The 212579-nt window shown below is 45.3% G+C and carries 173 protein-coding genes, 1 tRNA gene, 6 pseudogenes and 2 riboswitches (1 of these 182 only partly in view); of the genes and pseudogenes, 83 read left to right on the forward strand and 97 right to left on the reverse strand.

Translation table 11 applies throughout. The features are described 5' to 3' along the window. From NBH01_RS04825 to NBH01_RS04835, 3 genes are all read left to right on the forward strand, one after another. Positions 1 to 204 carry the 3' end of a YncE family protein gene (locus NBH01_RS04825; RefSeq protein WP_225693475.1) on the forward strand. Its footprint begins 864 nt before the window's first position, so 204 of the gene's 1068 nt are visible here — the last part of the coding sequence; the start codon falls outside the window, past its left edge; its stop codon occupies positions 202 to 204. Positions 205 to 279: 75 nt separating this feature from the next. After that, the gene (locus NBH01_RS04830) at positions 280 to 2331 is read left to right on the forward strand and encodes a TonB-dependent receptor (RefSeq protein WP_502801501.1); all 2052 of its coding nucleotides are present in this window, start codon (positions 280 to 282) and stop codon (positions 2329 to 2331) included. 165 nt (positions 2332 to 2496) lie between these two features. Continuing rightward, on the forward strand, positions 2497 to 3132 hold the full coding sequence (locus NBH01_RS04835) for a cytidylate kinase-like family protein (protein ID WP_008766580.1): 636 nt from the start codon (positions 2497 to 2499) through the stop codon (positions 3130 to 3132). A gap of 89 nt (positions 3133 to 3221) precedes the next feature. On the opposite strand, the gene NBH01_RS04840 is transcribed toward NBH01_RS04835, so the two are convergent. Continuing rightward, on the reverse strand, positions 3222 to 4886 hold the full coding sequence (locus tag NBH01_RS04840) for a putative transporter (protein ID WP_250700021.1): 1665 nt from the start codon (positions 4884 to 4886) through the stop codon (positions 3222 to 3224). Between the two features lie 317 nt (positions 4887 to 5203). On the opposite strand from NBH01_RS04840, the gene mutA reads away from it, so the two are divergent. From mutA to NBH01_RS04855, 3 genes are all read left to right on the forward strand, one after another. Then, the gene (gene mutA / locus NBH01_RS04845) at positions 5204 to 7105 is read left to right on the forward strand and encodes a methylmalonyl-CoA mutase small subunit (RefSeq protein ID WP_072066951.1); all 1902 of its coding nucleotides are present in this window, start codon (positions 5204 to 5206) and stop codon (positions 7103 to 7105) included. A gap of 1 nt (position 7106) precedes the next feature. After that, positions 7107 to 9254, forward strand: a complete 2148-nt coding sequence (scpA, locus tag NBH01_RS04850; RefSeq protein ID WP_008759796.1) for a methylmalonyl-CoA mutase — start codon at positions 7107 to 7109, stop codon at positions 9252 to 9254. A 152-nt stretch (positions 9255 to 9406) separates the two neighbouring features. After that, positions 9407 to 11569, forward strand: coding sequence for a DNA topoisomerase 3 (locus NBH01_RS04855; protein ID WP_250700022.1), 2163 nt, complete (start codon positions 9407 to 9409; stop codon positions 11567 to 11569). Between the two features lie 591 nt (positions 11570 to 12160). Here NBH01_RS04855 and NBH01_RS04860 read toward each other — a convergent pair. Continuing rightward, complete coding sequence (locus NBH01_RS04860) at positions 12161 to 13036, reverse strand: hypothetical protein (RefSeq protein ID WP_250700023.1); 876 nt, start codon at positions 13034 to 13036, stop codon at positions 12161 to 12163. 240 nt (positions 13037 to 13276) lie between these two features. On the opposite strand from NBH01_RS04860, the gene NBH01_RS04865 reads away from it, so the two are divergent. After that, positions 13277 to 14335: a linear amide C-N hydrolase gene (locus NBH01_RS04865; protein ID WP_008761025.1), complete on the forward strand. Its 1059-nt coding sequence runs from the start codon at positions 13277 to 13279 to the stop codon at positions 14333 to 14335. Positions 14336 to 14460: 125 nt separating this feature from the next. On the opposite strand, the gene NBH01_RS04870 is transcribed toward NBH01_RS04865, so the two are convergent. Then, positions 14461 to 15825 (reverse strand): dipeptidase, encoded by a 1365-nt coding sequence (locus tag NBH01_RS04870; RefSeq protein ID WP_008766482.1) that lies wholly within the window; start codon positions 15823 to 15825, stop codon positions 14461 to 14463. A gap of 101 nt (positions 15826 to 15926) precedes the next feature. Then, positions 15927 to 17003, reverse strand: coding sequence for a chorismate synthase (aroC, locus tag NBH01_RS04875; protein WP_008761027.1), 1077 nt, complete (start codon positions 17001 to 17003; stop codon positions 15927 to 15929). A 158-nt stretch (positions 17004 to 17161) separates the two neighbouring features. On the opposite strand from aroC, the gene NBH01_RS04880 reads away from it, so the two are divergent. Beyond that, entirely contained in the window at positions 17162 to 17725 is a 564-nt protein-coding gene (locus tag NBH01_RS04880) for a calycin-like domain-containing protein (protein WP_011108127.1), read from the forward strand. Between the two features lie 15 nt (positions 17726 to 17740). On the opposite strand, the gene NBH01_RS04885 is transcribed toward NBH01_RS04880, so the two are convergent. Both NBH01_RS04885 and NBH01_RS04890 read right to left on the reverse strand, forming a co-directional pair. Then, positions 17741 to 18526: a porin family protein gene (locus tag NBH01_RS04885; protein WP_008761029.1), complete on the reverse strand. Its 786-nt coding sequence runs from the start codon at positions 18524 to 18526 to the stop codon at positions 17741 to 17743. A gap of 90 nt (positions 18527 to 18616) precedes the next feature. Next, complete coding sequence (locus NBH01_RS04890; RefSeq protein WP_008766479.1) at positions 18617 to 19702, reverse strand: PCMD domain-containing protein; 1086 nt, start codon at positions 19700 to 19702, stop codon at positions 18617 to 18619. 133 nt (positions 19703 to 19835) lie between these two features. Here NBH01_RS04890 and NBH01_RS04895 point away from each other — a divergent pair, with 133 nt between their 5' ends. Beyond that, entirely contained in the window at positions 19836 to 21125 is a 1290-nt protein-coding gene (locus NBH01_RS04895; protein ID WP_008766478.1) for an L-cysteine desulfidase family protein, read from the forward strand. A gap of 138 nt (positions 21126 to 21263) precedes the next feature. Here NBH01_RS04895 and NBH01_RS04900 read toward each other — a convergent pair whose 3' ends face one another. After that, positions 21264 to 21839, reverse strand: coding sequence for an FKBP-type peptidyl-prolyl cis-trans isomerase (locus NBH01_RS04900; protein WP_008761032.1), 576 nt, complete (start codon positions 21837 to 21839; stop codon positions 21264 to 21266). A gap of 474 nt (positions 21840 to 22313) precedes the next feature. Here NBH01_RS04900 and ilvD point away from each other — a divergent pair, with 474 nt between their 5' ends. The 5 genes from ilvD (at position 22314) to ilvC (ending at position 28293) form a co-directional block, all read left to right on the forward strand. Beyond that, positions 22314 to 24116 carry a dihydroxy-acid dehydratase gene (gene ilvD / locus NBH01_RS04905; protein ID WP_008761033.1) on the forward strand — a complete coding sequence of 601 codons (1803 nt, stop codon included), beginning with the start codon at positions 22314 to 22316 and terminating at the stop codon, positions 24114 to 24116. A gap of 47 nt (positions 24117 to 24163) precedes the next feature. Then, positions 24164 to 25861: a biosynthetic-type acetolactate synthase large subunit gene (gene ilvB / locus NBH01_RS04910; protein WP_048695483.1), complete on the forward strand. Its 1698-nt coding sequence runs from the start codon at positions 24164 to 24166 to the stop codon at positions 25859 to 25861. 18 nt (positions 25862 to 25879) lie between these two features. Further along, positions 25880 to 26443, forward strand: a complete 564-nt coding sequence (gene ilvN / locus NBH01_RS04915) for an acetolactate synthase small subunit (protein ID WP_008761035.1) — start codon at positions 25880 to 25882, stop codon at positions 26441 to 26443. Continuing rightward, positions 26443 to 27186, forward strand: a complete 744-nt coding sequence (locus NBH01_RS04920; protein ID WP_008761036.1) for an acyl-[acyl-carrier-protein] thioesterase — start codon at positions 26443 to 26445, stop codon at positions 27184 to 27186. The genes ilvN and NBH01_RS04920 overlap by 1 nt, the downstream gene beginning before the upstream one ends. A 63-nt stretch (positions 27187 to 27249) precedes the next feature. After that, a complete protein-coding gene (gene ilvC / locus NBH01_RS04925; RefSeq protein WP_008761037.1) occupies positions 27250 to 28293 on the forward strand; it encodes a ketol-acid reductoisomerase in 1044 nt (347 codons plus the stop codon). Positions 28294 to 28825: 532 nt separating this feature from the next. Here the strand turns inward: ilvC and NBH01_RS04930 are convergent. Beyond that, positions 28826 to 30772 (reverse strand): AAA domain-containing protein, encoded by a 1947-nt coding sequence (locus NBH01_RS04930; RefSeq protein WP_062695901.1) that lies wholly within the window; start codon positions 30770 to 30772, stop codon positions 28826 to 28828. A gap of 66 nt (positions 30773 to 30838) precedes the next feature. On the opposite strand from NBH01_RS04930, the gene NBH01_RS04935 reads away from it, so the two are divergent. Genes NBH01_RS04935 through NBH01_RS04945 form a run of 3 tightly spaced genes read left to right on the forward strand, consistent with a single transcriptional unit; the run spans position 30839 to position 35656 of the window. Continuing rightward, positions 30839 to 33082: an aconitate hydratase gene (locus NBH01_RS04935; RefSeq protein ID WP_195381986.1), complete on the forward strand. Its 2244-nt coding sequence runs from the start codon at positions 30839 to 30841 to the stop codon at positions 33080 to 33082. Positions 33083 to 33096: 14 nt separating this feature from the next. Further along, positions 33097 to 34287, forward strand: a complete 1191-nt coding sequence (gene icd / locus NBH01_RS04940) for an NADP-dependent isocitrate dehydrogenase (RefSeq protein WP_016269563.1) — start codon at positions 33097 to 33099, stop codon at positions 34285 to 34287. Between the two features lie 25 nt (positions 34288 to 34312). Continuing rightward, a complete protein-coding gene (locus NBH01_RS04945; RefSeq protein WP_008761042.1) occupies positions 34313 to 35656 on the forward strand; it encodes a citrate/2-methylcitrate synthase in 1344 nt (447 codons plus the stop codon). A gap of 396 nt (positions 35657 to 36052) precedes the next feature. Here the strand turns inward: NBH01_RS04945 and NBH01_RS04950 are convergent, their stop codons facing one another. Both NBH01_RS04950 and NBH01_RS04955 read right to left on the reverse strand, forming a co-directional pair. After that, positions 36053 to 36688 carry a GNAT family N-acetyltransferase gene (locus NBH01_RS04950; protein ID WP_062694589.1) on the reverse strand — a complete coding sequence of 212 codons (636 nt, stop codon included), beginning with the start codon at positions 36686 to 36688 and terminating at the stop codon, positions 36053 to 36055. 3 nt (positions 36689 to 36691) lie between these two features. Next, a complete protein-coding gene (locus tag NBH01_RS04955) occupies positions 36692 to 36850 on the reverse strand; it encodes a hypothetical protein (RefSeq protein WP_008761044.1) in 159 nt (52 codons plus the stop codon). 171 nt (positions 36851 to 37021) lie between these two features. Here NBH01_RS04955 and NBH01_RS04960 point away from each other — a divergent pair, with 171 nt between their 5' ends. The 7 genes and pseudogenes from NBH01_RS04960 (at position 37022) to NBH01_RS04990 (ending at position 45383) form a co-directional block, all read left to right on the forward strand. Continuing rightward, positions 37022 to 37783, forward strand: coding sequence for a DUF1295 domain-containing protein (locus tag NBH01_RS04960; protein WP_011108120.1), 762 nt, complete (start codon positions 37022 to 37024; stop codon positions 37781 to 37783). Positions 37784 to 37821: 38 nt separating this feature from the next. Beyond that, positions 37822 to 39045 carry an NADH:flavin oxidoreductase gene (locus NBH01_RS04965; RefSeq protein ID WP_225693483.1) on the forward strand — a complete coding sequence of 408 codons (1224 nt, stop codon included), beginning with the start codon at positions 37822 to 37824 and terminating at the stop codon, positions 39043 to 39045. Next, on the forward strand, positions 39042 to 39893 hold the full coding sequence (locus NBH01_RS04970) for an SDR family oxidoreductase (RefSeq protein ID WP_225679856.1): 852 nt from the start codon (positions 39042 to 39044) through the stop codon (positions 39891 to 39893). The genes NBH01_RS04965 and NBH01_RS04970 overlap by 4 nt, the downstream gene beginning before the upstream one ends. A 196-nt stretch (positions 39894 to 40089) precedes the next feature. Then, complete coding sequence (locus NBH01_RS04975; protein ID WP_011108117.1) at positions 40090 to 42480, forward strand: TonB-dependent receptor; 2391 nt, start codon at positions 40090 to 40092, stop codon at positions 42478 to 42480. Between the two features lie 121 nt (positions 42481 to 42601). Then, positions 42602 to 43588: pseudogene (locus tag NBH01_RS04980) on the forward strand (DUF4374 domain-containing protein); the annotation flags it as partial. Beyond that, complete coding sequence (locus NBH01_RS04985) at positions 43577 to 43942, forward strand: DUF4374 domain-containing protein (protein WP_234119614.1); 366 nt, start codon at positions 43577 to 43579, stop codon at positions 43940 to 43942. The pseudogene NBH01_RS04980 and the gene NBH01_RS04985, both read left to right, overlap by 12 nt. A gap of 67 nt (positions 43943 to 44009) precedes the next feature. Continuing rightward, on the forward strand, positions 44010 to 45383 hold the full coding sequence (locus NBH01_RS04990) for a PepSY-associated TM helix domain-containing protein (protein ID WP_225679858.1): 1374 nt from the start codon (positions 44010 to 44012) through the stop codon (positions 45381 to 45383). 131 nt (positions 45384 to 45514) lie between these two features. Here NBH01_RS04990 and pfkA read toward each other — a convergent pair whose 3' ends face one another. From pfkA to cmk, 3 genes are all read right to left on the reverse strand, one after another. Then, positions 45515 to 46495: a 6-phosphofructokinase gene (gene pfkA, locus NBH01_RS04995; RefSeq protein WP_008761048.1), complete on the reverse strand. Its 981-nt coding sequence runs from the start codon at positions 46493 to 46495 to the stop codon at positions 45515 to 45517. Between the two features lie 128 nt (positions 46496 to 46623). Beyond that, complete coding sequence (locus NBH01_RS05000; protein WP_008761049.1) at positions 46624 to 47493, reverse strand: 4-hydroxy-3-methylbut-2-enyl diphosphate reductase; 870 nt, start codon at positions 47491 to 47493, stop codon at positions 46624 to 46626. Positions 47494 to 47511: 18 nt separating this feature from the next. After that, positions 47512 to 48201 (reverse strand): (d)CMP kinase, encoded by a 690-nt coding sequence (cmk, locus tag NBH01_RS05005; protein ID WP_118417287.1) that lies wholly within the window; start codon positions 48199 to 48201, stop codon positions 47512 to 47514. A gap of 221 nt (positions 48202 to 48422) precedes the next feature. On the opposite strand from cmk, the gene NBH01_RS05010 reads away from it, so the two are divergent. From NBH01_RS05010 to NBH01_RS05050, 9 genes are all read left to right on the forward strand, one after another. Beyond that, positions 48423 to 49106 (forward strand): energy transducer TonB, encoded by a 684-nt coding sequence (locus NBH01_RS05010; protein WP_008761051.1) that lies wholly within the window; start codon positions 48423 to 48425, stop codon positions 49104 to 49106. Between the two features lie 70 nt (positions 49107 to 49176). Next, complete coding sequence (locus NBH01_RS05015; RefSeq protein ID WP_016269565.1) at positions 49177 to 50151, forward strand: polyprenyl synthetase family protein; 975 nt, start codon at positions 49177 to 49179, stop codon at positions 50149 to 50151. Positions 50152 to 50166: 15 nt separating this feature from the next. Then, the gene (locus NBH01_RS05020) at positions 50167 to 50883 is read left to right on the forward strand and encodes a hypothetical protein (protein ID WP_008761053.1); all 717 of its coding nucleotides are present in this window, start codon (positions 50167 to 50169) and stop codon (positions 50881 to 50883) included. Beyond that, positions 50877 to 51653: a TatD family hydrolase gene (locus tag NBH01_RS05025; RefSeq protein WP_016269566.1), complete on the forward strand. Its 777-nt coding sequence runs from the start codon at positions 50877 to 50879 to the stop codon at positions 51651 to 51653. The genes NBH01_RS05020 and NBH01_RS05025 overlap by 7 nt, the downstream gene beginning before the upstream one ends. Before the next feature lie 120 nt (positions 51654 to 51773). Continuing rightward, positions 51774 to 51861, forward strand: a tRNA-Ser gene (locus NBH01_RS05030). A 75-nt stretch (positions 51862 to 51936) separates the two neighbouring features. Next, positions 51937 to 52740, forward strand: coding sequence for a MotA/TolQ/ExbB proton channel family protein (locus tag NBH01_RS05035; protein ID WP_008766463.1), 804 nt, complete (start codon positions 51937 to 51939; stop codon positions 52738 to 52740). 6 nt (positions 52741 to 52746) lie between these two features. Next, the gene (locus NBH01_RS05040) at positions 52747 to 53232 is read left to right on the forward strand and encodes a hypothetical protein (RefSeq protein WP_225693491.1); all 486 of its coding nucleotides are present in this window, start codon (positions 52747 to 52749) and stop codon (positions 53230 to 53232) included. Between the two features lie 35 nt (positions 53233 to 53267). After that, positions 53268 to 53861 carry an ExbD/TolR family protein gene (locus NBH01_RS05045; protein ID WP_008761057.1) on the forward strand — a complete coding sequence of 198 codons (594 nt, stop codon included), beginning with the start codon at positions 53268 to 53270 and terminating at the stop codon, positions 53859 to 53861. A 3-nt stretch (positions 53862 to 53864) separates the two neighbouring features. Beyond that, entirely contained in the window at positions 53865 to 54335 is a 471-nt protein-coding gene (locus NBH01_RS05050; RefSeq protein ID WP_008761058.1) for an ExbD/TolR family protein, read from the forward strand. Between the two features lie 181 nt (positions 54336 to 54516). Here NBH01_RS05050 and NBH01_RS05055 read toward each other — a convergent pair whose 3' ends face one another. Together NBH01_RS05055 and NBH01_RS05060 are read right to left on the reverse strand one after the other, a co-directional pair. Beyond that, positions 54517 to 55053 carry a GNAT family N-acetyltransferase gene (locus NBH01_RS05055; RefSeq protein WP_022470608.1) on the reverse strand — a complete coding sequence of 179 codons (537 nt, stop codon included), beginning with the start codon at positions 55051 to 55053 and terminating at the stop codon, positions 54517 to 54519. Positions 55054 to 55193: 140 nt separating this feature from the next. Further along, positions 55194 to 56471, reverse strand: coding sequence for an IgA Peptidase M64 (locus tag NBH01_RS05060; RefSeq protein WP_117578938.1), 1278 nt, complete (start codon positions 56469 to 56471; stop codon positions 55194 to 55196). 152 nt (positions 56472 to 56623) lie between these two features. Here NBH01_RS05060 and NBH01_RS05065 point away from each other — a divergent pair, with 152 nt between their 5' ends. Further along, a complete protein-coding gene (locus NBH01_RS05065) occupies positions 56624 to 57103 on the forward strand; it encodes an Lrp/AsnC family transcriptional regulator (RefSeq protein WP_008761061.1) in 480 nt (159 codons plus the stop codon). Between the two features lie 19 nt (positions 57104 to 57122). Here NBH01_RS05065 and NBH01_RS05070 read toward each other — a convergent pair whose 3' ends face one another. From NBH01_RS05070 to NBH01_RS05095, 6 genes are all read right to left on the reverse strand, one after another. Next, the gene (locus NBH01_RS05070) at positions 57123 to 57617 is read right to left on the reverse strand and encodes a dihydrofolate reductase (RefSeq protein WP_008761062.1); all 495 of its coding nucleotides are present in this window, start codon (positions 57615 to 57617) and stop codon (positions 57123 to 57125) included. 4 nt (positions 57618 to 57621) lie between these two features. Next, the gene (locus tag NBH01_RS05075; RefSeq protein ID WP_008761063.1) at positions 57622 to 58416 is read right to left on the reverse strand and encodes a thymidylate synthase; all 795 of its coding nucleotides are present in this window, start codon (positions 58414 to 58416) and stop codon (positions 57622 to 57624) included. Positions 58417 to 58453: 37 nt separating this feature from the next. Then, positions 58454 to 59725 carry a cardiolipin synthase gene (gene cls, locus NBH01_RS05080; protein WP_225680492.1) on the reverse strand — a complete coding sequence of 424 codons (1272 nt, stop codon included), beginning with the start codon at positions 59723 to 59725 and terminating at the stop codon, positions 58454 to 58456. 511 nt (positions 59726 to 60236) lie between these two features. Further along, positions 60237 to 60566, reverse strand: coding sequence for a DUF5056 domain-containing protein (locus NBH01_RS05085; RefSeq protein ID WP_113748198.1), 330 nt, complete (start codon positions 60564 to 60566; stop codon positions 60237 to 60239). Beyond that, entirely contained in the window at positions 60550 to 61098 is a 549-nt protein-coding gene (locus NBH01_RS05090; protein ID WP_008761066.1) for an RNA polymerase sigma factor, read from the reverse strand. The genes NBH01_RS05085 and NBH01_RS05090 overlap by 17 nt, the downstream gene beginning before the upstream one ends. Beyond that, positions 61095 to 61847, reverse strand: coding sequence for a DUF6249 domain-containing protein (locus NBH01_RS05095; protein ID WP_070750395.1), 753 nt, complete (start codon positions 61845 to 61847; stop codon positions 61095 to 61097). Before NBH01_RS05095 ends, NBH01_RS05090 begins: the two co-directional genes overlap by 4 nt. A 108-nt stretch (positions 61848 to 61955) precedes the next feature. Between NBH01_RS05095 and NBH01_RS05100 the strand changes: the two genes are divergently transcribed. Continuing rightward, the gene (locus tag NBH01_RS05100; RefSeq protein WP_225680494.1) at positions 61956 to 63434 is read left to right on the forward strand and encodes a methyltransferase RsmF C-terminal domain-like protein; all 1479 of its coding nucleotides are present in this window, start codon (positions 61956 to 61958) and stop codon (positions 63432 to 63434) included. A 74-nt stretch (positions 63435 to 63508) separates the two neighbouring features. On the opposite strand, the gene NBH01_RS05105 is transcribed toward NBH01_RS05100, so the two are convergent. From NBH01_RS05105 to NBH01_RS05140, 8 genes are all read right to left on the reverse strand, one after another. Further along, the gene (locus NBH01_RS05105) at positions 63509 to 64333 is read right to left on the reverse strand and encodes an Ig-like domain-containing protein (RefSeq protein WP_225680496.1); all 825 of its coding nucleotides are present in this window, start codon (positions 64331 to 64333) and stop codon (positions 63509 to 63511) included. 358 nt (positions 64334 to 64691) lie between these two features. Next, a complete protein-coding gene (locus NBH01_RS05110; RefSeq protein ID WP_048694452.1) occupies positions 64692 to 65885 on the reverse strand; it encodes a TolC family protein in 1194 nt (397 codons plus the stop codon). 50 nt (positions 65886 to 65935) lie between these two features. Next, positions 65936 to 69064, reverse strand: coding sequence for an efflux RND transporter permease subunit (locus NBH01_RS05115; RefSeq protein ID WP_225680498.1), 3129 nt, complete (start codon positions 69062 to 69064; stop codon positions 65936 to 65938). 129 nt (positions 69065 to 69193) lie between these two features. Further along, the gene (locus NBH01_RS05120; RefSeq protein WP_225680500.1) at positions 69194 to 70465 is read right to left on the reverse strand and encodes an efflux RND transporter periplasmic adaptor subunit; all 1272 of its coding nucleotides are present in this window, start codon (positions 70463 to 70465) and stop codon (positions 69194 to 69196) included. Between the two features lie 86 nt (positions 70466 to 70551). Beyond that, positions 70552 to 70962, reverse strand: coding sequence for a DUF6769 family protein (locus tag NBH01_RS05125; RefSeq protein WP_011108102.1), 411 nt, complete (start codon positions 70960 to 70962; stop codon positions 70552 to 70554). A gap of 96 nt (positions 70963 to 71058) precedes the next feature. Then, a complete protein-coding gene (locus NBH01_RS05130) occupies positions 71059 to 71271 on the reverse strand; it encodes a DUF8506 family protein (RefSeq protein WP_151209141.1) in 213 nt (70 codons plus the stop codon). Then, on the reverse strand, positions 71261 to 71842 hold the full coding sequence (locus tag NBH01_RS05135; RefSeq protein WP_008766449.1) for an ATPase: 582 nt from the start codon (positions 71840 to 71842) through the stop codon (positions 71261 to 71263). Before NBH01_RS05135 ends, NBH01_RS05130 begins: the two co-directional genes overlap by 11 nt. 87 nt (positions 71843 to 71929) lie before the next feature. Then, positions 71930 to 73567, reverse strand: coding sequence for an ABC-F family ATP-binding cassette domain-containing protein (locus NBH01_RS05140; RefSeq protein WP_008761073.1), 1638 nt, complete (start codon positions 73565 to 73567; stop codon positions 71930 to 71932). 144 nt (positions 73568 to 73711) lie between these two features. Here NBH01_RS05140 and NBH01_RS05145 point away from each other — a divergent pair, with 144 nt between their 5' ends. Beyond that, positions 73712 to 74110, forward strand: a complete 399-nt coding sequence (locus NBH01_RS05145; protein ID WP_008761074.1) for a response regulator — start codon at positions 73712 to 73714, stop codon at positions 74108 to 74110. Between the two features lie 437 nt (positions 74111 to 74547). Here NBH01_RS05145 and NBH01_RS05150 read toward each other — a convergent pair whose 3' ends face one another. Next, positions 74548 to 76110 carry a RagB/SusD family nutrient uptake outer membrane protein gene (locus tag NBH01_RS05150; RefSeq protein ID WP_008766448.1) on the reverse strand — a complete coding sequence of 521 codons (1563 nt, stop codon included), beginning with the start codon at positions 76108 to 76110 and terminating at the stop codon, positions 74548 to 74550. Positions 76111 to 76131: 21 nt separating this feature from the next. Further along, positions 76132 to 79134, reverse strand: a pseudogene (locus NBH01_RS05155) (SusC/RagA family TonB-linked outer membrane protein); the annotation flags it as partial. A gap of 332 nt (positions 79135 to 79466) precedes the next feature. Between NBH01_RS05155 and NBH01_RS05160 the strand changes: the two are divergent. After that, positions 79467 to 79688, forward strand: coding sequence for a carboxypeptidase-like regulatory domain-containing protein (locus tag NBH01_RS05160; protein ID WP_008766446.1), 222 nt, complete (start codon positions 79467 to 79469; stop codon positions 79686 to 79688). A 197-nt stretch (positions 79689 to 79885) separates the two neighbouring features. On the opposite strand, the gene NBH01_RS05165 is transcribed toward NBH01_RS05160, so the two are convergent. The 8 genes and pseudogenes from NBH01_RS05165 to NBH01_RS26640 form a co-directional block, all read right to left on the reverse strand. Further along, on the reverse strand, positions 79886 to 80788 hold the full coding sequence (locus NBH01_RS05165; RefSeq protein WP_225680903.1) for an Rpn family recombination-promoting nuclease/putative transposase: 903 nt from the start codon (positions 80786 to 80788) through the stop codon (positions 79886 to 79888). Between the two features lie 173 nt (positions 80789 to 80961). Beyond that, positions 80962 to 81231, reverse strand: a pseudogene (locus NBH01_RS26765) (DUF4373 domain-containing protein); the annotation flags it as partial. A 381-nt stretch (positions 81232 to 81612) separates the two neighbouring features. Beyond that, positions 81613 to 82503, reverse strand: a pseudogene (locus NBH01_RS26770) (DUF4373 domain-containing protein); the annotation flags it as partial. 383 nt (positions 82504 to 82886) lie between these two features. Beyond that, positions 82887 to 83324 (reverse strand): N-acetylmuramoyl-L-alanine amidase, encoded by a 438-nt coding sequence (locus tag NBH01_RS05175; RefSeq protein WP_008761082.1) that lies wholly within the window; start codon positions 83322 to 83324, stop codon positions 82887 to 82889. A 479-nt stretch (positions 83325 to 83803) separates the two neighbouring features. Next, a pseudogene (locus NBH01_RS26635) lies at positions 83804 to 84289 on the reverse strand (HNH endonuclease); the annotation flags it as partial. A 37-nt stretch (positions 84290 to 84326) separates the two neighbouring features. After that, positions 84327 to 84500 (reverse strand): hypothetical protein, encoded by a 174-nt coding sequence (locus tag NBH01_RS05185; protein WP_008766440.1) that lies wholly within the window; start codon positions 84498 to 84500, stop codon positions 84327 to 84329. Next, positions 84497 to 84766 carry a hypothetical protein gene (locus NBH01_RS05190; protein ID WP_008766439.1) on the reverse strand — a complete coding sequence of 90 codons (270 nt, stop codon included), beginning with the start codon at positions 84764 to 84766 and terminating at the stop codon, positions 84497 to 84499. Before NBH01_RS05190 ends, NBH01_RS05185 begins: the two co-directional genes overlap by 4 nt. Continuing rightward, complete coding sequence (locus NBH01_RS26640) at positions 84763 to 85101, reverse strand: SH3 beta-barrel fold-containing protein (protein WP_352230643.1); 339 nt, start codon at positions 85099 to 85101, stop codon at positions 84763 to 84765. Before NBH01_RS26640 ends, NBH01_RS05190 begins: the two co-directional genes overlap by 4 nt. A 168-nt stretch (positions 85102 to 85269) precedes the next feature. Here NBH01_RS26640 and NBH01_RS05200 point away from each other — a divergent pair, with 168 nt between their 5' ends. Then, positions 85270 to 85935 (forward strand): hypothetical protein, encoded by a 666-nt coding sequence (locus NBH01_RS05200; RefSeq protein ID WP_008766437.1) that lies wholly within the window; start codon positions 85270 to 85272, stop codon positions 85933 to 85935. A gap of 670 nt (positions 85936 to 86605) precedes the next feature. Here NBH01_RS05200 and NBH01_RS05205 read toward each other — a convergent pair. After that, a complete protein-coding gene (locus NBH01_RS05205; RefSeq protein ID WP_234163892.1) occupies positions 86606 to 86917 on the reverse strand; it encodes a hypothetical protein in 312 nt (103 codons plus the stop codon). Positions 86918 to 87163: 246 nt separating this feature from the next. Between NBH01_RS05205 and NBH01_RS05210 the strand changes: the two genes are divergently transcribed. Then, complete coding sequence (locus tag NBH01_RS05210) at positions 87164 to 88666, forward strand: sensor histidine kinase (protein WP_236092558.1); 1503 nt, start codon at positions 87164 to 87166, stop codon at positions 88664 to 88666. A 104-nt stretch (positions 88667 to 88770) separates the two neighbouring features. Here the strand turns inward: NBH01_RS05210 and NBH01_RS05215 are convergent, their stop codons facing one another. After that, positions 88771 to 89028: a DUF4248 domain-containing protein gene (locus NBH01_RS05215; RefSeq protein ID WP_008761088.1), complete on the reverse strand. Its 258-nt coding sequence runs from the start codon at positions 89026 to 89028 to the stop codon at positions 88771 to 88773. Positions 89029 to 89304: 276 nt separating this feature from the next. On the opposite strand from NBH01_RS05215, the gene NBH01_RS05220 reads away from it, so the two are divergent. Continuing rightward, complete coding sequence (locus tag NBH01_RS05220; protein WP_008766435.1) at positions 89305 to 89832, forward strand: HU family DNA-binding protein; 528 nt, start codon at positions 89305 to 89307, stop codon at positions 89830 to 89832. Positions 89833 to 90489: 657 nt separating this feature from the next. On the opposite strand, the gene NBH01_RS05225 is transcribed toward NBH01_RS05220, so the two are convergent. Together NBH01_RS05225 and NBH01_RS05230 are read right to left on the reverse strand one after the other, a co-directional pair. Beyond that, positions 90490 to 92742, reverse strand: a complete 2253-nt coding sequence (locus NBH01_RS05225; protein ID WP_008766433.1) for an inorganic phosphate transporter — start codon at positions 92740 to 92742, stop codon at positions 90490 to 90492. A gap of 1100 nt (positions 92743 to 93842) precedes the next feature. After that, a complete protein-coding gene (locus NBH01_RS05230) occupies positions 93843 to 95927 on the reverse strand; it encodes an RNA degradosome polyphosphate kinase (protein ID WP_250700025.1) in 2085 nt (694 codons plus the stop codon). 55 nt (positions 95928 to 95982) lie between these two features. Here NBH01_RS05230 and NBH01_RS05235 point away from each other — a divergent pair, with 55 nt between their 5' ends. From NBH01_RS05235 to rfbB, 3 genes are all read left to right on the forward strand, one after another. Then, complete coding sequence (locus NBH01_RS05235) at positions 95983 to 96474, forward strand: metallophosphoesterase family protein (RefSeq protein ID WP_008766431.1); 492 nt, start codon at positions 95983 to 95985, stop codon at positions 96472 to 96474. Between the two features lie 77 nt (positions 96475 to 96551). Then, a complete protein-coding gene (gene rfbA / locus NBH01_RS05240; RefSeq protein WP_008761095.1) occupies positions 96552 to 97427 on the forward strand; it encodes a glucose-1-phosphate thymidylyltransferase RfbA in 876 nt (291 codons plus the stop codon). A 16-nt stretch (positions 97428 to 97443) separates the two neighbouring features. Further along, complete coding sequence (gene rfbB, locus NBH01_RS05245; protein WP_008761096.1) at positions 97444 to 98580, forward strand: dTDP-glucose 4,6-dehydratase; 1137 nt, start codon at positions 97444 to 97446, stop codon at positions 98578 to 98580. 1 nt (position 98581) lies between these two features. Here rfbB and NBH01_RS05250 read toward each other — a convergent pair whose 3' ends face one another. Further along, entirely contained in the window at positions 98582 to 99478 is an 897-nt protein-coding gene (locus NBH01_RS05250; protein WP_008766430.1) for a 1,4-dihydroxy-2-naphthoate polyprenyltransferase, read from the reverse strand. A 113-nt stretch (positions 99479 to 99591) separates the two neighbouring features. On the opposite strand from NBH01_RS05250, the gene NBH01_RS05255 reads away from it, so the two are divergent. Beyond that, positions 99592 to 100647: a metallophosphoesterase gene (locus tag NBH01_RS05255; protein ID WP_234140816.1), complete on the forward strand. Its 1056-nt coding sequence runs from the start codon at positions 99592 to 99594 to the stop codon at positions 100645 to 100647. A 4-nt stretch (positions 100648 to 100651) separates the two neighbouring features. Here NBH01_RS05255 and nadD read toward each other — a convergent pair whose 3' ends face one another. From nadD to NBH01_RS05270, 3 genes are all read right to left on the reverse strand, one after another. Then, entirely contained in the window at positions 100652 to 101263 is a 612-nt protein-coding gene (gene nadD / locus NBH01_RS05260) for a nicotinate (nicotinamide) nucleotide adenylyltransferase (protein ID WP_234140817.1), read from the reverse strand. Continuing rightward, positions 101260 to 101829, reverse strand: coding sequence for a guanylate kinase (gene gmk / locus NBH01_RS05265; protein ID WP_008761102.1), 570 nt, complete (start codon positions 101827 to 101829; stop codon positions 101260 to 101262). Before gmk ends, nadD begins: the two co-directional genes overlap by 4 nt. Positions 101830 to 101911: 82 nt before the next feature. Beyond that, entirely contained in the window at positions 101912 to 102790 is an 879-nt protein-coding gene (locus NBH01_RS05270) for a YicC/YloC family endoribonuclease (RefSeq protein ID WP_008761103.1), read from the reverse strand. 89 nt (positions 102791 to 102879) lie between these two features. Between NBH01_RS05270 and tsaB the strand changes: the two genes are divergently transcribed. The 7 genes from tsaB (at position 102880) to rseP (ending at position 109871) form a co-directional block, all read left to right on the forward strand. Next, on the forward strand, positions 102880 to 103575 hold the full coding sequence (gene tsaB, locus NBH01_RS05275; RefSeq protein ID WP_008766373.1) for a tRNA (adenosine(37)-N6)-threonylcarbamoyltransferase complex dimerization subunit type 1 TsaB: 696 nt from the start codon (positions 102880 to 102882) through the stop codon (positions 103573 to 103575). Between the two features lie 121 nt (positions 103576 to 103696). After that, positions 103697 to 104311 carry a DUF4290 domain-containing protein gene (locus tag NBH01_RS05280; RefSeq protein ID WP_008761105.1) on the forward strand — a complete coding sequence of 205 codons (615 nt, stop codon included), beginning with the start codon at positions 103697 to 103699 and terminating at the stop codon, positions 104309 to 104311. Positions 104312 to 104444: 133 nt separating this feature from the next. Continuing rightward, a complete protein-coding gene (gene murA / locus NBH01_RS05285; protein ID WP_234140834.1) occupies positions 104445 to 105749 on the forward strand; it encodes a UDP-N-acetylglucosamine 1-carboxyvinyltransferase in 1305 nt (434 codons plus the stop codon). Further along, the gene (gene rimM, locus NBH01_RS05290) at positions 105746 to 106285 is read left to right on the forward strand and encodes a ribosome maturation factor RimM (RefSeq protein ID WP_234140836.1); all 540 of its coding nucleotides are present in this window, start codon (positions 105746 to 105748) and stop codon (positions 106283 to 106285) included. The genes murA and rimM overlap by 4 nt, the downstream gene beginning before the upstream one ends. Before the next feature lie 12 nt (positions 106286 to 106297). Further along, on the forward strand, positions 106298 to 107155 hold the full coding sequence (locus NBH01_RS05295) for a M23 family metallopeptidase (protein WP_008766371.1): 858 nt from the start codon (positions 106298 to 106300) through the stop codon (positions 107153 to 107155). A gap of 63 nt (positions 107156 to 107218) precedes the next feature. Next, positions 107219 to 108391 carry a 1-deoxy-D-xylulose-5-phosphate reductoisomerase gene (locus NBH01_RS05300; protein ID WP_074856225.1) on the forward strand — a complete coding sequence of 391 codons (1173 nt, stop codon included), beginning with the start codon at positions 107219 to 107221 and terminating at the stop codon, positions 108389 to 108391. A gap of 124 nt (positions 108392 to 108515) precedes the next feature. After that, complete coding sequence (rseP, locus tag NBH01_RS05305) at positions 108516 to 109871, forward strand: RIP metalloprotease RseP (protein WP_008766369.1); 1356 nt, start codon at positions 108516 to 108518, stop codon at positions 109869 to 109871. A gap of 546 nt (positions 109872 to 110417) precedes the next feature. On the opposite strand, the gene NBH01_RS05310 is transcribed toward rseP, so the two are convergent. The 3 genes from NBH01_RS05310 to NBH01_RS05320 form a co-directional block, all read right to left on the reverse strand. Continuing rightward, on the reverse strand, positions 110418 to 111830 hold the full coding sequence (locus NBH01_RS05310) for an MFS transporter (protein WP_055220133.1): 1413 nt from the start codon (positions 111828 to 111830) through the stop codon (positions 110418 to 110420). Positions 111831 to 112018: 188 nt separating this feature from the next. Then, positions 112019 to 112513 carry an anaerobic ribonucleoside-triphosphate reductase activating protein gene (gene nrdG / locus NBH01_RS05315; protein WP_195577574.1) on the reverse strand — a complete coding sequence of 165 codons (495 nt, stop codon included), beginning with the start codon at positions 112511 to 112513 and terminating at the stop codon, positions 112019 to 112021. A 130-nt stretch (positions 112514 to 112643) separates the two neighbouring features. Continuing rightward, entirely contained in the window at positions 112644 to 115037 is a 2394-nt protein-coding gene (locus NBH01_RS05320) for an anaerobic ribonucleoside triphosphate reductase (RefSeq protein ID WP_008761113.1), read from the reverse strand. A gap of 28 nt (positions 115038 to 115065) precedes the next feature. Beyond that, positions 115066 to 115250: riboswitch (cobalamin riboswitch) on the reverse strand. A gap of 239 nt (positions 115251 to 115489) precedes the next feature. On the opposite strand from NBH01_RS05320, the gene NBH01_RS05325 reads away from it, so the two are divergent. Continuing rightward, positions 115490 to 115894 carry a hypothetical protein gene (locus tag NBH01_RS05325; RefSeq protein ID WP_103878157.1) on the forward strand — a complete coding sequence of 135 codons (405 nt, stop codon included), beginning with the start codon at positions 115490 to 115492 and terminating at the stop codon, positions 115892 to 115894. Between the two features lie 196 nt (positions 115895 to 116090). Here NBH01_RS05325 and NBH01_RS05330 read toward each other — a convergent pair whose 3' ends face one another. From NBH01_RS05330 to NBH01_RS05365, 8 genes are all read right to left on the reverse strand, one after another. Next, the gene (locus tag NBH01_RS05330) at positions 116091 to 116357 is read right to left on the reverse strand and encodes a hypothetical protein (protein ID WP_103878158.1); all 267 of its coding nucleotides are present in this window, start codon (positions 116355 to 116357) and stop codon (positions 116091 to 116093) included. Positions 116358 to 116551: 194 nt separating this feature from the next. Continuing rightward, positions 116552 to 117193: a hypothetical protein gene (locus tag NBH01_RS05335; RefSeq protein ID WP_008766364.1), complete on the reverse strand. Its 642-nt coding sequence runs from the start codon at positions 117191 to 117193 to the stop codon at positions 116552 to 116554. Positions 117194 to 117205: 12 nt separating this feature from the next. Beyond that, positions 117206 to 121132, reverse strand: a complete 3927-nt coding sequence (locus NBH01_RS05340; protein WP_117978052.1) for a DUF6443 domain-containing protein — start codon at positions 121130 to 121132, stop codon at positions 117206 to 117208. 12 nt (positions 121133 to 121144) lie between these two features. Next, complete coding sequence (locus tag NBH01_RS05345; protein ID WP_008766361.1) at positions 121145 to 124276, reverse strand: hypothetical protein; 3132 nt, start codon at positions 124274 to 124276, stop codon at positions 121145 to 121147. Between the two features lie 112 nt (positions 124277 to 124388). After that, a complete protein-coding gene (locus NBH01_RS05350) occupies positions 124389 to 124484 on the reverse strand; it encodes a smalltalk protein (protein ID WP_008766360.1) in 96 nt (31 codons plus the stop codon). A 90-nt stretch (positions 124485 to 124574) separates the two neighbouring features. Further along, positions 124575 to 125015: an N-acetylmuramoyl-L-alanine amidase gene (locus NBH01_RS05355; protein WP_048692391.1), complete on the reverse strand. Its 441-nt coding sequence runs from the start codon at positions 125013 to 125015 to the stop codon at positions 124575 to 124577. Positions 125016 to 125054: 39 nt separating this feature from the next. Further along, positions 125055 to 125540 (reverse strand): HU family DNA-binding protein, encoded by a 486-nt coding sequence (locus tag NBH01_RS05360; RefSeq protein ID WP_008766358.1) that lies wholly within the window; start codon positions 125538 to 125540, stop codon positions 125055 to 125057. Between the two features lie 301 nt (positions 125541 to 125841). Then, positions 125842 to 126924: a PDDEXK nuclease domain-containing protein gene (locus NBH01_RS05365; protein ID WP_016269600.1), complete on the reverse strand. Its 1083-nt coding sequence runs from the start codon at positions 126922 to 126924 to the stop codon at positions 125842 to 125844. A 225-nt stretch (positions 126925 to 127149) separates the two neighbouring features. Between NBH01_RS05365 and NBH01_RS05370 the strand changes: the two genes are divergently transcribed. Continuing rightward, the gene (locus tag NBH01_RS05370) at positions 127150 to 127386 is read left to right on the forward strand and encodes a DUF4248 domain-containing protein (protein WP_008761123.1); all 237 of its coding nucleotides are present in this window, start codon (positions 127150 to 127152) and stop codon (positions 127384 to 127386) included. A gap of 325 nt (positions 127387 to 127711) precedes the next feature. Here NBH01_RS05370 and NBH01_RS05375 read toward each other — a convergent pair whose 3' ends face one another. Together NBH01_RS05375 and rpiA are read right to left on the reverse strand one after the other, a co-directional pair. Continuing rightward, a complete protein-coding gene (locus NBH01_RS05375) occupies positions 127712 to 130153 on the reverse strand; it encodes a DUF3987 domain-containing protein (RefSeq protein ID WP_211479128.1) in 2442 nt (813 codons plus the stop codon). Positions 130154 to 130333: 180 nt separating this feature from the next. Then, a complete protein-coding gene (gene rpiA, locus NBH01_RS05380) occupies positions 130334 to 131035 on the reverse strand; it encodes a ribose 5-phosphate isomerase A (RefSeq protein WP_061473764.1) in 702 nt (233 codons plus the stop codon). A gap of 199 nt (positions 131036 to 131234) precedes the next feature. On the opposite strand from rpiA, the gene NBH01_RS05385 reads away from it, so the two are divergent. Then, complete coding sequence (locus tag NBH01_RS05385; protein ID WP_008766355.1) at positions 131235 to 131693, forward strand: hypothetical protein; 459 nt, start codon at positions 131235 to 131237, stop codon at positions 131691 to 131693. Beyond that, a complete protein-coding gene (locus NBH01_RS05390; protein WP_008761125.1) occupies positions 131683 to 131904 on the forward strand; it encodes a helix-turn-helix transcriptional regulator in 222 nt (73 codons plus the stop codon). Before NBH01_RS05385 ends, NBH01_RS05390 begins: the two co-directional genes overlap by 11 nt. 33 nt (positions 131905 to 131937) lie before the next feature. On the opposite strand, the gene trhA is transcribed toward NBH01_RS05390, so the two are convergent. From trhA to NBH01_RS05410, 4 genes are all read right to left on the reverse strand, one after another. Then, a complete protein-coding gene (gene trhA / locus NBH01_RS05395) occupies positions 131938 to 132588 on the reverse strand; it encodes a PAQR family membrane homeostasis protein TrhA (RefSeq protein ID WP_032850333.1) in 651 nt (216 codons plus the stop codon). A 41-nt stretch (positions 132589 to 132629) separates the two neighbouring features. After that, positions 132630 to 132959 (reverse strand): hypothetical protein, encoded by a 330-nt coding sequence (locus NBH01_RS05400; protein ID WP_008761127.1) that lies wholly within the window; start codon positions 132957 to 132959, stop codon positions 132630 to 132632. After that, positions 132956 to 133261, reverse strand: a complete 306-nt coding sequence (locus tag NBH01_RS05405) for a hypothetical protein (RefSeq protein WP_008761128.1) — start codon at positions 133259 to 133261, stop codon at positions 132956 to 132958. The genes NBH01_RS05400 and NBH01_RS05405 overlap by 4 nt, the downstream gene beginning before the upstream one ends. Positions 133262 to 133356: 95 nt before the next feature. Continuing rightward, positions 133357 to 134256: a diaminopimelate dehydrogenase gene (locus NBH01_RS05410; protein WP_008761129.1), complete on the reverse strand. Its 900-nt coding sequence runs from the start codon at positions 134254 to 134256 to the stop codon at positions 133357 to 133359. Between the two features lie 178 nt (positions 134257 to 134434). Between NBH01_RS05410 and ruvA the strand changes: the two genes are divergently transcribed. From ruvA to NBH01_RS05425, 3 genes are all read left to right on the forward strand, one after another. Continuing rightward, entirely contained in the window at positions 134435 to 135040 is a 606-nt protein-coding gene (gene ruvA / locus NBH01_RS05415) for a Holliday junction branch migration protein RuvA (RefSeq protein WP_008766351.1), read from the forward strand. Between the two features lie 61 nt (positions 135041 to 135101). After that, positions 135102 to 136091, forward strand: coding sequence for a DUF3843 family protein (locus NBH01_RS05420; protein ID WP_008761131.1), 990 nt, complete (start codon positions 135102 to 135104; stop codon positions 136089 to 136091). Positions 136092 to 136105: 14 nt separating this feature from the next. After that, positions 136106 to 136243 carry a hypothetical protein gene (locus tag NBH01_RS05425; RefSeq protein WP_008766350.1) on the forward strand — a complete coding sequence of 46 codons (138 nt, stop codon included), beginning with the start codon at positions 136106 to 136108 and terminating at the stop codon, positions 136241 to 136243. Between the two features lie 369 nt (positions 136244 to 136612). Here NBH01_RS05425 and NBH01_RS05430 read toward each other — a convergent pair whose 3' ends face one another. Next, positions 136613 to 137452, reverse strand: a complete 840-nt coding sequence (locus NBH01_RS05430; protein WP_008761132.1) for an outer membrane protein assembly factor BamD — start codon at positions 137450 to 137452, stop codon at positions 136613 to 136615. A 300-nt stretch (positions 137453 to 137752) separates the two neighbouring features. Here NBH01_RS05430 and NBH01_RS05435 point away from each other — a divergent pair, with 300 nt between their 5' ends. Then, positions 137753 to 139186 (forward strand): CCA tRNA nucleotidyltransferase, encoded by a 1434-nt coding sequence (locus NBH01_RS05435; protein ID WP_162303110.1) that lies wholly within the window; start codon positions 137753 to 137755, stop codon positions 139184 to 139186. Between the two features lie 256 nt (positions 139187 to 139442). Here the strand turns inward: NBH01_RS05435 and NBH01_RS05440 are convergent, their stop codons facing one another. Continuing rightward, entirely contained in the window at positions 139443 to 140606 is a 1164-nt protein-coding gene (locus NBH01_RS05440) for a M24 family metallopeptidase (protein WP_008766347.1), read from the reverse strand. Positions 140607 to 140758: 152 nt separating this feature from the next. After that, entirely contained in the window at positions 140759 to 142096 is a 1338-nt protein-coding gene (gene gdhA / locus NBH01_RS05445; RefSeq protein ID WP_113748882.1) for an NADP-specific glutamate dehydrogenase, read from the reverse strand. A 330-nt stretch (positions 142097 to 142426) separates the two neighbouring features. On the opposite strand from gdhA, the gene NBH01_RS05450 reads away from it, so the two are divergent. After that, positions 142427 to 145399 (forward strand): PEP/pyruvate-binding domain-containing protein, encoded by a 2973-nt coding sequence (locus NBH01_RS05450; protein WP_008761136.1) that lies wholly within the window; start codon positions 142427 to 142429, stop codon positions 145397 to 145399. A 173-nt stretch (positions 145400 to 145572) separates the two neighbouring features. Here the strand turns inward: NBH01_RS05450 and NBH01_RS05455 are convergent, their stop codons facing one another. The 4 genes from NBH01_RS05455 to NBH01_RS05470 all read right to left on the reverse strand — a co-directional run bounded on the left by NBH01_RS05455 (position 145573) and on the right by NBH01_RS05470 (position 150574). Then, the gene (locus tag NBH01_RS05455; protein WP_008766295.1) at positions 145573 to 146907 is read right to left on the reverse strand and encodes an NADP-specific glutamate dehydrogenase; all 1335 of its coding nucleotides are present in this window, start codon (positions 146905 to 146907) and stop codon (positions 145573 to 145575) included. A gap of 164 nt (positions 146908 to 147071) precedes the next feature. Beyond that, positions 147072 to 147248, reverse strand: a complete 177-nt coding sequence (locus NBH01_RS05460) for a hypothetical protein (RefSeq protein WP_008761139.1) — start codon at positions 147246 to 147248, stop codon at positions 147072 to 147074. Then, positions 147245 to 149536, reverse strand: a complete 2292-nt coding sequence (locus NBH01_RS05465) for an NADP-dependent malic enzyme (RefSeq protein ID WP_008766293.1) — start codon at positions 149534 to 149536, stop codon at positions 147245 to 147247. The genes NBH01_RS05460 and NBH01_RS05465 overlap by 4 nt, the downstream gene beginning before the upstream one ends. Before the next feature lie 189 nt (positions 149537 to 149725). Next, on the reverse strand, positions 149726 to 150574 hold the full coding sequence (locus NBH01_RS05470; RefSeq protein WP_008766292.1) for a helix-turn-helix domain-containing protein: 849 nt from the start codon (positions 150572 to 150574) through the stop codon (positions 149726 to 149728). Between the two features lie 154 nt (positions 150575 to 150728). Here NBH01_RS05470 and NBH01_RS05475 point away from each other — a divergent pair, with 154 nt between their 5' ends. Genes NBH01_RS05475 through NBH01_RS05490 form a run of 4 tightly spaced genes read left to right on the forward strand, consistent with a single transcriptional unit; the run spans position 150729 to position 157079 of the window. Continuing rightward, the gene (locus NBH01_RS05475) at positions 150729 to 151871 is read left to right on the forward strand and encodes an efflux RND transporter periplasmic adaptor subunit (protein ID WP_081109807.1); all 1143 of its coding nucleotides are present in this window, start codon (positions 150729 to 150731) and stop codon (positions 151869 to 151871) included. Between the two features lie 18 nt (positions 151872 to 151889). After that, a complete protein-coding gene (locus NBH01_RS05480) occupies positions 151890 to 155087 on the forward strand; it encodes an efflux RND transporter permease subunit (RefSeq protein WP_250700026.1) in 3198 nt (1065 codons plus the stop codon). A 6-nt stretch (positions 155088 to 155093) separates the two neighbouring features. Then, positions 155094 to 156461 carry a TolC family protein gene (locus NBH01_RS05485; protein ID WP_054960338.1) on the forward strand — a complete coding sequence of 456 codons (1368 nt, stop codon included), beginning with the start codon at positions 155094 to 155096 and terminating at the stop codon, positions 156459 to 156461. 9 nt (positions 156462 to 156470) lie between these two features. Continuing rightward, positions 156471 to 157079 (forward strand): TetR/AcrR family transcriptional regulator, encoded by a 609-nt coding sequence (locus NBH01_RS05490; RefSeq protein ID WP_234140867.1) that lies wholly within the window; start codon positions 156471 to 156473, stop codon positions 157077 to 157079. A gap of 474 nt (positions 157080 to 157553) precedes the next feature. Here NBH01_RS05490 and NBH01_RS05495 read toward each other — a convergent pair whose 3' ends face one another. Then, positions 157554 to 158282 (reverse strand): hypothetical protein, encoded by a 729-nt coding sequence (locus NBH01_RS05495; protein ID WP_008761146.1) that lies wholly within the window; start codon positions 158280 to 158282, stop codon positions 157554 to 157556. Between the two features lie 230 nt (positions 158283 to 158512). Here NBH01_RS05495 and NBH01_RS05500 point away from each other — a divergent pair, with 230 nt between their 5' ends. The 4 genes from NBH01_RS05500 to NBH01_RS05515 all read left to right on the forward strand — a co-directional run bounded on the left by NBH01_RS05500 (position 158513) and on the right by NBH01_RS05515 (position 164435). Continuing rightward, a complete protein-coding gene (locus tag NBH01_RS05500) occupies positions 158513 to 159460 on the forward strand; it encodes a tyrosine-type recombinase/integrase (RefSeq protein WP_117860394.1) in 948 nt (315 codons plus the stop codon). A gap of 369 nt (positions 159461 to 159829) precedes the next feature. Beyond that, positions 159830 to 162472, forward strand: a complete 2643-nt coding sequence (locus tag NBH01_RS05505; protein WP_250700027.1) for a collagen-like protein — start codon at positions 159830 to 159832, stop codon at positions 162470 to 162472. Positions 162473 to 162593: 121 nt separating this feature from the next. Further along, positions 162594 to 163691: an OmpA family protein gene (locus NBH01_RS05510; RefSeq protein WP_234140871.1), complete on the forward strand. Its 1098-nt coding sequence runs from the start codon at positions 162594 to 162596 to the stop codon at positions 163689 to 163691. A 447-nt stretch (positions 163692 to 164138) separates the two neighbouring features. Next, positions 164139 to 164435, forward strand: coding sequence for a virulence RhuM family protein (locus NBH01_RS05515; protein WP_234140873.1), 297 nt, complete (start codon positions 164139 to 164141; stop codon positions 164433 to 164435). Between the two features lie 41 nt (positions 164436 to 164476). Here NBH01_RS05515 and NBH01_RS05520 read toward each other — a convergent pair whose 3' ends face one another. The 6 genes and pseudogenes from NBH01_RS05520 to NBH01_RS05540 form a co-directional block, all read right to left on the reverse strand. Further along, positions 164477 to 165964: a glycoside hydrolase family 30 protein gene (locus NBH01_RS05520; RefSeq protein WP_374692533.1), complete on the reverse strand. Its 1488-nt coding sequence runs from the start codon at positions 165962 to 165964 to the stop codon at positions 164477 to 164479. 28 nt (positions 165965 to 165992) lie between these two features. Then, positions 165993 to 166736: a DUF4982 domain-containing protein gene (locus NBH01_RS26645; protein WP_317207510.1), complete on the reverse strand. Its 744-nt coding sequence runs from the start codon at positions 166734 to 166736 to the stop codon at positions 165993 to 165995. A gap of 78 nt (positions 166737 to 166814) precedes the next feature. Next, positions 166815 to 168458: pseudogene (locus tag NBH01_RS26650) on the reverse strand (glycoside hydrolase family 2 TIM barrel-domain containing protein); the annotation flags it as partial. A gap of 150 nt (positions 168459 to 168608) precedes the next feature. Then, on the reverse strand, positions 168609 to 172541 hold the full coding sequence (locus NBH01_RS05530) for an ATP-binding protein (RefSeq protein ID WP_234140874.1): 3933 nt from the start codon (positions 172539 to 172541) through the stop codon (positions 168609 to 168611). A gap of 523 nt (positions 172542 to 173064) precedes the next feature. Then, positions 173065 to 173832 carry an MBL fold metallo-hydrolase gene (locus NBH01_RS05535; protein ID WP_234140876.1) on the reverse strand — a complete coding sequence of 256 codons (768 nt, stop codon included), beginning with the start codon at positions 173830 to 173832 and terminating at the stop codon, positions 173065 to 173067. Between the two features lie 213 nt (positions 173833 to 174045). Then, the gene (locus NBH01_RS05540) at positions 174046 to 175326 is read right to left on the reverse strand and encodes an O-acetylhomoserine aminocarboxypropyltransferase/cysteine synthase family protein (protein WP_221656514.1); all 1281 of its coding nucleotides are present in this window, start codon (positions 175324 to 175326) and stop codon (positions 174046 to 174048) included. Between the two features lie 121 nt (positions 175327 to 175447). Here NBH01_RS05540 and NBH01_RS05545 point away from each other — a divergent pair, with 121 nt between their 5' ends. Beyond that, a complete protein-coding gene (locus NBH01_RS05545; RefSeq protein ID WP_062694618.1) occupies positions 175448 to 176488 on the forward strand; it encodes an N-acetylmuramoyl-L-alanine amidase family protein in 1041 nt (346 codons plus the stop codon). A gap of 579 nt (positions 176489 to 177067) precedes the next feature. Continuing rightward, the gene (locus NBH01_RS05550; RefSeq protein ID WP_008766269.1) at positions 177068 to 178102 is read left to right on the forward strand and encodes a YeiH family protein; all 1035 of its coding nucleotides are present in this window, start codon (positions 177068 to 177070) and stop codon (positions 178100 to 178102) included. A gap of 182 nt (positions 178103 to 178284) precedes the next feature. Here NBH01_RS05550 and NBH01_RS05555 read toward each other — a convergent pair whose 3' ends face one another. The 4 genes from NBH01_RS05555 to accC all read right to left on the reverse strand — a co-directional run bounded on the left by NBH01_RS05555 (position 178285) and on the right by accC (position 183547). Beyond that, the gene (locus NBH01_RS05555) at positions 178285 to 179787 is read right to left on the reverse strand and encodes an arylsulfatase (RefSeq protein ID WP_250700028.1); all 1503 of its coding nucleotides are present in this window, start codon (positions 179785 to 179787) and stop codon (positions 178285 to 178287) included. Between the two features lie 162 nt (positions 179788 to 179949). After that, positions 179950 to 181485 (reverse strand): acyl-CoA carboxylase subunit beta, encoded by a 1536-nt coding sequence (locus NBH01_RS05560; RefSeq protein WP_022470623.1) that lies wholly within the window; start codon positions 181483 to 181485, stop codon positions 179950 to 179952. 20 nt (positions 181486 to 181505) lie between these two features. Then, on the reverse strand, positions 181506 to 182015 hold the full coding sequence (locus NBH01_RS05565) for an acyl-CoA carboxylase biotin carboxyl carrier protein subunit (protein WP_008761156.1): 510 nt from the start codon (positions 182013 to 182015) through the stop codon (positions 181506 to 181508). A 20-nt stretch (positions 182016 to 182035) separates the two neighbouring features. Continuing rightward, positions 182036 to 183547: an acetyl-CoA carboxylase biotin carboxylase subunit gene (accC, locus tag NBH01_RS05570; RefSeq protein WP_195382346.1), complete on the reverse strand. Its 1512-nt coding sequence runs from the start codon at positions 183545 to 183547 to the stop codon at positions 182036 to 182038. A gap of 136 nt (positions 183548 to 183683) precedes the next feature. Beyond that, positions 183684 to 183889, reverse strand: a riboswitch (cobalamin riboswitch). 190 nt (positions 183890 to 184079) lie between these two features. On the opposite strand from accC, the gene NBH01_RS05575 reads away from it, so the two are divergent. Continuing rightward, the gene (locus NBH01_RS05575) at positions 184080 to 184403 is read left to right on the forward strand and encodes a thioredoxin family protein (protein ID WP_008761158.1); all 324 of its coding nucleotides are present in this window, start codon (positions 184080 to 184082) and stop codon (positions 184401 to 184403) included. A gap of 212 nt (positions 184404 to 184615) precedes the next feature. On the opposite strand, the gene pncB is transcribed toward NBH01_RS05575, so the two are convergent. From pncB to NBH01_RS05595, 4 genes are all read right to left on the reverse strand, one after another. Next, positions 184616 to 185785, reverse strand: coding sequence for a nicotinate phosphoribosyltransferase (gene pncB / locus NBH01_RS05580; protein ID WP_250700029.1), 1170 nt, complete (start codon positions 185783 to 185785; stop codon positions 184616 to 184618). 84 nt (positions 185786 to 185869) lie between these two features. Next, entirely contained in the window at positions 185870 to 186142 is a 273-nt protein-coding gene (locus NBH01_RS05585) for a hypothetical protein (RefSeq protein ID WP_176702621.1), read from the reverse strand. A gap of 149 nt (positions 186143 to 186291) precedes the next feature. Continuing rightward, on the reverse strand, positions 186292 to 187071 hold the full coding sequence (hdhA, locus tag NBH01_RS05590) for a 7alpha-hydroxysteroid dehydrogenase (protein ID WP_008761163.1): 780 nt from the start codon (positions 187069 to 187071) through the stop codon (positions 186292 to 186294). A 383-nt stretch (positions 187072 to 187454) separates the two neighbouring features. Beyond that, complete coding sequence (locus NBH01_RS05595) at positions 187455 to 188393, reverse strand: DUF1848 domain-containing protein (protein WP_008766262.1); 939 nt, start codon at positions 188391 to 188393, stop codon at positions 187455 to 187457. Positions 188394 to 188923: 530 nt separating this feature from the next. On the opposite strand from NBH01_RS05595, the gene NBH01_RS05600 reads away from it, so the two are divergent. Then, a complete protein-coding gene (locus tag NBH01_RS05600) occupies positions 188924 to 189793 on the forward strand; it encodes a DUF6845 domain-containing protein (protein WP_008766260.1) in 870 nt (289 codons plus the stop codon). Positions 189794 to 189844: 51 nt separating this feature from the next. Here NBH01_RS05600 and NBH01_RS05605 read toward each other — a convergent pair whose 3' ends face one another. Further along, on the reverse strand, positions 189845 to 191062 hold the full coding sequence (locus NBH01_RS05605; protein WP_151879431.1) for a TnsA endonuclease N-terminal domain-containing protein: 1218 nt from the start codon (positions 191060 to 191062) through the stop codon (positions 189845 to 189847). A gap of 210 nt (positions 191063 to 191272) precedes the next feature. Between NBH01_RS05605 and NBH01_RS05610 the strand changes: the two genes are divergently transcribed. After that, entirely contained in the window at positions 191273 to 192076 is an 804-nt protein-coding gene (locus NBH01_RS05610; protein WP_234140881.1) for an AraC family transcriptional regulator, read from the forward strand. Between the two features lie 94 nt (positions 192077 to 192170). Next, positions 192171 to 192536: a VOC family protein gene (locus NBH01_RS05615; RefSeq protein ID WP_011108047.1), complete on the forward strand. Its 366-nt coding sequence runs from the start codon at positions 192171 to 192173 to the stop codon at positions 192534 to 192536. 122 nt (positions 192537 to 192658) lie between these two features. On the opposite strand, the gene NBH01_RS05620 is transcribed toward NBH01_RS05615, so the two are convergent. After that, complete coding sequence (locus tag NBH01_RS05620; protein WP_151879428.1) at positions 192659 to 193516, reverse strand: AraC family transcriptional regulator; 858 nt, start codon at positions 193514 to 193516, stop codon at positions 192659 to 192661. A gap of 312 nt (positions 193517 to 193828) precedes the next feature. Between NBH01_RS05620 and NBH01_RS05625 the strand changes: the two genes are divergently transcribed. Next, positions 193829 to 194053 carry a winged helix-turn-helix domain-containing protein gene (locus NBH01_RS05625; RefSeq protein WP_055220199.1) on the forward strand — a complete coding sequence of 75 codons (225 nt, stop codon included), beginning with the start codon at positions 193829 to 193831 and terminating at the stop codon, positions 194051 to 194053. A gap of 253 nt (positions 194054 to 194306) precedes the next feature. Here NBH01_RS05625 and NBH01_RS05630 read toward each other — a convergent pair whose 3' ends face one another. Together NBH01_RS05630 and NBH01_RS05635 are read right to left on the reverse strand one after the other, a co-directional pair. After that, positions 194307 to 195107, reverse strand: coding sequence for a pyrroline-5-carboxylate reductase family protein (locus NBH01_RS05630; protein WP_234140882.1), 801 nt, complete (start codon positions 195105 to 195107; stop codon positions 194307 to 194309). Between the two features lie 33 nt (positions 195108 to 195140). Next, complete coding sequence (locus tag NBH01_RS05635; RefSeq protein WP_234140884.1) at positions 195141 to 196451, reverse strand: amino acid kinase family protein; 1311 nt, start codon at positions 196449 to 196451, stop codon at positions 195141 to 195143. Between the two features lie 438 nt (positions 196452 to 196889). Between NBH01_RS05635 and NBH01_RS05640 the strand changes: the two genes are divergently transcribed. After that, positions 196890 to 198212, forward strand: a complete 1323-nt coding sequence (locus tag NBH01_RS05640; RefSeq protein WP_070750096.1) for an MATE family efflux transporter — start codon at positions 196890 to 196892, stop codon at positions 198210 to 198212. Positions 198213 to 198224: 12 nt separating this feature from the next. Then, positions 198225 to 198932, forward strand: coding sequence for a TIGR02757 family protein (locus tag NBH01_RS05645; RefSeq protein WP_070750095.1), 708 nt, complete (start codon positions 198225 to 198227; stop codon positions 198930 to 198932). Positions 198933 to 199015: 83 nt separating this feature from the next. Here NBH01_RS05645 and NBH01_RS05650 read toward each other — a convergent pair whose 3' ends face one another. From NBH01_RS05650 to NBH01_RS05680, 7 genes are all read right to left on the reverse strand, one after another. Then, the gene (locus tag NBH01_RS05650; RefSeq protein ID WP_070750094.1) at positions 199016 to 199948 is read right to left on the reverse strand and encodes a DUF3137 domain-containing protein; all 933 of its coding nucleotides are present in this window, start codon (positions 199946 to 199948) and stop codon (positions 199016 to 199018) included. Positions 199949 to 199963: 15 nt separating this feature from the next. Continuing rightward, positions 199964 to 200515 carry a LemA family protein gene (locus NBH01_RS05655; RefSeq protein ID WP_055220211.1) on the reverse strand — a complete coding sequence of 184 codons (552 nt, stop codon included), beginning with the start codon at positions 200513 to 200515 and terminating at the stop codon, positions 199964 to 199966. 245 nt (positions 200516 to 200760) lie between these two features. Then, entirely contained in the window at positions 200761 to 202047 is a 1287-nt protein-coding gene (locus NBH01_RS05660) for a leucine-rich repeat protein (RefSeq protein ID WP_195582844.1), read from the reverse strand. Positions 202048 to 202059: 12 nt separating this feature from the next. Beyond that, positions 202060 to 202464, reverse strand: coding sequence for a hypothetical protein (locus tag NBH01_RS05665; protein ID WP_234140887.1), 405 nt, complete (start codon positions 202462 to 202464; stop codon positions 202060 to 202062). Positions 202465 to 202626: 162 nt separating this feature from the next. Next, positions 202627 to 204282, reverse strand: coding sequence for a tetratricopeptide repeat protein (locus tag NBH01_RS05670; protein WP_225694269.1), 1656 nt, complete (start codon positions 204280 to 204282; stop codon positions 202627 to 202629). A gap of 122 nt (positions 204283 to 204404) precedes the next feature. Further along, positions 204405 to 204767, reverse strand: a complete 363-nt coding sequence (locus NBH01_RS05675) for a DUF4907 domain-containing protein (protein WP_225694268.1) — start codon at positions 204765 to 204767, stop codon at positions 204405 to 204407. Next, positions 204751 to 205773 (reverse strand): Kelch repeat-containing protein, encoded by a 1023-nt coding sequence (locus tag NBH01_RS05680; protein WP_022470638.1) that lies wholly within the window; start codon positions 205771 to 205773, stop codon positions 204751 to 204753. The genes NBH01_RS05675 and NBH01_RS05680 overlap by 17 nt, the downstream gene beginning before the upstream one ends. Before the next feature lie 246 nt (positions 205774 to 206019). Here NBH01_RS05680 and NBH01_RS05685 point away from each other — a divergent pair, with 246 nt between their 5' ends. The 6 genes from NBH01_RS05685 to NBH01_RS05710 all read left to right on the forward strand — a co-directional run bounded on the left by NBH01_RS05685 (position 206020) and on the right by NBH01_RS05710 (position 211980). Beyond that, positions 206020 to 207339, forward strand: coding sequence for a DUF4270 family protein (locus NBH01_RS05685; protein ID WP_070750090.1), 1320 nt, complete (start codon positions 206020 to 206022; stop codon positions 207337 to 207339). Beyond that, a complete protein-coding gene (bamG, locus tag NBH01_RS05690) occupies positions 207326 to 208531 on the forward strand; it encodes a BamG family beta-barrel-assembly machinery protein (protein WP_250700030.1) in 1206 nt (401 codons plus the stop codon). The genes NBH01_RS05685 and bamG overlap by 14 nt, the downstream gene beginning before the upstream one ends. 165 nt (positions 208532 to 208696) lie before the next feature. Beyond that, positions 208697 to 209899, forward strand: coding sequence for a sensor histidine kinase (locus tag NBH01_RS05695; RefSeq protein ID WP_070750088.1), 1203 nt, complete (start codon positions 208697 to 208699; stop codon positions 209897 to 209899). Positions 209900 to 209902: 3 nt separating this feature from the next. After that, positions 209903 to 210664, forward strand: a complete 762-nt coding sequence (locus NBH01_RS05700) for a LytR/AlgR family response regulator transcription factor (RefSeq protein WP_070750087.1) — start codon at positions 209903 to 209905, stop codon at positions 210662 to 210664. A gap of 128 nt (positions 210665 to 210792) precedes the next feature. Then, a complete protein-coding gene (locus NBH01_RS05705; protein WP_022470643.1) occupies positions 210793 to 211230 on the forward strand; it encodes a LytR/AlgR family response regulator transcription factor in 438 nt (145 codons plus the stop codon). 54 nt (positions 211231 to 211284) lie between these two features. Then, positions 211285 to 211980 (forward strand): TonB family protein, encoded by a 696-nt coding sequence (locus tag NBH01_RS05710; RefSeq protein WP_225694266.1) that lies wholly within the window; start codon positions 211285 to 211287, stop codon positions 211978 to 211980. Positions 211981 to 212579: the final 599 nt, after the last annotated feature.

The raw sequence follows: 212579 nt of genomic DNA on the forward strand, positions 1-212579 counted from the left end.
GAACGTGTTCCCGTACGTCCTTTCCTCAAGTATCGTGATACGAAGTATTATGGGTTGACAGTTAGTCCGAAAAACGGAGATGTCTATGTGGCTGACGCCATTGATTATCAACAGCAGGGGATGATTTATCGCTATACGGAGGATGGGGAACTTGTGGATGAGTTTTATGTTGGAATTATTCCCGGAGCATTTTGTTGGAAGTAATCGGTAGAGAAGAATATGAGAAGAAATATATTATTAGTGCAGTTTGTAGGAGTTCTTTTATTACTTCCATCCATAATGAGTGGACAACAACACAACGACAATAAGAATTGGGCGGAAAAGGGAGTTGTCATTCGTGAAGTGGAAATTTTAGGAAAGCGCCCGATGAAAGATATAGGCGTGCAACAGACCAAATTTGATTCACTTGTGCTTAAGGAAAATATAGCCTTGTCAATGGCGGATATACTCACTTTCAATTCTTCTATTTTTGTAAAAAGCTACGGACGTGCCACGCTTTCTACTGTTTCATTTCGGGGAACGTCCGCTTCGCATACACAGGTAACATGGAACGGTATGCGTATCAACAATCCGATGTTGGGGATGACTGACTTTTCGATGATTCCATCTTATTTTATAGATGACGCTTCTTTGCTGCATGGCACTTCATCGGTGAATATGGCTGGTGGTGGTTTGGGAGGATTGGTGAGATTATCTACAGTGCCTGCTCATCAAGAAGGCTTCGGAATGCAATATGTTCAAGGTATCGGTTCATTTAGTACCTTCGATGAGTTTCTGCAATTGAAGTATGGAGATAAACATTGGCAGGTCTCGATGCGGGCGGTCTATCAGTCGTCGCCCAATGATTATAAATATCGTAATCATGATAAGAAAGAGAATATTTATGATGATAAATATAATATAATCGAACAGTATTATCCCATAGAACGTAATCGTAGTGGTGCATACAAAGATCTGCACGTTTTACAGGAGGTATATTACAATACGGGCAAAGGTGATCGCTTCGGACTGAATGCGTGGTATACTGATTCTAACCGTGAACTGGCATTACTGACGACCGATCAGGGTGATCTTATGGATTTCGAGAACCGTCAACGGGAACATACACTGCGAAGTGTTTTATCATGGGATCATACGCGTGAAAACTGGAAAGTATCGGCAAGGGGAGGTTATGTGCATACATGGTTGGCGTACGACTATAAGCGGGATTTGGGAAATGGTATAATGGCTACAATGCCCCGTTCACGTAGTAAAGTCAATACTTTCTACGGGCAGTTGGATGGAGAGTATTTTTTCTCAGATAAACTCCTTTTGACGGCGGGTGTGTCGGCTCATCAGCATTTGGTGAATAGTGTGGATAAAGATCTGAATAGAGATGATAATAAGAACGATAAGTATGGTCAGGGAAGGAAGAATGATTCTATTGTTTATTTTGATAAAGGGCGTGTTGAGTTGTCGGGCAATGTCTCATTAAAATGGCAGCCGGTCTATCGGTTGGGTATGTCATTGGTCCTTCGGGGAGAAATGTTCGGGACTAAATGGGCACCGGTTATTCCTGCCTTTTTTGTAGATTATGTTCTTTCTAAAAGAGGCAATATAATGGCAAAGGCTTCTATTACCCGTAATTATCGTTTTCCGACATTGAATGACCTTTATTTTTTGCCGGGTGGCAATCCGGCATTGAATAATGAAAGTGGATTTACTTATGAAACGGGGCTGTCGTTTTCTGTGGGTAAGGATAATGTTTATGCATTATCCGGCTCGGCTTCTTGGTTTGATCAACATATAAACGACTGGATTATTTGGCTACCTACGTCGAAGGGATTTTATTCACCCGTTAATCTTAAAAAAGTACACGCCTATGGCATGGAAGTACAGGCTGATTATGCAGTTGCGATTGATAAAGCATGGAAGCTTGGATTAAATGGAACATTTGCGTGGACTCCTTCTATTAATGAAGGTGAGCCTACGAGCAAGGCTGACCAGTCAGTAGGGAAGCAGTTGCCATACATACCCGAATATTCAGCTACGTTATCAGGCAGGCTGACATATCGCAGTTGGGGGCTTCTTTATAAATGGTGTTACTATAGCGAACGTTATACAATGACGAGTAATGCTGTATCCTATACGGGACATCTTCCACCCTATCTTATGAGCAACGTGACCCTTGAAAAAGGATTCTCACTCCGTTGGGCGGATTTATCCTTAAAAGGGACAGTCAATAATCTCTTTGACGAAGAGTATCTTTCAGTATTATCTCGTCCGATGCCGGGAATTAACTTCGAGTTCTTTATCGGTATAACTCCCAAGTGGGGCAAGAAGAAAAAATAGGCGGGTGACAGCCGGACTCCCGTGCCATGTAGATGTATTATTGGCAGAGTATATATGAAAAAGGATGCTTTCCGATTGTTTCTTTTAAATATAACTTTTGTATAATGGTGCATCTTTTGGAAAAAAGTCGTATGTTTGCTATCAAACCATAAAACAAAATGTACTATGAGCGGTAATTATGTTATCAATATCGGTCGCCAGTTAGGTAGCGGCGGAAAAGAAATAGGAGAGAAGTTGGCAGCCCGTTTGGGAATCGACTTTTATGATAAGGAACTGATCAACCTGGCTTCCGAAGAGAGCGGCTTATGTAAGGAGTTCTTCGAAAAAGCAGATGAAAAGGCCTCGCAAGGCATTATCGGCGGACTGTTCGGTATGCGTTTTCCTTTCATCAGTGAAGGGGCAATGCCATGTACCAACTGTCTGAGCAATGATGCTTTATTTAAGGTGCAGAGTGATGTCATCCGTCGTCTGGCGGCAGAAAAATCCTGTGTGTTCGTCGGGCGTTGTGCCGACTATATTTTACGGGAACATCCCCGTTGTGCAAATGTCTTTATCTCGGCTACTAAAGAAGATCGTATCGCACGGTTGTGTCAGATGCATCGTATTGATGAGGAAGCTGCGGAAGAGATGATAGAAAAAGCGGATAAGAGACGTTCGGAGTATTATAATTACTACAGTTATAAAACATGGGGAGCAGCGGCTACTTATCATTTGTGTGTTGATTCCTCTTCTTTGGGAATTGAGGAGACGGTGCGATTTGTGGAAGAGTTTGTGGCTAAAAAGCTACAGATTGGAATGTAATTGAAGAAGAAAACAAAATCCCGATAATAATAAAGCCGGCCTAATTCAGAAAGAATTTAGCCGGCTTTATTTATTTAATTAAGTTCGCTTTACATCATCGCCAGTAATATCATCTGTCCCGTCAGGATACGAAGGAACATAGATAACGGATAAACTGTAGAATATCCTACTGCCGGAGCATCACTGGATGTCACCTGATTGGCATAAGCCAGTGCGGGAGGGTCCGTATTACTACCGGCTATCAATCCCATCAGAGTGAAGTAGTTTACCTTATAATATAGTCTTGCAATTGCACCGATGATAAGCAACGGGATGACAGTGATCAGGAAACCACAGCCTACATACAGTAAGCCGTCGCCTTCTACAACTGTTTGTACGAAGTTGGCACCCGCATCTATACCTACACTGGCAAGGAATAGCACAATACCGATTTCGCGCAGCATCAGGTTGGCACTCATTGTGGTGTAAGTCACCAAATGAAGTTTGTGTCCGAAACGTCCGATCAGGATAGCTACCACCAACGGACCACCGGCCAAACCTAATTTCAAAGGAGTCGGCATACCGGGGAATGCAATCGGAAGACTTCCTAAAAGAATACCTAAGAAGATACCTACGAAGATAGTAACGATATTCGGTGTGTCCAGACGTTTCAGTTGGTTACCCAAAACACCAGCTACACGCTCTACCGCATCTTGCTGACCTACTACCATTACGCGGTCACCTACCTGCAATATCAGGTTCGGATCAGCGAACAGGTCCATACCGGAACGGTTGACACGGGTCACGTTGACACCATACATACTACGGAAGTGCATGGAACCGAGCGTTTTTCCGTTAATTTCCGGTTTAGTAACCAGAATACGGTGGGAAACCATCGGAAGATCTTGCTTCTCCCAGTCCAGTTCCACTTCTTTTCCGATAAATACGGTGATGGCGGGAGCATCTTCTTCCGAACAAACAATAAACAACTGGTCGCCCATATTGAATATCGTCTCGTGGTTCGGAATACTTACGTGTCCTTCGTGACGGATGCGGGAGCAAACAAACTTACGTCCCAGAAATTCTTTGATTTCAATCAGTGTTTTTCCGCTGATAGACTCATTGCGTACCTCAAGGCTCATCATGTGCGGCTTGTGGTGCGCGTCTCCGCTCTGAGTTTTCAGGCTCTCTTCCTCTTTGGTCATATTGACGCGGAAGATATAGCGGATTGCAATGATAGAACCGATGATACCTACCACACCCAGCGGATAAGCACAGGCATAACCCAGTGCAATCTGCGGTCCGTTGTAGCTCAGCTGGTTCAGGGCCTCATTGGCGGCACCAAGTCCCGGAGTGTTCGTCACAGCTCCGTAGAGGATACCTACCATCATCGGCAGTTCCACACGACCGTTCCATAGGTAATAAAGCCCCAATGCAACAGCAATATTTAACACTACGATGCCTACAGCCAACAGGTTCAATGTCATTCCCCCCTTTTTGAAAGAAGAGAAGAACGATGGCCCCACCTGAAGACCGATACAGAATACGAACAAGATCAATCCGAATTCTCGGATGAAATGTAGGATGTGTGTATCGGCTGTGAAGCCGAAATGTCCCATTAGGATGCCGGCAAACAAAACAAAAGTGACTCCCAAAGATACTCCGAATATCTTTATTTTTCCGAGATACACACCGGCGGCCACTACAAAAGCGTAGAGGAATACAATGTGTGCCACAGAGCTAGGGTCCCACAATAAACTTTGTAACCAATCCATAAATATTAGTAGTTTTTATAATGTTCTTCTAAAAACGGGTGCAAAATTACTCATTACATCGGAGCTAATCAAATAAAAGGAGAACTAAAAATGAAGAATGAAGAATTTGCTTCGTTTAGCTTTAAGTTGCATGGAGATTCTTCATTCTTAGTTTATCATTCTTCATTTTCTCTCTGTAACCTGTAGTGCGAATTTTTTCTAAAAAGAAGAATCGTTCGAACTTATTAATTATATTTGCAAGTCGAACGACTGACATTTAGAAAGAGACAAATAAAAATAAAGACAATATTAATTCTTGTTTTAATTTTAAATAAACTATGGCAGACAAAAAAGAAAAACTCTTCTCAGACTTTTCTCCTGTCTCCACCGAACAATGGATGGAGAAGGTTACAGCCGACTTGAAAGGTGCTGATTTTGAGAAGAAGCTCGTTTGGAAGACAAACGAAGGGTTCAAAGTGAAACCTTTCTACCGGATGGAAGATCTGGAGGGTTTGAAAACAACAGATGCACTTCCCGGAGAATTTCCTTATCTGAGAGGAACCAAGAAGAACAATAATGAGTGGTTGGTTCGTCAGGAAATCAAAGTAGAATGCCCGAAGGAAGCCAATGCCAAAGCACTGGATATTCTGAACAAAGGTGTTGACTCACTTTCTTTCCACGTAAAAGCAAAGGAACTCAATGCGGAATACATTGAAATACTGTTGAATGATATTCAGGCTGAATGTGTAGAACTGAACTTCTCTACTTGTCAGGGACATGTGGTTGAATTGGCCGGTCTGCTGGTAGCTTATTTCCAGAAGAAGGATTATGATGTGAAGAAACTGAGAGGTTCTGTCAATTATGACTTCTTTAACAAGATGCTGACTCGCGGTAAAGAAAAAGGCGATATGGTTCAAACTGCCAAAGCCCTGATCGAAGCTATCCAACCGCTTCCTTTCTATCGTGTACTGAATGTAAATGCAATCTCGCTGAACAATGCCGGAGCTTACATTTCTCAGGAACTGGGCTATGCATTGGCATGGGGTAATGAATACATGAACCAGCTGACAGACGCAGGTATCCCTGCTGCTACAGTAGCCAAGAAAATTAAGTTCAACTTCGGTATCAGTTCCAACTACTTCCTTGAAATTGCAAAATTCCGTGCAGCACGTATGCTGTGGGCAAACATTGTAGCTTCTTACCATCCTGAATGCTTGCGTGATTGCGATAATAAGGGGGCTAATGGAGAATGTCGTTGTGCTGCGAAGATGGCGGTTCATGCCGAAACTTCCACTTTCAATCTTACTTTGTTTGACGCTCATGTGAACTTGCTTCGTACACAGACTGAAGCGATGAGTGCTGCATTGGCAGGTGTGGATTCAATGACAGTCGTTCCGTTCGATAAGACCTATTCGACTCCGGATGAATTCTCTGAACGCCTTGCACGTAACCAGCAGTTGTTACTGAAAGAAGAATCTCATTTTGATAAAGTGATTGACCCGGCTGCCGGTTCTTATTATATCGAGAACCTGACAGTGTCTATCGCTAAACAAGCGTGGGAACTCTTCCTTGCCGTAGAAGAGGCAGGCGGTTTCTATGCTGCATTGAAAGCCGGTACAGTTCAGGCAGCAGTGAACGAAAGCAACAAGGCTCGTCATAAAGCAGTTGCTCAACGTCGCGAAGTGCTACTGGGTACCAACCAGTTCCCGAACTTCAATGAAAAAGCAGGCGAGAAACAGCCGATAGAAGCTAAATGCTGCTGCGGAGGTGATGCTCATACTTGCGAGAAAGATGTGGATACTTTGGTATTTGACCGTGCTGCCAGCGAATTTGAGGCGTTGCGTCTTGAAACGGAAGCTTCCGGCAAACGTCCGAAAGCATTCATGCTGACTATCGGTAATCTGGCTATGCGTCAGGCACGTGCGCAATACTCTTGCAACTTCCTCGCTTGTGCCGGATATGAAGTTATTGACAACCTCGGATTCGAAACGGTGGAAGCCGGAGTAGAAGCTGCTATGGCTGCTAAAGCTGACATTGTAGTTCTCTGTTCAAGCGATGACGAATATGCGGAATATGCGGTTCCCGCATACCAAGCATTAAACGGCCGCGCTATGTTTATCGTAGCAGGTGCTCCCGCTTGTATGGATGAACTGAAGGCAGCAGGTATCGAGAACTTCATCCACGTGCGTGTCAACGTATTGGATACCTTGAAAGAGTTTAACGCCAAACTATTGAAGTAAGATGAGAAAAGATTTTAAAAACTTAGATATATATGCTGCATTTCAGCCCGCTAACGGTGCTGAATGGCAAAAGGCTAACGGTATTTCCGCTGATTGGAATACACCGGAACACATTGACGTGAAGCCTGTTTATACAAAAGAGGACCTCGAAGGAATGGAACACCTCGGCTATGCTGCCGGACTTCCTCCTTATCTGCGTGGTCCGTATTCAGTGATGTACACTCTTCGCCCCTGGACTATCCGTCAGTACGCCGGATTCTCTACTGCCGAAGAATCAAATGCTTTCTATCGTCGTAACCTGGCTTCCGGTCAGAAAGGTTTGTCCGTAGCATTTGACTTGGCTACTCACCGCGGTTATGACCCCGATCACGAACGTGTGGTAGGTGACGTAGGTAAGGCTGGTGTATCTATCTGCTCACTCGAAAACATGAAAGTTTTGTTCGACGGTATTCCTTTGAGCAAGATGTCCGTGTCTATGACGATGAACGGTGCGGTACTTCCGATTATGGCATTCTATATCAATGCAGGTCTGGAACAGGGTGCTAAACTCGAAGAAATGGCCGGTACTATCCAGAATGATATTCTGAAAGAGTTCATGGTGCGTAATACCTATATCTATCCGCCTGCATTCTCTATGAAGATTATTTCCGATATCTTCGAATATACTTCGCAGAAGATGCCTAAGTTCAACTCCATCTCTATCTCCGGTTACCACATGCAGGAAGCAGGTGCGACGGCAGATATCGAGCTGGCTTATACATTGGCCGACGGTCTGGAATATCTGCGTGCCGGAACAGCGGCAGGTATCGATATCGATGCGTTCGCTCCCCGTCTGTCTTTCTTCTGGGCGATTGGTACCAATCACTTCATGGAAATCGCGAAGATGCGTGCTGCCCGTATGTTGTGGGCTAAGATTGTAAAACAATTCAATCCGAAGAATCCGAAGTCACTGGCATTGCGTACACACTCTCAGACTTCCGGCTGGTCGCTGACAGAACAAGACCCGTTCAATAACGTAGGACGTACTTGTATCGAAGCCATGGCTGCCGCTTTGGGACATACACAGTCTTTGCATACCAATGCGCTGGATGAGGCTATTGCCCTTCCGACAGACTTCTCCGCACGTATTGCCCGTAATACTCAGATTTATATTCAGGAAGAAACCTATATCTGTAAGAACGTTGACCCATGGGGCGGTTCTTACTACGTAGAAGCTCTGACCAACGAACTGGCTCACAAGGCTTGGGAACGTATTGAGGAAGTAGAAAAACTGGGTGGTATGGCGAAAGCTATCGAGACAGGTATTCCTAAGATGCGTATCGAAGAGGCTGCCGCACGTACGCAGGCCCGTATCGACAGCGGTTCTCAGACTATTGTCGGTGTGAACAAATATCGTTTGGAAAAAGAAGCTCCGATTGATATCCTTGAGATTGATAACACGGCAGTTCGTCTTGAGCAGATCGAGAACCTGAAACGTTTGAAAGAAGGACGTAACCAGGCAGAAGTGGACAAAGCACTGGCAGCCATCACCGAATGCGTGGAGACCGGTAAGGGTAACTTGCTGGAACTGGCTGTAGAAGCTGCTCGTGTTCGTGCAACGCTGGGTGAAATCTCCTATGCTTGCGAAAAGGTTGTAGGACGTTATAAAGCAATAATTAGAACAATATCAGGCGTGTATTCATCAGAAAGTAAAAACGATGGCGACTTCAAGCGTGCATGTGAACTGGCTGAGAAGTTTGCTAAGAAAGAGGGACGTCAACCTCGTATTATGGTTGCGAAGATGGGACAGGACGGTCACGACCGTGGTGCCAAAGTGGTAGCAACCGGTTATGCAGACTGTGGCTTCGACGTAGACATGGGACCATTGTTCCAGACTCCGGCGGAAGCTGCCCGTGAAGCTGTAGAAAATGACGTTCACGTAGTAGGTGTTTCTTCATTGGCTGCCGGACACAAGACATTGATTCCGCAGATTATGGAAGAACTGAAAAAGCTGGGTCGTGAAGATATCGTGGTAATTGCCGGCGGTGTTATCCCTGCACAGGATTATGACTTCCTGTATAAGGCAGGTGTAGCTGCTATTTTCGGTCCCGGTACTCCGGTAGCGAAGGCTGCTTGCCAGATTCTGGAAATCCTGATGGATGAAGAATAAACACGGAATTTAATCATTTTTTCTATTTTTTTTATCCCGCCTTATAGCTCCATTCGGGCTGAAGGCGGGATGTTTTTTTCATCTTTATGCGGTCAGTGAGAAATAATCATGTAACTTTGTAGACTGTTAGTATAAAAACAAGAAGAGAAAAAATGATAGTTTGCATAGCCGAAAAGCCGTCTGTAGCACGTGATATAGCCGAAGTACTCGGTGCTCATACAAGAAAAGAAGGGTATATAGAAGGAAACGGATACCAGGTAACCTGGACATTCGGTCATCTTTGTACCTTGAAAGAGCCGCATGAATACACCCCTAACTGGAAATCATGGAACTTGGGTAGCTTACCGATGATTCCGCCACGTTTCGGCATCAAGCTGATAGAGAACCCTACTTACGAAAAACAGTTTCACATTATCGAGGGATTGATGCAGAACGCGGACGAAATCATCAACTGCGGTGATGCCGGCCAAGAAGGAGAATTGATCCAGCGTTGGGTGATGCAGAAGGCAGGTGCCCGCTGTCCGGTGAAACGTCTTTGGATTTCTTCGCTGACAGAAGAGGCGATCCGCGAAGGATTTGCGAAGTTGAAAGACCAGTCGGATTTTCAATCTTTGTATGAAGCGGGACTTTCCCGTGCAATGGGGGACTGGTTGCTGGGGATGAATGCCACCCGTCTTTACACCATCAAATACGGTCAGAACAAACAAGTGCTTTCCATCGGTCGTGTGCAGACTCCCACGCTGGCATTGATTGTCAACCGCCAATTGGAGATCGCCAACTTCCAGCCGAAACAATACTGGGAACTGAAAACGAATTATCGTGATACCACCTTTTCTGCTCTGATCCGTAAAAGCGATGAAGAAATAGCTGCGGAAGAAGAAAAGAGTGGCGGAAAGAAGAAGATAGACAATCCCGGCATCGACCCTATCGCCAACCGGGAGGAGGGAGAAGCGCTGGTAGAACGTATAAAAGACCTTCCGTTCATTGTCACCAATGTCGGCAAGAAGGATGGAAAGGAATATGCTCCGCGTCTGTTCGACCTGACTTCCCTTCAGGTAGAGTGTAATAAGAAGTTTGCCTATTCTGCCGATGAAACGCTGAAGCTGATTCAGTCGCTTTATGAAAAGAAAGTGGCTACTTATCCGCGCGTCGATACCACTTTCCTGAGTGACGATATTTATCCGAAGTGTCCCGGAATATTGAAAGGTCTTCGGGACTACGAGGTGCTGACTGCTCCTTTGGCGGGTGCTTCATTGCCTAAATCGAAAAAGGTGTTTGATAATTCGAAGGTGACAGATCACCATGCCATTATCCCTACAGGCGTTTATGCGCAGAATCTGACGGATATGGAACGTCGTGTCTATGACCTGATAGCCCGTCGTTTTATAGCGGTGTTCTATCCCGATTGTAAGATTTCTACCACTACCGTGATGGGCGAAGTGGACAAGATAGAATTTAAAGTAACCGGCAAACAGATTCTGGAGCCGGGATGGCGTGTAGTTTTTGCCAAAGATGTGAAAGATACTTCCGAAGAAAAAGAGGAAGAGGATGAAAATGTACTTCCTGCCTTTGTCAAGGGGGAAAGCGGTCCTCATGTTCCGGACTTGAATGAGAAGTGGACGCAACCGCCCAGACCTTATACGGAAGCAACATTGCTTCGTGCGATGGAAACAGCCGGAAAGTTGGTGGATAATGACGAACTCCGTGATGCTCTGAAGGAGAATGGTATCGGTCGGCCGTCTACCCGTGCCGCCATTATCGAGACGTTGTTCAAGCGGAACTATATCCGCAAGGAAAGAAAGAACCTGATAGCCACCCCTACGGGAGTGGAACTGGTACAGATCATTCACGAAGAACTGCTGAAATCTGCGGAACTGACCGGTATATGGGAAAAGAAACTACGTGAGATTGAAAAGAAGACATACGATGCCCGTCAATTCCTTGAAGAATTGAAGCAAATGGTATCTGAAATCGTGATGAGCGTACTTTCAGATAATACGAACCGACGTATCACTATTCAGGAGGCAGTTGCCCAAACGGAAGAAAAGGCAAAGAAAGAACCTAAGAAGCGTGAGCGTAAAGCAAGTGCTCCCAAAGAAAAGAAGGCGAAAGCAGAACCGAAAGTTCCTGCATCTGCTCCGTCTCCTGCTTCGACTCCTTCTGCTCGTGCCTCTGCTCCGGCTACCGGTAATGCAGATACTTTTGTCGGACAGCCATGTCCGGTTTGTGGCAAGGGAACCATCATTAAAGGGAAGACAGCTTACGGATGTTCGGAATGGAGAAATGGATGTACTTACCGAAAGAATTTCGAATAGTTTGTGGACAGTGTCTCACATAACAGTGATTTCTCTTTTTTCAAAGAAAAAGAGTCCCTTCTTTTCTGTTCGCACCATAAGGAATTAGATAGCCGTTTTGCTATCACGCTCTCACTATCCACTTGTATCCCTTTATTCATCGATGTTTCAGGGATGGTAGCAAGCGTGGTGGCAAGTATGAGAGCAAACGGTTGCTCTCACTCTGTCTCGTCCTGATTAGTATCGTTTTTGTAATGTTATCTTTTGATTTACAGGATGTTAATGTCTGATTTCTCAGTTATTAACGTTTGATTTCTCAACCATTAATAACTGAGAAATCATGTATTATTGACCAATAATTGATTTTATGCTTCCTAAGAGAACAGCTCAATCGGAATAACTGATATGGTTAATGTGATTGAAACGTGCAGTCAAGTCAATCAAATCAACAGTACATTCAGATAGTTTCAGACGCTTGAAACTTTTGGTTTCAACCTTTGAAACCAATGGTTTCAAGGCATGAAACTATTAGTTCCAACGCTTGAAACTAAAAGTTTCAAAGGTCGAAACTGGTGATTGATCTATGTAAACCAGTATTATGATAACGGGATTTTACCGTATAGGTATATGCATCCGGGGTGGTCCGATTGTCGGGCCGGATGGACCACCTATACCTCTGTTTTTATCAAAAAAGGCATTGCGGAGAATCTCATATATAATACCACCCACATCCAAACCCAGTGTGAACTTATCGAAATGGTAGTAAGGAATCATAACGGGAACCGTTTCCCAACGTCCGCTCATCGCGTCATAGTATCGCTGTACTCCCATTTCCATCCCAAAGCGGTCGGACATATCGACGGACATCGTAGCTCCGTAGCTATGGGTACTCATCCCGTAAGAATTTCCGATGTCGTATGACCCGAAGACCTTGAAGGTGACACGGTCGGAAGGATGATAAAGGAAGGCGCCCGAAGTGCTGAAAGCCTGTCCGGTGATATGGGACATGTTGACCTTCAGCGCATTGGCACGGACTTGTAACTCGAATTGCTCATTGAAAATGTGCTGATAACCTAGTGAAGCACTGTTGAAACGACCGATGCCTGCCATACTTGTCTGACTTCCGGAACCGAACAGTGCTCCATGATCGAATTGATGCAATACCCCGCCTGTACTGTAATCACCTCGGAAGAGTAGGGAAGGATTGGTCTGATAAGGTAGGGAAATATCCCTTTTGAGTGAAAAGCGGGGTATATGCTCCAACTGTCCGGGTGAATATAAAGAATATGTAGTGCTCTTTTCTGGAAACAAGTTAATGTTGGCCTGTTTTAGTACGTCGTCCGGCGTTATGGATGCACCGTTACGAAGTATGTGCGTACTGTCGTTGTTTTCTTGCGCAGAGAGTGATTGCGGAACCAAATACAGCAAAAGAAAGATTCCCAAACGAATTGGAAGCTGTGATATGCTAACTTTTTGTCTCATACGCATTTGCCCTCCTTAGTTTTTATGATAGGTTATGTACAAAAATAATGAAATCCCATTTGAAAAGCAAATAATGTGTAATGTTTCCTTCCATCCGCAGGCTTTTTTAACTCAAATAAGAGCGGATAAGATTTTTTCTGAATAAATTCCCTTTTTTCCCTTAAATTTTTCTCTCTCTCAAGCAATATACGTTGTATATTTGTTATTATAGATATAAGAGTATCAACTATTTAATTTGGAAGTAATATGAAGAAAAAACTTACGGGTGTTGCATTGGTGTTAGCTGCCGTCTCTTTGATGGGCATACAGCCGGCGGGAGCATGTACGCGTGCCGTATATCTGGGGCCGGACCGAATGGTGGTCACTGGTCGCACGATGGACTGGAAAGAAGACATTATGTCAAATATCTATGTGTTTCCACGTGGAATGCAGCGTGCGGGACACAATAAAGAAAAAACAGTAAACTGGACTTCCAAATATGGAAGCGTAATTGCAACAGGCTATGATATAGGTACTTGTGACGGAATGAATGAAAAAGGACTGGTGGCAAGCTTGCTCTTCTTGCCGGAATCTGTTTATTCACTTCCCGGAGATACCCGTCCGGCAATGGGAATCAGTATCTGGACTCAATATGTGCTTGACAATTTTGCAACGGTGCGTGAGGCGGTAGATGAAATGAAAAAAGAGACTTTCCGTATTGACGCTCCCCGTATGCCGAACGGGGGACCGGAATCTACTTTGCACATGGCTATTACCGATGAAACAGGCAACACGGCAGTGATTGAATATCTGGATGGCAAACTGAGTATCCATGAGGGGAAAGAATATCAGGTGATGACCAATTCTCCGCGTTATGAATTGCAGTTGGCTGTCAATGATTACTGGAAAGAAGTGGGTGGATTGCAGATGTTGCCGGGAACGAACCGTTCGAGCGACCGTTTTGTGCGTGCCTCTTTCTACATTCACGCCATTCCGCAGACTGCCGATGCAAAGATAGCTGTCCCCAGTGTGCTGAGTGTGATGCGCAATGTCTCCGTTCCGTTTGGTATCAATACACCGGAGAAGCCTCACATTTCTTCTACTCGCTGGCGTTCCGTTTCCGATCAGAAGAATAAAGTGTATTACTTTGAGTCTACTTTAACTCCGAACCTGTTTTGGCTGGATTTGAAGAAGATTGATTTTAGTCCGAAGGCTGGGGTGAAGAAACTGTCCTTGACCAAAGGAGAAATTTACGCAGGAGATGCCGTGAAGGATTTGAAGGATAGTCAATCATTTACTTTCCTTTTCGAAACTCCGGTGATGTAGTCGATAGTTAGTTATGTGGTAAGAGGTCTTTTTTTGAATAAAAAGGAACGGTAGGCAAAGGATTTATCCGCTTGTCTACCGTTCTTCTTTTATCTTCGTGTCCTGCGTGCGGCTATAGGCAGCCTTTATCTTTTCGCATATTCCTGATGGAACTCAATCACTGCCTCTATTCCTTTCCGGAATATGTCCAGCGAGAAGTTTTCGTTGGGTGAATGGATCGCATCCGATTCAAGTCCGAAGCCCATCAATACGGTTTTGGTTCCTAATACCTGTTCGAATGTCGAAATGATAGGAATACTTCCGCCACGACGTACTGCCAGCGGTTTTTTGCCGAAAGCTATCTCAAAACCTTTTTCCGCAGCCTGATAGGCAGGAAGGGAAATCGGGCAGACATATCCCTGTCCTCCGTGCATTGGGGTTACTTTTACCTGTACGGTGTCGGGAGCCATTTGTAAGATATAATCTGCAAACATCTGCGAAATCTTGTGATGATCCTGATGCGCAACCAGTCGGCAGGAAACTTTCGCATACGCTTTCGAGGGAAGGACTGTCTTGGAGCCTTCACCTGTATATCCTCCCCAAATGCCGCATACATCGAAAGACGGGCGGCAACTGTTGCGTTCCAGTGTGCTGTATCCCTTTTCTCCGAAGAGTTCTTTCACTCCGATGGCTTCTTTGTATTTCTTCTCATCGAACGGAATATGGGCGATCATTTCCCGTTCTGCTTGCGGTACTTCTTCTACGTCATCGTAGAATCCGGGGGCGGTGATTCTTCCGTCTTTATCTGTTACTTTGCTGATTATTTCGCAAAGCACATTGATCGGATTAGCTACCGCACCTCCGAAGTGTCCCGAATGCAGGTCACGGTTCGGTCCGGTCACTTCTATTTCCCAGTAAGCCAGTCCGCGCAGACCGGTGGTGAGGGATGGAAGTTCGGCACCCAGCATGCTGGTATCCGAAACCAGGATAACGTCTGCTTTCAACAGCTCTTTATGCTCTTCGCAGAAGGCTTCCAGGCTGGGAGAGCCGATTTCCTCTTCTCCTTCGAAGATAAACTTGACGTTATTTTTCAGCAGTTCGTTCTTGACGAGATATTCGAAGGCTTTGACCTGGATAAAGGATTGTCCTTTGTCATCATCCGCTCCGCGTGCCCAGATGTATCCGTCCCGTACTTCGGGTTCGAAGGGCTGGCTTTTCCACAGTTCCAGCGGTTCGGCAGGCATTACGTCGTAGTGGGCGTAGACCAATACTGTTTTGGCATTCGGGTCAACGATCTTTTGTGCGAAAACAATCGGGTTACCCTTGGAAGGCATCACCAATGCTTCATCCACTCCGGCTTCGAGCAGTAGTTGTGCCCAGCGTTGGGCGCAAGCCAGCATATCGTCGTGATGTTCCGGCAGGGCGCTGATACTGGGAATACGGATGAGGCTGAACAGGTCCTCCATAATCTTCGGTTCGTTCGCTGCGATATATTTTTGAATTTCGTTCATAATGAATAGTTTACTGGCGGTTATTTAGCCTATGTGCCAATAGCCTGACAGATTTTTAGTGCAGGTATTGGCACATGGGTAGATTGACATATTGATACTTATTAAAGCTGCGTTGTCTTATCCAACAGATAATAATCAAGGATGGTCATGGCAGCCATTGCTTCTACGATAGGTACGGCACGTGGCAGTACACAGGCGTCATGACGTCCGCGGGCTTTCAGTGTCGTATCTACGCCGTCGATGTTCACCGTTTCCTGCTCCATCAGCAGGGTAGCAATCGGTTTGAATACTACACGGAAGTAAATATCCTGTCCGTTACTGATTCCTCCCTGAATACCTCCGGAGTGGTTGGTATGCGTTTCAATCCGTCCGTTGTTGTTGAAGAATACGTCGTTCTGCTCGGAGCCTTTCATCTTCAGTCCCTTGAATCCTTCTCCATATTCGAAGGCTTTGGCGGCATTGATACTGAGCATGGCGTTGCCCAAGGCGGCGTGCAGTTTGCCGAACACGGGTTGCCCCAATCCGATAGGACATCCTTTGATGACACAGGTCAGCGTACCTCCGATGGTATCGCCTTCGCCTTTTACCTTATATATAAGGTCTGCCATTTCCTTCGCCTTTTCAGGGTCCGGACAACGTACATCGTTTGTTTCGATCAGGTCGAGATCATAGTCGGAATAAGTGCCTTCCAATTTGATGGCACCGACTTGCGATGTATAAGCTGTGATGCTGATTCCTAACTGGCGAAGGGCTAATTTAGCCAATGCGCCGGCTACTACGCGTGAAATAGTCTCGCGGGCAGAAGAACGTCCGCCGCCGCGATGATCACGGATGCCGTACTTCACTTTGTAGGTGTAATCCGCGTGTGAAGGGCGGTATACCTCTTTCAGGTTATTGTAGTCATTGGAATGTTGATTCTCGTTCCAAACGATAAATCCGATAGGACATCCGGTTGATTTGCCTTCGAAGATGCCTGAAAGAAACTCCACTTTATCCGCTTCCTTGCGTGGTGTGGTGAGGATGGATTGTCCCGGACGGCGTCGATTTAGTTCTTGTTGTACAAATTCTTCGTCGATTGTGATTCCGGCAGGAAATCCGTCAATTACTCCCCCAACTCCTTTTCCATGAGACTCGCCGAAGCTGGTGAGCCGAAAGATGTTGCCAAATGAATTAAACATAGTTGTGGCTTTTTTAAAATTACTCTATGCAAATATAACAAAGTTTTTGATAAGAAGGTTGTGAATTCAAAATATCTTCGGAAAAGGAAGCAAATTGAACCTTTTTTCCTCTTTTTAGTTTATAAATGACGATTATTTAATAACTAAACCCGAAAATTATGAAAAAGAATCTATTGTATTTGTGGGCATTGATATGCTCTGTCTCTCTTTTGACGGCTTGTAGCAGTGATGATGATAATACGGTCAATGATGAAACGACTCCTCCGGAAGAAGAGGCTGTGGTGACTGCTCCCGATGTGGTGGGAACGTATTGGGGAAATCTCGATATTTCAATGCTGCCCGATGGCTCCGACCAGGAAGTTGTGATTGCCGACGGACTTCCGAAGTTTATTACTTTCTCTCAGGTCAGTGATACGGAAGTAAAGATGGAACTGAAGGAATTTGAACTGTTTATAAACGGAAACATATTAAAGTTCGGCGATATCGTAATAGACAAGTGTGCAGTGAAAAAGGAAACGGACGCTTCGACTTTCACCGGACAGCAAGACCTTACTTTTCAGGGGGATGCCGCTGCTTTGGGTACCTGTGCCACCAGTATAGAAGGAACGGTGCAAAGTGGAAATGCTACAATGAATATTCAGGTAAAAGTACCTGCATTGAAGCAGACCGTGAAAGTTGCTTTCTCCGGTGTGAAGCAGGTGGAGGAATCCGGTAAGGATTAATCCGTCTTTGGTCAGCTAGAAAGCATATCCGAATCCGATATTCAAGTAGATCGGATACATAGCAAAAGTAATGGTCTGAAAGTCATTTCTGAAGATATCATTCAATCCCCAGGTGAGGTCTGCATATATATTGAGATGTTTGAATGCTCTCCATCCGGCTCCTATTTGCAGGCCCCACTGAAAATGTCTCAGGTCGTCCGAGAAGTCATAAGTAGCGATTTTACCATCCGTAAATTCGACTTTGGGGCCTACGGGGTCGCCTTCACGCAGGTATCCTTCATATACGTGCCCCGAAAATTCTCTTGAAAGCAGATACGAAAAATAAGGTCCGGCTTTAATATTCCAACGGTTGCTCAACTTGTAAGTAGCCATTAGAGGAATTGTCAGTCCGGAAGTGTGGACTTTGGTTTTGACTCCTCCTGTCCAGACACCGCTGATTCTTTCTCCTCCCTGTCCGAGGATTTCCATATTATAGTTTTTGACGGTGGCTTCCGTTGTCATGGCTTTATTCTCCAGCCGCAGCCCTACAATGACTCCGAGCTTGTTTTGAACGGCAAACCATTTGGTTACTTCTCCTCCGATGCTGATAGCCAGCGTTGGGTTGTAGCCGTCAATCGAACGGATTTCGACAGGCAGCGGGAGCGGGGCTGTACCGCCGATGCTGAACCCTGCTTTGATTTCATATTCCAGTCCGTGAAGAGCGGAGCGAATAAGTGTTTCGTTTCTGTCAACCTGTGAATAGCCGGGGAGGGCTATCACCAGACAGGCGAGTAAACTGAATATATAGGAATGGATTTTCATCTTTTCATTATTATTAAATCATTAGTTATTTCATTATAGTTGCTCTGTTCTGCCTTCCATAGCTGCTATCAGATCGTTGGTCGAATGGAATCAGTCTTCCGAGCGATAGATTAGTTCGACTTCATCAATCAACAATGTACTTCCGATAGCTCCGTTAAAATGATCTCCTTCCAGGCTGGAAGTGAATACGATAGCTACATTATACTTTCCTGCTGTTAGCTTCTCTTTATCTATGTATTTTCCGGATAACATATGGAAGGGAAGTTTAAAGTATGTCCACTCGTCCGTCTCTTTGGCGTCGTCAATGCGTGCTATTGAAACCAGGTTGGGACTGGTGAAAGCATTCGTTCCGTCAAGAGTCGGCACAGATTCACTGGTTTCATACATGATGGCATAAATATCGCATATATCCCGTTTGCCACTGACGGGTTTGCCGCCTTCTGTAAACTGATCTCCGGCTTTATACTTGTAATAGCCTGCCAGGTAAGTTGGTATATGCCGGAAAGGCAGACCGAATTTGGTCGCTTTCAGTGGATTGCTCATTGCATTTCCTACATCAAAAGAGCCGATAAACAGGTTCCCGGCTGCGATAGGCATTCCCATAATGCTACCGAAGAATCCGGTACTGCGGGTTACTAAGGACAGGCATTTTCCGGTTTTTCCGTTTGCAAACTGAAAAGTCGGATAGTCGTCGGCTGTCTTGGGAACTCCGGTCATTGCATAACCTGCGTTTCCGCTGGCCCATTCCATCACCACTTTTTCTCCTTCCCGTTCTACGAAGATGTAGTATTTCTGTCCGCCGAGCGTATCCTCAAAATTGTAAATAGTAGCAAGTTCCGTATCAATAACGGATACGGTGTACTTCTTCTTCCAAAAGCCATCGGCAGCCGTAACGGTATATTGCTGAGGCGAATGGAAATCTCTAGCCGTCCCACTGGGAGGATCGATAGTGGCTCCCGGAGTCAATGTAAATTCGGGTGCAAGGGATGAAATGTCCGTTCCCGGTCCTACAAATATATTGATGGAATTATTAGTGATAATCGGACTCGTTGTCATGACTACTCCCGGCAATCTGCAACTGAGTATGTCTGCCTCTGCATTGGGAGCTTCTTCGCGAATGCAAGAAGAAGAGAAAATGGCTAGCAGCAAATAAAGAATACCGTGTTTTGCTTTCATTTTTCTACTATTCTAACTGTTAAAGTTCGGTTCTTGGAAGATTTTATAACAATCTGCAATTTTATTTGTTCACTAATGGATGTTTGATAAAAAAGAATTTTCTACTTTTGTGGAAACTAAAGCCTTATAGGGTATGATTGAATCGGAAAGAAAACAGATAATAGACTTGATCAAAAAAGAGGTGATTCCGGCGATAGGGTGTACGGAACCCATTGCGGTAGCGCTTTGTGTAGCTAAAGCTGCCGAAACATTAGGAATGAAACCGGAAAAGATTGAAGTGTTATTGAGTGCCAATATATTAAAGAATGCAATGGGAGTCGGTATCCCCGGCACAGATATGGTCGGACTTCCTATAGCTGTAGCCTTGGGAGCGTTGATCGGCCGATCGGAATATCAATTGGAAGTGTTGAGAGACTGCACACCGGAGGCAGTAGAACAAGGCAAACTGTTTATCGCAGAGAAGCGAATCTGTATTTCTCTCAAAGAAGATATTACGGAAAAACTGTACATCGAAGTAATCTGCACAGCCGGCAGCCAAAAAGCGACGGCTGTGATTGCCGGCGGACATACTACCTTTGTCTATATAGCTACGGATGAAAAAGTACTGCTTGACAAGCAACAGACTGCCAATGAAGAGGAAGAAGACGCTTCACTGGAACTGAATCTGCGCAAAGTCTATGATTTTGCCCTGACATCCCCTCTGGATGAAATCCGTTTTATTCTCGATACGGCACGTCTGAACAAAGCAGCCGCCGAGCAAGCCTTTAAAGGCAATTATGGGCATTCTTTAGGTAAGATGCTCCGTGGAACGTATGAACATAAAGTGATGGGTGACAGCGTATTCTCTCATATACTATCTTATACTTCCGCCGCTTGCGACGCCAGAATGGCTGGTGCAATGATTCCCGTCATGAGTAACTCCGGCAGTGGCAATCAGGGCATATCCGCCACACTTCCCGTTGTCGTATTTGCCGAAGAAAATGGTAAAACCGAAGAGGAACTGATTCGCGCCTTAATGCTGAGTCATCTCACTGTAATCTATATTAAACAAAGTTTGGGACGTCTCTCTGCCTTGTGTGGCTGTGTAGTAGCTGCCACGGGTTCCAGTTGCGGAATCACCTGGCTGATGGGTGGAAACTATAATCAGGTAGCCTTTGCCGTTCAAAACATGATTGCCAACCTGACGGGAATGATTTGCGACGGTGCAAAACCGAGCTGCGCACTCAAAGTAACAACCGGAGTCTCAACAGCCGTATTATCTGCTATGATGGCAATGGAGGACCGTTGTGTGACTTCTGTAGAAGGCATTATTGACGAAGATGTCGATCAAAGCATTCGTAACTTGACAAGAATCGGCTCGCAGGCCATGAACGAAACGGATAAGATGGTGCTTGATATCATGACGCACAAAGGAGGATGTTAACAGGTAATAAGTAATAAGTAATAAGTAACAAGTAATAAGTAATATCCGGAATAACGGCATAAAAAAAGTATTAAGTATTAACTTCCGCTTATATCCGCATGGAATTAATACTTAATACTTATTACCTATTACTTAAAATTAGTGACAGTGTCCGCCTTCGCAACCGCAGTCATCGCCACAGTCGCTGCCGCAGCTGTCGCATCCGCAACCGCAACCTTCACCGCTCATCATCTTCACCAGTTCCTGAATTTCTTCGTTGGTAGCAGGACGGCTTTCGATTACTTCACCTTCAAAGATCAGGTCAGCGCCTGCCAATGGGTGGTTAAGGTCAACTACTACTACATCCGGTTTGATTTCTACGACGCTGGCGTTTACGCGTTGACCGTCTCCGGTCATCAAAGGTACAATGCTGCCTTCTGTTACGCGTTCGCTGTCGAACTTGCCATCTATTTCAAAGATATTTTTAGGAAGATCAAATACATGTTGCTCATCGTAGGCTCCGTAAGCTTCATCTGCCGGAATGGTAAAATCGAATTTATCACCCTTAGAAAGAGCTGTTATCTGGTTCTCGAAGCTTTCGAGCGTTGTGCCTAATCCTGAAATGAACTGAAAAGGATGTTCTGCATTTGTTTCTTCGAACAATTCTTTTTCACCATCTTCCACTGTATATAGCTTATATGCAACGGTGATGTACTTGTTTTCTACTGTTTCCATCTGATATTTATAGTTTCTAATTAATAAATCCCTTATTTAGGGTGGACAAAGATACGAATAATTTGCTTGCTACCGGGTGCATACGGAGTAAATTTCAGATTATTAAGCGCTTTTGTCAGAAATGGACAGTCATTCTCTACTAACTGATAGTTGCAAATTCAACCTTTAAGTGATAAAATTTAGGTTTATTACCGTTCTTTTCTTACGATTATTCGCTTTTTAGTGATTTTTTTCTTCGATTTGTTTGGAGATAATAAAAAAGCCCTTACCTTTGCAGCACGAAAATAAAGAAAAGAAGATATGAATATATTACATACATCTATTAACCTAGCAGTTCTGCATATTATTCGCGTCGTGGTGGTGCCATCAAGAGCGTGAGAAAGGTTTTGTGTATGTATTCGTACCATAAAAGATAGAATTTGGAGCCTTTCTCACTGATGTGAGGGAGGCTCTTTAATTAAAAGATAGATTGAAATGAAAAAGCAATTACGCAGTTCGTTTAGTACACAAGGCCGTCGCATGGCGGGAGCCCGCGCATTATGGGCAGCCAACGGCATGAAGAAAAATCAGATGGGAAAACCCATTATCGCTATCGTCAATTCGTTTACACAATTTGTTCCGGGACACGTGCACCTGCATGAAATCGGGCAGTTGGTGAAGGCGGAAATTGAGAAGCTGGGATGCTTCGCTGCGGAATTTAATACGATTGCTATTGATGACGGTATCGCTATGGGACATGACGGAATGCTTTACTCGCTTCCTTCCCGTGATATCATAGCGGACAGCGTAGAATATATGGTCAATGCGCACAAGGCGGATGCAATGGTATGTATCAGCAACTGCGATAAGATTACCCCAGGGATGCTGATGGCTGCCATGCGCCTGAATATCCCTACCGTATTTGTATCCGGCGGACCGATGGAAGCCGGAGAGTGGAACGGTCAGCATCTGGACTTGATCGATGCCATGATTAAATCGGCGGACGACAGTGTAAGCGATCAGGAAGTAGCGAATATCGAACAGAATGCCTGTCCTACCTGCGGATGTTGTTCCGGAATGTTTACGGCAAACTCGATGAACTGTCTGAATGAAGCTATCGGCTTGGCTCTTCCGGGAAACGGCACAATCGTGGCTACGCACGAAAATCGTACGAAACTGTTTGAAGATGCTGCCAAACTGATTGTGGAAAATGCAATGAAATATTATGAAGAAGGTGACGAAAGTGTACTTCCCCGCAGCATAGCTACCCGTCAGGCATTCCTCAATGCCATGACGCTAGATATTGCGATGGGCGGTTCTACCAATACGGTGCTTCACCTGTTGGCCGTGGCACATGAGGCAGGAGTCGATTTCAAGATGGACGACATCGATATGCTGTCACGCAAGACACCCTGCCTGTGTAAAGTCGCTCCGAATACTCAAAAATATCATATTCAGGACGTTAACCGTGCGGGTGGCATCATTGCTATCCTGGCAGAGTTGGCAAAAGGCGGTCTGATTGATACTTCCGTTCTCCGTGTGGATGGCATGTCGCTGGCGGAAGCGATCGATCAATATTCAATTACCAGCCCGAACGTTACGGAAAAAGCAATGAGCAAATATTCAAGTGCGGCAGGAAACAGATTCAATCTCGTACTTGGTTCTCAGGGAGCTTATTATCAGGAATTAGATAAAGATCGCGCGAACGGATGTATCCGTGATCTGGAGCACGCCTATAGCAAGGACGGAGGCCTGGCGGTACTGAAAGGAAATATCGCTCAGGACGGTTGCGTAGTAAAAACGGCGGGTGTAGACGAAAGCATCTGGAAGTTTACCGGACCTGCCAAAGTATTCGACTCACAAGAAGCAGCCTGTGAAGGCATCCTCGGAGGCCGAGTCGTCAGCGGCGACGTTGTCGTCATCACGCACGAAGGTCCGAAGGGCGGTCCCGGTATGCAGGAAATGCTTTACCCGACTTCTTATATCAAATCCCGTCACCTCGGCAAAGAATGTGCCTTGATTACCGACGGACGTTTCAGTGGTGGAACTTCCGGATTGAGTATCGGACACGTTTCTCCCGAAGCCGCTGCCGGAGGTAATATAGGAAAAATAGTAGATGGAGATATCATCGAAATCGACATTCCCGCCCGAACGATTAACGTGCGACTAACAGATGAAGAACTGGCTGCCCGCCCGATGACTCCCGTCACCCGTGACCGTTACGTGCCGAAGAGCCTGAAAGCATACGCCAGCATGGTAAGCTCTGCCGATAAGGGAGCAGTGAGATTAATAGACTGATCCACTTCATTATCCATTATGAATCATCCATTATCCATTAAAGAACTATGAGTAAGGACTTAATAACAGGCGCAGAGGCAATGATGCGCTCTCTGGAACATCAGGGAGTGACTACCATTTTCGGTTATCCCGGCGGTTCCATCATGCCTACGTTCGATGCCCTGTACGACCATCAAAATACATTGAACCATATCTTGGTTCGCCATGAACAGGGAGCTGCCCATGCGGCACAAGGCTACGCCCGTGTATCGGGTAAAGTCGGTGTTTGCTTGGTGACAAGCGGCCCCGGAGCAACCAATACGATCACAGGTATTGCAGATGCGATGATAGACAGTACGCCTATCGTTGTCATTGCAGGACAGGTGGGAACAGGCTTTCTTGGAACAGACGCTTTTCAGGAAGTCGATCTCGTAGGTATCACTCAGCCAATCGCTAAATGGAGCTATCAGATTCGCCGTGCCGAAGACGTAGCCTGGGCGATAGCACGTGCTTTCTACATTGCCAGTAGTGGTCGTCCCGGTCCGGTGGTACTCGACTTTGCCAAGAATGCGCAGGTTGAAAAAACAAAATACGAGCCGACGCAGCAGGAGTTTATCCGCAGCTATGTTCCGGTTCCCGATACAGACGAAGAATCAGTAAAGGCTGCCGCCGAACTGATCAATAACGCCGAACGCCCGCTTGTCTTGGTAGGACAGGGAGTGGAACTGGGAAGCGCTCAGGAAGAACTGCGTATCTTTATCGAAAAGGCGGATATGCCCGCAGGTTGTACCTTGCTCGGACTTTCCGCATTGCCTACCGACCATCCGTTGAATAAAGGAATGCTGGGTATGCACGGAAATCTGGGACCGAATATCAATACTAACAAATGTGATGTACTGATTGCTGTCGGTATGCGTTTCGACGACCGTGTGACCGGTAATCTGGCTACTTACGCCAAACAAGCGAAAGTGATCCATTTTGACATTGATCCGGCGGAAGTAAATAAGAATGTAAAGGTAGACATTGCCGTTTTGGGCGACTGCAAAAAGACGCTGGCTGCTGTGACCGGACTGCTGAAAAAGAACCGGCACACCGAGTGGGTCGATAGTTTCAAGGAATATGAAGCGGTAGAGGAAGAAAAAGTCATTCGTCCCGAACTTCATCCTGCAACGGATTCACTGAGTATGGGCGAAGTGGTGCGTGCGGTAAGCGAAGCGACCCGTCACGAAGCCATATTGGTGACAGATGTAGGTCAGAATCAGATGATCTCTGCCCGCTACTTTAAATATACCAGGGAACGTAGTATCGTTACTTCGGGTGGACTCGGCACGATGGGTTTTGGCCTTCCGGCAGCTATCGGAGCTACTTTCGGCCGTCCCGACCGCACGGTATGTGTATTTATGGGTGACGGCGGACTGCAAATGAACATTCAGGAGCTGGGTACGATCATGGAACAGAAAGCTCCGGTGAAGATTATCTGCCTGAACAACAATTATCTCGGCAACGTGCGCCAATGGCAGGCTATGTTCTTTAATCGCCGTTATTCATTTACTCCGATGCTGAATCCGGATTACATGAAAATCGCTTCCGCCTACGATATTCCTTCCAAACGTGTCTTTTCACGGGAAGAATTGAAAGCGGCCATCGACGAAATGCTCTCGACAGACGGGGCGTTCCTGCTCGAAGCCTGTGTGGTAGAAGAAGGCAATGTCCTCCCGATGACCCCTCCGGGCGGTTCAGTCAATCAGATGTTGCTGGAATGTTAATCCTTAATTTAGAAAGTTATGAGTGATAAGACATTATATACGATTATAGTTCATTCTGAAAATATAGCCGGATTGCTGAATCAGGTGACCGCTGTATTTACCCGTCGGCAAATAAACATCGAGAGTTTGAACGTTTCTGCTTCTTCCATTAAAGGAGTACATAAATATACGATTACAGCGTGGACTGATAAGGACACTATCGAAAAGGTGGTGAAGCAGATCGAAAAGAAGATTGATGTGATTCAGGCGCACTATTTTACGGAAGACGAGATTTATTTCCATGAGATAGCCTTATATAAGGTATCTACTCCTGCTTTTCAGGAGACTCCGGAAGCATCTAAAGTGATCCGCAGATATAATGCCCGCATTGTAGAGGTGAATCCGGTATTCTCTATCGTCGAGAAGAACGGCATGAGTGAAGAGATTACTTCCCTTTACGAAGAACTTCGGGCTTTGAAATGTGTGCTGCAGTTTGTCCGTTCGGGCCGTGTGGCTATTACTACCAGCTGTTTCGAACGTGTGAATGAGTTCCTGGACGGACAGGAAGCGAAGTATAAGCAAAGTAAAAAGGAACAGGAGTAATGAGTGAAGAAAATAAAATAGGGACTTATCAGTTTGTGGCAGAGCCGTTTCACGTAGATTTTAACGGCCGTCTGACCATGGGCGTGCTGGGAAATCATCTGCTGAATTGCGCAGGTTTTCATGCCAGCGACCGTGGATTTGGTATTGCTACGCTGAACGAGGACAATTACACATGGGTGCTTTCCCGCCTGGCTATCGAGCTGGATGAGATGCCTTACCAGTACGAGAAGTTCTCGGTTCAGACATGGGTGGAGAATGTCTATCGTCTCTTTACCGACCGTAACTTTGCCGTCATTGACAAGGATGGAAAGAAGATCGGCTATGCCCGTTCCGTATGGGCGATGATCAATCTGAATACCCGTAAGCCTGCCGATCTGTTGGCATTGCATGGAGGAAGCATCGTCGATTATATATGCGATGAACCTTGCCCGATAGAAAAGCCTTCGCGTATCAAGGTGACAAGCAATCAGCCTGTTGCGACGCTGACGGCAAAATACAGTGATATCGATATTAACGGACACGTAAACAGTATTCGTTATATCGAGCACATACTTGACTTGTTTCCGATAGAACTGTATCAGACGAAACGTATCCGCCGGTTTGAAATGGCGTATGTGGCTGAAAGTTATTTCGGAGATGAACTCTCTTTCTTCTGTGATGAGGCGAATGAAAACGAGTTTCATGTAGAGGTGAAGAAAAACGGCAGCGAGGTAGTATGCCGTTCCAAAGTGATATTTGAATAATATAGAGTATAACATCAATTAATAACAGATGGCGCAAGTCATCAAAACAAAAAAACAAAAAAAATGGCACAGTTGAATTTTGGCGGAACTGTAGAAAATGTAGTTATCCGTGATGAATTTCCATTGGAAAAAGCTCGTGAAGTATTGAAAAATGAAACAATCGCTGTAATCGGTTATGGCGTACAAGGTCCCGGACAGGCTCTGAACCTTCGTGATAACGGTTTCAATGTAATCGTTGGTCAACGCCAGGGAAAGACATATGACAAAGCGGTTGCTGACGGATGGGTTCCGGGTGAAACTTTGTTCGGTATTGAAGAAGCTTGCGAAAAAGGTACGATCATTATGTGCCTGTTGTCTGATGCAGCAGTAATGTCTGTATGGCCTACTATCAAGCCTTACCTGACTGCAGGAAAAGCTCTTTATTTCTCTCATGGTTTTGCTATTACATGGAGTGACCGCACAGGTGTAGTTCCTCCTGCAGATATCGACGTAATCATGGTTGCTCCTAAAGGTTCGGGTACATCCTTGCGTACTATGTTCCTTGAAGGTCGCGGCTTGAACTCTTCTTACGCTATCTATCAGGATGCAACAGGCAACGCTATGGACAGAACAATCGCATTGGGTATCGGTATCGGTTCAGGTTATTTGTTCGAAACAACTTTCATCCGCGAAGCTACTTCCGACCTGACAGGCGAACGTGGTTCATTGATGGGAGCTATCCAGGGTCTGTTGCTGGCACAATACGAAGTGTTACGTGAAAACGGTCATACTCCTTCCGAAGCATTCAACGAAACTGTAGAAGAGCTGACTCAGTCATTGATGCCGTTGTTTGCAAAGAACGGTATGGACTGGATGTATGCTAACTGCTCTACTACAGCTCAACGTGGTGCTCTCGACTGGATGGGCCCCTTCCACGATGCTATCAAACCGGTAGTTGAAAAGTTGTATCACAGTGTGAAGACTGGTAACGAAGCACAGATTTCAATCGACTCTAACTCCAAACCGGATTATCGTGAGAAACTGGAAGAAGAACTGAAAGCATTGCGCGAAAGCGAAATGTGGCAGACTGCCGTGACAGTTCGTAAACTTCGTCCGGAAAATAATTAATCAGACTTATACTATATAAGTTTTTCAAAAGGCGGGAAAAGCGTATTTTCCCGCTTTTTCTATGTAGATACCGGTCTTTTGAGTAATAGAAAAAGGATGAAAGTAGAAAAAAAGATTAAAAGATACTGATAATATAGGTGAAAAAGAGCATTTATGATTACCTTTACGGCAACAAATAAAACAGAATAGGCAATGAAGAAACTTTTTACTTACAGAAGATCGATACGTATGAAGATGATTTCTTCTTTAATAAATAGTATATCAGAATGTTACATTAAAAGATATTTAAGTTATTCTCTACCGAATGGTAGCTGTAATACCATTTCAAGTCCTTTTTATATTTCGTGTTCCATTAGTGATTCGTTGATATGATGCAGAATTTTATTCTGTAGCAGGAAAAAGTATGCGTTAAATTGAATTTAAGACAGAGCTTTTGGAACAGAATTTAGTGGGAAAATAACATTGTTTGTTTTGTTTGTAAATGGGAGTCCTCTTTCGTGAGAAAGGGGGCTTCTTTTTTTATCCCGATGATTCAGGAGGATACCGCTTCCTGCCGGATATACTGTATCAGTTTCCGGTAGAACGCATGCTTGGTAAGAGTGGTTGCATCTCCCAAAATCACAAGTTTCATCCGGGCGCGGGTAATGGCTACGTTCATTCGTCTTAAATCATTCAGAAAACCGATCTGTCCGTCCTCGTTCGCCCGGACGAGGCTGATAAAGACGACATCCCGTTCCTGTCCCTGAAAGCCGTCTACCGTGTTGACCGTGATGAGGCTGCGGAAAGGGCGGAGAAAACTGCTTCCTCTGATTTTACTTCTCAGGTATTGCACTTGCGCCTTGTAGGGCGAAATCAGACCAAAGTCGATGCTCTCGTCCAGGATGCGTGCTTTGCCGATCCGGCTGATATAGGCTTCCAGTTCTTGCAGTAACAAGTTGGCTTCCTGCTTGTTGATGCGCCCGAAGCTCTCGCCTACAAACTCTTCGTGGAAGTCCATTTCCGAGGTATCTATCCAGTTCATGGGAGTGTCGAAGTCAAGGATACCCCGGTTGCGCACTTCCGGTGCGGCTTCCAGTTCTCCGTTGTAGAACCATTCGGAGGGAAAGCGCATGATTGCTTCGTGCATCCGGTATTGCACTTTGAGCAGCGAGACGGCAGAAGGTTTTTGCTGCACGACCTTTTCCATTAGAGTGTGGTCCAGTCCGCCACGGGCGGCTTCGATACATTTGATTGTAGGAGGGAGCTGGCAATGGTCGCCGGCAAGAATCACACGGTCGGCCTTTCGGATGGCGATCCAACAGGCGGCTTCGAGTGCCTGGGCGGCTTCATCGATAAATAAGGTGGGGAAACGCCGTCCGTTGAGCAAACGGTGATTGCTGCTGACCAGCGTGGAAGCAATCACACGGGCACTGTCGAAAAGATCGGCGTTGATCAGGATTTCCAGTTCGGTGGCACGGTCGCGGAGGCGGCTCATCCGGCTGCGCATTCCTTCCCTTTCGGAGTAACTTCCCCGACGCATCCGGCTGCCCATTTCACGGATCGATTTTCGGATTCCCCAAAGTTCGGGGTAGGCCGAATGATTCTCAAAGCGGCGTTCGTAAGTGAAAGAAAGCATTTTGTCATTAACACGTGTAGGGTTACCAATGCGGAGGACAGGCACACCCCGGTCTACCAGTTTCTCGCAAATCCAGTCCACAGCCGTATTACTTTGGGCGCAGACCAGCACCTGCGGTTCGCGGTGAAGCGTTTCGTAAATGGCTTCCACGAGCGTGGTAGTCTTTCCGGTTCCCGGAGGGCCGTGAACGATGGCGACATCGCGTGTGCATAACACTTTGTTTACGGCTGTTTCCTGCGTGCTGTTCAGCCACGGGAAACGGACGGGATATAATTCGCGGAATCCCGGCTTTTGTGTTCCCAGCAAGGTGTCCCGGAGTTCGGCAAGGCGGTTGCCCTTAGCGCGGATTGTGTCTTCCAGCGCTTCGAACATGGCACGATAGGACGTTTCATCGAAATAAAGTTGTACACCCAGCACCTCTTCCGTTTGCAGTTCCAGCAAGGCGCCCGCACTGGGAAGCACGACCACCATCCGTTCGTCGTCCGCATAACTCACCGTTGCAATGAAATTCATGTAATTCACTTTTCCGTCAAATGACTGCCGGAAAAAGCAGACGGGACGACCGAATTCGAAGGAATGCTCGATTTCTTTATTTTCGGTGCGTGTAATATCTATTACAAGTTGATTTAGAGAATTATAGTAACTTCGACCGGGAGAGGCGGGATACCAGCACAGACCACGTTTCACTTTGCGGGCGACACCCATTGTTTCAGTCTGCCGCTTGAATTCCTCCTTTTCGTGTTCATACTCCATGCGTAGCAGGAGTTGCTGTTGCTGAAGGTCGATGATTGGACTTTTCGGATGATTATTCATAATAGACGCAAAGGTAATAAATCTTCTTCCTGAGACGAAAATATATTTCATTTTGTTAAACATTCCTCGAACGCCGTTCGTTATTTTTATAGATAGACTAAAAAAAATAAAAGCAATATGGTGTATGATTTGACTATGTTAGAGGCTTTTTATTCTGCTTATAAAGGAAAAGTGGAACACGTGCGGGCTGTTTTGAAACGCCCATTGACGTTAGCCGAGAAGATTCTGTATGCCCATCTGTTCAATGAGGGCGATCTGAAAAACTACAAGCGGGGTGAAGACTACGTAAATTTCCGTCCCGACCGCGTCGCTATGCAGGACGCGACTGCCCAGATGGCATTGCTTCAATTCATGAATGCAGGAAAAGAAAAAGTGGCTGTTCCCTCCACCGTGCACTGTGACCACTTGATACAGGCGTACAAAGGAGCAAAGGAGGACATTGCTACGGCAACCAAAACAAACGAAGAAGTTTACGACTTTTTGCGCGATGTATCCTCTCGTTACGGCATCGGCTTCTGGAAGCCGGGCGCCGGAATCATTCACCAGGTAGTACTCGAAAATTACGCTTTCCCCGGCGGGATGATGGTAGGAACCGACTCTCACACTCCGAATGCCGGAGGACTGGGCATGGTGGCCATCGGCGTCGGCGGTGCGGATGCCGTAGACGTGATGACAGGTATGGAATGGGAACTGAAAATGCCAAGGATTATCGGTGTCCGCCTGACCGGAAAACTGAGCGGCTGGACTTCCCCGAAAGATGTCATCCTGAAACTTGCTGGGATTCTGACCGTAAAAGGAGGAACGAACTCCATCATCGAATATTTCGGACCGGGAACAGCTTCCCTGTCGGCTACCGGCAAAGCGACCATTTGCAATATGGGTGCGGAAGTAGGAGCTACCACTTCGCTTTTCCCGTTCGATGGGCGCATGGCTACTTATCTGAGAGCCACCGGCAGAGATCGTATCGTAGAACTGGCGGAAGCCGTGGACTGTGAGCTCCGTGCGGACCAACAGGTGGCGGACGAACCGGAAAAGTACTACGACCGTGTCATCGACATTGATTTGTCTACGCTCGAACCTTATATTAACGGCCCTTTCACACCGGATGCCGCTACCCCTATCTCTGAATTTGCAGAAAAAGTATTACTGAACGGCTATCCGCGTAAGATGGAAGTCGGACTGATCGGTTCGTGTACCAACTCTTCTTACCAAGATCTCAGCCGTGCCGCATCCCTTGCGAGGCAGGTGAAGGAAAAGAATCTGAGTGTGGCTTCCCCGTTGATCATCAATCCGGGTTCCGAGCAAATCCGCGCCACTGCCGAAAGAGACGGAATGATGGATGACTTCATGCAGATCGGCGCCGTGATCATGGCAAATGCCTGCGGTCCTTGCATCGGTCAGTGGAAACGTCATACGGACGACCCGGCGCGGAAGAACTCGATCGTCACATCCTTCAACCGTAACTTTGCCAAACGTGCGGACGGCAATCCGAACACATACGCCTTTGTTGCTTCTCCCGAACTGACGATGGCACTGACCATTGCCGGTGATCTTTGCTTCAATCCGCTGAAAGACAGATTGATGAACCATGACGGCGAGAAAGTGAAACTGGCCGAACCCGTAGGAGATGAACTCCCCTTGAGAGGTTTTACCTCCGGCAATGAAGGCTATATCGCCCCTGGCGGGACGAAAACAGCGATTAACGTCAACCCGGCTTCCCAACGCCTGCAACTGCTGACTCCTTTCCCCGCTTGGGACGGACAAGATATACTCAATATGCCCCTGCTGATTAAGGCGCAGGGCAAATGTACTACCGACCATATTTCGATGGCGGGACCGTGGCTGCGTTTCCGCGGACATTTGGAGAATATTTCGGATAATATGCTAATGGGAGCCGTGAATGCGTTCAATGGCGAAACGAACAACGTGTGGAACCGTTCGACAAACACCTACGGAACCGTTTCGGGCACAGCCAAAATGTATAAATCCGAAGGAATCCCCTCCATTGTCGTGGCTGAAGAAAATTACGGAGAAGGCTCCAGTCGCGAGCACGCGGCAATGGAACCCCGTTTCCTGAATGTGCGTGTGATTCTCGCCAAGAGCTTCGCCCGTATCCACGAAACGAATCTGAAAAAGCAGGGCATGCTTGCCCTTACCTTTGCGGATAAAGCGGATTATGACAAGATACAGGAGCACGACCTCCTTTCAGTCATCGGCTTGCCCGACTTTGCTCCGGGACGGAATCTGACCGTCGTTCTTCATCACGAAGACGGAACGAAAGAGAGTTTTGAAGCGCAACATACATACAACGAACAGCAGATTGCCTGGTTCCGTGCCGGCTCTGCCTTGAATGCCAGATAATTAAAATGATAGAAATGAACAAAATAACCATGCAAAAAGATGGTACGCTGTCGGTGCCCGATGTGCCTGTCGTACCTTATATTACCGGAGACGGAGTAGGAGCGGAAGTGACTCCGTCAATGCAAGCCGTTGTGAACGCGGCTGTTCAGAAAGCATACGGCGGCAAACGTCGGATTGAATGGAAAGAAGTGCTGGCGGGCGAACGCGCTTTCAACGAGACAGGCTCTTGGCTGCCGGATGAAACGATGAAGGCTTTCCAAGAATATCTGATCGGCATCAAGGGTCCGCTGACGACCCCTGTCGGCGGTGGAATCCGTTCTTTGAACGTAGCTTTGCGCCAAACCTTGGATTTATATGTTTGTTTGCGTCCGGTTCGTTGGTATCAAGGCGTTCATTCTCCGGTGAAAGCACCGGAAAAAGTGAACATGTGTGTGTTCCGTGAAAATACGGAGGATATATATGCAGGAATCGAGTGGGAGGCAGGTACTCCCGAAGCCGAAAAGTTCTATCAATTCCTGAAAAACGAGATGGGAGTGACGAAAGTCCGCTTCCCCGAGACCTCTTCTTTTGGGGTGAAACCTGTTTCCCGTGAGGGCACGGAACGTCTTGTGCGGGCTGCCTGCCAGTATGCGCTCGACCATCATCTGCCTTCTGTGACACTGGTGCACAAAGGAAACATTATGAAGTTCACCGAAGGAGGTTTCAAGAAATGGGGCTATGAGCTGGCGCAACGTGAGTTTGGCGACGCGCTGGCAGACGGCCGGCTGGTGATAAAGGACTGCATTGCCGATGCTTTTCTGCAAAATACATTACTGATTCCCGAAGAGTATTCCGTGATTGCCACGCTGAACCTGAACGGAGACTATGTTTCCGACCAGTTGGCGGCAATGGTAGGCGGCATCGGCATTGCTCCGGGAGCAAATATTAACTACAAGACGGGGCACGCCATTTTTGAAGCGACTCATGGAACCGCCCCCAACATTGCCGGAAAGGATGTCGTGAATCCTTGTTCTATCATTCTTTCGGCGGTGATGATGCTTGAATATCTGGGATGGAAAGAAGCGGCCGCGCTTATCGAAAAGGCGCTGGAACAGAGTTTCCTCGATGCCCGTGCCACGCACGATCTGGCTCGCTTTATGCCGGGAGGTACATCCCTGTCTACCACCGCTTTCACACGCGAAATTGTGGAAAGAATCGAAAAGTAAATGTAACGATTAAAAACGAAGTATTATGAAGAAAGAGTATTTGATTTACAAGCTCTCCGAGGAGATGAAAGAGGCAACCCGGATTGACAATGAATTGTTCCCCAAGTTTGACGTGAAGCGTGGACTACGTAATGAAGACGGCACCGGTGTATTGGTAGGTCTGACAAAGATTGGTAATGTGGTGGGTTACGAACGTATCCCCGGCGGCGGTCTGAAGCCTATTCCGGGAAAATTGTTCTATCGGGGCTATGATGTGGAAGACATTTCCCACGCCATCATCAAGGAAAAACGTTTCGGCTTCGAAGAAGTGGCTTATCTGCTACTCTCCGGTCGTCTGCCGGACAAGGAAGAACTGGCTTCGTTCTGCGAACTGATCAATGACAATATGGCGCTCGAGCAGAAGACGAAAATGAATATTATCGAGCTGGAGGGAAATAATATCATGAATATCCTTTCGCGCAGCGTACTCGAAATGTATCGTTTCGATCCCGATGCCGACGATACTTCCCGCGACAATCTGATGCGCCAGAGTATCGATCTTATCTCCAAGTTCCCGACCATCATTGCGTATGCTTATAATATGCTCCGCCATGCTACATTCGGCCGTTCCCTGCATATCCGTCATCCGCAGGAAAAACTCTCTATTGCCGAGAATTTCCTCTATATGCTCAAAAAAGATTATACGGAACTGGATGCCCGTACGCTCGACTTGCTATTGATTTTGCAGGCAGAACATGGCGGTGGTAACAACTCGACTTTCACGGTTCGTGTGACTTCTTCCACCGGAACAGATACATACTCGGCCATCGCCGCAGGTATCGGTTCGTTGAAAGGCCCGCTTCACGGAGGCGCGAATATCCAGGTGGCCGATATGTTCCATCACTTGCAGGAGAACATCAAGGACTGGAAGAGCGTGGACGAGATAGATACCTATTTCACACGGATGCTGAATAAGGAAGTGTATAATAAGACCGGACTGATTTACGGTATCGGTCATGCTGTTTATACGATTTCCGATCCTCGTGCGCTGTTGCTGAAAGAACTGGCTCGCGACCTTGCCCGTGAGAAAGGAAAAGAAGAGGAGTTCGCTTTCCTCGAACTGCTTGAAGAGCGTGCCATCGCTACTTTCGGACGTGTGAAGAATAACGGAAAGACGGTTTCCAGCAATATCGACTTCTATTCGGGCTTCGTATATGAGATGATTGGTTTGCCGCAGGAGATTTTCACTCCGCTGTTTGCCATGGCTCGTATTGTCGGCTGGTGTGCGCACCGCAATGAGGAACTGAACTTCGAGGGCAAACGCATTATCCGTCCGGCTTATAAAAATGTTCTTGATGATCTGGCTTATATCCCCATCAAGAAACGCTGATAAGAACAAATCCTTTTATGCAATAATAACTAACCTCAGACGTACATCTCGGCAATCCCTGCATGTACGTCTCGGTAATCCCCAGTTGTACATCTTGGTAGTACCCGGTTGTACGTCTGGAGTGACTTGTTTCAGGAAGAACGTCCGATGTTCATTTAACATTTAACACTTTGCGGCTGCTATATTTTTCATCCGATGGAGGCTAAGGCATTTATCGTTGGTAGAAAGGGCACAGCCTGGCAGGTAGAAACGCCCTTTTAACGTAGCGTTAAAAGGGCGTTTCTACAACCGATGAATTATACATTCTATTCCTTTGGATATCAGTGAACTATGATCTTTCCCTTTGCTGGAGGAGAGATTATGGACAGGTGACCTGTTGAGAACAAACTTGTTATTTTAATAATTACCGTCGATTGCGTCTTTGCTGCTATTATTGGGATAAGGTATAATGTCTATTAAATCAAAATACATTAAGCGTGTTTTTAGATGCGTTCCGGTTTCAAAGCCTGTATATTCCACTTCTTGCGCTTCCGTAGAGAAAAGGTATTTGAAACCGTTTTTCAGATAATAGTTCAGAGGAATATTTTCATTGTAAGCGTCAACAATTAAAAAGCGACACCCTGTTTTGTTTCCCGCATCAATGAACCATGATTTTATGAAAGTCATCAGATCACTGCCTATGCCCTGATGCTTGTATTCTTTATTGATTCCAAGTCTGCCGATTAATACACCCGGATAGCGGCGCATTTGTTTGGCTCGGGGAATGTCTTTCTGAACTTTCTTTTCCCTGCTGTTGGGGAGGATATTTACTCTGATACTATCGTTAGAAACAGTGAAGGCACATACTATGTCCGAAGGCTTTTTATCTGAACGAAAACAGTAACTTTTTCCTAATAGCTGTGCATTATAGAGAGGAGCATCGTTATGAAAGAAGTCGTCTAAGTCTTGGTGCCCACATGAGAAAGGGTCACATTCTTTAATCGTATCTTCATCAAGTACGGCAAAAGTACATTTCTCAAAAAGAAATCCCATGTTTTATAACATTTTAGCCTTTTTGAGCACAGCACGGGCTTCCAGCACATGTTTGCTGAAGTCTTGTTTGTTTTGATTTTTATAAGCCTTGTCCGCTGCCTTAACGAAGTGTTCCGCTTCTTTTCCTTTTAAGGTCGGTATGGCTTTAATTTCCATTGCCATTGCTTTTTCTATTATTTAGTTCATAACCAACTGCAAAGATAGCTGATTTTTAATGAATAAACAAAGAATGCCGGAAGTCTGTTGTCGTTTGATCTGTTTTTTATTTGAGTTATTTTTGTGACCATTCTTTTCTTTTTTTGTTATTTTTGTGAATCTCAAAAGAAAATCAAGATGAGTATAGCTGCCTTTAATCTATTTTTGGGCGTCATGAGTCTGACCGCTCTGATTGTTTTCATCGCCCTCTACTTTGTGAAAGCCGGTTACGGGATATTTCGCACCGCCTCCTGGGGAGTTGCCATTTCCAACAAGCTGGCGTGGATACTGATGGAAGCCCCCGTATTTCTGGTCATGTGCTGGATGTGGATACACTCGGAACGTCGTTTTGATCCGGTCATACTGACATTCTTTGTCTTCTTTCAGATTCATTATTTTCAGCGCGCCTTCGTCTTTCCCCTGCTACTGACCGGAAAGAGTAAAATGCCGCTGGCAATCATGTCGATGGGAATCCTGTTCAATCTATTGAACGGCTATATGCAGGGTGAATGGATATTTTATCTCTCACCCGAGGGAATGTACCATTCCGGCTGGTTCACTTCCGCATGGTTTATTGCGGGCAGTCTGCTTTTCTTTGCGGGCATGTTGATGAACTGGCATTCGGACTATATCATCCGCCATTTGCGCAAACCGGGGGATACCCGTCATTATCTGCCACAAAAAGGGATGTACCGCTATGTCACTTCCGCCAATTATCTGGGCGAAATCATTGAATGGGCAGGCTGGGCAATACTGACTTGTTCACTATCCGGACTTGTATTCTTCTGGTGGACAGTGGCCAATCTCGTCCCCCGTGCCAATGCAATCTGGCATCGCTACCGTGAAGAATTTGGCTCGGAAGTAGGCGAACGCAAACGTGTATTTCCTTTTATCTATTGACTTGAAATAAATTATCTATTGACATAAAATAGCGTACTATGGAATCTAAACTTTTCACCCCTGTCACTTTCGGTCCATTGACGCTGCGGAATCGTACGATCCGTTCTGCCGCTTTTGAAAGCATGTGTCCAGGTAACGCCCCTTCACAAATGCTGCTCGATTACCACCGCTCGGTGGCTGCGGGCGGAGTAGGGATGACGACTGTAGCCTATGCAGCCGTGACACAAAGCGGACTTTCCTTTGACCGCCAGCTGTGGCTGCGTCCGGAAATCATTTCCGGTTTGCGTGAAGTGACCGGAGCTATACACGCGGAAGGTGCGGCAGCAGGCATCCAGATAGGGCACTGCGGAAATATGTCCCATAAAAAGATTTGCGGAACCACTCCCATTTCGGCCTCTTCCGGTTTCAATCTCTATTCTCCTACATTCGTGCGTGGCATGAAGAGAGAAGAGTTGCCGGAGATGGCCAGGGCCTACGGACGGGCTGTCCACTTGGCACGGGAAGCCGGCTTCGACGCCGTCGAGGTACACGCCGGACACGGATATCTGATCAGCCAGTTCCTGTCTCCCTACACCAATCACCGGAAAGACGAATACGGCGGCTCGCTCGAAAACCGGATGCGCTTTATGGAAATAGTGATGGACGAGGTGATGACAGCGGCGGAAAGCGACATGGCAGTCATTGTAAAAATGAATATGCGCGATGGCTTCAAAGGCGGCATGGAAACCGATGAATCTCTGCAAGTGGCCAAACGCCTGCTGGCATTGGGCGCGCACGCATTGGTACTGAGCGGAGGATTCGTCAGCAAGGCCCCGATGTACGTCATGCGGGGAGCGATGCCGATTCGTTCGATGGCTTACTACATGGACTGCTGGTGGCTGAAATACGGGGTTCGGATGTTTGGAAAGTGGATGATTCCGACCGTTCCTTTCCGGGAAGCCTATTTCCTGGAGGATGCACTGAAATTTCGGGCGGCACTTTCGGAAGCCCCGTTGATTTATGTGGGCGGACTGGTGTCCCGCGAAAAGATAGATGAAGTATTGGATGCCGGCTTCGATGCCGTCCAGATGGCACGTGCGTTGCTCAACGAACCGGAGTTTGTCAACCGGATGAGGCGGGAAGAGCAGGCGCGCTGTAACTGCGGACACAGCAACTACTGCATCGGGCGGATGTACACTATCGAAATGGCCTGCCACCAACATCTGAAAGAAAAACTGCCTCCCTGCCTGCAACGGGAGATTGAAAAACTGGAAAAGCAATGAGTGAAGAGAAATGGGCAATCATCACCGGTGCCGACGGCGGCATGGGAACGGAAATCACCCGTGCCGTAGCCGAAGCCGGTTGCCATATTATTATGGCTTGCTATCGTCCGTCCAAAGCGGAACCGATACGGCAGCGTCTAGTGAACGAGACAGGAAACGCAAACCTGGAAGTCATGGCAGTCGATCTGTCTTCCATGGCATCGACAGCTTCTTTTGCCGACCGGATTGTGGAGCGTCATCTCCCCGTTTCCCTGCTGATGAATAACGCCGGAACGATGGAAACCGGGCTTCACATCACCCCCGACGGCTTTGAACGAACGGTCAGTGTGAACTATCTGGGGCCGTACCTGCTTACCCGGAAACTCCTTCCGGCATTGACACGAGGAGCCCGTATTGTAAACATGGTTTCTTGCACGTATGCGATCGGGCACCTCGATTTTTCCGATTTCTTCCGGCAGGGAAGAAAGGGAAGTTTTTGGCGAATCCCTGTTTACAGCAATACAAAACTGGCTTTGATGCTGTTTACGATGGAACTTTCGGAACGCCTCCGTGAAAAAGGAATCACTGTCAATGCCGCCGATCCCGGCATTGTTTCTACCAACATCATCACTATGCACCAGTGGTTTGACCCGCTGACGGATCTCTTTTTCCGCCCCTTTATCCGCACGCCGAAGCAAGGGGCTTCCACTGCTGTCGGCCTCTTGCTGGATGAGGCAGTGGCCGGAGTCAGCGGACAGCTTTATGCGAGCAGCCACAGGAAGCAGCTGTCCGAAAAATACCTCTGCCATGTGCAGCAAAAACAACTGTGGCAGGAAACGGAACAGGCTTTGGAACGCTGGTTGAAATAATACTGTTTTTATTTAATTTATGCTGTGATTACTTATTTTTAGGTATTGTATATCTCCGGATATCTTCTTTTTGTTGATCTATTTTTACCAATAGATGGGGATTGTCCCGCATCTCTATTTGTCACTACCTTTGTATCGTTTTAGAATTCGTTATCGGAACTATATAGTAGGTATTAAGTAAATAGAGTAAAAAGAGATGATCAATAAAAGTTTTCTGGTTTTTCTTGCGTTCTTATTTTCAGTGTCAGCATTTTCTCAACATGGGCGATCCGGAGGGATGATTTCCGGAAGAGTGATTTCTACTGTAGAAAAAGAAGTGGTGGACTTTGCGACTGTATATCTGAAAGGGACGAACAGAGGAGCGACTACAGATGAAAAGGGATTGTATCACTTGAAAGCGGCAGCAGGCGACTACACTCTGGTTGTATCGGCCATTGGGTATACGACAGTAGAAAAGAAAGTGACACTGAAAGCCGGTGAAAGAATAAGGGTCAATGTAACGATTGCTCCGCAGGTGACGGAACTGAATGAAGTGGTAGTGTCCACTTCTGCAGTGAGCCGGGTAAATAAATCTGCCTTTAATGCGGTGGCAATTGATGCGAAAGGTCTGCATAACAGTACACAAAACCTTTCTGATGCCTTGGCAAAAGTTCCGGGACTCAAACTTCGGGAAGCCGGAGGAGTGGGGTCGGATATGATTCTTTCGCTGGACGGATTTTCCGGCAAGCACGTCAAGCTGTTTATTGACGGAGTGCCGCAGGAGGGCGTAGGAAGTTCTTTCGGACTGAACAACATTCCCATTAACTTTGCTGACCGCATCGAAGTGTACCGTGGTGTAGTGCCTGTCGGGTTCGGGACGGATGCCTTGGGCGGAGTTATCAATATCGTAACCAATAAAAACCGGAAAAACTGGTTTCTGGACGCATCCTACTCTTACGGCTCGTTCAATACACATAAATCGTACGTCAACTTCGGACAGACCTTCAAGAATGGACTGACTTACGAAATCAACGCTTTCCAAAACTATTCTGACAACAGTTACTATGTGGATACCCCTGTCGAAGAGTTTTATGAAGGCGGCGGCTCGGCTATCAATACGGACAAGGTAGAACATGTGAAACGCTTTCATGACAACTATCACAACGAGGCTGTTGTCGGCAAAGTAGGGCTGGTTGACAAGAAATGGGCGGATCGTCTGATGATCGGACTGACGTACTCGCGTATGTACAAAGAAATCCAGACAGGAGTGGTACAAAAGGTCGTATTTGGTGAAAAATATCGTAAGGGAAACTCTCTGATGCCTTCTCTGGAATATCGTAAACGTAATTTATTCGTCAGGAATCTGGACGTAGCATTCACAGCCAATTACAACCGGAACTTTACGAACAATGTCGATACGGCAACGTACCGTTTCAACTGGCTTGGTGAGAAAACCTCTCTGAAAGGGAGAAAAGGAGAACAGTCATATCAGGATATGAAGTCCGACAACGACAACTGGAACGCTACTTTTACCGCCAACTACCACATCGGCACTGCGCATACATTTGTGCTGAACCACGTCTTGAACACCTTTCATCGTGAAAATCACAACTCCGTTTCTGTCGATGAATCGAACGCTATCGCCAAAGTGACCCGCAAAAATATAACCGGATTTTCATACAGGCTGATGCCTTCGGAGCACTGGAATTTATCCGTATTCGGGAAATATTACAACCAATATAATGCGGGGCCCGTGTCCGCATCGACCAGTGGAACGAGTAACTACGTCCGTCTCACCAATAATGTAAGCTCTGTGGGATATGGCGCGGCCGGTACTTATTTCATCCTTTCGGGATTGCAGGCAAAACTTTCTTATGAGAAGGCTTACCGGCTGCCTACGAACGAAGAACTTTTTGGTGACGAAGACCTTGAACTGGGAAAAATAGGACTGAATCCGGAAAAAAGTGATAACCTCAATTTCAATTTGAGCTATAATCGCCAATTGGGTAAACACGGTCTGTATGTGGAAACCGGACTGATTTACCGGAATACTTCCGATTATATCTATCGCAGTATCGAAACAACGAGCAACCGTTCATACGGCTCTTACAGCAACTATGGAAGTGTTGAAACAAAAGGCTATCATATTTCCGCGCGTTATAATTACTCCTGCTGGGTCAGTATCGGCGGAAACTTTACACAAATGGACGTGCGTGACAATGTGGAGAAAACGCAGACCGGGCAGGAAAGTCTGACTTATGGCGCACGTATGCCGAACTTGCCTTACCGTTTTGCCAATTCGGACATCTCTTTCTTCTGGCGGAACCTCTGGAAGAAAGGAAATACGCTGACCGTTACCTATGACAATATGTATGTACATGGTTTTCCGCTTTACTCCGAAGCATTGGGAGCGGTGGAAACCAAAGACATAGTGCCTACACAGTTTTCACATAATCTGGGCATCACCTACAGTCTGAAGAATGGACGATATAACGTATCGTTCGAATGTAAAAACTTCACTGACGAAAAACTCTATGATAACTTCAGTCTCCAGAAAGCCGGTCGTGCCTTCTATGGGAAAGTGAGAGTGTACTTCGGCGGAAATTGAAACAGAAAGAATTTTAAACCTGAGAGAAATAAAAACAATTTGATTAACTACAAATACTCAAAAAAAGATGAAGAAGAATTTTTTGATGTGGAGCTTTGCAATGGCTCTGTTGACAGGTACGCTTTGTACCTCTTGTGATGAAACTGAGGGAGCCGTTGCTCCGGAAGAAACGCAATCCGTACAGAAGGGAATAGCTATTACCTATCTGCATGTGACTGACCAGATCATGAAAAACAGAGATGTCATCCGTGGCGAAAACTTTTTGGGAAATGGCGAGTACGTTACTTTCGCAGGTATTCTTGAAGCCAACAATAAAATTTATACCGCTCCTATTCCTATGGGACTAAGTGTATACGGGTCGGCTTTTGAAGATGGCAAGTGGGTGAAATATCCGGAACTGGTGAAAACCGAAGACGGAGGCAGCAACAGCTCCAGCTATGAGAAAGGGGAACTGCAGTGGACTCAGTACCCCAACGAAGCATGGGTGGCTATCTACAACGATGAAAACTTCAACAACCCGACGCTGATCAGGACGGACAAAATCAGTTATGCTTGCGGACGTATGCGTTCACAGTATTATCAGACGATTTGGGCTGCCGACAATGGAGACGTATATGTGTTTTCCCCGAGTTATGCCAAGATCATGGATGCCGACGTACAGAAAACCAACTTACCGGCAGGAGTGGTCCGCATCAAAGCTGGCGCGACTGACTTTGACAGCTATTACTGTAATCTGGAAGAACTCTCGGGCGGCAAGTCATTCCTGCGCTGCTGGCACATCACCGGAGACTATTTCTTGTTGCAGATGTACACAGGCGAAATTAACTCACGTGGCACGGGAGCTACGCGAATGGCTGTCTTCAAGGCGACAGGAAATGGGGATAAGGGAGAACTGTACTATGTAGACGGACTGCCTGAACCGGATCGTATCTCTTCTTTCTCCGGTACCCCGTTTTGTGAGAACGGCGTGGCTTATGTCGGCGTCATTCCCATTACTGCAGACGGAGAAACCAATCATTCGGCTATTTATAAAATTGATCCGGTTACTCATACGGCAACAAAAGGGCTGACTGTCAACGCTACCGGAATCACTGCGATAGGTAGACTTGCCAAGGATTCGCACTCAACTTACGTCGTATCGGCTACCGTAACATCGGCCAACAGTACAGCCAACTACTTACTGGCTACCTCGACTCTCGAAAGTGGCAGTGTAACTCCCGGCAACAATAACGGATTTGAAACTGCTACCGGTACTGCCTGGATTTTCTACAAAGACCAATATCTGTATCGCCTCCAATACAATCAGGGAAATGAAGGTGTAACCACAGCTTATGAACTGAATACAAACGGCGGTATTGCGAAACGTTCGAACGAATATACGATTACCCGCTTTACCACTTACGGTATTTTTGGAGAAAATATCATCTCTTCATCAGCTGTTGACGCTACTTTCACAGACTAAATGTTGAATATTCTTTGCCAATCATGAAATCAGCAAGGTTGTGCCAAAAGTAACCCATACAAATACAATGAGAAAGTTTTTTCGAAAAATTCATTTGTGGCTCTCAGTCCCCTTCGGAATAATAATCACGCTTATCTGTTTCTCCGGCGCCATGCTGGTGTTCGAGAATGAGGTAAATGAACTGATGTGGCCGGAACTTTACTTTGTGAAACAGGTTGAGGCAACTCCGTTACCGGTTGATCAGTTGTTGGAAAAGGTGGCTGCCACGTTGCCCGACGATGTTTCTGTGTCAGGTGTCAGCATTTCCTCTGATCCGGAACGCACTTATCAGGTGAGTCTTTCCAAACCCCGCCGTTCTTCGGTGTATGTCGATCAGTATACGGGCGAGATTACCGGAAAGAATCAGCGCAGCGGTTTTTTTGCGTTTATGTTTCGGATGCACCGCTGGTTGCTGGATAGTATGAATCCGGGAGGTGAGGGGATTTTCTGGGGAAAGATGATTGTAGGCGTCAGCACTTTGATGTTTGTCGTAGTCTTGATTTCCGGAATCATTGTCTGGTGGCCGCGTACACGTAAGGCATTGAAAAATAGTCTGAAGATATCGGGCACGAAAGGCTGGAAGCGGTTTTGGTATGACTTGCATGTGGCGGGAGGAATGTATGCGCTGGTTCTTCTGCTGGCTATGTCGCTGACCGGACTGACGTGGTCTTTCACTTGGTATCGGACAGCCTTTTATAAAGTTTTTGGCGTGGAAGTGCAGCAGCAGGGCGGGCATGGGCACGGGCAGAAAGAAAGCACTTCCAAAGGAGATGCCCGACTGGCTTTGCAGGATGGAAAGCCGAAGGCTGAAACTGAAGGACGGGAGAATGCCGAAGAACGTGGAAGTGGCAGAAGAGGTCGTCCGGACAGGCCGCATCGAGAAAAACAGGAAGGCTTATCCGCAGATTATTCACAAAGTGAACGGCAGGAAGGCAACCTGCATGAGGGCGGCAGACATTGGAAACACCAGCAAACTGAACAGCCAAAGCCTGTTGTTTCTGCCTTTGCTTATTGGCAGGAAATATATGACAAGCTGAGTCTTCAGAATCCGGCATACAAACAGATCAGTGTTTCCTCCGGTACGGCTAGCGTTGCTTTCGACCGTTTGGGGAATCAACGTGCTGCTGACCGTTATTCATTTAATACGGAAAATGGTGAATTTACAGAGACGAGTCTTTATCAGCATCAGGATAAGGCAGGAAAAATACGCGGTTGGATTTACTCTGTTCATGTAGGCAACTGGGGAGGTATGACGACACGTATACTTACTTTTTTGGCTGCATTAGTGGGCGCTTCCTTGCCGTTGACCGGTTATTATTTGTGGATTAAGAAAATGATAAATAAGAGAAAGCGTGAAAAGACGATCGCTTTATCTGCCGCGGGGAAAAGAGATATTGCTTGAAAGAATGCCGGTATATCGGTTCGGACTCCTGGAAATAGTGATAGCTTTATTGAAACAAGAACGGTGGACCATTGAATCTCTCATTGCGTCCACCGTTCTTTATATTACCTTATATGAATGTATTACCTTTATTATATAGAAAGCTCTTTCAATACATTGACCAGATCTCTCTTGACCGGCTTATCATTCTTGATAGCTTTGCTGAATGGTACATAAACGATTTCATCGTGCTCGATACCTATCATTACGTTGCGCTGGTCTTCCATGATAGCGTCGATGGCAGCGGCACCCAAACGGCTTGCCAGAATGCGGTCGTGAGCTGTAGGGCTTCCACCGCGCTGCAAGTGTCCTAAGATTGTCACACGCACATCGTATTGCGGGTATTCGTTTTTCACACGTTCCGCATAGTGCATGGCACCGCCTGTCAGTTCGCTTTCCGCTACCAGTACAATACTGCTATTCTTGGATTTACGGAATCCGTTCTTGATAAATTCTTCCAGTTGGTCGACTTCCGTGCTGAACTCCGGAATAATGGCTGCTTCGGCTCCCGAAGCAATGGCGCCGTTCAGAGCGAGGAATCCGGCATCACGCCCCATCACCTCTACAAAGAACAGACGTTCGTGTGAAGTGGCGGTGTCACGGATTTTATCTACTGCATCCAGAATGGTGTTCAATGCCGTATCGTATCCGATAGTGGTGTCTGTGCCGTAAAGGTCGTTGTCAATCGTTCCCGGAAGTCCGATACATGGAACATCGAATTCCTGTGCGAAGATTCGGGCGCCTGTCAGCGAACCGTCACCACCGATGATCACCAAAGCATCAATGCCTTCTCTTTTCATATTATCATAAGCCAGCTGGCGGCCTTCCGGTGTGGTGAACTCCTTACAGCGGGCTGTTTTCAGGATGGTTCCACCCAGTTGGATGATATTACTTACGTTCTGGCTCTTGAACTCTTTGATTTCGCCTGTCACCAGACCTTTGTATCCTCTATATATACCTTTTACTTGTAGTCCGTTGTAGATAGCTGCACGTGTTACTGCGCGGATGGCCGCATTCATTCCCGGAGCATCACCTCCCGAAGTCAAAATACCGATACATTTAACTGTTCCCATAACAATCTTTCATTAATTAGTTTGACGTGGCAAATGTACAACAAAAAGTTGAAAGCAGTGTTTCATAAGTTTTTTTTCGTGTGTCGAAACCATTAAAAATATTCAAATTGTCTTTTCTATCTTTCTTTTTAATCTTTTATCAATAGCTGGATATGGTCATGTATTTTTTCCATCAGCCATTTGGGGGTGGAAGTCGCTCCACATACGCCGATGGATTCCACATTCCGGAGTAAAGTGGGATCGATTTCTTTCTCATTATCAATCAGATGTGAGTTGGCGTTTACTTTCAGGCATTCTTCAAAAAGCATTTTTCCGTTCGAACTCTTCTTTCCGCTGACGAAGAAAATCAGATCATGCGTTGCCGCAAATTCCCTAAGATTGGGCATACGGTTAGCTACCTGCCGGCAGATTGTATCGTAATATTCGAAAGTGGCATCCGGTGAAATGTGGAGTTTGATGTATTCTACAATCTCCTGAAACTCGTCCAGAGACTTTGTGGTCTGTGAGAAAAGGCGGATGCTTTTAGTGAAATCCAGCTTTTTGGCTTCTTCTGCACTTTCGATGACAATGGCTTGACCACCGGTCTGCCCTACCAGTCCCAGCACTTCTGCATGGCCGTTCTTGCCGTAGATCACAATTTGCTTTTCTTCAAAATCTTCCTTCCGGAACTCTTGTTTGATGCGCTTTTGAAGCCGCAGTACGACCGGACAGGTTGCGTCGATGATTTCGATATTATTCTTGTGGGCGATCTGGTAAGTCTCCGGTGGCTCTCCATGTGCGCGAAGCAACACTTTGGCATTGCGCAATTGTCTGAACTCATCACGGTTGATCGTAATTAGTCCCATTGCCTTCAGCCTTTCTACCTCCCGGCTGTTGTGTACAATATCTCCCAGGCAATAGAGGGTTTCTCCTTTTGCCAGTTCTTCTTCCGCCTTGTGGATGGCTGTGACCACACCGAAGCAGAAGCCGGAACCTTCATCTATCTCTACTTTAATCATACACTCGATTTTTATCCTCTATTCCTTTACTACTTTTCCGAACTGTTCCGACAGCCATTCCTTCTGCTGTTCGATGCTCAGATTAGAATTGTCGAGCAGCAGAGCGTCATCTGCTTTGCGCAATGGACTCACTTCACGATACTGGTCGATGTAATCCCGTTGCTTTACGTTCTCAAGAATTTCTTCGAAGCTGCCTTCCTGGCCTTTTGCTTTTAGTTCGTCAAAACGGCGTTTGGCACGAATCTCCGGTGTGGCCGTAACAAATATTTTCAGTTCCGCATCCGGGAAAACCGTGGTTCCGATGTCCCGTCCGTCCATCACAATCCCTTTTTCTTTACCCATGGCCTGTTGCTGTGCTACCATCGCTTCGCGTACAAAATCGAGTGCGCTGATAGGGCTGACTTTGGACGAAACCCCCATTGTACGAATTTTATTCTCTACGTTCACCCCGTTGAGGTAGGTGTCCGGACGTCCTGTCTCCGGATTTGGGCGGAAAGTAATCCGGATATCCCGGATTGCTTCTTTCAGCTTCTCCGTATCGATAACGTCTCCGTTAAATATCCCATTTTCAATACTATATAAGGTGACTGCGCGATACATTGCCCCACTATCTATATAAATGTATCCTACTTCGCGGGCGAGATCTTTGGCCATTGTACTTTTTCCGCAGGAGGAAAAACCGTCGATTGCGATTGTTATCTTTTTCATATTATCTGCTTCTTATATTTGTCCGCCAAAGATACGCTTATTTTGAAAATCAGCCATAAATTTGACTGTAAAAGCAACTGAATGAGTATGAAAGAATTAAAAAAGTTAAAAAGCCGGATAAAAAGATATGAAGAAACGGACGGTTATCTGAAAATGTAGTATATTTGCCCAGAGACACATAGGAAGACACTTTTTTTATTAATCATTATATTAACAAAATTATGGAAGTTAAAAAATCACCCAAGGCAGACCTGGAAGGAAAGAAATCCACATGGCTGCTGATCGGTTACGTGGTGGTATTGGCTTTTATGTTCGTGGCGTTCGAATGGACCCAGCGTGACGTGAAAATCGATACAAGCCAGGCTGTAGCTGATGTTGTTTTTGAAGAGGAAATCATTCCTATTACCGAAACCCCTGAACAAGCGACTCCACCACCACCCGAGGCTCCGAAGGTGGCCGAATTGCTGGAAATTGTCGATGACCAGGCAGATATTGAAGAATCAACTACCATCCTTAATGAGGATAACACACCTAAAGTGGAAGTAAAATACGTACCGGTACAAGTAGTTGAGGAAGAGCCGGAAGAACAGACTATCTTCGAAGTTGTAGAAAATATGCCGGACTTCCCGGGTGGACAGGCAGCATTGATGCAGTATCTGGCTAAAAATATCAAATATCCGACTATCGCACAGGAAAATGGTACTCAAGGTCGTGTTATCGTACAGTTCGTTGTTAACAAAGACGGTAGTATCGTAGATGCAAAAGTTGTACGCAGTGTAGACCCGTATCTGGATAAAGAAGCTCTCCGTGTGATCAACACGATGCCGAAATGGAAACCAGGTATGCAGCGTGGTAAACCGGTTCGCGTTAAATTTACAGTTCCTGTAATGTTCAGATTGCAGTAATTTGTAACACTCATACATTTAAGAGGCTGCGAATGCAGCCTCTTTTTATTCATTAATCTTTGTTTTCATCATGTTTACAGCTTCTCAATTACTTGATAAAATAAACAACCACCTATCTGAAAATCAGATAACCCGGACTCCGGAAGGACTCTACGAACCAATCGAATACATCCTTTCTTTGGGGGGGAAGCGGATTCGTCCTGTATTGATGCTGATGGCATATAACTTGTATAAGGAAGATGTTTCGTCAATTTACGATCCTGCTACCGGTATCGAAGTTTATCATAATCATACATTGCTGCATGATGATTTGATGGATCGTTCGGATATGCGCAGAGGAAAGCCGACTGTGCATAAGGTTTGGAACGATAACACAGCTATTTTGTCGGGTGATACCATGCTGATACTGGCTTTCCGGTATGTAGCCGGTTGTGCGCCCGAGCATTTGAAAGAAGTCATTGATTTGTTTAGTCTGACTGCGTTGGAAATTTGTGAAGGGCAGCAGTTGGATATGGAATTTGAGTCGCGCAACGATGTGGCGGAAGACGAATATATTGAAATGATTCGTCTGAAAACGGCTGTATTGCTTGCCGCAAGTCTGAAGATCGGCGCGATTCTGGCAGGAGCGTCTGCTGTTGATGCGGAGAATCTTTATAATTTTGGTATGCAGATAGGGGTTGCATTCCAGTTACAGGATGATTTGCTGGATGTTTATGGCGATCCGGAAGTGTTCGGAAAGAAAATCGGTGGAGACATCCTTTGCAATAAGAAGACATATATGCTGATCAAAGCACTGGAACGTGCAAACGGAGAACAGCTGGAAGAACTGAACCGCTGGCTGAATGCAGAGAACTGTCAGCCGGCAGAAAAGATAGCGGCAGTGACGGAGATCTATAATCAGTTGACTATCCGTAGCGTTTGTGAAAACAAAATGCGCGAATATTATACGCTGGCTATGGAGAGCCTTGAAGCAGTTGCGGTTGCCGAAGAGAAGAAGAAAGAACTTAAGAATTTAGTGAAATTACTGATGTATCGGGAAATGTAGTAAAGTTGGTGGGAAATGCCTTACAGACGATTGCCAAATACGGATCAAGCCAGAGTACGGGCGCTGAAAGCAGCGGTCGAGAAGGGTGACGTGTATAATGTGCGGGACTTGGCTATCTCACTGAAAACATTATTCGAAGCCCGTAATTTTCTGCTGAAGTTTGAAGCTGCGCAGATTTACTATACCCAATGTTATGACAACCAGTCGAGAGCCAGTCGCAAGCATCAGGCGAATGTGCGGATGGCACGGCTGTATATATCTCATTTTATTCAAGTACTCAACCTCGCGGTGCTTCGCGATGAAATCAAACCGGTGCATAAAGAGCTTTATGATCTTCCGGAAGCGAATGTGGTACCGGATTTATTAAGCGAAGCAGCTTTGGTAGAGTGGGGGAGAAAAATCATTGAAGGAGAGCAGCGGAGAACCTCTCAAGGGGGAATCCCCATTTATAACCCGACTATTGCGCGCGTAAAAGTGCATTATGATATTTTTCTGGATAGCTACGAACGTCAGAAAAATTACCAGTCTGCCACCAACCGGAGTCTGGATGAACTGGCTTCGATGCGTGACCGGGCGGATGAATTGATTCTGGATATCTGGAATCAGGTGGAAGCGAAGTTTCAGGAAGTGAATCCTAATGAAGCCCGGTTGGCAAAATGTCGTGACTATGGACTGGTATATTACTACCGTTCCAACGAAAAAGTAAAAGAAGAAAGCAAATTGTCATGTTAATAGATACTCATTCCCATCTTTTTTTGGAAGAATTTTCCGATGACCTGCCACAGGTGATGGAACGTGCACGTCAGGCAGGTGTTTCGCGTATTTACATGCCCAATATTGACAGTACGACGATTGAATCCATGCTGTCGGTTTGTGCGGATTATCCTGATTTCTGTTATCCGATGATCGGATTGCATCCTACCTCGGTGAACGAGTCATACCGGCAGGAACTGTCAATTGTCCGGGAGCGTCTGGAAGCACCCAATAATTTTGTAGCCATTGGCGAAATTGGGCTTGATTTGTATTGGGATAAAACCTTTCTGAACGAACAACTGTACGTTTTTGAGAAACAGATAGAATGGGCGCTCGAATATAAATTGCCCATCGTGGTTCATTCGCGGGAGGCATTCGACTATATATATAAGGTAATGGAGCCCTATAAAAACACTGCTTTGACCGGTATTTTTCATAGTTTCACCGGAAATGCCGAAGAAGCGGCCCGGTTGCTTGAATTTGGCGGTTTCATGTTGGGAATCAACGGAGTGGTCACATTTAAAAAGTCCTCACTGCCGGATACCTTGCTGACAGTGCCTTTGGAGCGGATTGTGCTCGAAACGGACTCACCGTATCTGACCCCGGCCCCCAATCGGGGGAAGAGGAATGAAAGTGCGAATGTGCATGATACGTTCCTGAAACTGGTAGAAATTTATCGGACCACCCCGGAGCACCTTTCACAAGCCACTTCCGAAAATGCGCTAAAAGTGTTCGGAATGGTCAAATAAGGTTCCAAAGGTTTTAAATTATATTAATTTGCAGTATTTATTTAAGATAAAAAAGGGATAATGCTTTAGGAAAAGAAAAAAAAGGATACATTTGTAGCTGAAAATGCGGAAAACTCATAAGGAGAGGTGCTCGAGTGGTTGAAGAGGCACGCCTGGAAAGCGTGTATACGCCAAAAGTGTATCCGGGGTTCGAATCCCCGTCTCTCCGCAGAACAAAAGTTGAAACGTGAAGTAAATACAATAAATAATAATCAATTAATTAATCTTAAAAATTAGACACACAATGAAAAAGTTATTTGCAATTGTTGCTGTGATTGGGGCCTTTACATTTGGCTCAATTCAACTTGCTCAGGCTCAAGACGCTCCTGCAGCAGAACAAACTGAACAACAAGCTGCTCCTGCTGCTGCTCAAGCTGCTCCGGCCGCTGCTCCTGCTGCAGAAGAAGGTGGTATTCACAAAGAAATCAAAGTTAAATTCATTGAAGGTACTGCATCTTTCATGAGTTTGGTTGCTATTGCTTTGGTAATCGGTTTGGCTTTCTGTATCGAACGTATCATCTATTTGAGCTTGGCTGAAATCAACACAAAAAAATTCATGGCATCTATCGAAGCTGCTTTGGAAAAAGGTGATGTTGAAGCTGCTAAAGACATCGCACGTAACACCAGAGGTCCTGTTGCTTCTATCTACTACCAGGGTTTGATGAGAATCGACCAAGGTATCGATGTAGTTGAGAAGTCAGTAGTATCTTACGGTGGTGTACAGGCTGGTTACCTTGAAAAAGGATGTTCTTGGATCACACTGTTTATCGCTATGGCTCCGTCACTCGGATTCTTGGGTACTGTAATCGGTATGGTGCAGGCATTTGATAAGATCCAGCAGGTAGGTGATATCTCTCCGACGGTTGTTGCAGGTGGTATGAAAGTTGCCTTGATTACAACTATTTTCGGTTTGATCGTTGCTTTGATTCTTCAGGTATTCTACAACTACGTACTTGCTAAGATTGAAGCTCTTACAAGCGAAATGGAAGACTCTTCTATCTCTTTGCTTGACATGGTAATCAAATATGATCTGAAATACAAAAAATAATTCGAAATGAGTAAGTTATCATATAAAGTATCGTATTACGCACTGTATGCGATGTTTGCCATCATCCTCATTGTCCTGGGGCTTTTCTACCTGGGTGGTGATGCTCAAGGAGCAGATGTCATTGCGGGAGTAGATCCTGAAATGTGGCAACCGGCAAACACAAATGCCTTACTGATGCTCATTTATGGGTTATTTGGTTTGGCTGTTGCTGCTACAGTAGTTGCTGCTGTATTCCAATTTGGAGCAGCTTTGAAAGATAGCCCTGCAAATGCAATTAAGTCATTGCTTGGTTTGGTTCTTTTGGTTGTTGTTTTAGTGATTGCTTGGGCTGCTGGTGATGGAACACCGATGAATATCCCAGGTTATGACGGTACTGACAACGTTCCTTTCTGGCTGAAAATAACTGATATGTTCCTTTATTCCATCTACATCCTGTTGTTTGTAACAATCGTTGCAATCATCGCGAGTGGCATAAAGAAAAAAATATCATAATCAATTGAGGATACTCAATTTAATAAGTAATTACAATGGCAAGAGGAAAAAGAAAAGTTCCTGATATTAACTCAAGTTCTACGGCGGATATCGCTTTCTTGTTGCTGATCTTCTTCTTGATTACAACATCAATGGATACGGACCGTGGTTTGGCAAGACTTTTGCCTCCACCACCCGAAGATCAAGATCAACAGAATACAGATAAGATCAAAGAACGTAACATTTTGCAGGTATACCTGAATAAGGATGATGCTTTGATGTGCGGTAATGATTATATCGGTGTTGAGCAACTAAGGGAAAAAGCTAAAGAATTTATTGCTAATGCCGGCAATGCAGAGCACATGCCTGAAAAGACACAGAAGAATGTGGAGTTTTTCGGTACGACTCTCGTTAACGACAAGCATGTAATTTCTTTGCAGAATGACCGTGGATCTTCTTATCAGGCATACATCAGCGTGCAGAACGAACTTGTTGCTGCATACAATGAATTGAGAGATGAACTGGCCCTTCAGAAATGGCAAAGACCTTATGCGGAATTGAACGACGAACAGCAAAAAGCAATTCGTGAAATCTATCCGCAGAGAATTTCTGAGGCAGAACCTAAAAAATACGGAGAAAAAAGGAAGTAAGTAATGGGAAAATTTAATAAAACTGGTAAACGTGAAATGCCGGCATTGAATACTTCTTCGTTGCCTGACCTTATCTTTACTTTGTTGTTCTTCTTTATGATTGTAACAACAATGCGCGAGGTAACATTAAAGGTACAGTTTACACTTCCGGTAGGTACTGAACTCGAAAAACTGGAGAAGAAATCGCTGGTAACATTCATTTATGTGGGTGAACCGACTCAGGAATATCGTGCGAAAATGGGTACTGAAAGTCGTATTCAGCTCAACGACAGCTATGCTGAAGTTGGCGAAGTACAAGACTTCATTTTCCAGGAACGTGCAAGTATGAATGAGGGTGACCAAGCTAAGATGACTGTGTCTCTGAAAGTAGACCAAAAGACTAAAATGGGTATTATCACAGACGTGAAGAATGCCCTTAGAAAATCTTACGCTTTGAAGATTAACTATTCTTCTACTAAACGTGGTGAGAAATAATTAGTTAATTTGATATATAGAGAAGGGCGTCCAAGCAATTGGACGCCCTTTCTTTTTAGCTTCTTTTTTAGCCTCTCTGTTTATTATTCTCCGGCAGAGGCAGACTTTATGTCTGAACTTCGCCTGCCGTATATGATCTAAAATCTATCTGAAATATGTTTTTTACGATTCTTTTGTTTCTTTATTCCTTGACTCCGTAAACGATTGTATGGAGTTTATGTCTTATGCCTTCATAATCCTTTTCTGCATCCAGGTTGCCGTGTACCATGAGATACATAGGCAGGAAATCGTCTCCTTCTTTATACGGCGGCTGGTAATAGTCTTTTTCCCACAGTGTAAATCCGTGCCGTTGGTAAAAGTTGATACGGCGTTTGGCCATCTCCTCTACCGGGCGTTCTACTTCCAGTACAATGGGGCGTTTCAGGAACTCACATAAATGCTCTAATGTGCGTTTTCCGTAGCCTCCGTTGCGCAATGCCGGATTGGTAGCGAAGTGTTCTACGTAATAGAATCCGTCGAAATCCCAATATGTAATAAAGCCAATGGGCAGGTCATCGTCAAAAATGATATTATTATGGAAGTTGCCTATCCGGTCTGTATATTCACGAAGATGTTCCAGTTCGCGATATTCTTCAGGTGGAAACGATTCGACGAGAAGCTCTTCCATAAATTTGTAATGTTGTACGTCCGATGTGGTGATCGGTTGAAATCTGATCATACGGTTTGGGTTTTAAGTTTGACAATATTGTTTTTGTTGTTGTACCGGATATTACTATACCAAATGTTATATCAAATGTGTATACTTTTATCGGGTGAATATATCAGTTATATGATACTATGAGATGTTACTGCCTTTAATTAAGGTACATAGAACTCAATAATCCGCTGGATAGCACGCTGGCATACCGGGCAGAACTCAGGATATTCGTTTGTTTTCATGCGACAATTGAATGCCGGCCGATAAATACCTTTGGCTGAGTAACCGCCGCCTTCATATACACCTACCGGATAGTTTTGATGTTGTGCTATAGGTGTGGGGACAGGCGTATTCGGTGCAAGCATATCTTCCCATTTCGAGGCAAAATTTACCCGTGTACTGATGTTCTGTTCCCACGGCTCTACATTCAGCGGATACGTGTCCGTCATTACATCGTCATCATAAAAATATTCATCCGCCAAGCCTCCGAAGCTATGTCCGAATTCATGGACCACTACAGGCTTGAACATCGGATGATGAGCGGTAGTCAGCGTATATGAGTTGTAAATTCCTCCGCCTCCGTACACATCCGTATTGGCAAGGATAATAATATGCTCATAAGGAATGCCGGCCAAAGCGTTGTGGATGGCCTTCACCCGACTTGTAGTCAGATAACGGTCCGAGTAAAAAGTATCGAAATGAGAATGAACAGCCGTATGTTTCCATTGATTTTCGCGGGGAACACTGACTCCGCTGTCAATCGACGGACTGGCTACAGCCACTACGTTGAACTTATTTTTCATCGACCGGAACGGTTCGTGTGAAAACAGGCTTTCGCAGGCTTTCTGTGCATCCTGATAGAATAAGTCCATTTCCTTTTCCGTGTAGCCTTCTGCCAGGATAGCGACATCTATGCACTCTTTTTCGTTACCGCTCTGAAGCATATACCGGTGTGGAGTGACGTGTGATGTTCCCCGTTTATGAATCAAGATATCGTCCGGACGGACAATGTGCTTGAAGCTGGTCATCACTTCCTTGCGGGGAGAGAACAGCACGATTTCTATCTCTGCCGGCTGTTTGGGGTAGGGAAGCAAGAATGTATTTTCGAAGCCTTTGGCTGTTTCCTTGGCTTCATCGGTGGACAGCCACTCCTGAAACAGAGAAGAAAAGGAAGTCTTGTAGATACACTGTCGGGTGGCGAGATCTCTGACGATAATCTGCCCATTGCCTTCGAGCGGAAGTTCGGACAAATGATGTTCACGACCTGCCCAGGAGGGAAGCTGAGATAGCTCGTCCAGATAGATCGCTTGCTGCTTATTGTTTCCGGTGAAGATATAATCCACCCGTAACGTCTTATTCTGAAAATAATCTGCAAAGTTTTGCGCATAACTTCCTGCCGAAATCAGGAAAAAAAGAAGAATACTGCAAATTTGTTTCATATAAATAGTATATTTATGTTTTTTACAAAGGTACAAACTATTGTTGACTTATTCGATATTTGCAAATAAAAGTAATAAATCATAGTATTTGTTGCCGAAAAATAGCTAACTTTGCATGAAAGATTCATTGATTAAAACAATTTGATTCAAAAATGGGACATCATCAATTAGATGCTTTAGATGAGCAAATTCTGAAATTAATAGCAGGGAACGCGCGTATTCCTTTTTTGGAAGTAGCAAGAGCGTGTAACGTTTCCGGGGCGGCTATCCACCAGCGCATTCAGAAGTTGACTAATCTGGGAATATTGAAAGGATCGGAATATGTGATCGATCCTGAGAAGATAGGATATGAAACTTGTGCTTATATTGGTATATATCTGAAAGATCCGGAATCCTTTGATTCGGTAACAAGAGCTTTGGAAGCTATTCCGGAAGTAGTAGAATGTCATTTCACTACTGGTAAATATGATATGTTTATCAAGATTTACGCTAAGAACAATCACCATTTGCTGAGTATCATACATGATAAATTGCAACCTCTGGGGTTGGCGCGTACGGAGACATTGATCTCTTTCCATGAAGCCATAAAGCGGCAGATGCCGATTATGGTCGACATTGAAGACGAAGATTAATCGTACAGAATAAAATAGCTTACTGTTTCACGTAATCTACAAAAGCATACGGGCAGAGATGTTTCTCATCCACAGGATGAGCTTCTCTGCTTTTTTCGTGCCATTGAGCCGGAGATACTTCCGGAAAGAAGGCGTCGGCTTCAGGAGCAACGTCGTTTATTTCCGTCAGACAAAGTTCGTCGGCAAGAGGAAGTGCCTGTCGGTAGACGCTTGCGCCACCTATTATATAGACGTGCTCATCTTCCTTGCAGCTTTGCAGGGCGACTTCCAGCGACGGGAAGACTTCCGCACCGGGACATACCGTATCCGGACGGGTGGATAATACAACGTTTCTGCGATTGGGCAGCGCACCTTTCGGCAGCGATTCGAAGGTTTTTCTTCCCATTATGATGGTGTTTCCGGTAGTCAATGCCTTGAAGCGTTTCAAGTCGTTGGGCAACCAGAAAAGCAGTTTATTCTGAAAGCCGATCGCCATTCGGCGGTCTACGGCAGCAATAATTGATATTTTACTCATGGTTTTATACCGCTACTATTCCGGCAATATGTGGATGCGGGTCGTAGTTCACCAGTTCGAAGTCTTCGAACTGGAAGTCATAGATACTCTTCACATCCGGATTAATTTTCATTTGAGGCAATGCGCGTGGTTCGCGGCTAAGCTGCAATTTGACTTGATCCAAGTGGTTCAGATAGATATGGGCATCGCCAAGTGTATGGATAAATTCACCCGCTTTCAGTCCTGTCACCTGCGCCATCATTTGTAGCAGCAGTGCATACGATGCGATATTGAACGGGACTCCGAGAAATATATCCGCGCTGCGCTGGTAAAGTTGCAGGCTCAGCCGGCCGTCTGCCACGTAAAACTGGAAGAAGGCATGGCAGGGAGGCAGATTCATATTCTTTAAATCGGCTACATTCCAGGCGCTGACAATGATACGTCGGGAGTCGGGATTGTGCTTGATCGTCTCTACCGCTTCGCTGATCTGGTCGATGAATCCGCCGTCGTAGTCGGGCCACGAACGCCACTGATAGCCATAGATATGACCTAAATCACCGTTTTCGTCCGCCCATTCGTTCCAGATGCGTACACCGTGTTCTTGCAGATATTTCGCGTTCGTATCACCTTGCAGAAACCAGAGTAACTCGTAGATGATTGATTTCAGATGCAGTTTTTTGGTGGTCAGACACGGGAAACCCTCGTCGAGGTTGAAACGCATCTGATGCCCGAACACACTGATCGTTCCGGTTCCTGTACGGTCACTTTTCTCAGTTCCTTCAGTTAATACGCGATTGAGTAAATCTAAATATTGTTTCATAGCGAATAATTTTCCAATAAGTTGGTGCGATGCAAAATTACAAAAATGGCGTGAATAAATTGGCAAACCATCCGACGAACTTCTTCCACGGTGAGCGCTTTTTCCAGAATTCCGGTGTCAGCTGCGTACAGTGCTCTATATCGTTCTGAAACATGTCGTTCAGTTCGCCTGTAATTTCCTTGTTGAAGATGAAAGCGTTCGTCTCGTAGTCGTACCGGAGGCTGCGGCTGTTCAGGTTTGCGGTGCCTACCGTGCAGAAAATATCGTCGACCATCATGATTTTGGAATGATGGAAACCGCCATTGTACATATAGACGGTGGCTCCCCTTTTCATCAGTTTGTGAAGTTTGTAGAGGGCGGCGTCCGGAGTAAACGGAATATCGGAGGCGGAAGAAACCATAATCGTGACATCCACACCTCGTTCGATGGTGCGTTGAAGCGCCTTGTTGATGGAGGATGTGGGCACAAAATACGGGTTGACGATGTGCACGTTTTTCTGTGCCGAATAGATCGACATGGCATAAGCATGGCTGAGCATACGGCTGTTTTTCTTCGGTGTGCGGTCTACGATGGCGACGACTACATTGGTGCTGTCCGACTGCTCCTTGTGCTTGGGGAAGTATGCTTCGCCGCCAATGTTTTGTTTAGTCTCCTTGTTCCATATGGTAAGAAATATTTCTTGCAGGTCATTGACGGCATCGCCTTCTATTCTCATGTGCATATCACGCCATGTACCGATTTTGGGGAGTCCGTTGATGTAGTAGTCGGCGATGTTCATTCCTCCCGTATAGGCGACTTCGCCGTCGATGACGGCTATTTTGCGGTGATCACGGTGTGCCGCATGATTGATGTAGGGAAAGGTGAACGGGTCGAACTTGACAATCTCGATTCCCTGTTCGCGTATTTTTTTGAGATGCCTCTTTTTGAGCGGTTTATTGTTCGACCAGTTGCCGAACGCATCGAACATGGCCCGTACTTCCACGCCTTCTTTTACCTTTTCGGCCAGCAGGTCGAACAGCGCATTGGCTATAGAGTCATTGCGGAAATTGAAATATTCCAGATGAATGTGGTGTTTGGCGTCACGGATGGCGCTGAATAAATCAATGAATTTTTCTCGTCCGCTTTTCAGTAACCTGACCTTGTTATTATCGGATATAGGAATCCCTGACTCCGATAAGAAACGTAATACAAGGGAGTCACTTGTCAGAGCTATGGAGTCTCTGGGATGCGTCATCAAACTGTCGATGACATCTGCCTGAGCACGGAATAAAGACAGAAATAGAAATAAAAGAAATATACGTAGTTTCAAAACTCTTCTCGCTATTTTAGTTTACAAAGTAACAAAGATACAACATCTATGTTTGGAGCTATCGGGAGAGGAGGGCAAATTTATTATACTTTAACTGAAGTTTCGCAAGTTCTTTATATTATTGACAAACAATAGTATCTCAATTCTCCTCCTCCCGGGAGGAGGAGTACCCGTAGGGGGAGGTGGTAGGTGAAACAATAAAAATACCTATAAAAGAATATGAATGAATGCTTTTCTCACCTACCACCCCGCCCTACGGGCACCCCTCCTCCCAGGAGGAGGGGAATTAAGATAGTTTGGATAACGCAAAGGTAACCTGCGAAACTTGAATACTTTAACAGAAGGAATTAACAAGAATCTCTTGATCTGGGGAATTATATTCGTTCGATACATCTGAACTGTCTGCTGTGTTCCCTGCCGTTGTCACACTTGTGCCAACGGCGTGGCACTGCTGTGCCAGTGCGGTGTCACAACTGTGCCAAGCCCTTGGCACAGAGTGTGACAAGCATTGTTATGCCATTGATACTACTTTCCGTCCGGCCATGAACAGTAGGACGACCGTTGCAATGATGATTGATTTCGGATCGAGGCTGGTTGCGCCGTGGTTGATCATGCCGATGAGTACATCTTTCAGTGTTTCCCATATGGCTTCCAGTCCGCCCAGAGTGACGAAGAGCGTGGCTCCTACTGTCATTACGAATACAGTCCAAAGGCGTGCCAACCGGTTGCTGCGGTCGGGCAAGTGGTGCATGACGCGGCGGCTGAATCCGTTGTCGGCTATTTCCCGCTTGTTTTCTGCAAAGAAATCTTTCAGAAGTTTATCATTATCTATTTCCGTCATAACCGTTTCTTTTTAAATACGTTGCTAATTTTTCTTTTCCACGCGACAGGTGGCTTTTCACCGTTCCTGCCGGTATTCCCGTTATTCCTGCAATCTTGTCGATGCTTACATCTTCCATGTAAAACAGCGTGATGCAGGTTCGTTCCACTTCCTTCAGCGATTTGAGTGACTGATAAACATCCATTGTCTGCCCTATGTTCGCTTGTTCGGTGCAGTTGACGGCGTCTACTTCCCTGGTATCCAGGTCTGCCATCTCCTTCCGGCTGCGAATATAATCATAAAAAATATTATAAGCAATACGGTATAGCCACGTGGAGAAACTCGACAAGTTACGGAACGAGGCCAGATTGGTATATGCCTTGATGAATGTATCCTGTGCCAAGTCGTCACTCAATTCGCTGTCACCGCAAGTCAGATGCAGGAAGAAGCGTCTGACAGGCGACTGGTATTTTTGTACCAACTGGTCGAAGGCCCTGGTGTTCTTGAACACCACGACCTGTGCGACTAGCGATATATCGTTGAGTTGGCTCATCTATTTTCTTCGTTCTTCTCTTCGTCGTTCCTCTCCGAGATGATGATGTCGTTGCTTCTGACGGCGGTTTCTCTGTTCTTGGTTTCCTCGTTGGCATGTTGCTTGTAGCCGATCAGCCATTGTCCCAGTCCCATAAACATGACGAGCAGTCCGATAGCGCCAATTCCGAATTCGCCGGTGATGGCCCAGAGGAATATGAAGAGCCCGATGCCTGTAAAGGTGTTTTTGATTCCTTGTGTACGTTGGTCTGTCGATTTGTGCTCCCGTATGAATTCTTCAGGAAGAGGCTGACCGGCTGCGAGAGCCTGTTCGGCAAGACGGTAGCGTGCTTTCCGGTTCTTGTAGCGGAAGAAGAAGACTACAAATATGATGAATACCGGCATTCCGAATATGGCAATGATGCTGATGATGGCTACCAGAATACCTCCTCCGACTGCATCTCCGAAATTATTGAACGGGAAGTCATCGTCGTCAGAGCTGATGGTGAAGCTCGCTTTTCCGTGAGGGCCGCGCGAGGAGCTACTCACTTTGCCCGTATCTACACTTGTCGTGTCGGCGTCTTCGTCATCGATGCCGATCACAGTGACGGCCGTGTTGCCGACATTTACCTTGGCATCCTTGCCTTTCCCTTTCGTTACGGTCACTTTTACGTTTCCGGTAGAGTCGTTCACAATAGTCGTTTGTTTCTGGGCGTTTGCCAGCGAGAAAATGGTCATCATGACCAGTAAAGCAATTAAAATCCGTTTCATATATTAATTCTTTTATTTGTTTCTTTGTCTGTTAGACGTAGTTCGTATGTCAGAAAGTTGCAAAGAGACGAAATATTTTTGATATTTGCAGGAATTAATAAATGAAAAATGAATTTACCCGCTTCTTTTATCGATTATACCCGTGCCTTACTGGGCAATGAAGAATATGAAAAACTGGCTGCCGCCTTGCAACAGGAGCCTCCCGTCAGCATTCGGATCAATAAATTGAGAATGAAGGAGGAAGGAGTAAGCTCGCTGACAGACAGTTCTGCTCATTTTTCCTTCAACAAAGTTCCCTGGGCATCCGACGGCTACTATCTTGACGAGCGTCTGACTTTTACGTTCGACCCGTTGTTTCATGCCGGTTGCTACTATGTTCAGGAGGCTTCGTCCATGTTTGTGGAGCAGGTGCTGCGGCAGTATGTCGAGTCTCCGGTGGTGATGCTCGATCTTTGTGCGGCGCCCGGAGGAAAATCAACCCATGCGCGCAGCGTGCTTCCGGAAGGGAGTCTGCTGGTGGCGAATGAAGTGATCCGGAACCGTTCACAGGTGCTGGCGGAGAATCTGACGAAGTGGGGGCATCCGGATGTGGTGGTTACCAACAATGATCCGGCTGATTTCTCGGCACTTCCGTCTTTCTTCGATGTCATTCTGACCGATGTGCCTTGCTCGGGCGAGGGAATGTTTCGTAAAGACCCCGTGGCTGTGGAGGAATGGAGCCCGGAGAATGTAGAGATCTGCTGGCAGCGTCAGCGGCGGATTATTGCGGATATTTGGCCCTGTCTGAAACCGGGCGGCATATTAATATATAGTACGTGTACCTATAATAGCAAAGAAGATGAAGAGAACGTCTGCTGGATTCAGCAGGAATTCGGTGCGGAGCTCTTGCCTCTGGAGGTGCGGAACGAGTGGAATATAACAGGGAATTTACTCGATGGAGAGGATGAATCTCAGGGAAGTTTGTCTGTCTGTCATTTTCTTCCTCATAAGACAAAAGGCGAAGGATTCTTTCTGGCGGCACTTCGTAAACCGGATGCGGAAGATGAACCGGCAGCCTATTCATTCTCAAAAGCAAAGGCGTCCAAGAAAAAAGATAAGAAAGGCGGAGCGGCTGCTTCTCCCGTTTCCAAAGAACACATGGGGATGGCACTGAACTGGCTGAAGCAGGAAAATGTCGAAAAATGCACCCTGTCTGCGGAAGGCGCGGGCATCATCGCATTTCCGCAACGATATACCGATGAACTGGCTGCCATGAAACAGCATCTGAAAGTGATACAGGCAGGCGTTCTGACTGGTGAAGTGAAAGGGAGAGATTTGATTCCCGCTCATGCGCTGGCAATGAGCGCTACGCTCTTGCGGCAGGATGCTTTTGATACGGAAGAGGTGAGTTATGAACAGGCTATCGCTTATTTACGAAAAGAGGCTATTACCTTGTCGGAAACAGCCCCTCGTGGTTATATCTTGCTTACTTACCGGAATATTCCTCTCGGATTTGTGAAGAATATCGGAAATCGTGCCAATAATCTTTATCCGCAGGAGTGGCGTATCCGCAGCGGGTATTTGCCGGAGGAGATACGTACGCTGTAAAGATTATTTTCGAAAGAAACGGACAACGGATAGAATGCTTATCTTGATAGCTCGGCTAATTTATCATCCATAATTTAGGGAAGTATTCCAGTGGGTATTTCCTTATAATTCAGAATGAAACCGACCTGTCTGCCTGTTCCCGGTTCTGCTCCTTCCGTTATTTCTTCCAGTGTGTAGGCCGGAGGCGGGGCAGGTGATGTCCGTGTTTCTCCAATGGGCGGCGTGCCCCAGTTCAGATATAAGTTCTTGTCCAGCCGGTGAAGCAGGTACGTGTTTCCCCATACGGTGAAATGGTGTTCCGTAGCCGGTGCGGCATCCAATGAAAAGGTAAGGGTCAGCGTGGCTTTGTTGTCTTCTCCTTGCTTCAGTGCATAAGTTCCTTTGGTGATCAGTTCGAGTCCCGATGAAAAAGCGGTTTGCTGTCCTTGTTTGAAGAAATAAGCGTCACGGGCAGCGTTGCTGACAAGGAAAATGTCGTCAACACCCGGCAGTAGGTTCTCGTCCCCATTGGGACGCAGGGAGGACGAGCCGTGTATCAGATTGAGATCTTCGTAGTAGTCCACCACTTTGATGGGCAGAGTGAGCGTTTCCTGTGTGGCGTTGTCTGTCACTTTCAGATACGTACTTCCGGTGAGAATGCCGGATATGTAAATCATTCGTCCGGCGGGAACTCCGCTCCAGCCGCTTTCGACTCCGGCACTTGCGATGCGGGGATTTCCGATTTCCAGAGAGTAGTCTCCGTTTCCACTTTCGATTCCGAGGTAGCGTCTTCCTCCCATGGGCACTTCGTATTTGCTGTCGTAAAACCGCAGGGGGGCATCGGCATCGTCTTTACAGGCACTCCATAAAATAAGAATGCAAAACAAGATGGGGGTGTAAGAGAGGGTTTTAGTTTTCATAATAGTTTAGTGTTTTTTTACAGTCCCCAAATGTAATGCATTCTTTTTATTTATTCAAGTTTCGCAGGTTACTTTTGCGTTATCCAAACTATCTTAATTCCCCTCCCTCCCGGGAGGAGGGGTGCCCGTAGGGCGGGGTGGTAGGTGAGAAAAGCATTCATTCGTATTCTATTATAGGTATTTTTATGTTTCACCTACCACCTCCCCCTACGGGTACTCCTCCTTCCCGAAGGAGGAGAATGGAGATAGAATCGACTTTTTAGTCACCCCCATTTGGGATACTATTGTTTGTCAATAATATAAAGAACTTGCGAAACCTCAGTTATTTATTCAATAATCGGGCGAAATAAAGCGGAATTTATAGCTTGCTCTTATAAATTCGTGCCATTGCCTTCTGATATTGATTCTCCAGCTGGAGGTAATTCTGATGACTTTGATAAATGACGGATACCTCGACAAAATACTCGATCATGCTGATCTGTCCGCCTGTCAGAGCCTGTTTCAGTAGTGCAAGGTCTTGTTGCGCCTGAAAAGTTTTCCTGTATTCCTCCATAGAGGTGTGCAGCGTTTTGGCTTCCCGATAGAGCTGTGCCAGTTCGGATTCCACTTGCAGGGTGGCGTTGTCTTTCTGCAAGTCGATGTTCAGCGCTTGCGCTTTGGCTATTTTCACCTTGTTGCGATTCTCGAAAAGCGGGAAGGAGAATCCCACTACTACTCCGTTGAAAGGCGTTCCCGTTTCGGTGTTCCGGCGGTAGCCGAGTTCCAGTTTCGGTAGCCATTGCGACTTGTTGACGGCGATCTGCTTGCGGGCAACGAGGCTTTCGTTGTTGAACGCCATTAACGTGCGGTCGGCGGAGAGCACTTCCGATTTCAGTATCTGATAGTCGGCAGGGAAAGGCGTCGCAGGATACGTGTTTTCTTCGAACACTACGGGGATATTGCCGTTTAACGTGTTCAGTTCCTGCAACTTATTGCGCAGTGCCGTTTCGTTCAGCGAAGTTTCCGTCTTGACATTCAGCAGTTCCAGATTGATTTTATTCGTTTCGAGAGCGTTCGCATCTCCGGTTTGGAGGCGCTTGGCGTACATTTTGGCAAGTTCTTCTGCGTTGCGCAGCCGTTCCTCCAAGATGTGTTTTTGCTGGCGCAGCATGATAATGTCCAGACACACTTCTTTGGCGAGCAACAATTTCTCTTGGCGGAAGACGTCCGCCTGACTGTCAAAAGCACCCGCTTTCAGACGATTCAGCTTGTTGCGGGTGGCATACAGGCTCGGAAAGTCGAAACTTTGCGACACCACAAGTTCGCCGATCGTTTCGTTTTTATCTTTCGCTCCCCAAAGGTGGGCGTATGATAATGTCGGGTCCGGCAGGTTATTGTCCGTTTTGGCTTCCAGCTTTTGCGAGGTGATGAGTTGGGCGTTTGCCTGCAACTCCTTATTGTTGGCTTCGATATTCTTCAAAACCTGTTCGATGCCGCTTTGGGCCTGCACTTCGCCCGTGAGGGCGAGAAGTGCGCAGCTTACCAAAGAGCCTATGATGATGATTCGTTTCATACTTTTTTTTATTTGTTTCTCTATATATAGTAGCTATATTTAACTGATAATTATGCCTGTTCCGCCGGTACGTCGCATGGAGAATTTGCTCCGGCGCTACGCTGGCGATGCATCATCAGATAAACAATCGGAACGATGAAACCGTTCAGGAAAGTAGATGTTAAAAGTCCGCCCAAAATCACTTTGGCCATCGGGCTTTGAATCTCGTTGCCCGGCAGATCACCGCCCAGAGCCAGCGGTATCAGTGCCAGCGCAGAGGAGAGAGCCGTCATCAGGATCGGATTCAGACGGTCGAGAGAACCTTGTATCACGCTGTCGTACACGTTCAGTCCCTCCACTTGCTGCAAGTGGTTGTAGTGGCTGATGAGCAACATACCGTTACGGGTCGCGATACCGAACAGCGAAATGAAACCGATAATTGCCGGAATGCTTACTTCGCCGGTCGTGATGACAAGGGCAAAAACGCCGCCGATCAATGCCAGGGGCAGGTTCAGCAAGATCACGCCGGACTCCTTGACACTGCGGAATTCGTGGTAAAGCAACAGGAAAATAATGACAATACTCATGAAAGATGTCAGCGCCAATACACGGCTGGCAGCCTGTTCGCTTTCGAACTGTCCGCCATACTCGATGTGGTAGCCCTCGGGCAACTGGATAGTGGCGTCTACCTGCTTCTGAATATCATTTACAACACTGCGCAGGTCACGGTCGGCAACGTTGGCGGAGATAACGATTTTCCGTTTTACATTTTCGCGGTTGATTGTGTTCGGGCCCATGGAGGAAACCACTTCCGCCACGTAGTTCAGAGGAACTTTGCGTCCGTCGTTGGTGTCGATCATGAGGTTGCGGATTTTCTCCATTTCGTCGCGTGCGTCGTCCTTCACTTTGACGATGAGGTCGAAGCTCTTGCCCTGCTCGTACACTTGAGAAATCACTTTTCCTGCCAGCGCCACATTCACGTATTCAGAAAATTCCGGCAGGGTGATGCCGAATTTCGCCAGCATTTCCCGTTTGGGCTGTATCTTTAACTGCGGGCGTTCGATTTGTTGTTCCACGTTGAGGTCGGCAATTCCCGGAATGTCGCTGATAGCTCCCTTGATCTGGTTGCCCAGCGAGAACATCTTGTTCAGGTCGTCTCCGAAGAGTTTGATGGCGATATTTGCCTTCGTACCGGACAACATCGCGTCGATACGATGGCTGATGGGCTGACCGATTTCGATGTTTGCTCCGGTGATCGTTCCGAGTTTCTCGCGCACTTCGGCGACGAGTTCGCTGCGCGGGCGGTCTTTCAGTTCAAACGGCGCCTCGATTTCCGAAACGTTTACGCCGAGCGCGTGTTCATCCAGTTCGGCACGTCCCGTTTTGCGGGCTACGGTTTGTATTTCGGGGATTGTCAGCAGCAATTCTTCGGCACGGTGTCCCATCTTGTTGCTTTCTTCCAGGGATATGCCCGGCAGCGAACTGATATTGATGGTGAACGAGCCTTCATTGAACGAAGGAAGGAAGCTGCGCCCGAGCGTAAAGAATACCCCTAAGGCGATCAGGAAAAGGACGATGGTGCTGCCGAGTGTCACCCGTTTGTGAGCCAGTACCCATGTCAGCGCCTTTTCGTAAATACCTTTCATCCAGCGGGCAAGGAAGGATTCTTTCAGTTCCTTGTTCGTCTTGTTGCTGCCCAGCAGGTAAGAGCAGAGCACCGGAGTCAGCGTGAGGGCAACGACCGTGGAAGCGAACAGTGCCACGATGAAAGCGATGCCCAGCGGTACCAGCATACGGCCTTCCATTCCACTTAGGAAGAACAGCGGCACAAAGCTGACGACAATGATCAGCGTTGAATTAAGAATCGGCATTCGCACTTCCTTCGAAGCGTTGAATACCACTTCGAGCGTGCTGAGGCGTTCGGCTTCCGCTTTCAGACGGTTTTCCCGCAGTCTCTTGTATACATTTTCCACGTCGACAATGGCGTCGTCGACCAGCGAACCGATGGCAATCGCCATACCTCCCAGACTCATCGTGTTGATAGTCAGCCCCATGTAGTGGAGCGTGAGGATGGAGACGAGCAGTGAAAGCGGTAGCGTGACAAGGGAAATCAGCGTAGTGCGCACATTGGCCAAAAACAGGAAAAGTACGATGACGACAAAGATTCCTCCTTCAAAAAGAGACTTTTTCACGTTGCCGATGGAGCTTTCGATAAAGCGGCTCTGGCGGAAAATATCCGTGGAGACTTTGACGTCCGCAGGCAAATTCTTCTGTAAGTCTTGCAGAGAGGCCTCCAACTTGTCCGTCAGTTCCAGCGTGCTGGTGGCGGGCTGTTTGGTGACGGTCATGAGTACGGCAGGTTTGCCACGTTCCGAGGCTGTGCCCAGTTTCGGGGCTTTGGGCCCTATTTTCACGTCGGCGATGTCTTCCAGCGTTACCGGAAAGCTGTTCACCGTTTTCACTACCGCTTTGCCGAGTTCTTCCACTTTGGTGGTAGAGAGCACTCCGCGCACGATATATTCATTGCCAAATTCGTAAAGTACGCCGCCGTTGGCGTTCAGGTTCATGTCTTGGGTGACGGCCATCACTTCTCCCATCGATACGCCGTAGTGGCGCATCCGTTCGGGGTCCAACTGAATCTGATATTCCTTGATGTCTCCTCCGAGCACTGCCACCTGTGCCACACCTCCGGTGGAGAGCAGGCGCGGGCGGATCGTCCAGTCGGCAATCGTCCGCAGATCGAGCATGGAGGTGGAGTCGGCGGTCAGACCGACGATGAGCATTTCGCCCAAGATGGACGATTGGGGGCCGAGAGTCGGCTTGCCCACGTTGACGGGAAGTGACTCGCTGACTACGGCGAGCTTTTCGCTGACGATCTGACGGGCGAGGTATATATCTGTGCCCCAGTCGAATTCTACCCAGACGACGGAGAAACCGTTGGTCGAAGAAGAACGGACACGGCGTACGCCGGTAGCCCCGTTTACGGCTGTTTCGACGGGGAAGGTGACGAGTTGTTCCACTTCCTCGGCTGCCATACCGTTGGCTTCGGTCATGATGACCACTGTCGGGGCGTTCAGGTCGGGAAACACGTCTACTTCCGTGTGCATGGCGGTGTAAGTCCCCGCGATAAGCAGGAGGATGGCCGCGCAGAGCACAACCAGTCGGTTGTGCAGGGAGTAATGTATGATTTTATTTAGCATGATATTTCATTGATTAAGTTTGGTTCCTCCCGGTTTACTTTTGAGCAGTGCCGGGCAGGGGATAAACTTGCGTGACTATAAATGAATTCTGTGTATGCCGCAAGAGAACTTGGATACGGCACCTTGCCGCTAGTGCTCATGACTGTGGGCAGGGATGGCGTTGCTTGCGCTTGCCAGGCGAACTTGGTATGCGCCTTCGGTCACTACACGGTCTCCGGCTTTGATTCCGGTCAGGATTTGTACACTTTTGCCATTGTCGGCGCCGAGGGTCACTTCCTGTTTCTTGTAGCCTTCTTCATCGAGTTGCAGGTAGACGAAGAAGATGCCTTGCTCTTCCGTCAGGGCGGTGCGGGGCACGGAAATCACGTTTTCCAGTTGGGAGGAAAGCAGATAAACTTCGACGAATGACCCCGGAATCACTTCTCCTTTATTGTCAAATTCGAAGGTGACGGGCACGTAGAAAGAATTGTCTCCGGAAGTTTTCCCGAAGGAAAGCAGTCTGCCGCTCAGTTCATTCAGTTCGTAGACCTCATTATTATAAGGTGTCCGGAAATTGGCGGAACTGATTGTGCGGAGATACGGGTAGTATTTTTCCGATACTTCGGCACGGAGGAAAAGCCGGCGGTTCTGTGTCACGCTGACCAGTGGCTGACCGATGGTTACGTAGTCTCCCTCATTGACTAGAATGCTTTTCACGTATCCGGCAATGGGCGCGGTGATATTCTGACCGATGGCCGAGTGGTTTTTGGCGAGCGCTTCGTAGCTGATACGTGCGTTTTCGTAGTTCTGCTCCGCCTGTGCGAAATCCTTGTCGGACACAATCTTGTTTTGGACGAGCGACTTCATTCGTTCGTATTCCTTTTTGGATACTTCGTAAGCGATTCGGGCACGTTGCACGGGGTCACCGTCGGCGATGTTGTGCGAAGAAATAGTCACCAGCGGAGTGCCGCGACCTACGCTCATTCCTTCCGTCACCTTGCCGCGGAAAGAAACGACTCCGGCCACCGTGGCTACGGCCACCGATTCATCGCCCTGGGCAGCGAGTACCTGTCCGCTTGTCTTGATCACTTGCTGGAAGGGGGCCGGTGTGATGGCATTTACCTTCACACCGGCAGCGTCAGCTTTCGCTTTCGGGAGGATGATTTCGTCGCTGTGCTCGCCGGCGGGTTCGCTGGTGGCAGCTTTGCCGTGATCGTGTCCTCCGCTGCATTCACCTTCGTGTGAATGGTCGGCTCCTTCGGCTTCGTGGTCATGACCTTCCGCTTCGTGGTCATGTCCTTCGTGTTCATCATGATTGTGTGTGACGGTCTCGTGGTCATGCCCTTCATGACCAGTATTTTTACTATTGCAAGAGCCCAGGACGAATAATCCCATGACTCCTATAAAGATAAGTTTCTTCATAAATGTTGTTTTCCTACTAAGTTTTACTGTTTTTGTACGCTACAAAGATAGAGTAACGCAGATGCAACTTGCTTGCATTTACGTCATTACGCAAAAACAGAGTAGGGAGGGGCCCGAAGGGAGGAGGTACGAGGTATTTTCGTACCGTGCAGGGATTCACGATAGATGTAGTAATTTTTGACTCGTCTTTCCTGCGGTCGTAATAAATGTTCGATGATCGTATCCGTAAACAGGGTGGCGACGAATACGTAATTCGGTCCGCTGTCCGTGTGTACGGAGGGGATGGGAGAGTGGAAGCGGGTCATGCATTCGCTGCTGCAACATGAATCGCTTGCGGGGTGATGATGGTGGTTGGGGCATTGCTGCTCTACCGGTTGGTCCTGCTTCATGCAGATCATCCCGTTGGGGTGGTGGTGATGGGGAATAACAGCGGCTACCAACATGATAATGTTGATAAAGAATAGCATCGTTACTATGAATCGTTTCTTCCCTTTCATCCTTTGTTTATATAGAGCTTTCTAATTTTGTAAAACTTCCAATATCTTTTTACTTTATTATAGAGCTCCGGTTGTTGCTTTATTATAAAACTTCAATTATTCTTTTTCCGACTCTTTACTTTTCTCTTTTTCTTGCTCCTGCAAGCGTTCGAGCAATTCTGTGGCGGAGACGTAAATCACTTTTCCATCGGGCGTCCCTTGACTGAGGAGTTTTCCGTGACGGGCATTTCTTTCCAGTAGCCGTTGTTCGGCCAGTTGGAGCCCGCGCCGCAGTTTATCACTCAATTCTTGCATTTCATTATTTGACATAACTCTTGATGCGATTAAAAAGTTCAAGTTCGTATATCCGGTCCTCACCTTGCTGGCAGCCTTCGGCTACAATCACTCGGGGAGAAACACTGTTATCTGCTAATAGCCAATAGTCTACACGTGGCGCATATATTCGGAACAGGTTGTTTATGCCTGCCTGATAGCGGCGGTAGATTGTATCAATGGGCACGTTATGCCCGCCTTCGTTGACCCGTTGCAATACACGGTTGACAGCAAGTTCCGGAGAGTTTAGCCAAAAATAGATCAGGCTTACTTTGTATCCGGCACTCTGTGCTCTTGTGATGAGCCGTGTGTACGAGCGAGTCGCTAATGTCGTTTCGATGGAGAAACTGGTTCTTGTAGCCAATAGTTCGTCAATACGTTTCAACATCAGACGTCCGGCTTCGATAGCCATGCTTTCCGGATTGAAAGGCGATAGTCCTTTGGCTATTTCGTCTGCATTGACAAATTCTTTGCACAATAATATTTCGGGCAGTACAGTATAAGAAGCTGTTGTTTTACCAGCTCCGTTGCATCCGCTTATAATGTATAACTGCCTCGTTTCATCCATTTTAAATTATCTGTTTCAGATATTATGTGACAAATATACAAATACTTTTTCTTTCACCTAAAGCAGATAATGTCTTTTTATTGTTTATTATTTCTTTTCCAGTTCCTGCAACGAATCCATTTTCTTCTTTTCGAGGAATTCGTAGATGCCGCAAAGATGCTCCGTCACCTTCTTATTGCCGAACTCGTAGACCTTGGTCACCAGTCCGTCAAGGAAGTCACGGTCGTGCGAAACGACGATCAGGGTGCCGTCGAAATCCATCAGCGCTTGCTTGAGGATATCTTTGGTTTTCATGTCGAGGTGGTTGGTCGGCTCGTCCAGAATCAGGAGGTTGACCGGTTCCAGCAGGAGCTTGATCATTGCCAGACGGGTACGTTCGCCACCCGAGAGCACTTTCACTTTCTTCATAGACTCTTCCGGCCCGCCGAACATGAAGGCGCCCAGCAAGTCGCGTATCTTGTTGCGGATTTCTCCTTTTGCCACGTCGTCAATCGTCTGGAAAACCGTGAGGTTTTCGTCCATCAGCGAGGCTTGATTCTGCGCGAAATATCCGATTTGCACGTTATGTCCCAGCGTCAGCGTGCCGTCATGGTCGATTTCGTTCATGATACATTTCACCAGCGTCGATTTACCTTCACCGTTCTTGCCTACGAAAGCCACCTTGTCGCCACGTTCAATTGTCAGGTTGGCGTTGCGGAACACGACATGATCGCCGTACGTCTTTCCGACACCTTCCATCGTGACGGGATAACTGCCCGAACGGGGCGAAGGCGGGAATTTCAGCCGCAGTGCCGAAGTATCTTCCTCGTCTACTTCCAGCAATTCCAGCTTTTCCAGCATCTTGACACGGCTCTGCACCTGCAAAGTCTTCGAGTACGTCCCCTTGAAGCGTTCGATGAAGGCTTCCGTTTCGGCGATGAACTTCTGTTGCTCGTCATAAGCCTTCTGTTGCTGTTCGCGGCGTTCCTTGCGCAGTTGCAGGTATTGGGAGTAGTTTACTTTATAGTCGTAGATGCGCCCCATCGTTACTTCAATGGTGCGGGTGGTGATGTTGTCCACGAATTTGCGGTCGTGGCTGATCACGATGACCGCTTTGCCGTTATTGATCAGAAAATCTTCCAGCCATTGGATCGATTCGATGTCGAGGTGGTTGGTCGGTTCGTCAAGCAGGAGTACGTCCGGTTTTTGCAGCAGCAGTTTGGCGAGCTCGATGCGCATGCGCCAGCCTCCGCTGAAGTCGCTCGTCTGACGTTGAAAATCTTCGCGTGTGAATCCGAGTCCGAGTAATGATTTCTCTACATCCTCTTCGTAATTGGTTGCGTCGATGGAGTAAAATTTTTCGCTGAGGGCGGACACTTCCTCGATCAGTGCCATGTAACTGTCACTTTCGTAATCCGTCCGTGTTTCCAGCTCCTTGTTCAGTGCGTCGATCCGTGCTTCCATCTCGTGCAGATGCGCGAACGCCTGTGCCGTTTCGGCAAACACGGTTCTGCCGTCTTCCGTCATCAAATGCTGTGGGAGATAGGCTACTACGCAATCCTTGGGGGCCGAAACCTTGCCACGGGTAGGCTGTCTGACTCCTGCCAGAATCTTGAGTAAGGTACTTTTTCCCGCTCCGTTTTTCCCCATCAGGGCGATGCGGTCTTTTTCATTAATAACGAAAGAAATATCACTAAATAGGGTAGTGCCGCTAAACTCTACGGCTAGTCCGTCTATCGAAATCATACAATTCTTTATAATTTGAGGCGCAAAGATAGCGAAATATATCAATCTTTTTTATAACTTGCGGGCTGAAAAGCATTATTAACTGAAATATGTTGACTAAAAAGTAATTTAAAAGAATAATTTTAAAAATAATATAGAAACGATATGGAAGGCGGACAAACAAATGAATTCAGACCTCTTATCTTAGTGGCTGAGGACGACGACAGCAACTTCAAACTGATCAAAGCAATCATCGGAAAGAAATGTGATATACAGTGGGCCAAGAATGGCGAAGAAATCGTGGCACTGTTCAAGGAATACGGCAACGAGGCTAAAGCGATCCTGATGGACATCAAAATGCCTGTGATGAACGGACTGGATGCTACGAAAATCATCCGCGGAGAAAACAAGGAAATCCCTATCATCATGCAGACCGCCTACGCTTTCAGCTCTGACAAGGAGAATGCGATGAACGCGGGAGCGAGCGAAGTGCTGGTGAAACCGATCACACTGTCGATTCTGCGCAATACGCTGACGAAGTATTTCCCCGAACTGGTCTGGTAGACCGATCTCTTTTTTTGTCCGGTAGACTGATCTTTTTTGTTTGTTAAACCGGTCCTTGCTCCGGCAAACATGATCTTTATCCGGTAAAACGGTATCGCTGAGTAGAAAAACGGTATAACAATTCGGGTGTTTTTTCCTGTTTTGTATTTGTGATATTAACAAATAGCTGACGGGGATAATATGGATTCTTACTATATGAAAATCCACATTATCCCCGTCAGCTGTGTCCGGACGTTTCTATGTCAATCCGGATATTACTGTATCAATCCGGGTGTATTGTCTGGAATGCCTCTGCCCGACACTTTCGGCAGAAGGCTGTAAAAGTAAAATAGGCGGACCTCACGGTCGGCCTATTTCTGTTCGTTTCCGTTAATTTGTTAGAGTTCAGAAACGACTCTATGTAAAGTCTCTCCTTTGAGAGATTTTAAGAGCGATTTTTATCGGCTTCCGCCTGCCCACCAAACGGGTTCGGAGTATACGTAGTCACCGTTGCCGTAAGCGGCTTTCACTTCCGGGTTGGCAGCTGTGTCGCTGTTTCCGTACGGGTAGCGCAGCGGGAATTTGCTGGAATTGTTCGGGTTGGTCAGCGTGATGAAGTTTTCGTTCAGTCCCTTCATACGACGGAAATCATTATACGTCTCCGTAGCCTCACCGGAAGCACCCCACATGGCAAGGTACTTCTGAATCATTGTTTCCTGCAATGGGTTGGCTGCATATTTCGCTTTCACTACGTCGTCGAAATACTTTCCGGCAGACGTTTCCGTGATTACTTCGCTGGAATTGGTGTTCAAACCGCTTCCCAACTCCTTGATGGCAATGCTTATGCTGTTTTCCGCATTCAGCAAGCCGGCTACTACCGCTTCTTTCAGTGCGTCTTCCGCATCACGGTTCAGACGGCACAGAGCTTCTGCTTTCAGAAACATCAGTTCATGATAGCTCATCAGCAGGGTCGGTGCGGTTTTGGCGTAAACGAATGCGGAAATACCGTATTTGGACGTACTCTGATCCGGGCTGCCGTTGGGAGCCGGAACAAGGCTGGGATCGTTGGCTGCTACCTGCGAACGTTTTTTGTCGACGATCGGAGTGAAGAAAGCACGGTTGGCACGCGGATCATTGTAGGCCAACAGCTTGGTGCCGAGGCTTGTACTGGCTCCGAATCCGGCACGAGAGTTGTAGAAACCGTAGAACGGGTTGATGTTGTTAGAGTCGTAGATGTCGAATGCAGCCTGGTCGTCAGCCGAAGTGAACGATTTGCTTACATAGTCCAGTACCTTTTCATAATCGGCCGATTTGTTGCTTGAGCGGTTGATCAGTCTCATGGTGTAGCGGGCTTTCAGGCCGTAAGCGAATTTCAGCCATTTGTCCGCGTCGCCGGCATAAAGGAAATCCTGCTCGGTCACGTCTGCCAAGTCTTCTTTCTGAAGATTGGCGATGGCGTCGTCAAGATAACTGATGATTTGAGTATAGATTTCCTGTTGCGTATCCATTTTCGGGGTCATGTAGACCGGAGAGCCTTTTTCGTCCACCAGCGCAGCCTGACTGCACGGGGCATCGCCGAAGAAATCGGCAATCAGTGCGCAGTTGTAAGCGGCCATCACTTCGGCCATTCCCCGAGTGACGTCGTTGCCGTGATCTCTGCCTCCTTCACCACATTGGTCGATGATGATGCGGGCGTTCTTCAATGAAGAATAGATGCCGTTCCATGAGTTATTGAAGGTAGACGAGGACGACGGTTCGTTTTCGCGGACTTCGGCGTAGTAAAGCTGGTTGTCTACACCTACTTCGTATTCGATGTACGAAGAGGCGTATGTATTGATGTCACCGCTGGCGTTGGAGAAAGCGGTAGAGGTGATTACATCTGCCAAGATAAATCTTGAGGCAACACTGGTGGTGTGGTCGTGGTCCTTGTTGATTCTGTCCATCGTGTCCTCCGAGCAAGCAGAGAACAAAGACAGAGCGGCAACAGCCAGTACACCGGTTATTTTATCATATCTTTTCATAATCTTCTTTCGTTTAGCTAATTAGAATTTTACATTTACACCAAAACCGTAGCTTGCAGTTCCCGGCAGAGAGAAACGCTCGAAGGCACCTCCCATGTTGTCGTTACCCTGAGATGCTTCCGGGTCGAATCCCTTCAGCTCGGACCATACGATGAGGTTGCGGGCAAATACGTTTACATCTACGTTTAGCCATTTGCTGGCGTATACCGGGTAGCTTACAGAAAGCTCACGCAGTTTGATGAACGATGAATCGTAGATATAAGATTCGTTGATAGAACGCAGGCGGGTGTAATAAGCCTGTGCGTTAGTCACTTCGATGTCGTTGGCGGCATACGTCGGGTTGCCCTGCGTGTCTGTTCCGGTTTCTTTCACGGTGTTGGGGACGACGAAGTTGCTCTTGCGTTTTTCGCCCGATTCTTTGGTGACACCGTAGAAGTTCATTTCACCGGCAGTACCGCAGTACATTTGTCCGCCTTGTTTCCAGTCGAACACGGCAGCGATACGGAATTTGTAAAGCTCGATATTCGTGTTGAAGCCCAGACGGAAGTCGGGAGAAACCCGGCCGATCACGTCGTCTTCGCCCACCTGCGGGAGTCCGTTGGCGTCTACTACGATCTGTCCGGCCTTGTTGCGCTTGTACGTGCTGCCGTATACTACGGGGAATTTCTCGCCGATACCGGCACGCACCTGCGGAGTGACGAATCCGCCGAGATAGATGCTTTCAACACCCGGTGCAAGTTCGTCTACGTAGTTGTCGATCTTCGAGAAGTTGAAAGCGAAGTCGAGCTTGAAGTTGCGGTTGTTGACCGGCGAAACGCCCAGTGTAAGTTCGTGCGAGTTGGTATGAATCTTACCGCCGTTCATGATCATGCTGTCGTAGCCGGTAGAGCCGGATAAAGGCACTTCGAAGATCTGGTCTTTTACGTTCTGACGCGAGTAGGTATAGTTCAAAGTGAACAGTCCGTTGAAGAATGTCAGGTCGGCACCGATTTCGTATGACTTCGTGTTCTGCGGTTTCAGGTTCGGGTCGTACACCTTATAATAAGGGATATATGCCATCGTTCCGTTGATCGGGTAGGCGATGGGCGTACCGTTGAAGAATCCGCCGCCGTAGCTCGGGGTGTAGTAATAGCTTTGCATATAGTCGCCTGCCATACCTACTTCGGCGTACGATGCGCGCAGCTTACCGAATGTGAGGATGTTGTTTTTCAGCGGTTCGAGTTCGGTGAACACAAATCCGAGCGATACGGAAGGATAAGTGAACGAACGGTTGTCGCGCGGCATATTTGAAACGACGTCGTTACGGATTGTTCCGTTGAGGTATACCATGTTTTTCCATGCCAGAGACAGGTTGGCAAAGTTACCTACCGTACGTTTCTTGTTGTACGACTTGGAACTCTGGTAGATAGAAGCATTGTTGATGTGGTTCCATCCCGGGAAGTTGAAGTTCATCCCTTCGGAGAAGGCATATTGCGTTCTTTTCTCTACAAGTTCGTTACCGATCAGGGCGTCGAATACCCAGTCCTTGTTGATGTCCCAGCGGTAAGAAGCTGTCAGCAGCGAGTTCAGCTCGTTGATGCTGTAGTGGTATTCGATGGCGTCGCCGGTGTCTGCCATTGTACTGCCGTATCCGTAGATTTCGCTGTAGTTGGTGGTGTAGGCGTCGTCACCGAGTTGGTATTTCACGTCCAGTTTGTGGTTGTCCGTGCCGAATTTGGTTGTGAACTTCACGAATGCGTTTCCGAAGAAACGTTGCGAGCGTTCGGTGAACAAGTTGTTGTCCACAGCCCAGTAGGCATCGTCGATCCATGCCTGGCGGTACGTGTTCTGCTCGTACGGGTCGCCTTCGACGTGCGAGGGGATTCCTTTCATGTTGTAGCTCACCGGAGCGTTGTAGATGGTAGCCGTCACGCCGGAGTTGGCGGTAGACTGCTTTTTGATCTTGGAAGTCACGAAGTTACCGTTGAAGCCAGTCGACCAGTTGGGGCTGAGCTGAACTTCGGCAGACATTTTGGCGTTGTATCTGTCCATGCCGGTAGTCGGGATGATGCCTTCCTGGTGGCTGTTACCCAGCGAGAAAGAGTAGTTTCCTTTGTCCAGATTTTGGGAAACGTTGACGTTGTTGCTCCAGGTAATGCCGGTGTCGAAGAAATCCTTCATGTTGTTGTATGCTTTCGGCGTTGCCCACGGGTCAAGACCGGCTTCGGCACGTTGGGGCACGTAGTATTGTCCCTGACGTTTTCCCATTTTCTGGGTGAAAGCGTTGTCGGTGTTGCCGCCGTATGTAGGATCGTTGGCGAGGTCGGCTATTTTCGGTCCCCAGCTGTGGCCGGAATAAGGGTCGTATGAGCCGCCGCTGCCTTGTCCGAATTCGTTTTGCAGTTCGGGCAGTGTAGATACGACATCGAACGAAAGATTGCTGCGGAATGTGATCGTCGGTTTGCCTTTGGCTACTCCTTTACCGCTTTTGGTGGTGATGACGATGACACCGTTTGACGCACGCATACCGTAGAGGGCAGAAGCTGCCTGACCTTTGAGGATGTTGATGCTTTCGATGTCGTTGGGGTCGATGTCCACCGAACGGTTGGCGTAGTCGGTACCGTAGGCGGCGCCGTTAGCGTTGTCGGTAGTCGTTACGTCGGCAGCGGAAGAGATCGGCATGCCGTCGATGACATACAGAGGTGTATTGTCGCCCGTGAACGAACGGGAACCGCGGATCGTGATCTTGGAAGATGCACCCGGCATACCGGAAGACGGAGCGATGTCCACACCCGAAACTTTTCCTTGTAGTGCTCCTGCGAGGTCGGTGTTGGCCGCGCGTGTCAGCTGGTCTGACTTCACGTCCTGAACGGCGTATCCCAGCGCTTTCTTTTCGCGGGAGATACCCATGGCCGTTACTACGACTTCGTCTAGTGACTTGGCGTCACTTTTTAATACTACTTTGATAACGCCTTGTGTGATCGTAACAGTTTGCGGAGTCATTCCTACATAGGAAACGCGCAAAGTTTTAGAAGAACTTGGTACGGCGGGGAGTTGCCCTTTCGGGAAGTGTTAAGTGTTTTTGGGGCTATTTAAGGCATAAAATGATAAAAAGATAGCATTTCGAATGATTCGCTGATGTTATTTTATGAAAATAACGATTTTAACACTATCTTTATGTCGTGTAATGTAATTTGAATATTATTAAAATCGTACTTAAATCTTCTCATTTTATCAATATACTGATTAAATTCTTTCAATATGATACTTTATAGTTAAAAACGTAACACTTTTTTAATTTTGATATAAATAGTGTTATCTTTGCACCCTGTTAGAGACTAGAAGTCTATTTATAGGTTAAATTTAAGAGAGAATTTATGAAAAGAAAATTGATGTTCTTTATGACCTTCCTTTTTGTGGGTATAGGTCTGGTGACAGCGCAGACGTCCCGAGTTACCGGTGTGGTAACCGCCGAGGAAGATGGCCTGCCTGTTGTAGGTGCTTCGGTATTGGTGAATGGCACTACTCTTGGTACTATCACGGATATTGATGGTAAGTTTACAATCACGAATGTACCAAGTTCTTCTAAGACTTATTGATATTTTAAAGCCTCTCTTTTTCCTCCTTTTTTATTCTATCTTATTGTAAATCAGAATATAAGTGCTTCTTTCCGCAACTTGGCTTCCCGGCTCACTTACTATAATCGCAACCTTTTCCCTTTCTTTTTCGATCTCAGTCATCTTTTTCGGGCAGGTACTTGGCTTGTTTTCAGGGGGCGGATGCTTAGGTTCTACCTTTATTTGAGGCTTTCTATGAGCGATAGGGGCAGACCGGTCTTTTCGGCAATGAGTTGATTGTCAATTCCTTGCTTTTTCATGTCGATGGCTGTCTGAAAGATGTTCAAGGCTTCTTCGCGACCTTTCTTCAGGCCTTCCTCAAGTCCTTCTTCAAGTCCTTTCTTTAGCCCTTCTTCCATCCCTTTTTTTATTCCTTCCTTTTCCGCTGCATCCATTGTCACCAAATAATCTCGGTACACTTTGACGCTATTGTCGTATAGCTCTCTCTCCTTTGGAGACATAGAAGCCACATCAGCGATCTCTTCGAGTTTTTCGAAGACGGCTTTTCGTGCCTTGAATGGCAGGCATTTTAAAGTTTCCATATTATTTAATATATAAATCCAACGTTCAAAATTCGTTTCACATTCCTCTTCGCTTTTTTTGAAGAGGGGGAGGGCGATGAATATTTGCCGGAACTTCTCCGAGAAGAGTTCACCTGTCTCCTTGTCTGCAAGAATAACGTCTGTCCGGAGTTTTATGTTCTTGTCCATGATGAAATTCATCAGAAAGACTCCGTAAACAGCTTTTATTTCAAATTTCCAGTCGTGCCCCGTCCGGCCCTGGTTGACGATGGCACGGGAGAGATAGAAGATGGAGCGTTCTTTAAAATTGCTCTGCATGCGGTTTTGCATTTCGACAATTATCTTTTCGCCCGTGTCCGTGGTGCAGTAGACATCGTAGATGATGCCTCGTCCTTCCGGGTAGTCCGGCAGCTGTTCGTTGTTCAAAAACGTTAAGTCGGTTATCACTCGTTCACCTTCGAGAAGGTCGTTCAGAAATTCGATTAGTAAATTCTTGGAGACTTCTCTGCCGAATATTAGTTTGAATCCGTAGTCGGTGAACGGATTGATAAATTTGCTCATTGTTTTGGTTGTTTCTCTTTTATGTTGTAAAGAGATGTTTCTCTTCGCATGTATAGTGAAGAGGCTTTTCTTTATTCTACAAAGATAGGATAAATTATTGTTTTATGATGCGTTTGGCGGGAGAAATAAATGACGTGGGTGCTCAAAAATGTTCATCTCCCTCTTAAAAATGTTCATCTTCCCCTAACTCGCTTTTTGAGGATGCCGTTGTAGGTGTCTTCAAATTCTGCCGAGTGGTTGAGTGCCCAGAGGATGTAGTCGCCCGGCTCGTTCTTTTTGAGCAGGGTGGAGCGGTATTCGGAGCTGAGGACTTTCCATAAGGTGCCGCAGGGACCACCCAGCTTTCTGCGTCGGGCGAGGGCGAGGATGGCTTTCACGGTTGGTTCGTTCCGGATGCCGATGGCGTCCATGTTGAGGCGTAGCAGGGATTCGGAGAATCCTCCGGAAGCAGTGCTTTCGTTCGGGGCTTCTTCTTGCTGACTTCTTTCGTACTGAGTTCCGTTGTGCTTGGCTTCTTCCTGCTGGTTTCTTTCGTACTGAGTTCCGTTGTGCTTGGCTTCTTCCTGCTGGTTTCTTTCGTATTGAGTTCCGTTGTACTTGGCTTCTTCCTGCTGACTTCTTTCGTATTGAGTTCCGTTGTGCTTGGCTTCTTCCTGCTGGTTTCTTTCGTATTGGGTTCCGTTGTGCTTGGCTTCTTCTAGCTGGTTTCTTTCGTATTGAATTCCGTTATATCTAGTTTCTCCCTTCTGATCTATTCCTTCATTTCTTCTTTCTTCCTTATTTTCCTCCCCTCTTTTTCCGGACGAGATTTCTAAAGACAAACCTTTGACAGCAACAGGCGCAGCCTGAAAAACGCCGTTTGACGGAACGGGCGGCTGCTCTCTATCCTTCTCCCATTCATTTTCGGTTTTGCTTTGTCTTTCCCTTTCTTTGTCTCTTTCTCTTTCTCTTTCTCTTTCCGGTTTGCTTTTAATCTCAGTATCTGTTTCCGATTTACTTTCGATTTCTGTATCCGTTTCCTGTTTTGTTTGTGGGATTGTTGCTGCAATTTCTCGTTTTTTTGCAGCATTAATTTTCATAGCTGCTTCGTCGGTCACTGTTTTTGTAGCATTGATTCCTGTGCCTGCTGCATGGATATTTGTGCCTGTCGTGTCGATTCCTGTCTTTGTTTTAGTAACTTCTGTAGCTGTGATATTGATTCCTGTTTTTATTGCGTTGACTTCTGCGCCTACTATATGGCTTTCCGCTTCATACACTTCTGTACCTTTTGAATTTATATTATTTCTTATTTCTGCGGAATTATTTTCCGTTCCATCCTCTCCTTCCTTGATGAGCCAAAACTGTTCCAGCGGAAGTTTGTATTTCCTTCGGCTGTCGGTAATGATTTTGTGGTATTGCTCTTGGATGGCTTGCGAAGTCAGAATCCCGTACTCCTTATATATATAGGTGTCGAACAGTCCGACGGACAGGCAGTCGTCGATGATGGCCTGCATCTCCTCCTCCTCGCAACACACTTCCTGCGAAATGTCGAACAAGGTATCTTGATTCCATGCGATGTAAAATCCCTTTTCTTTGTAGATGAGGCAGAGCAGGGAAGTGAGTGCGGCAATTCCTGCTGCATGATGACGGTTGGAAATGCGGCGTACCTTCCTGTCTTGGAAGAAGTTGACATCGAGCGGGAAATAATCTAATCCGGGTTTGGAAATACGGGCCATCTTTTTGAATATTTAGAGTGATATTGAATGATAAATAATGAATAAGGCGAATCGGTAATTTTAATTTAGCTCATTTCAGTATGGTGATAAGCTACTTGATAGTCAGTTCTGTCTCTCAACTGAGGGTAACTAAAAAGTCGATTCTATCTCAATTGGGGGTGACTAGAAAGTCGATTCTATCTCTATTCTCCTCCTTCGGGAAGGAGGAGTGGTCGCAGACCGAGGTGGTAGGAGAAATAATGTTTATACCTATTTCTTTGTAAATGATAGGATTATGCATTCACCTACCACCTCCCCCTACGGGTACTCCTCCTTCCCGAAGGAGGAGAATAGAGTTACTATTGCGTACAACTATTCGAGTTACTATTGCGTACAACTACTCCCTAGAACTCCTTTTTCACATCGAAGCAGGGACAGGCTTTCATGTATTCATTGGGTGAGATGATGCCGTCTCCGTTGAGGTCGGGGCTTGTGTCCCGGTGTCCGATGACCTGTTTCACGTTGGGGAAGGCCAGTTGCAGAGATTTCACCAGTCGGATGAGGGCAGTGCGTTGTGCATCTGTCCGTGTGTCGGCGGGGCGGCCTTCCTTGTCCAGTCCGCCGACGTAGCAGATGCCGATGGAACGCTGGTTCCAGCCCATACAATGCGCCCCGTCGAGGGTGACGTCTCGTCCCGGTTCGATGGTGCCGTCGAGGCGGATGACGTAATGATAGCCGATGGACCAGAAGCCACGGGCACGGTGCCAGCAGTCGATATCGGCAGCGGTGATGTTCTGTCCCGCACGGGTGGCGGAACAGTGGATGATGATGGTGTCTTTCATTGCAGAAACTCCTTTCTTTGTTCTCTTTCTCTAGGCAATATATAAGTGTTGAAACCAAAAATGGCGGATTCTTCGGGAGACAGGCGGCGGTAATAGTGTTGCGTCACTGAATGGTGTACGGGAACAAAGAGAGAAATAAGAGGAAGAGGCGATGAAACAAGGGGAGAAGAAACTGACTGCACACATACATTGCCTGCTTCGGACTCTCCGACTGAATTGCTCGATCTGCCTGTTCCGAGCAGATTGCCTGCTTCGGACTCTCCGACTGAATTGCTCGATCTGCCTGTTCCGAACAGATTGCCTGCTTCGGACTTCCCGATTGAATTGCTCGATTTGCCTGTTCCGAGCAGATTGCCTGCTTCGAACTCCCCGATTGAATCAGCTTTGACGGTCAGCACAGGTATTTCGGGTGCTATCAGAAAGCATTCTTCCGAACCGCTTCTTTCGGCTCTTGGCTTTTTCTTCATGGCCGATTGCTTCAGTCTTTCGGGGTGTAATAAATGCAGCACCAGCCAATTACGTTGTTTAGGGTTCATTTGTTCCCCTTTTACCAGTGCGTTCATGGATGGATAGGCTTGCAGGATATTTCCTGCCTCGTCCGTTGTGGCACAGGGGACGGGGGAGAGGGCGGGTGACGACGGACGCAGACCGGTCCGGATGGCGTGCATGACATTGTCGTAGGCATCGCACCATTCGAGGTTGGCGACGTGGTTGTTGAGCTTGTTTCCGTCGAGGTGGTTCACTTGGGGGAGACGCTTCGGGTTGGGGATAAAAGCTGTTGCCACTAAGCGGTGTACAGAGTAGCCGACGTATATCCCCTTTTGGCGGATGGCCACGTACTCATAACCTTTTGCGGTAATGCTGCTGCTGATTATCAACTTCGATTTGCCTTTGAAACTCAATATCCGCCCGTGGTCTGAAACCATATAATCGGAATTTGCTTCGATAAATCTCCAATTTTCCATACTTTATTCTTTATATTGTTAATAAAATTATACTTCGTTAAAAAGAAATCCCTTTTCCGAAACCACCGGGGATAAACGGCGCAGCCTGCATGGTAGAAACGGCGTAGCCTGCAAGGTAAAAACGGCATAAACAAGGACTGTTAAACGGCGTAGCCTCCTCGCTGACATGAGGCGGTTCCGCCCGCTTACTCCGGTCTTTGACCTTTCTCATTCCTCCTCTGCACGGGGTTCGAGCCGTTCGGCACAGCGAACGAGAAACTCCAGTTCCTCCCGACACCCTTGAATGGCTTCGTACAAAGAGTCCACATGATACATTCTGCAAAGCGTTTCCCATTCTTTTCGTTCTTCTGAAGTCATTTGTTCTCCGAAATTCATTTGCTGTCCAAAACTTATCTGCTGTCCGAAACTCATTTCAAAATTTATCTGCTGCCCGAAACTCATTTGCTCTCCGAATCTCATCTGCTCTTCGAAACTCATTTGACGCAAAGGAAATTTTCGGCATGAAACGTGCGCCACCCTTTGGCTTCGAGGTCGTAGTAGACTACAAACGTATTTTCCGGTCGTGGCATATAGGGGCGGTGAAAACTGTGTTGATATCCGGTGAGCGTGCCGACAGCGTGGCGCACGGTTCCGTCCTGCTTGGTGTAGCAGAATTTCACGTTCTCCCTGTGCATCTTCCTTATCAGTCCACCGATTCGGTGGGCGATGATGAGCGCATCACGCCGGTTCATGTCATTGTTGCGACGGATGACGGCGGCCCGCCTCATGAGCCGTACCCGTGGGAGGGAATGTTGTTTTTTCATTTCAGTCATATGATTCAATTGTTTTTTATTGATTTCGGGGCAAAAGTAGACTGTGGGTAGAATAAAAACCGTTCACGCTTGACTAAAATGAAAAAATATGTAGAAAGAGTCACGCGTGACCCAAAATGTTAAAGGTAAATCCCGAATTTTGTCGGATTAATTTAAATATAATTAGTAATGAACAAAAAAGAAAACTGCCAGAACAGTAGTGAAAGAGAACAACACATTGAAGTAAAAAGGACTGTAAATCAGAAAAGTACAAGTCAGAAAAAAGTAAATCAGAAAAGCATGAGTCAGGAAAAAGCAAATCAGAAAAGCATGAGTCAGAAAAAAGCAAATCAGAGTGGCGAAAAGTCCGTGTATGACGAGAACAGGGATGCCCTTCAGGAAAGAGTCGAAGAGAAGCAATGGAAGAAAAAGCAATGTAATGGCTTGCAGCACAGTGATGACGAAGAAAAACAGAAAGTCATCGATTCGATTATGAAAGTCAGCCGGGATAACGGCTTTGACGACGCTTATCTTCAGCAGCATTCGGACTGTTCGGCATCGTCGATCAAGCGCTTCCACTCGGCCTGGATGGGAAAGAGAATGTCCAATTGGACGACGATTTTTAATTTAGCGCACTGCGTGTCCGTCAATTGTGTCTTTGCCGAAAATCTGGTCGGGATGCTGGTTGTCATTATTATGTTCTTGATTAGAGATGCCGGAATTGTGAGTTACCATATCGACTCGACCAGGAAAGTGGTGATAGAAATAAATTTCGGTAAAGATAAATTATTGCGCATGAAAGACGAGGAAAAGAGCGAAAAAGGAAAAGAAGGTAAAGACGACGAACACCTTTGAGCGACGACAATGATCGGGACAAAGGAAAGAACAACTGACGGAATGAGGTAAGTCCTGTAAGAACTTGGTAGTCTGTATTCGTAAAAAAACGATTCGATATCAGCGATGGACTTCCATTTTATTCCCTTGTTATAATGTCACCACAAATGTAATCATATTATTGAGAAAACCATGCAGAAACGCTTTTATTCTGAAAAATAAGTTTTATTGTTCACTCAGATTTCATATTCGATGTTGACATCCTACGTTTTCTCTTTTAGATATTTATTTGTTTTCCTTTGTCGGTTTCTACCGTATTGCACGTTCGTCATTATTTACAAATTATAATTATTGCATTCTCAGTTCGGGTAAAACGAATCCGTTTTCCGAGCTGAGAATGCAGATGACGGCTTTTAATAAGTCTGTTTGTTTTTATTTCTTTAGTAATATATTATAAACTGGCAGATAAGTCGCTCTACCAAGTTCTTACAGAACTTACCTTTTTGTATAGTAATATTTAAAGATTTAATAGCAATATTTTAAGATATTCAGTGATCGGTTCCGCAAACAATCAAAACAATCACTATTTATGGAAGCGCGGATAACTCGAAAAACAGCGGCACTTGCAATCTTTCTGATCAGTGCATTTCAGACTTACATTTATGCCGGCCGCCCCTCTTCTTGTCAACTATTAATCATCAATTCTTATACCGAAAACTGTCTGTGGAGCGATGACTTTATGGCCCCTGTCTATAAAGAGTTTCGCGTCCAGAACAGCCCGGTTGACATATGTGCCGAGCACATGGAACTGATGGCGACCGTTGTCCCGGATATGCGCAAACAGGTCTTCATGTCCGACAGGCGCTGGATCAGTGCGCAATGCAGGAAAGAAGCGGAGGAAGTGATGCCTTTCCTGTTGATCGGCGGCTATTTCTGGACAGACAGTGAAATAAAGAAACATCTGCTCCCGGTGATCAAAAGCCGCCTGGACGGAGCGTCGCATCCGCACAGAGTGGAAACGACAGCGATGGGGACGCCCCCATCCGTCATCAATTATGCCGACTACGTAGAGAGCGGACTGTTGCTCGGCCTGTGTCCCGACGACACTGTTTTTGGTATGAAGCCCCCCACTTTTTTCGAGCGGAACAAATATTATCTGGCCCTGTTTTTCTCTTTGATGGCACTGGCCGTCATCTATGTGATATGGCTCCGGAGGGCGCTGCATGAGAGGAGCAGGCGGCTGGAGATCATGAGGAGCTATAGCAGTCTGGTCGAAAACATGCCCGTTCTCTATGCCCGTGTCGAGCTCATATTCGACCCCGGTGCCCGGATTATCGACTATGTCTACCGGGAAGTGAATCCCACTTTCGAGAAATACATCCTGCCCAAAGAAAAAATACTGGGAAAGAAATACAGCGAACTCAATCCGGATTATTCGCCGGAACTGCCCGACAGGTACAGCGAACTGAATGACAACAGGCAAATAACCTTTCAGTATTATCTGGAGAAGACGAAAACTCATCTGACCGTCATCTCCATACATTCCAAAACGAAAGGCTGCGTCGATGTCTTTGGTGTGGACAATACCGAACTGGTGCTGACGCAGCAAATGCTGAAATCCACCAACCATAAGTTGTCCGCCGCCCTCGACGCTGCCGACATGACCCCTTGGAAATGGGATTTGCAGACCGGCCTCCTCTCGTGCAACGTCAGCCACGACTTGTACGTCACCGAAGAGGAGGTGACGCATGACGGCAACCTGATTATCGTGCCCACCTCCGCCTGTTTCGCGAAAATCTGCGATGAAGACCGCGAACGCGTGCGGGACGCCTTCGAGCGCCTCGCCAATGGCGAAACGCAGAAAATGCGCGAGGAATATCGGGTAGGCAGACAGTGGCTTCCCTCCCCGCAACAGAATGAATGGGTAGAAGTGCGCGCAGCCGTGGACGAGCGCGACGCGAACGGAAAACCGCTGAGCCTTATCGGCACTTCGATGACTGTCACCCAACGAAAGGAAATGGAGGAAGCGCTCGTACAGGCAAAGGTGAAAGCCGAGGAGGCGAACACGCTCAAATCTTCTTTCCTCGCCAACATCAGCCACGAAATACGCACTCCCCTCAACGCCATTGTCGGCTTTTCCTCGCTGCTGGTGTCGGCGGAAAGGGGGATTTCGGAAGAGAAACAGGAATATATCAACATCATTGAAAACAACAACACACTCCTGTTGCAGCTTATCAGCGATGTGCTCGACCTTTCGAAGATCGAAGCCGGAACGATGGAGTTCGACTACGCCCCGGTAGATGTGCACGGCCTGTTTATCGAACTCGAAGATACGTTCCGGTTGAGGAATAAAAAGTCCGGCATCTGTATCTGCTATCACCGCCGGACGACCGAATGTGTCGTAAAGGCGGACCGTAACCGTCTGGTACAGGTGATGATGAATCTGATGAATAATGCCGTGAAGTTTACCGGGGAAGGCAGCATTGAGTTCGGGTTTGATGTGCGCGAAGACGGTTTCCTGCATTTCTATGTCACCGACACCGGTTGCGGGATACCGGAGGAACGGTTGGAAGAAATCTTCGGGAATTTTGTCAAACTCAACAGCTTTGTGCAGGGCACGGGACTCGGACTCACCATTTGCCGGGCAATCGTCGAAAGGATGGGAGGAAAGATCGGTGCTGTCTCACGGCTGGGGCATGGGAGTACTTTTTGGTTCACGCTGCCTTATACGGCCAACGAAGAGAAGGTTTGAAAGGGACGTGGCGTGACGGAAATATACTTGCTTCCCGAAGAATGGGACTTTTTAGTCAGCCCCTTCCCGAAGGGAGGGGAAGCCATGCGGATAGTCAGCTCGAATCAAGGCTCCCCCAAGAAACGGAAGATGAGCCCTACTTGCGCCGGAGTGAGCAGGATGGCTTTCTCGGAATATCCCGTGCGGGCGAGTTCGTTTTGTAGTGCCGTGTTCTTGGCGATCCAGCTGCGGAGAGTGCGGCGTGCGGAGGCGGGCTGTATGTGGGGCAGGTAGAGAGTGGCCAGTTGGCTTTTGCTGTATGCCTGTATGCGGGGCAGGGTTGCATTTTCTTCGGAAGTTGGTTTCATGATTTTTGCTTTCATTGTCTTTTGATACTGCTTTTACTATCTTTTCTATATTTCTTTCTTTCATTTTCGTTGCCAATGTAAAGGTACGCTTTTTTTAGTCGTTTGGTGTTGCTTTGTACAGAAGTCCTTGGAGGCAGTATTTGTGCGAGGCCGTGCCGACTGGTGCTCTTCCGTTACAAGTCGTTACATCGTGTATCCGGACTTTTTTGCCATCGCCTACTTTTGTCACCGTAATCGATTGCACATAGAAAACTTACATCAACCATTAAAAAAAGAAAGGAAAACAACCTTATGCCATTAATTTACAAACCTTACCAGGCGAATATCGCCAACAAAGCGGGACAGAAACTGTATTACCCCCGCCTCGTGAAATTCTCGAAAATGGTCAACACGCAGAAGATGGCGGAGCTGATCGCCGAGAAGGCTTCTCTGACACCGGGTGATGTCCACAACGTGATTCGAAACTTGATGTCCGTGATGCGTGAACAGTTGCTCAACAGCCGCACAGTACGTCTCGAAGGCTTGGGCACATTTACGATGATCGCCAAAGCCGGAGGAAAGGGAGTCGTGTTGGAAAGTAAAGTCAGCAGTTCGCAGATCGTTTCGCTGCGCTGTCAGTTTACTCCCGAATATACCCGTTCTGCCGATGGCGTCACTACCCGTGCACTGACTTCCGGAGTAGAATTTGTCCACGTCAAGGACGTAGCGGGCGGCTTTGTGGACGACGATGATAAAAATCATTCGGGAGGCGGAGACAACCCCGGCGGAGGAAGCACTCCCGGAGGCGACGACGATGAGGCTCCGGACCCAACCGTTTAATGAGGCTGAATCGCTGACTCACTAATGCATGATCGGTTCCCTTATTAAATTGCTCCATTCACTCTGTTTTTTAACTCTAAAGAAGGAAGCTATGAAATTATTTTTAGAAAAGTTATTGGATATTTTGGAAGCACTCTTGCGCTTCCGTCGTCGGAAAGCTAAAAAGACGGGAGATTCATAAACCGACCTCCTCTCTTAAAAACTAGAGAATCCCCTTTTATTTAAAACCGTATCTGTCTATGATATGGGGTTGAATAAAGGGGATTTTTGTATGGGAAAGTAATAGGTAATTGTATAGTAATAGGTAGTGGAATTTAATTCATTTCATTTCTTGTGCGAAATGATTCATACCTGCTCTGAGATGTAGGATTTATGGAAAAGTGTAGTATCAAAAAATGGGTCACCTATACCCTTGTTTGCTACATTATGTTTTTTGAGCCCGATAATGCGGTAGTTGGAGAATTTTGACATCTATAAAAGAATATCCCGGCAGATTGGATAACAGTCAACCGCCCAACCATAAAAAGGGCTGCCCCAATTCTACTTGGGAGCAGCCCTTCTTGCTTTTTCCGGTTTATCTCTAATGCATTTTATTTAATCAGATAGACTTTTTGAAGATAAACCCTTTTGTTGTGTGCTTTTGGGGGATGAGCCACCTTACGGCATTTCTGTTTCCATTTGGAATTTCCGGCTTACCTTCATCAGGTTAATGATGTAAGTCACTACATTTTGAGCTTCCTGCACCATGGTCAGATAAACCATACTTACTCGGATACTGCCCGACTGGCTTTGGATGCGCTGCAACTCTTTGCGTTTCAGTTGCGATAGCTGTCCGTTGAGGTCGTTGGCACGGCGGATTTCCTCTTCCATATTCTGATAATCGTTGTTTTCCAACTTCTTGCGGCATTGCTGAATCAGATAAGTGATGTCCTCGGCCACGTCGCTGAATTCACCTTTCTGAATGGCGTCGAGCGGGTTGAAGTTATTGTCGATGTGTTCAAGACACGGTTCGCAGAGGCGCGAGATGCTGTACACCAGTTCGCTGGCGAAGTCGTTGCCTTGATAGTAGTAGAGTCCTTTTTCGAGCACGGTGTTGTTGTCGAGGCGGCACATGGCAACGGTTCCGGTGCGTTTCATCTGCTTGATGAGCTGCTTTTCGAATTTCGTGGAACCCATGGCACGACGTAGTCCGCGGAGGTTTTCGTGTATAAAGGAGGTGACGGTCAGTTCGAAATTCGTTTCGGCGTACTCCAGCACTTTGGCGAGTTCTTCGCGGGTATGTTTACGCATCAGTTGCAGCGCTTCTTCGCTGTCGGCGGTCTGCATGAGTTGTTTCAGCGTTTCGTTGCCTTTCTCTTTCGCCTTGCGTTTCTTATACATCACCTGGCTGCGGATGAGGATGAAAATCGCTATTCCGATCAGTGCGATGATGGAGATGTTGCCGCCGTAGTGCAGCACGAGGGCTACGAAGAAGCAGATGGTGAAGGCGGCTCCGGCAGTGATGAACCAGCCGCCGATGACGCTTAGAACGCCTGTGATGCGGTAGACGGCGGAGTCACGTCCCCATGCACGGTCGGCGAGCGACGTACCCATTGCTACCATGAAGGTGACGTAGGTGGTAGAGAGCGGCAGTTTCAGCGACGTTCCCAAGGCGATGAGCAGACCGGCGAGGACGAGGTTGACAGAGGCGCGGACGAGGTCGAAAGCGGCTCCGTCGGCTATGATGGCTTCGTTTTTGCGGAAACGGGAGTTGATCCACTGCTTCGTGCTTTCGGGCATGATGCGGGAGGTGCCGTTGGCAAGTGTCATGCTGAAACGTACCAGTGTGCGTGCCATCGGGGTACTTCCGAAGTTCTCTTCTCCTTCATCCTGACGGGAGAGGTCTACCGAGGTTTTGATGACAGCGTGCGCCTTTTTGGAGGTGCAGAGGGCGTAGACCATGATGGCGCCGGCACCGATAAGGAAGTACCACGGTGTCTTGGCGGGGCCTAGCAGCGAGGTCATCAGGAAGCTGTCCGGACTTGCTCCGGCTCCGTTGGTGGTGTAGTCTATGAAGGAGGAGTAGCCTGCGAGGGGGACTCCGATGAAGTTGACGAGGTCGTTGCCGGCGAAGGCGAGGGCGAGGGCAAAGGTGCCCATCAGTACCACTACTTTGAAAACATTGACTTTGAGCCAGTGAAGCACTTGCATCAGTGCCGTGAAGAAGACGAAGAAGCTGGCGATGAGCAGCAGCGTGTTGTCCTGTATCCACTGTTTGTTTTCGGGGGTCATGAAGGAGCTGTCTTTCAACCCTTTGATCAGCATGAAGTAGATGATGGAGGTGGCGGCGATCCCACCGAAAAGGCCGATGCTGTATTTGATGTTTTTCGTGTAATTGAACGTGAAAACGATGCGGGCGAGCCACTGTACTAACATACCGAAGAAGAAGGCGATGGCTACGGACACGAAAATGGCCATGATCACGGAAAGTGCTTTGTCGGTGTTGATCAGATCGCCCAACGCAAGGGTGGCGTCATTGTTTACTTTGATCAGGGAGAGGGCGAAAGTTCCTCCGAGCAGCTCGAAGACCAGTGAGACGGTCGTGGAGGTGGGCATGCCCATAGAGTTGAAGACGTCCAGAAGGACTACGTCGGTCAGCATGACGGCGAGCAGTATACACATGATTTCGGCAAAGTAGAAATGCTCGGGCTGATAGATTCCGTGACGGGCTATATCCATCATGCCATTGGACAGGGATGCGCCAATGAAAATACCGATCCCGGCTATGAAAAGAATGGTTTTGAACGAAGCGGCCTTGGCGCCTACCGCCGAATTCAGAAAGTTGACTGCATCATTACTGACTCCGACGATGAGATCGAACACGGCCAGCACGAACAGGAAAATGATAATGCATAAGTAAATTGTCTCCATAAAGAAAGTTGTGTATGTTATTTCTGGGTGCAAAGGACGGGGTTTGAGGTTGCAGGGGGATGTCATACATGTTACATTTGTGTTACAACGTTCTTTCTTTTGTCTTGAAACAAAAGAAAGAACCAAAGAAAAATTCAAGGCTTACTTTTTTCTCCTACTCGCTTCCTTCACTACGCTAAAGGGCAGAAACTCGCTCCGCTCAAACAGTCTACCCTTCTTAACGCTCCGTTGCGGGCGCTCGCTTGACGGAGAAAAAAGTAGGCCGGGGGACCGTGCGGGTGGGGTGGAGCGGGGGGAGGCGGTGCGGGGGGAGGTGATGTGTGAGGTGGCATGTGAGGGATGTGGGAGGTGATGTGTGAGGGGGGTGGGAGTTTTGGGATCAATCCGAGAAAAAAGGTTGTTTCCAGTTTGTTTCTTTCGAATGAAAAATGAATCCGAATGAAAAATGAATCCGAATGAAAAATGAATCAAACAGTAGTATCTCTATTGGGGGGTGACTAAAAAGTCGATTCTATCTCTATTCTCCTCCTTCGGGAAGGAGGAGTGGTCGAAGACCGAGGTGGTAGGAGAAATAATGTTTGTTCCTATTTCTTTGTAAATAACAGGATTATGTATTCACCTACCACCTCCCCCTACGGGTACTCCTCCTTCCCGAAGGAGGAGATTTTAAGATACTATTGACTATCATTTAATTCAAAACTGTAAAGTATGGAGCCAAAACTGGGTTTTCGGACTGCCCGAGTTTTGTCATGGAAATGATAAAAGTGTGACGGTTGTGTTGTAATATATTGAATTGCTTGTAAATATTTAATTTTATATTATTTGTCGAAGATTTTATTTGTATGGGTGTTTTTTCGTCCGAAAAAACTTCTTGCCTACGAAGGCTTTGCCCCTCGTCCCGTGATGTTAGTCAGATAACTGCTGACAAAGAATATTGTCGAAGGGGAATCGGCTAATTGCTTTTTCAGAAGATGAACGAAAGCAATAAGCACGATTCTGTTAAGATTATCAAGACTGACATTGGGTGTAGCTCAATGACTGCTTTCCTCCGGTCGAAAAACATCGGACCGGAGGGCAAGCAGTTGGAGATGATCAAAAAGTTATGAGTGCTGCGCTTCCTGCGCTTTTTTACTCAGCCATTCATAAAAATCGTATTGGGCACGGACAGCAGGGGTGCCGGACGCTCTTTTTTTGAATACGTTTTGCAGTTTGTCGTCTACCCAACAGGCTTTTTGGTTGTCAGCAAGCTGGATATGGAGCATTTCGATCAGACTGGCGCGCAGGTCAGGGTCGAGGATGGGGGTGACGGCTTCGATACGGCGGTAGAGGTTGCGGCGCATACAGTCGGGCGAGCCCATGTATATTTTGGGGTGCCCTTCGTTGCCGAAATACCAGATGCGGGCGTGCTCCAGAAAACTGTCGACAATGCGGGTGACACGGATGTTACGGCTGTATGACTGCTCCGGTATGAGGCAGCAGATGCCGCGGACGATGAGGTCGATCTGCACGCCGTGTTCGGAGGCCTCGTAGAGTCGGTCGATCATTGCGGGGTCTTGGAGGGCGTTCATTTTGAGGATGATACGTCCGCCTTTGCCTTGGTCGGCAAGGGATATTTCACGGTCGATGAGGCGGTTCAGTTCCGGTATGAGGTTGAAGCGGGCGACGAGGAGAGTGGTGAATTTCGGGTCTTCCTTGCCTTGCAGGGTGCGGAATAGGTTGTAAAGGTCGTTCACTATTTCCTTGCGGCAGGTGAAAAGTCCACAGTCGGCGTATAGGGTGGCGGTCTTTTCGTTGAAGTTGCCCGTGCTGATGTAGGCGTAGCTGGGGATTTTCTCTCCATTCAGTCCGCGGCGACGGACGAGGGCCACTTTGGCGTGTACTTTTAGTCCGGGGATGCTGTAAATGATTTTGATGCCGGCGGCTTGCATCATTTCGGCGGTGGCGAGGTTGTTCTCTTCGTCGAAACGGGCTTTGAGCTCGACAAATACGGTGACTTTCTTGCCGTTCTGCGCGGCGGCTATCAAGGTGTTGATGACGGCCGAGTTTTCGGCTACACGGTATTGGGTGACCATGATTTCGCGCGTCTCCGGATTGTGCACTGCTTCGTAGAGGAAGTGGGTGAAATGCTCGAAGGAGTGGTACGGGTAATACAGCAGCAGATCCTTTTGGGCGACGTAGTTGAAGATCGATTCTTTTTCGTCGAGGATGTTCAGCTTCATCGGTTGCGGCTTTTCGATGCGGCGGAGAGACTTGTTCGGGTTGGGCAGGTGGCGCAGGTCTTCGAGGTTCAGGTGCTTGTCGCCGGGGACGAGTTCGTCACGGTGGATGCGGAAGGCGTCGACCAGAAAGTCGAGGAAGTCTTGCGGCATGGCACGGTCGTAGACAAAGCGGCAGACGTCGCCTATCTTGCGTTTTTTTACCTTCTTTTTCAGTTGGGCTACGAGGTCGGCGTTGCTGGCGGTGTCATCTATCAGAATGTCGGCGTCACGGGATATTTTGATGCAGTAGCTCGAATCGACGTCGTAGCCGGGGAAAATAAGGTTGAGGTTCGCTTTGATGATGTCCTCGGTGAACATGATGTAATAGTTGTCTCCACGGGGCGGAAGTTCGATGAAACGGGGCACTTTGGCGTACGGCTGCTTCATGACGAAATAGAAAGGCTGCCGGTTGGCGGGGTTCCTGTTTTCCTTCGGATAGAGGCGGATGGCGAGGTAGAGCCGGTTGTCTCGCAGAAAAGAGACGATTTTGTCTTTCGATACGGGCACGGGTTGCAGGTAGGGGAAGATTTCTTCCCGGAAAAAGTCCTTGATAAACTGCTGGTGAAACGGTTCCACGTGTCTGTCCTGGTAGAAGATGATGTGGTTTTTGCGCAGGGCGGGCAGTATCTTTTCTTCGTAAATGCGTACACGGTCGTCCAGCTGGCGATTTACTTCGTGGTTGATTTCTTCCACGAGTTCGCGGGCGGATTGTACGGTTTCTTCATCGCTCTCCGTTGCGCCGGATGCCACGGCCTTGTGGTCCGCCACCCGGATTTTGTAAAATTCTTCCAGATTGGAGGAGTAGATGGAGATGAAATTGATGCGCTCGTATAGCGGCAGGTGCTCATCCAGCGCTTCGAGCAACACCCGATAGTTGAATGAGAGCCAGCTGATATCACGTTTGAAATAATTATATTTGCTTTCCATGTGCTTTAAGATTTTCCCAAATATAGTATCTTTGCAGGACTAAACAAAGAAAATTATGACAAGAATTGGATTATTGTCCGATACCCACGCTTATTGGGACGAAAAATATCTCGAATATTTTGAATCGTGCGACGAAATCTGGCATGCCGGAGATATCGGTTCGGTAGAAGTAGCCGAGAAGTTGGCGGCTTTCCGGCCCCTGCGGGCAGTTTACGGCAACATAGACGGGCAGGAAATACGGAAGATGTTCCCGCAGGTGAACCGCTTCACGGTGGACGGAGCGGAAGTGCTGATCAAGCATATCGGCGGGTATCCGGGCAAGTACGACCCTTCGGTTATCGGCAGTTTGATGGCACGTCCGCCGAAACTTTTCATCAGCGGACACTCCCATATATTAAAGGTGAAATACGACAAAACGTTGGACATGCTGCACATCAATCCCGGAGCCGCAGGGATGTCCGGCTTCCATAAAGTGCGGACAATGGTGCGCTTTGTCATCGACAACGGAACGTTCAAAGACCTCGAAGTTATTGAATTGGCAGGATAGATTTCTTACAATTCATTTTGTCACGTCAGATTTCTTTCCGACCTTTGCACACAGTAAAATGAATAACTCAGACGACAATGAAAGGAATTATTCTGGCCGGTGGAAGCGCCACTCGTCTTTATCCGCTTTCCAAAGCGATTTCCAAACAAATCATGCCTGTATACGACAAGCCGATGATCTATTATCCGCTGTCTACGCTTATGCTGGCAGGGATACGGGAGGTCTTGGTCATCTCTACTCCGCGTGATTTGCCGATGTTTCGGGACTTGTTGGGCTCAGGTGAGGAGCTCGGGATGTCTTTCTCTTACAAAATACAGGAGCAGCCTAACGGACTGGCACAAGCCTTTGTGTTGGGAGCTGATTTCTTGAACGGTGAGGCAGGTTGTCTGATACTTGGGGACAATATGTTTTATGGACAAGGGTTTTCCGCTATGCTCCGGCGTGCTGCCGGTGTGGAGAAGGGAGCCTGCATCTTCGGCTATTATGTGAAAGATCCTCGGGCTTACGGTGTAGTGGAGTTCGACGAACAAGGCAAAGTGATTTCTCTGGAAGAAAAACCACTGGTACCGAAAAGTAATTATGCCGTTCCCGGACTTTATTTCTACGACGCTACCGTGACGGAAAAAGCGGCTTCTCTCCGCCCTTCGGCACGTGGAGAATATGAGATAACGGACCTGAACCGCCTGTACCTCGAAGAAGGAACACTGAACGTGGAACTGTTCGGACGCGGATTCGCATGGCTGGATACCGGAAACTGCGACAGCCTGCTCGAAGCCTCCAACTTCGTGGCTACCATTCAGAACCGGCAAGGCTTCTACGTCAGCTGTATCGAAGAGATAGCCTGGCGGCAAGGATGGATTTCGTCCGGACAATTGCTGCTGCTCGGACAGAAACTCGAAAAGACCGAATACGGTAAATACCTGATAGAACTGTCTAAACAACCCTTGAAATAAACATAAATAATCATATATGAAAACTTATCTGGTGACCGGTGCCGCAGGATTTATTGGCGCCAATTATATTAAGTATATCTTGGCCAAGCACAGCGATATAAAAGTGGTGGTTCTTGACGCCCTGACGTATGCGGGTAATCTGGGAACTATTGCCAAAGATATCGACAACGAACGTTGTTTCTTTATCAAAGGAGACATTTGCAGCCGCGAAGTGGTGGACAGCCTTTTTGCCGAATACCGTTTCGACTATGTCGTGAACTTCGCCGCCGAAAGCCATGTAGACCGCAGTATCGAAAACCCGCAACTGTTTCTGATCACCAACATCCTCGGTACGCAGAATCTGCTGGATTGTGCCCGCCGTGCCTGGGTGATGGGTAAGGACGAACAGGGATATCCTACCTGGAGAAAAGGAGTGCGCTACCATCAGGTATCTACCGACGAGGTGTACGGCTCACTCGGTGCGGAAGGCTACTTCACGGAAGAAACCCCGCTTTGTCCGCACAGCCCGTACAGCGCTTCGAAAACCAGTGCCGACATGGTAGTCATGGCTTATCACGACACTTATAAAATGCCGGTAACGATCACCCGCTGTTCCAACAACTACGGCCCCTATCATTTTCCCGAAAAACTGATTCCACTGATTATCAAGAATATACTCGAAGGCAAACATCTGCCTGTCTACGGTGACGGAAGCAACGTGCGCGACTGGCTTTACGTAGAAGACCACTGCAAAGCGATCGACTTGGTAGTGCGCGAAGGCAAAGAGGGCGAAGTGTACAACGTAGGTGGTCACAACGAAGAAACCAATCTTGAAATTGTGAAGCTGACCATTGCCACTATCCGTAAACTAATGACCGAGAAACCGGAATATCGTCAGGTCCTCAAAAAGAAAGTGAAAGGTGAAGACGGAGAAATCTCCGTTGACTGGATCAACAACGATCTGATCACTTTTGTCAAAGACCGTCTGGGGCACGACCAGCGTTATGCCATTGATCCCACGAAGATCACGAACGCCTTGGGCTGGTATCCCGAAACGAAATTTGAAGATGGCATCGTGAAGACAATCGTATGGTATCTTGAAAATCAAGACTGGGTGGAAGAGGTGACCAGCGGAGACTATCAAGGTTATTACGAAAAGATGTACGGAAAATAAATCAATGTCGGATCAAGAATCCTATTGATAGCAAAATACCCATTAACAGCATATTACGTGAAGTCTCACCTAGTATGCTGTTTAATTTTTTACCACTGTGAATCTGCACCATCCGTCTCCATGTGAGGACATGAGGAATCAGGTAGAGTAACGGAAGAAGTGCGGCAAACAAGTGTCCTTCGAAGAAGAACCAGAAACACAGAAGACTTGCTGCCACCCCCAGCATCAAATAAAGATAGCGTCCGAACTTCTCGCCAAAACGAACGATGACCGTCCGCTTTCCGCTCCGTGCATCCGCTTCACGGTCTCGGTAATTGTTGACTACCAGCAAGGTATCAATCAGCAGTCCGCAGATAAGAGAAGCTACCGTTGTGTCCGAAGTCCATGTCAGCGCCTGTACGTAGTACGTTCCACCCACGGGGACGAATCCGAAAAATACGATGACCAGAACATCGCCCCAGCCGTTGTAGGATAATGGATAAGGACCTGTGGTATAGAGGAAAGCGAAGAGTACGCAGAGAAGTCCTACTATGATCAGCTCCCATCCGGCATAAAACAGCAGCGCAGATCCGATCAGACAGGCGAACAGGACGGTGACGATGATTCCGTTTCGCATGGCTCTCGGTGAAATCCAGCCTTGTGCGCAGGCTCGTTCCGGTCCCAGCCGGTCTTCGCGGTCGGTTCCTTTGAGGTAGTCGAAGAGGTCGTTGATAAAATTGGCGGCAATTTGCATCAGACCGGCGAACAGGCAGCAGATAAGGGCCGGCAACCATTGAAAATGTCCATCCATATAAGCAAGTGCGCTACCGATCATGACCGGCGTAATGGCTCCTGTCAGAGTTTTGGGACGTGCTGCTAATATCCACGCACGCAGCGAGTTACGCTTTACTTCTTCCATGCTTTAATATATAATAATAAGTTTTGACGGACAAAGATACATGATTTTTCCTATCTTTGCGCCTCAAATAGTGGGGGAATGTGTTATATGTAGAAGAAAATAAACCAAAGAAGATGAAAAAAATAAATTACCTGTTCATAATATTCGTATTATTCCTGTTCGTATCTTGTAAGTCAAAGAAGAATGTTGTATCGATCCTGCCTCGTCCTGTGCTCAATGTCGATTCCGTCCGTCCGGACAGTTCCGCCGCTATCGACGGCCTGTTTGCTCCGGATCATTCTCAGCTTGCCGACTTGAAAGTTTCGACGAAAAAGCAGAAGAAAACAGCGAAGAAAGAAGCTGCGACCGAGCAGGAAGAACGTAATTTGGTACTTCGCGGAACGAAGATCACGTCTTCTACCGTGAACGTCCCTGCCACTTATAGCGGCATAGACCGTGTCGTGGAATATGACTTCACCCACCGTGATGTCCCCGAAGCCTTCGAAGGCTTCCGCATCGCCTTCATTTCCGACTTGCATTACAAGAGTCTGCTGAAAGAGAAAGGCTTGAACAACCTTGTCGATCTTTTGATCGCCCAGAAACCGGACGTCTTGCTGATGGGAGGAGACTATCAGGAAGGCTGTGAATACGTAGAACCGTTATTTGCCGCATTGGTCCGTGTGAAAACACCGATGGGAACTTTCGGGGTTATGGGAAATAATGACTATGAACGCTGCCATGACGAAATAATCCGCACGATGAAGCATTACGGGATGCGTCCGCTGGAACACGAAGTCGATACATTACGCAAAGACGGTCAGCAGATTATCCTTGCCGGAGTACGCAATCCTTTCGACTTGAAACAAAATGGGGTGTCGCCCACACTGGCGCTTTCTCCCAACGACTTCGTTATCTTGTTGGTGCATACTCCCGACTACGTGGAGGATGTTTCGGTGGCCAACACGGACATCGCTTTGGCAGGACATACTCATGGTGGACAGGTACGCGTATTCGGTTACGCCCCGATACAGAACTCCCACTACGGCACCCGCTTTCTGACCGGACTGGCGTACAATTCAACTAAAATGCCATTGATTGTTACTAATGGGATCGGTACTTCTCAGATGCCTGTACGAATCGGTGCTCCGGCAGAAATCATAATGATTACGCTTCATCGTCTCAAAGAGTAGATGATCAGTGCTCCCTTATACTCTGTCGGATATATTCTCTAATATACTCCCAAACCTTTGGATGCAAGAAGTATCTTACATCTTTCTTCTCATTAAGTGCCTGACGGATAAACGTAGAACTTATTTCAAAGGTAGGTGAATGGACCAGACGGACTGTTTCGGGCAGCCCGTTTTCATTTACCGGGAATCCGGGGCGGGGATAGATAAGAATACGGTTTTCTTTGATGATGCGCTCCGATTGATACCAGCGGTCGAAGCGGGCCCAGTTATCCGAGCCGATAATTAAGTAGAAGTCCCGTTCCGGATAGGTTTCATGTAGCTTTTCTAACGTATGTACGCTGTATGAAGGGCGGGGCAGATGAAACTCGAAGTCTGAAGAGCGGAAGCGGGGATATTCTTCTGTGGCAAGTTCTACTAACCGGAGACGCAGGTCGTCCGGCCATAGCTCCGTTCCCGCTTTCAGTGGGTTTTGCGGGCTGACCATAAACCAAATTTCGTCCAGTCCTTCATACTCGCAAAGATAGTTGGCCAAGGCCAGATGTCCGATGTGTACCGGATTGAATGACCCGCTGAAGATTCCGGTTTTTAGTTTTTGTCTTTTCAGAGACTCTTTCATTCCTTATTTAGAAATTCTTTGATAACTTTCAGTGTCTCAGCCTTTGCCGCCTCCAGATCATCATTGACGATGACACGATCAAACTGGGGAGCAAAAGTCATTTCGTATTCCGCCTTTGCGATGCGGCATTCGATTACTTCGGGCTCATCCGTGCCCCGACCCGTCAGCCGGCAACGGAGTTCTTCGATGGAGGGCGGCTGTACAAAGATGGACAATGCACGCTCACCGTAATACTTTTTGATGTTGCATCCGCCTACTACATCCAAGTCGAATACTACGTTCTGCCCCTTCTCCAACTGCTTTTCCACTTGTTCTTTCAGCGTTCCGTAATACCGATCCTTGTACACTTCTTCGTATTCCAAAAACTCGTTGTTCTCAATGCGACAACGGAACTCTTCGGGAGTAAGGAAGAAATATTCGACCCCGTGTTTCTCCGTCCCGCGCGGTGGGCGGCTGGTTGCAGAAATGGAGAACGCGAGATTTAAGTTCTGCGTCAGCAGATAATTGATAATAGTCGATTTGCCCGAACCGGACGGGGCAGAAAAAATAATTAACTTGCCAGTCATTTGTTTAATTGAAAATTGAGAATTGAAAGTTGAAAACCCTACACTTGTCGACATTTTCAACTTTCAATTTTCCATTAAATAATTACATTACGTTCAGCACCTGTTCCTTGATCTGTTCCAGCTCATCTTTCATTTGCACAACGATTTTCTGCATTTCGGCATGGTTGGACTTGCTGCCAAGCGTATTGATTTCCCGTCCCATTTCCTGAGCGATGAAACCGAGTTTTTTGCCTTGTCCGTTGCCGCTTTCCAGCGTGCTGATGAAATATTTCAGGTGGTTGGTGAGGCGTTGTTTTTCCTCGTTGACATCCAGCTTTTCGATGTAATAAATCAATTCTTGTTCCAGCCGATTCTTGTCATAGTCCGTGTTCAGCGTCTTTTCGAGCGCGTCGGTGATACGTTCCTTGACTTTCTCCACCCGTTCTTTTTCGTAAGGAGTTATCTTTTCGAGCAGCAGTGCGATGTTAGCTATCTTTTCGCGGAACTTCTTTTCCAGTGCGGCGCCTTCCTGTTTGCGGAAGTCCACCAGATGACCGATTGCTTCGAGAACGGTGGCACGTACCATTTCCCATTCTTCTTCCGTCAACTCTTGGATTTCAGTCTTAGACATAACGTCCGGCATACGGAGCAACGTCTGAAACCAGTCGGTGGGGACGGGGATGCCGAGATTTTCCGAGATCGCCTGAATCTGTTTGTAGTAGCCTTCCACCAACACTTGGTTGATAGGAGTCGCGCTTTCCGCACTCTCTTTTTTCTCTATCCAGAGGCTGAAGTCCACCTTTCCACGTTCCAGCACTTTGGAGATTTCGTTGCGGATTTCGATCTCTTTTTCACGATAAGCCGGAGCGATGCGAGTGGAAAGATCCATTGCTTTGCTGTTGAGCGACTTGATTTCTACGTTTATCTTTTTATCTGGAAGTTCGGCCGTAGCTTTGCCGTATCCTGTCATCGACTGTATCATATACTTAAAGTTTTGTGCAAAAGTACACGAATATTTTAAGAATTGGAAATAATCATGTAAATTTGCGACAATTTAATAAGCTGATTTTTATGTCGTGTATACTGAATATTGAAACCTCTACCACTGTTTGCTCGGTAGCGGCAAGTCAAGACGGACAGACGATTTTTGTGAAAGAAGACTTGAAGGGCCCTTCACACGCCGTGTCTTTGGGAGTATTTGTTGATGAAGCGTTGTCGTTCATTGATAGTCATGCCATACCTTTGGATGCAGTTGCAGTGAGTTGCGGTCCGGGATCATACACAGGATTGCGGATTGGAGTTTCGATGGCAAAAGGCATTTGTTACGGACGGAATGTACCCTTGATCGGTCTTCCTACGCTCGAAGTGCTGAGTGTGCCCGTGTTGCTGTATCACGATTTGCCGGAAGATGCGTTGCTCTGCCCGATGCTCGATGCCCGCCGTATGGAAGTGTACGCTGCCGTTTACGACCGTGCATTGAACGTGAAGCGCGCTATCGCCGCCGATATTGTCGATGAGAACTCCTATCTGGAGTTTCTGAACGAAGCGCCCGTTTATTTCTACGGAAATGGAGCCGCCAAGTGCCGCGAGAAGATCACGCATCCGAATGCGCATTTTATCGATGACATTCATCCGTTGGCGAAGATGATGTATCCGCTGGCAGAAAAAGCAGTTGCCAGGGAAGACTATAAAGATGTGGCCTACTTCGAACCTTTCTATCTGAAAGAATTTGTAGCCTCGTTGCCGAAGAAGTCACTTCTTGAATAACGCACTTCGGTAGAAAAAAGTGCCTCAGTAAGTGAACCGCCTTTGGCGGGAAACAGTGATAAGTGAGTGACCGTCGTCCTCCGACTTTTAATTTTTAATTTTAAAACTTTTAATTTAAAAGATGCAATACAATACCCAGCAGAAAAGAATGCCGCTTCCCGAGTACGGCCGCAGCATACAGAACATGGTAGATTATGCGTTGACCATTCAGGACCGTGCCGAGCGTCAGCGTTGTGCTAACACAATTATCAACATTATGGGAAATATGTTCCCCCATTTGCGTGATGTGCCCGATTTCAAGCATAAACTCTGGGATCACCTGGCCATCATGTCCGGTTTTGAGCTGGATATTGACTATCCCTACGAAATCATCCGCGAAGACAACCTGGTGACCAAGCCGGAACCAATCCCATATTCTACCACCCGTATGCGCTACCGCCACTACGGACACACGCTGGAAGTGCTGATCAAGAAAGCCTGCGAACTTCCCGAAGGAAACGACAAGAGAAATCTGACAGCCATGATCTGCAACCACATGAAGAAAGACTACATGGCATGGAACAAAGATACCGTAGACGACCGCAAAATTGCGGAAGACCTCTACGAACTTTCCGGCGGCAAACTACAACTGACAGACGACATCATCCGACTGATGGCAGAACGCCTGAACCAGAACTACCGCCCAAAGGTGAACTACAATAATAATCGGAATAATAATCCGCGGAGAAGATATTAAAAGGTAATAAGTAATAGGTAATAAGTAATAGCATAGCTGCGTTCGGCGTGTTGCGTGTATTGAGAATCTTACTTATTATTACTTATTACCTATTACCTATTACTTGTTATTTATTACCTATTACTTAAAATAAATGGCTTCATTTGTAATTGAAGGAGGACATCGGCTTAGCGGGGAAATTCATCCGCAAGGGGCCAAAAACGAAGTTTTGCAGATTATCTGTGCCACGTTGCTGACTGCTGAAAAAGTGACGGTGAACAATATACCTGACATTCTGGATGTCAACAATCTGATTCAGCTTATGCGGGAGATGGGAGTGACGGTTGCAAAGGAAGGCATTGATACTTACAGTTTTAAGGCGGAGAACGTCGATCTGGCTTATTTGGAGAGTGATGAGTTCTTGAAGAAGTGTTCAAGCCTTCGGGGGTCGGTGATGCTGATCGGTCCGATGGTGGCACGTTTCGGGAAGGCGTTGATCTCGAAGCCGGGCGGAGATAAGATCGGTCGCCGTCGTCTGGACACCCACTTTGTGGGGATTCAGAATTTGGGAGCCGATTTCCGTTATGACGAGTCGCGGGGTATCTATGAGATAACGGCCGACAGGCTTCAGGGCAGCTATATGCTGCTCGATGAGGCATCCGTGACCGGTACAGCCAACATTCTGATGGCTGCCGTACTGGCAAAAGGCACTACCACCATTTACAATGCCGCCTGCGAACCCTATTTGCAGCAGCTCTGCCGTATGCTCAACCGGATGGGAGCAAAGATCAGCGGCATCGCTTCCAATCTGCTCACCATTGAGGGCGTGGAAGAACTGCACGGCACGCAGCACACCGTATTGCCCGACATGATCGAAGTCGGGAGCTTCATCGGCATGGCTGCCATGACCAAAAGCGAAATTACCATTAAAAACGTTTCCTACGAGAACCTCGGCATCATCCCCGAAAGTTTCCGCCGGCTGGGCATCAAACTGGAACAGAGGGGAGACGATATCTACGTCCCCGCACAGGAAACATACGAAATAGAATCATTCATCGACGGCTCCATCATGACCATTGCCGACGCCCCCTGGCCGGGACTGACACCCGACTTGCTGAGCGTGATGCTCGTAGTGGCCACCCAAGCCAAAGGAAGCGTACTGATCCATCAGAAGATGTTCGAAAGCCGCCTGTTCTTTGTAGACAAGCTCATCGACATGGGTGCTCAGATCATCCTTTGCGACCCTCACCGTGCCGTAGTAATCGGACACAACCACGGCTTCAAGCTGCGCGGCGCCCGACTGACTTCGCCCGATATCCGTGCGGGAATCGCCCTTCTCATCGCCGCCATGAGCGCCGAAGGAACCAGCACGATCAGCAATATCGAACAGATAGACCGTGGCTACCAGAACATCGAAGGACGACTTAACGCCATCGGCGCCAGAATCACTCGAATATGATAAAGAAAGAAGAAGTATATAAAATCGGACTATTCAACAAGCCGCACGGCATTCACGGCGAGTTGCAGTTTACCTTCACGGACGACATCTTCGACCGTGTGGACTGCGATTATCTGATCTGCCTGCTCGACGGTATTTTCGTACCGTTTTTCATCGAAGAATACCGTTTTCGTTCGGACTCCACCGCACTGGTGAAGCTCGAAGGCATAGATACGGCGGAACGCGCGCGTATGTTCACCAATGTCGAAGTCTACTTCCCGGTGAAGCACGCGGAAGAGGCGGAAGACGGCGAACTGTCGTGGAACTTCTTCATCGGTTTCCGCATGGAAGACGTTCGTCACGGCGAGCTGGGCGAAGTGGTCGAAGTGGATACCGCTACGGTGAATACCCTTTTTGTGGTCGAACAGGAGGACGGAGAAGAACTCCTCGTCCCTGCACAGGAAGAATTTATAGTGGAGATCAATCAGGAAAAGAAGCTCATCACAGTCGAGCTTCCTGAAGGATTGTTGAATTTGGAAGATTTGGAGGAAGATTAATAATTAATAAAGATGCCAAGAAAACGGAGTAAAGCATTTTGGAACAATTTCAAGTTCAAGTATAAACTCACCATTATCAATGAGAATACGCTTGAAGAAATCGTGGGGCTTCGGGTATCCAAGCTGAACGGGCTTTCGGTGCTGTTGTCCGTGCTGGCGGTGCTTTTTCTGATTGCCGCCTGCATCATTGCCTTCACCCCTTTGCGCAATTACCTCCCCGGATATATGAACAGTGAAGTCCGCAGTCAGATCGTGGACAACGCGCTCCGTGTGGATTCCTTGCAGGAACTGCTCAACAGGCAGAACCTCTATATCATGAACATACAGGATATTTTCAGCGGAAAAGTGCCCATAGACAGCGTGCAGACGCTCGACTCGCTGACCGCCGCCCGCGAAGACACCCTGATGGAACGTACCAGACGTGAAGAGGAATTTCGCCGCCAATACGAAGAAAATGAAAAATATAATCTGACTACGATCGTTTCGCAGCCGGATGTCAACGGACTGATCCTGTATCGTCCGACCCGTGGAATGGTTTCCGACCATTTCAACACCGATAAGAAACACTTTGGAACAGATATTGCTGCCAACCCCAACGAAAGTGTGCTGGCAACTATGGACGGCACCGTCTTTCTGAGCACCTACACCGCCGAAACCGGTTACGTGATAGGCGTACAGCACAGTCAGGATTTCGTCTCGATCTACAAGCATTGCGGCTCGCTGCTGAAAAAAGAAGGCGACCGCGTGAAAGGAGGCGAAGCCATCGCACTGGTGGGAAACAGCGGAACGCTCAGCACAGGGCCGCATCTCCACTTCGAACTGTGGTACAAGGGACATCCTGTCAATCCGGAGAAGTACATCGTGTTTTAAAGCCAATGACGAGAAGTGGGATATACGATTATAAGTGACAAGTGACAGAGGAATTAGATAATAATGGATTCAGAAAAGAAGAATAAGAAGAAACAAATAGCTATTTTAGGCTCTACGGGCTCTATCGGGACGCAGGCGTTGCAGGTGATCGAAGAACACCCCGACCTCTACGAAGCCTATGCCCTGACGGCCAACAACCGGGTAGAACTGCTGATTGCACAGGCACGCAAGTTCCAGCCGGAAGTGGTGGTGATAGCCAACGAAGAAAAGTACGCCCAACTGAAGGAAGCGCTGAGCGACCTTCCAATCAAAGTATATGCCGGAATCGACGCGGTCTGCCAGATCGTGGAGGCCGGACCGGTGGATATGGTGCTGACGGCAATGGTGGGCTATGCCGGACTGAAGCCGACGATCAACGCCATCCGTGCCAAGAAAGCCATTGCGCTTGCCAATAAAGAGACGCTTGTGGTGGCGGGAGAACTGATCAACCAGCTGGCACAGCAATACCGCACTCCCATTTTGCCGGTGGACTCTGAACACTCGGCAGTCTTCCAGTGTTTAGCTGGAGAAGTCGGGAACCCGATTGAGAAGGTGATACTGACCGCTTCCGGCGGTCCGTTTCGGACCTGCACGCTGGAGCAGTTGAAGTCCGTCACCAAGACACAGGCATTGAAACATCCCAACTGGGAGATGGGAGCCAAGATCACCATTGACTCCGCATCCATGATGAACAAAGGCTTTGAGGTTATCGAAGCGAAATGGCTGTTCGGCGTGCAGCCCAGCCAGATCGAGGTGGTGGTGCATCCGCAGTCGGTCATTCATTCCATGGTGCAGTTTGAGGACGGTGCCGTCAAGGCACAGTTAGGCATGCCGGATATGCGTCTGCCGATCCAGTATGCGTTCTCGTATCCCGACCGTATCTGCTCTTCTTTCGACAGGCTCGACTTCACCCAGTGCACGAACCTGACGTTCGAGCAACCGGATACGAAACGTTTCCGCAACCTTGCCCTGGCTTACGAGGCGATGTATCGGGGCGGAAATATGCCTTGCATCGTCAATGCCGCTAACGAAGTAGTGGTAGCCGCTTTCCTCCGGGACGGCATCAGCTTCCTCGGCATGAGCGACGTGATCGAAAAGACGATGGAACGCGCTGCGTTTGTAGCCGCTCCTACTTACGACGACTATGTGGCTACCGACGCCGAAGCGCGGAGAATAGCTGCGGAATTGATTCCGTGATAGCACCGGAGCTGATTTCGTGAACAATGAAAAATATAAATAAGTAATATAAATTAGAAAGCGCCTCGGTTTTCCTCTTATGAGCAGAGGGTTTGGATGAGGCTTTAAATTGTAAATAGACTATATGGAAACATTTTTAATTCGTGCCCTGCAACTGATAATGAGCTTATCCTTGCTCGTTATTATTCATGAAGGCGGGCATTTCCTTTTTGCCCGGTTGTTCAAGGTGCGTGTAGAAAAATTCTGCTTGTTCTTTGACCCGTGGTTTACCTTGTTCAAGTTCAAACCCAAGAGAAGTGATACGGAGTATGCAGTAGGATGGCTGCCGCTGGGCGGTTACGTCAAGATAGCCGGAATGATAGACGAGTCGATGGATACCGAACAGATGAAACAGCCTGAGCAGCCTTGGGAGTTCCGTTCCAAGCCGGCTTGGCAACGTCTTCTGATCATGGTGGGCGGTGTGCTGTTCAACTTCCTGTTGGCGCTCTTTATTTATTCAATGATTCTTTTCGCTTGGGGCGACCAGTATATAAAGGTCCAAGAAGCTCCCCTTGGTATGGACTTCAACGAAACGGCGAAAGCGGTCGGTTTTCAGGATGGCGACATCCTTTTGTCTGCCGACAATGTGCCTTTCGTACGTTATGACGGCGATATGCTGAGTCAGATAGCCGATGCCCGTGAGGTATCAGTGCTTCGTGACGGCAAGAAAGCCTCCGTCTACATTCCCGAAGACATGATGCAGCGCCTGATGGCGGACAGCGTTCGTTTCGCTTCTTTCCGTTTCCCGTATGTGATTGACAGCGTGATGGTTAATTCTCCCGCTGCGCAGGCAGGCATTCTGCCGGGCGACAGTATCATCGCATTGGACGGAAAATCCATCTCCTTCTCTGATTTCAAGCAGACGATGGCGGAACGCAAGAAAAACGCCGAAGCACTTCTGAAAGACAGCATCGACCCTCGTCTGATTACGCTGACGTATGTGCGTGGCGGTGTGACCGATACGACTTCCCTGCGCGTGGATTCCGCTTATCTGATGGGCGTAGTTGCCAGTCTGACAACGGATCGTCTGTTGCCTATGGTGAAAAAGGAATACACATTCTTTGAATCTTTCCCCGCAGGCGTCTCTTTGGGTGTGAAGACATTGAAAGGATACGTCGGCAACATGAAATATCTCTTCTCGAAAGAAGGAGCCAAACAGTTGGGCGGCTTCGGCACTATCGGAAGCATTTTCCCTGCTACGTGGGACTGGCACCAGTTCTGGTACATGACCGCCTTCCTTTCCATCATCCTTGCCTTCATGAACATTCTTCCGATCCCCGCATTGGACGGCGGACACGTGCTCTTCCTCTTCTACGAGATGATAGCCCGTCGTAAACCGAGTGACAAGTTTATGGAGTACGCTCAGATGACCGGTATGGTGCTTCTGTTCGGCTTGCTGATTTGGGCAAACTTCAATGACATATTGAGGTTCTTCTTCTAAGCAGGGACCGGCAAGGCATACACATCCGTCCTCCCCTCGTGCAGACCGGAAGTTGTCAGAACAGCAATCTCGGCGACAGCGGACTGCTGGCGGATAAAAGGAGGATGTCGGCGATGAAGCAATGTATATTGTTGAAATACAGTAAAATATAATGTACTATTTATCGTATATAGAAACGGCGCTTTAACACTACGTTAAAGCGCCGTTTCTATATACGATAAATGCCTTAGTCTGCCAACGATGATACGCCCTTTCTCCTTTTGGCTCTTTGGATGCCCGGAGACGAATGTTAAATAATTAACATTCTTTGGGGTAGTCCGAAAAGCTGGTTTTAGCTCGATAGTGCAAAGGAATGAACTAAACAGTAGTACACAATAGTAACTTAACTCTCCTCCTTCCCGAAGGAGGAGAATTGAAGATAGAACCGACTATCATTTAGCTCATAACAATATGTGAAAGAAACAAATCGGAAACAACCGGTTTTCTGGATTGATCCTAGTTTCTTCTCCTATGATTTTCGCTCCCGATGACAGATAGTTTTATTCGTCATGACCGATTCGTTTCTCTTTTCAGCGTAGACGGTTGCGACAACCGCAGACTGCTGACAATCGCCGCCACAACAGCAAACCCACTTCCGACCATAAGGCAGACCGCCGTACTCCGGTCGTGCACGACAAAACTGAAAAGTAACGCTACCAGCGTAGTACCGAACGTCTGCCCCAGCAAACGTGCCATTCCCAGCATTCCACTTGCACCGCCCGAACGTTTCGTTGGGGCGGAAGAGATAATCGTACTGTTATTGGGCGTCTGAAACAACCCGAAACCGGCTCCGCAAAGCATCAGACGAAGAATTATACTGATATCGGACGATTCGGCAGTAAGCCCCGAAAGTGAAAAAAGTCCGACGGCAAACAACGCCATCCCGATACTCCCCAATATCCCCGGATGAATGCGTTCCACCAGATAACCTGCCAACGGTGCCGTCACCAGTGTAGCCAACGGCCACGGAGTCAGCAACAATCCTGTCATGACCTCGCTGTGCCCCAACGTATTCTGAAGGAAAAACGGGAGAGACACCATGGCCGCCATCTGAGCGATAAACGAACAGATAGACGTCAGAATCGAAAGCCGGAAAATCGGTATCCGCAATAAGTCCAGCGGCAGCAACGGAGTCGTCTGAGTCAGTTGCCTCCGTACGTAAAACGTTCCTACGATGGCCAATATGATCAATTGCAGCACAAGGAAATCCATCTCCTCATGATGCGCGAATCCGTCCAGCGTATAAATCAGTAACCCGAACGTGACCGCATTGGCTATCGCACTCACGAAGTCAAACTTCCGCTTCGACCGCTCTTCCTGTCTCGGCAAATGCTTGATACCCAGTAGCAGTGCCGTAATCCCCAGCGGTACATTGATAGCAAACAGCCAGTGCCAGCTGGCTATCGAAAGTATGCCGCTTGCCACCGACGGACCGGCAGCCGCCGATATCGCCACTACCATCGCATTGATTCCCATTCCCCGCCCGATCTGACTTTTCGGGTATACGTAGCGCAGTTGCGCCGTATTCACACTTGTGATGGCCGACGCACTGAATCCCTGAAAGATACGTGCAATCGTCAGCGTCCAGAATGAATCGGACAAGGCGCAGATCAGCGAAGTGATGCAAAACAGCCCAATGCCCGACAGGAACACTTTCCGATAACCGATAATCTCCCCCAAAGAAGAGAAAGACAGCAGCGAAACAACGATAGCCAACTGATAACCATTTATAATCCACGTAGTTACAGCAGGCGAAGTTCCGAAATCGTGCGAAAGCGTAGGGAGTACGATGTTGATAATATTCACGTCGAGCACCGACATACAAAGTGCGAATCCGATGGAAACCACTGCCCAGATACGTCTCGGCATTGGCAGTCCATCGGTTTCATCTATAGAAGTGGTATTATTGGCTTGTATCATAAAAAAAACTTATTCTAGTAGAACCTTATTTTGTTTGTAAATGTAAACAAAACAAAGAAGTACGTGTTTCAATCTTCTTTGAAATATAAGTTTTTTTAGCGCAGGAGACACGCCCACAACAGTTCGTAGTAGCTCCCCCCGCACTAAACTAATACAAAACCTCCCCCACCATTATTACCTATAACCTATTACTTTTTACCTATTCTCAATATCCTCTGATTGCTGCTTCCCCGAAATTCCAGATAAGGTGAAAAGAGCGCCTGTTCGAAACGCCCGTCCACCAGCACATCTATGTAGTCGAGTACAGCCTTCAAGCGCGGATTAGCCTGAATCTCTTCGTACGTATATCCCGTATAGCACCAGATATTCAGCCCCGTTTCCTTCTTTACCCTTTTGACAAAAAGCAGGAAAGCCTCCGGATTATAAAACGGATCTCCTCCCGAAAAAGTAACCCCGTCCAGCAATGGATTGGCTTTAATTTCCCGAATGATCGATTGAATCCTTTCCTCCGTCAGCAGTTCTCCCGCCCGCGGATTCCAGCTCTCCGGATTGTGACAGCCGACGCAATGATGAGAACATCCCGCAAGATAAATCGAATACCGGATGCCTTCACCGTCAACAATCGTTTCGGGATAAGTCGATAATAAGTGGAGAGCTGAAAGTGGAGAATTGAGAGTGTTCATCTTAAAATAAAAATTAAAGTTTCGCATGTGCTGTATCCCGCATGGATTCCCCTCCTTCCAGAAGGAGGAGAATCCATGCGGAAACAATTTACGAAACTTCAGTAAAAAATAAATGAGTGTCTTTCAACTTCTACAAGTGCTTCACGCGATCCTTTTCTTCCGCCCGTTTGGCAGAGTTCCAGGAGCTGAGGTCACCTGTCAGGTATCCGGTGATACGGCGCATGCGTAAGATGTTTTCGCTCTGGCATACCGGACATTTATCGAAGATTACTCCTTTGTATCCACAGTTGTGACAGGTATCCACCGGGTGATTGATGGAGCCGTAGCCGATGCCCTCGTCGTGCATGACCTTCACGATTTTCGCGATGGCACGTACATTCTTCTGAGCTTCCCCGTCCAGTTCCACATACGTGATGTGTCCACCGCGGGTGATGGCGTGGAAAGGAGCTTCGCGCCTGATCTTCTCGGTGATGCTGATCGGTTCCTTCACATCCACATGGAAGGAATTGACGTAGTAGTCGCGGTCCGTCACGCCGTCGATCTTACCGTATTTCCGTCGGTCTATCTTGGTGAAACGTCCCGAAAGTCCTTCGGCAGGTGTGGCAAGTACGGAATAATTCAGGTTATATTTCTCTTTATATTCGTCTACCACTTTGTTCATTTCCATTACAGCTTCGTACAGCGTGTCCCATGCCTTCTGGCTGTGTCCGTGGCCTTCTCCGTAAAGTGCCACCATTGCATTGTGTCCGCCGATAAAGCCGATGCCCAGCGTACCGCTGCGTAACGCATCGCCCACTTGCTCGTTCGGATTCAGTGCGCCGCCGCCTTTCCATACGTCATTTCCCATCATGAAGGGGAACTGGCGTGCCAGTGCGGTGCGTTGATACTGGTAGCGCTCGTACAGTTGATCGGCTACAAGAGTCGCCATATTGCGGACTGACTCCATGAAAATCTCTTTCGCTTTCTGTTCGATGGCATCCTTGTTGCGTTCACCCTCAATCAGATTTTCCGCCTTGATGCGTGCTTCGATGGCGAGGCGTGGCATGTTCAACGTGGTGAATGAAAGGTTTCCGCGTCCCAGAGATGACTTTTCTCCTGCCACATTCTCAAATACACGGGTGCGGCATCCCATTGTAGCCAACTCGTAGATATACCGTTTCGGATCGTCCGCTTTCCATTTCTCGTTCTTGTTGAAAGGCGTGTCCAGGAACATGAAGTTCGGGAAAAGCGCTTTCGATGTAGTCTGACAAGCTCTCAGCAGCAGATCGAAGTTCGGAGCTTCGTAAGTTCCCCGCATGGCGTCTTCGATGTTTTCCGCCTTCATCGCTTTCTCGAAGTCCTTTTCGGAGTAAGAAACTCCGTCCTTTACTTTGAATATCTGGATCGGGAATACGGGGACTTCACCACGTGTTCCGAGGCCTTCGATGGTGGCTTTCAGCAGTTCCTCGATCACGAGGCGGCCTTCGGCGGAAGTATCCGTTCCGTAGTTGATGGAGCTGAATACCACTTGGTTACCTCCACGGGAGTGCATGGTGTTCAGGTTGTGGATAAAGCCTTCCATTGCCTGATGTGTATCCTTCTTTGTCTGCTGGTACGCTTTCTCTGCGATGCGTGTCAGGTGTTCCTTGTCAATAATGATTTGCAGGGCTACCAGGGCGATGCGCAATGTTTCGCGTTCTGCTTCGGTCGATTTAATAGAGGGCAGATGTTCCTTGATTAAGGTGCGGATTGCTTTCTCGTCCGCCTGTGTTCCGTTTTCCATCGCCACGTAGAAGTTGATGAACGAAGCCAGATGTTTGCGGAAAGACTTTGCCACCCCTTTTGCCATGAAGAAGTCGAAGGCGGGGATTGCCTGTCCGCCGTGCTGCTCGTTCTGGTTGGTCTGGAAGATGATGGTGGCAAGCGTAGCATAACTTTGGATGCTTTGCGGTGTGCGGATGCTGCCGTTCTTGGTGCGGAAGCCACGTTCAAAGAGATCGTCCATGTCATATTGGATGCAGGTGGTCGTCTTTGTCGGGTAGTAATCGAGGTCGTGAATATGGATATCGCCCAACTGGTGCGCTTCGGCAAAACGTTTCGGCAACAGATATTTATAGGTATAGTCTTTGGTGACTTCCGATGCGAATGTCATCATTTGTCCGGCAGGCGTGTGGCTGCTCATATTGGCGTTGCTCAGGTTCACGTCGTTCTTGTCGATGGCGACGATGCCGTCCATCACGTGCTTCATCTGGGTTTTCTTGTCCCGCTCCGTGTTCCGCCATTCGCGGTAGATGATGTACTTCTTGGCTACTTCGGGGCGTACCTTCATCAATGCCTTTTCTACTAAGTCCTGAATTTCCTCCACGGTGATCGTGGGGTTAGTGAACTGACTGATTACACTCATCGTGACGTCAGCAATCAGTTGCTGCTCGTCCTGAATCCCTGTCGCACTGAATGCTTTACCGATCGCATTCTTGATCTTACTGATAGAGAAATCTTCTCTTTTACCATCTCGTTTGATGATACAAATTTCCGCGTAGTTCATAACTTTAACTCCCGAAAGTGATTAATAATATGTTTATTTGACTCCGGCAGGTCTTCTGACTTATCCCTCCCCCGCAGCGCCTTCCCACATCTGGATGCAGTGACATAGTGTGCGGATTCACAGAGAATTACAGCAGCGGGTACTGTCGCCGATTTGCACAGCGTTCCCTCATTGACTAAACCTCTTTTTAGTTCCGAAACCGGATACAAAGATAAAGGATATTGTGATAGCTTGGATAGGATTTAACATTAAATTTTTGGATAACTTTCCTTTCTTGCTGATACAGAAAGTTTTCCGTTTTGGAAAACTTTTAAGAAATGATTCTTGTGGAAAATATTAGTTTTTCTTTATTACTAATTTGAAAAAAAAGGACTCTTGTGTGAGTATTTCGTCACTTATAAGTCTAATCAATGGGATTCATGCTTTTATTGAAATTGAAAAAGATAGATAAAATGAAGAAAATAGAAGATTTGCATGCTGGTAAAAAGACAGTTTCCAGAATTTCCCGGCTGCATTTTTTGCAAGAGCTGGAAGAAGAGCTGAAAGTTTATTATCTCTCCTATACAGAGACTGTAGATAGGCCTTATTCCGAACAGGAACAGGAGATTATTGTCCGGATTATCAAGATGCTGATTCGTCAGCTTCGGGGTACATCCAAGTTTCAGTTGTTTAGCAGGAGAGGTACAAGACGTAAGTCCGAAGATCCGGATGATGTGGAAGAGCGGGAAGAGCACCGAAAGGAGCAGACAGACGAGATACGTTTGAGACATACCAACCTTTACTCGTACAATCCTCTTTCCAAGAAGTATAAAGCGAGGAAAGAAGAACTGCTCCGGAACCTGAAAAGGGAGTTCTAATCTTCCGGATGTTTCATTGAGAACGTCCGGAAGGTAACAGGAAGAGTAGACCAGCAAATGCGTATAATATTGTGAGTCCCTTGCATATTTGTTGAGTCTACTCTTATTTGTTTTAGAATTAGCCAAGAAAAAAATACCCTGACATGGAAATATTTTGGTTTCATGTCAGGGTAAAATGTGTATAAATAATTATAAATTAGACTGTTTCTACAATATTAAGTAGTAGAAGAGACCGAAATATAACATAACTAGAACACCATACATTGTCAACTTCTTCTATTGATACCGGTGAATAAAAACTGTCTCTAACTTTTTCTTGGATTTTAGTTTTTACCTTGTTTGTGAAAAATTGCACATCCAAATTATCAGCCCAGATAAGTACTGCTTCCATTAAATTATCAGCTTTGTATTGACTGATATAGGTACCATTCTTAAACTCTGCAATAAATGTAAACTTTTTCATTAGCAATTACTTTTTTGCGTTCATACTATGATTTTCACCTGAAAAGTCTTGTTTCGTTTTCCAATGTTTAACTTGGTTCTCAGTAACTTTTGGGTGCAAATTATCAATGATAACAGAGATACCCTGACATGTAAATGTTTTAGTTTCATGCCAGGGTAATAATCTAATAGTTATTGTTCAGTCGGTGACTTTTATCAAGAGACCGTTTTAACAATATGCAATGTCAGTAACGGACGGAATATCCGATATGATGTACTCCATACATTCTTTACTCCTTCTACTGCTATCGGATTGTTTTTAGACTTTTGAATGTATTTCAGCAGAACCTTCCGTTGCTGGCGATTCAAAATGTCTATGTTTGTAGCCCATAGCATAAGTCCTTCTTCCAACGTTGTCACTTCAAACTGATATGAGGCATTGTAATTACGAATATAGGTAATGAAAGTAAAGGTTGCTTTCTCTGATAGAGGAAACACTGTATCGCTCATGTCGGTTTCTATCATGTTTACATCATATAAGTACATTAACTTGTAATATTTCCTATCGCCACATCCCTCGTGGTATTTTTTTGCTATATTCGCATTGTAAAGAGATATTAGATCATCAATTAAAAAGAAATCACGCCAGACGTTTTTTACGCAGTCTAATTTTACTGGGCCATTGTCATGATAGCATTCCAGAGATTCACGAATAAGTAAAGACTTCATTTTTGAAGATATATGAGACGTGTCATGAACTAATTCACGAAATAAATCATTAGTCGGCATTTCTGATTGATACTGATGAACAAAGCAATGCTTATCGTTGGCATTAACTAAGAAAGTAAATGTTTTCATAATTTCATTTATTTATTTGCGGTGATGTGTTTCACCAGAGTTATCCATTTTATTTCTCCAATGCTTTATCTCATTGTTTACTTTATCTATCTCTTTTCTGGACTTTTTGGGATCTTTTTTCATTGCATCTAATTTCTCCTGCGCAGCTTCCATTTTTCCTTTCGCCGCATCTCTCGCCTTCATATTCGAATGCTTTTCATTCTTCCCGCTAGACTTTGAATACCCGCTTCCGTTACTACTGCCTTCGCTAACTCTTCCTTTTTTTGAGAATAGCTTTATGAATCCACTTGTGCCCATCAATGAACCGTGAGTGATATCATACACGCCTTTAGCGGTAACACCTAAAGAAATTCCTGCGGTTTCCGGACTGAGTGCGACTCCGCCCGCTGCTTCTTCAAAACCATTAATAATCTCTGCGGCTCCAGCAAAAATACTTATAATATCGCCAACGTTCTGTCCTGCGTTGTAGGCAGCTGCGTTGCTGTATATTCCGGTTTCACGGAGTGAGGTTTGTCCAAGAAACATATTATCTGCCACAGCGCGTGCAGCTCCATTGGTAAAACTTAGAGTACCCTTAAAAGCGTTGCTTAACCCTCTGCTGATTCCTCCCCATGTGGGCCACATACCATTCGGGTCTATCAATAGGATAGGATTATTCAGGCAGTAAACGTATGGACTAACCTTATAGTACTTTTCCGCCATCAGGTCCATCGTATGCCATCTTCCCAACACGGGATCATACTGTCTTGCTCCGTAGTTATACCAATCCAGTCCTGCTTTTCTATCCAGTTCTTTGCCGTTATATTTGTAAGGCTGTGCAGATGAATATATAGCGAACAAACCTCCGAACGGATAATAGTGGTTCACTTCTTCTATCGTTCCATCCTGGCTGGCAACCACTCTGTTGTTTCCCTGATGGTCTTGGATGTAGTAGTGGAACTTTTTATCTGCTATAGAGAAATATCCCTGTTCGGTCAATAGCTTGTCCCGGCTTCCATTTTCATAGATCACATTGCCACAGTAGTCGGTTGTAGTAGTGTTTCCTGCGATTATATGTGTAGTTTGGAGTTTAGTTCCGTCTGCGCTATATAGGTAAGAAATTTCACTACCGTCTTTAAACTGTATCCGACGTGGTAAATTTAAGAAATTGTATTGGATATCAGAAATGTTTTTATTCAAATCTTTTGTTAAATTACCGTCTTCGTCGTAGGAATATTCCGTGTCCAGATTCACACCGTCCTTGAACTCGAAACCATTCGCGTATGCTGAACTTGTGGCGCTGTCTGTCACTTTCTTGAGCTGATTGCCTGTGTAAGTAAGAGATAGGTCGTCAATTAATCCGTAACTGCTTTGTCCGGTTTGCCCATAACGCTTCAGTCCTGTGATGTTGCCATGCTTGTCATAACCGGTCACTTGTTCGTTGAAGTGATTTGTATTCGTCATCGAATTGCTTCCTTCACTATAATTGGCACTGGTCAGCCTGTTGAGCTTATCGTATGAATATTGGTAATTACGGGTGATTGACTCTTTGTTTGCTTTCCACGTCATGCTACTGATATTTCCGCCATACTGAGGAGTGCCGGGACCATCAGTATAATGTAGCGTTTGAGAGAAGAGAGGGCTTTCGATAGACGTTAGCCAGTTACGGATATTATACGTATTGGTCGTTGTCAGTGTGGAAGTGCCGTCTATTCGGGTTAAGCTTTTAATATTGCCTAAGTCATCGTAGAGATAGCTCATTTTCGTAGAGTCCTTTTCATTTACGATTTGTACAGTTTCAGACAAACGTCCTGCGTGATTGTAGCTGTGTTTGGTTTCTTCGATCAGATCGGAGTTACTTTTGGAGTGGATATGCTTGGTGTGCACAGGTTGTCCCGTAAAGTTGTAAGCAGTGTATGTCTTTTCGTATCCTCCCAGATGATTGGTCGATTTTGTCTGAATGGCACGACCGTTATAATCATAGTAAGTAGCGGTATAGTCGTATCCTGTCACAGAGCCGTTTTTATCCAGTCGGGCTGTCGCATTTCCGGTCTGCAAGCCTTGCGAACTAGTCGTATATCTTTCTCCGAACTCGCTGTTTGCTTCATAATTCAAACTGCTGTTGGAAATCAGGGTGCCGTTCTGCATCTTAAACAGATAGTCGTCATAATATTTGGCGGTAAGCACTGTGACTGAATTCAGTGCGACTCCGGTTACGGAATAACCGAGAAGAGAAGCGTTGTCCGTACGTTCACATTTGACGCATGTATTCAGTATCGGGTTGTTGAATGGGTCTATGGCGTTTTTACAAATACCCATGATACATTCGCGTCCCATTGCATCGGGCAATGCAAATTGCCATTCACCTCTTTTTCGTTGTTCTCCTGTTTGGGAGAAGATAAGGCGGTCTGCCAAGTCATAGACTTTGTACTCCCAACTGCAGCCCGGTAACTTGGTGCCTATGCACCGGTTACGCATATCATATTTATAGAGATAGGCGTATTGAGCTAAGGATGCGGAAGTTTGACTCGAATAACTGCTACCGCTTACGAGTTGGGCGGATACCATAGGTGGAAGCACCGCTTTTAAATTATCGAACTCATCATAAAGATAATAAGTGTCGTTATTCGTCTTACTGCCGTTGTTGTGCTCAATTTGCCGGCTAAGTACTACTTGGTCGAATTTATTCTTGAATTCCAATGTCACTTGACGATCTTCGTTTTCGGTTCGGGTGACGGATAGCTCGGAAGATTTGCAATTGCCGGCTACTTTCAGCTCCATGTTTTGGTTATCTTTTTCTGTCATTTCAAACCGAAGACAGTTGAGCGTATCATTTCCGGCTATGTTACTCAGATAGCTGAATTTGGTACTTGCTTTTTGCGAACGCCAGTCGCTTCCGGGACCATACACTTCCCGTACTCTTCCCAAAGGTGAATCTTCGTAGACTTTTTCTGAAAAGTGATAAGTATATTCCTTATAGTTAAAAGCATAGAAATCTTGCAGACTTTCGGTAAACTTCCAGTCTATCATTTCTGTGTTCGAACCTTGTGCGTATGGCAAATACGATTTGGCATCATCTCTTAACAAGTTATCATAAACGATCGGATGGTATATACTCTTGTTTTTATTGGAAGTACCCACTTCTATTTTCTGCGATGGATATCCCAGACCGTTGTAGTAAGTAATTTCTTTTCTTCCCCCACTTCTTGTGTTATCCAGATAATTCGTTGTGGAAATATAGTTGTCTCTTCCAATAGGTAATATTTCTATTGGAATGTTTTGAGGTGACTGTTTGATAATGAAGTGTACTGGAAATGTTGTTTCGAATGTTACATCAAAAAAGAGTACGACGAACTCGGATGATATGTCTGAAATTCCTACCCCTGTGAGCCTTAAACATCTTCTTAAATCTTCCGTTATTCTTGAAGGCACGAGCCTTTCGATTTCTGCAGTGAATAAGTGATTTTTGTTTTCCATCGTTACTATCCACTGACCTCCGTATTCGAGATGTGAATCTATAGAAGTCGTTACTCTCAATCCCAGATCGGATAAAGATATCTCTCCATGTCTACTTTCAGCTGGCATTATTTCTATCGGAAAATCCTGAGGGGATTCTTTGATAACGAACCGTATCGTATCTGTCGGATCGGCCGTTATGTGAAAGTAAAGGTTGCATATACCGTCTGAATTAGAAGTAAACTCAACTTTGAAAAGTCTCACGTACGGACGCAATTCTTCTGATATGCGTGAAGGAACGAAGTTTTTGATTTCTGCTTCGTTCAAGCTAAAGTTGTTCCTTGCTGTTATCATCCAAGTATCTCCTTCGTAGAGAGTACTTTCAGGAGAAGGTGTGACTTTTAGCCCCATGTCGGTCATGGATATTTGCCCGGTTTCTGTCGCCAATACAGGACTGGCGAGTAAGCTGCATATTAAAGCTGTAATATAAATAATAATTTTCATAAATTTATCTCTTTAGAGGTTGTTTGAATATTTATATGAACTAATCAGTTCGCCCTTATGGTCGGTCTTTTCTATCAGACGTCCAGAATCATCGTATTTAAAATAGGTAGAAACATTCTTGGGATCTCTAATTTTGCTGATACCTATGTATGGGATATATTCATAAGTAGTGATAAATGATGCCGGTAATTGCGTTCTCAAATTTTCAACTTTCTGCATGTCTGAATAACTGGGCTTCGTTGCGTCTGCCAGTCTTTTGATAAGATCATTCCCCAATAGTCCTGTAACTGATTCGTAATCGCTGTTCTTGATTTCCGCAATTGCATATTTGCCTTTGTATCCGTACAGGTAGACAGTTTCTGTTTTGTCTTTTTCGTTACGGATATGAGTCGGGTTGCTGTAAGAGTCGTATGCCAGGTATGTGGTTGCGGGAATATTAGAAACATCGGCTACTAACTCGTTGCCCACATTATGGAGTCCTTGGTATGTTGCAGCATCAGCATGTTTTCCCAGTATGGATACTTTGTCTTTCACTAAGCTTTTGCTGTCTGCAGTCAGTAACTTATAGAAATATGTCTCATTCTCAGTTACTTTTCCGTTTTTTATCTTTGTCACTTCCAATGGATAGTCGGTGAAGTGTAGCTGATTCATCTGGTAGAAAGAACTATAGGGAGGTACAAATGGAAATATCAGCATGTCCGGCACGTATCGCGTCTTTTCTTCGTATACATTTCCGGCTCCGTCTTCACTGGTTTTCAGCTTTATCTGTTTGTTGACGGAGTTATATTCGTATTTATCTTTATACTCAATAGTGTTTCCATTGTCATCGTAAGTGATAGTCCGTTTTTCCGAAAGTAGGTTGCTGTAGAATTTTTGATAGTAGGTACCTCCGAAAGCAAACCTCAGGAATCCCAGTGTAGGGTCGTCTGAATTATAGTCCATGACATTAGTAGTGGTTATCTCCGTGATGAGTATGGAATCTTTCTGTATAGGAGTATATTCGAATAGTTCTTTTTGTTTCACATGACCGGCACAGTCGAATTGTTCTTTACTTAAGAGCATTCCGCGCTTTAGTGCGTTTGATGAACATGGAGTGTATGGACTATAAGGGGTACCGACATGAGGAGGGTATTCACGGGAGAACTTATTATTCAACATAGCTATGGGATCTTCGTCCATATAACCTGGTCCGAAATTGCTGAATGTATGGACAGTATATCCGTCTATCAGTTTCCCATTTTTGTCTTCATTGCACTCTATGACTTTAGAATATCCGATATACTCTCCCCGACTGTTGTACCAGAGCGGATTGGATGCTTGAGACATGATGGCATTCAAGGTATAATATTCGGGTCCTCCGTTTTGTGATTTGAGGAGATTGTATAGCTGCCAACCCCAAAGGTATTGTGGAGTGAAAGATAGAATACCGGAAGAGACACCTCCCTTTGTTGTCGGTGTGAATTCTTTTGTGTAGTAATAGTGCTTTCTTGTCAGTAGTTCATCATTGCTATCGTAGTTGTTGATTTCTTTGATACGGAGACCTCCCGGATATGTATAATCTGGAGTGCCTGGATAAGGTAAATGGGCACTTTGTACTGTTTTCCGGTCTGCTGACACCATACTGGATATGACGTTGGGTTCATAAATGAATTCTGTTCTTCCATGTGTGGGGTATGTGATGGATTTTAGCATTTCTGCAGTCACACGAAATCCTCCCTTGTCTCCCATTCTTTTGTTGGTATACTCTTTGCCTTCGGCTATCTGCTTGTCAGCAAAAATTGCATTTTCAAAGAACTCTTTGCTGAAATAGTATGAGAAATTTTCACCGTTATTGAATCCGAGGTTGTCATAGTGTCCTGTATTATATCCGGGTAGGTGATTGGGGAAATAATTTAGTGAATAGGTCGATTGGGTTCCTGATGGAGTCGTTTTAGTCAGTGTTTTCAGTTTTAATCGCTCAGTGGAGCTATTAGTGTAAGTAAACTGATAGTTTATCTTATCCAATATTACCACGGAGTTTAGCTTGTTTAACGTGAAATTCTTTTCTTTTGTAAAAAATGTAGCTGGCCCATGGTCCATACAGGTTTCCCATGCATACTGTGAGTCATAGGGTAATTGTGTACTTGGGGAGTAATGAAACCGGGCAAGTATTTTATTGTCTGTTACATCTTTGACTGTTGCAAGTTGTACAGGGGCTAGTAATTCATAATCATAACTCATTGCTGTTTGCCAGAATAGAGCATCCAAGCTTATACAGAAAGACATATTTCCATTTATTTGAAACGGCATAATTTCGTAGGTGAATTCTATTTCATGTCCTGCAGGAGTTATGATTTTGGAGAGATGCCAGGTGATGGGAGCAGGAAGGTTTAAGAATCCCTTGAAAGGTAGATTGTAATCTGTTTTATCGGTTCCTCCAAATATGTATTTATAACCGTCTGGCGTGGTCAGTGTAAACGAATCAATCAACCAACATGATAAAGGGTTCTTAAATCCGGTTCCTTCTGATCTGCAATAGTTGTAAAATTGAGAAAGTGGACTGGTAAGTTGAGAACGGGTATTATTGTAAGTATTCGAGGTAAATTCAATTTTGATGTCAGAATCTGATTGAACCATCCACTTGCTCTTTTCTTGACTATACATAAAGCTTCCGGTGTAACCGAGAAAGTTAAATTGATACTCGTCTTGGGTATTAATATAGTTGCCGGATACTCTTACTAGAATGTCTGCTGTGGTTAATAAATCAGCTTCGGTGGTTATAGGCTTGTATTCATTGCTAGAACTTTCATAAGAAATATCTGGCTCATTTTTAATTATCCGGGTAATACATCCTCCGCATTCAAGGCTCCATCCCAATCCCACTTCACTGGGTAGGTTGTTGGGTTTTACATTATAAATATGATAATTGAGGTTGATTGGAAGTTGGATATTATCTCTTAACTTAAATTCGTACAATGGGATAGAGATATTCGGAGTTCCGGTATATAGTCCGACAGGTATTTTACCTTGAGTGTTGGCATTACTGACACCCGGTTGTGGAAAGCCTTGTGCCCCTGTCAACCCAATTACTTTCTCAAATTGCCCTTGCGCTTTCAGGCAATTACTTGCCAATAGAAAAGCTATGGTGAATAATATATATTTCATTTTCATTATTAGTTTATTGATTTTTGTATACTAAGTCCGCCACAAATATTTCTGTATACTGCTGTGGCAGCTGAAACAGATATCTTGGTGGCGGACCTCATTTTTGACTTTCTTACAGACTCATCGCATTAGCGCCCAACACGCCTGCTACTGCCGAAGCCACCGCGATGACTACTTTCAGAATCATATCCCAAAGGGATTTCTTCATTGCCATAATTTACACACCTCCTTTCCGATACTTTAAAAGATTAATTACTTCCTGAAAACGTCTTTATACCTTTGCTCATTTATATTGTCCTCACAGGCTTTCCTTTACCTCAAAGCAAGGACACGCCTTGATCCACTCTTCCGGTTCGATCTCCCCATCTCCGTTCAGATCCGGACTGAGATCCCGGTGTCCGCACACCCGGCAGCCGGGGAAACGTTGCTCCAATTGATGCACCAGCAGGCGGAGGGCGGCACGTTGTTCCGGCGTCCGTGTATCTGCCGGGCGTCCCCGGCAGTCCAGACCGCCTTCATAGCAGATTCCGATACTCGACGCATTGAATCCTTTTGCATGTGCCCCGATGCGTTCGATGGGACGAGTGAGGAGTGTTGTCCCGTCTTTGCGGATATAGTAGTGATAACCTGTTCCGTTGAATCCCCGTCGTCGGTGCAGCGTCTCCAGATCAAAGGCCGTCAGTGTCCGGTCCACCCGTGTTGCGGAACAGTGGATCACGATTAAATCGATCTTTCTCATGATTCGTCAGATTTGGTAAATCCCCGGTTTATGATTGCCTTATACGGTTGGGTCCGGAGCTTCTTCGTCACCGTCATCGGGATCCGGTTTGGGTTTGGGGTTTTCCGGATCGGTCTTGTCTCCTTCGCTGTTTTCCGGTTTGTACTTGCTGAAGTCCAGCGTTTTCAGTGCGTCTTTAATCTCCTTTCCGGGGCGGAAGCGGACACGGGCACCTTTGATCAATCCTTCTTTCACGTCCTTCTGGACGAGTACGCCGTTGCTGCGCAAAGTGACATAAAACGAACCGATATTCCCCAGGCGGACGATCTCTCCTTTCTTGAAACTGTCGATCATTTCTGTCTGCAGGGCACGCAGCACACACACTACGTCTGCCCAGTTTACGGTACTCGAACGCTGGATGCGTTCCGCCATTTCATCTATATCGATCTCTCCGCTCGATTTGGCGAGAGCGTAATATAGGTCCGGTTTGTCTTTTTCCATCATGTTCTTGCGGAGCACGCTGGTGAATGAAAATACTTTTGCCATTTCTTTACTGGTTTTAAGTTCTTGAATAAATGATAATAAAGTGTTGCGTCACAGGTGGTTCCTTGCTTGTGACATGACAAAAGTACGGTAGTGGGGATGGGCGATGTCTGTATTTGTCCGCAGGTGTCCGCCGATGTCCTTTTTTATCTGGAAATGTCTGCGGATGTCTGTTCTTGTGGTGGTTTGAGGCCGGGATTAAAAAGAAATTCCCTGATGCGAGCTGAATAATACTGTTCAGTTCACATCAGGGAATGGAACGATTCGTTCCTGATTGGGGTTTAGGACTATGTTATGCTATGTCTTATTCTTTATTGTCTATGTCTTGTAGGTCCCGGCTAAGTTTGTTTTCCAACTCTTCGATACTGGGAAGTCCGGATTTGATATCTTTCGGCAGGGCTTGACCAAGTTCATAATCGGAGATTCCTATAGGTTTATGTACATCCCGTAAGGCATATTCCGCCATAATCTGGTCTTTGTTTTGACAGAGTAGCAGTCCGATGGTCGGATTGTCTCCCTCCCGGCAAAGGATATCGTCTACAGCCGAGCAATAGAAATTGAGTTTGCCGATATATTCGGGTTGAAATTCTCCTCTCTTAAGCTCTACGACCAGATATCTATGCATGAAGGCATTGTACATAAGAATGTCGATGTAGAAATCTTTTTCTGATACTTCGATATGGTATTGCCTGCCCATAAAGGCGAAGCCTGCACCCATTTCGACGAGAAACTTCTCGATATGTTTTATAAGGCCCAGTTCAATATCTCTTTCGTCGTACTCTTCGGTGAACGTAAGCATATCAAAAATATAGGGGTCTTTTAATGTCTCTTTTACTTGCTTGGCTTGTATTTCGGGAAGAGTGGTGTCGAAGTTACTAGCCAATGCTCCGTGAGAATGGTAATAGTCTTGCTTGATTGCCTCGATAAGGAAATCCCGGCTCCAACCGTTTTTCAGGCATTGGATCATGTACCAGTAGCGGGCTTTTATGTCTTTAGTGCGTTGCATTAAGGTTATATTATGTGACCAACCTAATTTGCTGACAGGTAGGACTATTTCATTATTGTTCAAATACGAAACGGCCCGTTTCGTATTTGTAAGTTGCTGATTATATTCATTATAGAACTGTATCATGAACTGGCAGTTCCTGACAGAGAATCCTTTCATCTCCGGATAATCATTCTTCAAGTCATTGGCGAGCTTCTCCAGGGCATTGTTTCCCCAACCTATTTGTTTTTGACTCTCGGACAGTAGTTTGCCAATATCCCAATACATTGAAAGCATTTCTTCATTGGCTGTGTAAATCGCCTTTTTTTGTGCTAGTAGTACTCTTGCTTTTACTTGTTTGAGTAGATATGCATAGTTGAATGCATGGTTTTGATTTTCCATTTTGATTTCGTTTGTTCCGCTAAAGATACTACTTATTATTGGTTAATCGCTCCCCCTGTTCTAATTATTTTCTTTGCTTGTCTGTATTTGTCCGCAGGTGTCCGCCGATATCCTTTTTTATCCGGAAAAGTCTGTATTCATCCCAATAAAATCTGCTTATTATTTTACAAAGTGAACTTTTATTAGTACCTTTATACCATTATAAAATGCTAATAAAATGAGATTATGAAAGAATTAATTGAAGAGAAAAAGTTTGAAATGAGAGCCTATGACAAAGTAGAGCTGGCTCTGCTTTATTGTCCGGGACGTTCGGCAGAGTCAGCTCTTAAAACACTGATGAGATGGATCAAGCAATGCCAGCCGTTGATGCAGGCGTTGGGCGGCATCGGATATAATGTGCGGCGGCATCGTTTCCTGCGTCAGGAGGTGGAACAGATTGTCCGTCATTTGGGCGAGCCTTGAAAAAAGAGAGAATGAAGTTCTTTATCTCTGCTGCTGTTCATACGTCTACTTCCGGTTTCCAGTATATCATTCAGCAGATTGTTGTACTTCTCTTTCTCTCTTCATGTATATGTCTTTCTTCTTTCCAGTACTTGATGGAGGCAGTTTCAGTACTTCTTTTCCCTGATTCAAGTACTTGTACTTCTCGGTTCTTGTACAACCTTTGCTTCTTTCTTGTGCTTGTTTCCGGTACGTTTCTGAACTCTGTCGTTACTTCGATGTACGTTTTCTATACCAATTTATCGGGCGTTTTCCGTTACTGCCACTGCCAACTGCCACTTAGCGCTTATTTGTCAGTGAATTCTTTTATTCTGATATATTTATCTGTTTGTTTCTCAATGTATTTTAGCTCGATGAGGCTTTTTAGATATCTACAGGTACTTCGTTCGCTGATACCTTCTGTCAGTGCTTTCTCTTTAATCTGTTTGTAAGTAAAAATCCTAGGTAGGCTCTCTACGACCGACCGGATTCGGAAGTATGACTGCATAGGCTGAGGTTTCATTTTCTCTCCCGGCAGTGAGGAGGCGACCAGCAGACTGTGGTTGAGGATGGTTTGTACGATCTGCATGGAGGCATGAAAATCCTCGTCTGTACAGATGTATTCCTTCATCTGCATGGCACCTTCATACTTGCGCAGGGCGGTGAAGATGGAAGCTATGCGTGCCACCATCAGTGCGCCACGGAGTACGATAGAGCCCGGCGCGTCCGCTTGTTCGCTGGCCACTTCGTTGAGCAGACAGTCGAAGTAGGCGGTATGTTCCTCCCATTGTCTGTCGCTCAGCGTGACTTCCGTAGGAGATTGTTGGAAGAAGAAGTACATCTCCAATACTTCCTTGCCGAATCCCTTGTAGAGTGTGATATAATCTTCCTGTCCTTTGATGGGGGCCGCCGAACGGTATTTCCATCGTGCTCCGCAGGTGTAGATACCGAAACGGCAGTAAAGTCCGTTTTCCAAAGAGCGGATAAAGTTGGCCAGTTGGCTGGGGGTGCCGGACAGGCAGAGTGCCAGGCGCGGTACTTCTGCGCAGATGAGTTCGCCGTCTACCTTATAGTCCGTGGCTACCGGTTCATGATGGTAGGCGGCACGGAACACATCGTCGTGCTTGCCGTAATCCTGCTTGATGGCGCCGGAGATCATGTCCAATTCGGTAGCACAGATAATGAGTCCGAGGTCTCCGTTGATTTTCAGCCGGCGGATAATTTGGTTTCTGGAAGTGCTGGGGGCACCGCAGAGGTGGTAATATTCCGGTGGTTCGGGCATGGGAGCAGGGGAGGCTGCTGTAGATTTCGTCCCTTTTTTGATTTGTTGGTTGGTTCGTTCCCATTCCGTGAGTTCACGGTCGTAGGCATCCTTTTTCCGTTTGTTTTCTCCTTTCAGATAATTCTCGATTTCTCGTGGGAGCATGTTTGCCAGTGTGAGAAGTCCTTTACCGGTGGCGGGGGGAGCAATGATCAGGGTGTAGAGCTGCGGACTGTAAGGACGCTGGTCGAAACTGATGCGGACTTGTGGCAGGCATCCGCTCAGGTTGGCGATCAGTCCTAGAAGCAGTATATCGCGTTCGCGTTTGCTGCGTGCCGGTTTCATGGCTCTTTTCAGAAAGTCGGGAAGATGGTCGTATACTTGGTTAGGAATGCAGGGAGTAGATCCTCGTAATTCTTCATTTTTTATGGACAACTCTTCTTCTTTCCCCGATTCATTTCCCACAGAAACAGGCCTAAAGGTGTCAGTTGTCAGTGTTGGCAGTGAATTGTGGGTCTCTTGGGGTACATAGGATAGGTCAACGTATTGATATCCAGCTGATAAGTCTTTTCTGAGTTCTTGCAGCGTGTAGCCGTTTCTCACGATCTCTACTGACATAACAGATGTTAATTTTTCAAGGTCTTCTTTTGAAAATCCCTTACGTCGTGCGCTTCTTCCCATTGCTAGCATAGACTCGTGGCGGTTGCCTTTCTGCCAGGGGTGGTAATGGGTGAAGTTACGGGCGAAGGTTTCGATGTATCCGCAGGCTTCGGTAGCGGGAGGGAAGGGGGAGGAGGAGCCGTTACTGGTGGCATAAGGGTTGCCGTTGCTGCCCGGAAGGTTTCTTTTATCCTTGATCAGGTTGGTCAACGAAGGGTCGGTGTCGAGTTCTTCCCTCCACGGATAAGGTTCGGGAGTGGGATTGTAGTAGGCGTCGGCATCCCATACGCAAGAACAGGGCTGGGTGATGCGGGCGCATTGTTCGTCGCACGGATGCCCGGCGATGCGTTCCAGTGTCTGCTGGCAGATGGCGTAGGCGAGAGGATACTCTTCCGGGGTGCGGGCATCGAGAAATACGACGACTTTGAGGCCTCTGTCGGAGATACTGGTCTGCGTGTAGGCCACGTAGGGGAGAGCACGGAAAAGGGCTTTGACGGCAGATGTCCGTTCGTTCAGGTGGTCGAGGTCGTACATGGCTAGTCGGCTCATCTTTTCCAGATTGGCTGCGGCATGGCTGCAATGCGGGCGGCAGATGCCCTCGATGATGACGACAGGCATGGCGTCTTTTACCATTTTGGCTTCATTGCTGCGGTCGGGACGGTCTTGTAGTTTGCGGTAGCATTCGGTCTGTGCTTTCCAAAGTGTTCCGATGGTTTGCAGATAAAGGTTGTGCAGGGTGATTATGGTAGACTCCTTGCTCCAAGTATTTCTAAAAAAAGAAAATTGAAATTGTAAATTTTCGGTTTGTGGTAAGCTTTGCTTTTCCATACTATGTTTTTTTGTTTTTATTGATAAATGATAGTATGAGATAAAGAAGGGAGAATAGTGCTTTCACTATTTTATTGAGTGCAGAATAGTCGGTTCCTTAAGTCGGCTGCAAAGATAGACCGGGTGTAAGGAAGGGTGAAATGTTAAAAAGGTGATTTTCCTATGTGCTATGCTTGGTTTTTATCTGGTTACAACTACTTCAATGTCGTAATTGATGAAAAGTCCGCTTTCAATAACGCCCGTGATTGTTTTCAGCTGTTCTTCCAGCGAAGCGTCAATATAATGGAAACGGGTATCAAGGATAAAGTTTCCGTTTTCTGTCAAAATAGGACCGTCTTTTCCGTGGGCGGGGCGTAGTGATATTTCGGAGGCACCCAGTCGGCGCAGTTCTTTTTCGACGTATGGCAGTGCATGCGGGAACACCTCTACCGGTATGGGGAATTTGCTTCCCAAGATATTGACAAGTTTGCTGGGATCGACGATAATGAAGGTTTTTCCGCTGCTTCTGATCAGCAGCTTTTCTTTGAACATGGCTCCGCCACGTCCTTTTATCAGGTTGCGGTCGGGGTCTACCTCATCCGCTCCGTCGAATGTCCAGTCGGGGCGTTTGTCCCAAAGGGTGGTCTGCGGGATGCCCAGTTGTATGCAAGTCATGGAGATTTCCTGAGAGGCGGGAATCACTTCCAGATATAGGTGCTCTTCGTGAATCCGCTTTGCCAGCTCAAACAAAGTGAGGTAGACGGTGGAACCGGAGCCGGCCCCTATCACATCGCCTGTTTTGGCTGTGGCGGCGATCTCACGTGCTACACGTTCTTTCGCTTCTCTGTTGATAATCTCATTGGACCATTGGAGGTCTTTGATCAGGTGATTTTCCCAGTTCATGGTTCTTGCAGTTTTAGAGTCTCTATTTATATAACGAATGAAAGGGAGTGTTTGGTTCAACAAAAACGGAAGAATTAAAAAATAGATGGATGATTGGTTGGAATATAGTTTTTAATATCTATATTTGTAACCTAAAGGTTTCTTTTTGGAACCTATGGGTGAAACTTAAAAATAAGAATATGGACTAAATTCTATGGTTATGGAAAATATTACGATTGAGAAAATGGAGATTAAAAGATTTAATGCTCTTTTGATGCGGACGATTGTCGGTATGTTGTTTATGGGAGTATTAATGTGGGAGACATTTTGTCTTGATACTGGCAGAAAGGGATTTTTGGGAGAGACATGGTATATATTTGCATTTGCAGTTTTGCTGTATGTCGTTGTAGCGATAAGAGCTTCCGATATTTTGGAGAGAATAAAGAAAGATAAGAAATTAATGGGAGCATTAGATAGTGAAATATATTCGGACTATAATTCTAAGGCTTTGACAGCAGGCTTTTATGCGGCTATGCAAATGGGATTATTAGTTTATTGCTTTGGAGATTTTTTTAATCTCTCGGTACGTATGGGTGCTCTGGTTATAGTGGTGGTAGCTATGCTTTTCTCAGAAATAAGAAGATTGCTTCTGTATAATCCCTATAAAGATGGAAAATAAAGAACTGCTCAATAAAATAAAGGTCTACAGGGCGATGAAGAATATCAGCCAGGAAGAACTGGCTGTAGCCATTGGAGTAACCCGAAAGACAATCAATACGGTAGAGACCGGAAAGTTTATTCCCTCTACTGTCCTTGCGCTGAGGATAGCACGTTATTTCGGGGTTCCGGTGGAAGAAATTTTTGTGTTGAATGATGAAGCATCGTATTGAAATGATGAACTCTGCCTGACGGCTTTCTTTTACTTACAATATCAGCCAGATCGCTATGATATGCCCTATGCTTCCTCCCAAACAGAACAGATGGAACGTAGCGTGCATATATGGCTTGCGCAGCGAATAGAACACTGCCCCGATGATATACGAAACTCCTCCGCCTATCAGCCACCAAAAAGCCGGACCGGCTCCCATCTCTGCTAAATGATCCATCAAAGGCTTCATAGCCACGAGGATGCAGGCTCCCATAGCTATATAACAAGCGGTTTCCAGATTACTGTGTTCTTTCAGTTTCTTGAAACTCAGTATAAAACCGACGATAGCCGACAGCCAGACAAAAGAGAAAATTCCCCATCCCCAACCGCCTGCGTGCCTCATGACGAGCAGTGTAAACGGAGTGTACGTCCCCGCAATGTGCAGATAGATAGCCCCGTGATCGAATTTGCGAAGCAATTCCTTCAGCTTACCCGGACGGCTGCCGTGATACCAGGTGGAGCTGACATAAGAAGACAGCATGCCAAACAGGTAGACGGTTACACAAGCTACCGCCCACTTCGGTTCGGCACCCGCCGCCGCTTTCGCGAGCAGGAAATAGCCGGCTATGACTCCAAGCAGTATACCTGCTCCGTGACTGAGCGTGTTTGCCCATTCTTCGACGTTATTGTATCTTTTATTTTCCAATGTTTCCTTTCGGCTTTGGTTAGAGCCGCAAAGGTACACTTTTATTTTTTCTTGAAAGCCAGAGTGATTTTCTTTTTAATAGGTTGGGTTTTCTTTCTAAACCAGTTTTCCTTCGATGAAGGTGGAGCTGATTCGCGTTCAGCTTTGATTGATTTTATCAAAAACTCTTTCATCTGATTGGCTGGTGGGTATATCCATACAAATTCAGAGTCTCTATAACTTTGGTCAGCTTCCGAAAGAAAACTCCAATCTTCCGTGTCAAAGTTATAAAACCCAAGATTGGTTTCTCCGTGTTCGTCACAAGTCAGTACTATGACTGAAAACTCTTCTTCCTCATGTCTGGGAAGTTCTTTCTTTTTGTATATCTTCATATTCTCTTTATTATAATTTTGTTATTAAATTGTTTTGCTACTTGTTTTCGGAAATCAAGGAATAACGCAAGCTGGCTGACGTTTTCTTTCAGTGTCGGATTGCGTCCGTTGGAGTAATAAGGTATCTGGATGTCGGCATACGCCGTTGCGGTGGTGTCGGGAGCAAAGCTGGTCATGGTGAGCTCTTCCTTGGAGGGTTTTCCGTACTTCAGATTCGGTTTGATCGTGTTATCGGACTGCTGTGAAAAGGTAGTCGATAGCAAGCATAACAGAAATGTTGAGAATATGAATAGTCTTTTCATATCGGGTGTGTTTTGTCTTCTCCGACAAAGATAAAAAAAATAGAGAAAGGTGTGTCTCCTTTCTCTATTTTTATTTCAGTTATGCGGATAAAAGATTATACCAGGTGTCCGATCCACTCTTCGCGGTCGCCCGGAAGGAGGTCGATGACGGGGACTTCTACCATGGTGTAGCACCCCGGTTGCTGCTTCATGGAAGCGCGTGCCACGCACACAAGTACCTGTGCGGTCAGTGCCGGATTGTTGATGCGCATATTGAACTCGAACAGCTGATTCTGCGTTTTACCGGAAACTCCCTTGCGAGTCAGATTTACACCGTGTCCCATATCGAGCAGTGCGTCTACGCTGGGCACAAGTTTTACATGTGTCTCGTCGTTCACGAAGTAAGGGTCTGCCTTGATGGCTGCGGCTACTTCTTCAAACTTGTATCCGTCTTTCAGTTCGATATATACCATGCGGCGGTGGATTCCCGTTCCGGTAGGGATCGTCATGGAGAGGGCGGCTTTCACTCCGTCGATCGCTTTTACGGCTACGGTGTGTCCCATACTCATGCCGGGACCGAAGTTGGTGTAAGTGATGCCTTTCGGAGCGATTGCTTCGAGCATGGTGCGTACGATCGAGTCGCTTCCCGGATCCCATCCTGCGGAGATGATGGATACGGCTTTGTGCTCTTTGGCGGTGGCATCCAGCGTGCGGCGCAGGTCAACGATGCCTGTGTGGATGTCGAAGCTGTCCACCGTGTTGATTCCCATTGCCAAATATTCTTTCGCGTATTTCTCAACGCTGCGGGTCGGTGTGCAGAGGATGGCCACTTCCACTCCTTCCAGCTCTTTGATATCTTTGACTACTGCATAGTTTGCCAACTCTTCCGGCTTGTTCTCTGCTCCTGCACGACGAACTACTCCGGCTATTTCGAAATCAGGCGCTGCCTGTAGCGCTTCAAGTACATAGTGTCCGATATTGCCGTAACCGACAATAGCTGCTCTTACTTTTTTCATTCTTTTATTGGTTTTATATGAACATTTTTCTTTAATTCTGCCACAAAAGTAAACAAATTACTAGGAAGTTTTGTTTACTGCCTGCATTATTTTTAATTTTTTCACCTCTGACTGCGAGGCGGAAATGTTGCGAAAGTCTTTTCATCTGTGGTGAATTTGTCTTATCTTTGCTCACACTATGATAGAATATGTAAGAGGCGAACTTGCCGAACTTAGTCCGGCAACCGCAGTAATCGACTGTAACGGGGTAGGCTATGCCGCCAATATATCCCTGAATACTTATTCGGCTATTCAGGGGAAGAAAAACTGTAAGTTATATATCTATGAAGCTATTCGGGAGGACGCGTATGTGCTCTACGGATTTGCCGACAAGCAGGAGCGGGAGATTTTCCTGCTGCTCATTTCCGTGTCGGGCATCGGAGGCAATACGGCACGTATGATTCTCTCTGCCCTTTCGCCTGCCGAACTGGTGAATGTGATCAGCACCGAAAATGCGAATTTGCTGAAAACGGTGAAGGGGATCGGACTGAAAACAGCGCAGCGTGTCATTGTCGACCTGAAAGACAAGATAAAGACGATGGGAGCCACCGTGGCAGGAGGAAGCGCTTCTGCCGGAATGCTGCTGCAATCTGCCAGCGTAGAAGTGCAGGAGGAAGCGGTAGCCGCTCTGACCATGCTTGGCTTTGCCGCCGCGCCTTCGCAGAAAGTGGTACTGGCTATCTTGAAGGAAGAACCGGATGCTCCGGTGGAGAAAGTAATAAAACTGGCTTTGAAAAGACTGTAAAATAGGTAATAGGTAATAGGTAATAGGGCGTGGAGAAACTAAAACAAGCAACAGAATAATAATGAAACAAGGGAAAATTTATATGAAAGCATGGCTGGATCTTCATGGCCGTGCAAAGGTGTTGGCGACGGATCACTGGTATCTTGAATTTGCCAATCTTTTATTGCCTGTCGTCAGCGAATCTTATTTATATAAGTCGGAGACACAGGAAAGCCAGAATCAGGTGACTCTGATGCTGACTCTTTATCTGGAAGACTGTGTGACGGACGGAGGCAACTGGCGCCAGTTCATCCGTTGGCATAAAAGGAATTACGGACGTTACCTGCCGTTTTATGAATTGTCGGAAGGTTATCTCACCGACGAGATCAATAAAGAGGATATCGCTTTCTTGCTGTGGGGAATTAATTCGCCGGTAGGCGATGACTTTGACGGTGTGGAGAATCCCTTGGATGCGGACTTGCTGGAGTTTGCCGATGTGATCTATGCGCAGTTGGAGGATGTTTTCGAGAAAGCGCCTATCAGCGACGGACTTGCCGGAGACTGGCTGATGGAATCGGAGCTGATGGAGAAGCAGCGGACTGCTTTGCCTGTTGCCTCGCCGGGCGATCAGTTGCCCGTGAATGTGGAACGCTTTCTGAAAGCGAGTGGTGGCGAGCCGTTGATGTTCTTCGATTCGTATGAGGCTTTGAAACTGTTCTTTGTGCAGGCCCTGCAATGGGAGGACGAGGAAGATGCTCTGTTGCCCGACTTGAAGGAGTTTTCGGATTTCGTGATGTACGCTAATCCGAAAGGTTTGCTGATAGGTCCGGACGTAGCCCGCTACTTTGCCGACAAACGGAATCCGCTGTATAATGCGGAAATGGCTGAGGAAGAAGCGTACGAACTTTTCTGCGAGGAAGGGCTGTGCCCGTTCGATCTGCTGAAGTACGGCATGGAACATGATCTGCTGCCGGAAGCGCAATTCCCTTTCGAGAACGGAAAAGAGCTGCTGCACGAAAACTGGGACTTTATTGCCCGCTGGTTTTTGGGTGAGTATTACGAAGGAGAATGATACTTTGTTAAGTTATGCCAATCAAAAAAAGTAACAATCCGTTCGCCGGAAAGGCGAAGCCTGCTGCCGGAAAAAAGAAAGGGACGGGGAAACGGATAGGTAAGTCAAAGGTGGAGAAGGCTAATAATCAGTTGAATAGGAGAGTGAAATAAGCCTTTGGAGACTGCGCCCTTTCTACCTGTCAGGCTACGCCGTTTTATGTAGGCAGGCTACGCCGTTTTAGGATGCTGGTTTACGCCGTTTCTCCAAGGTAAAAGGGTGCGAGCAAGAAAACAATGCTGCGTCTCTTTAAAGTTGGAATGAAATATCATTACTATTTGTGCCTAATGATAAGTCGGAGAACAGTCTCTTGAATTGAAATAAAAATCGGTAAGCGATGAAAAAATAAATGTGCTATCTCTGATAAACACAAATTTTCATCGCTTACCGTTTTTTACTTATCCTTTTCGGACTGCTTGATTTATTCTTCTCCGATAGCGCTTTTATCACTTTTCCGGAAAGCCGTTACTCCGAAAGAACCTTTATTCTTCGGCAGCTTCTTCCATCGCTTTCCGTTCTTTTTTCTTATTGATAAATCCGATTTTCAGATTGGCGTCTTCCTGTTCTTTCTTGATTTGCTGCATGGCGGAAAGGATTTTCGACAGTTCGTAAACGCCTGCTACTGCCTGTCGGTCGGTCGGACTCATCGTCGTTGTGTATCTACGGTCGCCGATAAATTCCACACGGATATTCTTGTCCTTGTTGAGGTTCAGAAATTCGATCACGTTACCGTCTTCTCCCAATTTGTAATCGGCTTTTTCTATTTTCTCGTTCATATCCGATGTTTCGTAGCTGTCCTTCGAAGTCGGAGTTTCGGCAAAACTGCCGTCGGGAGTCATCACTTTGACGCCTACATGATGGATATTGCCGGCTCCGCAATAAATGGAAGTCATGCTCATAATTCCCTGCTCGCTCACTTGGAAGCGAAGGAAGGAACGATGGAGATTCTTCTCGATGGCTTGTGTAGGCCATATGTAGTTACCCACTTGCTGATATTCGGCATCTTTCTCCAGGGTGTACTTGCCTTTGATGGCGTCAAACGCTGCTTGCTTTGCCTGGAGAGCACTGTCCAGAAAGGCCAGAATCTCTTGTTGAGCCTTGAGTTCCACATCCAGCATCAATTCCTGACCGGCTTTGCGGGCCTCGAATGCTTTGGGATACAAAATCTTGATACTGTCGATTTGTGTCTTTGCTTCTTCGTAGTCGCCACGTTCGTAGGCAGCACGGGCAATCGTCAGTTTTTCATTGGCTTTTTTCTCGATGCCGTTTCCGCAGGCTGTCAGTGCCAGCGTGCCGCAAAAGAAGATAATCAGTTTTTTCATCATACCATTTACATTTTACTATTAGACGATTTGCGATGGAGATGGGACGTGCAGTGTTCACGACTTACCGCCAACTGTTCGTTACTTGCGGTTTGCCGTTCGTGTTACTTGCCGTTTACCGTTCCTCGCCCGTTCATCGTTTACTTTATAGCGACAAAAATACAAATATATCCCTTATTTTTGTAATTTTGCCCCCTCAAAACTTGTATTGGCAATAAGTGTTTGATGATTATGGACCGCCCGACCGGTGTTTTCATCAACTATTTAACTGTCTGTTGCCAGTCGTTAAGCATTAAAAAGATGATAGAGTTGACTCAAGAGGAACTGAAACAGTATTTTAGCGAACCGATCTTCGGACACATTGCCGAAACCGCTGACGCACTCGGACTGGAGTGTTACGTGGTAGGCGGTTACGTTCGTGATATTTTTCTGCAACGTCCCTCCAAAGATATAGATGTAGTAGTAGTAGGCAGCGGGATCGCAATGGCGGAAGCACTTGGAAAACGCTTGGGGCGTGGTGCGTACGTCTCTGTTTTCAAGAATTTCGGTACGGCACAAGTGAAATATAAAGGTACGGAAGTCGAATTTGTAGGTGCCCGCAAAGAATCCTATCAACGGGATTCACGGAAGCCCATCGTGGAAGACGGAACACTGGAGGACGATCAGAACCGCCGTGACTTTACTATTAACGCGATGGCTGTCTGCCTGAACAAAGCACGCTTTGGCGAACTGGTTGACCCGTTTGGCGGCATGGCGGACATGAAGGAAAAGACCATCCGCACACCCCTCGATCCGGATATCACGTTCAGTGACGACCCGCTGCGCATGATGCGTTGCATTCGCTTTGCCACGCAACTGAATTTTTATATCGATGACGATACGTTCGAATCGCTCTGCCGTAACAAAGACCGGATTGAAATCATATCCCGTGAACGGATTGCGGATGAGCTGAACAAGATCATTCTTTCGCCTATCCCTTCAAAAGGCTTTGTAGAACTGGAACGAAGCGGACTGCTTCCGTTAATTTTTCCGGAACTGGCTGCCTTGCAGGGAGTAGAAACACGAAACGGACGGTCGCACAAGGATAACTTTTACCATACGCTGGAAGTGCTGGACAATATCAGCAAAAAGACGGATAATCTTTGGTTGCGTTGGGCAGCTTTGCTGCACGATATCGCCAAGCCTGCAACGAAACGTTGGGAGCCTAAAGCGGGCTGGACGTTCCATAATCATAATTTTATCGGTGAGAAGATGATTCCGAATATTTTCCGGAAGATGAAGTTGCCGATGAATGAGAAGATGAAGTATGTACAGAAAATGGTCAGCTTGCACATGCGTCCCATTGTGATAGCGGATGATGTAGTGACAGATTCTGCCGTACGCCGTCTGCTTTTTGAGGCGGGGGATGATATCGACGACTTGATGACACTTTGCGAAGCGGACATCACTTCGAAAAACATGGAGCGCAAGCAGCGTTTCCTGAATAACTTCCAGCTGGTTCGCCAAAAGTTGAAAGACCTTGAAGAAAAAGACCGTGTCCGTAATTTCCAGCCTCCGGTGAGTGGAGAAGAGATCATGGAAACTTTCGGCTTACAGCCCTGTCGTGAAGTCGGTGCTTTGAAAAGTGCGATAAAGGATGCTATTCTGGATGGAGTTATCCCCAATGAGTATGAGGCAGCCCATGCTTTTATGCTGGAACGGGCGGCGAAGATGGGACTGAAGCCTGTAAAATAGCTTTTCTTGTTCAAATTGTAGTGGCTAAAAAGTCGATTCTATCTCTATTCTCCTCCTTCGGGAAGGAGGAGTGGTCGCAGACCGAGGTGGTAGGAGAAATAATGTTTGTTCCTATTTCTCTGTAAATGACAGGGTTATGTATTCACCTACCACCTCCCCCTACGGGTACTCCTCCTTCCCGAAGGAGGAGATTCGAGATACTATTGACTTTTTAGTCAGCCCCAATAGAGGTAGAACCGACTTTTTAGTCAGTCCCTTATGACAATTCTATAATTTCTTCGTTGCAGTTAGTCAGTTTCTCAACTCCTTCGTTTGTCACTACCCAAGAGTTTTCGATACCTACGGGGCCTACACCGGGAAGAACGATTTTCGGTTCGAGAGCAAAGACCATGCCCGGTTCCAGCTCCTGCTTGATGCGCGGAGCAAGTACAGGCGCTTCGTTGATTTCAAGTCCGATGCCGTGACCAATGAACTTGGCTTGTTGTCCCGTTCCCATAAACTTATCGGCAAAACCTGCTTGGGTAACCATTTCGATTGCAGTGTTATACAGCATTTCGCAGGGAATGCCGGGTCTGGCTATCGAAGCGATCTTTTCCTGGATATCCAGACAAACTTGGTGAGCGGTATATGCTTCTTCCGACAATTTGCCGATAGAGAACACACGGCTCATATCGCCCATATATCCGTTGAAGTTGCCTCCCAGATCGACCATAACACTTTGTCCTTCTTTCAGCGGAGTCTTGTCAGCGCCTCCGGGCAGGGCAGGATCGAGTCCGCGACCCCCTAAAGCAAAATCGTAGGGAGAAGGATAACCGGCATTATCTCCGGTCAGCACACTTCCCATGAAGATTTCCATGCTGCGTCCAAACACGCGGAAGATGCCGAGGCAACCTTGAAGGCGCATCAGACGTTCGATTTCTATCGAGAACTCGATATCTGTCATTCCGGGGTAATATGCGAACGGAATCTGTTCGTATGCCTTGGCATGTGCCATGCCCGAACGACGGAACATTTCGATTTCGATAGCTGTCTTCACGCTGCGTGCCTGACGGATCAGCGGTGTCCCGTTTACGACTTCAGCGTCCGGGAACAAACCTGCCAGACGAACATATTCGGTGTAAGGAAGTTCGTCGCCTTCCAGCATCAGTTTAGTGGGCAAAGGCAGACCTTTTTCTTTCAGAATATCGACGATCTGTTCCGGCTTGCGGATGGGGAACGAGTGTTCGCCTGTGATATTGTTGGGCCGCTTGAAAAACAGCAGTGCCGGTGAATGAAGAGGGAGATAAAGATAGCCGCTGACTACACAGCCATAGGTGTAGATTAAATTTGCATTACAAGTAATGAGGGCGGCATCAATGCCCTGTGACACCATCAGACTGCGAATCTTGTCGCGGCGGAGTTTTAATTCGGGTTGTAGCATTTTTTATTGTTATTACTGTATAATGCTACAAAGATAATTAATTCCATTGAAGAAAATAATGTTAATCTCAAAAAAATAGCGCTACCCGCGTCCTGTCACAGGAGGCGAGCAGCGCAAACCACAAATACAAATACAACTAAACAAAGTCTCTTTTAAATAACGCCTTGTCCCATCATAGCGTGAGCTACTTTCATGAATCCGGCAATGTTAGCTCCCTTCACATAATTGATATATCCGTCGGGTTCTGTGCCGTATTTCACGCATTGTGCATGGATACCGTGCATGATGGCGTGGAGTTTTTCGTCCACTTCAGCAGCGCTCCAGCTCAGGTGCATGGCGTTCTGAGACATTTCCAGTCCGGAAGTGGCAACACCACCGGCGTTGACTGCCTTACCCGGAGCATACATTATTTTCTTTTCGATAAATAAGTCGATTGCTTCCGGCGTACATCCCATGTTGGAAATTTCTCCAATGCAAAGAACGTTATTTTTTATGAGATTTTGTGCATCTTCTCCATTTAATTCGTTCTGAGTAGCGCAAGGAAGTGCAATATCTGCTTTTACTTCCCACGGACGCTTGCCCTCTACGAAGGTTGCACCCGGATATTTCTCGGCGTAAGGAGCAACGATGTCATTGCCCGAAGCCCGAAGTTCGAGCATATAATCTATCTTTTCTCCGCTGATGCCGTCCGGATCGTAGATATATCCGTCCGGTCCGGAGATCGTAATTACTTTGGCACCCAATTCGGTCGCCTTGGTGGCAGCGCCCCAAGCTACGTTACCGAAGCCGGAGATAGCGACTGTCTTGCCTTTGATATCTATATTTTTTGCCTGCAACATCTGATGAACGAAGTACAAACCGCCGAATCCGGTAGCTTCCGGACGAATCAGCGAACCGCCGAACTCCAGTCCTTTTCCGGTAAAGGTTCCCGTAAATTCGCGGGTCAGCTTCTTGTACATACCGAACATATAACCTACTTCGCGTCCGCCTACACCGATATCACCGGCTGGTACATCCATGTCCGGTCCCAGATGGCGCCACAATTCAAGCATAAACGCCTGACAGAAACGCATGATTTCAGCATCGCTCTTGCCACGGGGTGAGAAGTCCGAACCGCCTTTGCCGCCACCCATCGGAAGGGTAGTCAGCGCATTCTTGAATGTCTGCTCGAAGCCGAGGAATTTCAAAATGGAGAGGTTGACGGAAGCATGGAAACGGATACCGCCTTTGTACGGGCCGATTGCATTGTTGAACTGTACACGATAACCGAGATTGGTCTGAACTTCCCCTTTATCGTCTACCCAAGTGACACGGAAAGTGAAGATACGATCAGGTTCTACCAGTCTTTCTATGATCTTGGCCTTTTCAAATTCGGGATGCTGATTGTATATATCTTCGATCGAAAGAAGAACTTCTTTTACTGCTTGAAGATACTCTAATTCACCGGGGTGCTTTGCCTCCAAAGAGGACATGATTTTCTGGATGTTCATGATATCATATTTTAAAAGGTTGTTCTGATAAAATGTAAACTGCTCACACTGCAAATATAGGAAAATTTTTCAAATGCGATTGATTTTATGGTGATATTTTGATTAAATAATGATAAAATGATAGTGGTAAGTATTAGGTATTAAGTATTAGGTATTAGGCTGCGCTGTGAACCGTCAGGTTAATACTTAATACCTAATACTTAATACTTATTACAACTTTATAAAGAAGATGATAGCAAATGAGATTTAAAAAATTAACTTTGCAGAGTAAACGTCAAGTAGACTGTACTATGAATCATTTCATTATGGAATAAAAAATAGAAAGAGACTATGCTCAGCAAGTATAAATTAAACCAGCTTTACTTCAAAGATACGCAATTCGCCAATTTGATGACACGGCGGATTTTCAATGTTCTGTTGATTGCCAACCCGTATGACGCCTTCATGCTGGAAGATGACGGACGCATTGACGAAAAGATATTTAATGAATATACATCCTTGTCACTTCGTTATCCGCCTCGTTTCTCACAGGTTTCTACGGAAGAGGAGGCATTGACGCAGTTGGAGAATATGTCATTCGATCTGGTGATCTGTATGCCGAGTACGGGAGACAATGACAGTTTTGATATCGGGCGGCATATTAAAGAGAAATACGAACATATTCCGATCGTTATCCTGACTCCTTTCAGTCACGGTATTACGAAGCGGATTATCAACGAAGACCTGAGCGCATTTGAATACGTATTCTGCTGGCTGGGCAATACCGACCTGTTGGTTTCTATTATCAAATTGATGGAAGATAAGATGAACCTCGAACACGATGTGCAGGAAGTAGGCGTGCAGATGATACTTTTGGTGGAAGACGGCATCCGGTTCTATTCTTCCATTCTTCCCAACCTGTATAAATTCGTGTTGAAGCAGAGCCAGGAATTTTCTACCGAAGCTCTGAATGCGCACCAGCGCACGCTTCGTATGCGTGGGCGTCCTAAAATCGTTTTGGCGCGTACGTATCAGGAAGCGATGGAAATCTATCGCAAATACCAGAATAATATATTAGGAGTCATTACCGACGTCCGTTTTCCGAAAGTGGAACGGGGCGAGAAAGACGGTCTGGCAGGTATCAAGCTTTGTGCCGCCATACGCAAGAACGATCCGTTTGTACCGTTGATTATCCAGTCCTCCGAATCGGAAAACTCTTCGTATGCCGCCAAATACGGTGCCAGCTTTATCGATAAAAATTCTAAAAAGATGGACGTTGACCTGCGGCGCATCGTTTCCGATAACTTCGGGTTCGGTGACTTTGTGTTCCGCAATCCGGAGACAGGAGAGGAGATTGCCCGTGTGCGGAACCTGAAAGAGTTGCAGAATATCCTGTTTGCCGTGCCTGCCGAGTCTTTCTTGTACCATATCAGCCGGAATCACGTTTCGCGCTGGCTCTATTCGCGTGCCATGTTTCCGGTAGCCGAGTTTCTGAAGCCGATCACGTGGACAAGTCTTCAGGACGTAGATGCACACCGCCGGATTATCTTCGAGGCGATCGTGAAGTACCGGAAGATGAAAAATCAGGGAGTGGTTGCCGTCTTCAAACGTGACCGTTTCGACCGTTACTCCAACTTTGCCCGTATCGGCGACGGTTCGCTGGGAGGAAAAGGCCGTGGCCTTGCCTTCATTGATAATATGGTGAAGCGTTATCCCGAATTTGAAGAGTTCGAAAATGCACGGGTGGCAATTCCTAAGACAGTGGTACTGTGTACCGATGTCTTCGACGAGTTTATGGAGACCAATAATCTCTATCAAATCGCTCTTTCGGATGCCGACGATGATACGATTCTACGATATTTCCTAAAGGCGAAACTGCCCGACCGGTTGGTAGAGGACTTTTTCACCTTCTTCGATGTGGTGAAGTCCCCGATTGCCATTCGTTCTTCTTCCTTGTTGGAAGATTCACATTATCAGCCGTTTGCCGGAATATACAATACGTATATGATTCCTTATCTGGACGACCGTTACGAAATGCTCCGTATGCTTTCCGATGCGATCAAAGGAGTCTATGCGTCGGTTTACTTCAGAGACAGTAAAGCCTATATGCAGGCCACATCGAACGTGATCGACCAGGAAAAGATGGCAGTCATCTTGCAGGAAGTCGTGGGAAATCAATACGGAGACCGTTACTACCCGTCTATGTCCGGCGTGGCACGTTCGCTCAATTACTACCCCTTGGGAGATGAAAAAGCCGAAGAAGGCACGGTGAATCTGGCTCTTGGATTAGGAAAATATATTGTAGACGGAGGTATGACACTTCGTTTCTCTCCTTATCACCCGAATCAAGTGTTGCAAACCAGTGAAATGGAGATAGCCTTGAAAGAAACACAGACCCGTTTCTACGCATTGGACTTGAAAAACGCAGGGCATGATTTCTCTATCGACGATGGCTTTAACCTGTTGAAACTTCACGTGAAGGAAGCCGAAAGTGACGGTTCGTTGCGCTATATCGCTTCTACTTACGATCCGTATGACCAGGTGATCCGTGACGGTTTGTATCCCGGTGGACGCAAGGTGATCACGTTTGCCAATATCCTTCAACACGATGTATTCCCGCTGGCACGCATCCTACAACTGGTTTTGAAGTACGGTGAACAGGAAATGCGGCGCCCGGTGGAGATTGAGTTTGCCGCGACCTTGAGCCGTGAACAAGATAAGACGGGTACATTCTACCTGTTGCAAATCCGCCCGATTGTGGACAGCAAAGAAATGCTGGACGAAGACCTGACGCTGATACCGGATGAAGACGTGGTGCTCCGTTCCAATAACTCATTGGGGCATGGCGTCATGAACGAAATTTATGATATCGTCTATGTCAAGACGGATGGATACAGTGCTTCGAACAATCAGGCCATTGCCTGGGAAATAGAGAAGATGAACCTGCAATTCCTCAATGCAGGAAGGAATTATGTGCTCGTAGGTCCGGGGCGTTGGGGCAGCAGTGACACATGGCTGGGTATTCCGGTGAAGTGGCCGCATATCTCCGCCGCCCGTGTGATAGTGGAGGCCGGACTGACCAATTATCGTGTAGATCCGAGTCAGGGAACTCACTTCTTCCAGAACCTCACTTCGTTCGGCGTAGGCTATTTTACGATCAATGCCTTTATGAATGACGGAGTCTACAATCAGGATTTCCTCAACGCCCAACCTGCGGTGGAAGAAACGAAATTCCTGCGTCATGTTCGCTTCGAAAAGCCGATGGTAGTCAAGATGGATGGTAAGAAGAAGCTCGGTGTTGTTCTGATGCCGGGGATTGACTGATAGGATAAATAGTATATCGTTTTTTACTTTTAAGACATTTAGTCTCTTTATATTATTACGTTGATTTTACTGCTACAGTTGCTGCGGTACAACATAAAAAACTCCCGTTCTTCCTTTCGGAAGGCGGGAGCCTTTATCTTAAAAATGACTATAGCTTTCTTATATCTTGCTGATTATACGATACCCTGAGCCATCATAGCTTTGGCAACTTTCATGAATCCGGCTACGTTAGCACCTTTCACATAGTTTACATATCCGTCGGCTTCAGTACCATACTGAACGCAGGCTTCGTGGATATTCTTCATGATGCTCTTCAGCTTTTCGTCTACTTCTTCAGCGCTCCAGCTCAACTTGATGGAGTTCTGAGTCATTTCAAGACCTGATACTGATACACCACCTGCATTAGCTGCTTTACCCGGAGCGTACAGAATCTTAGCGTCTTGGAATACTTTGATAGCTTCCGGAGTAGAAGGCATGTTTGCTCCCTCAGATACAGCTATACAGCCGTTTGCTACCAACTGACGGGCGTGGTCGCCGTTCAATTCGTTCTGAGTGGCAGAAGGCAGTGCGATATCGCATTTTTCACCCCAAGGTTTAGCTCCTTCTACATATTTGCAACCATATTTCTCTGCGTATTCGCGGATACGGCCACGGTAGAGGTTCTTCAGTTCCATGATGTAATCCAGCTTTTCGCGGTCGATACCGTCCGGATCGTAGATGTAACCGTCAGAGTCGGAGCAAGTAACTACTTTACCACCCAGTTCGATTACTTTTTCGATTGTATATTGAGCTACGTTACCCGAACCGGAAACAAGACAAACTTTACCTTTCAGGTCAGTACCTTTGGTTTTCAGCATTTCCATCAGGAAGTAGATGTTACCGTAACCGGTAGCTTCCGGACGAATCAGTGAACCACCGAATTCGCGGCCTTTACCAGTGAATGTGCCGGTAAATTCGTGAGCCAGCTTCTTGTACATACCGAACATGAAACCTACTTCGCGGCCACCTACACCGATATCACCTGCAGGTACGTCAGTTTCGGGACCGATGTGACGCCACAGTTCCAGCATGAATGCCTGTACGAAACGCATTACTTCAGCGTTTGACTTACCACGTGGAGAGAAGTCGGAACCACCCTTACCACCACCCATAGGCAGCGTAGTCAGTGAGTTTTTGAATGTCTGCTCAAAGGCAAGGAATTTCAGGATGGAAAGGTTTACAGATGCGTGGAAACGGATACCGCCTTTGTACGGGCCGATAGCGTTGTTGTGCTGAACACGGTAACCCATGTTTGTCTGAATATTACCTTTGTCGTCCATCCAAGTTACACGGAACTGAAATACTCTATCAGGAATACACAAGCGTTCGATTAAGTTTGCTTTGTCAAACTCCGGGTGTTTGTTGTATTCTTCTTCAATAGTAGAAAGTACTTCTTCTACTGCCTGATGATACTCCGGTTCATTGGGGAACCGTCTTTTCAGATCGTCTAATACCTTTGCTGCATTCATAATCTTTTTTTCTTTTATTGGTTGATTAAATTTCGATTACCTATTTCTTTTATGCGGTTGCAAAAGTAAAGATAAAAATTGAACTAGCAAACATTTTATAAAGAAAAATGCAATAAAACATCAAATTTGATATTTTATTGCATTAAAACTCAGAAAAAAGATATTTATTTATTCTTTTTCATCGACTTATAGACAGGAATAAAGACTAACGCTGCCGAAATGACAAGCATTACTATCGTCATACCGTCAATACGTTCGGCTTTTGTGAGAACTAAATAGCAAAGCGCCAGCCAAAGCAGGCTGACGCAAACTATTTGTGATTTTGATAACGGTCTTCTCATCGGCTTTCGTTTTTCTTCTTCACTACGATGGCGTCGATCACGGCTACGGCTGTGATGTTCACGATGTCGCGGACAGAACTTTCAAAGTCAGTGAAATGGATAGGCTTGTTCAGTCCCATCTGGATAGGGCCGATGAATTCCGTATCGGGGTCCATTGCCTGCAGCAGTTTGTATCCTGCGTTGGCGGAGCTCAGGTTCGGGAAGATCAGCGTATTCACGTCTTTACCTTTCAGGCGGGTGAACGGATACTTGGCGTCACGCAGTTCGCGGTTCATGGCAAAGTTCACCTGCATTTCACCGTCGATGGCGAGTTCCGGATATTCCTTCTGCATATAGTTCACTGCTCCGTGCACTTTGACAGGGCTGCCGGAGGTATCGGCGCCGAAGTTGGAGTACGACAACATCGAGATGACCGGTGTATGGTTGAAGAAACGGACTGTCTTGTCAGCCAGTTTGGCGATGTCAATCAGAGTTTCCGTATCCGGATGACGGTTGATCAGCGTATCTGCCAGGAAGTAGGTACCCTTCTTTGAATTAAGAATGTGCATCGTTCCGAAATGGTTGAATCCGGGCTGGATGCCGATTACTTCTTTGGCAACTTTGATGGTGTTGCTGTATCTGGTGTAGAGTCCGGTGATAAATGCGTCTGCATCTCCGGTTTCTACCATCATCATACCGAAGTAGTTGCGTTCGAACATCTTGTCGTTGGCTTCTTCGTAGGTAAAGCCTTCGCGGGCACGTTTTTCGGCAAGGATGCGTGAGTAGCGTTCGCGGCGTTCCGACTCGTCCGGATGGCGGAGATTGACGATTTCGATGCCTTCCAGGCTCAGGTCGAGTTCTTCGGCCAGTTTGCCGATTGCTTCGTCGTTTCCTAATAAGATAGGATGGCAGATGCCTTCGGCTTTTGCTTCGACGGCGGCTTTCAGCATGTTGGGATGGATGCCTTCGGCGAATACGACACGTTGTGGGTTGCGGCGGGCGGTGTCATAAAGCTGGCGGGTCAGTTTGGATTCGTATCCCATCAGTTCGCGCAGATGCACGCAGTAAGCGTCCCAGTCTTTGATTTCCGTGCGTGCCACTCCGCTTTCCATGGCTGCTTTGGCTACGGCACAGGAAACTTCGGTGATGAGGCGCGGGTCTACCGGTTTCGGGATGAAGTATTCCGGACCGAAAGAGAGGTTGTTGACGTGGTATGCTGTGTTCACTACATCAGGTACAGGCTGTTTTGCCAGATTGGCGATAGCATGTACTGCTGCGATTTTCATTTCTTCGTTGATCGCTTTGGCCTGTGTATCGAGTGCGCCGCGGAAGATGTACGGGAAGCCGATTACGTTGTTGATCTGGTTCGGATAGTCGGAACGTCCGGTTGCCATCAGTACGTCGGGGCGGGCGCTCATTGCATCTTCGTAAGAGATTTCCGGTGTCGGGTTTGCCAGTGCGAATACGATCGGCATGGGAGCCATGCTGCGCACCATGTCCTGACTCAGTACGTTACCTTTGGACAAGCCGAGGAATACATCAGCGCCTTTGATCGCTTCTTCCAGTGTGTGGATATCCGTGCGGTCGGTGGCAAAATATCTCTTCTGTTCGTTGAGGTCGGTACGTGTCTTGCTGATAACGCCTTTGCTGTCCAGCATGACGATATTTTCGAGGCGTGCCCCCAGTGATACATATAATTTGGTACAGGATACGGCAGATGCTCCGGCACCGTTTACGACGATTTTCACATCCTCTATTTTCTTTCCGGCCACTTGCAGGGCATTTACCAGTCCGGCGCTGGAGATGATAGCGGTTCCGTGCTGATCGTCGTGCATCACAGGGATGTCAAGTTCTTCTTTCAGACGGCGTTCGATTTCGAAACATTCGGGAGCTTTGATGTCTTCCAGATTGATACCGCCGAAAGTAGGAGCGATTGCTTTTACGGCAGCGATGAATTTCTCCGGGTCTTTCTCGTCCACTTCGATATCGAACACGTCGATTCCTGCGTAGATTTTGAAAAGCAGACCTTTGCCTTCCATCACCGGTTTGCCGCTCAGTGCGCCTATGTCACCCAGTCCGAGTACGGCTGTACCGTTAGAAATAACAGCTACCAGGTTGCCTTTGGCTGTGTATTTGTAAGCGTCCTGCGGATTCTTCTCTATTTCGAGGCAAGGCTCTGCCACGCCGGGAGAGTATGCAAGTGATAAATCAGTTTGTGTACTGTAAGGTTTGGTAGGAACTACCTCGATCTTACCGGGTTTGCCCTGCGAATGGTAGAGCAAAGCGGCTTCTTTGGTTATTTTAGCCATGGTATTGGTATTTTTATTAATAAGTTATCATTTGGCTGCAAATGTAGGAATAAAAGTTATACATTGTTGTCTTTAGATGATAATTTCTATTAATTTTATAGCAAAATGACTGATTTTGCACAAACTTATGGTTGCTATCCGGGTCTCTGTACTCCTTAATGTATAATGGTTATTTCTTTTTTCTGATTGCTATATAACATATCTGTTTTGATATTCTCTAGGCGACATTCCTTCATGCCGTTTGAAATATCTTCCTAAATACGACTGGTCCGGGAAACCGAGCCGGTCGGCTATATCCTGCATTGTCAGCTCCGTAGACTGAAGCAGTACTTTGATCTCTAGAATGGCGAAATCATCAATGATCTTTTTGGCAGAATCTCCGGTCACACTGCGGCAGATGCCTGTCAGGTATTTGGTCGAAATACAAAGCTCGTTGGCGTAGAAGTTAACTTCCCGTTGTGAAATGCAGTTTTCGTGCACCAATGCGACAAACTTCTTGAAGATTTCGTCCTGCCGGCTTCCCCCTTCTATTTCCTGTTTGTCGAAGTAGCGGTAGCATTTATCGTAAATATCCAGCATGAAGGATTGGAGATGATTCTTGGCTATCTGGTTGCGGAAGCGGTTCTCGCGATCATTATAAATAGCAGTTGCCGCCTGTATCAATCCGTTGATTGCTCCGGTATCCTTATCGGGAAGCACATAGCACGGTCTTTCCTTCATAAAGCGGAAAAAGGTCGGTTCTAACCGCAGGCAGGCTTCCCGAAACATATCTTTGGGAAATCCGAAAAAGGAGGCTGTGAAGTCACTGCTGCTGCCATTGATACGGATAATGCTTCCCGGCAGCAGTACCACCTGAGTGTTTTTGACGATTTCGTACTCTTTCAGATCGATGGTGACGTGTGCCCATCCACTGCGGCAGAAATAGATGGCACCCCCTTCCATTTTCCAGAGGTGATGCATGATAGGTGACAAATTCTCATCGCTTCCGGCAACAAATGATTCCCGGAGAACGGCAAGGGTAGAGTTTCTCTGTATCATAACTATTCTTATTTAGTGGGCAAAAATAGGACTTTTTCACTAAATATCGCTCATATTGTTCCGAAAATGAACAAAACTCTAAACACTATGACCAGTTTTCTGTGGTGAAAAGAGTCTACCTTTGCCGCGATCAAAAATTTTAATAGGTAACACAATGAGTAAAAAGGTATGTAAAATGAAGCAAGGGCTATTGTTGCTCGGTTGTCTGGTTGCTGCTGTAGGTTGTAAGCAAGCTCCACCCACACAAATGGAAACAGGATATGAAGTAATGACCGTTTCTCCGACCGACCGGATGATTTCGAGTGCCTATTCGGCGACCATCCGCGGACGTCAGGACATCGATATTTATCCACAGGTAGGCGGTACGCTGACAAAAGTCAGTGTCACCGAAGGACAGCGGGTGAAGAGCGGACAGACGCTGTTCATCATCGACCAAGTGCCGTATGAGGCAGCCCTGCAGACGGCAGTGGCGAATGTAGAGTCAGCCAAAGCGTCTCTGGCAACGGCACAGCTGACTTACGACAGCAAAGAGGAACTGTATAAGGAGAATGTAGTTTCCGCTTTCGATCTGAGTACGGCAAAAAATTCTCTTCTGGCTGCCAAAGCCCAACTGGCACAGGCCAAGGCACAAGAAGTGAGCGCCCGTAATAACCTTTCTTATACGGTAGTGAAGAGTCCGGCAGACGGAGTGGTAGGTACATTGCCTTATCGCGTAGGTGCGTTGGTGAGTTCCAGCATTCCCGAACCGCTGACCACCGTTTCCGACAATTCGGACATGTACGTCTACTTCTCAATGACGGAAAACCAGTTGCTGGGATTGATTCGCCAGTATGGCTCTAAAGACGAGGCGCTGAAAAGTATGCCTGCCATCGACTTGCAGCTGAACGATAAATCGGCTTATCCCGAACAGGGACAGATCGAGTCTATCAGCGGAGTCATTGACCGTTCGACGGGTACTGTCAGCCTGCGTGCCGTTTTCCCTAATAAGGACGGACTGCTGCACAGCGGCGGTGCGGGTAACGTAGTGATTCCGGTACAGAAAACGGGAGCTTTGGTGATTCCGCAGGGAGCTACGTTCGAAATACAGGATAAGAGATATGTATATAAGGTAGTAGACGGCAAAGCGCAATCTGCCTTGGTGCAGGTGACCCGTGTGAACGGCGGCCGCGAATTTATCGTGGATGAAGGACTGGCTCCGGGCGATGTGATTGTGGCGGAAGGCGTAGGATTGCTTCGTGAAGGTACTCCGATTAAGGCAAAGACTGCCCAGGCATCTACGACAACTACTGAAAATTAAACAAAGGAGGAATCATCCATGAATTTAAGAACCTTTATTGAACGCCCCGTATTATCGGCAGTCATCTCTATTACGATTGTCGTTGTGGGTATCATCGGGCTGTTCAGTCTGCCCGTCGAACAATATCCCGATATTGCTCCGCCGACCATTATGGTGAGTACCACCTATTATGGCGCCAGTGCGGAAACTTTGCAGAAGAGTGTGATTGCTCCTTTGGAAGAAGCGATCAATGGTGTGGAAGACATGACTTACATGACTTCCAGCGCCACCAATGCTGGTACAGTGAGTATCACCGTGTACTTCAAGCAGGGAACAGACCCGGACATGGCAGCGGTCAACGTACAGAACCGCGTGTCGAGAGCGACGGGACAGCTTCCGGCAGAAGTAACGCAGGTCGGTGTGACTACTTCCAAACGTCAGACAAGTATCCTGCAGATGTTCTCGCTTTCCAGTCCGGACGATAGCTACGATGAAAACTTCCTTTCCAACTATATCAGTATCAATCTGAAACCGGAGATTCTGCGTATCTCGGGTGTAGGCGACCTGATGATTATGGGAGGTGAATATAGCATGCGTGTATGGATGAAGCCGGACGTGATGGCCCAGTACAAACTGATTCCATCGGATATCACCGGTGTGCTTGCCGAACAGAATATCGAATCGGCCACCGGTTCATTCGGTGAAAACTCGAACGAAACCTATCAGTATACAATGAAATATAAAGGACGTCTGATCACTCCGGAAGAATTTGGAGATATTGTCATTCGTTCTACGGACAATGGTGAGGTCCTGAAGTTGAAAGACATCGCCGAGATACAGTTGGGACAGGATAGCTATGCTTATCACGGTGGAATGGACGGTCATCCGGGCGTTTCGTGCATGGTGTTTCAGACGGCGGGCTCCAATGCGACCGAAGTAAACCAGAACATTGATAAATTCCTTGAAGAAGCCCGTAAAGACCTCCCGAAAGGAGTGGAACTGACACAGATGATGAGCTCGAACGACTTCCTGTTCGCTTCTATCCATGAGGTGGTGAAGACGTTGATCGAGGCGATTATCCTGGTGATTCTGGTGGTATATGTGTTCTTGCAGGACTTTCGTTCTACGCTGATTCCTTTGGTGGGAGTCATTGTTTCGCTCATCGGTACGTTTGCTTTCATGGCGGTGGCAGGATTCAGTATCAATCTGCTCACGCTGTTTGCGCTCGTGCTCGTCATTGGTACGGTGGTGGACGACGCCATTATTGTCGTCGAGGCGGTGCAGGCACGCTTCGACGTAGGATACAGGTCGTCCTATATGGCAAGTATCGATGCAATGAAAGGTATCAGTAATGCTGTTATCACCTCTTCGCTGGTGTTTATGGCAGTATTTATTCCGGTATCCTTCATGGGCGGTACTTCCGGTACGTTCTATACCCAGTTTGGTCTGACGATGGCGGTTGCCGTTGGTATTTCCGCTATTAATGCGTTGACGCTGAGTCCGGCATTATGTGCGTTGCTGTTGAAGCCTTATATCAATGAAGACGGTACGCAGAAGAATAACTTTGCGGCACGTTTCCGTAAAGCATTCAACTCGGCTTTCGATATTCTGATAGAGAAATACAAGAATGTGGTACTGATCTTTATCAAACGCAGATGGCTGGCATGGTCGCTGCTCGTTTGCTCTGTAGTGTTGCTTGTATTCCTGATGAACACAACAAAGACCAGTCTGGTGCCGGACGAAGACCAGGGTGTGGTATTCGTCAATGTAAGTACGGCGGCCGGTAGTTCGCTGACTACGACCGACGAAGTGATGGAACGCATCGAAAAGCGTCTGATGGATATTCCGCAGATTAAGCACGTGCAGAAAGTGGCCGGCTACGGATTGCTGGCAGGACAGGGAAGCTCGTTCGGTATGTTGATTCTGAAATTGAAGTCGTGGGACGAACGTCCGAATGATGAGGATAATGTGCAGGCAGTCATCGGTCAGGTGTACGGTCGTACGGCCGATATCAAGGATGCCAGTGTCTTCGCTATTTCGCCGGGTATGATTCCGGGTTACGGTATGGGTAATGCGCTGGAACTCCATATGCAGGATAAGATGGGCGGTGATATCAACGAATTCTTTACCACTACCCAGCAATATCTGGGAGCATTGAACCAGCGTCCGGAAATTGCGATGGCATATTCTACGTTCGACGTGCGCTATCCGCAGTGGACGGTAGAGGTGGATGCAGCCAAGTGTAAACGCGCAGGCATTACACCGGATGCGGTATTGAGCACACTGTCCGGTTATTATGGCGGTCAGTATGTGTCCAACTTCAACCGTTTCTCTAAAGTATACAGAGTCATGATTCAGGCAGACCCGCAATTCCGTCTGGACGAAACTTCACTGGACAATGCTTTCGTACGTATGTCGAACGGAGAGATGGCTCCGCTGAGCCAGTTCGTAACGTTGACACGCAGCTACGGCGCAGAGTCGCTGAGCCGTTTCAATATGTACAATTCCATCGCCGTGAATGCGATGCCGGCAGACGGATATAGTACGGGAGATGCTATCAAGGCCGTACAGGAAACAGCCGTACAGGCTCTTCCCAAGGGATATGGCTATGATTACGGAGGCATCACCCGTGAGGAAAATCAGCAAAGCGGTACGACTATGATCATCTTTGGTATCTGCTTCCTGATGATTTATCTGATTCTGAGTGTATTGTACGAGAGCTTTATCATTCCGTTCGCCGTGCTTCTGAGTGTGCCTTGCGGATTGATGGGAAGTTTCCTCTTCGCATGGATGTTCGGACTGGAGAATAACATTTACTTGCAGACAGGTTTGATTATGTTGATCGGTCTGTTGGCAAAGACAGCCATCCTGTTGACCGAATACGCTGCCGAACGCCGTAAGGCAGGCATGGGACTGATCGCTTCTGCGGTAAGTGCAGCCAAAGCCCGTCTGCGTCCGATTCTGATGACAGCATTGACGATGATCTTCGGTCTGTTCCCATTGATGTTGTCCAGTGGTGTAGGAGCCAATGGTAACCGTTCGCTGGGTACGGGTGTAGTCGGTGGTATGACGATCGGTACGCTGGCATTACTTTTCATCGTGCCTACTTTGTTTATCGCTTTCCAGTGGTTGCAGGAACGCTTACGCCCGGTGCAGAGCAGACCTACGGAAGACTGGCAGATCGAGGAAGAAATCAAGGTGAGTGAAGAAGAAAAATCTAAAGCAGGAAAAAAATAATTGATGATGAAGAAAATATTAATCTTATCCGCAGCAACGCTCGTGTTGAGCAGTTGCGGTATCTACAATAAATACAAACCTGTATCGGAAGTCCCCGAAGGACTTTATGGAAGCGAAACCGTCGCTTCCGCCGATACGGCGAACTTCGGTAATCTCTCGTGGAGAGAGGTCTTTACTGACTCGTATTTGCAGAATTTGATCGATTCGGCTTTGGTACGGAATACGGATATGCAGACAGCGCATCTCCGTGTGAAAGAAGCGGAGGCTTCGTTGCTGACGTCCAAGCTTTCTTATCTGCCCTCTTTGTTTCTCGCACCGGAAGGAGCTGTGAGCAGCTTCGACCGTGGCAAAGCGACTCAGACCTACTCATTGCCGGTGACTGCCTCGTGGGAACTGGATATCTTCGGAAAGGTGACCACGGCCAAACGTCGGGCAAAAGCGGCCTATGAGCAGAGCAAGGAGTATGAACAGGCGGTGAAGACGCAATTGGTGTCTGCCGTGGCAAATACTTATTATACCTTGTTGATGCTCGACGCTCAATATGAGATTTCCGTGTCCACCGAAGCGGCATGGAAAGAGAGCGTGCGGACAGCCCGTGCCATGAAGAAGGCCGGTATGATGACCGAAGCCGGACTGGCTCAGACGGAAGCCACCTATTATAATATATGTACGGCAGTGCTCGACCTGAAAGAACAAATCAATCAGACGGAGAACTCAATGGCTTTGTTGCTGGCGGAAACACCTCACAAGATACAACGCGGCAAACTGGAAAACCAGCAGTTGCCGGAAGACTTCTCCGTAGGGATTCCTTTGCAGATGCTTTCCAACCGTCCGGATGTACGTAGCGCGGAGTTCTCTTTAGCGCAGGCATTCTATACGACGAATGCTGCCCGTGCTGCTTTCTATCCTTCCATCACGCTGAGCGGGAGTGCCGGATGGACAAACAGTGCCGGTAGCATGATTATCAATCCGGGCAAATTCGTTGCTTCTGCCGTAGCTTCACTGACGCAACCTTTATTTAACAAGGGAGTGAATATCGCCCAGCTGAAAATAGCGAAGGCACAGCAGGAAGAAGCCCGCCTCAGCTTTGAACAGACATTGCTGAACGCAGGTGTGGAAGTAAACGAGGCACTGGTGCAATATCAGACGGCCCGTGAGAAATCCGCTTTCTACGATAAGCAGATCACCTCTTTGCAGACTGCTGCCAGAAGCACTAGTCTGTTGATGGAACATAGTAATAATACTACTTATCTGGAAGTACTGACCGCACAGCAGACATTGCTGAACGCCAGACTTTCACAGGTAGCCAATCGCTTTACCGAAATCCAGGGCGTGATTACACTGTATCAGGCTTTGGGCGGAGGCCGGATGTAGGAGGATAGTATGAATCCTGAAAAAGTACGGTGTCAGATAATCGAATACACCAAACACGAGATGTATCTGCACGGTGCTGACGGACTGACCATGGATGACATAGCCAAGGGGATGAAGATGTCGAAGCGTACGCTTTACAAGCTGTTCTCCAGTAAGACTTGTCTGTTCCGCATCTGTCTTTCTGATTTCACCAACGGGATCAGAAGTCGTCTGAAACAAAGTCAGATGCGGATGGACAGTTCGTGTATGCAGGTGCTTTTTGCCACAGTGAACGGGTATCTCACGCTATTGCATTCGTTAGGAAAGACTTTATTGCTGGATATCGCCGCGAACGAAGATTACAGCGCTTCCTTCAAACGGGAAGAGGCCTTCTGGTTGCAGCAGTTTATCGACGTACTGACGCATTGCAAAATCTGTGGTTACCTGCTTCCGGGAGTCGATCCGGATCGCTTTGCGGCAGATTTGCAGGAGGTTATTTATCAGAGTTGCCTGCAAGGTACTCCGTATGTTGTTCAGCGGACGCTGAACCATACTCTCTTACGAGGGCTTTTTGAGGTGGACGGCATTCGGTATATTGACGAACACCTGAAACTGGATAAATTTAATGTTTGTGTATGAAAGGAAGGGCGTGTATTGCTTTTTAAGCAGGCACGCCTTTTTATTTGTTTGAAATGAGTTATTCTCTGAAATTCCCGATCATGTGATATATTAAGTTGCTTTTTAAATCTTGTCAATTAAACCCGGAGATAAGCAGAAAGGCAGTTAACCGTTGGCAGGTTAGTATAAACGCTTTTATTCTCATGCCTTTGAGAACATTTTCTCATCGCATTGAGAAATAATTCTCAAAGGCATGAGAACTTTTTCTCACTGTGGTGAGAATTTTTTCTCAAAGGCATGAGAATACTTTGAGAATATAGCAACTTGTATCATGCTATGTATTAATCGGATAGCAGTATAGCAGTATCTGTCTTATGCCTGCTATTTTATGACTGCCTCAAACGCTCAATCTCTAATAATGTAGTTTCCCGCTTGTTTGGTAAAAGCGGCTGGGCTATCCTTTGTCTCCGTATGAAAACTTGACAAATGATCAATCTAAAGCCCTTTCACCACATCGACAGACAAACCCGTGCATTCTGCTATCACATCATCCGCTATACCTTTCTGCTTGAAATTACGGGCTATCTCTATGGTTTGGTTGTGCTCTTTAAGCGCGGAGAACACCAGACCGGAAAGATATTCAAGTGTACTGTACAAGCGTTCCCGATTTTCCTTCCGCTGATAATCCACACTAAAAAATGTGGAACGCTTACGGTGTAATATCAGGTAGTATGTTCCGGCAGTAAGAAGTCCCGCTATTATATCAATTGGGATACCCGTTCCTTCAAACAAATTTTTGTATTCTTCTATAGCCACTTTGTAATGCTTTTCCCTGCTTCGTGCCATACGTCTTGTGGTCGAATTGTCTGCTTCGAGTTCCCACACTAGCAAGTGCTGCATATCGGTATTGTCATATAAGTAATTTGCCAAAGCCTTTAAGGTGCTTTTCATGATGTCCTCGTTGGCTTTGTCTGTAGGGTGCTCTTCATCGAAAAGATCGTGCAGCCAATAATCAGAGATGTATGCGTACTTATCCAGCAACCGCTCAATATTCTTATAGTTATTGAGCAGGACGGACATTTGTATGTCGGCTCTTTGCATAATATCCGTAAAGGTAATTTGCGCCAGACCTTTTTCACTTGCTAACTGACGGATGGCATCAAACACGTCCGCTTCCAGTTCGGCGCGGGTACGGCGTGCACGTTTATTCTTCGATTGTTCCATGTTTATTTCTTTGTTGCATACAAAAGTATGAAAAATAAGTATAAGTCACTTATTTTCCTTTATAAAACAGATTTATGAAACGGCTCGGTCACTGAACAAATTTATTTCTATCTTTGTCTTCTTAGTATTTAGAGAATAGAAAAACAAAGAACACTGGGGAAAGCAGAGTGGGTAAGGGAACGGCTTTCTCTACGAACGTATCTTTTGAGTATTATTTAAATCAGTAGAAAATGGGGAATTTAATTTCGTTTATGAAGGAAGTAGCCGATGGGTTGCGGGAAAGTGGGAATTATGGGACCGCCCATATTTACAGGAGCAGTATGAGTGCAATCCTTGCCTTTCATGGAAGTGATAAGCTTCCTTTCCGGAAAGTAAGTCAGGAGTTTCTTAAAAGTTTCGAATCGTATCTGCGTGGCAGGAACTGTAGCTGGAATACAGTTTCCACTTATATGCGTACGTTGCGTGCAGTGTATAACCGTGCGGTCGACCGCCATCTTGCGCCTTATGTGCCTCATCACTTCCGGTATGTCTATACAGGAACGCGCGCGGACAGGAAACGTGCGCTGGATAAGGAAGACATGGAGCGTCTGATGAAGGAACTTCCGAAACAGCTGTGTCAGGACAACAAGGAACTACAGCGTACTCGTGGTCTTTTCTTTTTAATGTTTTTACTTCGTGGGATTCCTTTTGTGGATCTTGCCTATCTGAAAAAGCATGATATCGATGGGAATGTAATGACTTACCGCCGTCGAAAAACCGGCAGGTTATTAACAGTGACTCTTGTACCGGAAGCTATGAAGCTGATCAAACGGTATATGAATACCGATCCTGCTTCTCCCTATCTTTTTTCGCTGATCACCAGTGGAGAGGGAACGGAAGCTGCTTACAAGGAATATCAGCTGGCATTGCGCAACTTTAATTATCAGTTAATGATTTTGAAACAGGTTTTGGGATTGACATCTGAAGTAAGCTCGTACACTGCCCGTCATACCTGGGCTACGATGGCATACTATTGTGAGGTACATCCCGGTGTTATTTCCGAAGCGATGGGGCATTCTTCCATCACCGTGACGGAAACGTATCTGAAACCTTTCAAGAATAAGAAAATTGATGAAGCGAATGTAGCGGTTATTTCTTCCTTAAAGAAGGTCTATAGTGCAGGTAAGTTCTTGAATTAGAGAACTGTTACTTTGTAGGTAACGGGGAGATAATACGCTGCAAAGATGAACATATTTTGGAAAACATGCAAACAAAAAAGATATTTTTTCTGATAAACTACTAAAAAAAGGAAATACACCAAACAAAACTGCGGATTTTTTGTGAAGAACACACCATGCTCTCTTATTATTGCAAAAGATTTCCCTCCCCTCTGCTGCTATTCTAAAGCAGGGGTTAAATATATTTTGATACTTATGTTTCTTGTCTACCCTTTAGACGCTTCTTCAGAAGTAGCTACAGGCTGTTTCCCGTTACCTACAAAGTAACGGGAAGGTGTTATTGAAACTTAGTGTTTAATAATATATTATTAATGTAATTTTTAAGTAGTTATGAAGAAAAAATTTATTAGAGTGATGTTTTTCGGAGCATTAGCGCTTTCAACTGTCACCTACGTAGGCTGTAAGGACTACGATGATGACATAGACAATCTGCAAACTCAGATTGACGCAAACAAAGCTAGTATCGAAAGTTTGCAGAAGTTTGTTGATAATGGTAAGTGGGTTAAAAATGTAGAACCTATTGCAGGGGGATTCAAGATTACATTTAACGATGACAAATCTTATGAAATTGTAAATGGTGCCAAAGGTGACAAGGGAGATAAAGGGGATACAGGTGCTCCGGGTGTAGCAGGTGCTGATGGTGCTCCGGGCTCAAAGGTTACTATTGATCCGGAAACAGGAGAATGGTTGATCGATGAAAAACCAACTGGCTGGTTTGCAAAAGTTGAAAATGGTAAAGACGGTGAACCAGGAAAAGACGGCGAAGACGGTAAGGATGGTGAAGACGGTAAAGATGGACAATCACCTTACATCGGAGAAGACGGATACTGGTATTTCTGGGATGCAACAGTAGGCAAACTTGTACAGGGAGATTACGCACAGACAAGTGTATATATCGTAAAAGGAACAGACCGTCCGAACTGGGTACTTCATGTAGGATCTCAAAACGCTGACGGTTCATATACTGATCAAACTGTTATTTTGCCATCTGCTGACAAGATTTCAAGTATGAAGGTGATAACAATCACAAACAATAAGATTGAAGTTCCTTCTACTGCCGTTGATATTAATATGTATTACGGACGTGCTAAAAAAGATTTCGAATTTAACGGAGTGAAATATACTGCAGGCGATTTACTGACTTCAAAAAGTGCTTTTGTCACTGCATTAATCAATCCTGTTGATCTTGAACTTGGTGCATATACTATTGGGCTGACAGATTCTAAAGGTAATACTAACTACAAGATTTCAAATGTAGCTAATAATATGAGCAAGGAGCCGTTATCACGTGCAGCCGACAAAGAACCGACAGCTAATAAAGGTGTATTTGATTTGAGCATTGCTGTTGCTGATGGTGTAGCTTACAGTGATCTTGAAGGTAGTAACGAGTATGCGTATGCTTTATCTACAAAAGATGCTTTTGGTAAAGAAATTCTTTCTGATTATGCAATAAAGGTAAAAGCTAGCAGTGCTGCACAGACTTGTAATCCCTTTAGTGTAGAAGCAATGTATCGTACAAAACATAACTTAGATGAACTTGTAGGAGACAAGATGAATAATGCTGTAGATTTCTATTATGCTATCGAAGGTGCTAATAGAGGTACTGCTGAATTGATGGGTGTAGAGTTTGACGCTGCTGCCAGAACTATTTATGCAGATAAAGAAGGTAACTTGGTAGTGACTGTTCATTATCTGAAAAATGATGGCTCAGAAGCAACTGCTGATATGACTATCTCATTTAAAAATATTGTACTTAACTTCACTGTTGCTGATATGGCCTGGACTATCACTCCGGATGCTAAAAAACAATGGGTTGCTTCTGATGTAACAAATATGAAAGATTTGTTCAGACAAGGACATTACAATATTGCGCTTGATACGAAAGAAGGAATAGCCTATACTAGTGGCAAGATTCGTGTTAACGGAAAAGATTTTGAATATGAAGATGGTAGTGTGACATTCGAATTAGTAGCAACTGACATTGATGGTGAAAAGATTCCATTTGTTAGTGAAGCTACCTATAAAGATGGTATTAAGTTCTATGTAGTAGCTAAATTTGATCCTGAAAATGTCGCTGCAACATCTCACAATGTTAAGTTGAACATTATTGATAAGAATGATGCTGATAAGGTAGTGTATTCTGCTGATTTTAAGGTAGTTGTTAAACAAGACAATGATGCAATCTTTAAGTTTGAACCATTAGATGCATACTTTGATAAAGCTAAGGCTAATGCTACAGCGTTTGGTGAATTGAATGCTAGTGGTGATAAGATTTTGTATAACTTGAATAAACTATTCAGTGTATCTGCAGATGCTCAGTATATCACATTTGAAGAAACAGTACCTACATTCAATGGTGTGAAAGCTGCTGCATGGCTGACTGGTTTAACTGATGCGATAAGTGTAGATCCGATGAAGGATGTTAAAGAAGCTGACGGTGTAGCTGATGAAGATAATGCAGGTGCATACTCTGCACGTAAGTTTGTTTCTACTTATCTTCCGTTTGGTAATGAACGTCTGGCTGCTTATAGCTATCCTTACAGTCTGACTGTTAAATCACCGATTAAAGAAGGTAAACAGAACGGCATTACTAACAAATCTCTGTCTATGGATAAGAAGAGCTTTGATTTCACGATGAATAAAACTGATATTAAGTGGCAAGATGTAAATATGAGTGGTACTACTTATATTGATTGGGCTACTGAAACCAGAGTTGAGAAATATACTGTAGCATTAAGTGAAGTAGCTGCCGGATACGTAACAATTCAAGTAGGAACAGGTACTTTGCACGAAGGTACCGACCCGGTTGAAATTAATCAAGGTGATAAGATTACAGTTGCTCTGAAAACTAGTGTAACTGATATCCAAAATGACGTGGCAGGAACTGATAGTTATGTTACTATATCTGTTAAGGATAAATGGGGTGCAACAACTCAATGTAAAGTTAACGCTCCACTTAAGAAGAGACAGTAACTCAAAAACAAATAATAAGGTCATTTGGGTGAAAGCTCGGACTTAATTAATAACTCTAATCTGAGAGCATCCCTTTTTATTTTGTAGGGATGCTCTCTCTTTAAAAAGAAAAGAGGTGAGTATGAATAGAAAGAATTTGTGGATAACTGTATTCGTCTTAATATTGGGTGGAACGATGGCATCTGCACAAGAACGGCAAATCAAAGAAGAAGGAAAGACTACATTTAAACCTCATTGGTTTATGCAAGTTCAAGATGGCGTAGCTCATACAGTTGGCGAAGCCAAATTTGCCGATCTTATATCTCCGGCTGCTGCAATCAACCTGGGCTACCAGTTTGCTCCTGCATGGCGGGCACGAATAGGTGCCAGCGGATGGCAGGCAAAAGGAAGATGGGTTTCTCCACGACAAGATTATCAGTTTAAATACTTGCAAGGTAATGTGGATATCGTATCTGACCTTAGCACACTGTTTTGTGGTTTCATCCCCAAGAGGGTATTCAATGGTTATGCATTTATTGGTGTAGGACTCAACCATGCTTTCGACAATGATGAGGCTATTGCGCTTAACACGAATGGCTACAAGATGGAATACCTTTGGAAAGATCATAAGAATTTTGTAGCAGGACGTCTCGGCTTAGGATGCAACTTACGTCTGAACGACCGTTTGGCTATTAACATCGAAGGCAATGCCAATGTGATGTCTGATAAGTTCAACTCAAAGAAAGCTGGTAATTCCGACTGGCAATTTAACGCTTTGGTAGGTTTGAATATAAAATTTGGTAAAGGCTATACAGAAACCAAACCTGTATACTACGAACCGGAACCTGTTGTAGCAGAGCAACCGAAACCTGCTCCTGTGGTAGAACAACCGCAGCCTAAAAAAGAAGTGGTAACAGTACAGCCTATGAAACAGGATATTTTCTTTGTTTTGAACTCAGCACGTATTCAAGATGATCAAAAATCCAAGATTGATGAGTTAGCAGAATATTTGCAAAAGAATCCATCTGCAAAAGTACAAGTGACCGGCTATGCGGATGTGAATACCGGTAATTCCCGAATCAATAAAACATTGTCTGAAAAGCGAGCTGTTAATGTCGCTGATGCCTTGAAGACTAAAGGAATATCGACCGATAGAATTATTGTAGACTTTAAAGGAGACACTGTTCAGCCATATAAAACACCGAAAGAAAATCGTGTAAGTATTTGTATTGCTGAATAAACAACAGTATAAACAAAATATTGTAAGACGTATAAGAAAAAATGTTGCTTCATTGGAACGAAAGTATCTTTATTAATAAAAGGTATCATTGATACTAAATTCCCGAATGCGACTACTTTGCGGTTATACGCCTCTGTGAAGTGGTTGATAATCGTATTTCTCACTAAGGATTTCCCCACATCCTTAGTTTATTTTAGTGAAAAGAGGAAAGGTCTGCACTTGTGAAAGACCGGACTTTTCGCCAACTCTATTCAAAGGACGTTCCTATTTCCCCTTTTTCCCCGGGAACGTCCTTTTTTTGCATTTTTCTTTTTCCGATGTATTATCTGCAAGGTATTTTGAATCTCAAAAAATAATCAGTCGCAAAGTTTATAGGTTAGGATATAATTCGCTACATTTGTAGAATACCGAATAGAAATAAACTATCAAGCATTGATCTATAAAAATATGAATCAAAAGAACGAAGTTGTAATTTATCAATCTAATGATGGAACAATCAAAGTAGATGTTTTATTTGAAGGTGAAACTGTATGGTTGTCTCAGGCGCAACTATGTATGTTATTTGGCAAATCGAAATCTACTATCAGTGAGCATATAGAAAATATTTTTGAAGAAGGTGAACTGAATGAAGAAGTGGTTGTTCGGAAATTCCGAACAATCACGCAACATGGAGCTTTGGAGGATAAAACACAGAGTCACAAAGTTAACTATTCAAAAAAGAAGAGGCTTAAATTATTATTTTGAGACTCTTCTTTTTTGATTGCTTCTTTCTTGGTTGTTATTTATTACTTTTCTGCAAATGTATTCAGAGAATGTGGTTGCAGAGTAGCACTTAAATAGCGTTTGCCTAGTTTTAATGTCACCTCCTTAGCTTCATCATTAAAGTTTCCGGCTATGACTACTTGTTTTTTCTGTGGAGTCATAACCACCATTACCGGTACTTTTTCTTCTTTGGCTGCCTGGTAAGCAATGATGCGTGATCCCGGAGTTATATAGTGGCTGTAATGTTTCACCGCATAATACTCGGGAGTGTAAGTCGCGGTTCCTGCCTTTGAATCTACGTGAATCAAGGCATTTTGTTTCCAGCCCCATCCGCTGAAACCTCCATCATATAAGATGGCATTCCAGAAAGTATATTCTTCGCAGCCATTGCCCAGATAATGATTCATGAGACCGAAGGTATGTTCGGCAGCTTTCCAGTCAAACGATCCCCATCCGCATTCGCTTTCTGTCTGTACATATTTGTATTGCGGATATTTGGCGCGAAGACGAGGAAGAATCTGTCCGCCTTCCCATTGGAAACCGACGCCTTCTATAGTTTCCGGCATACGTGGATCAGACAATACCTGATCGATCACATCGTAACGGTTGGTATTGATTGTCCCTAAATATAGCTTTATCTCCGGATGTTGTTTCTTTAATGTCGGGCCCAGATATTCCGTATTGAAACGGATGATACCTTCGGCTGTCCAGGCACATCCCGGATAGTTGGTATAACTCCATGATTCATTTTGGAACATGACCATGGATACAGGAATGCCTTGCTCCTTATACGCATCAATAAATTTACAGAAATAGTTTGCGTATGTTTGCAGATAGCGCGGGTCTTGTATGAAGTAATCGTTTACTGCCAGTTGCTGCGGGAAAACTCCGTTTTGTTTTTCTGAGCGATCTTCGTAGAGGGCTACGTCTGACAAAGGAGACATCTGATTCTGATTGCGGTCACTACGTACTGAATAATAGTGATTGATTTTCATCCAGGATGGGGGTGACCAGGGAGACGTCCAGAAAGTCATGTTCGGATTGTACTGCTGGGCGGCTTTGATGAAAGGAATCAGTGTTGTCTTGTCACGGTTGATATTGAAATGCTTCAGTTGAAAGTCACCGGATACTTCATCGCAACTGTACCAGTCGCGGGCATAGTCGTTGGCATTCATCGAAAAACGCCCCATACTGAATTTCAAGTCTCCTTCGGGAGAGAAAAGTTGCCGGAGGATTGTCTCCTGTTGTGCTCTTGGGAGCATATTGAGTGCGTCCCATCCCAGCTCGTTGAAACAGGTTCCCCAAGCCTTGAAGATACTGCCGTCTTCCGAACCGTCTATCTCAAGTATAGGAGTCTGTCCGGCATTTGTCTGTAATTTGATCTTTGACTGTTGCCAGGTGTTTCCTTCCGTACTGCTAATCCATTCGTAGGATTGTGCGTGCATACTGCCCGCAGACAGGGTCAATGCTAACCCGCTCACTAAAGTGGCATTCTTTAATATGTTCCTCATATTTCTATATATCCATTATTGGTTGTTATTAATAAGTTTCTATGGTGATATTGGCCTCCGGTAATCCTTTGGCAGAGACAGTGAGATGAATGTTTCCTGCTTGCATATCGGGCTGGACGATAGCGATCGCCTTTCCTCGGAATGCTTTGGGAGTCAGGGAACGGAAACTTCTCATCTCATCAGCACTTCCGTTTCCGGAAGCTATGACCGAACCTTTCCCACTCGATTTGATTTCCAAAGGAATGTCACAGTCGGGAATTACTCTTCCGTCTTTGTCGAGAACTTCAATTTTTACGTATGACAGATCATTTTTATCGGCTTTTATCTTAGACCGGTCGGCAGTCAGACGGATACTTGCCGGACTTCCGGTAGTGTTGAGTTCGGCCGAAGCAGTCTCTTTTTTCCCTTTTACGATGCAGGCTTTTAATTGTCCCGGTTCGTAGGGGATTTCAAAAGAAGCGGTATAAGTGTCGGGAGTCGTTTCTTGCTCGCCTATCAGACGATTGTTCAGATACAGTCGCACTTTGGGTGAACGGCTATAAACGTGTACCGTCATCACTTTGCCTTCCATTTCTTTCCAGTTCCAGCTTAGTAATTCGTTTTTCCATCCCCAGTAGTTGATATCTTCTCTTTTTCCGTCTGTTACAGGCGGTTGAACGGCCAGTGAAATATCCCGTCTGTTCCAAAGTATATCCCGATAGTAAGATTGTGGTTTCTTGTCTCCGCAGAGGTCGATGTCTCCGCACCAGGCGTTGTACCAAGGCCATCCCATAAACTGAGGGCTGTGTTCTCCGGGAGCCAGTTCGAGGGTATGAGCCAGACCTGCTTCACCCAGATAGTCGATAGCCGTCCATACAAAGTCCCCGATCAGATAAGGCTTCTTGTCAATCAGATTCCAGTTTTGTGCTGCTTCTTTGGGGACAGATTCGCTGCCATACATCACCTGTTCGGGAAAGCGTGAATGATCTTTCTCATATTCTTTCCATTGATAGTTATAACCGGAGACGTCGAGATTACGGAAAGCTCTCTCCGAGTCTTTCTCCCAGCTGAACTGTCTTCTGTCCCAAAATGCGTTGACAGCGGCAGTAGAGGGGCGGGTCGTATCATATTTTTCAATGGTTGCGATGAGTTTCTTGGCAATCACGTCTCCGGTCGGTTCGTCTGCACGTTCGGCAATTTCGTTGCCGATACTCCACATTATAATAGACGGGTGATTTCTATCTCTGCGGATCATGGTTGTCATGTCATGCTCGCTCCATTCATCGAAGTACTAGTGATAATCCTGCGGACGTTTTGCCTGTTGCCATTGGTCGAATACTTCATCGATTACAAGTAACCCCAGTCTGTCACATACCTGCAAGAAGTACTCCGAAGGCAGATTATGGGAACATCTGACGGCATTGAATCCGTTCGCTTTCATCAATTCTACTTTGCGTTCTTCTGCTCTGTCGAGAGCTGCCGCACCTAACAGGCCATTATCGTGGTGGAGGCATCCCCCTTTTAGTTTCAACGGTTTTCCATTCAACAGAAATCCTTCCTTTGCGCTGAATTCAATGGTGCGTATGCCAAAAGGCACGGTTATTTGATCCGATTCCTGCTGTTCCGACCGGACGGAAATGCGGGCGGTGTATAAATGTGGTGAATCGACCGACCATAATTCCGGCTTTTTGATTTCAAAAGAGAGGGAGAGGGGAGTGTTTCCTTCTCCTGCAATATTCACTTGTTTCGTGGTGGAATAGACATCCTTTCCCTGCGGTGAAAGAATCTGAATATTCAGATTGCCGACAGCTTCTCTTTTATTGGCATTATGCAGAATGGTGTGAAGATTGACTGTCGCTTTTTTACCTTCTACTTTAGAAGCGTCTACGAAAGTATCCCATTCGTCTAAGTGTACTTTATTCGTTTTGATCAACCATACGTGGCGATAAATTCCCGAGCCTGCATACCAGCGGCTGTTCAGCCCTTCATTAATGACTTTGACAGCAATGATGTTGGGAATGCCGGGGGCATTGCAATATTTATTTATATCAATCTTGAAAGGGATATATCCGTAGGCGTTGAAATATGCTTTTTGTCCGTTTATCCATACTTCCGTCTGATTGTATGCACCTTCAAAGTAGATGGAAATGATTTTGTCCGTATCCTCCGGTTGGAGAACGAACTCTTTTCTGTACCATCCTTCACCGCCTACAGTTTGTCCCGTGTCCGGGCCGCCTATGCTCATGCGTGAAAAAGGGCCGATGGTTATGCCTTCTCTTTGTACGGGGACAGGTTCGACACTCCAGTCATGAGGGAGGTCGAACACTCTCCATCGGCTGTCGTTGAAGGAAGGTTGTTCGGCGTTTGCAATGCATCCGCGATAGAATTTCCAATGTCGGTTCATGTTTATCTTACGTTCCGAAGCGGAAATGCTTGTCGTGAAACTTAACATGAAAAAAGAAATAGCCAACAAGATGGCTGAGAATCTGAAATGTTTGTCCATAGCTTTTGTCATTCATTTGATATGCGGACAAAGGTAGGGAAGAACATGAAATCAGCAGAACAACAATGTAACAAACTCCTGCAATAAATGTATCAAAATGCTCTCTGACGCATTTGTGGCAGGAGTTTGCAATGAATATACTCGTTAGCTTTGCGAATTTGATTAGTGATATTGGGTAGGAAGTACTCCGAACATTTCTTTAAAACATTTGCTGAAATAACTGGGAGTGGCAAATCCTACTTTTTCCGAGATTTCAACAACAGACAGTTCCGTGTCTGTCAATAACCGGGCTGCTTTCTTCAAACGAATGCTTCGGATGAATTCTGTCGGTTTTTGTCCGGTTATGGATTGCAGTTTACGGTAAAGGTTCATCCGGCTCATACACATATCATCGCTGAAAAGCTCTACACTGTACTCACTGTTATCCAGATTCTTTTCAACTAATGCCACTGCTTTTTTCATAAATTCTTCATCTACTTTGGAGGTAGTCAGGTCTTCCGTGTTCACTTCTATTTCTGTCAGAAATATCTGTCTGCGCTTTTGTTGCAATGCCAGCAGATGGTGAATGCGATTGTCCAGAATTTCCATATTGAAAGGCTTGGTCAGATAGCAGTCGGCTCCTGATTTATATCCTTCCAGCATACTCTCATCACCGGCACGGGCAGTGAGCAGTATGATGAAGATATGAGAGGTCTTGACATTCTGCTTCAGACGATGGCATAGCTCAAATCCGTCGATTCCCGGCATCATGACGTCACTTACTACTATATCCACTTCTTTTTCGTTGGCGATAGTTTCTGCCTCTTCTCCATTGGAGGCTTCCCATACCTGATATTTCTGTGACAGTTGCCGGTACATGAATTGGCGGAATTCTTCATTGTCTTCTACGAGAAGAATCGTCTTTCGATTGCCGGATGAGGCTGTTGCCTTGCTTTCACTCTCTTCTTCCGGCAGCAGACGGTCATCTGCCAGATGGGTCGGAAGATAAATGCGAAATTCACTTCTTTTGTATCTTTTGCTGTCCACTTCGATGAATCCATGATGCAGGCTGATATATTCTTTGACGATATGCAATCCGATGCCACTTCCTGCTGTAGCTTGCCTGTTCTCGCTTGCTTCTATCTGATAGTAGCGGTCGAAAATGCGAGGAAGAACTTCTGCCTCTATTCCTTTTCCCGTATCCTCGATTCGGATACATATATACTGAGTTCCGTCTTTGGTTATCGTATCTGCAGAAACGGTTATGCTTCCGCCGGATGGAGTAAATTTAAAAGCATTGTTCAGTAAATTATAGAGGATACGATGCACCTTATCCCGGTCAAAATACATATTGACCCCTTGTCGTGGCAGTAGAATGGCGTATTCGATCTGCTGGTTACTGGCGTAGGTTCTGAATACTTCACAGGTTGATGAGACGAATTCGTAGATTTCTCCATTCATGAGATGTAGCTTTTCGCCATTCACTTCTAATTTCCGGAAGTCCAGTAGCTGATTTACCAATTGAAGTAATTCCTGCGCGTTGCGGTAGATGGAAGATAGCTGCTGTTTCAATTTGCCGTCCTGGATATCAGTTAGCAGGCTGCTCAACGGAGTGATGATCAATGTCAGAGGGGTACGCAGTTCATGACTGATGTTCGTGAAGAAACGGAATTTCATTTGGGTCAGCTGTTCTTCCATCTGTTCTTGCTGCTTTTTGTGCAGGCGGCTGAAGTAGATCTTTAGCAGTCCTGTTATTATTAAAGCGATAGAGAGAATGTACAGGGTATATGCCCACCAGGTTTCATACCAAGCGGGTAGGCGGTGTATCTGTAAGCAGGGGATGGGCTGTGCCCAGCAGCCGTGAATGTCGGTGGCTTTTATTTCCAGCGTGTAGTTGCCTTTCGGAAGTTTGGTAAAGTATGCTGTGTTGATTCCCGGTGGCAAATGATTCCAGTTTGTGTCCCATCCTTTCAGGCGGTAGGCATAACTGATTTGTCCGGCATGTAAATGTTCAAGGGTCGAGAAGGAAACTTCTACGTTTATATTGTCGGGAGCCAGTTCGATTTGTTGGGTATTTATTCCCATGATTCGTCTGTTTCCATCTATTTTAATAGACGAAATGACTGGCTTTACGTCGTTGGGGGATTGGTCTAACTCTATTGATGGGGTAACAAGGCAAAATGCTCCGATTCCTCCAAGGCAAATGGTGCCGTCTTCTATTTTACGTATGGAAAGGAAGTAATCTACCTGAATAAAACGGTCTGAGTTGTACAGGATTCTGAATGAATGATTCCTTGGATTGTATTCTTTTACGTACTGATCGGCTAGTATCCACAAATGTCCGAAGTTATCCACGGTCATGCTTTTTACCGCATCCCCGTTGGCATTGCATGCGTTGTCTTCTTTGGTTAGTGTTTGTGATTGCGGATGATAGCTATATACATTCCCTTCTAATGTGGCAATCCATATGATACTGTCGGGAGATATGATAATGGAAGAATAGTTTTCACCTTTGTGGATGGTGTGTACTTTTCCGTCCGGTGTAAGGTAGGCGAATTCCAGTGCTTCAGTGATGTAATAGATACCTTTATCGGGAGAAGTCGCTATACCGTTGATCGCTCCTGCATCATTATGTACTCTTTTTATATTTTCGTCCGATATGGAATATTGGTAAATCGCATTTTCTGTTCCGATCCATAAGTTCCCTTGATTGTCTTCATTCAGCACACGGATCTGGCGGGCATCCGGAAGTTGGATTTCCTGTATGCGTTTCATTTTCATGCCTTCGTGTTGCAGATGCAGCACACTGGCATTCCCACTTGCTGCCCATATTCCTTGTTGTGTCCGGCATTTCTCTATACATTTTATAATATAGTATTTGCCTGTTTCGTCCGGAAAATCCGAAGCGAAAGAAATCTGTTCGGAAGCCGGATGATACAGCGATAGTCCTGTTCTTCCCTGCCATATCCAGAAATAGTCTTCCTCCCGAATCGTCCTGTCTGCCATGACCGGATAGCCGGTGATGGCGGACATGGCAGGAGTAGGGTAGCGTTTTATTTTATTGGAATCGAATGAGAGTATGAATGAATGGGGAGAATATCCCGGTACCCATACATTACCGGAGCGGTCTTCTATGATTCGGTCTAATATCTTTTTTCCTTTTGGGAGGAATGTTTCGGTAGAGACCGAGTGAAGTTTATTATCGATAATCTGGTAAGCATACAGATCATTCATGGCCGAAACCCACAGCACTCCTTGTCTGCTGTCTTTCAGCAGTCCCAGTATCTGGCTTTTATGAGGGGTGGGTTCATTGCCTTCTAACGTGGCCGGCTGTAAGGTGCAATTGTCCGTATCCGCCTGTGTATCAGAAGAAGGGACAAATTGCACGATTCCTTTTCCCCAAGTGGCTATCCAGTAACAGTTATTCTGTCTGTCCTCTGTCATTTGTGTAGGTGATGTACCACAGGTCCATGGGTGAGGTAGGAAGCTATCTGTGGAGGGATTATATTCTAAAAGACCTCCTCCCCATTGCATTACCCAAAGGGTATGTTTACTGTCCTCATAAAAGTCAGAAACATTTTGTCTGTGACCTTTCCATTGAGACGGATAGCTGCCGAGTAATTTGCCGTCGTTGGAGTAATGATAGATCATTCCTTCTGCCGATACCCAGACTGTACCGTCATGAATGGCTCGAATTGCATGGATCGTCTGTTTCCGGAGTTCTTCGTTCGTTATCTCCGTTATCGAATAATTCGTTTTATCCAGTTTATATAAACCTCGTTTGGTCCCGAACCAGATATGATGATTTTTATCCTCTGTCAGACAAGTGATGTCATTGCTTGATAATAAGTTGGGCGTATTCAGATCGGAACGGAAAACATCAATCTGATAACCGTTGTCACGACATAACCCTCCTCCTTCTGTTGCGTACCACATATAGCCTTCGCTATCTTGGAGTATATGATGGATATGCGCTACCGGTAACAGCTTCTGGGTAGGCAGTTCAGTTACGACTACTTGCTGGGCTGATACTGATAATGTTATCAGTAGGCTTATGATGAGGCTATAATAAGATTTGATAGTCATGTCTTTCACATTTTTCGGCAGATACTTCATGAGAATATTTTTCTATTTCTTATTGTCACTTGTCACTTTTAAGGATTAATCTGTTGATATGCAGTGATGTATCGGTGATAATAAGTGGTGATAATAGGGTGATAATAGAAAAAATCATCTTTTGGTATTGTCACCTTGGTATAATATAACCTTCTATCTCTCATCATCCTCGTTACATTAATAACCAATGCTCCGTTCTCTTAGCTGTTTCTAACGCTGGACTAATGTCTTTTGGCGTAGCAGAAAATTCGTTTCACGTATGTGGCCCCACCGGATTACGTATGTGAACCCATGGGATCACGTCTGTGGATCGAAAGTCTCACGTACGTGAAACGAAAACAGGAAGCTTCCAAAAGATATTAACTCAGCCTAGGTTCTATATTACAGATACTGGTCTGTGTGCTAAACCTCGTTGTATAAATATCATTTGAACTGGTATTAAAAGTTCAAAGATAGCACATTTAATGTATAGTTCTTATTTTGTCCTGATATAAAAGCGTGGATCGCATCTCTCCATGTCTTTTTATTGTAAAGCACGGATACGTACTTCTATTTCTTTTTCGTTTTTTAATCCGTCCTTCACTTTATTGATATCCGTATCTCCGTAATGGTACGGATACAAAATATGCGGTTGAATGATTTTAGCAGATTGTATAGCTTGTTCCGGTGTCATCGTATACGGTTGGTTGACAGGCAGGAAGGCTATATCGATATTCTTTATTTGTTTCATTTCCGGGATATCTTCCGTGTCTCCGGCAATGTAAATCCGGGTGCCGCCCACAGTGAGGATATATCCGTTGTCACGTCCCTTGGGATGGAATTTATCTCTACCGGGAGTTGTATTATAAGCAGGTACTGCTTCTAGTTTGATTTCGGGTGTAATTTGCAGTATATCACCATTTTTCATGGCTTGTCCTTTGTCCAGCATCTTCTGGCAATTCGGATTGGCAATAATTTTTGTATCCGGAGTTTCGATCGCAGCAATTGCTTTGGAATCGAAATGATCATGGTGTTCATGTGTTATCAGGATATAGTCAGCTTTCGGTTGCTGTGTAAAGTCTGCGTAATCAGAGACTGGATCAACAAAAAACTTTTTTCCAGCATATTCTATTAACAAGCTGGCATGCTTAAAGAAAGTGATCTTCAGGCTTTTCCCGTTCTTGGTGGTAAACGAATCCGTTTCGAAGTTCTGCATCTTTGTGGTCAGATTAATTGAATGATTGAATAAACAGGAATAAGCAAATCCGTAAGAAAGGCACAGCGCGAGTGCTACTAATAAAATCTTTTTCATATCTATACAGAGTTTGGTTCCTTACAAAGATAAACATCTATAGCGATTTATCAGTTCATGATTAAACATATTCTGTTAGAAATTAACTTTCTTATTGAGAAGTAGGATGATAGGCAGTAAATAAGAAAGGGATGAAGCATTGGTGAAAAGAGAAAGGCACAGAATCAAAATGTCCTGTGCCTTTGCTGTTTGTTATCTGATAGTAATCAGCTTTTACGCATTCAATGCCTGCTCGATATCTGCAATGATATCATCCGCATTCTCGATACCTACGGACAAGCGGATTAAGTCGGGACGTACACCTGCTTCCATCAGCTGCTCATCCGACAACTGGCGGTGAGTATGGCTGGCGGGGTGAAGCACACAACTACGGGCATCAGCTACGTGAGTCACAATAGCGATAAATTCTAATGAATCCATAAACTTGATAGAGACATCACGTCCGCCTTTCAGTCCGAAGGAGATTACTCCGCAGGAGCCGTTCGGCATATACTTCTGTGCCAGTGCATAGTATTTGTTATCCGGCAGGCCACAATAGTTAACCCAGGCGACTTTCTCGTTCTTAGAAAGAAATTCCGCTACTTTCTGAGCGTTACGGCAATGCTGAGGCATACGCAGGTGCAGTGTTTCAAGTCCAAGATTCAGTAAGAAAGAATTTTGCGGGCTTTGGATGCTGCCGAGGTCACGCATCAGTTGTGCGGTTGCTTTGGTGATGTAAGCACCTTTGCCGAATGCTTTTGTATAGGTCAGGCCATGATAAGATTCGTCCGGTGTACAGAGTCCGGGGAATTTGTCTGCATAGGCATCCCAGTCGAAGTTGCCGCTGTCTACGATACAGCCACCTACGCTTGTTGCGTGTCCATCCATATATTTGGTGGTGGAGTGAACGATAATGTCTGCTCCCCATTCAAAAGGACGGCAGTTGATAGGAGTCGGGAATGTATTGTCCACAATCAAAGGCACTCCGTGACTGTGTGCGATACGGGCAAACTTTTCGATATCCAGCACTTCGAGAGAAGGATTGGAGATCGTTTCTCCGAACAGTGCTTTCGTATTAGGCTGGAAAGCTGCCGAGATTTCTTCTTCGCTGGCATCCGGATGAACGAATGTAACGTCGATGCCGAGTTTCTTCATGGTGACACCGAACAAGTTGAATGTTCCTCCGTAGATGGCGGATGAACAAACGAAATGATCTCCTGCCTGGCAGATATTGAAAATGGCATAAAAGTTGGCTGCCTGACCGCTGGATGTAAGCATAGCAGCTACACCACCTTCAAGGGCGGCAATCTTGGCGGCAACTGCGTCATTTGTCGGGTTTTGCAGGCGGGTATAAAAATAACCACTGTCTTCCAAATCGAAAAGGCGTGCCATTTGCTCGCTGGTATCGTATTTGAAAGTTGTACTCTGATAGATGGGCAGCACACGCGGCTCACCCTTTTTAGGCGTCCATCCGGCCTGTACGCACAGGGTTTCGGGTTTGAATTGTTTTGCCATAATGATATAGGGTTTTAAGTTTTATTGCCAAAAAAAGTTTTAACGGGGCAAAAGTAGGGAAAATAATTGTATTTTTGTCCTGTTTATAAGTGAAATGATACTGATAAGGTAGTAGTCGAATATGAAAAAAAGATTCTATATTCTTTTATTAATTAGTTTTCTTCTTTCGTTGGCTGATGTGCAGGCGCAACAAAAAGCTACTCCGAAAGCAGGTGAGGGGATTTCTACTTTTTTGCTGCGGCACAACCGTGCTCCAAAGAAATATTACGATGATTTTGTGGAACTGAATAAGGCAAAGCTGGGGAAAGGGAATGTGTTGAAGCTGGGGGTAACGTATACTATTCCTCCTATCAAGAGATCGGCGGCGGCTGATAAAGAGACACCGGCAAGAAAACAATCCTCAAAGGCTTCGAAAATAGGAACCACTCTTCATGAACCTCTTTTCGGTAAGCAACTGGCGAATGTAAAGGTCACTTCCAACCGACTGGCAGGTGCCTGTTTCTATGTGGTCAGCGGGCACGGCGGTCCTGATCCGGGGGCCATCGGACGGGTAGGGAAGCACGAACTTCACGAAGACGAGTATGCCTATGACATTGCACTTCGTCTCGCCCGGAATCTGATGCAGGAAGGGGCGGAAGTGCATATCATTATTCAGGATGCCAAAGATGGTATCCGTAATGACGCTTACCTCTCTAACAGCAAGCGTGAGACTTGTATGGGCGACCCGATTCCATTGAATCAGGTGCAGCGTCTTCAGCAGCGTTGCAATAAAATCAATGCTCTTTATCGGAAAGACCGTCAGAACTATACTTACTGTCGCGCTATCTTCATCCATGTAGACAGCCGCAGCAAAAAAAAGCAGACGGATGTCTTTTTCTATCATTCCAATAAGAAAGCCGAAAGCAAACGGCTGGCAAACAATATGAAAGATACGTTCGAATCCAAATATGGAAAGCATCAGCCGAACCGCGGCTTTTCCGGAACGGTGAGCGGACGCAATTTATATGTACTTTCACACACTACCCCCGCTTCTGTCTTTGTCGAACTGGGGAATATACAAAATACATTTGACCAGCGGAGACTGGTGATAGATTCCAACCGTCAGGCCCTTGCCAAATGGTTGATGGAAGGCTTTCTGAAAGATTTTAAAGGGAGAAAATAAACTTCAATCTCTTTTTTTCGTGAACAAAACGAAAATCGGGATGTTATATATGTGCAAATCGCCTGATGACTGCTTGTAGGTATGCGAATATATATGAGTCAGTGAATATGCCTCCCCGGCATAACAGGAAGATTGCATAGTAGTTTTGTCGTGTTTTATTTTGTGTTTGTGTTGTGACGGTGCTGCGATGTGAATCGGGGTACCGTTTTTTTTGTTAAAAAGCCATCTTAACTTCATTTTTTTCAGAACTCTTGTGAACAAAATCCGAATTGGTGCGTTATTTATTATGCAAATCGCCTGATAAAGCTTCTTATGGGTATGCGAATATAGATAAGTCAAGCAAGGTATGCCTCCCCGGCATTACAGGTAAGATTGCATAGTAGTTTTGTCGTGTTTTATTTTGTGTTTGTGTTGTGACGGTGCTGCGATGTGAATCGAGGTGCCGTTTTTTTATTATAACCGCTTTGGGGGTATAACCAGGGATTATCCGACATAATAAAATTCTGTGATTCAGTCTGCCGGAAAATGTCTTCCTTTGCAAAAAAGAAATAATTTAGTATCACTTAAATCAAATCATTTATGTTCAATGAAAAGAGAAGCAGCATGCTGCACGGTGTCCTGTTGATAGCATTATTTTCTTGTGCTGCGTTTTATATTGGCGAGATGTCTTTTGTAAGAAGTATTTCTTTCAGTCCGATGATTGTCGGTATCATTTTGGGTATGCTTTATGCCAATAGTCTGCGAAATCACCTTCCGGAAACGTGGGTGCCGGGTATCCAGTTTTGCTCGAAGAAGATTCTGCGTATCGGTATCATTTTATATGGCTTCAGATTGACTTTTCAGGATGTCATGGCTATCGGGTTGCCGGCTATGCTGATCGATGTGATTATTGTGGCTGTGACTATTTGTGGCGGTATCTATCTTGGTAAATTGCTGAAGATGGATCGTGGAATCGCATTACTTACTTCCATCGGAAGTGGAATTTGTGGAGCCGCCGCCATTCTGGGGGCTGAATCGACCATCAAGGCAAAGCCATATAAAACGGCTGTATCCGTGTCTACTGTCGTGATTTTCGGTACTATTTCCATGTTTCTGTATCCTTTCTTGTACCGGAACGGATTTTGTGCACTGACTCCCGATCAGATGGGAATTTATACAGGAGCTACCCTGCATGAGGTGGCCCATGTAGTAGGTGCCGGAGATGCGATGGGAAACGGTATTTCGGATTCTGCCATCATAGTGAAAATGATTCGTGTGATGATGTTGGTTCCTGTGCTTCTGATTACTACCTATCTGGTGGCGAGAGCGCGGAAAAGACAAGTGCAGAAAGGGCAGAAGTTTCAGAAGATTGCAGTGCCCTGGTTTGCAATAGGCTTTATGGGTGTCATCGCTTTCAATTCTTTTGATTTGCTTCCTGCGCAGTTGGTGGCAGGTATTAACACACTGGATACCTTTTTGCTGACAATGGCTATGACGGCACTTGGAACAGAAACAAGCATCGATAAATTCAGAAAGGCCGGAGCCAAACCTTTCGTACTGGCTCTTTTACTTTATGTGTGGCTGGTAGTCGGCGGATATTTCCTTGTGAAGTATCTCACTCCTTATCTGATGTAGAAGAAATCATCTGATGTAAGGGAAAAACGTCTCCTTGCAAAATACTTATTATCACTTTCACCGCAAATTGTACAATCTTAGACGGATAAATAAAGTGTCAGTCACTGAGAACTTCTCATTTTATCTGTATGATAGATACAATTTGTGGCGAAAGTGATGCGTTTCATCCGGACAGGCTATATTTATAGCTTTTCTTTCGGATAGTTAGGACCGTAAAGCATCGTTTTTTTGCGGACAACCAATTGACCGTCTTTCACAAATTCCTCTCCCCGTTCACTGAGGTGGCGGATCATTTCTGCACGCATGCCTGCCAGCAGCTTTTTATATTTCTTGTCGTTCACAGCATTATGCAGTTCTTTAGGATCTTTGGCAAGGTCAAACAATTGCTCTTCACCTGTATAGAAGTACCAGATATATTTAATCTTTCCGTCGGTCAAAGCACACCAATAGTTGTCATCACTGTAGCAAGTGGTATGTTCCAGATCGATGTATTTGCGCCATTCCGTTTCTGTGCCTTTAGCCAGAGATAGCAGAGAGCGTCCGTCTATGTCGGTGGGAACGGAGGTTCCCGCTATTTCGAGGAAAGTTGGCAGCAGGTCACGAAGTTCTACGGGATTATCCACCTTGCCGGGAACGACTTGCGCTTTGGCTGGCCATTTAATAATATAAGGTATGTGCGTAGATCCTTCATACGGGTAAGTCTTTCGCCAGTGGTAGTGATCTCCCATCATATCTCCATGATCGGAAACGAAAATGATAAGGGAATTATCATACATTCCCTTGTCTTTTAAGGTCTGGAGGACACGCCCTATCTGTTCGTCTATGAAAGTGATGTTGGCATAATAATAGCGTTTGGAGTGACGTGCATATTCATTTCCGAAGTTGCCGTAGGGAGCATCTTTGGCTGCTTTTTCGGGGTCCAGTTCTTTGGCGTATTTCCCACACCAGTCACCAATGACGGGATCGGGAACCTGCGCATCCTTATACATATCGAGAAAGCGTTGAGGCGGGTCGTACGGGCTGTGGGGACGGGCAAAGGAAACTTTCAAGAATAAGGGCTGATTGCCGTTATCATAATTCTGTATCATCTGACAAGCCATTTCACCGGTCCAATAAGTAGGGTGCAGACTTTCTTTCAGTTTATAGGTAGCTGCTCCGTGATCGTTCCATCCGATTCCGGTTTCATCCGGGTTCTTTCCCGGTGCCTGTATTTGAAACCATAAGCGATAGTCACTGATGAAATTCGGATCTTCCCGGCGTCCGCTTTCATCCAGCAGCGTTCCTTCGAAACCGTGTTTGATTCGTTGCGGATACCAGTGCATTTTTCCGATACCGAAGGTATAATATCCGGCATCTTTCAGCATCTGAGGCATTTCGTGGTTGTACTTGGGGGCAACTTTACCGTAACCTAACAAGCCATGATGCCAGGGAGACTGTCCGGTCAACAGTCCGGCACGGGCAGGGGTACTGCTGGGACACGAAGAATATCCGTTCATAAACAACGTTCCTTCGCTTGCCAAAGCGTCCAGATGGGGGGAGATAACAGATTCATTATCCATGCATCCCATGGCGTCGCCACGTTGCTGATCGGTCATAATTAAGATAATGTGCGGTTGTTTTTGTGCATAGGCCAAAGATGAGCACAATCCGGCCGTGACGGCAAATGTACATTTCAGGTTAATCATATTTTCAGGTTTTTCATAATGTAATACTGCAAAGGTATAAAGTTTTATCTATTTTGCGTGAAAGCATTTCTGCTTTTTATATGAAAAAAGAAACTGTTTCAGAAACAGGTGGGGGCACCTGTACTGAAACAGTCTCTTTTATTATAGCTGACCGCCTATAACTTATAAAGGCATATTTCCATGTTTTTTAGGCGGATTCGTCTGCATCTTGTTCTCTGTCATTTCCAGTGCCTGGATCAGACGTTTGCGGGTTTGTCTCGGATAGATGATTTCGTCGATGAATCCCAGTTCGGCAGCCTGGTAGGGAGTGGCAAACTTTTCCTTGTAGGCTTCCAGTTCTTTATCTTTTGTCTCTGCATCCGCTTTGCGGAACAGGATGTTTACCGCACCTTCCGCACCCATGACTGCGATTTCCGCACTCGGATAAGCGAAGTTCACATCTGCACCTGTCTGTTTGGAGTTCATCACAATATATGCGCCGCCGTATGCCTTGCGGGTAATGACTGTCAGTTTGGGAACGGTAGCTTCGGCAAACGCATAAACGATTTTAGCACCGTGGCGGATGATACCGTTGTTCTCCTGCGTATATCCGGGAAGAAATCCTGGCACATCTTCGAAAGTAATCAACGGAATGTTGAAACAGTCGCAGAAACGGATGAAACGGCTTGCCTTGTCGCTGGCGTCAATGTCGAGAACACCGGCAAGGTAGGCCGGCTGATTGGCGACAATACCAACCGAACGGCCTGCCAGACGTGCAAAACCGATGATGATATTCTTTGCAAAGTTAGTCATTACTTCGAAGAAATAGCCGTTATCTACTACCCGTTCGATGATATCCTTCATGTCGTATGGTACATTCGGGTCTGCGGGGACGATGGTGTCGAGTACGGCATCTTCACGGTTGGTCTCGTCAGTACAGTTCTGCTTTTTCGTTTCGTCCATATTATTCTGAGGCAAGAAGGAAAGCAGTTCGCGAATACTCATCAACAGTTCTTCTTCGGTATTGCACATAAAGTGAGTGACACCGCTTTTGCTGCTGTGTGTCATGGCACCGCCCAGTTCTTCTTTGCTTACCTCTTCGTGAATCACAGTCTTTACCACATCCGGACCTGTCACAAACATGTGACTCTTTTCTTTCACCATAAAGATGAAGTCGGTGAGGGCAGGAGAGTAGCAGGCGCCTCCGGCACACGGACCAAGAATAGCCGAAATCTGAGGAATCACTCCGCTTGCCATTGTGTTCTGATAGAAAATATCCGCATAGCCGGAAAGGCTTTCAATTCCTTCCTGAATACGTGCGCCACCGGAATCATTCAGCGCAATTATCGGAGCACCGTTCTTCAATGCCAGTTGCTGCACTTTCACAATCTTTTTTGCGTTCGAAGCGGACAGTGAACCTCCGTAGACTGTAAAGTCGTAGGCATAAACAAATACCTGGCGCCCGTCAATCTTTCCGTAACCGGATACGATGCCGTCTCCCGGAATCTTGTTTTTGTCCATGCCATAGTTGGTGCAGCGGTGAACCATCAACTTGTCCAGTTCAACAAAAGTACCTTTGTCGAGCAGCATTTCGATACGCTCGCGGGCAGTCATCTTTCCGTTTTCGTGTTGCTTTTCAATCTTTTCCACGCCCCCACCGAGGGAAGCGATGCGGTCACGTTCCTGGAACGTGGCGTATGCTTTATTTATTTCTTCCATGATGCAATCCGTTTTTAGTATTATACAATCGGCTCTAATGTTATTAATGTCTGGTCACCGGTGATGTTGTCGCCTTCTTGAACCAGAATTTCCTTGATGCGGCAATCTGAAGTCACTTTGTAGTTGCTCTGCATTTTCATGGCTTCGATGACGATGACGGTATCTCCCGTTTTCATTTCCTGCCCTGCCGTAACAGGGATTTTCACCACCTTTCCCGGCATTGGGGAAGTGATGCGGTCGTTCTGTTCATCTTCGCCTTTCTTGCGCATACGCAGATACTTTGCCTGGCTGTCCACGATTTCAACATTGAAACTGCTATAATGCGTATTTACCTTATAGCTTTTACCGTTTTCGCGGCGAATCAGTTGTGCGTTTGCGCTGCGACCGTCCATCAGAATATTGCAGGTGCCATTTTCGGCCATCACAACATCTGCTTCAAACGGTTTTCCGTCAATGGTAAGTACCACTTTATTGTCTTCCTTGCTGACGAGCTCTATTTCCGCTACGCGGTCTCCTATATGAATTTCCATAATTGAATGCTGTTTTTAGTTTAGATACGAAGTACACCTTTGTGCAAGCCGAATTCTTTCCATTTGCTGATGGGACGGTTGTCCGTTGCGTCACCTCTGTTTTCTTCAAGATTCATCAGATAATCCATGTAGGCAGCAATCATGGCAATATTTTCGGCACGTTCGCTGGTGCGCATGATACATTGTTGCAGATGCTCGCCGTTCTTGGTGATAAAGCCTGTGTCGTAATGGCCTTCCACGAAGTCCGGTGTGTCCATGATGGCACGTAGGTAGCTGATATTGTTCTTTACACCTGTCAGTTTATACTCATGGAGTACGCGGCGCATCCGTTCGATGGCATATTCGCGGTTGGTAGCCCATACGATCAGTTTGCCGATCATCGGGTCATAATAGATCGGGATTTCATATCCTTCGTAAACGTAACTGTCGATACGAACACCGATTCCGTTCGGTTCTGTAATCTGTTTGATGATTCCTGGACTCGGCATGAAGTTCATTTCCGTGTCTTCGGCACAAATACGGCATTCGATGGCATGACCGCGCTGTTGGATATCTTTCTGTTTCAGCTGGAGCACTTGTCCGTCGGCAACTTTGATCTGCTCTTTCACCAAGTCCACTCCGACCACTTCTTCCGTTATCGGATGTTCTACTTGCAGACGGGTGTTCATTTCGAGGAAGTAATAATTGCGATGCTTGTCGACCAAGAACTCAATCGTGCCTGCACCGATATAGTTGACCGCTTTGGCCGCGGCTACCGCCTTTTCACCCATATCTTTACGCAGTTCGGGAGTCACGAAAACCGATGGCGTCTCTTCCACAATCTTTTGGTTGCGGCGCTGTACGGAACATTCGCGTTCGCACAGGTGAATCACGTTTCCGTGTTTGTCGCCCAGAATCTGAAATTCAATGTGATGAGGTTCCTCCACGAACTTCTCCAGATAAACGGTATCGTCGCCAAAAGAAGAAAGTGACTCGCCCTTGGCAGTTGTATAAGCCTCTTCCACCTCTTCCGCACTGTGGATAAGGCGCATACCTTTTCCGCCGCCGCCCATAGATGCTTTCAGCATCACCGGATAACCGATCTTGTTGCAGAGTTCTACGGCTTCTTCCACACTTTTCAGATTCTCCTGTGTGCCGGGAACGACAGGAACTCCTGCCTCGATCATTTTAATACGGGCGGATATCTTGTCGCCCATTGCCTCCATCGTTTCGGGGTCCGGTCCGATAAAAATAATATTTTCTTCCTGACAGCGTCGGGCGAAAGTTGCGTTTTCGGACAGGAAACCATATCCCGGATGAATAGCGTCAGCATGGCATTCCTTTGCCACTTCGATGATTTTTTCTATATTCAGATAACTCTCTTTGGATGCTGCCGGTCCTACGCAATAAGCTTCGTCTGCATAGAGCACGTGCTTCGCGGTCCGGTCTGCTTCGGAGAAAATTGCGATACTCGTTATCTCCATCTCCCGGCAGGAGCGCATCACCCTTATGGCAATTTCACCGCGATTGGCTACTAAGATTTTTTTTATCATACTTTACTCAATTAAGTACATACTTATTTAATGCCTTCCCATCTTCACAGACATAGTCCATCCGACAGAAACACAGTATTTTCTTGATTTGGGGCTTAACAAATGATGTTCTTTCTCCTAACCCACGAGGCAGAAGAACGCTTTACGCGAAGTGGCAGGTCTTCTGACTGTCTCTTGTCTTATAGTGCCTTCCCAAAATAACATCAGTGGCGATAAATTAGTTCATTAATAAGACATTGTATAGAGCTTCACAGCAGCGGGACTGTACGGGATTTACACCCGATTCCCTTTTAATCGTCATCCGTTGGACACGGACTCCGAACCATTTCGGGGGGCAAAGATAAATAAATATTGAATACTGTGTTCTGTTTTTGCACGAAAGTTTCAGTTTTGTGCAATGAATGCTCCGGTAGATTTCCTCTCCTTTACTTTTCCAATAGAACTAAATCTCTGTGTATTAATGTTTATGCGTTAAACCTTCCTCTTTTTGTATTGTTAAGACTCCCACTAATTAATTAAAAGGAGAATCGATATGAAAGAAAAGAAAATAGCTCGTGATACGAGAAACAGAGAGAAACTGGCGGGTGATGACTGGGTAATGGCAGAATTTTATGCAACGTGGTGTCCTCACTGCCAGCGTATGCAGCCTTTGATAAAAGAGTTCAAGAAAGAGATGGAAGGGATAGTCGAGGTAGTACAGGTAGACGTAGACGAGGAAAGTGATCTCGCTAATTTCTATACCATTGAATCCACTCCCACATTCATTCTTTTCAGAAAAGGTGAACAGCTCTGGAGACAATCCGGTGAACTGACGCTGGAAAGATTGGGAAGAGCGGTCAAAGAGTTTAAATCTTGAAAAAGTATTAATAAAAAGGGATGCTTTTCTATGAAAGTTTTAAATCGTGTTATGAAACATACTTTTTTATTTGGATAATTTGCTAATAACACAGAAGTACGTATCTTTGCACTGTGTTTTTCATAGTATTAGATTTAAGGTTAACAAAGGTTGGAGCAAGGCGTTGCTCCTTTTTTTATGCCCGTACCCCGGCTTTCTGTTCAGAGCGGTCTTTATTTCGCCAGCCTTAGTTCGTACAGACAAGCCTGTACTTCCTCTGGACTGCCTGTATGTTTTCCCTCGTCATCCGATAGTTTGATGCATTCTCTCCATTCCTGATTGACATTCATTTTGCATTGCGTGAGTTTCATGACAATGTTGGAAGGGGCAAATCCTGTGTCATTCGTTAGATTGGTACCGATTCCGAAGGAACAGCGAATCTTCTCCTTGCAGTATTCTTGAATTTCCAGTGCCTTCGTGAAGTCGAGAGCGTTGCTGAAGACGATAGTTTTGGTAGTGGCATCAATGCCCAGTTCTTTATAGCGGGCTACCAGTTTATCAATAAAATCAAACTCATTGCCAGAATCGCAGCGTACTCCGTCGAATAGCTTGGCCTGCTTGCGGCTGAGATTGCTCAGGAATATTCCTGAAGTATAAGTGTCGGACAGCGCAATGCCCAAATCTCCGTCGTATACATTCACCCAGTTTTCGAGCGCCATATAGTTGGCGTGCTTATATCCGAACTGTGCCCCATGAAACATGAACCACTCATGCGGATGAGTTCCCATCATTTTCATGCCGTACTTCATGGCAAAGTAGCAGTTGGAAGTTCCGGTACAGTATTTGGCCGTATCATTCAGCCGTTTGATCACCGTCTCCTGCACGTCGATTGAGAATCTTCTCCGCGTGCCGAACTCCGAGAAGCGGAGCTGGTGCTGATTGGACAATTCCACTTTCTCCGACAATTTGCAGAGTATCTCGCTCATATCGGGTATGTTGCCGAAAAACTTGTTTTTGATTTCGGATACGATGGCGAGCAGCGGTACTTCATACAGTGTGACTTTATAAAGAAAATCGCTGACTTCAATATGCAGCCGGCCCGTTGTGTCCAGATGAATATCGATCTTGTCCGGATCAAAACGGAAAGAAGACAGCCATTCCCAATAGACTCTCGGAAGAAACCGGCAATTGCGTGTCATGTATTCCAGTTCCTCTTCCGTAAGTCTCAACCGGCTGAGGTTGCTGAATTCGCTTTTGAGCACTTCCAGAAATTCTTCGGTATATTCAGTTTCGTTTCTGTCATTGAAGCTGAAAGTACCCATTGCGTAAGGGAATAATTTGATATAAGCGTACGAGGTGGTAAACTTATAGAGGTCTGTATCCAGCAGTGTTCTTACAATCATACCGTTTATTATTTAATATGTAAAACGTTGTAAAGTTAGTATTTGTTGGACAATCCTACTGATTAATTGACAATAATTCTTTCTTTAGTAAGTTAATCCCACTTTTAGGGTGATGGAGTGGTGAGACAGTTCTTCCTTGAATTCGGTATGGAAATATTCATCGGTCCGCTGTTTCAGCGTTTCCAGTTGCTGTATTTCATAGCTTAAGGCAATATTCATTTTTAATTTTTGAGTGAGCTTTACTTGTGCTCCTACAGACGGGGAAAGATAAAATCCGCCATTGGTTTCTTTGGCAGCCGCCAATGAGCCACCAATGTTGCATTCCAGATAGGGAGTAAGTTTCTTTGGTCGCGTCATGAAGAACTGTTTTGGAGTATGTTGAAAGAGAGGGGATGAAAAAGAGAATAAATGGACAGTACATCTGGCTTTATTAGCAAAGAGTAAGATACTTTTTGATAGCCAATCGTTCTTATGATAAAAAGCAGGATGTACTGTCCGGGGTATATTTATGATAATTCAACGGTAGGATTGTGAATGGTTAAGCCGCCGTCTACCACAATCGTCTGTCCAGTGATGTATCGTGCATCGTTGGAGGCCAGGAATGCAATGGTGGCGGCAACGTCTTCGGGTTCTCCCAAATAAGGCGTGGCGCACTGTCCCAGAAATATGTTGCGTACTTCTTCGTTCAGATTGTCCAGTGCGGCAGGGGTAAGAACCAGTCCCGGTGCTACGGCATTGCAGCGGATATTTTTCTTTCCCATTTGGGTGGCGATATATTTAGTCAGATTGATGACACCTGCTTTGCTGGCTCCGTAGAGAGTGCCATTGGCGTCGGCTGTCAGTCCGCTTATAGATGCTACGTTTACGATATTTCCGCCTCCGTGAGTGGTCATGATGGGAATGACCTGCTGAGAAAGATACATCGTGCAGCAAAGGTTCAGATGGAATACTTCGTCGAAGTAATCGATATCCAGCTTTTCAATATTCAGATCACGTTTGGGGTCGGTTCCGCCTACGTTGTTTATAAGTACGTCTATCTGACCGTATTCCTTCATGGCGAAATCAACCAGTTCTTTACAGCTTTGGAGTTCGGTAGCGGAGAAATAGATGGGACGCACGTCGGCCCCTGCTTGAGTGAGTTCGGCGGCAAGCTTGTCGGCCCTTTCCTGCGAATGATCGGCGATGACTACTTTTCCTCCTTCGGAGACGATGCGGCGTGTGGTTGCTTCGCCAATGCCACCGGCAGCACCGGTGATGACGACTACTTTGTTTTCAAATCTTTTCATATATGTTGAGAATTTGATGATTACCTTCCTCTAATTAACAGCTAATGAATGGATTTGTTGTTGCCTGTAAACTCTTATTAATAGGAATCGGCAACAGATTCGAAAACTTTTGCATCTCATCCAGTTTTATGGGTTAAATATTTAAGAAGACTGCTAAATGTTAACATGAAGTTGCTTATTTGTTAATGCGGTTCTGATTCTATTAAACCATGTTATAAGATATCCCGTTTTAGCCGGAAAATTTGGAGATGAGGCAAAAGTCCGTATCTTTGTACTGTGTTTTTCATAGTATTAGATTTAAGGTTAACAAAGATTGGCTGTCTGGGATAGATAGCCTTTTTTTTGCTCTTATGCGAAGGAATTATTTGGAGTCCGGGCGTGATTCAGAATAATGAATATTGATTGTTTCGCAGACTTTTCATTTCCCGTTCCTTCACTACATCATCTTCTGCCGGATGCCCGATCAGCAAAGGCGAATTCCTGTCATGTTTCTTAGTGTTATATTCCACACTGTTGTAATTGCCTTTGATGGCGTAACAATAGATGCATCCGTTGAGGCAACTTTCATAAGTGCCTATGTCGATACTTTCAATGCAATTGCAGACATTCCGCTGATTTTTGTCTTTTTTGGCAAGGAGGGGGTAGCCGGTGATTCTTTCGATCAGTTCTTTGTCGATACACAGTCCGGCAGGGATTCCCAAATGTCTCAGATCAACTTTGGAGGTGCAGGTATCCAGTTGGATAGCAGGATATTCGTTGATGGTATTCCTGAAAGAGACGGCTATTTCTTCAATCTCCTCTTTTCGCAACGGCTGTATGTTGAACTGGCCGACTGCGGTGCGGATATGCTGGTAATGGTCAATAAATCCCAGCATACACTTTTCGGTATGGTCTTTAAGTCCGTAGGCAATTTGGGCGAATGCCTCCTTATGGAAAGAAACGTCATATTCCTCGTTAGTCAGTATCGGGTCATAGCGCCAGATCACTTTCTCTTTTCCTATTTTATCCGAAAGGCGTTTGAATATGTCTATTCGTTTGTCGATAGACGGCAGATTATTTTCTAATTTCTCTCCGTAAGGATTGAGGGTGAACTGAAAGTAGTATTTGTAGTCTTGCAGATGATCCAGTTTATCAATCATCGGAGCAGGATTCTTGGTCCAGAACACGATGCAATCTACCACAGCAGGATGTAAGCTGACCTTGCTGATCATTTTAGGATTAAAAGGATTGGGAACTAACACGTATCCTTCTTTAATCCGGTTGAAGAACCATTGCGAATAGAATGCCGGAATATCTGTCCGGCGGCTGGCGCTAATTATCATATTTCAAAGTTACGGTAAAATTGGTTGTATTGCAATAATTCCGTGATGAAAAATAATCAATAGAACGGATGGATGGGAGAATAGAGCATACTGATAAAGGTTTAATAAGAGATGAGAGGAAAAAGCGGACTTAGTTGCTTTTTCAAGAATCTCTTTAAGCAGGAACTGTGAATGAATATGTTAAATGTTAACATGAAAAGTCTGAAATGTTAATGCGCTTCCGAGAATATTAAACCGTGTTATATTATCGTCCGATTCGGCTCTGAAATTTGCTATTTACTTGAAAGGTGGTATATTTGTACTGTGTTTTTTTCATAAGTATTAGATTTAAGGTTAACAAAAGATTGGTTGCTCGTGATGAGTAGCCATTTTTTGTTTTTATACGTCGATAATTGTTTATTCTTTAATCATCGTTAATAGCATCTTGAATTTTTCCACCGTTGTAAGTGTATGTGATACCTATTGTTTGTACATAACAAAAATCGTTTTTTATTGTTATAGTACGGAAAGTAACTAATAAGGAGAACATTATGAAAAAGAAATTTTTATTGTTTGGAGCACTGGTCGGTGCTTTGCTGTTGTCTTCCTGTTCGGGAGGAAGTAAAAAGCAGACTGTATCCTCGGAAAGTACGGAGGAATTGGATGATGCCAGTAAGGTGATCAATTATTATCATATGTCGCTCGCTGTATTGAGGCATGTGGCTAATGCGAAAGATATAAACGCTGTGTTGGGGTACATGGAACAGACTGGGAAAGTGCCTGAAGTTGAACCGATTGCACCTCCGGAAATAGCTGCCCGTGATACAGCGGAATTGTTGGACCCGGGAGACTATTTTAATCCTGAAGTCCGTCAGAATCTAAAGCAGAATTATGCCGGATTGTTTAATGTGCGGACACAGTTCTATGATAACTTCAATAAATTTCTAGCTTATAAGAAGTTGAAAGATACAGCAAAAACGGCTCAGCTTTTGGATGAAAACTATAAGTTGAGCGTAGAACTGTCCGAGTATAAGCAAGTGATTTTTGATATCCTAAGTCCTTTGACCGAACAAGCGGAGAGTGAACTTTTGGCTGATGAGCCGTTGAAAGATCAGATAATGGCGATGCGCAAGATGTCAGGCACGGTGCAGAGCATAATGAATTTGTATTCCCGCAAACATGCAATGGACGGAGTACGGATTGATTTGAAAATGGCGGAGCTGGAGAAGGAACTGAAGGCTGCGGAAAAAATTCCGGCTGTTACCGGTTATGATGAAGAATTGAAGAATTTTCAGAGCTTCCTCTCTACCGTTAAGTCCTTTATGAATGATATGCAGAAGGCAAGAAGTAAAGGTGCATATTCGGACAAAGAATATCAGGCGATGTCAGAAGCCTATGAATACGGGCTTTCTGTTATTTGAAAAATAAGACCCCTTGCCTGGCTATTATATTATACCCAGGCGAGGCATATTTTATGTTTTGTCGTTATTGATAATATCTGTCGATTCTTTTAATAACATCTTATTTTCAGGACTTAAAAGTAAATCACATATAATGGGCTTTTTAGTTTTCCAAATAAGTGTCGGCATGGAGTTATAGGATAAATTATTTTTTATAATGCATTGTAGCAGATGTATAGTCGTTACTTGATATTTATTTTTTAATTCGTTTACTTTACCATAAGTAAGTTTCTTAAATTCTTTCAAAGATTGCAAGATGCTTTCTTCGAAAGCGAGATTTGGAATAGTTTCGAATATATGATTGATATCTGTACGCCCATCTGTTAAAGTAGCTCCAAGACCTGTTTCTTCACAAAAATCAAGTAATGCCTTGAATTTTTTTTGTACAGATTGGTTGGCCATTTCGGTCAAAGGCTTAATTTCTACAACGAAACCTTTCCCATCATCAAGGAAGACTATAGCATCAGGGGTATATTTTCCTCTATCGTATGTGATTGTAATGCCTTGTTCGACATAATAAATAACCTCATGTGATTTTTCTAAACGTTTATAGAATTTTTTCTCAAGCATCGATTCGTAAAAAACATTTCTTTGAAGTTTATTACTATAGAACTCTCCAGCTTCTGATTCTAAATATTTTTTGTTTGGGTCATAGTTTCTATGAGGAGTTATTTGGTGGATTTCTTCAAGAGTCCATGACTTCACATGATCAAACCATATAATTTTGTTTGTAATATCTGTCAATTGTGAATTTTGCTTTTTGGGAAAGATTGTGCTTGTTTCTTTGATTTCTCTTTTCCAGGTTTTGATAATGGAATAATCCTGTTTAAAGTAAAGTTGAGCTAGATCAAAAAGAGTTTCTATGGGATATTCAGACAGATGGCTTTCTTGAAATTTTTTTAAGTAGCAAGCAAAATTGTGTACTTCATCAAGATTGATCTGGTGATTATTAGTCAATAGATTATCAATCTCAATGATGGCTGGGATATTTCTTTTTCTTAAAATTCCGAATTTCTTGAATACTTTTACTTTTAATTGACGGATTCTTTCACGACTAAGTCCTAATTTATCTCCCAAACTTATCATATTTTGTATTTCGTTTCCTTCCAAACCATATAATTCGGAGAAGATGTATTGCTCTCTGTCACTATATAAAGGTGTACCATCTTTTTTAGTGGCTAGTATGCACAGTTTAAGAGCAGTTATGAGACGAAGTCCTTGAGCATCCATACGGTTTTATGTATTGTGTGTATTAATAGAGAACAATATTAGACAATAAAAAAGAAAAAAGACATAAATACTTCTATTCTTTTTATCATTTTAACAGAAGGATAATTCTTTAGGTTTGATTTAATAATTAAATGTCTCTTTTTTACAATACAGATTCAAAGAGACTCTCTACTTTTGCTTCCATAATTAAAAAAGTGATATCTTTGCCATATGCAGTCATTTCAGATTATAAAGCCCGTTCCTGTGCTATCGCCTTACATCCGCCATTATTGGATATTGCAGGATGATGCAGCAGTTCCTGTTTCCGAACGGACTTTGCCCATCGGTTGTATGCAACTTGTTTTTCATAAAGGGAAACAACTCTTCCTGCAGAATGATTCAAAGTTGCAGCCACAGTCTTTTATTTGCGGACAGTCGGTCGGATTCTCCGATGTGTTGTCGACAGGTAGGATAGAGATGATTACGGTTGTTTTTCAACCTTATGCAGCGAAAGCCTTGCTCCACATTCCCGTTCACTTGTTTCATGGGAAGGATGTAGCGATGGATGAAGTGGAGGATGTAGAACTATCGGATTTGGCGAAGCAAGTCACTGATACTTCTGATAATATAGTCTGTATCCGTCTGATAGAGCAGTTTTTTCTTCGTCGTTTATATACTTTTTCCGAGTATAACCTGAAAAGGATGTCTGCTGTCTTTCAGGAAATCAATCTTCAACCACAAATAAATATTCCTCAATTGTCGGAGGCGGCTTGTTTGAGTAGCAAGCAGTTCGGACGTGTTTTTGCCGATTATGTCGGTACGACTCCCAAGGAATATCTTCGTATTGTGCGTATGCAACGTGCTTTATTTCTGTTACAACAGGATGCGACTCTGCCTTTTGTACAAGTGGCCTATGAGTGTGGATACTCCGACCAGTCCCACATGATTAAGGAATTCAAACTATTTTCCGGTTATACGCCTGCAGAATATCTTTCTGTTTGTGCTCCTTATTCTGATTACTTCTCGGAACTTTGAAAATGTCTTTTTTTTCCTATCAGAGCTTTGTGGCATCCCTTACTTTTGCAGTGTCTTTGCAAAGGCTGAATAGTAACCATAAAAAAAGAACGAAATGAAAAAGTTTATTGCATTTTTTGAGATTCCTACAGTTGATTTTCACCGGGCTGTCGATTTCTATGAAACAGTGTTTGGGGTACAGCTTCCGGTTTTTGAATGTGAAGAGGAGAAGATGGCGTGTTTCACGGAAGAAGGTGAAACGGTCGGCGCTATTTTCCATGCTCCCGATTATCTTCCTTCGGAAAAAGGAGTGATTATCTCTTTTAATTGTGAAGACATCGATCAGACACTGGAAAAAGTCCTTCGGAAAGGTGGAAAAATCATGATGCCCAAGACGAAAATCGAAGTAGAGGGCAGAGGCTGGTTTGCCTTGTTTGCGGATAGCGAGGGAAACAGGGTAGGGCTTTACGCCGATAAATAACAGATAGAAGAGAGGAAGATTATCTGTCCGGCGTAGTTACCCATTGATGGGTAATGATGAGCGAAAGTAGAATGAGACTGCATCCGTAAAGAAATGCAGTCTCATTTATTTTTAAATCCTTCTTATTCTACCGGAATATAAATCTCTGTCAACAGCTCTTCGGGAGCGGTTTCGCACGGATTGTTCAGATAGCGTTCGGCACTGGGTTCATCGCGTAGCGTACATTCCATTTCGGGCAGACATTTTCCATAGATAGTATCATATACCGCTTGCAGATTGTCATACGGACCTTTATATAAGAAGATTGCATAACGTCCCGCGGGAAGCGTCTTGAATCCTACATCTCCTTTGGGAACTACCTGTACGGGCATCACCATACATACATCGGTGCGTAATTTCTCGGCTGGTGTCACTTTGGGGTCGTCGTGATAGATGCAGAGCGGGCTGAAATCTCCCATGGGCAGCTTTTGTTCTTTGATGAACTGCCACAGACGTCCCCATGTCCCTCCGTAGTCATTCAGTTTGTAGTCACCGGACAGGCGGATATAAATAACATTGCGTGCAGGTATACTCTTAATTTCACTTTTCAGTTCCAGGTCTGGCCTGATAATCGCTGGTTTCATAATTACAAAGTTTTTATTGTTTCGATACTCTAAAGGAGAAATACCATAAAACTGTCTGAACACTTTCGACAAGGAAGAAGGGGATGAATATCCGATGCGATAGGCAATATCGGCAATTGGAATGTCCGAATAGCGCAATAAACGTGCGGCTGCTTCTGTCCGCGTCCGGACAATAAAGGTACCGATCGGTTCACCGAGGAATGCTTTCATAATTCGGTGAAAATAAAAAGGAGAAAAGTTTGATATCCTGGCCAGCGATTTCAAATCAATGTCTTCTCCTAAATGTTGATTGATATATTCCACCACAACATTTACGCACTTTTGATACTCTTCTTTGGTTGTTTTCTTCTGTTGCATAACTTCTTTTGGTATTTCACTTCGCAAAGGTATTGGTAAAAAAGGGAACGAACTTGTCCGATATTGCTATTATTCATTTTTTTTAATAAAACCTGTTGATTCTCTTTTAGTTACGCTATGAATTTATTTGATGATTTTGAGTATTCCAGAATGGTGCTTTAGTATAAAACATGACCGAATATTTAACTGTTTGAACCCGATTCTTTTTTGAATCTTTAAATAATGTCAATCTGTTAAATAAAATAAGAGAATATGTTATGAACTATTGTTAAAATAGCTATCTTAGTTTCGAATTATTAATAGAGAATAGCCATGGATAAAAGAGTAGTAGGGAACAATGCCGGCAAGGTCTGGTGTGCCCTGAAAGAAATTGGTGAAATTTCGATACCAGAATTGGCGAGAAGATTAAACCTTAGCGTAGAGAGTACAGCATTAGCCGCCGGTTGGCTGGCGAGAGAGAACAAAATTTGTATCCAGCGGAAAAATGGATTAATTGCTTTATCTGATGAAAGCACTTTCCCTTTTAGCTTTGGATAATAAAGAATGCTGTTCGTGAACATCTTTGAAGTTCCATTAACTTATAAGTAAAGAATTGTTGATATAAAGTATCGTAAGTTAAATCTGAACCTGAAGAACTGAATTTAGAAAGAGTTACTCTGTGTATAGGGTAACTCTTTTTAATGTATAATAAACGTATAATAATGCTGTTAGTATCTTCTTCTTTATATGAAAAATATATACTTTATATTAGTGCGAAATTATGTGCGTGAAAATTTAGGGGATCGTTTGTCTATTCTTCAGTCTCTTTATCGGTCGATACTGTGGCGCTACTTTTTATGGCATGAATAACGGCGGAAGTAAATCCCCTGTGCTCCAGTTCATTCAATCCTTTAATGGTGGCTCCACCGGGAGTGGCTGCTTTTTCTATTTCTAACAGCGGGTGGGTGTCGTGATTTAAAATCAGTTCTGTAGCTCCTTCCATGCTATATGCCGTCATTCGCATTGCATCTTCAGCGGAGGTGCCCAATTCTATGCCGGCTTGCATGGCTGCATGAATATATTTTAATGCGAAAGCGATTCCACTAGAAGTTAATGCAGAAATGATATCCAGCTGTTTCTCTTCTGCGAACAAACACTTTCCTCCTTCTTCAAATGTTTGTTTTATGAGTTGCTGGTGTTCTTTGCCGGCTTTGCGTGAAGTTATCAGGGTCAGGCTCGAATGTTCCGTAATGGCGATGTTGGGAACTACCCGGAATATAGGCATTTCGGTTTCCGATAAATGTGCCAGGTGAGAAATAGATATTCCGGTTACCAGTGAAACCAGGATTTGGGTGCGTGAAAATCGTAACGGAGATAATACTTCGTCTACTATACATGGTTTGACAGCCAGAATAATAATGTCGGCTTCCGATATGGCATACTGATTTTCTGTCATTATGCGTATCGCAGGAAATTGTTTGTGCAGATTTTCTAGCTTGTCTGTATGAGGAGTAGAAATGATAATATCTGTTTCGTTGTAGAGATGTCCTTTTGCCAGGCAGGCAGCAACTGCGCTCCCTATGTTTCCGGCTCCTATAATTGTAATTTTCATGTTTTTATGGATTTGTATTTATTACTTTGTTAATCAGGCTGAAAGTCTTTCAAGAAAACGCTGTGACAGAGAATTGAGTAATTGCTTCTTATCAGCCGTGTGAACTGATATTGTGAAACAGTGATCGCTGCCGCCATAAGAAATCAGTGATATGGGGATATGCCTGATTGTTTCCATGATGTTACTTTCCAGTTGTGTACGTTCCCAATGAAGTGATCCTATGATATGTATTACGGACATATTTTCGTCAACGACCATTTCTGTGTATTTGTGCAGTTCTCTTTGAATTATTCGCAGGGTATCACGACTGGCCGTCAGAATCATGGAGACAGAAACATTGGATGAGGCCATTGAGATAACGTTTATCTGATATTTATTAATGACTTCCAGTAATTTGCCCATGAGTAAATAGCCGGGCAGGACGTTCAATGATGTGAAGCGTACAAACGTCACTGAGTCTTGGATAATAATGGCTTTAACACTGCTTTCCGTATCATGGGAAGAGATGTAGAGCCGTTCTGTTTCCAGGTCATGGGTGTCTATTAAGCGGATAACGATATTGGAACGGGCTGCAAGAGTGATACAGTCTGTATAAATTAAGTGTACTCCACTGTTAATCAACTGTTCGGCCTCGGTGTAGGTCAGAGAATGTTGTTCCCTGGCACAGTTCCGGTTGGCATAGATATTCGTGAGTTCGGTTGACAGAATGATTTCGTCTGCTTCGAATATGCTGGCGAGTACGGTAGCATAATAATCATTACGCTTCTCATTCATGAAATCAATTTCGCCATATACATTTTTGCATAAGGAAAGGGGAGCGATGAAAATGTCAGTATCCCGATTCTCATTGATATACTGTCTGATAGATTCCTGAATGTAGGGGATATCCGGTTTCCTTTCCAGATTCATCTGCATAAAAGTACCGGTATCCAATGTACGGGCAGTCAGTCCATGCTGACGCAGGCAGCAGGCAAACAATTCTCCGGATAACCGGTATATTTCGGCTTTTATTATTTTATCAATTAATAAATCGGCTTTGTCTTCCACCAGTTTGTGCATCTTTTCGATACATTCCCGGATATATTTCTTTATATCCGTATTTAGTGGCAAATCTGTTATGAGGTGATCTGCCAGTGTGCAGCAATATTCTTCGATTTTATTGATTGTTGTATGCGAAGCACTGTCTTCTTCGTGAAACCAGCTGATAGAAATATCCTGCAGCCATTCTTGTAGTTGCGTCAGTGTCGGAACCACAACTACGTAAGGATGTTCCTTTAGGATGTAATTGATTACTTGTCTGATTTCATCCTCTTCTTTCATTTTTTCAAATTTGCAAACTTTCATTGTTAACTGATAATTTATTGGTTACTGATCTTTTTCAAAATGATATGCCTTTTTTCAAATAGAGATGGTCTGTTGCCATCGATCTGCTATTTGATAATCAGGTATATTGTTCAGAATCAAATTATTAATTCTATTATTCCCGCTTCTGAAGCAGTCCATTACTAGATGTAATCTGCTAATACCATACCATATTAGGATATGATATAAAAATGACTATCTTTGTAGCGTGATTAATGAACTGACAGTATATCCATCTATTTATGAAACTCTGTATATAGCTACGCTCAACGAATAGCATCCTTTCTAATCAGGCTATTCAGCTATCCGGTAAGCAACGACCCGCTTGCCAAAGAGTTTTTATACCCATTTTTATGAATTTACGAAACTGTGTACTGCTATGAGTATAGTATGCTGTATCGTGCTATTTTTAGTTGAGCAATGAAATATACATATAAGCAAATATGGCTCATCAACTTTCCTGTGATGATGAGCATTCTGATGGAGCAATTAATCAACATTACCGATGCTGTCTTTTTAGGACACGTAGGAGAAATCGAATTGGGAGCATCCGCACTTGCGGGAATATATTATTTAGCGATTTATATGCTGGGATTTGGATTCAGCATTGGTCTGCAGGTTATGATTGCCCGAAGAAATGGGGAACAACATTACAAAGAAGCAGGGCGCACCTTCTTTCAGGGATTATATTTTCTGATGGCGATGGCAATCATGCTTTCTCTGTTGATACAGCTTGTTTCTCCGTTTATTCTGCAACGGCTGATTACTTCTGATGAAATTTATCAGGCTGTGATCCGTTATCTGGACTGGCGTAGTTTCGGACTGTTGTTTTCGTTTCCTTTCTTGGCTTTCCGGGCTTTTCTGGTTGGGATCACGAATACTAAAGCCCTCTCCGGAGCAGCCCTTACGGCAGTCTGTATCAATATGCCTTTCAACTATTTACTGATATTCAAACTAGATATGGGCATATCCGGAGCAGCGATAGCCTCCTCCATTGCTGAGTTTGGAGCGTTTCTCATACTCTTGTTATATATGTGTAAAACGGTAGATAAGAAAAAATATGGTCTGAGTGCTGTCTATGATGGCAGATTGCTGATGAAACTACTACAACTGTCCGTATGGAGTATGCTTCATGCTTTTATCAGTGTCGCTCCCTGGTTTCTGTTTTTTGTGGCTATTGAACATTTGGGGAAGACAGAACTTGCTATTTCCAATATTACCCGAAGTGTGTCTACCCTCTTTTTTGTGATAGTCAATTCTTTCGCTTCTACTACCGGATCGTTAGTCAGCAATCTGATCGGGGCAGGACAGGGGAAGGAACTTTTTCCTGTTTGCCGCAAAGTTCTCAGATTAGGCTATGTGGTAGGGCTTCCATTGATACTGACGGCTCTTTGGGGCAATCAATGGATCATCGGATTTTATACGAATAACGATTACTTAGTCAAACTTGCTTTTTGGCCTTTTATAGTCATGTTGTTGAATTATGTGTTTGCATTGCCCGGATATGTTTATATCAATGCTGTTACAGGTACGGGAAAGACGAGGCTTGCCTTTGTCTTTCAACTGGCTACTATCCTGATCTATCTGATTTATCTATATCTGCTGAGCGAGTGTTTTCATGCATCTTTGTGGGTGTATATGACGGCAGAATATCTGTTCGTTATTCTATTGGGAATACAATCCATTCTGTACTTGAAGAGGAAATCCAAACAGAATATGTACTTTTGTACTTTCAATGATTGATACTTTCTCGAAATGACTGAAGATATAAAGAATAAACTTTTGATGTGTGCAGAGGTGTACCATTGTGCAGGTTTTATCGCAAGTGATCCGGTGCAGTTCCCTCATCGTTATACGCTGAAACAAGATATAGAGATTAGCGGACTGCTGACGGCAATTATGAGTTTTGGCAATCGCAAGCAGATATTGAAGAAAGCGGAAGAACTGCATAAGCTAATGGGAACTTCACCTTATCATTATGTATTATCCCGCCGGTGGGAGGAAGATTTTCCTTCCGGGGCAACCCATAGTTTTTATCGGATGCTGTCGTATGCTGATTTTCATGGATACTTCCGTCGGTTATATACGGCCTATACGCAGTTCGGAACTTTGGAAGATGCTTTGAAGGTATATTCCGGAATACCTATGGAGAAGTTATGTGCATTTCTTGAAGTTTCTGCCAAAAGTCCTCAAAAGAAACTGAATATGTTTTTACGTTGGATGATTCGTCGGGATTCAGAGGTTGATTTGGGCATTTGGGAGAGTTTTGACCGTAAAGACCTGATTGTTCCGTTAGATACTCATGTCTGTAGGGTAGCTTATTACTTCAAGTTGACGGATACGGAAACTTTTTCTCTGAAGAATGCTCGTCGGATTACTGCTGCATTGGCTGAAGTCTTTCCGGATGATCCCTGCCTAGGTGATTTTGCTTTATTTGGATTAGGAGTCAACGGGGAGATTTGAGTTGCAGAAGCTCTATAGAAGTATCAATCAAACCTCTATTAAGTCCGACATATAAAATGGGTTCTGTTTCTGCTGATTCGTTTTTATTTTTTGCTCCAGATTCGTGTATTAAGATTTAAGTCCTCTACAATAGAGACCAATGCATGAATCATGCTGAAATCGTTTTTGAGCTGGCTAAGGTCATCCATCGGTTTCCAGATGCTGGCTTCAAAATGATTTCTTGATTCGGGAATGGCTATCAGGATATTTGAATCTCTGAAACTAATTGTTATGTTTCTATTGAATTCTCTGTCTAGTGCAAGAAGTCGTTCCATCATTGAAGGAGAAAGAAGGTAGCGTGCTTCAATCTGGTCTGTAGAGTAAACATCGAATGTTTTCTCGAAATCCGGATTTTCCAGTTTCACCCGCGAACCGCTGGAGCTTAGTTTGAAAAGACTGTTCCTTAAGATAGTGGTATGGCCCTGAAAGTCTTTCTGAAAATCGGCAATGAAAAAGAAACCTTTAAAGATATCTACCCAATAGTGACTTGTCTGCCCTTTTGAATTGACACGTGTTTTTCTTTCTTCGGCATGAATTTCCGCACAGCAGAAGTCCGTTTTTCCTACACGTCCCTGTATCAGATCTTCTGTGTGATAACGGTCGGGAGAAGTGAACAAGGCACAGTTTCGAAATGTACTTTCTTTGATTCCCTCTTCGGGGGTGAAGACGGCATTTTCACAAAAAGATTGTAATATTTGTGCGATTACTTCCTTTTTATAATAGGAGGATAGCTCCTGTGATTTGGCATTTACACAACTGTAATATATCAACAAAGCAATACCTGCTGCAATGCCAATTCCAATGAGTGCGACATTGATATAAAGTGAAAATGCAATACCAATCACAAAAACAATTCCTCCTGCCCATGTCCCGGTGGAATGTCCCTGCTTCTTTAGTTCTTTGCGTTTTTGTTCAAGACTTTGCAGAGTAGAGGAAAGACTTTGTACCAATGTCTCAAATTGCGGACTTTCTGCCATATTATATATTGTTTTTTACTGATTCAACAAGTTATTCACATTCGGAACAGTACGTTCCTGTTCGGAAATGGAGAATACGTTTTTGCGTGTGAAACCGAACATACCGGCCAACAGATTTGACGGGAAAGTCTGTACTGCATTATTATAGTCAGTGACGCAAGCGTTAAAAGTTCGGCGTGCCGCCGAAAGCTGCTCTTCAGTTTCGTTAAGCGCACGTTGTAACTGTTCGAAGTTTTCAGACGCTTTCAGTTGCGGATAGTTTTCTGCAATGGCAAAAAAGTGTGTACAGGCTTGTGAGAAAGCAGAGTCCAGATTTTCTTTATCCTGATTAGAGAAAGATGCATACGACTTGTTGCGCATTTCCGTAATCTGTGCGAATGTGCTTTTTTCATGTTCTGCATATTCTTTGACTGTAGTTACCAGATTAGGAATCAAGTCGTATCTCTTTTTCAGCATTACGTCGATGGCTGCGAAAGCATTTTCCGTCTCATTTCTTTTTCGCACCAGTGAGTTGTAAATAGCGATGAAAATCACTACTACTACAGCTATAATAATTAGTATAGTCATAACTATATGTCTGGCATCCTCTTGCCGTTTTCTATATTTGTGAATTCGAAGTAGTTTTATTGCGTCAAAGATAAAGAATAAAACTGGAAAATAGAACAGTATTTGGGAGTAAAGAAGAATATATAGCGGAATATTTACTGAATATATCTGACAGAAACCGAATAAAAAAGAATTTCCGATTATCATCATAAAAAGCAGATGTGGAATCGACTTTTACAATGATAATCGAAAATTCAGATAAATCATCAGGACGCTTGTATTTTGTTTGTGTAGTCTTGCCAACCGGCTGCGGTTTTATATTTCTCTACAGATTCGGCGGGAACACGAATGACAGTAATATCATCCGGAAATCCGTACCATATCTTTTCAAATACTTGTGGAGGTGTTATCCCTTCTACCTTGACTTCTTTGATACCTGTGTTATTGAACGCTGAAAAATTAATCTGTGTCACATTTGCCGGAATGGTCAGTTGAGTGACTTTTCTGTTACCGCCCAATAATCCTTGTCCCAATATCCGGATACTTTGTGGAATTTCGAAACGTGTTAATTGGGGACATCCTTCCAGACAGTAAGGGTGAATCATAGCTTCGGGATCATCATTGAAAACAGTTCCGTAAGTTGTCACTTCCGTTAATTCCGGACAGTAATAAAAGGCTCTTTGCGCTATGTTTGTAACACCATTCGGTAACTTCACGGTTGTAATGCTACTTTCCCGGAATGCTTCCAACCCTATTGTTCTGACGTTCTCCGGAATCTCAATCGTTTTCAGTTGAGACGTCTTGAGGAATGCCTGTGCACCGATTTCTGTCAACGTAGCAGGTAATAATACTTCTTCAACGCCTGCATATACAAAGGTGCTTGCGGGAAGTTTAGTGAGTTTAGTCCGGCTTAAATCTGCTTTTTTCAGGTGATAGCAATAGTAGAATATGTTTTCCTCAAGCTGTTCCAGAGTCGAGGGAAATATAACTTCCTGAATAGTTGAATTGAAGAAAGCCATATCTCCGATGGATTTCAGTCCCTCATTGAGTGTCACCTTGTTTGTTTTACTGCCGTTGAAAGCGTTTTTAGGAATGGATTTCACGCTGTTGGGGAGTATGATTTCATCGTACCCTTTCAGGACTTCTGTCAGAACTCCGTTTTCCACACGGACAGGCGCCACCTGAATAGTAAAGCTTTTCTGCTTTCCTTCTATTGTTATGGTCACTTCCTGTTTGTCGACAGGGACAGATGACGAGAAACCACTGATCTGTTTTGGGGCAACATTCACAGACCGTTGTTTCCCATCATCATATTCACCTGTCACTTTGAGTCCAGTTAAGTCTATACTCTCTCCTAATGCATAAATCGTTTTTGCAGGCAGCTGGTCTATGGAAAAACGTTCAAGTAAGGCTCCTGTGGGTTCAGATGGTTGCTCCATCGGAGGCAGTTCCTTCTTGAATTCATCGTTTTCAGTGCTGCAACTCAGTAATGTAAGTCCTGTCATCATTTGCAGGCAAAGTACTATTATTATATTAAGTTTAGTTTGTTTCATTGTGATAAAAGCTTAGTTAGGGAATTGGGTTAAACGTATTTCTATTTTCACTACTTTACCTGCTTCTACGGTTCTGCCGGAAGACCATATCTGGTAGTTATCAGGTCCGCCACCTTCTTGTACCACGAACGTAAAGAACCGTTGCGACTGTGCTGCGAACCATTCTTCTTGTGGTAAAATAAAGGTGGCTATCCCGCTTTCATTGGTCCGGGCAACCGCAGTAGGTAAGGTCAGATTATCTTTCTCAAAAACTTTATAATCTTTTTCATTATACATCTTTACGGGAATACCCGTTGCAATTTTTCCATTCTCATCATAAACGACAACCACTACTTTAGCTTCTCTCACTTCTTCGTTTCCTTTTTCGCACGCTATTATAAAAAGTATGATACCTAGCAGAATAACAATCTTTCTCATAATCTTCTCTTTTTTCAATTTTTTCGAATGCAAAAGTAGTAAGACCGTATCATTTTTGAGTTATGATACGATCTTGTAAATCTAACACTCCTATTTAGATAGTGTTGATATTCAGATGATTATTTTGATTAGATCCTCAGATTTCTAACACTGGCCTAACACCTATCCGAAAAGTGATAAAAACAGGTCCTTGTTAGCTGTTTCTGCTGATTTGATACGTGATTTAAGTCGTGACTTACGGGCATATACATTGGCTACCGTATCTTTCATGAACAGGCTTATTACTTGTGGTGAAAAACCTACAAAGATATAGCAGAGTAACCGGATGTCAGCTTCTTTCATTGCAGGGAAATCATTCCGGAGTTTTTGCATAGCGTTGTCATGGCAGGTATTTACGATTAGCTCCAGTTCTTGCAGCATTTCATTATTTTCTGCAAAATCGGTGATTATTTGTTTCACTTCGTGGAACATGGCGGCCTGTTGTGATGCGGTATTCTCACGTTCATAGTAAGTTTTTCCCAGTTTGTCGATGATGTCAAAACGGGAGGTAATCAATCCTTTTAGATGGTTTTCAGTGTTGCGTTGTCCTTCCATGCGTTCGGTCAGAGTTTTGTACTCGGAATTGGCTTCTTCTGCCAGTAGCAGATAGTGGTCGGTACGTTCGCGTTGCAGTCGCAGGCGTTGGCGGGTGATGTAATAAGCCACTCCTATCATCAGAAGGATTACAGTTGCTGCTGCGATTTCCCAGATAGTACGGTTTTTCATCCGGTATTCGGCAAAGTCAGTCCGTTCTTTAAAATATTCGCGCTCCACCATACCGGCGGAAAACTGCATGTTCGAGCGTGTCAGCGAATCAGTCAGATAGATATAACGATGTATGTTATCAGTTGCTTTCTCAAAGTTCCTGGCTTGTGCTTCAATACGATATGCGGTATATTGCAGGTCGGCCAGGTCACGGATATCGGTAGTCTTTGTTTCTGCGAGAGCCAGGTAGTAGCGTGCGCTGTCTATACGATTTTTCAGGAGGTTCACATCTACCAGTGTATGGTATCCGTACAAGGTATCCTGTCGGGCGGAAAGTTCGATGCGTTGCAGCAGGTCATGAGGTATTTGTCGCTTGCCTGATACTACATAAAGGGAGGCAAGATTCGTGAGGCTGGCTTTTGCGAGGTGATCGTTCTTTTGTTCGTCGGCCAGATCAAGAGCGGCGGCGTAGAGACGCATTGCTTTCTCTATGTCTTTCGAATGAAAAGCTGCGGCTGCCATATCAAGTGTTGACTCCGTTTCTTCACGTACATTATCCGACTGCCGGAAGTTATTGCGGGCTTCACGGAAATAATGATAAGCCCGACTGTAGTTCATCTGTTCATAATATACTTCACCGATTTGCCCGTATAGCAGTCCTGCATAATAGGGCTCATTAGTGTCTTTCAGTTTCTCTTCTATTTTGAGAAAAAGGCGCAATGCTCCCGGTTTGTCTCCTGCCCGTAGTTTGATTCGTCCCCAATAATAGAGAGTCTTACATTGGTGTCGTAAATCTTTGGAATAGTGTTTATAATGGCTCCAAGCCTGGCGGATCAGCGAATCATCCGTTACCTTAATATGGTTTTTATCTAATGCTTCCGAATAAAGCAAGGCATATCTGGCCTGTTCGGCCTGACTGCCTTCCCGCCTGAGCTGCTTTAATATTGTCAAGGCACTGTCCGGCTTATTTTGTAACAGAGCTTCCGCCTCGTCAAGCCGGGAAATATGTTCTCTATTATAACATCCTGTAAAAAAGAGAATAGCTGATAGTCCAAGTATAATTCTGCATTTCATGCTGTGAATGTAGTAAAAATCTCTCGGATTTGAAATAAGGAGTAGTGCCTTTTTTTAATGATGACTGCATTGTCACATTATTTTTTATCGTTGTGATTCTTCCTGTTTCTCCATAACGTATATTATTGGGGAATTTGTTCGCGTGCAAAATAGAAATTAGCAGGTAAACGTTGAAGAACTTCTTCCTTTGATACGGAAAAATCAGAGTGGGCGTTGAATCGTTTTAGGACTAAGATTCCCACTTTTCGTGTACTTGTCTCGTCAGGGAAAGGAGCTACTGTATCAATGGCCGGAATAGTGGGCTGGTATATCAATACCTTCTGCTTTATGACGATTTGATATCCCCAGCCATTTTCTGATTGAAATATTTCTAATTCAGCTTTTGGTTCTTCTTCATCTTCAATTATTAAAATTGAGTGATGAAGAAGAATGATGATTAGCAATGACAACAGACTAATCCAAAGCGTGCTAGTTACGGTTTTCATATGCATCATTGTCGTCATATTCATAGGGATGCAGTTCCCAAATATCATCAAAGCGGTATGTGTTGCTTTTGCCTGTTACAATAAATCCTTTGTCATTATTGGAGAAGGAAGCAGTTGCTGTGCGGGGAGCGCCTTTGAACTTGGCAACCTCTTCCCATAAATCAGTAGCAGGAGAGTATTTCCATGTATTGCTGCGTAAGTCAGGAGCTCCACCGCAGGTCAGATAAGCCTGTCCGTCAATAACAAAAGCGACTCCATAAATTCGTGTTATACTGTTATATTTATTATCATATGTCGCATCAGATGTATCTGAAATATCGCGGAGTTGAATCCAGCGTTTTTGAGAAGGATCATATTTCCAGAAATCTTTCACATATTCACCATTATTGTATCCGGCGCAAACATAAGCAATATTATCTATCACAAAGCTGGCGGCTCCCCGACGCTTGCTGCCTCCCAGGCTCACAATTTGTTCCCATGTGTCAGTTAGCGGGGTATAGCTGTAGAAGTCTTTCAGGTAGTTCCCGTCATATCCGCTGCCCAGGTATCCTTTGTCTGACAATCCGAATGCTGTAGCATCATTGCGGGCGCTTCCCGGATAATCAGTTTTCGAACTCCATACATTTGTTTCCGGATTATACTCCCAAAAATCCTTGAAATAGTTTTTTCCGTCATAACCTGTACCGAAATATCCTTTAGTATCTATAGAGAAAGCTGTGGCTGAGCTGCGGGGAGTTCCTGGAAAAGAAGCTTTTTGTGTCCAGAAATCAAGTTCCATATCGTATTCCCAAAGGTCATTAAGATGTTTTCTGCCGTCATATCCACCGGTTAGATATCCCTTATTGCCAATAGTGAAAGAGGTTGCTTCCCCGCGTGCCAAACCGTCAAAGTCGGACACGCGATACCATTTACCCATTAAATCTTCGTCTTCCTCGTCGTTGCTACAAGAAATAGTGATAACAGAAAAGATTGTTATCAAGAGTACTAATAAATTTTGATGTTTCATCCTGTATAATCATATTATATTTATGGGTGCAAAAGAACAAGGCTTTCATGTGACTGACAAATTGAATCGGTGAGACTGCTGATTTGCACCGTAAACAGAGTATACAGGCAGGTGAATTGACTGGCAATATTTAAAAACAGGTTTTGCCTTTATGAATGATATATTCCCGGGGAGATATGAGTGGATTGACGGGTTAAAATTGTATGCTTGAATAGTAATTCTCTCTTTTGCCCTTAAAAAAGTACTATGCATAAATTGTTGATTGTTATTGGCTTTTGTTTAGTCACATTTTTAGGAGTGATATCGTGCTATGATGAGCACAATACTTTTGGGGACAGGTTAGTTGATTCAGATTTACGTAATATAAGGATGGACACAAGTTCAATTATCACAACTGCTGTTTTGATAGACTCTTTAGAAACCTCCGGAAAACAAGTTGTCCTGGCGGGCAGATACTTGCATCCGGTATGGGGGAAGGTCTCAGCTGCCAGTTATATTCCTTATTTGCGTCCGGAATATTCGACGGAAGCAGATGTAACGGTGTTGTTTGATTCATTGATGCTGATACTTTCGAGTAATAGTAGTTTTGTGGGAGATACTACTTTGTTGCAACAATATTCGATTCATTTGCTTTCTGAAAAAATAATGTTGAATGATAATGGTTATTTGTACAATAATTCTTCATTTGTTTATGAGTCCGAACCCTTGGCTGTTTACTCTTTTATGCCCAGGCCTAATGTTGCTGAAAAAATGGAAATTCGTTTGCCGGATAAGCTTGGGCAAGACTTGCTTACTCGTTTTCACAATCATGATGAATCGGTTGCTGTCAATCATTTTGAGGATTATTTTAAAGGAATTGTAATAGTCCCCGATGTACAACAGAGTTATTCATTATTGAGCTTTCAGGTATCAGATTCATTGTCGGCCTTAGTGTTGCATTATCATATTGAAGGAGGTTATGAGAATCATCAGCAATTGGTCTTTTCGCCGAATACTGTCACACAATTTAATCAGTTGACACATGATCGGCTTGATACTCCTATGGAACCTTATCCGTTGAAAAAAGTAGAAATACCTTCAGCGGATTTGGGAAATCGGGGACTGTTGTTTGCCGGCATCGGGTGGTATACCCGTCTTGAGTTTCCTTATCTGAACAATATAATGGAGCAGGGAGAATATGTGCATATTGAGAAAGCAGGATTGAAGATATATCCTGAATATGGAACTTATTCGGATTTTAACGCATTACCGGATAGTATCTTTTTGTACATAGCAGATGAAAATAATGTAGTGACTGATGCTGTGAAGGACTATTTAGGAAAGCAGGTGCAGGGAGGAAAGTTGGTGAAGGATGATTTATTCCTCGGAAATACATATTATTATTTTGATGTGACTCAATTTATGAAAGAAGAGTTGGGAGCTTCCGGAAAATACAAACATAATCTTCAGTTGGTATTCAATAGTGATGATTATACCAAGACATTGAAGAATCTGACTTTCAGTGCCCCCAATGGACAAAATCCTATTATTTTACAACTAAATTACAAGATATATGAAAGCTATTAACTGCATAACTTTTTTTTTGTTGATTACATTAAAAGCACAGGCACAGAACGTAATGACTTCATCGCCTTACTCCATGTTCGGTATAGGTGAACTGGAATCCGGACTTTACGGCCAAAATGCAGCTATGGGTGGTGTTTCTTATGGGATGCGAAATTCTACGCTGATAAATATCGAAAATCCGGCAGGATTGACAGCATTAGACAGTAAACGGTTATTGACAGAGCTCTCTATATTCGCAAAAAATGAATCATATACTTCCGGAAGCAGTTCTAATCAGGCTTTTACCGGAAGTTTCTCTGCTTTAATGCTGGGAGGGCGGGTTATTCCACGATGGTATATGGCAGTGAGTCTGACTCCCTATAGCTCAGTTGGCTATTATTTTCACTCTTCTCAGCCAATAGAAGGAGCCCCTCATGAAAGTTATGCTGCTGCATTTACGGGAAGTGGTGGAATATCAAAGGTAAGTTGGTCTAATGCTTATCTTTTATCTCGGCATTGGTCGTTGGGAGCGAATATCAGTTATCTGTTTGGCAACATTGTATTGTCTGAACAGCAAAGTGATCTGGTCGTTGAAAAAAGGATGCATGCGCGATCGCTTTATGCCAATTTAGGGATTCAGTATCATCGTGCATTGACTCATGATTTGTCTTATACATGGGGAGTTGTTTATGGTTATCGGCAGAAACTGAATATAACTAATCGGAAGTATATAGTAAATGACAAGACACAAGATAAAAAGAAGCAAAAAAGTCAGAAACAGAGTTTGCCTCAATATTTTGGAATAGGAGGGGCTGTACAGTATAAGAAATGTACGTATGCGATGGACTATGCTTTTCAGCAATATAGTTCTTTGACATCCGTAGATAGCCGGATCAAATTTCGGGATGTAAACGAATGTCGTATCGGAATTTGTTATTTTCCGAACGGTTACCCTTCAGACAGTTTTTGGAAACGAGTAGCTTATAAAACCAGAGTCAATATTTCTAATTCGTATATGGAAATTAATGGGAATCCGGGATTTTCTTTACGATTGAATGCAGGATTGAGTTTGCCTGTATTTAGAGGAAGAATTGATGCTGCTGTTTTTTATGACCGGACACAACTGAGAAAAGGAGCATTAAATCGGGATGTTGTAGGTATTACAGTTTCTTTTGCGTTGAACGAGATATTCTATAAGGGAAAACTTAAATGAACGAAATAGGACTTATTTGTAATATGCGATGCAATATAGCGCCCGAAATTTCATTTACTCATAAGAATAGGGCGGTTTACCGCCTGTTTTGTCCGTTTCGCCGGCTTGTTTAAGATAAAGTGGGCGGATTGATTATTTTTGTGGGGTTAAAAAACAAACAAGATTATGCTGCGATCGACAAGAAATGAATTTTTTATTGGGTTCACCATATCGGTGATTCTTTCTCTTTTTGCCAATTTTACATTGTTGATACGTCGTTATAATCTGATGATGGACTCAAAAGTGGCCGGCTTTTCTTTTGAATGGGAAAAATATGAACTATGGTTCTCTGTTTTCTGGTTTTTCTTTTTTTCTTTCGCATTATTTCTTCTTTATAGGTGGGTGTACAGGTGGGGGAATAAAATATTCAGGCGTGAAGAAATAAAGGTGATAGGCTTTACAATGGGAATTGTTTTAGTTGTTGCTTTGGGGTTAATCAGGCTATATCCTGTCTTAAATAAATTAGTTATAGGGAAAATATATAATAATGTATCCGGTTCTCATCCTTATGCGGGACGTTCGGTTTTAATAACAAAGGCTACCTCAAAGACGCTGGATGTACCTCCCGATTCTGTAGTGTATCATGATAAGGTTCGGGTAGGGGTCAATGCTGTATTTTCCACAGATTCTTATCCCAGTCCATTGTTGATAGAGCATATCTTTGTTTTGTTGACTATTATGTTAACTATGCTTTTACTCCATCTTTTAGATAAAAAGCAGGAGATGAAACTAGAATATGAAAAGATAAAAATTGAGAAACTACAAAATTCATATAATGCTTTGATGGGGCAAATCAATCCGCATTTTTTCTTTAATTCATTGAACGGACTAAATTCGCTGATTCGTATAGGAGAGCGGGAAAGGACACTTGAATATCTGGATGGTTTATCCAATGTTTTCAGGTACATTTTGCAAAGTAATCATAAGACGTTGGTGCCTCTTGATGAAGAACTACAATTTATCAAGGCATATACTTATTTACTTGGTGTGCGGTATGAGAATAAATTGTTTTTCTCTATTCAGGTTGACGAAATCTGTCTGCAGATGCGCCTTCCTATTCTCAGTCTGCTTCCACTGATTGAAAATGCAGTTAAGCATAATATTATCAGTATGCAACATCCTTTGCGCATTGAAATTTATACTACGTCAGAAAATTTACTTGTGGTCTCTAATCATATTCAACCCAAAATGGAAGAGCGCGTTTGCAATGGGATAGGTCTTAAGAATCTCCAGGGGCGCTATGAGATGTTGGTCGGCAGGAATATACAGATAGACGATTCTAATGGAGTTTTTACAGTCTCCCTGCCTTTATTAAATGTATTGAAATAAATTATGAAAGCGATAATTATTGAAGACGAGACGGCAGCTTTGAGTAGTCTGAAGGCTGTTTTACAGCAAAATTCGGTGGTTGAAATAGAAGTGATTGCGGAATTGGAAAGTATTGAAGATAGTGTGGAGTGGTTTCAATGCTCGTTACAGCCGGATCTTATTTTTATGGATATTCATCTGGCGGATGGATTGGCGTTTAAGATCTTCGAACAGGTAGATATTGTGGCTCCGGTGGTGTTTACCACTGCTTATGACGAATACGCTTTAGAAGCTTTCCGGGTCAGTAGCATTGATTATCTGTTGAAACCTGTGACCCTCAGTTCGCTGGAACATGCTTTGAATAAGTTTTTTCTTTTCAATCCTGCAGAACGGGAGGAGCATATTCAGAGAACTAATTCTGCCATTAAAAATCGTTGTGAAGTGAGAAAGCTACTGATTATGCTTGCTGATAAGTTTTATCCGCTTTCGATAGATGATATTTATTATTTCTATACTGCCCGGGAGAAAGTTACCGCCTATACCTTTGATGGAAAAAAGCACCCTGTAGACCGCACGCTGGATACGCTTGGCGAACAATTAGACCAGCGCTTTTTCTTTCGTGCTAATCGTCAATTTATTATATCCCGTAAATCCATCAGAGATGTAAATCTTTGGTTGGGTAACCGGCTTTCTGTCAACTTACTTTTGCCTGTTCCGGAGCGTATCATCATTAGTAAGGTGAAGACTCCGATATTTAAGAAGTGGCTTATGCAGGAAGATTACTGAAACTGTTCACCTTAAACTGCTGTCCTGTTCATCTGCGAAGAATCCCCGTTGGCCGGTGTTTAACTTTAGTCTATGAATGTTTTCCTTTAATTTGTATCTGGAAACCAGAACAATTAAAACAAGATGTTATGCTGAAATGTATCACTTTTGACGGGGATGTTACTACACTCAATGATTTGATGGAATATCTGGAACAGATAAACCGAATCTTGGCTGAAGTCAGTGCACAGCTAAGCAATAAACAAGTTGCACAACCTGTTTTTCTCCGTGAGGGAACTCGGATTGTGCGTCTTAATCAGGAAGATATTTTATATTTGGAAGGATATGGCGGAGATTATATTAAGGTACATCGGACAGAAGGAAAGCCTATACTTTCGCAAGTGAGTCTGAAACGTTTTGAGGAATGTCTTGGGGGAAATTTTTGTCGTGTGCACCGTTCCTATATTATTTCATTATCTCATATTAATTATATCGAGCGGAAAAGGATTCGTATCGGAGGTGCTCTGATTCCAATCAGTGATTCTTATCTACCCTTGTTAATGAGCAAGTTGTGTCTACAAATATAGGCTATAGCATAGATTCTAAATATTTTCAATGTATCACATTAAAAAAACATTCTTATGATTTACAAAATGAAATTATTAAAAACTGGAGTGAAGAATTTATTTTTTTTGCTGTTTCCAGTTGTTGCTTTATTGGTGGTTGCTTACACTCCTGTTCAGGCACAGGACTGTGCAGACAAGGCAGGTGTTCATACTTTCATGACATCGGGTATGATAAATGATACGGTTATCATTTCTCAAATAAAATCGGATTCTTTGGTTGATGCTGTCTCTTATTCTCCAGGAAGTATACCAGCTATATTTACTTTTCTAGGGAAAAACATTAATTATTTGCCAAAAGCAATTGAGAATAAGAGTCAGGGGGATATGATAGTGGATTTTACTTTGACAAAAAATGGAAAAGTAACAAATAGCAGGATTCTCAAAGGGATTTGTCCTGATTTAGATCAAGAGGTACTCCGAGCTATTAATGAATTGCCTGAATTGAAGTCTGTAAAGGAAGATGCAGATTATAGAGTAACAGTAAACTTTGCTTTACCGGATGGAGTGGTGGCATCTAAACCTCAAGTGTCTGTTACCGGAGTAGAAACAAGTCATTCGAAATTTGCTATGAGAAGAATGGCTGGAGCAAAGTATGGCTCTATGATTGTTTATGGGGCACCTAACACGGAAGGCGACTCTGTAGTTATAAAGACGACGACATCGATAACAACCTGCAATTCTGATAATGTTATTGATAACAATATCAGATAGGTTAAACCGAAGAAATTGATCCTTGTATTTTCAGGTAAGAAATACCTTATAATATTGGAGAAATAAACATCTTTAGTAATGCTTAAAAAATAATTTTAGTCTCACGGTCTCACTGTAGACTATCTAGTATGCTGACAATCATTAATATAATGAATGAGAGATACCTTTCCGAACAAGTGTCTCTCATTGTTTTTTCATCAAAAACCACCTATTTTCGATTATCTCTCACATCAAAGTAAGTACATAAGATGTGGTCCGCTATATCTGTTTAAAACCAGCAGTTATTTGTATGTTAAGTCACTGTATCCTAGATGTTATCCTATATATATAATTGTGTTAGCTAACTGACATCTTCATCGTTCCACCCGGATGAACAGTCCATATCACCTAGGTGGACAGGTCAGTTCATCCGGGTGCAATGATCTGTTCACCCGGGTGGAACGATGAAAATGTCAGTTAGTTAATACACAAACTTTATGTACTTCCCTAATAATGGTTGACTTGTTTATCTCTAATAGCTGCTATGTGTTGACTAGAAATATTACTAACCCTGGCAGCTGTTTACTTTATTATTTATTATTCCTGCCTCCGGTTTACTT

This window comes from Bacteroides sp. B1-V-101, assembly GCF_023656585.1.
Classification (GTDB): domain Bacteria; phylum Bacteroidota; class Bacteroidia; order Bacteroidales; family Bacteroidaceae; genus Bacteroides; species Bacteroides thetaiotaomicron.

Bases quoted from the DNA above. Each gene is read 5' to 3' on its own strand.
- hdhA (WP_008761163.1), bottom strand. From the start codon at position 187,071: ATGAAAAGATTTGAAAACAAAGTAGTCGTCATCACCGGTGCTGCCGGT.
- NBH01_RS05430 (WP_008761132.1), bottom strand. From the start codon at position 137,452: ATGAAAAAACTGATTATCTTCTTTTGCGGCACGCTGGCACTGACAGCC.
- NBH01_RS05385 (WP_008766355.1), top strand. From the start codon at position 131,235: ATGGAAAATATTACGATTGAGAAAATGGAGATTAAAAGATTTAATGCT.
- NBH01_RS05050 (WP_008761058.1), top strand. From the start codon at position 53,865: ATGGGAAAATTTAATAAAACTGGTAAACGTGAAATGCCGGCATTGAAT.
- NBH01_RS05115 (WP_225680498.1), bottom strand. From the start codon at position 69,064: ATGCTAAATAAAATCATACATTACTCCCTGCACAACCGACTGGTTGTG.
- NBH01_RS04895 (WP_008766478.1), top strand. From the start codon at position 19,836: ATGATTGAATCGGAAAGAAAACAGATAATAGACTTGATCAAAAAAGAG.
- NBH01_RS05410 (WP_008761129.1), bottom strand. From the start codon at position 134,256: ATGAAAAAAGTAAGAGCAGCTATTGTCGGTTACGGCAATATCGGACAC.
- NBH01_RS04840 (WP_250700021.1), bottom strand. From the start codon at position 4,886: ATGGATTGGTTACAAAGTTTATTGTGGGACCCTAGCTCTGTGGCACAC.
- NBH01_RS05060 (WP_117578938.1), bottom strand. From the start codon at position 56,471: ATGAAACAAATTTGCAGTATTCTTCTTTTTTTCCTGATTTCGGCAGGA.
- NBH01_RS05560 (WP_022470623.1), bottom strand. From the start codon at position 181,485: ATGGAAGAAATAAATAAAGCATACGCCACGTTCCAGGAACGTGACCGC.
- NBH01_RS05055 (WP_022470608.1), bottom strand. From the start codon at position 55,053: ATGATCAGATTTCAACCGATCACCACATCGGACGTACAACATTACAAA.
- rfbA (WP_008761095.1), top strand. From the start codon at position 96,552: ATGAAAGGAATTATTCTGGCCGGTGGAAGCGCCACTCGTCTTTATCCG.
- pfkA (WP_008761048.1), bottom strand. From the start codon at position 46,495: ATGGGAACAGTTAAATGTATCGGTATTTTGACTTCGGGAGGTGATGCT.
- NBH01_RS05090 (WP_008761066.1), bottom strand. From the start codon at position 61,098: ATGAGCCAACTCAACGATATATCGCTAGTCGCACAGGTCGTGGTGTTC.
- NBH01_RS05165 (WP_225680903.1), bottom strand. From the start codon at position 80,788: ATGAGCAAATTTATCAATCCGTTCACCGACTACGGATTCAAACTAATA.
- NBH01_RS05695 (WP_070750088.1), top strand. From the start codon at position 208,697: ATGCTGCGATCGACAAGAAATGAATTTTTTATTGGGTTCACCATATCG.
- NBH01_RS05325 (WP_103878157.1), top strand. From the start codon at position 115,490: ATGAAGAAAATAGAAGATTTGCATGCTGGTAAAAAGACAGTTTCCAGA.
- NBH01_RS05360 (WP_008766358.1), bottom strand. From the start codon at position 125,540: ATGGCAAAAGTATTTTCATTCACCAGCGTGCTCCGCAAGAACATGATG.
- NBH01_RS05675 (WP_225694268.1), bottom strand. From the start codon at position 204,767: ATGAAAACCGTAACTAGCACGCTTTGGATTAGTCTGTTGTCATTGCTA.
- aroC (WP_008761027.1), bottom strand. From the start codon at position 17,003: ATGTTTAATTCATTTGGCAACATCTTTCGGCTCACCAGCTTCGGCGAG.
- NBH01_RS05475 (WP_081109807.1), top strand. From the start codon at position 150,729: ATGAGTAAAAAGGTATGTAAAATGAAGCAAGGGCTATTGTTGCTCGGT.
- NBH01_RS05045 (WP_008761057.1), top strand. From the start codon at position 53,268: ATGGCAAGAGGAAAAAGAAAAGTTCCTGATATTAACTCAAGTTCTACG.
- NBH01_RS05205 (WP_234163892.1), bottom strand. From the start codon at position 86,917: ATGCGACGCTCCGTCCAGGCGGCTTTTGATCACCGGGAGCAGATGTTT.
- NBH01_RS05190 (WP_008766439.1), bottom strand. From the start codon at position 84,766: ATGAGTTTCGAAGAGCAGATGAGATTCGGAGAGCAAATGAGTTTCGGG.
- NBH01_RS05550 (WP_008766269.1), top strand. From the start codon at position 177,068: ATGTTCAATGAAAAGAGAAGCAGCATGCTGCACGGTGTCCTGTTGATA.
- NBH01_RS05660 (WP_195582844.1), bottom strand. From the start codon at position 202,047: ATGAAACAAACTAAACTTAATATAATAATAGTACTTTGCCTGCAAATG.
- NBH01_RS05330 (WP_103878158.1), bottom strand. From the start codon at position 116,357: ATGAAAAAGTTTACATTTATTGCAGAGTTTAAGAATGGTACCTATATC.
- NBH01_RS05455 (WP_008766295.1), bottom strand. From the start codon at position 146,907: ATGAATGCAGCAAAGGTATTAGACGATCTGAAAAGACGGTTCCCCAAT.
- NBH01_RS04920 (WP_008761036.1), top strand. From the start codon at position 26,443: ATGAGTGAAGAAAATAAAATAGGGACTTATCAGTTTGTGGCAGAGCCG.
- NBH01_RS05435 (WP_162303110.1), top strand. From the start codon at position 137,753: ATGATAGAGTTGACTCAAGAGGAACTGAAACAGTATTTTAGCGAACCG.
- NBH01_RS05625 (WP_055220199.1), top strand. From the start codon at position 193,829: ATGGATAAAAGAGTAGTAGGGAACAATGCCGGCAAGGTCTGGTGTGCC.
- ilvC (WP_008761037.1), top strand. From the start codon at position 27,250: ATGGCACAGTTGAATTTTGGCGGAACTGTAGAAAATGTAGTTATCCGT.
- NBH01_RS05420 (WP_008761131.1), top strand. From the start codon at position 135,102: ATGAAACAAGGGAAAATTTATATGAAAGCATGGCTGGATCTTCATGGC.
- NBH01_RS05215 (WP_008761088.1), bottom strand. From the start codon at position 89,028: ATGAAAGCAAAAATCATGAAACCAACTTCCGAAGAAAATGCAACCCTG.
- gdhA (WP_113748882.1), bottom strand. From the start codon at position 142,096: ATGAACATCCAGAAAATCATGTCCTCTTTGGAGGCAAAGCACCCCGGT.
- NBH01_RS05680 (WP_022470638.1), bottom strand. From the start codon at position 205,773: ATGAAACATCAAAATTTATTAGTACTCTTGATAACAATCTTTTCTGTT.
- NBH01_RS04935 (WP_195381986.1), top strand. From the start codon at position 30,839: ATGGTGTATGATTTGACTATGTTAGAGGCTTTTTATTCTGCTTATAAA.
- NBH01_RS04870 (WP_008766482.1), bottom strand. From the start codon at position 15,825: ATGAACGAAATTCAAAAATATATCGCAGCGAACGAACCGAAGATTATG.
- NBH01_RS05510 (WP_234140871.1), top strand. From the start codon at position 162,594: ATGAATAGAAAGAATTTGTGGATAACTGTATTCGTCTTAATATTGGGT.
- rimM (WP_234140836.1), top strand. From the start codon at position 105,746: ATGATAAAGAAAGAAGAAGTATATAAAATCGGACTATTCAACAAGCCG.
- NBH01_RS05120 (WP_225680500.1), bottom strand. From the start codon at position 70,465: ATGAAGAAACTTATCTTTATAGGAGTCATGGGATTATTCGTCCTGGGC.
- NBH01_RS05440 (WP_008766347.1), bottom strand. From the start codon at position 140,606: ATGCTACAACCCGAATTAAAACTCCGCCGCGACAAGATTCGCAGTCTG.
- NBH01_RS05220 (WP_008766435.1), top strand. From the start codon at position 89,305: ATGCCATTAATTTACAAACCTTACCAGGCGAATATCGCCAACAAAGCG.
- NBH01_RS05515 (WP_234140873.1), top strand. From the start codon at position 164,139: ATGAATCAAAAGAACGAAGTTGTAATTTATCAATCTAATGATGGAACA.
- NBH01_RS05600 (WP_008766260.1), top strand. From the start codon at position 188,924: ATGAAAAAGAAATTTTTATTGTTTGGAGCACTGGTCGGTGCTTTGCTG.
- NBH01_RS05585 (WP_176702621.1), bottom strand. From the start codon at position 186,142: ATGACGCGACCAAAGAAACTTACTCCCTATCTGGAATGCAACATTGGT.
- NBH01_RS05175 (WP_008761082.1), bottom strand. From the start codon at position 83,324: ATGAAAGACACCATCATCATCCACTGTTCCGCCACCCGTGCGGGACAG.
- NBH01_RS05140 (WP_008761073.1), bottom strand. From the start codon at position 73,567: ATGATTTCGATAGACGGACTAGCCGTAGAGTTTAGCGGCACTACCCTA.
- NBH01_RS05470 (WP_008766292.1), bottom strand. From the start codon at position 150,574: ATGATACAGAGAAACTCTACCCTTGCCGTTCTCCGGGAATCATTTGTT.
- NBH01_RS05335 (WP_008766364.1), bottom strand. From the start codon at position 117,193: ATGAAAACATTTACTTTCTTAGTTAATGCCAACGATAAGCATTGCTTT.
- ilvD (WP_008761033.1), top strand. From the start codon at position 22,314: ATGAAAAAGCAATTACGCAGTTCGTTTAGTACACAAGGCCGTCGCATG.
- NBH01_RS05235 (WP_008766431.1), top strand. From the start codon at position 95,983: ATGACAAGAATTGGATTATTGTCCGATACCCACGCTTATTGGGACGAA.
- NBH01_RS05010 (WP_008761051.1), top strand. From the start codon at position 48,423: ATGGAAGTTAAAAAATCACCCAAGGCAGACCTGGAAGGAAAGAAATCC.
- NBH01_RS05425 (WP_008766350.1), top strand. From the start codon at position 136,106: ATGCCAATCAAAAAAAGTAACAATCCGTTCGCCGGAAAGGCGAAGCCT.
- NBH01_RS05095 (WP_070750395.1), bottom strand. From the start codon at position 61,847: ATGAAACGGATTTTAATTGCTTTACTGGTCATGATGACCATTTTCTCG.
- NBH01_RS05575 (WP_008761158.1), top strand. From the start codon at position 184,080: ATGAAAGAAAAGAAAATAGCTCGTGATACGAGAAACAGAGAGAAACTG.
- NBH01_RS04945 (WP_008761042.1), top strand. From the start codon at position 34,313: ATGAAGAAAGAGTATTTGATTTACAAGCTCTCCGAGGAGATGAAAGAG.
- NBH01_RS05040 (WP_225693491.1), top strand. From the start codon at position 52,747: ATGAGTAAGTTATCATATAAAGTATCGTATTACGCACTGTATGCGATG.
- NBH01_RS05025 (WP_016269566.1), top strand. From the start codon at position 50,877: ATGTTAATAGATACTCATTCCCATCTTTTTTTGGAAGAATTTTCCGAT.
- NBH01_RS05185 (WP_008766440.1), bottom strand. From the start codon at position 84,500: ATGAGAAAGGTCAAAGACCGGAGTAAGCGGGCGGAACCGCCTCATGTC.
- gmk (WP_008761102.1), bottom strand. From the start codon at position 101,829: ATGACTGGCAAGTTAATTATTTTTTCTGCCCCGTCCGGTTCGGGCAAA.
- NBH01_RS05535 (WP_234140876.1), bottom strand. From the start codon at position 173,832: ATGAAAAAGATTTTATTAGTAGCACTCGCGCTGTGCCTTTCTTACGGA.
- NBH01_RS05375 (WP_211479128.1), bottom strand. From the start codon at position 130,153: ATGGAAAAGCAAAGCTTACCACAAACCGAAAATTTACAATTTCAATTT.
- NBH01_RS05270 (WP_008761103.1), bottom strand. From the start codon at position 102,790: ATGATACAGTCGATGACAGGATACGGCAAAGCTACGGCCGAACTTCCA.
- icd (WP_016269563.1), top strand. From the start codon at position 33,097: ATGAACAAAATAACCATGCAAAAAGATGGTACGCTGTCGGTGCCCGAT.
- NBH01_RS05350 (WP_008766360.1), bottom strand. From the start codon at position 124,484: ATGAAGAAATCCCTTTGGGATATGATTCTGAAAGTAGTCATCGCGGTG.
- NBH01_RS05085 (WP_113748198.1), bottom strand. From the start codon at position 60,566: ATGACGGAAATAGATAATGATAAACTTCTGAAAGATTTCTTTGCAGAA.
- NBH01_RS05620 (WP_151879428.1), bottom strand. From the start codon at position 193,516: ATGCAACAGAAGAAAACAACCAAAGAAGAGTATCAAAAGTGCGTAAAT.
- NBH01_RS05400 (WP_008761127.1), bottom strand. From the start codon at position 132,959: ATGAAGATATACAAAAAGAAAGAACTTCCCAGACATGAGGAAGAAGAG.
- NBH01_RS05065 (WP_008761061.1), top strand. From the start codon at position 56,624: ATGGGACATCATCAATTAGATGCTTTAGATGAGCAAATTCTGAAATTA.
- mutA (WP_072066951.1), top strand. From the start codon at position 5,204: ATGGCAGACAAAAAAGAAAAACTCTTCTCAGACTTTTCTCCTGTCTCC.
- NBH01_RS05605 (WP_151879431.1), bottom strand. From the start codon at position 191,062: ATGGATGCTCAAGGACTTCGTCTCATAACTGCTCTTAAACTGTGCATA.
- rfbB (WP_008761096.1), top strand. From the start codon at position 97,444: ATGAAAACTTATCTGGTGACCGGTGCCGCAGGATTTATTGGCGCCAAT.
- NBH01_RS05255 (WP_234140816.1), top strand. From the start codon at position 99,592: ATGAAAAAAATAAATTACCTGTTCATAATATTCGTATTATTCCTGTTC.
- NBH01_RS04885 (WP_008761029.1), bottom strand. From the start codon at position 18,526: ATGAAAATCCATTCCTATATATTCAGTTTACTCGCCTGTCTGGTGATA.
- NBH01_RS05300 (WP_074856225.1), top strand. From the start codon at position 107,219: ATGGATTCAGAAAAGAAGAATAAGAAGAAACAAATAGCTATTTTAGGC.
- NBH01_RS05485 (WP_054960338.1), top strand. From the start codon at position 155,094: ATGAAGAAAATATTAATCTTATCCGCAGCAACGCTCGTGTTGAGCAGT.
- NBH01_RS05020 (WP_008761053.1), top strand. From the start codon at position 50,167: ATGCCTTACAGACGATTGCCAAATACGGATCAAGCCAGAGTACGGGCG.
- NBH01_RS05230 (WP_250700025.1), bottom strand. From the start codon at position 95,927: ATGGAAAGCAAATATAATTATTTCAAACGTGATATCAGCTGGCTCTCA.
- scpA (WP_008759796.1), top strand. From the start codon at position 7,107: ATGAGAAAAGATTTTAAAAACTTAGATATATATGCTGCATTTCAGCCC.
- NBH01_RS04960 (WP_011108120.1), top strand. From the start codon at position 37,022: ATGAGTATAGCTGCCTTTAATCTATTTTTGGGCGTCATGAGTCTGACC.
- NBH01_RS05615 (WP_011108047.1), top strand. From the start codon at position 192,171: ATGAAAAAGTTTATTGCATTTTTTGAGATTCCTACAGTTGATTTTCAC.
- NBH01_RS05110 (WP_048694452.1), bottom strand. From the start codon at position 65,885: ATGAAACGAATCATCATCATAGGCTCTTTGGTAAGCTGCGCACTTCTC.
- NBH01_RS05405 (WP_008761128.1), bottom strand. From the start codon at position 133,261: ATGAAAAGACTATTCATATTCTCAACATTTCTGTTATGCTTGCTATCG.
- NBH01_RS05105 (WP_225680496.1), bottom strand. From the start codon at position 64,333: ATGAAAACTAAAACCCTCTCTTACACCCCCATCTTGTTTTGCATTCTT.
- NBH01_RS04860 (WP_250700023.1), bottom strand. From the start codon at position 13,036: ATGCGTATGAGACAAAAAGTTAGCATATCACAGCTTCCAATTCGTTTG.
- NBH01_RS05655 (WP_055220211.1), bottom strand. From the start codon at position 200,515: ATGACTATACTAATTATTATAGCTGTAGTAGTAGTGATTTTCATCGCT.
- ilvN (WP_008761035.1), top strand. From the start codon at position 25,880: ATGAGTGATAAGACATTATATACGATTATAGTTCATTCTGAAAATATA.
- NBH01_RS05355 (WP_048692391.1), bottom strand. From the start codon at position 125,015: ATGAGAAAGATCGATTTAATCGTGATCCACTGTTCCGCAACACGGGTG.
- NBH01_RS05555 (WP_250700028.1), bottom strand. From the start codon at position 179,787: ATGATTAACCTGAAATGTACATTTGCCGTCACGGCCGGATTGTGCTCA.
- nrdG (WP_195577574.1), bottom strand. From the start codon at position 112,513: ATGAACACTCTCAATTCTCCACTTTCAGCTCTCCACTTATTATCGACT.
- NBH01_RS05450 (WP_008761136.1), top strand. From the start codon at position 142,427: ATGCTCAGCAAGTATAAATTAAACCAGCTTTACTTCAAAGATACGCAA.
- pncB (WP_250700029.1), bottom strand. From the start codon at position 185,785: ATGATTGTAAGAACACTGCTGGATACAGACCTCTATAAGTTTACCACC.
- NBH01_RS05480 (WP_250700026.1), top strand. From the start codon at position 151,890: ATGAATTTAAGAACCTTTATTGAACGCCCCGTATTATCGGCAGTCATC.
- NBH01_RS05545 (WP_062694618.1), top strand. From the start codon at position 175,448: ATGAAAAAAAGATTCTATATTCTTTTATTAATTAGTTTTCTTCTTTCG.
- NBH01_RS05130 (WP_151209141.1), bottom strand. From the start codon at position 71,271: ATGTCAAATAATGAAATGCAAGAATTGAGTGATAAACTGCGGCGCGGG.
- NBH01_RS04855 (WP_250700022.1), top strand. From the start codon at position 9,407: ATGATAGTTTGCATAGCCGAAAAGCCGTCTGTAGCACGTGATATAGCC.
- NBH01_RS04975 (WP_011108117.1), top strand. From the start codon at position 40,090: ATGATCAATAAAAGTTTTCTGGTTTTTCTTGCGTTCTTATTTTCAGTG.
- NBH01_RS05610 (WP_234140881.1), top strand. From the start codon at position 191,273: ATGCAGTCATTTCAGATTATAAAGCCCGTTCCTGTGCTATCGCCTTAC.
- NBH01_RS26640 (WP_352230643.1), bottom strand. From the start codon at position 85,101: ATGACTGAAATGAAAAAACAACATTCCCTCCCACGGGTACGGCTCATG.
- NBH01_RS04990 (WP_225679858.1), top strand. From the start codon at position 44,010: ATGAGAAAGTTTTTTCGAAAAATTCATTTGTGGCTCTCAGTCCCCTTC.
- NBH01_RS04865 (WP_008761025.1), top strand. From the start codon at position 13,277: ATGAAGAAAAAACTTACGGGTGTTGCATTGGTGTTAGCTGCCGTCTCT.
- NBH01_RS05460 (WP_008761139.1), bottom strand. From the start codon at position 147,248: ATGAGAAGACCGTTATCAAAATCACAAATAGTTTGCGTCAGCCTGCTT.
- NBH01_RS05100 (WP_225680494.1), top strand. From the start codon at position 61,956: ATGAATTTACCCGCTTCTTTTATCGATTATACCCGTGCCTTACTGGGC.
- NBH01_RS04965 (WP_225693483.1), top strand. From the start codon at position 37,822: ATGGAATCTAAACTTTTCACCCCTGTCACTTTCGGTCCATTGACGCTG.
- NBH01_RS05070 (WP_008761062.1), bottom strand. From the start codon at position 57,617: ATGAGTAAAATATCAATTATTGCTGCCGTAGACCGCCGAATGGCGATC.
- NBH01_RS04900 (WP_008761032.1), bottom strand. From the start codon at position 21,839: ATGGAAACAGTAGAAAACAAGTACATCACCGTTGCATATAAGCTATAT.
- NBH01_RS05365 (WP_016269600.1), bottom strand. From the start codon at position 126,924: ATGGAAAATCAAAACCATGCATTCAACTATGCATATCTACTCAAACAA.
- NBH01_RS05500 (WP_117860394.1), top strand. From the start codon at position 158,513: ATGGGGAATTTAATTTCGTTTATGAAGGAAGTAGCCGATGGGTTGCGG.
- ruvA (WP_008766351.1), top strand. From the start codon at position 134,435: ATGATAGAATATGTAAGAGGCGAACTTGCCGAACTTAGTCCGGCAACC.
- NBH01_RS05250 (WP_008766430.1), bottom strand. From the start codon at position 99,478: ATGGAAGAAGTAAAGCGTAACTCGCTGCGTGCGTGGATATTAGCAGCA.
- NBH01_RS04955 (WP_008761044.1), bottom strand. From the start codon at position 36,850: ATGGCAATGGAAATTAAAGCCATACCGACCTTAAAAGGAAAAGAAGCG.
- NBH01_RS05160 (WP_008766446.1), top strand. From the start codon at position 79,467: ATGAAAAGAAAATTGATGTTCTTTATGACCTTCCTTTTTGTGGGTATA.
- cmk (WP_118417287.1), bottom strand. From the start codon at position 48,201: ATGAAAAAGATAACAATCGCAATCGACGGTTTTTCCTCCTGCGGAAAA.
- NBH01_RS05320 (WP_008761113.1), bottom strand. From the start codon at position 115,037: ATGAACTACGCGGAAATTTGTATCATCAAACGAGATGGTAAAAGAGAA.
- NBH01_RS05705 (WP_022470643.1), top strand. From the start codon at position 210,793: ATGCTGAAATGTATCACTTTTGACGGGGATGTTACTACACTCAATGAT.
- NBH01_RS04970 (WP_225679856.1), top strand. From the start codon at position 39,042: ATGAGTGAAGAGAAATGGGCAATCATCACCGGTGCCGACGGCGGCATG.
- NBH01_RS04880 (WP_011108127.1), top strand. From the start codon at position 17,162: ATGAAAAAGAATCTATTGTATTTGTGGGCATTGATATGCTCTGTCTCT.
- NBH01_RS05075 (WP_008761063.1), bottom strand. From the start codon at position 58,416: ATGAAACAATATTTAGATTTACTCAATCGCGTATTAACTGAAGGAACT.
- NBH01_RS04890 (WP_008766479.1), bottom strand. From the start codon at position 19,702: ATGAAAGCAAAACACGGTATTCTTTATTTGCTGCTAGCCATTTTCTCT.
- NBH01_RS04930 (WP_062695901.1), bottom strand. From the start codon at position 30,772: ATGAAATATATTTTCGTCTCAGGAAGAAGATTTATTACCTTTGCGTCT.
- NBH01_RS05645 (WP_070750095.1), top strand. From the start codon at position 198,225: ATGACTGAAGATATAAAGAATAAACTTTTGATGTGTGCAGAGGTGTAC.
- NBH01_RS05465 (WP_008766293.1), bottom strand. From the start codon at position 149,536: ATGGCTAAAATAACCAAAGAAGCCGCTTTGCTCTACCATTCGCAGGGC.
- NBH01_RS05710 (WP_225694266.1), top strand. From the start codon at position 211,285: ATGATTTACAAAATGAAATTATTAAAAACTGGAGTGAAGAATTTATTT.
- NBH01_RS26645 (WP_317207510.1), bottom strand. From the start codon at position 166,736: ATGGGATGGCCTTGGTACAACGCCTGGTGCGGAGACATCGACCTCTGC.
- NBH01_RS05310 (WP_055220133.1), bottom strand. From the start codon at position 111,830: ATGATACAAGCCAATAATACCACTTCTATAGATGAAACCGATGGACTG.
- NBH01_RS05630 (WP_234140882.1), bottom strand. From the start codon at position 195,107: ATGAAAATTACAATTATAGGAGCCGGAAACATAGGGAGCGCAGTTGCT.
- NBH01_RS05635 (WP_234140884.1), bottom strand. From the start codon at position 196,451: ATGAAAGTTTGCAAATTTGAAAAAATGAAAGAAGAGGATGAAATCAGA.
- NBH01_RS05225 (WP_008766433.1), bottom strand. From the start codon at position 92,742: ATGGAGACAATTTACTTATGCATTATCATTTTCCTGTTCGTGCTGGCC.
- murA (WP_234140834.1), top strand. From the start codon at position 104,445: ATGGCTTCATTTGTAATTGAAGGAGGACATCGGCTTAGCGGGGAAATT.
- NBH01_RS05530 (WP_234140874.1), bottom strand. From the start codon at position 172,541: ATGAAGTATCTGCCGAAAAATGTGAAAGACATGACTATCAAATCTTAT.
- NBH01_RS05665 (WP_234140887.1), bottom strand. From the start codon at position 202,464: ATGAGAAAGATTGTTATTCTGCTAGGTATCATACTTTTTATAATAGCG.
- NBH01_RS05125 (WP_011108102.1), bottom strand. From the start codon at position 70,962: ATGAAAGGGAAGAAACGATTCATAGTAACGATGCTATTCTTTATCAAC.
- NBH01_RS05345 (WP_008766361.1), bottom strand. From the start codon at position 124,276: ATGAAATATATATTATTCACCATAGCTTTTCTATTGGCAAGTAATTGC.
- NBH01_RS04835 (WP_008766580.1), top strand. From the start codon at position 2,497: ATGAGCGGTAATTATGTTATCAATATCGGTCGCCAGTTAGGTAGCGGC.
- NBH01_RS05150 (WP_008766448.1), bottom strand. From the start codon at position 76,110: ATGAAAAGATATGATAAAATAACCGGTGTACTGGCTGTTGCCGCTCTG.
- rpiA (WP_061473764.1), bottom strand. From the start codon at position 131,035: ATGAACTGGGAAAATCACCTGATCAAAGACCTCCAATGGTCCAATGAG.
- NBH01_RS05340 (WP_117978052.1), bottom strand. From the start codon at position 121,132: ATGAAAATTATTATTTATATTACAGCTTTAATATGCAGCTTACTCGCC.
- NBH01_RS05145 (WP_008761074.1), top strand. From the start codon at position 73,712: ATGGAAGGCGGACAAACAAATGAATTCAGACCTCTTATCTTAGTGGCT.
- NBH01_RS04950 (WP_062694589.1), bottom strand. From the start codon at position 36,688: ATGGGATTTCTTTTTGAGAAATGTACTTTTGCCGTACTTGATGAAGAT.
- NBH01_RS05670 (WP_225694269.1), bottom strand. From the start codon at position 204,282: ATGAAATGCAGAATTATACTTGGACTATCAGCTATTCTCTTTTTTACA.
- NBH01_RS04830 (WP_502801501.1), top strand. From the start codon at position 280: ATGAGTGGACAACAACACAACGACAATAAGAATTGGGCGGAAAAGGGA.
- NBH01_RS05565 (WP_008761156.1), bottom strand. From the start codon at position 182,015: ATGGAAATTCATATAGGAGACCGCGTAGCGGAAATAGAGCTCGTCAGC.
- NBH01_RS05520 (WP_374692533.1), bottom strand. From the start codon at position 165,964: ATGAGGAACATATTAAAGAATGCCACTTTAGTGAGCGGGTTAGCATTG.
- tsaB (WP_008766373.1), top strand. From the start codon at position 102,880: ATGTCGTGTATACTGAATATTGAAACCTCTACCACTGTTTGCTCGGTA.
- NBH01_RS05000 (WP_008761049.1), bottom strand. From the start codon at position 47,493: ATGATTAAAGTAGAGATAGATGAAGGTTCCGGCTTCTGCTTCGGTGTG.
- nadD (WP_234140817.1), bottom strand. From the start codon at position 101,263: ATGAAAGAGTCTCTGAAAAGACAAAAACTAAAAACCGGAATCTTCAGC.
- NBH01_RS05210 (WP_236092558.1), top strand. From the start codon at position 87,164: ATGAGGAGCTATAGCAGTCTGGTCGAAAACATGCCCGTTCTCTATGCC.
- NBH01_RS05685 (WP_070750090.1), top strand. From the start codon at position 206,020: ATGCATAAATTGTTGATTGTTATTGGCTTTTGTTTAGTCACATTTTTA.
- NBH01_RS05650 (WP_070750094.1), bottom strand. From the start codon at position 199,948: ATGGCAGAAAGTCCGCAATTTGAGACATTGGTACAAAGTCTTTCCTCT.
- NBH01_RS05700 (WP_070750087.1), top strand. From the start codon at position 209,903: ATGAAAGCGATAATTATTGAAGACGAGACGGCAGCTTTGAGTAGTCTG.
- NBH01_RS05295 (WP_008766371.1), top strand. From the start codon at position 106,298: ATGCCAAGAAAACGGAGTAAAGCATTTTGGAACAATTTCAAGTTCAAG.
- NBH01_RS05505 (WP_250700027.1), top strand. From the start codon at position 159,830: ATGAAGAAAAAATTTATTAGAGTGATGTTTTTCGGAGCATTAGCGCTT.
- rseP (WP_008766369.1), top strand. From the start codon at position 108,516: ATGGAAACATTTTTAATTCGTGCCCTGCAACTGATAATGAGCTTATCC.
- NBH01_RS05015 (WP_016269565.1), top strand. From the start codon at position 49,177: ATGTTTACAGCTTCTCAATTACTTGATAAAATAAACAACCACCTATCT.
- NBH01_RS05490 (WP_234140867.1), top strand. From the start codon at position 156,471: ATGAATCCTGAAAAAGTACGGTGTCAGATAATCGAATACACCAAACAC.
- bamG (WP_250700030.1), top strand. From the start codon at position 207,326: ATGAAAGCTATTAACTGCATAACTTTTTTTTTGTTGATTACATTAAAA.
- NBH01_RS05135 (WP_008766449.1), bottom strand. From the start codon at position 71,842: ATGGATGAAACGAGGCAGTTATACATTATAAGCGGATGCAACGGAGCT.
- NBH01_RS05595 (WP_008766262.1), bottom strand. From the start codon at position 188,393: ATGATAATTAGCGCCAGCCGCCGGACAGATATTCCGGCATTCTATTCG.
- NBH01_RS05640 (WP_070750096.1), top strand. From the start codon at position 196,890: ATGAAATATACATATAAGCAAATATGGCTCATCAACTTTCCTGTGATG.
- ilvB (WP_048695483.1), top strand. From the start codon at position 24,164: ATGAGTAAGGACTTAATAACAGGCGCAGAGGCAATGATGCGCTCTCTG.
- NBH01_RS05390 (WP_008761125.1), top strand. From the start codon at position 131,683: ATGGAAAATAAAGAACTGCTCAATAAAATAAAGGTCTACAGGGCGATG.
- NBH01_RS05280 (WP_008761105.1), top strand. From the start codon at position 103,697: ATGCAATACAATACCCAGCAGAAAAGAATGCCGCTTCCCGAGTACGGC.
- NBH01_RS05035 (WP_008766463.1), top strand. From the start codon at position 51,937: ATGAAAAAGTTATTTGCAATTGTTGCTGTGATTGGGGCCTTTACATTT.
- accC (WP_195382346.1), bottom strand. From the start codon at position 183,547: ATGATAAAAAAAATCTTAGTAGCCAATCGCGGTGAAATTGCCATAAGG.
- NBH01_RS05540 (WP_221656514.1), bottom strand. From the start codon at position 175,326: ATGGCAAAACAATTCAAACCCGAAACCCTGTGCGTACAGGCCGGATGG.
- NBH01_RS05370 (WP_008761123.1), top strand. From the start codon at position 127,150: ATGAAAGAATTAATTGAAGAGAAAAAGTTTGAAATGAGAGCCTATGAC.
- NBH01_RS05200 (WP_008766437.1), top strand. From the start codon at position 85,270: ATGAACAAAAAAGAAAACTGCCAGAACAGTAGTGAAAGAGAACAACAC.
- NBH01_RS05495 (WP_008761146.1), bottom strand. From the start codon at position 158,282: ATGGAACAATCGAAGAATAAACGTGCACGCCGTACCCGCGCCGAACTG.